We start from the raw sequence: 187446 nt of genomic DNA on the forward strand, positions 1-187446 counted from the left end.
ACGTCTTGTCGACCGATTCAGCGACGGCGACCGACCATGCCGCCGTTCGTGCAATGCCGCTGGGTGAGGCGCTGGACGGCGCGCCGATGTCCCGGTTCCATGTCCGGTTCTGGCTGCTGGCGGGACTGGGCATCCTGCTGGACGGCTTCGACTTCTTCATCATCGGGGTGGCCAATCCGCTGGTCGCCAAGGACTTAGCGGTCGGCTCCGCGCTGCAGGGACTGATCTCGGCTGCCGCGATCGTCGGTGCGATGTGCGGCGCCGCGCTGCTGGGGCCGTTGGGGGACCGGATCGGCCGTAGCCGGATCTTCCGGCTTGACCTGTGGATGTTCGTCGTCTTCTCGGTGCTGTGCACCCTCGCCTGGGACCCCTGGTCGCTGGCGGCGTTCAGATTCGCTCTGGGGCTGGCGGTCGGTCTCGACTATCCCATCGCCGCCGGTTACCTCGCCGAGATCCTGCCGTCCAAGAACCGCGGGCGGTGGTTGGTGGGCGCGTTCAGTCTGCAGGCGGCAGGGATCCTGCTCGGCGCGGTGGTCGGCGTCGTGGTCCTCAACGTCCGGCCGGAGGTCGACTCCTGGCGGATCATGCTGGGGTTCGGCGTGCTGCCCGCCCTCCTGATCATCTGGCTGAGGCGCGCGGTGCCGGAGAGTCCGCGCTGGCTCGCCCAGAACGGACGCGAGGAGGAGGCCCGCGAGATCGGTCGGGCACTCGTCGGTCTACCCGTGACGGTGACCGGTGCCGACCGGGAACGCCTGGAGGCTCCCCCGGAGGGGTTCCGTGCGTTCCTCCAGCCGCAGCTGTTCTCCCGACGGTGGAGGCGGCGCACGATCTTCACCGCGGTGCCCTGGTTCCTGATGGACATCGCCACCTACGGCGTGGGCATCTTCACCCCCACCCTGCTGGCCTCGTTCGCACTGGCCGGTGCCAACAGCACGTTCATCGCCGATGACATCGCCTCCACCAAGGGCACCGCCGTGCTGGACGTCTTCCTGGTCATCGGCTTCTGGCTGGCCATCGTGCTGGTCGACCGGGTCGGCCGGGTGCCGCTGCAACTGACCGGATTCGGTGTCATGGCCATCGCGTTGTGCATTCTGGCCTGGAGCGCCCAACTGCCGGGCGGACCGCAGGCCCACCTTTCCATGGTCGTGGTCGGGTTCGCCCTGTTCAACACCCTCATGAACCTGGGCCCCAACTCCACCACCTTCACGCTGCCCGCCGAGGTGTTCCCCTCCGAAATGCGAGCCGCCGGCCACGGCTTCGCCACCGGGTGCGGCAAGTTGGGCGCGGCCCTGGGCACCTTCCTGTTCCCGGTGCTCCTGGCGCGGCTCGGCGAGAGCCTGTTGCTCTACGGGGTGGCGATCACCAGCGCGCTCGGCTTCCTGGTGACCTACCTCTTCCGCATCGAACCGCGTGGACGGTCGTTGCAGGAGCTGTCGGGAGTCGATGCCGCCGCACTCGCGCCCCGTATCGCCCCTCCGTGACCCGTCGGCGTCACCGGTCGCGCTCAGGGTTGCCAAGCGGACTGGCGGTCCGTATGCTCCATGGCATGCGGACTGTCGGTCCGCTTTCATTCGGGTGTCCCACGGCGGGGAACCGTCATCACTGGATATCGCGCTTCTCGTGACGAGTGGCCGTACCCCACAGGCTGGGATCGCCGTGCCTTCGAGCAGAACGGAAACCTTGATCATGGCAATACCGATGACGGCCGCGGAGCTGTACCGCCACGGCCTGCGACTGCTGGTGGAGAAGGACATCCCCGGCTGGGTGGACCTGTGGGACGAGGCCGGCGTCCTCGAGTTCCCCTTCGCGCCCCAGGGCTGGCCGGAGCGGCTGGAGGGCCGACAGGCCATCGGGGACTACATGCGCCACTACCCCGACCACGTGGACCTCCACGACTTCCCCGACCTGACGATCCACCAGACCACCGTCCCCGAGACGATCGTGGTGGAGATGCGCGGAGTCGGCCGCTTGGTCGAGACCGACAGCCCCTTCGACATGACCTACATCGCCGTGGTCACGGTCAGGGGCGGACGCATCACCTCCTACCGCGACTACTGGAACCCCCTCGCCGTTCAGCTGCCCGGCGCCGACTTCGTAGGAGCCAACTGATGAACGCCCCCAGCGCCACCTTGGTCATCGGGGCCACCGGCACCACCGGTAGCCGTGTCGTCGCCGGGCTGGTCGCCGAGGGCCACCGCGTCAAGGCGGCCGGCCGAAGCGCCACCCCGGTGGAGCGCGCGGAGGCTGTCCGCTTCGACTGGAACGAGCCCGCGACCTTCGGTGAGGCCCTCGACGGCGTCGACCGCGTCTACCTCATCCCGCCGATCGGCTCCTCGGACCCGGCCGCGGTCATGCTGCCCTTCCTCCGTCAGGCCCGGTCGGCAGGCGTGCATCGCGCGGTGCTGCTCAGCTCGTCGGCGATCCCCGCGGGCGGTCCTGCGGTGGGACAGGTCCACCAGGCCCTGCCCGGCCTGTTCGAGCAGTGGGCGGTGCTGCGGCCGTCCTGGTTCATGCAGAACTTCGCCGGCTCCACTCCCCACGCGCGCAGCATCCGCGAGGACGGCGCCATCCTGACGGCTACGGGAGACGGCCGCGTCGGGTTCGTCGACGCGGAGGACATCGCCGCCGTCGCCGTACGTGCCCTGACCGACGAGCAGGCCCCCAACGCCGACCTGATCCTGACCGGGCCGCAGGCGCTGAGCTACGACGCCGTCGCCGCGACCATCACCGAGGTCACCGGTCGGCCCGTCGTGCACCGGCATCTGACGTTCGACCAGCTGCGCGACCGCTGGGCGGCGGAGATACCGCTGGAGTTCGCCACCATGCTGGCGGGCATGGACCGTGCCATCGCCGAGGGCGCGGAGGACCGTACCTCGGACACCGTCCAGCGCCTCACCGGCCGTCCCCCGGGCACGTTCCACGCCTTCGCCGAACGTGAGTTGTCATGAAACAGCTGATGTTCGATGACGATCCGCCCTCTTGGTTCGAGACCCTGCGCAACCTGAATCTCCCCGCCTACGTCAGCTCGGACGTCGGCGAAGTCATCGCCACCGCCGAACGCCTGGAGGCCGAGGTACGCGGAAGCCGCCCCGTCAGCGCACGCGACGGACTGCCGCGCGCCTCCAGCTACTGCCGGGCGACCGAGTTCGTTCTCCACGGCGACATCGAGGACCCGTGCATCGACCACGCGTACGAGCGCGGCGTCTCCTGCCTCAGCGACGCCATCGCCCACTTCCCCAACGTCACGGCCGCGTACGAGCCGAGCCCGCAGCCGAGCACGACGAGGAAATGACCGCCTGATCGCCGACGCCCGGACGTGGAGCGCGATCCTGCGCTGGGCCTTGGACCACAGAAGATCACCTATTTCTACTCCACCGGCGAGGAATCCGATCCGCGCAATCTGCGGCGGCGCCCACTGCCGCCCCTGTGTGCGGGAGGCGCGGCCGGGCGTGAGCCGCCACTCACGCGAACCCACCGCATATCATTCCCGGGGGCCGGGACAGGCCGAAGACCAAGGAGGCCCCGTGGCCCAGCGCACAGAACGCGCGGACGCCCTGCGCAACCGAGAAGCCGTCCTGGCTGCCGCCGACGCCCTCTTCGCGGCCAGCAGCAGCCCCCACAGCGTGTCGATGGACGACATCGCCGCGGCCGCGGGTGTCGGCAAGGGCACCCTCTTCCGCCGCTTCGGCGACCGCGCAGGCCTGATCGGCGCTGTGATCGCCTCCCGCCTCGACCCCCTGCAGCAAGCCGTGCGGGAAGCGCAGGACGCAGCCGGATCCTCGTCGCGGCAGCGGGTGCTGGACCTCCTCGATGCCTCCCTGCGCTTCAAGATCGAGAACCGGAACCTGATGACGGCCGCGGAGGACGCCGGGCTCAGCAGTCCCTACCAGGCCGAGCACTACGGCTGGTGGCACGAAACCCTCCGTGCGGCACTGGAACAGGTACCCGGCGTCCACAACGCGGATTTCACGGCCCACGCCCTGCTGGCCGCCATCCGCGCCGACCTCGTGGCGCACCTGATCGACGTTGAGAAGACGACGCCCGAAGACCTGCGCTCCTCGCTCGCGGCCTACATCGACAGCGCTCTCGGCGCCAGTTCCGATCAGCCAGGCACGCGCAACGACGCATGAGTGACTACTCCCCGGGCCCGAGGTCCCTGCCGACGGTGTCCGCCGAGCCGAGCAGGTCCCGTCCGTCCTGCCGCACCGCGTGAAGTGCCGGGTGCGTAGTGACGTACGTGCCCAGTGACTGCCCGGTCAACGCGAGCGGACGGCCGTAAGGGGGCTGCCGAAGCGCGGTACCCGCAACGTCCCCCCGGCTATGGACAGTTCTCCCTCGGTCGGCCTCGACGTCTGGGTACACCCTCGAAGCGAGTGGGTGACTTTCTGCGTCAGAGAACTGTCGGCGGACGTGGGCGTCAACGAGCCCGTCAAGCTGCGCTCGCCGCCGTGTGAAGCGCGATGTCAGCCCGAAGCCTCGTTCAAAAGGGCGCGCGCCTTGCGTTCGACCAGGACCGGAACGAAGTCGCGCACGGGCCGCTCACTGAAGGCGGCGTGAGCCGTGGCTACAGCCGCCTCGACCTGCTCGGGCGTACGCGTCTCGGCGTAGGTGCTCGTGAGACGTTCGACGACTCCGCGGATAGCGTCTTCCTCGCGTGTCTCGACAGCCACGACGTCCCCTGCCCGAAAGATGTGCTCCTCAGCTCCCGCTGGAGTTGTCACGCGGAAGCACCATGTCGTGGTGATCATTACACCTGGCCGTCGGCGTATCGCGGGAAACCGGCCACGACTGATGGGCCTGAAGAGCGAGGCTCACCAGGGTCAGCAGCAGATCCATGTCCGTCTCGACTTCGAGGCGTATCGTCACCCAGCGCGAACCGGGCACCAAACGGACCGCGGTCGCGCCCCTGAGGTGGTCTTCGAAACGCCGGATGGCACGGGCGGTGAGGTGCAGGTCAACGTCTTGGTCTGTATGGAAGTGGACGATCTCGTCCTGGGCCGAGCGCAGCGCCCGCCCCGTGCCACAGCTTGGCGGTGTCTCCGTGAGGTCCGGCCAACTCGCCAGTCGCGCCATGGCGCGCAGGGCCAACGTCATGTACCCATCATGCCCAGCTCACCACGAAGTCACCATGACTTGAGGAAGCCGTAACTGACACGCATCGCCTGAATGTCCTGATACCGGCTCGCAGGCAGGCGGGGCTTCTACGGCGCCTCGGTCCCCGGCGACCGAGAGGTGGAAGTCCTCCAGCCCGAGACGCTCACGCCCCGAGCCAGGAGGTGGTCAGGGCCTGTACGGCCGAGCCGTCGGCGTCGGCCAGCTTGACGGCGGTGAAGCCGGCCGCGGACTCGGAGCTCTGGTAGCGGAACCGGGGCTCGGCGGCGGTCAGCGCGCCCACGACGGTCTCCGCGCACTCCCGGGCCGACTGCGCCGCGGAGAACGCCTGCTGGGTGCGGGCCAGATAGCCGTTGATCACCGACTGGTAGTCCCCGGCCCCGGCGACCAGGGCCTCGACATCCCGGTCGGCCCGCACGTTCGCGACGAACTCGGTGGCCACCGCGCCGGGCTCGATCACGCTCACCGCGACACCGAGCTTGCCGACGACCGGGGCGAGACTCTCCATCCAGCCCTCGACCGCGAACTTGGCCGCGCAATAGGCCTCGTTGAACGGCTGGCCGACCACGCCGCCGACGCTGGTGACCGTGATCAGGCGCCCCTCGGCAGCGCGAAGGCGCGGCAGGGCGGCCTTGGTGACCTGGACGACACCGAAGAAGTTGACGTCCATGACGTCGCGGACGTCGTCGACGCTCTCCAGCTCGATGGTGCCGAGGTGTCCGGCCCCGGCGTTGTTGACCAGCGCGTCCAGTCGTCCGTGGTCGGCGATCACACCGTCGACGCAGGCCCTGACCGAGTCCGGATCCGTCACGTCGAGCTGTCGGACGTCGGCGTCGGGCAGCCGCTCGAGCAGCGCCGCGGCCTTGGCGGTGTTCCGCATGGTCGCGATGACCTCGTAGCCCGCCTTTGCGGCGAGTACGGCGGTTTCCAGACCGATGCCGGTCGACGTGCCGGTGACGAGGGCGATCTTCATGATGAACCTCCATGGATGCGTGTACACACACATATTAGGGTTGTGTGTGCGTGCACGCAAATTGGTAGACTCACCTGGTGACGGACATCAGGCTCAAGCAGGCAGAACTGCCTGTCGAGGACCAGGCGTACTACCGCCTCGTAGGGGTGAGCAGTGCCCTCACCTCACGCGCGAGCGCCCGGCTGGAGGAGGACTTCCGCCTGCCGGCCTCCTGGTTCGAGGTGCTGCTCTGGCTCTACCACCAGGACGGGCCGCTGTCGGCCACCGATCTCGGCTCCTGTGCGTTGATCAGCCGAAGCCAGGTCTCTCGGGTGATCGACGCCCTCCAGGCCCGCGAACTGGTCACCCGCGCCCCCTCGGCCACCGACGCCAGGTCCGTCGAGGTGACCATCACACCGCAGGGCCGCGACCTCTTCGAGCGCGCGGACGCCGCCCGTCGCGAAACCCTGTCTCCGGTCCTGGCGGACAGGCTGGACGCGGCCGAGCTCGCAGAACTGGCCCGCATTCTCCTCAAGCTCAAGGGCTGACGGCGGTATCGGCCGACGCCACCCCGGTGCATGTCCGAGGGCGTACCGGGACCGGACCGCCGGACACCGGCCGTTCAGCCCGAGGTGTCAATGCCGGTCAGCGCCGGGGCGAGCCACGCCAGCTGGTCCACGCCGACCGAGAAGTCGGTGCCGACCTGCGACAGCAGCGTCACGTGATCCGCGCCGGCGGCCAGGCGCTCGCGCACCTTGGCCGCGATCGCGGCCGGATCGCCGTGGGCGACGACCGAGTCCACCAGCCGGTCGCTCACCTCGGCGATCTCCTCGTCCGAGTACCCCAGCCGGGCCAGGCCGACGGCGTACGACGGCTGGCCGAGGCCGGCCGACACCCGCTCCCGCGCGATCGCCCGCGCCCGGTCGCTGTCGGGGACCACGGAGAGTCCCACGACCAGTAGCTTGTCCGGGCCGAGCACCGGCCGGGCCTGCGCGGTGAACTCGGGAGGCTGTACGGCGGGCAGCGCTCCGTCGGTGATCTCGCCGGCCAGCGCCAGCATCTTCGGACCGTTCGCGGCGATGATCCGGGGAACGGCGGGGTCGGGTGCGGGCGGCTGGGTCGGGGTGGCCATCCGTTCCACGTAGTCGCGCACGGTGGCCAGCGGGCCGCCGAACTCCTGGCCTACGTCGGCCGCCTGCTGCGGGTGGCCGACCCCCAGGCCGAGCACGAACCGGCCGGGACAGGCCTGGGCCAGTACGGCCGCCGCGCCGTGCATGGTCTGCGGTTGCCGGGCCCAGATGTCGGCGATGCTGGTGCCGAACGCCAGCCGCTCCGTCGCGGACAGCAGCACGGCCAACTGGACGAGGGCATCCTTGCCGCCGACGACCTCGTTGGTCCACACGGCGTGGTGGCCGGCGCGTTCCAGGCGGTGGACGGCCTTGCGTTGGAGATCGATGGACAGGGGGGTGGTGAAGGAGACCGGCAGGGTCACGCCGACCGGCCCCAGGGCCCGGCGGGCCGCGTCGATCACGGTAGTGGTCCCCGTGGACCCCACGAATGTCCTCCTCGGATGACCGGCCGACGCCGCGCACGACGGTGTCCGACCGGTGATTCCACTGTGTGACCCCAGCCCACTCCAGGTCCAATGAATGTTTCGCCATACGCATCCCGATGTGCGCAACACCGCAGTTCGCGGCGGCCATTGGGGCATACGCCGATCCCCGAGCGGCTAACCCTGCCGGTGTGCCCGACTCGCCACCACCTGCCCAGGACCTCGACCTGAAGCCGGTGCGGTGCTTCACCGTCGTCGCCGAGCACCGGCACTTCGGTCGCGCGGCCGCCGCCCTGCACCTCACCGCGTCATCGCTGAGCCGGCAGATCAGTCGTCTCGAACAGCTGGTGGGCGCCCAACTGCACTACAGGCGGAATGCGGAGCACGACTCACGGTGCGCTGGGAGCCTGGGCGATGTCCACCACGACCTTGTCTGCCGCGGTGCCCTGTTCGACCGCCGCGTGTGCGTCGGCGACGGAGTCGAGGGTGAAGGTGCGTGGGTCGAGCCGTGGCTTGAGGGAGCCCGCTTCGACGAGGGTGGTGGCCTCGCGCATGATCTCGCCGTGGTGTGCGCGGTGGTTGCCGGTGAGCATGGGCATCAGGGTGAACACACCGGAGTAGGTGGCGCCCCGGAAGGAGAGGGGAGCGAGGGCGTGGGTGCCCCAGCCGAGTGCGCTGACGACGTGGCCGGTGTACGTGCGCACGGCGGTGAAGGAGGCGTCGAGCACGGGACCGCCGACGGTGTCGAAGACGATGTCGAAGCCCTCGCCGCCGGTGTGTTTGCCGACGTACTCCGCCACGGACATCGCGGTGCGGTCGACGGGCGTGGCGCCGAGGCGCGCGACCGTCTCGGCATGGGCGGGGGAGGTGGTGGCGTAGACGTCGGCACCGTGGGCACGGGCGATCTGGATGGCCACGTGTCCGATGCCACCGGCTCCGCCGTGGATGAGGACCTTGTGTCCGGGGCGGACCCGGGCGCGGTCGATCAGGCCCTCCCACGCCGTGATGAAGACCAGAGGCAGTGCGGCGGCTTCACGCAGGGTCAGAGCGGCGGGTTTGACGGCCAGCAACCGGGCGTCGACCGCCGCGTACTGAGCGAGGGAGCCTTGGAGGTCGCCGACCCCGCCGGTGAGTCCGTAGACCTCGTCGCCGACGTCGAATCCGGTGACGTCGGTACCGACTTGTTCGACCACACCGGCGAGATCGAGGCCGAGTACGGCGGGTAGGACGGTCCTGGCGTGTGCGGCCTTGCCCGCCCGGATCTTGATGTCGAGCGGGTTCACTCCGCTGGCCGCGATCTTCACCAGGACCTCGCCCGGGGCGGGGGCGGGCCGGGGGAGGTCTTTGAGTACCAGGGGTGCCCCGAACTGTTCGAGGATCGCTGCGCGCATGGCCCTGCCTTCCTTCCTGGAAGCTGTTCGTGAGTAGGGAGCCGGAGGCGGGGGGGCGTCTCGCGGTCATGGGTGTGCTGGTGGCCTGTTACGGGAGGGCGTCGGCCGTGTCGCGGCAGGTGTGGTCGTCGAGGAGGCGCCGGGCCGCGGATCTGGCCTGATCCACCACCGCGCGGTCCTGGAGCAGCCTTCCGGACGCGAGGGCGCCGTCTATCAGGAGGCCGAGGTGGCGGGCGAGGGAGTCGGGGTCGGCGGCGCCCGCCTCGGTGCTGAGCTGTGTCAGCCAGGTGTGACGGCGCTCGGTGTGCTGCACGGTGATGGCCCGGGCCTCGGAGTCGAGCGCGGTCTCGACGGCGGCACTGACGAAAGGGCAGCCGAAGAAGCCGTGCCGGTCGAAGGCGTCCGTCAGTGCGTCGAAGAGCCCGGTGATCCTGGCCGCCGGGTCGTCGCCCGCCCGCTCGGCGGCCGCCTCCAGTTGGGCGCGCCAGGATATGTCGGTTCGGCGCAGGTAGGCCGCGACCAGCTCGTCCTTGGTACGGAAGTGGACGTAGAGGGTGGATTTCGCCACCCCTGAGGCGGCGATCACCTGGTCCACGCCGACGCCCCGTAGGCCGTTCGCGTAGAACAGGTCGGCTGCCGTGTCCAGGATCTTCTCGACCGTGTTCGTCCTTCTCGTGCGCGTCGCCATGTGCGGGCACCTCCCTTAATCGAACAGACTAGTCCGTTCGATTAAGGGAGGCAATGTCGGTCATCGGGATCGACACTCGTTCGCGCCGAACGTTTCGGAGTACCGTTCCACCGGCCCGCCGCGGGTCTACGGCCCCGAGTCGGGCCTGACCGCCCGATGCCCCGCTCGATATCCACTTCGACCGATATGATGCGTTTTGTGATCATGTCCGGATGGCTGCGGCGCCGTCGTTCCCTCGGCGGTGGTTGGTGGGAAGCTGCCCCGCTGTCACCGGTCGTCCTCACTCTGCTCATCACCTGCCTGGCGTTCTCCACACCCAGGGAGATCGCCGTCAGCCGACTTCTGCCCGCCGCCCCTGCCCTCGCCGCCGCGATGTGGCCCGTACTCCCCACGATCCTGCTGGGCGCGCTCTGCCTGCTGGTCATGATCGGTCTCAGCTTCGTCTACACCGACCTGGGCACGCAGTACACCGCGGCGGCGATCGTCGCGGTCACCCTGGCGGCCGCCTACGCGAGCCATGTCCGACTTCAGCGCGAGGAGGCGCTCTTCCACATCCGCCTCGTCGCCGACGCGGCCCAGAAGGTACTGCTGCGCCCTCTGCCACGCCGCATGGACGACGTAGAGATCGAGTCGCTGTATCTGGCGGCCCAACAACAGGCCCGGATCGGCGGCGACTTCTATGAAGCCGCCGCCACGTCGTACGGGGTCCGACTGCTCATCGGCGACGTACGCGGCAAGGGCCTGTCCGCGGTGGGGGCGGCCTCGGCGGTGATCAGCTGCTTCAGGGAGGCCGCGTACGACGAGCCCGACCTGAGAGGCGTCGTCCATCGTCTGGAGATCAGCATCAACCGCTACAGCGTCGCGTTCCCGGCGCCGGACCTGCCGGAGCGCTTCGCCACCGCTCTCCTCGTCGAGATCCCGCACGGCGGCGGCCACGTCAGACTTCTCAACTGTGGGCACCCGCCGCCGTTGCTCGCGCATCGCGGGAAGATCCGCGTCCTGGATCCCACCGCTCCCTCGCCGCCTCTGCACCTCGCGTCGCTCATCGGAGACCATTACTGCGTCGACACCGTCGACTTCACCCCGGGCGACCAGCTACTGCTCTACACCGACGGTGTATCGGAGACCCGGGGCCGCACCGGCGAGTTCTTCCCGCTCCCGGACTGGATGCGGCGGCAGGGCCCGAGGCCGCCCCGTGAGCTGCTCGACCGGCTCCACCAGGACCTGCTTCACTACAGCGGCGGCAGGCTCAACGACGACATCGCGGCCCTCGCGGTGAGGCGTCCGAGCACCCAGGCACCGGAGTACCCGGTGTAGGTGGCCGGATGCCGTGGCCGGGGCCCGCGGTCGGATCCGCGGTGCGGCGCGGGCGGTGACGCAACGAAGTCGGCCAAGGCTCGTTGATCACCGCATGAAGAACGTCATCATGCGGCGGCAGTTGCGCGCCCTGGCCACGGTTGCCGCCCTGACGCTGGGAGTCGCGGGCGCGGGAAGCGCACCGGCAAGCCCGGCGACTCGGAGTTGCCCCACTGCGGAGATCTTCGCCACCGACAACACCGCGATCATCACGGATTCGGCCGACTCCCGGCTCAACACCCGCCTGACGCACTTCGACCACGAGGTGCGCGAGATCATCCGCACCAACGGTGCCAGACCCGGCTCCTCGACCCTGCTCGACGGCGTCTTCTGGTCCGGCGACCTGAAGAAAGCCACCTACGAGCGTTCACGCGAGTTCGATGTCGACCAGGTGGGCCGCGCCGGGCTCCACCACATCGCCGGCGTCGTGGCCAAGCAGTACCACCAGGATTCGGTGCTCACGTTCCGCTGCCTGCCACGCACCTCGCCGGACACCGACGCGGTCGAGATCCAGGCCCCCGGCGTCAGTCGGACCCGTCTGCATGACGCGCTGCTCGCGGACGCGGAGGCCCGCGACCGGCTCGGCGGCTGCTCGGTCACCCTGGACGGGCGGCTCATCCTCGTCGCCCCACTCGCCGACCTGCCGGTGGCCCAGAGGTTCACGGCCGAACTCGGCGTCGACTGGAACCGAGCCGAGGTGCGCTACGGGGACGAGGAGTTCGTGAGCTGAAGCTGTGTCCCCGCCCGGCTGAACGTCCCGCGCGTCGGCCGGACGCACGACAGGGAGCGAAGGTTTTGGCGTCAGCAACGGCAAGGGGCGGTATCCGTCGGCCCTCCGTCGCGCACTCAGTGCGCGGGCCATGGACACCGCCCCGACGGTCACCGCTACAGCCGTGTCCGATGGGTCGCGTGCTCCCACAGTCGCGACCCTCCTGCACCCGTGTCAGCCATCACGGGGCGCAGGCTTGGACGGCGAAGCCGGTCGGCCTGAGGCGGAACACCTCACGAGGCCATCAGCTCCCGCACCCGCGGGGCCACCTTGGCGCCGAAGAGCTCGATGGTGGTCATGAGTGTCTCGTGCGGCAGACCGTTCATCCCGTACTTGAGGTCGAAGCGGCTCGCGTCGAGTTCCCGGAGGGTGGTGGCGATCTTCTGTGCCACGGTCTCCGGTGATCCGACGAACAGCCCGCCGCCGGGACCGACATCGCTCATGAAGTGCGCGAATGCCGGGACGCGGAATCCTCGCTGCCGGGCCATCATGCGCATGGTCTTCTCGTAGTACGGCCAGAACTCCTCCACCGCCTGCGCGTCGGTCGCGGCCACATGCCCCGGACTGTGCACGCCGACCGGCACATCGGGTCGGCCGAACTTCTCCAGCGCCTGGCGGAAGAGCTGCGAGAAGGGGGCGAACCGCGCGGTCGGACCGCTGATGATCGCGAGCATCAGCGGAAATCCGTAGCGTGCGGCACGGACGACGGACTGAGGATTTCCGCCGACGCCGATCCAGGTGGGGATCGCCCCGGACTCGCTGTGCGGGTAGACGGGCTGGTTCACCAGTGCCGGCCGGGTGCTGCCGGACCAGGAGACGGGCTTCTCCTTGCGCAGTTCGGCGAAGAGGCCGACCTTCTCCTCGAAGAGGGTGTCGTAGTCGCCGAGGTCGTAGCCGAACAGCGGGAAGGACTCCGTGCTCGAGCCCCGGCCGAGAATCACCTCGGCACGGCCGTCGGACACGGCGTCGAGGGTCGCGTACCGCTGGTAGACCCGAACGGGATCGTCCGAGCTGATCACGGTGACACCGGATCCCAGACGTATGCGCGAAGTACGCGACGCGATCGCCCCGAGCACCACGTCCGCCGCCGAGAGCGGCATCCAGTCGACGTGGTGCTCACCGATGGCGAAGTGGTCGAGTCCGGCCTCATCGGCGAGGACACCCTCCGCCACCAGGTTACGGATCGTCTCGCCGTGCGAGAGCGGTCGGCCCTGGGCGTCGTCGGTCACGTCGCCGAACGTGTCCAGCCCAAGCGTGATCGGGTGCCCACCCGCGGAGGAGGCAGCACGTTCTGACATCGGCGGATTTCTCATTTCCCGTAACGGTCGAACGGTGGCTCAGGACCCGCACCCCGCACCGGTGTCGGGCACCGGCGCGAGGCACGGTTGGGCGGCGCCCCGTGATTCCTCGCGTCAGGCGGAGCGCAGCGGAGCGAGAGCGTTGCTCCACGCCACGACCTGGTCGAGGGTGGCGGTGACGGCGGCACGGTGGCTGTCGGCCGGCTTGAAGGCGCTGAAGTTCTCGAAGTCGGTGAACAGGGACAGCGCCACCTGGGAGCGGACGTCCGCCATCTGCAGTTCACCGGCGATCAGGCGCAGGTGCTCGACGGCGCGGACGCCGCCGGTGGAGCCGTAACTGACGAAGCCGACGGCCTTGTTGGCCCATTCGGCCGCCAGGAAGTCGATGGCGTTCTTCAGCGCGCCGGGCACCGAGTGGTTGTACTCGGGGGTCACGATGACGAAGCCGTCGAACGAGGCGATCTTCGCGGCCCACTGCTGCGTGTGCGGCTGGCTGTACTGGCCCATCGCCGGCGGGTAGGCCTCATCCAGCAGCGGCAGCTTGTAGTCCACGAGGTCGACGAGCTCGTACTGCGCGTCGGTGCGCTGTGTGGCCAGCTCATGCACCCAGTGGGCGACGGCCTCGCCGTTGCGTCCGGGGCGCGTGCTGCCGAGGATGATGCCGATCCTGGTCATGGTGTGCACCTTCGTTTGTATGTGTGCTTGTCGAGTCAAGTAAATGTATGAGTGCTTGCCGTGTCAAGGAGATAGGGTGTGAGGCATGCCCCACGACGAACAGCCCCTGCGCCCCATGGACCGGACCGAGGAAGCGCTCGTGCGCGCTCTGGCCCACGTCATGATGGCGCTGCCTCGACTGGTGGACGCGGACATGGTCGGCGACGGAGGGCTGCCCCTTTCCGAGTACACCCCGCTCATGTTCCTGTCCGAGGCGCCCCACCGCCGGATGCGGATGAGCGAGCTCGCCACCGCCTGCAATCTCTCGCTCAGCGGGATGACGCGTGTCGTCAACCGCCTCGAGAAGCAGGGATTCGTCCAACGAGCCAAGTGCCAGGAAGACCTGCGCGGTTGGAACGCCGTCCTCACCGACGACGGCCTCGCCCGCCTCCAGGAGGCCTGGCCCGCCCACCTGGCCAGCATCCGACGGCACGTTCTCGACAACCTCGCCGGCCATGACCTCGCCGCACTCACCGCCGCACTCGAACGCGTGGCGACGACATCCTGACCGGGTGGCGGTCGCCGCCTCAGCGCTCCAGGACCAGGGCCAGGCCCTGCCCGACGCCGATGCACAGCGCGGCCAGGCCCGTGCCCGAGCCGGCTTCCGCGAGCTGATGGGCAACCGCTCCGGTGATACGAGCACCGGAGGCGCCGAGGGGATGCCCGAGGGCGACGGCGCCGCCCTTCGGGTTGAGGAGGTCGGGGTCGAGTTCCGGCAGGGCGGCGAGACAGCCCAGCGCCTGGGCGGCGTATGCCTCGTTGAGCTCGACGGTGTGCAGGGCGTCGAAGGTGCGGCCCGCCTTCGTCAGGGCCTTGCGGATGGCGTCGACCGGGCCGAGACCGAAGTACTGCGGCTCGATGCCCGTCACGGCACTGGCGCGGATCCTGGCCAGCGGCTCACGGCCCGTCTCGGCCAGCCCGGCCTCGTCGACCAGCAGCAGGGCCGCCGCGCCGTCGTTGAGGGGCGAGGCGTTGCCGGCCGTGACCGTGCCGCCCGCACGGAAGACCGGCTTGAGGCGGGCCAGCGCCTCGAGTGAGGTGTCGTCCCGGATCCCCTCGTCGCGGGGCAGGTCCACACTCTCGACGGGGACCACCTCGGCGTCGTACGCACCGCCCTTCCACGCCCGGGCGGCCTTCTCGTGGCTGGCGAGCGCGAAGGCGTCCTGGGCCTCGCGGGTGATGCCGTACTTGTCGGCGATCAGCTCGGCGCTCTCGCCGAGCGGGATGGTCCACGCGTCGGGCATCCGCGGGTTGACCATCCGCCAGCCGAGGGTGGTGGAGTACAGCTCCTGGTTGCCGACCGGGTAGGCGCGCTCCGGTTTGGGCATGACCCACGGGGCGCGGCTCATGGACTCCACTCCGCCGGCCACGGCGACGCAGGCGTCGCCGAGCGCCACCGCGCGGGCGGCCTGGACGACCGCCTCCATCCCCGAGCCGCACAACCGGTTGACGGTGGTTCCGGGGACCGTCACGGGAAGACCGGCCAGCAGCACGGCCATACGGGCGACGTCCCGGTTGTCCTCCCCGGCGCCGTTGGCGTTTCCGAAGAACACGTCACCGATGAGGGACGGGTCCAGGGCGGGACTGCGGCGGAGCAGTTCACGTACGACTCCGGCGGCGAGGTCGTCCGGGCGCACGGCGGACAGGGCACCGCCGTATCGGCCGATCGGGGTGCGGACGGCGTCGACGACGTAGACGTCTCGCAGGCGCTCGTTCATCGGGACTCCTTGTGGTGGGGGGACCTAGGAAGGGGGGAGTACTGAATCGGGGTCAGCCGATGGGGTCCGGTACGCGCACGGGCGCGGCGGTGCGGCTGACCATCTCGTCCGTGCTGACGCCGGGAGCGGTCTCCACGAGGACGAGTCCGTCCTCGGTGACGTCCAGTACGCCGAGGTCGGTGATGACCCGGTCGACGCAGGCCACTCCGGTGAGGGGCAGGGTGCACGCGGCGACGAGCTTCGCACTGCCGTCCTTGGCGCAGTGGTCCATGACGACGACGACTCGGCGGGCGCCGTGGATGAGGTCCATCGCACCGCCCATGCCCTTCACCATCTTGCCCGGGATCATCCAGTTGGCGAGATCTCCGGTGGCGGAGACCTGCATGGCTCCCAGAATGGCGGTGTCGATGTGACCGCCCCTGATCATGCCGAAGGACAACGCGGAGTCGAAGAAGCTCGCACCGGGCAGTACGGTGACCGTCTCCTTGCCCGCGTTGATCAGGTCGGGGTCCACGTCCTCCTCGGCCGGGTACGGCCCGACGCCGAGGACCCCGTTCTCCGACTGGAGCACCACGTGCACTCCTTCGGACACGTGCTCAGGCACCAGCGTGGGCAGTCCGATGCCGAGGTTGACGTAGTCGCCGTCCCGGATCTCCGCCGCCGCACGTGCGGCCATCTCGTTCCTGGTCCATGGCATCAGTGCCGCACCGTCCCTCGTGCCGACGGCGCTGAGACAGTGCGCCGTTCGATGTGTTTGTCCGCGGCCTGCTCCGGCGTCAGTTCCACCACACGCTGGACGAACACGCCGGGGAGATGGATCTCGTCCGGGTCGAGCTCGCCGGGCTCGGCCAGCTGCTCGACCTCGGCGATTGTGACGCGGCCGGCCATCGCGGCGAGCGGGTTGAAGTTACGGGCCGAGCGGTGGAAGACGAGATTGCCGTGGCGGTCGCCCCTGGCCGCCCGCACCAGTGCGAAGTCGGTGGTGATGCCGTGCTCGAGCACATGACGCCGGCCGTCGAACTCGCGGACCTCCTTGGGAGGTGAGGTGACGGCCACGGTGCCGTCGGAGGCGTAGCGCCAGGGCAGGCCGCCCTCGGCGACCTGGGTACCGACACCGGCGGGCGTGAAGAAGGCGGGGATGCCGCATCCCCCGGCGCGCAGGCGCTCGGCGAGCGTGCCCTGCGGCGTCAGTTCGACCAGCAGCTCACCGGAGAGGTACTGGCGGGCGAACTCCTTGTTGTCGCCGACGTACGAGCCGGTGACGCGGGCTATGCGACCGGCGGCGAGCAGGATGCCCAGGCCGCCGCCGTCCACGCCGCAGTTGTTGGAGACCACGCTCAGCCCGGTCACACCGGTCGCGTGCAGCGCGCGGATCAGCACGTCGGGGACGCCGCTGAGGCCGAAGCCGCCCACGGCGAGGGACGCTCCGTCCATGACGCCGGCCAGTGCCTCCTCGGCCGTGGCAATCACCTTGTCCATGTGCACTGCGCTCCGTTCCGGTCCGGCAGACTCGCCCCGAGTGGTGTCTGCCTCTGTTCGGGTTTCCGTGTAGGGGTGTGAGTGTGTGGCTGTACGCCGTTGCCGCGTCGCGGTCGTCAACGGTGCAGTACGGTCCTCAGGGCTTCGAGCAGCTCGCCGTATGCCGCGGAGTCGGCGTCCGGCGCCGAGGAGGCCCGCCAGGCGATGTGTCCGTCCGGGCGGACGAGCAGGCACCCGTCCTCGGCCACCTCCGATGTCCGGCGCCACTCGCCGTAGGCGTCGCGGCTGTCCTCGGCGCCGATGCGGACGCACTTCAGGGGAATCCCCAGAGCCTCGGCGCAGTCGGCCGCGGCCGACTCCCACACGCCACCGGACAGGCCGGTGATCAGCGTGAGGGTGCCCTTGCCGACGACGTCCAGCGTGGACAGGCGGTGGCCGTTGCCGTCGACGAGCCAGGCGTGCGGGAGTTTCGCGCCGGGGCGGGTCGTCGGCCGGTGGAAGAGCTCCGGATCCCGGGCCCATTCCTCGGCGGCGCCGGTGTCCTGGACGACCGCGGAGGAGTCGTAGCGCTGGTTCATCTCTACGCCATGGGCGTTGAACTCGTAGTTCTTGAGCTGAATGGCCTCTTCCAGCGCCTGTCGTCGCTTGGTGCCCTCGGCCGTCCCGCTGCGGCACGCGGCGAGACCGTCGACGATGTCCTCCTCCTCGCTGTACTCGTCGAGTCCCAGTGCCTGGAAGATCGGGCCGAACTGGTCACGGCTGAGGTTGGCGCGATCGACGATCTGCCGGCCGACCGGTGCCCGCTCCGCGGTGTACGTGTCGAGGAGCCCCGGGCCGGCCTGCCCGCGGATGACCATGGCGAGCTTCCAGGCGAGGTTGTACGAGTCCTGGATCGAGGTGTTGGAACCGAGGCCGTTGGACGGCGGGTGCCGGTGCACCGCGTCCCCTGCGCAGAAGACCCGCCCGGACGAATACGTCGTGGCATAGCTGTGATTGACCGTCCACAGCGAGCTCGACGTGATCTCGACGGGAATGTCGCGGTCGCCGATGAGGTCGTGGACGATGTCACGGGCGGTCGCCTCGTCCATGTGGGGCGGGGGCTGATCGATGTCGTATCCCCACACCAGCAGCCATTCGTTCCACGGCCGCACCATGCGCACCAGCCCCATGCCGATGCCGCCCATGTGGGCGCCGGGACGCATCACCCAGTACAGAACGCTCGGGCGGTGGGCCACGTGCCGGGACAGGTCGGCCTTGAAGACGATGTTCATGCTGCCGGCCTTGCCGCTCTGCCCGTCGATCGGCAGTCCGATCTGCTCCGCCACCCCGCTGCGGCCGCCGTCCGCGCCGATCAGGTAGCGGGCTCGCACGGTGAACTCGTCGCCCCGCACCCGGTCCCGGAGCCGGGCGGTGACGCCGTCGGCGTCCTGTTCCAGGCTGAGGAACTCCGTGTCGAAGCGGATCTTGGCTCCTCGCGCCGCGGCGTTCTTCACCAGGATCGGTTCCAGAAGGGTCTGCGGAAGGTCGATCATCTGCGCGGGGCTGGCGGCACCGTACTCGGTCGCCGCGTGCGGGCCGGTGCCCCAGCTGCGGATCCGGCCGATCTCCTCGCCGGCCAGGGCGGTGCACAGCACGGTGTCGCCCATGAGTTCGGCGGGGCTGCCGGCCGCGGCTGCTTCGCCGTCCACGCCGAGGTCGCGCAGTACCTCCATCGTGCGCTGGTTGGTGATGTGCGCACGGGGGGTGTCGGCCAGCCAGCCGTACTTGGTGACGAGCAGCGTGCGAATGCCGTACGTGGCCAGGAGCAGGGCCGCGGATCCACCGGCGGGGCCACTGCCGACCACGAGGACGTCGGTGTCGTAAGTGTGGGTCGAGTTCATGAGACTGCTCCAGGTCAGTGTGCGGGGCCGTCGGCCAGGCGGGCGATGCGGAAGGTGAACTGCAGGCTGCGCCACTCCCCGTCGACGGCACGGCCGTCCGGGGTCGGTCCGACCCGGGGGGTGAAATCCACGATCAGGCCCTCCTTGACGCCGAACACGGTGTCGGAGTCGATGTAGTGGCCGCCCTTCACGAACAGCTGGGTGATCAGGCGCTGGTGGCCGGCGGCGGAGATCATGAAGTGCAGGTGGGGCGCACGGTAGGGATGACGTTCGACGGCTTGGAGCAGCTGTCCCACCGGTCCGTCGTCCGGGATCGGGTACTCGGCCGGCAGGATCGTCCAGAAGCGCAGGCGTCCCTGCTCGTCGGTGCGCAGGCGGCCGCGCAGCACCGGTCCGTCGAACTCGGGCAGCTGGACGTCGTAGAAACCGTCCTTGTTGGCCTGCCAGACGTCAGTGACGACATCCGGCACGGGCCGTCCGTCCGTATCGGTGATGAGGATGTCCGCCCACAGGGGGGTGCCGGCCACCCCCTGTGAGATGTCGCCGCCCTGTACGGTTTCCGGCGGCCCGTCCGTGTAGAAGGGGCCGAGGACCGCTGACGGTGTGGTCTGCGGGGTGCGTGAATGAGTGAGCAGGTCGACGACGCTGGAGACCCCGAGCGTGTCGGACAGCAGCACGAACTCCTGGCGGGTGCTGGTGGAGATCTGTCCGGTACGGGTCAGGAAGTCGATGGCCCGCTCCCACTCGGATTCGGTGACGTCATTGCTTGTCACGAAGTGGTGCAGGTGCCGTACGAGGTCACTGATCAGCTGCCTGCCCCGCGGATCGGGTGCGTCTGCGAAGCTCTCCACCACCTGGGCGGTCAGGCGCTCCACGTCCGAAGCCGCTCCGTGCGCCTCGGGGGCCGACAGCCCAGGGGTTCGCGGAGCAGGAGTCGGCGTCGCGGGAACCGTGGGACGGCGGCCCTGCCAGGCATCGCGCAACAGGCTCACGATTCCCGTGGGCGTCAGCTCACGGGGGTTGGGGTACGGCGTGGCGACCGCCAGCCGCGCGGCGTGCGGCAGATCCGTCTCCGCCATGCCCAGCTCACGCAGCGAGGTGGGGCCCCCGAGCGAGGTGATCAGGTCGAACATCCCGCTCGGAGCGTCCGGCACGCCGAGTGCGTCGGCGATGCGACTCATGGCGTCCCCGGCGGCCGGGGCGTTGTAGGCCATCGCGTGCGGCAGGATCACGGTGTGCGTCGCGGCGTGCGCCAAGTCGAACGCACCCCCGAGCGTGTGGCACAGCTTGTGATGCAGGCCCATACCGACGGAGCCGAGGCAGGTACCGGCCAGCCACGCGGCATGCAGGAGGTCGGCGCGTGCCGCGGTGTCGGACGGCTCAGCCGCGAGCGCCGGCAGGGAGCGGGCGCTCCGCGCGATCGCGTCGAGAGCCATGGCGTCGATGACGGGGTTCGCCTGTGGCGCGTACAGGGCTTCCACGGCGTGGGCCATGGCGTTGACCGCGCTGGTGACCGACAGGCCCACCGGCAGGCCGAGGGTGAACTCGACGTCGTAGACGACGGTCTCGGGCAGGATCGCGGGGGAGGCCACCGTGGTCTTGCGTCCGTCCTGTGTCTCGCCGAGGACGGGGGTGACTTCGGAACCCGCGTAGGTGGTGGGAAGGATCAGCTGCGGCAGATCGGTGCGGAGCGCGAGTGCCTTGGCCAGCCCCGTGGTGGAACCGCCACCGACAGCCACCAGGCAGTCGGCGGAGTGTTTCCGCAGGACGTCGAGGGCCCGCTCGGTCACGTCGACCGGAGTGTGCATGGTGGCACCGTCGAACTCCGCCACGGTGACGTCACCGAGGACATCACGGACCCGGGCGGCGGCCTTGGCCACCGACGGAGTGGACAGGAGGAGGACTCGGGAACAGCCGAGTCGCTCGACCTCCTCGCGGACCTGGCTGACCGTTCCGGTGCCGGAGACGATCCGCGAGGGATGGGAGGTGTACACGAAATTCCTCATGGGGGTCCGCCTTCGCGTTGCCGTGGGTCCCTGAATTTCTGACACCGAGTGTGGGGACGGCGGGCGCTCGGACTCCTGCACGTTTCGCGCGTGTTTCTGCAGGATCGGCGCGGTGCGGTGGCTCTGGCGGGGGCACGCGGCGGATGCGGCGCCTGTGGTGCGCCGGAGGAAAGGGGCGGGCGGGACGGGCCGGGGCGGGCCGTGGAGCGCGGCGTCAGCCCGCGCGTCGGACCGCGGCGGGGGTCGTGCCGAGCTTGGCCCGCATCACGCGCGTCAGGTGTTCCTGATGCGAGAAACCGCAGTGGACGGCCACGTCGGGGATGGGCAGGACCGTGGTGCGCAGCATCCGGCGCGCGTGGTCCAGCCGCAGTTGCAAGAGGAACTGGTGCGGAGATTTTCCGGTGCTCGTCCTGAACTGCCGACTGAACTGGCTCGCGCTCAGCCCAGTGGCGGCGGCCAGGTCGGAGACGCGCAGTGGGTCGGAGATGTGCTGATCCATCAACTCCCGTGCGGACACGAGCTGTTGAGTGGTCAGTCCCGACATCGCGCCGGCCGGGGCGGGAGGCCGACCGGCCGTGTGCGCGTGGGCGAGCTGGGCGGCGAGCATGCCGACGAGGCGATCGACGTAGGTGCGCGCGGAGGGTTCCCACTGCCGCACGGCGCCGTCCAGGGCCAGCATGACCTGCTCGATCAGGGGATCCGAGCTGCCAAGTTCCTCGGCGAGTTCCACTGCCCCACGGCCGCCGTGCGCTTCCTGGAGGGCCGAGTCGCTGAGATAGAGGTGGACCGTGTCGAGGCCGCCCTGGAGTTCGACATCCAGTGCGCGACCTGCCGGATGGACAAAGAGCCCCCCCGCCGGAATCCGCTGGGCCCGCATCGACCGGCCGGACCGGCGTCGGACGGTCACCGGGCCACTGAGGTGAAGGATCAGCAGATGGGTGGGGGCACTGTCGAAGGTCGAGTGGTACGGCGCTTCCCGCTGGGTGGACAGATACGCGTGCTCCCAGCCCAGGCCCGAGCTCGTCCGGTCCGGGGCGACCCATGCCTGGCGCAGGATGCCACCGGTGTCGAGGAGGCCCAGCTCAGACATCGTTCCATCCCCGATCTCGGCGGTGGTGCCCATGCGAGCCTCCCATACGGTCGGCGATCAGGTCCATATTGTTGAGTGCTAAATCATTGCCGGATATTCCCGCCGGGGAGGCGGAGGGGTGGGGTGGGGTCGGTCGGCGGGACGTCGGCGAATGGTCAGGTCGGGCGGGCCGGGTCCGGAACCCACCCCGCTACCGGCGTGGGCGGCCGGACCGGGCCCACCGATGGCGACCCCGTCGGAGGCGCGTCCGCCCGCGACGGCACGGTCGTGGGGTGGTTGTGTGGACGCTGCCCGTGTCGTCCCGGGTGGAACCTGGCCTGCCGGGACGCCGAGGAGGCTTTCGGTTCAGGGGCTCGGCGAGTCGGTGGCTCGGCGGTTCAGGGGCTCAGCGGCTCGGTCCCGGGTTGCCCTGCGGGCGGCCGGCCGCCTCCACGGCTTTCGCCGTGACGTCGGTCGCGGCGCGCGCGGCCCTTCCAGTCACCCGCCAGGCCACCATGCGCAGCGCGGTGGCCGGAGCGGGCGGGAAGACGCCGAGCTGGCCGAGCATGGTCATGTCGTCGCGCACCGCTTCGTGCCCGACCACTTTGCCGTCGCGGAGTTCGAGCACGTGGATCTGTTCGAAGTCGATGTCACGCCCGGTGGGCGGTATGGCCTGGTCTGGAGCGCCGTCACGGAAGCGGACGAAGGGACCTGTGTGGCGGCCCTGCATGCGAAGCCGTACCCAGACCTGTTCGTCGTTGCGGGCGATACCGAGGACAGGGAAGGTCAGGTCGCTGAAGGCGAAGCGCATCCACGCGCCGGAGGCAAGGACTCCCGCCGGTCCGGGAAGTGCGCAGGCCGTGGGTGACACGGCGGCCTCGCGGTTGTGGAAGTCCTCGTGCACCACCTCTGCGGCCAGTGCCGGATCGCCTGTCTCGAGGACCCGGAAGAGTCCGTGAGCCAGGTCCGTGGCATCCATGCCCATTGCGTTGATCCTTTTCGACGGGTGTGCGATCTGGGGGTGACGCCGCCCGGTCCGAGGGGGACGGGGTGCGGTCGTGGCCGGGGCCGAGTGTGAGGGCGGCCGGCGGATATTGAGGTTATAGCACGCCTAATGAATTCACGCCTTAGGATGACGCCATGCCGTCCAAGCGCCGCTATGTCTCCCCGCTGCGCGAGCAGGCCGCCGCACGGACGCGGGCATTGATCCTCGGTCAGGCCACGGAACTGTTCGCCGAGCGCGGCTACGGTCGCGTGACCGTCGCCGACATCGCTTCAGCGGCCGGCGTCGCCTCGAAGACCGTGTTCGCGAGTGTCGGGAGCAAGAGCGACATCCTGAACCGGATCGTCGACCAGGGTGTGATCGCTTCTGGTTACGAGCAGGCCATGGAGGACCTGCTCGCCCTGCGGACACCGGAGTCGGTCCTGAAAGCCCTGGCCCATGGCACGCGGATGGGCAACGAGGGGCAGTTCGCCGTGCATGAAGCGATCCGCAAGGCGCTGCCCGTGCATGAGAACGGCGAGGCCCTGTGGGAGCGCGCGACCGCGACGTACCGGGACGCGCTGCGCGCGACCGCTCGGCACCTGCACCACCTGACTCCGCCGCCCTCCCACTCGGTGCAGGAGACGGCCGACCTTCTCTGGTACTGGTTCGGTCCCACCGGCTGGCGAACGCTCGTGGTGGAGAACGGCTGGTCATGGGAGCGCGCCGAGGAAGTTCTCTACCGCACTTCGGTCGCTACCCTTCACTGACACCGTTCACCGAAAGCCGCCTGCGCGACGGCGCTGGTCCGGACGTCGCTCGACAGCTCCACGCACGCTCAGGACTCATTCCGGCGGCTGAAGCTGTGCCACGCACCGCGATGCCGTGTCGGTCTCTACGGCCGTTCGACGAACCGGACGCGGGAGTGACCGGTCGCTCATGCCGTACGGATGGGTTCGTCGAGGTGCGATCAGCGGCAGACTTTGGAAAGGTCCCGGCTGTGGGTCGGGGCAATCCGCAGGTCCGGAAGGGAGATCGAGATGGCACGAGTTCTCTACACGGCGGAGGCGACCGTGACCGGCGGCCGTGCGAACGGCCACGGGCGCACCCATGACGGAGTCCTGGACGTCCAGCTCCGCGCGCCGAAGGAGATGGGTGGCGAGGGGGGTGGCACGAACCCCGAACAGCTCTTCGCGGTGGGTTATGCGGCCTGCTTCGAGGGCGCACTCGGCGTGGTGGGCCGTCGCGAAAGGGTCGAAACCGGCGACGCTTCGATCGATAGCCGGGTCAGCCTCCTGCCCACCGAGGATCGTGGTTTCGCACTTGCCGTGGAGCTCCACGTGACCCTGCCGCAGATCTCGGATCCCGAGCAGGCAGCGCAGATCGTCGCGGCCGCACATCAGGTGTGTCCCTACTCGAACGCCACCCGGGGCAATATCGACGTCACCTTGACCGCCAACGGTCACGAGGTCGCCCCGGGCGTCGGCGACTGAGTCGGCCCGGCCCGGCTCACTCCCGGCGGGGGAGCGGCCCCCTTTGGGCTGGGCCACCAACGACTGGTGGGCGTGGTCGCCGTCGGGCGGTTCGTCTCAGTCCGGGATGGCGGCCTCGACCAGGGGAGCGGCTACGGTGCGGGCCGCTGTCTCGGCGCCGGGATCGTGGTCCGGCCAGGCACTGATCCCGGCGCCGTCGTAGAGCAGAATCGAGCGGCACCCGTGCGGGCGCGGCGGCCCGCCGGTGGGTGAGTGACTTCGCGCCCGTGGCGCCTGCCTGCTGGGCGACGTCGAAGAACAGCTCGTGCAGCCAGGCGTGGTAGTCCTGCGCGGCCTGTTCGACGACACCGCCGGGCAGGCGTCGGCACTCGCGCTGATGAACACGCGCCGCGGAGCCCCGGCTCGGTGAACGACAGCCCCCGCACCTCGAACGCGTCGCAGCCCGCTACGACACCCCGAAAGAGCGCCTGGTCACCGGGGCCACGTCCGGCATCGACCGGCCGGACGCCGAGGCCGGTGAGATCGACGTCCTGGTCAACAACGCCGGGCACGCGCTCTGGGCACCGGCCGAGGGGATGAAGGTGTCCGACTACGACGTGATGTTCGCCGGCAACGTGCGCGCGGCGTTCTCCTTCGTCGCGGCATTCGCCCCGGCGACGGCGGCGAAGGGATCGGGTAACGTGATCAATATCGGCAGCATGGCGGGCGGCATCGGCCTGGCCACGGGTGCCGCGTACGGCGCGACCAAGGCCGCGTCGGCATCCTTGACGCAAGGCTGGACGGCCGAGTACAGCGGCCGCGGCGTCCGCTTCAACACGGTTGCCCCCGGTCCCGCCCACACCCGACCCCCGGGCTCGCGACCTGTTCGGCGCCCTCGGCGGGACCACAGCGACAAGACCCGCGGCTGAGCCCGCGCCGAGGTCGTCGCCTTCGTCGTCTCGCCGAAGGCCGGCCATGTCAGCGGTCCGACCATCGCCGTCGACGGCGGCCGCACCGCCATCCGAACCCGCCCGTTCCTTGTGCGGGGATCGGGCACCCGAGTTGATACGACGCACACATGAAAGGTCACAGCCATGAACAGGCTGGACGGAAAGGTCGCCGTCGTCACCGGCGGCAGTAGCGGTATCGGATTTGCCACCGCACAACAGTTCGTGGAGGAAGGTGCCTTCGTGTTCATCACCGGACGGCGCCGGCCCGAACTGGACAAGGCGAAAGACGAGATCGGCAGGAATGTCACGGCCGTCCAGGGTGACGTCAGCGTCTCCGCCGACCTCGACCGGCTCTTCCGGACCGTCGCGGAGGAGAAGGGGAAGATCGACGTCGTCGTCGCCAACTCGGGTCTGGTCGATCCGCAGGTGTTCGGCCAGATCACCGAAGCGGGTTTCGACCGTACCTTCAACGTCAATGCCCGTGGCACCCTGTTCACCGCTCAGAAGGCCTTGCCCTTGATGAACGACGGCGGTTCGGTCATCCTCGTCGGATCGATCGCGGGCCACATCGGCGTCGAGGGATACACCACCTACAGCGCCACCAAAGCCGCCTTGCGCTCCTATGCCCGCACCTGGACCAAGGAGCTCAAGGGCCGCGGCATCCGGGTCAACGTCCTCAGCCCCGGCCCGATCGACACCCCGATCTTGGACGGCCAAGCGGACTCCAAGGAAGGCGCCGACGCGATCAGAGAGGCCTTCGCATCCCTCATTCCACTCGGACGCATGGGACGTCCCGAGGAGGTCGCCGCGGCCGCCGTCTTCCTCGCATCCGATGAGAGCAGCTTCTGCGCAGGCATGGAACTGAGCGTCGACGGCGGCATGGCACAAGTCTGAGGAGGGAGCCCGTCGAACGGGGGCTCTCGACCCCGTCACATCGCGACAGGTCAAGCGGCTCCCGACAGGCCCGCCCGGAGGGCGTCGAGCAACTGGTCCAAGTTACCCAGCTGCTCGGCGCCCAGCGCTCCGAAGGCCTTCCGCAACACCAGTTCCCCCGCCGCGGTCCCCGCGGCGAGCGCCTTGGCGCCCTCCGGGGTGAGGCGCACCAGCTCGGAGCGCCCGTCATGAGGATCCGGTGTCCGCTCGACCGGTCCCGCACGCTCCAGCGCGGCAAGGGAAAGACCGCCGCCCGTCATGCCGTCGTCGACCACTCTGCGCAGGTCGGACCCGAGCGACAGATACCGCAGTCCGACCCGTAGGCGCTCTTCGCCGCCAAGACCACAAAGCCCCTGCAGTGCCCTGAGGGCGGGCCGCGTGGCCATGCCCAGAGGATGTAGACACTGGCATCATTGTTGTCGTTGACATCATTGTTTCCAGTGACTACATTCAGGGTCGCAGATCCTGCGGAAAACCCGAGGGCTGTTCGTCGAGGCGGCAGCGACTTCCGTCTCACCTCAGCCTCGGCCCACCCGGCTATCACTACGGAGACCTCTCATGCCTTTGCCGCGCCTCGGTCGGTTGCTTCGCCCCGCCGCCTTCGGCGGCATCCCCACCGGTGCACGACTGGAGCGCATGCAGGCATCTCCTCAGTACGCCGACGGCAGCTTCCGCAATCCGACGGCCACCCTGACCATGGCTTCCGGCTCCGCGCTCGACTTGGCCCGGACGAACCTTCACCGCGCCGATCGCGTCCGTCGCAGGCCGGCCACGGCGATCCCCCTGCACCGACCGGCCCTCACGGGGCCCGACGCGGCGCCGGAATCCGGTCTGCGACTGACCTGGACGGGGCACTCCACCGTTCTTACCGAGATCGACGGCGCAAGGCTGCTGTTCGACCCGGTATGGGGCGAGCGTTGTTCACCGGTGGGCTTCGCGGGACCCCGGCGACTCCACCCGGTCCCGATGCCCCTTGAGGACCTGGGCCCCGTGGACGTGGTGGTGATCTCCCACGACCACTACGACCATCTGGACATGCCCACCATTCGTGCCCTCGTCGGCACGGGCGCACAGTTCGCGGCCCCGCTGGGCGTGGGGGCGCACCTTGAGCGCTGGGGAGTCGCACCCGAACGGATCACGGAACTGGACTGGCACGAGTCGACGCAGGTCGCAGGGCTGACACTGACTGCCACGCCGGCCCGGCACTTCTGCGGACGCGCCCTGCACCGCCGTACGCTCTGGGCATCCTGGGTGGCGACCGGTCCCAGGCACCAGGTCTTCCACAGTGGGGACACCGGTTACTTTCCCGGCTTCGCCGAAATCGGGGCGGTACACGGTCCGTTCGACGCGGTGATGATGCAGATCGGCGCCTACAGCGACTTCTGGCCGGACATCCACATGACACCGGAGGAGGGTCTCCGCGCCCATCTCGACCTGGGCGGAGGCGAGCCGCACGGTGTGCTGCTGCCGATCCACTGGGGCACCTTCAACCTGGCCCCGCATCCGTGGGAGGAGCCTGCCGAGCGCACGTACGCGGCCGCTGCTGAAGCAGGTGCTCGGGTTGCCCTGCCCATACCGGGTCAACCCTTCGAACCTGGCGGCGAATTGCCCCAAGCCCCGTGGTGGCGGACGGTGGCGGCGCCCGCGTCCGACGCAGCCTCGACCGTCACCAAGGCCCGCCGCCCGGCGGGCGCTCGCCCCGCTCCGGCCCAGCAGCAGCCGTAACTCCGACGCACAACAGGGCCGCGAGCGGTGTCTCGCGGCCCTGCGTCGACCTGAGCCGCGCGGGCGCTTGCGCGGAGACTTCCGCCCCCTGTCGCGGACGGCCGCCGCCGTGGAATCTCATGTCGTGAGGGTTTGTCTATCCGTGGTCCGGACCTGATGGGGCGGTGGCGTTCGAGGTTGCTTCGGGTCGGGTGTGGAGCACTTCGCGGGCCTGTTCGGCGGCGCGGGTGATGCTTTCGCTGATGAAGTCGAGGAACCGGGCGATGTTCTCCAGGCGGGTGGCGGCGGGGGTGTGGGGGCCGAGGACGGCGACGCCTTGGCGTGCGGTTTCGACGAGTTGGTCGTTGGCTCGGGCGCTGGCGATCGTCGCCTGGTAGAAGAGTTCGTCGTCGACGACGTAGCGGTCGCGGCGGCGTTCGTCGCGTTCCCGGCGGACGAGGCTCTGGCTCTCCAGGAAGGCGATCGCTTTGGAGATGGAGGCCGGGCTGACCTGGAGGTGCTGGGCGAGCTGGGACGCGGTGAGGCTGCCCGCGTCGGTGATGAACAGGCGGGTCAGCACCCGGGCCGTCATCTTGGTCATGCCCGAGGCCATGAGGACGGTCGTGAGCGTCTCCTCGTACTCGGCCACGGCCTCGGCGTCGCGTCCGTGCGGCTGAGGGGCTGACTCCGGCCCCCGGGAGGCGGTGGGCCTGCGCCGGTGGGCGCGGCGTTCGGTGGCGCGGTGGGCCAGGTCGGCGCGGTAGGCGGTGGGGCCGCCGTTGCGCATCACCTCACGCGTGATCGTCGAGGTCGGGCGGTCGAGGCGTCGGGCGATCTCGGCGTAGGGGAGGCTGTCGGCCAGCCCCAGCGCGATCTGCTGGCGTTCCTGCTGGGTGAGCCTGCCTCCCGGCATCGCAATCTCCTCGGTGGTCCTTCGTGGCGGTCTCTGATCCCCTCCACTGTAGCGTTCACGTCTCACCCATTGCAATGACCGGGGCGATTGTCGTTGCGTTACTCTCAGGACTGTTGCAACAGTTTCTAGGCATCTACCTGCATCGATGTCAATTGTGTGCAACGGGCTCGTTGTCAGTTCATGGAAAGCAACGTAGCGTTTCCAACGTCAGAAACAACGAGCGAGCACGGGAGAGCATGATGCAGAAGTTCGACACCCCCGCCCCGATCTCCGCCGTCCTGGACATCCCCGCCGGACGCATCCAGTTCATCGCCGCGGACCGCGCCGACACCACCGTCGAGGTCCTGCCCGCCGACCCCTCCAAGAGCCGCGACACCAAGACCGCTGAGCAGACAGAAGTCACCTACGCCGACGGCGTCCTGCGGATCACGGCCTCGACCTCCAACAACCAGCTCTTCGGCCCCTCCGGATCCCTGGAGGTCACCGTCCAGCTGCCCGCCGGCTCCCGCATCGAGGCCAAGACCGCGAGCGCCGAGCTCCGCGGCGTCGGGCGCCTCGGCGACGTCGCCTTCGAAGGCGCGTACCGCCAGATCAAGATCGACGAGGCCGCGAGTGTCCGCCTCACCGCGATCGACGGCGACGTCGAGGTCGGCCGGCTGGGCGACTCCGCGGAGATCAGCACCGCACGGGGCGACATCCGGATCACCGAGGCCGTGCGCGGCACGGTCGTGCTCCGCACCGAGTCCGGCGACATCTCGGTCGGCGCCGCCGCAGGCGTCTCGGCCGCCCTGGACGCCGGCACCGGCTACGGCCGTGTCAGCAACGCGCTCAAGAACGACGGCACCGCCGAACTCGACATCCGCGCCACCACCTCTCGCGGCGACATCACCGCCCGCAGCCTCTGAACGAACTGAACCGGAACCAGCCAGGGGGAACACATGACGAAGAACAGCACTTCCTCGATCAGTTCGAAGTGGACCGGCATGGTGTCGGTCGACGATACGGCCCTGGCCGTCACCGACACCGGCGGTCCCGGTATCCCTGTGGTCTACCTCAATGGCCAGTTCGCCACTCAGGGGTACTGGCGGCGGGTCATCGCCGAACTGGGCACGGGGTGGCGGCACATCACCTACGACGAGCGGGCCCGCGGCAGATCGAAGCGCTCGGCGGACTATTCCTTCGAGGCAGCCGTCCGGGACGTCGATGCCGTACTCGCGGCCAGGGGCGTGGACCGGGCGCTGATGGTGGGCTGGTCCTACGGGGCGGTCGTCGGGGCGCACTGGGCCGGCCGGAACCCGGAGCGTGCCCTGGGCGCGGTCCTGGTCGACGGCGCGTTCCCGTACGACTGGCTCGACGAGGCCATGGAGCAGCGGATCCGGAAGCTGTTCCGGCGGATGGGCTGGTTCCTGCCGCTGCTGCGCCCGACGGGGCTGGCCCCGCGGATGACCGCCGAGCAGCAGGCGAACAGCAACATCGAGCTCGGCAGGCTCTCCCGCGAGCGCGAACTGGGCCCCGTGCTGGACGACATCACCGTCCCGGTGCGGTACGTGGTCGCTTCGGGGACGTCCTTCGGAAGCCGCGGTGACGAGCAGGAACGGATACGCACCGGCCTCGACGCGGTGACCGCCCGCAACCCGAACATACGGATCAGCGCGAAGGTCGCAGGCAACCACGGTGCGATCCTCAAGAAGGACTTCCCGTCCATCGCCGAGGCCGTGCGCGAGGTCGCCGCCCTCGATCGTGCGGGGCGGACGAGGTGAAGCCGTAGCGGCCGAGCACGTTGAGGGGGTCGGGGAAGCGCGGGGACAAGTGCCGGCGAACTTCCCGTACGCCTCGGCCTGTTCCTCAGCAGTGCCGGTCCAGGCCCCTTGGGCGCGGACCGGCACACGCGGGTCGATCGGATCCCGTCAGTGGCTGTGGCCGCCACCGCCGTGGCCGCCGGCGGGGCGGTTGCCGTCGGGGCCGACGATCGTCCATGGGCGCATCAGATCGTCGTCCTCGTGTTCGAGGAGGTGACAGTGGTGGATGTACGTCGCCGGTAGCTCGGCGCCGCTGTTCGGAATCGACGCGATGTCATCCTTGGGCGGGACGAATTCCTCAATGATGATCCTGGTCACCATCTGCGCAGGGGCCTTGACCGTGTCCTTGTAGGACAGCGTTTCGTCCGGGTCCGGCGGAACGGGCGGGCCGGTGAAGTAGTTGGCCAACACCGGGTGGTCCTGTGGTTTGCGGCCACCGTAGATCCACTTGTCGTAATCCGTCTGGTAGGCGGCCGCGTCGATCGGCTGCCGGTTCAGCACCTGGAAGTTGACGAGGTGGACATGCATCGGGTGGGCGTCGTGGTTGGGATTGATGTACTCCCAGATCTCGGTCGAGCCCTCCTCGATGAAGTCCTGGGACGGCTCCATGTAGGGCACCGCGTTGAGCGTCATCGTCCTGTAGAGCTGGTGCTGGTACACGACCCATTCCCGCCGACGGGTGTGCGGTCTCGGCTTGATGGGTGCGACCGCCCGCAGCTTGAGCTTCTCGGGCGGCGTCGTCCTGTCCCGTCCGGACAATGGCTTGGTGACGTGGAATCGCATGATGTCTGCGATTTCCGGTCCGCAGCCGGGGAAGCCGGGGAAGTGGACCTGCGTTCCTGGGTAGTTCGTCAATGTGACCATCTTGCCCTTCACGTGACTGAAGTCGACGATCAGGTCGTAGCGCTCGGCCGGGCTGATCAGGAAGTCCAGCATGTGCAACGGGGTACGGAAGCCGCCGTCTGTGCCGATCAGCCAGAACGGCAGCTGGGGCTCGGGCAGTACGTTTCTGGGAACGTCGAACCTCAGCCGCCAGAAACGCTCGTTCGAAGCGTTGAGAAGGCGCAGCCGGTAGCGTCGCGGCTCGACCTCCAGGAAAGGGTATGCCTTCCCGTTGACGACCGGGGTGTCCTCGCCTTCCCTGTCCAGCATGGTGTAGGCGAGCGAGCCGTCCCGGTTGAAGGTCCGGTCCTGCAGGATGAGGGGGACCTCGAATTCGCCTTGCGGCAGCCCGAGCCGCTCGTCGGCGGGGTCACGAATGAGGTAGAGGCCCGCAAGGCCCGCATAGACGTTGAGAGCGCTCATCCCCATGGCGTGATCGTGATACCAGAGCATGCACGAATGGTCGTGGTTGGTGTAGCCGTAGATCGCTTCGTTGGGTTTGGCCCGGCGCGGGTCCAGGGTGGTGTAGCCCTCGGCATGGAAGCCCTTCGGGCTGTACGACTGCTCCGGCAGGCCGTCGGACTGTGGCGCTGTGTAACCGCCGTGCTGGTGTACGACGTTCCACACGTTGATGTCGTCGGGGAACTGCTTGACGTACTTGTAGGGAGGCGGAGGGACCGGGGCGACCAGGGGGTTCTTGCGGCGAATCTGGTCGATCACCTTCTGGAACATGTGGGTGGTCGGCAGTTCGTTGCGCCACTTGACGACCGTCGGGTGGTCCCTGGTCGTGCTGATGGTAGCCCCGAGATAGCCCATGCCGATCGGCTTGTGAGGGTCGTGCGGGTTCGTGGCCCAGTAGCCCCACACGGGTGACGGCGCGAGATCCCGGTGGAAGCGCCACGAGCCCTGCCGCATCGTGAACTCGTAGTAGTCGGCGCCCGGATAGACGGAGGGATCCGAGATGGCTGTCAGCGGCCTGGGCAACGGGTCGACGAACCTCTTCAGCTGAGGGGTGTTCGGCGTCCCCGCGGGGTCCTCACACCCTGCCGGCGGGTGAGCCGTCGCGGAATACGCCCGCAGTCCCAGAACACCCCCTGGAAACATGGCCGCAGCCCCCAGACCACTGGCCGTGAGGAATTTCCTTCGCTCAATCATCGTCCCTGTCCTTCCGTCGCCTCACGTAGCGCACAAGGAATACAGGGGTTGATTCGGAGCGTAACCGCAGCGCGCCAGTCCGTTCGGAGAGAGCCACTCATTGAGCCGATCTCAGCCGTAAATCGGAAGGCGTCGAGGTTGAAATCAAACTATTACCGCAAGTCTGAATGCATACGCCATTTGAATACATGCACCATTCTTCTGGTGCGCCCCATTCTGCTGCGCGGCGGACCATGGGGCCAACTGATCGTTTCAGAATGAGTTTCGGAGTCGCCTCAAGCGCATGTTGCTGCATGCGAGTTGAAGTGCTCGACCACCCGGCGGGTCGTGGAGCCGGATGAGTGGGTCGTGGATGAGCGCTCCCTCCACAGGTCGTCGGCACTGGCCTGGCGACGTCAAGAGGCGACAACACGGCTTGATGCGCGCCCGGCGGTCTCAGCAGTTCGCGCTGTAGCGGATGCATCCGGGTGGCGGGGTGTGGCTGTGGTCCCACTCGTGCTGCGCGGCCGTCAGCGATCCGCCTGCCAGGAGGGCCACCAGCAGGTGCGCGATCACCGTCCAGCGGGCACGAAAGATTGCCGCGAGAACTGCCAGAATGAGTACGGCGATCAGCAGCACCCGTACCCGCCCCATGTGCGCGAGGCCGGCCGCGTCGATCTGTGCTTGGTCGCCTTGCGCTGCCCATACCTCCAGGCCGTAGCCATATATCCAGTCCAGCACCAGCCACGCGGTCTCCAAGAGGAACAGCGGGATCGCGAGCGCGAGGTCCACGCCCAGGCGTGTTGGGTGCGACCAGGGGCGTCGGCGTTCCGGGGCTGGAAGGGTGTCGGTCATGGCTGCAGCGTGCCGCGGCTGGTGGTGACGCACATGAGTACCCGTACTCAACTCCGGTCCCGCGGGCCCGGATCCGATGGGGTTGTGGAGCGAACGCCGGTCCGCTCTCCATCAGGGCCTGCTGGAACTGGCCTGCGGGCAGTGGTTCGAGCTGCAGGTCCTGGGCTCGGGTTGTGGCCGGCTTCGTGTCTCCGTGGCCTCTATGGCAGCGGCCGACGCCGACGCGGGGACGTGACCTGACGGGCGGTCAAGTTCCGTCCTCGAGCACCGAGGTCCGTGGTCAACAACGCTGTGGCATCTGTCTGGTGAAGATCACAAGCCGACCACGATCACCTCGCCCTCGGAACTGTCGAAGCTCCAACTGGTCGAGCACCGGATCCCGACGGACTCTCTCGACCCGAACAACTTCAAGTACCGCTGGGTGCTGCCGGTCATTCCGCTCAACGGCGGCACCGGCTACCGCGCGCTCAAGTCCCACATGGGCGGCATGGTCTGGTACCAGGACAAGCTGATCGTCACCTCATGGGAGCAGGACTCCGACGACAACGTGATGTACATCTTCGACATGAAGCGCATCCTCCAGGCCACCGTCAACAGTTCCGCGGTCGGCAAGGTGAGTGGCGGATGGTCGGCGGACGGCTCCGAGCCCGGCTACCTCGCCACGGACAGCAGCAACCATGTGAACGCCTCGAAGGCGTACGAGACGAACGCCGTCGGGCGGCAGGGCGTGCTGTCGCGCAGCGCCACCGACGGTGGCACGCCGAACTTCTACGTCGACGACGTGCGCGGCGGCGTCGGCCGGCACGGCATCCTGTGGCGGCAGAACACCAGCGGAGCCACGGCGGCAGCCAACTGCGGGCAGGACATCACGTACGCCTGCTGGGGCCGGCACACCAAGAGCACGTCCTACTGGTGGAGTACGGGCCGGGTGTGGGCGCTCACCGAATGGGCGGCGGACAGCACGCGTCACCGAGCGGTGCGCCCAGTTGACCCAGCCGGGCACGGACCCTCTCGGCGTCGGGGTGGGCGAGCTCGGTGAAGAGGGTGAGGGCGCTGTGCCAGGCGGCTCGGGCGGCCTCGTGGTCGCCTGTCGCACGGTGCGTGTCACCGATGCGGACGAGGGTTCCCGCCTCCTCGGACGGCACGCCCAGGTCCCGGAAGATGGTGAGCGCGTTGCGGTAACTGGTGAGGGCCTGCGGATGGTCGCCGAGATTATGGTGGGCGTAGGCGACGCTGTCCCAGGTGGCGGCCTGGCCGATGTGGTCTCCGAGATCCCGTTGAATGGTCAAGGCCTCGAGGCAGTGGCTGAGGGCCTGTTGGTGATCCCCGAGCGTCGCGTGGTCCCAGCCGACCGCGTTGAGGGCGGTTGCCTGCGCGGCCTGTCGGCCAGTGGCCCGGAAGAGATCCAGGGCCAGCTGGTCGTGCCGGAGGGCGCCGGGGAGGTCACCGTGCTGCTCGGCCTCCCAGCCGAGGCTCAGGTGGACGTAGGCCCGTCCGACGTCGTCGCCGAGTTCGGTGAAGAGTTCCAGGACACGGTCGAGGTGGGCACCGGCTTCGTCGCGCAGGCCCAGTCGGCCCGCCACCCGGGCCAGTCCGAGCAGGCCGTGAGCTTCCACGACGGGGTCGGCCAGCCGCAGCGCGGCGTCGAGGGCGGTCCGTTGGGCGGCCGCCCAGTCGTGCCAGTGCCCCTGCCGGTCGAAGAACCGCTCAAGGGACGAGACGAGCAGGCAGACAAGGCGGTCCGAACCGGAGCTCGTGGCGGCGTCGATGACGGCGAGCAGCACCGCGTACTCGGCCGTGAGCCAGGCCAGGGCCGACTCGTCGTCGGCGAGTGGTTCGGGGAGAGTCCCCTCGGGGACAGGCGGGAGCGGCATGGTGTCCACGTACGGTGCGATCAGCCGACCGGCGGCGTGCGCCGTGTACAGATAGTGCTCGAACAGCTGGTTCACGGCCGCCCGGCACTCGGCCTCGCTGTGCTGGGTGTGCGCCAGTTCGGCGGCGTAGGCGCGGAGCAGGTCGTGGAAGGCGTACCGGCCGGGGGCGTGCTCGTTGATGAGGTGCACGCGGGAGAGCTCGGTCAGCAGCAGCCGCGCCTCCCGTTCCGCGAGCCCGGCCAGAGCGGCCGCGGCCGGCGCGGTGACATCAGGTCCGGGATGCAGTCCGAGCAGTCGGAAGAGGCGGGCGGCGGCGGTGGAGAGCGCGCGGGAGGACCAGGAGAAGACCGCGCCGACATCGGCCGACGTGTCGGCCTCGATGAAGGCGTCGAGACTGCCATGGGCCTCGCGCAGCTCGGCGGCGACGGCCGACAGCGAGAAGTGCGGGTGGGTGGCCGCGCGGGCGGCGACGCAGGCCAGGGCCAGCGGCAGCCCGGCGCACAGTGCGGTGATGTCCGCCGCCGCCGCCCGCTCGGCGGAGACCCGCTCGGCCCCCAGGCGGCGGATGAGGAGCTCCCGTCCCTCGTCGGTGCCGAGCGGACGCAGGGTGAGGGACTGGGCCCCATGAGCGGCCACCAGACCGGAGAGCTGGTTGCGGCTGGTGACGATCGTGAGGCAGCCGGGCGTGCCGGGCAGCAGCGGCCGCACGTGATCGGAATCCCGCGCGTTGTCCAGCAGGACGAGGAACCGGCGTCCGGCCAGCAGGCTGCGGTAGAGCGCGGCCTGGGCGTCCAGACCGTGCGGGACGCGTTCCGGCGGTACCCCCAGCGTGTCCAGAAAACCGCGGACCGCTTCGTCGGGACGCATGACGGCCCCCGAGGGGTCGAAGCCCCGCAGATTGACGTAGAGCTGCCCGTCGGGATAGCGATCCGCGACCCGATGGGCCCAGTGCACGGCGAGTGTGGTCTTGCCGATTCCGGCCATTCCGCCGATGGCACTGATCACCACTGTTTCGGCGGGCCGCCCCTCGCTCGACAGCGGTCCGAGGACCTCGGCCAGTTCGGCCCGCCGACCGGTGAACGTCGGTAGATCGAGCGGCAGTTGCGCGGGCACGGGCAGGGAGACCGCTCGCGGACCGACGAGGTCCGAGGCCGCTGGACCCTTGGCGGTGCGCGCCTCGGAGGCGTCGGCTGCGGGCCCGGCCGCCGTGGATGCCGCGTCGCGCAGCTCCGGTCCAGGATCGATGCCCAACTCGTCGGCGAGACGGTTCGACACGGTGAGGTACGCGCTGAGCGCCTCGGGTCGTCGACCGGTGGCCGAAAGAGCGAGAATCAGCCTGGCCATCAACGGCTCGTCCAACGGGCTGTCGGCAGCGGCCTCCCGGAGCCGGGGGAGGACCGCACCCGGCAGGTTCGCGCGCAGCGCGACATCGGCGGCCTCCTTCACGGTCGCGAGGCGCTCGCCCTCCAGTGAGACGAACGCCGCGTGTGCGCGCGCCTTCACGGGGATCCCGTGCGTCGTCGGGCCCTGCCACAGCGACAGCGCCTCGGTGAGGAGGTCCACGGCCCGTTCGGGTGCTCCGTCCGAGGCGGCCCGCCGGGCCTCGACCCGCAGCGCACGGAAGCGCAACAGGTCCAGAGAGTCACTGTCGGCCACCAGTCGGTATCCGCCCGTGTCCCGGAGCAGCCACCGGCCCGTCGCCCGGGTGGGAAGGCCGGGCTCCAACAGGCGGCGCAGCGCCCCGACATGCCGGTGGACCACATTGACCGCGGTGTCCGGCGGACGCCCGCCCCACAGGACGTCGACGATCTCACTCACGGAGACCGGCTGACCTGCCCGTACCAACAGCAGTGCCAGTAGCGCCCTTTCCTGTGGACGTGCGAGGTGCAGCTCCGTCCCCGCCCGCCAGACCCGAACCGGTCCGAGTACCGCGAACCGCACCGGATCCGGCGCCACCTCATGCCCCCTTTGGTCTTCCACCCCGACGCTCACCCTACGTCACGCCGCTCGGCCGCCTACGTGCAGGACGACCGGCGTAAGGCAGTGTCCAGGAGGCCTCCGGCATCAGCCGAATTCCGCCCAGTGCAACGCGTCGAATTCGCCCGAGAGGAGTTCCGCACCAGGGGTGGGCGCCGTCGGCGCGGGGGAACTCCATGTGCCAGTCGTCGAGCAGTCTGCGCCGCACGGTCCCGGCGGCCGGATCGATCACGGCTCGTGCCAGACCACTGCCGCTCTCCGTGTCGGCCGCTCGGCCCGATCCCGACCTTTCGGAGTCACCGAGTGGCAACCTGGGCCACTGCACGTAGTCGAGCACCCGGCCACGACGGTGGGGCCGCGCCGCACTGTGCCATCAGGTCCGGTGATCGACCAGGTCAGCGACACCGGGGGACTTCCGCAGCGGATGCGGCGGGGTGGGGGCGGTCGCAGCATGAGAAGCAGGGGTCCTCGCCTCAGCGCCCGGCCGGGGGTTTCCTCGCGCTCTCGGTTTCCGACATGGAGGCGCCGTCCGCGGAGGTGTCCGATGGCTCAACCCGATGCGAATCGAGGACTCGGAGCGACGGGGAGCGGCGAGTCTCCGCCGTCCAGAATGACGCCGTCCGGAATGCCGGCGGCCGATGCGCAGGCCGCTGTGTCCAGCGGCGAAGCCCCGAGCACCAACAGTGTCTTCCTGGGTTTCGCCCCCTGGATCATCTTCGACGTGGTGGCGAGCCCCAGTACGTGGAAGTACGCCGCACTGGCAGCGCTCATCGCGGCCCTGGTGTTCAATGTGCCCGACCTGCGGCGCGGGAGCTTCAAGATTCTGGAGGCGGCGAGTCTGGTGTTCTTCGCCGTCATCTTCGTACTCGGGCTCGCGGTGGACCGTCAGGATCTGATGTGGCTGGAGACCTACGCGCAGACGTTGGCCAACGGGGTGATCGCCGTCGTGGCACTCGGTTCCCTCGCCTTCACGCCGTTCACCGAGCAGTACGCACGTGAGTCGGTGCCCCGCCAGTACTGGGACACACCCTTGTTCCGGCGCACCAACAGGATCCTGACGGCGGTATGGGGTGGGGTGTTCCTGGTCACGGCCCTGCTGGGGCTGCTCGCACTGCATGTGACGTCGGGGTCGGACTGGCTCAACTGGGTCATCCCGATCGCCTTGCTGGTCGCAGCGATCCGCTTCACGAAGTGGTACCCGGCACATGTCAGGGCGCAGGCGCGGGGCTGACCCGGCGGAGGCCACGTTCCGCAGTTCGTGTGCGTCGACCGTGATGTCTCTCCGCGTTCGGTTCCTCCCGTAGCGGGGGAGAGGTAAAGCAATCGTATGGTCTAGTCCAAGAGTTATTTGGTCTAGGCCAATCTATTGGCATGCACGTAACACCTACAGGAAGCTGGGGCGACTCTCCCCCACCTCCTGGAGGCACGCAGTGAGACGTCTTCGCGCATGTCTGGGCGCGGCAGCCGCCGTTGGACTCGCCGCAGCGGGCACGACCGCACTGGTCGCGGGCAGCGCTTCCGGCGCGACCTCCGCACTCAGCAACCGCTGGTACGCCGCGGCTCCCTACCTGATGCCGCTCGACAACGACCCGCCGGACCCGGCCACCATCATGGATGCCACCGGCCTCAAGGCGTTCCAGCTCGCCTTCGTCCTCGCCCCCAACGGCGGCGGCTGCAGCCCCACATGGGGCGGTACGGCCGCGGTCTCCTCGGACACCGCCGTGCAGTCGGTCGTCAACACCGTCCGTGCCAAGGGCGGCGACGTCTCCGTCTCCATCGGCGGGTACGGCGGCACCAAGCTCGGCCAGGTGTGCTCGGACGCGGCTGCCACGGCGGCGGCGTACCAGCAGGTCGTCACCAAGTACGGTCTGCACGCCATCGACTTCGACCTCGAAGAGCCGGAGTACGAGAACACGGCGGCCATCAAGAACGAGATCGGCGCCGCGAAGATCCTCCAGCAGAACAACCCCGGACTCTACGTCTCCGTCACCACCGCCGGTACCGCTGACGGCACCGGCTGGTTCGGCAAGCAGATGCTGCTGGAGGCGAAGTCACAGGGCTTCACCCCGAACAACTTCTCCATCATGCCGTTCGACGGCGGCTTCAACGGCGCCGCGTCGCAGACCAGCGCGCTGACCAACTTCAACCAGATCCTGCAGTCCACCTTCGGATGGGACCAGGCGACCGCCTACGCCCACGAGGGCTTCTCCGGGATGAACGGGCGCAGCGACGCCGGCGAGTTCTTCACGCAGACCGACTTCCAGACCGTGCTGGACTACGCCACCAGCCACAACATGGACCGCTTCACGTTCTGGTCCCTCAACCGCGACCGTCAGTGCACCCCGGCCGACAACGGTGGCCGGACCTCGGGCACCTGCTCCAGCGTGGCGCAGAACTCCTGGGACTTCGCCAAGTACTCGGTGAAGTTCGCCGGGGCCACGCCGCCCACCTCGACTCCCACCCCGACGCCGACGCCCACGCCCCCGGGTACCGGGTGCAAGCCGGCCTGGAGCTCGACCGCGGTCTACACCGTCGGCAACGAGGTGTCGTACAACAGCCACAACTGGAAGGCCAAGTGGTGGACTCAGAACGAGACACCCGTCGCCTCCGACTGGGGCGTCTGGCAGGACGAGGGTGCCTGCTGACGATCTGACCGTCTGACGACCATCGGACCGCCTGACGATCCGACCGCCTGAGGTCTGCCGGACCGGTTCGGCGGGGCCCGTGAGGTGCCCCGCCCACCGGAAGTCGCGCGGCCCGGAGCCCAGTGCCTGGTGCGTGCCCGCGCGCCGATCAGGGCCGCCACCATGTGCGCCGGCCCTTCAGAGGGGCGAAAATGGGCAGAGGCCCGGTCGTCGAGGACACGCGGTGCCTGCCGAGAGGAACGTCGCCATGCGCGGACAGCCGCCATTGCCGTCAGGGGCCGTTCGCGGTGCACGTACCGGTGCGGGCGGCGAGCACGCATGACGCCGGGGCCGGGCGGTGCCGCGATCCTACGACGGTCGATTCAGGTCACCTGCTCGGCGAGCGTCGGCTTCTACGCGTTCCTGTACGGCCTTCACCAACCCGTGGCGGCACTGTACGCACTGTTCACACCGATCGCGCTCGGCCTGTTGTCCACCATTCCCGGGACCGGCCGGCAGCAGGCATGGATCACCTTGCGGACCCTGCCGTTCGCAGTGGTTTTCGTCGCGCTGGGCACGGCACTCGCGGTGAGCACGGCGGCCGCCGTGACCGGCATGCTGATCGTCGGATTCCTGCTGAGTTTCACCGTGGTGGCCGGACCTCGTACGGCGGGTCCCGCCCCCGGGCTCCAACTCCTCTACATCCTGGCCTGCTTCCCGCCGTACGCCCCTCAGACGCTGGGCGCCCGGCTGACGGGCGGGACCGTGGGCGTCGTACTCCTGTCCCTGTGCCAGGTGTTCGTGCTGTCCGGTCCACCTGCCGCGAGCTACCGGATCGTGCTTGCCGACGCGCTGGAGACGGCCGCCGCGGCAGCGATCCATCCGGCTCGTGTCTCCGTCGCGAGGCTGCGTGATCTCAGCGAGGGGATGCGGCTGTCGCGGGTTTCCCCAGGTGAGCGCCCGACCGGCCCGGGGCGCCGGGACCGGGCCCTGGCACAGGCGGGAGCCGCGGTCCGCCGGGTCCTGGACCAGCTGGCGTCGCGGAGCACGACGTCCGCGCCCCCTGGCGCGACACCGCGCACGGATCGATCGTCCGCCGCGCTCCGCGCACGCGTCGCGCGGACGTGCGAGGACACGGCTGCGGCCCTGCGTGCCGGTGAGCGGCCATCGACGGCCGACGCGCTCGACAGGGCGATCCGGCAGTTCCAGACGGAACGGATCCGCCGTGCGGCCGACCCGGGGGAGCCCGGTGCGGACACCGACGTCCTGCGGCGACAGGCGGCGGAGCTGACACTGGCCGAGTCGACGTGGATAGCGGTGACAGCCGTGGGTGTCTCCACCACCGGGCGCACAACCTCACCTCTCCGGCCCCGCGAACTCTTCTGGTACGCCGACCTGCCCACGACGCAGCTGTGGGCGCGTCGCATCGTGGGCAACGCGACGCATCGCTCGGTGTGGTTCCAGAACGCGGTAAGGGTCGCGTGCGGCCTCGCCATCGCCCGTCTTGTCGCGGGCACCCTCGACCTCACGCACGGATTCTGGGTCCTCCTCGCGGTCCTCACGCTGGGGCGCACCACGGTCGGCGCCACCTGGCGGGCCGTGCGCCAGGCCCTCATCGGCAACCTGGTGGGGGCGGTCGCGGCAGGTGCGCTGCTCATCGCCCTAGGCCGGCACCTGGACGCCTACGCCGCACTGCTCGTGCCGGGCATGCTCATCGCCTTCGCTCTGGGCCCGCGGCTCGGAATCGCCTACGCACAGGGGCTGTTCACGCTGGTGGTGACCCTCGCCTTCGCCCAGATCACCCCGACCAGCTGGCGACTGTCGGAAGCCCGCATCGTCGATGTCGTCACCGGCAGTGTCATCGGCCTCCTGTGTGGGCTGCTCGCCTGGCCGGCGGGGGCACGGAAAGAGGTTCACCGCACCATGGCGGGGCTGCTGCGCTCGTGCGGGACGCTGGTACCCGCCACGGTCGAGGCGCTGCTGGCCCCGTCGACCGCTCCGTCTCCGCCCGCGACATTGCCGACGCTGCGGCATCTGCGTCTGGCGGAGTCCGCCTATGCGCAGTTCCGCAGCGAGCCACCCACCGCCTGGGAGGGCGCCCAGGCCGACTGGCACGGGGTGCTCGTCGTGGCATACCACACGGTGCTCGGTGCCCAGCGGCTTCCTTGCTTCGAAGCGCCCCTGGCCGATGTGCCGCCCGACGCGTGCGCATGGGTCCGGGGGACGGCCGCCGAGCTGACGACGGACGCCGACCGCATCGCCACGTGCTTCACCACCGACGAACGCCCCGCGCCCGGCCGGAGTCCCCCTGGCCCACCGCTGCCGGAGTACCACTCGGCCCTGCCCGCAATCATCGATCTCGAAGTGTGGCTGACCGCCATCGACCACCAGCTCGCCCGCATCGAAGACTCCGTCGGCCCCAGGGCCTGATCCCGACGGGCCCGGCGGGGCACCCGGCCGCGTCCGGTCGGTCATGCTCCGATGCCTGCGCCCGCGGTGTTCCGGCCCACCATGCGCGCAGCGTCCACCACTGTCGGCCAGGGCGGCCGCCGGCAGTGGGCTGCGCGGCCTGCGGACAGGATGTTGTGACGATCATTACCGTGAACGCCTCGGCGAACTGTTTGAGCAGGATCGCGTGGTGAGCCGGTGGCGGGTTCTCGGCCGGCATGGCGTTGAGCGTCTTTCAGGGGCCGAGGGGATCCTGCGCCGGGTCCCGCTCCAGTCCGGACCGACGATCGCGAAGTGGCCGGCCTCGCATCCGTAGGAGCGCCAACGCGGCGGAGATGTCAGACGCGGTCAGCCGCGATGAGCAGGTACTGGAAGCTGCCGTTCTCGTAGGCGCTCAGGAACGTTTCCTCGATGCCGGTGACCAGGTGGTCGGCCCGCTTGCGGAGTTCCCAGTAGGGGATGGTGTCGGCGGTCAGGTCCTGGACGTGGACGGGTACGAGGCGGTTGCGGGCCATGGCGCGGAAGTACTCCGACCGTGGGTGGATGTCGCAGATGTAGTGGGCGTTGATGAGAGACACCTCCCGGGAGGCCCGCCCGTAGGCGTCGTTGTAGCAGCCGGTGATCGTCACGTAGCGTCCGCCGCGGCGCAGCAGCCGTGCGTGCTCGGCGAACAGCAGGTCGAGTTCCACGTACATGGTGGACTCGTTGTTCCAGGAAGCCGCGTACGCGCCGGAGGGCAGGCCGGTGTCGAGCATGTTCCGGTGGTGGTAGCGGACCTTGTCGTCGATGTTCCGCTTGCGGGCCTGGGCATGGGCGAAGTCGGCCTGTTTCCTTGAGATCGTGACGCCGTCGGTGTGGCATCCGTACCGCAGATGGGCCACCACACTTCCGCCGCCGCGCCCGCAGCCTGCGTCGAAGACGCGGTCGGCGCGGGAGAGAGGGCCGAGCTGGGAGGCGAGGAGGTCGGCCTGTGCCTGTTCCAGTCGGTGCAGTTCGGCGGTGATCCGGTCACGGCGCAGGGAAGCGTCGTCCCCGCCCCCGTCCCGGCCCGCGTCGAGTACCGACCAGTCGACGTCCCCGATGCCGTAGTGGTGGTGGTAGAGGTCGTCGATCTTTCCGAGTTCGAGGTTGACCGGGTTCTCCTCGGCGTTCCAGTAGTCCGCGACGCGGGCCTGGTACGTCGACTGGCAGGTGGCCTGGGTCGGCATCGGTGCTGCCGCGGTACCGGCATCGGTGATGGGCAAAGGTGACTCCTTGTGGCGCGGTGGACGACGGGCCGGGCGGCAGGGCGTTACCAGTAGTTCGGCAGGTGGTAGCGGTGGGTGTTGGTGGCGTGCCATTCGTGGTTGCCGGACACCCAGGCGGCCAGGCCCCGGGCGTAGCGCTCGACGAGAGGTGAGGTGGCGGACAGAGCCGCCGCCTCCTCCTCGAACGCCTCCATGACCTGGTTGTGGATCTCGACGGCCATCAGAAAGGCGGCCTTCAGCCCGCACCGTTCGTTCGCGGCGATGACCTGAGGCAGATTGAGATGGCTGGGATCGTTGGCCAGTTCCTTGGTGAAGGAGTACAGGTCGTTGACGATCGTGGTGGCGTTGCCGGCGAGTGCGGTGATCCGCTGGATCTCGGGCCGGACGTAGAGGGCCTCGGGCAGCTCGTAGCCGTCCACGGCGTCGACGATCGACAGGCAGGGGCGGAAGTTGTTGAACTGCCGCATCACCAGGTACTCCCAGACCGGTGGCACGTACCGGATCTCGGCCCAGGCGGCCTCGCCGAGATAGCCCAGGTGCAGCCGGGCGAGATCGTGCACCAGCCGGTCGGTCTGGCTGGGGGTGGCGAAGACGGCGTAGTCCTTGAGGGCCCCGTGATACGAACGCAGCGGCCCGTCGGCCTGGACGCCGCGCCGCCACCGCGCTTCCAGTTCGGGAGTGGAGTGGAAGGGGTCGAGCGTGGACTGGGCCCTGATCAGCCTGCCGCCGAGGCCGCGCGACGAGCCGCCTCTGTCCTCGTCCTCCTCGCAGTAGCAGTTGTCGACGAGGTTCTCGGCCAGCAGCAACTTGCCGGCCACGGTGAGACGTTCGAGGTCGGCCGCGCCCGGATGCTGGAGTACGACGGCCCGGCCGAACTGGAACCCCGCGAAGTCCCCCGTCCACGCTTTGGGGAACGCGTCGAGCCGACGGACCCAGGCCTCCAGCCTGCGGTCGACCTCCGCTGCCTTCCCCGGGTCCGCGGGGGCGGCGGCCCGGTGGCGCAGCCCGGGGATCGCCCCGCTCCGCCGGGCTTGCGCGACGGGGACGAGGCGGGGCGGCCCGGGCAGTCGCGTCGGCGATCCGGAAGCCGATGGGGTGCTCATTCCGCGGTCCGTCCGACCTGGACGTTCTCCAGGATCCCCGCGGCGTCGGGTACGAGGATGGCCATCGCGTAGTAGGCGGTGACCAGGTAGCTCATGATCGCGGTGCTGTCGATGCCCATGAACCGTACGTTCAGACCGGGCTCGTACTCCTCCGGGATGCCGGTCTGGTGCAGGCCGACGACTCCCTGGTCCTTCTCTCCCGTGCGCAGCGCGATGATGCTGCTGGTGTGGTGGGGACTGATCGGGATCTTGCTGCACGGCAAGAGCGGAACGCCGCGCCACGCCGGTACTTCGTGGCCGTCGAGGTTCACGGTGCCGGGCACGAGGCCGCGCCGGTTGCACTGCCGGAAGAAGGCCGCTATCGCCTTCGGGTGGGCCAGGAAGAGCCGGGTCTTGCGGCGCATCGACAGCAGTTCGTCGAGATCGTCGGGCGTGGGGGGACCGGTGAAGGTGCTGACGCGCTGGCCGTAGTCGACGTTGTGCAGCAGCCCGAACTCGCGGTTGTTGACCAGCTCCCACTCCTGGCGTTCGCGGATCTCCTCGATGGTCAGGCGGAGTTGCTGCTCGGTCTGGTTCATCGGATGGTTGTAGAGGTCGGCGACCCTGGTGTGGACGCGCAGGACGGTCTGGGTCAGGGACAGCTCGTATTCGCGCGGGGCGAGGTCGTAGTCGACGAAGCCGCCGGCGAGGACCGGTTCGCCCACGTGCCCGGCCTGTACGGGTACGTCGGCCTCGCCCTTGCGGTTCATGGGCTTGCTCTGCTGCTGTGCGAAGGCGTCCAGCTGGGCGGCGAGCGACGGGGTGCGCTCCACGAACGCCAGGAGCGTGTCCCAGTTGAGTGCCAGCACCACGCCCGGAGTCTCGGCCCGTACCGAGCTGAACCACAGCGGGTCGGCCTGGCCGATGGCCTCGTCCCCCATTCCGTCGCCGTCCGAGATGACTCCGGTGACCTCCTGCTCGCCGTACTTGCCGGTGGTGTAGCGGGTGAACCGGCCGTGGACGACGAGATAGGCCTCGGTGACGGGCTGCCCGGCGTCGAAGAGGACCTGGCCCGTACGCACCTCACGCACCCTGAACCGTGAGGAGATCTCCTGGAGGGCCGCGGTGTCGGAGTAGCCGCGCAGGGCGGGCAGCTCGGTCAGTGTCTCGGGAATGACCCTGATGTCGTCCGCGCCGTTCTGCTCGAACTGCACCCGGCCCCGGCCGACGCGGAGTTGGAGTCGCCGGTTCACCCGGTAGGCGCCGCCCTTGACGTCCACCCAAGGCAGCATCTTGAGCAGCCATCGCGAGGTGATGGCCTGCATCTGAGGTTCGGACTTGGTGGTGGTGGCGAGCTGACGTGCCGCGTCGGTGCTGAGACTGGTGGACCGTGGTCCGTCGGCGGTGGGCCCGGCGGCGCTGTCTGGGGAGCTTTCCGGGACTGTCACATGTCCTCCCGATACGTGAGCGGGCGTGGGTGGATACGCACGAAGATCAGCGAACAGGGCGGGGCGTCGACGCCGTACGTCTCGGGCAGGGGCTCCTACCGCCCGGCCATGGACGACGTCTGACCTGAACCCGTGTCGAAGGGGCGCCCGGCGACGCGTCGGAAGCCGTGCGGCGTGGGTTCACGGAGGCGGTGGGGGTCGAAGACGGATTCCGGGGAGGCGGGCGCCAGGACAGCAACCTCGTGACGGCCCGGGCAGTTGGGCAGCGCGCGCCCCATGTCAAGCGAAACAGTCACCGGTGGCGGTCGGAACCGCGTGAAAGGGGCGCATTAGTGCCCTCGAAGTGGGCATTCATTGCGCGAGGCAGACCGGCCATGAGGGCGCGCTCGCACGCCGGTCGCCGGGACCCACGCCACCGGCGCGAGGGCGTACGAGCGTCTCAGCTGGGCGTTCCTCTTGATCAGGTGGCCCCGCTCGAACGATCAAAAGAGCGTCGGGCTACCATCTGAGCGCCACCTAGCTCGAAAGATGAATCTGTGACTGTCAATGACGACTCGTTCACCAACTGGAACCACCGCGAGGAGATCGCGGAGTCGATGATCCCGATCATCGGGAAGCTGCACCGGGAGCGGGACGTCACGGTCCTGCTGCACAGCCGTTCCCTGGTGAACAAGTCAGTGGTGAGCATCCTCAAGACCCACCGGTTCGCCCGGCAGATCGCCGGTGAGGAACTCTCGGTCATCCAGACGCTGCCGTTCCTGCAGGCCCTCACCACGCTCGATCTCGGCCCGTCGCAGATCGACATCGGCATGCTCGCCGCGACCTACAAGTCCGACGACCGTGGTCTGTCGGTGGCGGAGTTCACCGCCGAGGCCGTGGCCGGCGCCACGGGTGTGAACAAGATCGAGCGCCAGGAGCCGCGCGACGTCGTCCTCTACGGGTTCGGCCGCATCGGCCGCCTTGTCGCCCGCCTGCTCATCGAGAAGGCCGGCTCCGGCAACGGGCTGCGGCTGCGCGCCGTCGTCGTCCGCAAGGGCGCCGGCCAGGACATCGTCAAGCGCGCCTCGCTGCTGCGGCGTGACTCCATTCACGGCCAGTTCCGGGGCACGATCACCGTCGACGAGGCGAACAGCAAGATCGTCGCCAACGGCAACGAGATCAAGGTGATCTACTCCGACGACCCGCTGTCGGTGGACTACACGGAGTACGGCATCAAGGACGCCATCCTCATCGACAACACCGGCAGGTGGCGTGACCGCGAGGGCCTGTCCCAGCACCTTCGCCCCGGCATCGCCAAGGTCGTCCTGACCGCACCGGGCAAGGGCGACGTTCCCAACATCGTCCACGGCGTCAACCACGACACGATCAAGCCGGACGAGCAGATCATGTCCTGCGCCTCCTGCACCACCAACGCGATCGTCCCGCCGTTGAAGGCGATGGCGGACGAGTACGGCGTTCTGCGCGGCCATGTGGAGACCGTCCACTCGTTCACCAACGACCAGAACCTGCTGGACAACTACCACAACTCCGACCGCCGCGGTCGTTCGGCGCCACTCAACATGGTCATCACCGAGACCGGTGCCGCCTCTGCCGTCGCCAAGGCGTTGCCCGACCTCAAGGCGAAGATCACCGGCAGCTCCATCCGCGTCCCGGTACCGGACGTGTCGATCGCCATCCTCAATCTGCAACTCGCCCGCGAGGCCACGCGCGAGGAAGTCCTCGACCACCTCCGTGATGTCTCGCTGACCTCGCCGCTCAAGCGCCAGATCGACTTCATCAGCGCCCCCGACGCGGTCTCGAGCGACTTCATCGGCTCGCGTCACGCCTCGATCGTCGACGCCGGCGCGACCAAGGTCGAAGGCGACAACGCGATCCTCTACCTCTGGTACGACAACGAGTTCGGCTACTCCTGCCAGGTCGTCCGCGTCGTCCAGCACGTCTCCGGCGTGGAGTACCCGACGTACCCGGCCCCGGCGGTCTGATCGCGGCAGCCTCTCCCGGTCGGCATTCGGTTGCCCTCCGCTCCCACCGTGCCCCGGCGGTCCTTCGACCGTCGGGGCACGGTGCGTCGCTCGCGTTACGCGGAGAGTTCCTTGCTGATGCGGTCCAGCATGAACGCGGAGGATTCCTCGGCGCGTTCCTCCCAGCCGAAGACGCACGCGGTGGCGACGCCGTCGAAGTCCAGTTCCCGGAGTGTGCCGAAGAAGGCGTCCCAGTCCACCTCGCCCTGGCCGATGTCGAGGTGTTGGTGGATGCGGGCCGTGGTGCCGGGCGGGTTGAGGATGTAGCGCAGGCCGGAGGAGCCCTTGTGGTTGAAGGAGTCGGCGATGTGCACATGGTGGAGCTTGTCGCCGGCGTAGCGCATCATCGCCGCGATGTCCGCGCCGACGTCCGAGGCTCCGGAGAGGTGGAAGGAGTGCGGGGCGCAGTAGAGGTAGTTCACCCAGGGCTTGTTGACGGCGCGAACGAGGTCGACCGCCGGCGTGTTCTCCTCACAGAAGTCGTCTGGGTGCGCCTCCAGGTTGAGGGCGATGCCCTCGCGTTCGAAGACGGGGAGCAGTTCCTCCATGGAACGCCAGAAGGCGGACTCGCTCTCGGCGGCTCGGTCGGGGCGTCCGTTGAACTCCGAGTTCATCAAAGGGCATTCGAGCTCTGCGGTGATCTCGATCATCCGCTTCCAGTAGCGGACGGCGGCCTGCCGTTCGGTCTCGTCGGGCGAGGACCACTTGTAGAGCGGGAGTACGGAGGAGAGCTGGACGCCGTGCCTGCGCAGTGAGTTCTTCAAGTCGGCCACACGCTCGTCGTCCGCCCGTGGGTGCAGGATGAACGGCATGAAGTCGTCACGCGGGGACAACTCGATGTATTGGTAGCCGAGTTCGGCGACCGTGCGGACCATCTCGTCGAGCGGCAGGGCGCGGAACATGTAGGGGTCGAGGGCGATCTTCATGCGGCGCCTCCGTAAAGGGCGGGGCGGGGCTTCATGTCCACGGTGACGACGGTGCCGTCGGACTCCAGGGAGCGCACGGCGGCGTCGGTGATGACGGTGGCGGCGTAGCCGTCCCAGGCGGAGGGGCCGGTGGGCTCGCTGCCGGTGCCGACGGCCGCGACCCATTCGCGGAACTCGGTGTCGAAGGCGTCGGCAAAACGCCCCCTCCAGTCCTGCGGTACGGCGGTCGCGTGGTGTCCTGCGGTACGGACCCCGACGGCGGCCGGGTCGGGCAGCCGGACCAGGCCCTCCTCACCGACGGTCTCGCACTGGATGTCGTAGCCGTACTGGCAGTTGACGAAGACCTCCAGGTCGATGCGGACCCCGTGGGCGGTCTCGAAGAGCATGATCTGCGGGTCCTTGAGGTGCGCGGACCGCTTGCCGGTGGCGCGTGGGGTGATCACCTGGGCGGAGACGATCTCGTCGTCGAGCAGCCAGCGCAGGACGTCGATCTCGTGCACGGCCGTGTCCTGCGCGGCCATCACGGAGGTGTACGACTCCGGCACGGTCGGGTTGCGGTGGGCACAGTGGACGATCAGCGGGGCGCCGATCGATCCGGAGGCGAGAACCTCCTTCATCCGGCGGTAGCCGATGTCGAAGCGGCGCATGAAACCGACCTGGACGAGCCGGCGGCCGTGGGCGCGCTCGGCCTCGACGATACGCAGACAGTCCTCGGCGGTCGTGGCGAGGGGCTTCTCGCAGAACACCGGCTTGCCGGCCGTGACGGCGTTCAGGACGTGCTCGGCATGGGTGGGGCCCCAGGACGTGACGAGAACGGCGTCCACCTCCGGAGAGGCGATCAGATCGGCACCGGTCGGCAGTGCGTCTGCGCCGACGCGGGCGGCCACCTCGGTGGCGCGGGCCTGGTCTATGTCGGTCACCGCGCTCACACGTGCGCCGGTGACGGCCTCGGTGAGTCGTCGTATGTGGTCCTGGCCGATCATTCCGGCACCGATGACACCTACACGTACGGTCATGGTTGTTTCCTTGAGGAGAGGAGTCAGGAGAGGGGTCAGGTGAAGAGTCGGAGGAGGGGTCAGGACAAACGCGTCCGGAGTTCGGCTTCGAGGGTTTCGAGGGTGCGGCCCCTGGTCTCGGGGACGTAGCGCTTGACGAAGATGAGCGAGAGGACGCCCGCCGCCACGAAGAGGAAGAAGGTGTTGGAGATCCCGATCCCGTCGACCAGGGACGGGAAGACCAGGCCGATCGCGAAGTTGGTCAGCCACAGCACCACGGCCGCGACGCCCATCCCGAAGCCGCGCATCCGCATCGGGAAGATCTCCGACAGCATCAGCCAGGTCACCGGCGAGATCGCGCCCTGCTGGAAGGCGAGGAAGGTGACGGTCATCGCCAGCACGGCGAACGCCCGGCCCGTGCCTTCCGGCAACGCCAGGGAGAACACGCCGATCAGCAGCAGGGCGGTGGTTGTTCCGATCTGACCGCACATCAGCATGGGCCGACGGTTGACGCGGCCCAGGAGCCAGATGCCGACGAAGGTGGCCAGCACCGAGATCACGCCGTTGGCGATGTTCGCCGTCAGGGCGCTGTCCGCGGTGAAGCCGGCGCCGGTGAGGATCTGAGTGCCGTAGTACATGATCGTGTTGACGCCGGTGATCTGCTGCACGATCGCGACGCCGAAGCCGATGAACATCAGCCTGCGCACCCAAGGGGTGGCCTTCATGTCGCGCCAGCCGCCGAGCTTCTCCTGCTCGTCCTTGACGGCGAGTGCGGACACCTCGCTCAGTTCGGCCCGGGCCCGGGCCTCGGACCTGACCTGCTTGAGCACCTCGAAGGCCTCGTTGAAGCGGCTCTGGGAAGCCAGCCAGCGGGGGCTGTCCGGCATGACCAGCATGCCGAACCAGAGCACGACGGCCGGGACTGTGGCGATCACGAGCATCCAGCGCCAGACACCGCCGGACCCACCGCCCACGTCGGCGATGACGGCGTTGGAGGTGAAGGCGAGCAACTGGCCGCTGACGACCATGAGTTCGTTGCGGGTGACCAGTGCGCCGCGTCGCTCCGCCGGCGAGATCTCCGCGAGGTAGACGGGCACGGTCACCGACGCGCCGCCGACCGCGAGGCCGAGTACGAACCGGGCGACCACCATGACCGCGGTGGTCGGGGCCAGCGTGCAGCCGAGCGCGCCGACGAAGAACAGCACCGCCAGTGTCAGGATGCCGCGCCGCCTGCCGCGCGCGTCCGAGAGCCTGCCGCCGGCCACGGCCCCGAGTGCGGCGCCCAGCAGCAGCGAGCTGGTGACCATGCCCTCGGTGACCGGGGTCAGTCCCAGGTCGTCGGTCATGTAGGGCAGGGCGCCGTTGATGACACCGGTGTCGTAGCCGAAGAGGAGCCCGCCGAAGGTCGCGATGAGGCTGATGACCCGGAGCCGTCGTCGTACCGCGACCGGTGCGTCGTCGATGATCCGGGGCGGAGTGATGGATGCCGTTGCCGTGCCGTCCCTGACGTCCATGGCCGCCGCCTACCGGGTGGTCTTCGGGCGCCGGGTTCCGGAGAGGCCGCAGCCGTCCAGGTGTTCACGTGTGCGTACGGCGATGGGCAGCGGCACACCGGGAGCGCACGGATACAGGTCCTGCTCGACGATCACGAACAACTCGGCGTCAAGTCCCGCGAGTTCGGCCACCACATCGGCCGGGCTCGGCACGCCCTCCGGCGGGGACACGCACACCCCGCGCCGTACGGCCTCGCCGAACGAGAGTTTCTCCGCGGCGACCTGGGCGAGGACTGCCGGGTCCATCTGCTTGATGTGCACATAGCCGACGCGCTCGCCGAAGCGGCGGATCAGGTCCAGGTTGTCACCACCCCCGTATGCCACATGGCCGGTGTCCAGGCAGAGGTTGGTGTACCGGCTGTCGGACTCGCCCAGCAGCCGCTCGATCTCGGGCTGTGTCTGGAGGTGACTGTCGGCGTGCGGGTGGATCACGAGCCGTATGTCGTACTCGTCGAGCAGGAGTCGGCCGAGCCGGTCGGCGGCGCGGCCGAAGCCCGCCCACTGCACGGCGGTCAGCTCGGGCGACTCGGTGAACGCGCCGGTCTTCTCGTCCCGGTACATGGGCGGGATCAGGACCAGATGGTGGGCGCCCGCGGCGGCGGTCAGTGCGGCCACCTGCCGTACGTGCGCGAGCATCTCGTCCCAGGCTTCCGGTCGGTGCAGCGCGCCGAAGGCGGTGCCGCCGGAGACCTGGAGCCCATGGGCGTCGAGTTCGGACTTCAACCGCTGCGGGTCGGTGGGGAGATAGCCGTACGGTCCGAGCTCCAGCCACTCGTAGCCGGCCTGCGCGAGTTCGTCGAGGAAGCGGGTGTACGGGACCTGATGCTTGTCCTCGGGGAACCAGACGCCCCAGGAGTCGGGGGCGGAGCCCAGGCAGAGGTTGCCCGCGGTGGTGCGGAGCGGGGATGGCGCCGGTGCCATGGCGTGTCCTTGGGGGAGGGGGCGGGGGTTTGGCGGCGGTCTTCCGGTGGGTTCTCTCGCGCGCTCTACTAGCGCGCTCTAGTGCGAGTACGATGGCCCCTGTCCAAATGTCATGTCAATAGCTTGTTGCTGGGAGATTTCGCGACTGCCCGTAGGGTGGGCGCCGTCGAAGGGTGGGTACGCAGGTGGACGCATCGGGCAAGCAGCGGCCCACGATGGCGGATGTCGCTGAGAAGGCTGGTGTGTCCCGTGCGCTGGTCTCGATCATCTTCCGGAATCAGCCCGGCGCGAGTCAGGAGACCCGCGAGCGGGTGCTGCGTGTCGCCGACGAGATCGGCTACCGCTTGGACAGCGCGGCCAGGCTCCTGGCCCGCGGCCGCAGTCGCACGCTCGGCGTGATGTTCACCGTCCACCAGACCTTCCACTCGGACCTGATCGAGGGCATCTACCCCGAGGCCGAACGGCTCGGCTACGACGTCGTCCTCTCCGCGAGCTCCCAGGGCCGCAGTGAGGCCAAGGCGGTGGAGGCTCTGCTCAGTCACCGTTGCGAGGCGCTGATCCTGCTGGGTCCCGAGGCGGAGCCCGCGTACCTGGAGGAACTCGGTCACCGTACGGCGACCGTCTCGGTCAGCCGCCGGGTCCCCCGCGCCCGCGTCGACTTCGTGCACAGTGCCGAGGCGAAGGGCATCCGGCAGGCCATGGACCATCTGGTCGAACAGGGCCACCGGCGCATCGTGCACATCGACGGCGGCCGGGGCCCCGGTTCGGCCGAACGCCGTCGCGCCTACCGGGCCGCGATGCGCCACTACGGCTTGGAGCCGGAGATCCGGGTGATCCCCGGCGACCACACCGAGCGGTCGGGCATCGAGACCGGCCGCGTGCTCCTGGCGGAGCGCGACAGCGGACAACCGCTGCCGACGGCGGTCCTCGCCGGCAACGACCGTTGTGCGATGGGCCTGTTGATGGCACTGGCGCGGGCAGGCGTCGACGTTCCACACGACATGTCCGTCATCGGCTACGACGACAGCCATCTCTCCCACCTGATGCCGATCGGCCTGACGACCGTTCGTCAGGACGCGGTCCTGATGGCCGAGCACGCGGTGCGGTTCGCCGTGCAGCGGCTGGAGGACGATGGCCTGGAGCCGCGAGAGGCGGTGCTGGACCCCAAGCTCGTGGTGCGTGGTACGAGCGGGCCGGTTCCGTCGGACGGCCCTGAAGGGTAGGCGAGGTCGGGGCACGGGGCGGCGTCCGCCGCGCGCGGTGACCCGGCGCATGGCAGGGACTTTGGCGTACGCGACGGTGCCTCCCTCGCCGCCGAGGACTGCCCGGCGCGGCGAAGGGAGGCTCGGCCGCTGTGCCCACAGCGCCGGTCGGATGCCGCTATCGCATGCCGTTCTGCGCGAACTCGGCGACGGTGTCTGCGTTCTCCTTGGTGACGAAGGCAGGTCCGGTGAGGACCGGCGCGGTGCCGCCTCCGCTGACGTTCCCGTTGGTCTTGTACAGCCACAGGGCGTCGACGGCCAGGTAACCCTGGAGGTAGGGCTGCTGGTCGACAGCGAACTCGACCGATCCGCTCTGGACGGCCTTCACCAGGTCCTTGTTGAGGTCGAAGGTGGCGATCTTGGCCTTGCCGCCGGCGTCCTGCGCCGACTGCACGGCCGTGAGTGCGAACGGGGCGCCGAGGGTGACCACTTGGTCGATGGAGGAGTCCTGCCGGAGCTTGGCGGTGATCGTCGCCTTCACCGACGGCATGTCGGTGCCATTGACGTACAGGGTGTCCGTCTTGCCGGTGAATCCCTTCTTCAGCCCGGCGCAGCGGGCCTCCAGCGCGACCTGCCCCTGCTCCTGGATGACGCAGAGGGCGTGCTTGGCGCCGAGCCGGCTCAGGCGCGCGCCGAAGGCCTGGCCGGCGATGTTCTCGTCCTGGCCGAAGTACTCGAGCATGCGGAGTCGCTTCCAGTCGTCCAAGCCGGAGTTGAAGCCCACGACCGGTACGCCGGCTGACGCGGCCCTGGCCGCCACCGCCTTCAGCGCGTCGGGCTTGGCGGCGGTGAGCGCGATGCCGTCGACCTTCTGGTCCAGGGCGTTCTGCACGAGGTTGGCCTGGTTGCCCGCGTTGGGGTCGCTGGAGTAGACGAGCTTGACGTTGTCCTTGGCGGCGGCAGCTTGGGCGCCCTTGCGGATCAGGTCCCAGAAGGTGTCGCCCGGGGCAGCGTGGGTGATCAGGGCCACGGTCATGCGTGGGGTGTCGGCCTTGCCCGCGGAAGCGGCCGCGCCGCGTTCCTCGGACTTCTTGCCGCCCGCGCTGCTGGAGCAGCCGGCCGCGATGAGTGTGCAGGTGAGAACGACACCGGCCAAGCCGGCCGCTCGGTGGTTTCTGCGCATGTCCGTTGCGCCTCTCTGGGCTGGTCAGGGTGGGTTTTGGCGGGGCGGGGGGAGGGCGTCGACGCCCGGCGGGCGGGCTTGAGGGCTTGCGATGAAGGGGTGGGACACGCTCGGCCCTGCTCGGCGGCCGCGGTGGGTGTGTGACGGCGGAACGTGGAGCGGTGGGGTGGCGGAGGTCAGGGGTGCGGACCGCCGGCCCTTCGCGACCGGAGACTAGAGCGCTTTATTAGCGCGCTCTAGTGGCACGTACTATGGAGCGCTCTCCAAGTGATGTCAACAGGTTTGTCAGGACGTTCCGACATGTGCCGGTGCCCGGACAGGGCGGGGCGGTGGGCGGCCCTCGGCGGCCGTCGACTTCATGGGAGCCGGCATCGGAGACAGCCGGTGCGCTTGTTGGCCAAGTGGCCGGTCTGGACCGGGACATGAGAGGGCGCGAGCTCGAGGTCGTGCGATTGCCGACCGGTCCGTGGTGACCGGACGAGCGCCGACGCGCCCCTACTTCGCTCTTCAGGGGCTCCTCGTCGGTGCGTGGCCCAGGCCGGAGCTTGGAGTCGGAGGCTCGGCGTCCGCCGCGCCCGCCCGGTCGGCGCTCGGCCGTGCGGCCGTCCCACCCGTCCCGTAGAAGGCGGCAGACCGCAAGAACACCACATGGCTTTGGCCAGATTGGACGTCTGTCGGGTGTTCGAACCCGGCGATACTCAGGGCTGGGCAATCCGCCCCAATCCCCACATCCACCGGAGGTCTCTCATGCCCCAGACCAGCGTTGCCACCACAGCCGTGCTCGATGCCTGGCTGGCGGGCGCCGAGAGCGCGTACGGCCAGTCCAACCCCGCCGGGCCCCTCTACGTCGGCGGCGCCGCCGCCGAGGCCGCGCTCACCGACCCGAGCGACTCCCTCTACGGCTTCTGTTCCAGCCCGAGTGGGTCGCACGGCAGCTGGTGTTGCTGATCGCCTGCGATGACTCCAGGGCCCTTTGCGAAGGGCCTGCCCGCTGAATGCCCTCTCCAGGGCGCGCTTATTGACCGTATCGCCTGCGGAGTACGCCTCTTCGGGGGCGCCCCTGCGGAGTGCGGTTCATAAAGCCGGAGCGTGGGAAACCGCGCACCAAGCCACGACGCGTCCGCACCCGGGAACGCGCCGCAGCCTGCCGAGTCGGTTGCCGCCCGCCCCGCGCGCGTCGGGGATGCGGGGGTTTTCGGCTCGGTCGGTTGCTGCCGGGTGCGGATGGGTCCGGGCTGGTCGCGAAGTTGCCCGCGCTCCCTCGGAACGACCGCAAGAAGTGAGTTCACGGCGGAATGGGGAGGGCGGACGGTGAGCGGATCGACGCCGGAAGGATCGGAATTGCCAGGGAAGCCGGGGGAGCCGGGAGAGCCGGGGAAGCCGGGGAGGCGGGACGAGGCGGAATGGTTCGCCCGACCCGTACGGACCATCGCCCGCCCTTGGCGGGAAGAGCTGGCCCGGCGGCTGGCCTCCATCGACGCCCTGAGCCGGGCAGAACAGGAAGCGGTACTGGAAGCCGGCCACACCGCCCTGCTCAAGTCCCTGCACGCGAAGCTGTCCCGCCTTTTCCTGATCGAACTGCACGCGCTGCGCATGACAGCGGGCGGCGGACGCCACGCCGAGGACGCGGGGGCGGGATCCGACACGCGGACGTGGACCGCGTTCCTGGAGAAGGCCGGGGAGGAGGGCTATCTGGACCGGCTGGCCGGCCGATACCCGAACGTCGGCCCGCGGATCGCCTCGGTGGCGCGGCTGTCGGTGGCGGCGACCGCCGGATTCGCGGGACGGCTCGCCGCGGACCGCGAAGCGCTGTGGCCGCTGCTGGGGGGATCCGCGGGGGAGATGCGAGCCGTCGCGTTCGGGGCGGGCGACACCCATCGGGGCGGCCTGACGGTCAGTCGGGTCGACTTCGCCGGCGGGAGCGTCATGTACAAGCCCCGGCCGTCCGAATCCGACGTGGCGCTGGGCGCGTTGCTGGACGACCTCTACGCGGACTTCCCCGGCGCACCGTCGCCCGACGAGCGCATCCGGGTGCCGCGGACACAAGCACGCGAGGGCTACGGCTGGGCCGAGTTCGTCCGCCACCGCTACTGCGCCGGCGAGGCCGAACTCGCCGCGTTCTACCGGAACGTAGGGCACTGGCTGGCCGTCCTCCGCTTCACCGGCGGCACCGACATGCACGCGGAGAACATGATCGCCGCGGGCCCGGTGCCGGTGATCGTGGACGCCGAGACGCTCTTCGACGCCCCCGCGCCCTTCCCGCCCAGCGGCCGGGGCGACGCGGTGGACGTGGCAGCGGCGGCCATCCGCCGTACGGTGCTGCGCACCGGACTGCTGCCCGTACGCGGCACCGGCTTCGCGCTCGGCGGGGTCGACATCTCCGGAGTCGGGTCGCTGCCCGGCCAACAGCCGCTCATCCCGAACCCGGTGATCGCGGACGCCGGCACCGCGGCGGCCCGTTTCCAGGTGGACCTGGTGGCGATGCCCACCGCGGGCAACCACCCCAGCCCCACTCCCGTGCTGAGCGCGTACTGGGACCGGATTCTGGGAGGCTTCCGCGAGATGACCGCGCACCTGCACCGGCCCGGGACGGATCCCCACCGGCTGCTGCGCCGCTTCGAAGGCGCCCAGGCTCGGCGGATCCTGCGGCCGACGCAGGCGTACGTCGACATCGGCCGGATGCTCTGGCACCCGGCGTCGTTGCACGACGAGGGGGCGGCGGTCGAACGGGCCCGGGACATCCTGCGCCGCAACGCCGAGGTGCTGCCCGGCGCGCCGACCGAGCGTGCGGCCATCGACGGCGAGATCGCGGACCTGTTGGCCGGTGACGTCCCGATGTTCACCTTCACCGTCGACTCGGCCGCCGTACGGACCACCGTGGAGGACTGGCGTACCGCCGACCTGGCGCTGGAGGAGGCTGTGATCCAGGACGCGCTGGTCGGCGCGTACCTCAACGAGCGTTCGCTGCCCACGCGGACGCAGGCCGCCGCCCACGACCCGCACGCCCGGGACAGGGAGCGCCGCCGCCGCGACCTGGCCGCGCAGATGGTACGGCGGCTGTGCGACGGGGCGGTGCGCGGTGAGGACGGTACGGTCACCTGGATCAGCCCCGTCTTCACCCCGGCGGGGTGGTCGATCAGGGTGCTGCCCGCCGACCTCTACACCGGGCAGGGCGGGGTGGCGCTGACGCTCGCGGAGTACGTGAATGAGGCGCGGGCCGGGCGGGCGGAGGAGGTGCCGGGCGTCGCCGAGACGTTCGAGGGGGCGCTGCGGGTCCTGGTCGGTACCGAGGACCGGACACCTACGCCGTCACCCGGGGCGTTCAGCGGTGCCGCGTCGCAGGTGTGGACGTGGCTGGCGCTGCACCGGGTGCTCGGTGAGGACTGGCTGCTGGAGCGGGCCGCCGCGAGGGGCCTGCTGCTCGCGGAGGGCCGACTGGTCGAGGACGACGTCGAGGTGGACCTCCTCAACGGGGCGGCAGGCGCCGTCGTCCCCCTGCTCAACCTGGCCGCGGCGACCGGGCAGGACCGCTGGCTCGGCGCCGCCGCGCACATCGGCCGCCGACTGGCCGGGCTGGCCGCCCTCGACGCGAGCGGCGCCCGCTGGACGACCCGGCTCAACCCCGAGGGCATCGGCGGCTTCGCCCACGGCGCCACCGGCATCGGCTGGGCGCTGACCCGGCTCGCACTCAGCGACGCGGGCTCCGCGGCCGAACGGCGCGACTGGAACCACCTCGCCGAGCGGGCCTTCGCCTATCAGGAGTCCCTCTACCAACCCGAACACGGCAACTGGCTCGACGTCCGCATCGGCGCCGAGGAGGACTTCTTCACCAGCTGGTGCCACGGCAGCGCGGGAGTGGGCATCGGCATGCTCGACCTCCACCGGCGCACGGGCGATCCCGCCCACCTCGACATGGCCCGTCGGGCCGCACATGCCTGCGCCGCCGAGGGCTTCGGCTGGAGCCACACCCTGTGCCACGGCGACCTCGGCCTCTGGGAGTTCCTCACGTCCATGGACTTCGGCGACCCCTCCGACCTCGACGCCGAAATCCTCACCGGCCTCGAGCAACGCGGCCCGGTCGGCGGCCTGGCCCGCGAGGCGTTCTCGCCCAGCCTCATGTCCGGCCTCTCAGGAGTACTTCACACCCTCCTGCGCATGCACCCCTTGGCGACCCTGCCGAATCCCCTCCTCCTCGACTGACCCACCCTCGGCCGTCGTCGCGGAGGTGGTCGCGCTCCGCGACCGACCGGGCGGCCACCGTGGTGAACGCGGCGCCGGACGGGCAGCGTGAACCCCTGGTCGCCTGAGATCGGCGGCCGGGCGGCAGCCCTGCCGACCCCGCGCCGGGCGCCGGTGCGGGGCCGGTTCCGTCGACGCGCGGCCGGCGCGTGCGGGACGCGCGCGGCAGTCTTCCCGGCGCTTTGCCGACAGTTCCTGGCTGCGCTCGCAAGCTGTCCTGGGGCGGTGCACTGTGGAACATGTGGGGACCTGGAATCGGTTTGCCGGCTTCGGCCCGGGGCTGTCGAAGCATGTGCTGCTGGCGCTCCCCGTCCTGCTGATCGTGATGATCACGGTCGTCGACATCGTTGCCCCGGCCGACATCCACCTGGGTCCGCTGCTGGTGATCGCGCCGGCGATCACCGCATCCTTCGCCGGTCCCCGGCTGACCGGGGCGATCGGTGTCCTGGCGCTCGCGGCCGAGGCGGGCATCGCCCTGCACGACGGCATCCTCTTCTCGCGCAACATCATCGTGCAGATGGCCGCCCTCGCCCTGCTGAGCCTTCTGATCGTGGGCTACTCCGTGGTACACGAACGACACGGAAGGCAACTGGCCCAGGTGAGATCGGTCGCCGAGGCCGCACAGCACGTACTGCTGTGGCCGCTGCCCAGCGGGATCGGCCCCCTGCGTACGGCGTCGGTGTATCTGGCCGCAGAGGACGAGGCCGAGATCGGTGGAGACCTGTATGCCATCACGCGTACCGACGACACCACGCGCGTGCTCATCGGAGATGTCCGAGGCAAGGGCTTGGCGGCCATCGGAGAGGCCGCCCTGCTGCTCGGCGCGTTCCGTGAAGCCTCCCATCAACACGGTGACCTCACCGCGCTGACGGACGCGCTGGAACAGAGCATCTCCCGCTACCACCGCGAATTCACCCCGCCGGAGGACGAGGCCGAGGAGCGCTTCGTCACCGCCCTGTTGCTGGAGATCCCCGATGATGTCGCCATCGTCAGGATGACCAGCTGCGGGCACCCCGCGCCCCTGCTGCTCAGCCCGGAACACTCCGTCGCCGCACTGAGGCTGCACCCCGCGCCCCCATTGGGAGTGGGTGTACTGGGTTCATCGCCGCGCCCGCTGGACGTGTTCACCTTCGAAGCCGGGGAAACGCTCCTGCTCTACACCGACGGTGTCATCGAGGCGCGCAATCAGCGCGGTGACTTCTATCCGTTCGCCGCACGAGCCGCCCAGTGGACCGAGTGCGGCCCCGAACCGCTCCTGCGTCACATCCGGCGTGACCTCCTCGCCCACGTCGGTGGACGCCTCGGCGACGACGCCGCGCTCATCGCCCTGCGCCGGGCGCCCACCCACTCCGGCCACCACCTCGCACGGCTCATCCACGCCGAACCCTCCAGCGGGCGGGTGCGGAACTCCCAGGAACGCAGCTCCTGAGAAAGTCCTGGCCTGGTTACCCGTGATTCAGGGCGCGACCGTGATGAACACGAACGCGCGGGCTGCCTCGTAGGACTGGGAGGCACGCATCACGCAGCGGCGGAGTCCTCCCAGGACGACCCCGCGCGCTCCTGGGGCCCTCTTCGAAAGTGGATCAAGGCCGTGCGTGATCATCGCGTCCCGCGGCATGGGAAGACCCGGGGCTTGGTCAGCGGACGACGTCGAGGACGTTCATCTGCAGGCCGTTGGAGTACACGGCGTGCTCGACGAGCTTGAGCTTCTGGGTGTCCTTGTCGGTGGCGGGGAACAGACGCTTGCCCGCGCCGAGCAGCAGCGGGTGGACGAGCAGGTGGTAGCGGTCGATCAGGCCGGCGTCGGCGAGGCTGTGGTTCAGGGCGACGCTGCCGTGGACGATGATCGGGCCTCCGTCGGTCTCCTTGAGGGCGGCGACCTCGTCGAGGGAGCGAAGGATGGTGGTCTCGCCCCAGTTCGAGACGAGCTTGTCCTCAGTGAGGGTGGTGGAGACGACGTACTTCGGCATGGACTTGTAGTGGGTGAACTCGTTCATGTCCGGCCACACCGGGCTGAACGCCTCGTAGCTGGTCCGGCCCATCAGGACAGCGGTGGATTCCTGCTGTTCCCGCCCCTTGATGTCGAACGCCTCGGGGACGAACTCGACGTCCTTGAAGGTCCATCCGGAGTTGCGGTAGCCGGGTTCGCCGCCCGGGGCCTCCATGACGCCGTCGAGCGAGATGAAGGCGGAGCTGATCAGGGTGCGCATGCTGGTTTCCTTAGGTTTCTGGTGCGCGGTCTTCGATTGCCCGCCGCCGCTTCGACCACGTTCGAGACGGCGGCCTCCTGGTGGGGAGTCTTTGCGGGCCGCCCAGGAGGGAGGCCGGTGCGCCGTCGGCGGTACCCGGTGCGCTCGTCGCCCGGACCGGACCACCTCGCCGTCCAGCACCGCTCCAGAATCTCTCCGACAAAAAAAATTGTCAAGGAGACTAATGTTTTCGGTGGATGGATCGGCGACGGGCAGGGCGCGCGTGGGAAGCCGTCGGGCAGTGGGAAACGGCCCGGGAAGTGCCACCGGCGACCTGGGCGGGCCCGCGAGAGTGGCGGCCATAGCCAGGGTTGTTCGACGAGGCGCCGGAGGAAGTCGTCCAGTCGTGGAGCGCCGAACGCGCTCGCGTCGGCCGGCTCGCACATGGGTCGGGGACCCGCGTGCGAGCCGGCTCCCGGAACCGGTCGTCAGCCCGCGGCGGCGGTGAGCGCTTCGAGGGCGCCGGCCTGGGTGCGCCAGTCGGTCTGGTTGGGGCTGGTGCCGGCCCAGCGTTCGCCGAGGGCGTTGAGGGAGCTACGGTCCCGAGCCCACAGCGTGTCGGCCTGCTTGGGCGAGAGCCCCGGCGGTCTCCCTGCCGACGTCGAGCGTTGCGGTGCAGGTGGGACTGGTCAACGCGTGAAGCCTCTGGGTTCCGGAACGTGATCTTCGCAGACCTGTTCCTGCCAGGGGCTTCTCGCGTATCTGATGCCGGGTCAAGCCCGTCTGACTGTCTCGCCAGCCAGGAAGATCGCGGATCTGTCGGACGGGCGGCCTGGCCAATACTCTGAACCCCGTCCGCACTACCTGGGGAGAGTCATGACAAGTAGGTTCACCGAGTTGGCCGTTGACTGCCACGATCCTGAGAGGCTCGCGGCCTTCTGGTGCGAGGTCCTGGACTTCAAGGTGATCGACCGGAGCGAGGGCAAGGTCGAGATCGGCTCCTGGGTGCCGGCCGTCGAGGATGTTCGGGCCCGTCAGATGCCGCCCACCCTGGTGTTCATCCAGGTACCTGAGGGCAAGACCGTGAAGAACCGGCTTCACCTCGACGTCAGCCCGATCGACGGCAGCACCGAGGACGAGGTGACCAGATTACTCGGCCTCGGCGCCACCAGGACGGACGTGGGCCAGGGGTCAGACCGAAACTGGGTGGTCATGGCAGACCCCGAGGTCAACGAGTTCTGCGTCCTACGCACCCTGGCACCGCAGACCTAGGCCGCGGGCACCCGCACCCCGTCACGCACCGCAACCGCTACGTTGCCGAGAAGATCTCAGTGGGTCAGTAGTTGGCCAGTGGTTCTGCGGGCCAGTGGGTCGTCGGGTCAATGCCCCGACACGGCTCCTACTCTGGTGTGACGTGCGACCAGGACCACCGTCGTCAAGGGAGATGCACATGCTCACCAAGCGGGAAGCGGCCGAAGCCGTACGGCAGGCCAAGGTGAAGACCGGGGTCACATGGGCGCAACTGGCCGAAGCGGTCGGCAAGCCGCTGGCCTGGACCACGGCGGCCCTGCTCGGCCAGCACCCGATGGGCAAGGACGAGGCGGCCACAGCGGCGGCACTGCTCGAACTCGGTGACGACGTCGCCCTGGCCTTCCGGCTCCAGCCGACCCGGGGAGCCCTGGATGCGGCCGTACCTGTGGATCCCACGATCTACCGGCTCTACGAGGTGGTCCAGGTGTACGGACCGACCATCAAGGAGCTGATCCATGAGCAGTGCGGCGACGGCATCATGAGCGCGATCAACTTCCGGCTCGATGTCCGGCGTGTTCCCGACCCCGCGGGCGACCGGGTCGTCATCACCCTCGACGGGAAGTACCTGCCTTACCAGTGGTAGTGACTCACTGAGCAGTCGAAGGGGCTTCTCGTGTCAGGCCCAGCGGACGGGGTCGCCGAGCTGGATCGGCCCCGGCCGCAGCACCTGGGCGTAGACGCCGGCGCACGGCTGCGGCCCCATCGAGTCCAACGGGATGACCCGGTTGTGGTCCGCCAGGACCCGGAGGGCGGCGGTGTCCGGGGGCAGGGCGCCGTGCGCCAGGGTGGGTACGGCGCAGCGCGGAGTGCGTGCGATGACGCGCAGTACGAGTTCGGCGCCGATGCGCAGGGCGCGGCCGGTCCAGTCGTTCTCCGCGAAACCCGCGGCAAGAGAGGTACGGATGACGATGTTGGGGCGGTAGCGCTCCACTTCGGCGGTGCCGGTCGGGGCCAGGGCCGCGATCCGGGCGACCGTTGAGGTCGTGAGCAGATGCACGGGTGCGTAGTCGAAGAACGTGCCCTCCGGAGAACCGCCGCCCAGTCGTCCCTCCCGCGCACTCACCGGGGGCTGCGAGGCGTCACGCAGTACATCCTCGGGGTCGGCACGGTCGAGCGTTGCCTCGTGCGGAGGGGTGTCGGTGAGGCGGACGCGGCGGCCGACGATCTCCGACAGCATCTCGTCGACGTTGGGTCCGGTCGACCACAGCGCCTTGCCTTCCGCAGTGCTGATGCGTACCGCGCCATCCTCGGCCCGTGCCGTCAACGTGAGCAGCCGACGCCAGAGACGGGGGTGCTTGGCGCTGGCGACCTTGCCGGTGTCCCGGTCGGTCAGGGCGAAGCGCCGGTCGTGGGCGAGGCCCCGCTCGGTGACGTCGACCGTGGAGAGATCCTCGCCGAGGATCGACTTCACCGGGTAGCGGATGAGCCGGCCCACCGTTCCCAGCTTGCCTGCTTCCTCCGACGTCACCGTGCAAAGTATCGAGGTCCGTACAGCGAGCGGCAAGGGCTTTCCCGCGCCTGCCGGTGCGGTGCCCGCCTGTCTCCGCAGACGCCATCTGGATGGTCGATCAGAGTTCGCGCGTACGATGTGATCCCGCTGTTCAGGGTGGCATCTGCGGAGTTGGAAGGGGTCGGCCGTGGCTGTTCTGGTGGTGCAGCACGTGGCGGAGGAGGGCCCGTACGAGATCGGCACCTCCCTGGGGGCAGCCGGGCTCGCGCTGCGGGTGTGCCGGGTGTGGGCAGGCGACCCGCTTCCCGAGGATCTGAACGGGGCCGAGGCGCTGGTGGTGCTGGGCGGCCCGATGTCCGCGTACAGCGACGACGGTTTCCCCACACGCACGGCGGAGTTGGGCCTGCTGCGTGCGGCGCTGGATGCTCAGGTGCCGGTGCTCGGCGTGTGTCTGGGCGCTCAGCTGCTGGCGGTGGCGGCGGGAGGAACGGCCCGGCCCGGGACCGGACTCCAGGTGGGATGGGCGCCGGTGCGGATGGGGTCCGCCGCCGGGGACCCGCTGTTCGCCGGGATCCCGGAGCGGCTGCGGGTGCTGCACCGGCACGGTGACACCTTGGATCCGCCCGCCGGGGCGGTGGTGTTGGCCTCCTGCGCCCGCTGTCCGGTGCAGGCGTTCCGGGTGGGCGCGGCGGCGTGGGGACTGCAGTTCCACCTGGAGGTCGACGCCGCCGCGGTCGACGCCTTCGCGACCGCCTTCCCGGATGACGCGGCAGCCGTGCCGGGCCTGCGCGAGGACGCGCTCGAAGAGCTGGCGGCCCTCGCGCCCCACCGGGCCCGGGTACTGGGCCGGTTCGCCGCGCTGGTGGCGGCCCGCGCCGGCTACACATCGACCCGTACGTTCTTCACGCCGAGGGCCGAGACCTGGGAGGAGCGCTTCGCGGCCGACGGACCCGTCTACGCGGCTGCCGTCGCCCGGATGGGGATCGGCGCGGGGCAGACGGTGGTCGACCTGGGGTGCGGCACCGGACGGGCGCTGCCCGCGCTGCGGGCGGGAGTCGGAGACAAGGGTGTGGTGCTCGGGGTGGACGTCACCGCGGCGATGCTCGATGCCGCCGCCCGGCACGGCCGCGATGAGCTCGCGGCGTTGCTGCTCGCCGACGCCTGTCACCTGCCCCTGCCGTCCGGCTCGGTGGACGGCATTTTCAGCGCCGGACTCATCAACCACCTGCCCGAACCCGCCCCCGCGCTGGGGGAATGGGCCAGGGTGACCGCGCCGGGCGGCACTCTCCTGCTCTTCCACCCCTCGGGCCGCGTCGAACGCGCAGCCCGGCACGGCCGACCCCTGGACCCCGACGACCCGCTGGCCGAGACCAACCTGCGGCCCGCGCTGGACGCGGCCGGCTGGCGGCTGGCCCACTACGAGGACGCGCGGCACCACTTCCTGGCCCGTGCCGTAAGGGTCGGCTGAGTTCCTCGGCTCAGCGCGGCACAGCGGGCGGCGTGATCGAGCCCGCAGCGGGTAGTGCGCCGCAGTGCCTGGCAGATGGACCAGGAATCTCCCGGGCGTCCGGTCCAGAATCTCCCGGGCGCCGTCATGGGCACCCGCTCCTCACTGACCCGGCGAGGCAGGCGTGAGCGACTTGGTGCGTGGCGGCAACCTCCGGCGCCACGGGGGGTAAAACGACGGCGACACGGTGGACACATGACCGTACTTGCCGCAGCCCCGGTGACTTCCTGCCGCGATGTGCCGTGGTCGCGGGCACGCGAACTGGCACATGCGGCCCCCCTGCCCCTGCCCGCCCGGCAGGTGGCGCTCACCTGGGCCGCCGGGCTGACGCTGGCCGAGGACCTGTGCGCCCGGCAGCCACTGCCGGCCTTCGACACCGCGGCCATGGACGGCTACGCCGTCGCCGGCCCCGGCCCGTGGCGGCTGTCGGCCGGGACGGTGCGCGCGGGTGCCACGGAGGTGCCCACGGTACTGGCCGAGGGCGAGGCGGTGGAGATCTCCACCGGCGCGCAGGTGCCCCGCGGCGCCCGGGCGTTGCTGCCGCTGGAGCACGCGGTACGGGCCGGGGCGACGGTACGCGGCCCGGTGCCGGCTCCGGGGAAACACATCCGCCTGGTGGGCGAGGACGCCCCAGCGGGCGCGTGCCTGGTGCCGGCAGGGACGTGGGTCGGTCCCGCCCTGCTCGGTCTGGCCGCCGCCTGCGGCCACGACACGCTGCCGGTACGGCCCAGGCCTCGCGTGCGGATCCTGGTCACCGGCGACGAACTGATCCCTTCCGGGCGGCCGGCCCCCGGCCAGGTACGCGACGCGCTGGGCCCGCTGCTGCCGCCGCTGGTGCACACGCTCGGCGGCGAGGTCACCGACGTACGTCCCGTGCCGGACCACCCTGTCGGGTCATTGGCCACGGTCGTGCTCACCACGTCGTACGACTCCGACGTGATCGTGGTGACCGGTTCCACCTCGGTCGGCGTCACCGACCAGCTGAGGAGGCTGCTGGCCGAGCACGGAGCCCGGTGGGTGGTGGACGCGGTCGCCGTCCGCCCGGGCCATCCTCAACTGCTCGCCCAACTTCCCGACCGGCGCTGGATCGTGGGCCTTCCCGGCAATCCGTACGCGGCACTGACCGCCGCCCACACCCTGCTCGCCCCACTCCTCGCGGGCCTGACCGGGCGCCCTCTGCGGGCCCTGCCCCGCATCCCGCTGAGTGGTGACATCACGACCGCCCCTGGCCGTACCCGGCTGATCCCCGTCACCTGGGACGGCGCCACCGCCCGCCCCGTCGGCGGACAACGGCCCGCGTTCCTGCACGGCGCAGCCCTCGCCGACGCGCTCGCCGCCGTACCACCGGACTGGCGGCCCCACACCCCGGTGACCCTGCTTCCACTGACGGGATGAGGGGCACCTCACGCCGCGGCGCCGGTCAGCCCTCGACCGCGCGGCGAGGCGTGCCGTCGGCCGGGCGGCGCGGTGTTGCCCCGTCCGTATCCGGTACCCAGGGTCGACAGCGCATGACTGAGGGCCGACCGGAGCGGCCCGTCCTCGCCCACGGCGCACGACCGACTGACGGAGGTCGATGTCCCGACCGCACCGCAGGCTCCGCTACGACCGTGAGCCGGGCCTGGACTGGTCCTGGCAGCGGCTGCGGCCGTGACGAATCTGTTTGCCGGACGATGATTCACCTGTCTACGGTCGGCCCCCTGGCGGACGACGAACCCAGGCGCGCCGCATGTCTGTTGGATGCCCAGGCGAAAGCGGAGCGGCTGTGACCCGCCGGACCGGGTCAGCGCCGCGCACGACATCGTGTTCGCCGACTTCGGCCCCCTCTTCGAGGAGTACGAGGCCGACTTAGGGCGCACCTTCGTCCTCGGCGACGACCCGGTCAAGCAGCGGCTGTGTGACGACCTGCCCGAGGCCTTCGCGGCCGGGCGTCGCTTCTTCGAGAGCGCCCCGGACCTCACAGGCAGGCGGCTGTACGCCGAGGTCGAGCGGCTTGCCGACGCACCGACAAGGCCGGGCGCCGTTGCCACTGGATCCTCGAGATCCACCTCGTGGACCGGGGGCGCGAGTTCGGCGGCTTCTACAGGAACTGCTCGACCTCGGCTGATCCGGCACGCTCCTTCCAGGAAGGGCGACCGGGTCGAAGGGACCCTCGCTCATCGATGGTCGTGGCCCGGCCGCGTCAACGGCGGGGCGGCCACTGGCAAAGGCCGGGGCAAGAATCGCCTCCGTGGCCCGCCACTCGCGGCGCGATGACCGTCTGGCAACGCACCGTTCACTCAGGGGCCGCTGGGGCGCGCCAGGGTGCGGTGGTTGTCAGCTCAACTGCTCGCCAGAGAGGGCACCATGGCCACACAGACAGGGACATCGGACGAGTCGACGCAGTCTTCCGAGGGGGTCAGCCGTCGCCACGCGCTGGGCCTTCTCGGTACGGCAGGGGCCGGCGCGGCCGTCACCCCCTTGCTGGGAGCAGGTACGGCGCAGGCCGCTCCGCTTGACGCCCCGGCCGTTCACCTCACCGCGGACTCGGCCGGTGCGCCCCCGGTCCAGGGGCTGCACCTGACCTTCGGGGCGGACCCGCGCACCCAGATGACGGTGTCGTGGATCACCGACGGACCGGTGACCAGACCCGTTGTGCACTACGGCACCCTGGAGCACGGCTTCGGATCCAGCGTCGACGCCCGGACCGCCACCTACGTGGACGGCACCTCCAGCCGTACCGTCCACGTCCACCACGCTTCGCTGAACCGGCTCACCCCGGGTACCGACTACGTCTACCTCGCCACCCACGAGGGCACGACGCCCGACAGCGGTACGTTCCGCACCGCTCCGCGCGGACGGAAGCCGTTCACCTTCACCAGCTTCGGCGACCAGTCCGCTCCGCAGGTGACCTGGGCGGCCAACGGCACGGTGGCGCTCGACGCGAACTCCACCCCCGCGACGAAGGACATCGTCACCGGCATCGAGCAGGTCGCCCCGCTCTTCCATCTGCTCAACGGCGACCTGTGCTACGCGAACCTGGACGTCGACCGGGTGCGTACCTGGAACAACTTCTTCACCAACAACACCCGTTCCGCGCGCTTCCGCCCGTGGATGCCGGCGGCCGGCAACCACGAGATCGAGAAGGCCAACGGCCCGCTCGGGCTCGGCGCCTACCAGACCTACTTCACGCTGCCCTCCACCGAGACCGACGCCGAGCTCGCGGGCCTGTGGTACGCGTTCACGGTCGGCTCCGTCCGGGTGATCGTGCTGCAGAACGACGACAACTGCCTCCAGGACGGTGGCGACGTCTACATCAGCGGCTACTCCGGTGGACGGCAACTCGCCTTCCTGGAGAAGGAGCTGAAGGCGGCGCGCTCCTGCGGTGACGTCGACTGGGTGGTCGTCGCCATGCACCAGGTCATGATCAGCTCCTCGGACGCGAACGGCGCCGACCTGGGCCTGCGCCAGAAGTACGGGCCGCTGTTCGACAGATACGGTGTGGACTTGGTCCTGTGCGGCCATGAGCACAACTACGAGCGCTCGCTCGCCGTCCGCGGCGTCGTGACCGGCAGTGAGACTCTGACCCCGCGCCCGGTCTCCCAGGCCACCGATTCCATCGACACCGGTCTTGGCACCGTGCACATGATTCTCGGCGGCGGAGGCGTCTCGGGCACGACGAACGAGAAGTTCTTCACGGACGGCACCGCCAAGGTGATCACCGCTGTGTCGGCGACCCCGGGTTCCAACGGCAAGCGCACCTCCACCTACACCAAGGAGGAGGCGGTCTGGACCGGTGTCCGGGACATCGAGCACCCCTACGGCTTCGCCGCCTTCACCGTCGACCCCGGACGGCACGCCGGTGACACCACCCGCATGCACGTGACCTACTACAACGTGAACAAGCCGAACGGCGATCTGTCGGTGTTCGAGACCTTCACGCTCCACCGCCGGCGCTCCGACGGCCACACGAGGTGACCCTGCCGATCCGGCTGCCCGCTGGTCCCCGCTGACGCAGGGGTGAACCGCACTTCGTGCCGAAAGCGGTGGACGCCCATCGAGCGGTCCATGCGTGGAGAGTACGGCGCCTGAAAGGTGCCTGACGGGTGAATCCCAGGTCAGGCGCCTTTCTTCGTGCGCCTGGAAGAAGCCCGGCTTCTCCAGTGAGCAGTTCACAGTCGCCTACGGCGACAGCGTCAGCGGCTGTGGCGGCGGACCGCGTCGAGCAGCTGGTCGATGTCGTCGGTGCTGTGGGAGAAGGCGGTGACGAGCCGGACGATCCCCGGCTCCCAGCGGTCGTGATAGAACACGTAGCCCTCGGCGAGGAGTCCTTCGGTGACCTGCTGGGGCAGTCGGCAGAAGAGGATGTTGGCCTGTGGGGTGGCCAGCAGGCCGGTGCCGGGGATGGACTTGAGGCCGTCGCCGAGGCGGGTGGCCATCGCGTTGGCCTGGCGGGCGTTGCGCAGCCACAGGCCGTCGGTGAGGTACGCGTCGATCTGGGCCGCCTGGAAGCGCATCTTGGAGGCGAGCTGCCCGGCACGCTTGACCCGGAAGGCGAGTTCGGCGGCGAGTGCGGGGTCGAAGGAGACGATCGCGTCGGCGGTCATCGCGCCGTTCTTGGTGGCGCCGAAGGACAGCACGTCGACGCCGGCCTTCCAGGTCATCTCGGCCGGGGTGGCGCCGAGATGGTCGAGGGCGTTGGCGAAGCGCGCGCCGTCCATGTGGACGCGCAGTCCCGCGTCCTTGGCGATGGCGGACAGGCTGCGGATCTCCTCCAGGGTGTAGACGCTGCCGCTCTCGGTGGCCTGGCTGATGCTCACCGCGGACGGCTGCACGCTGTGCACGTCACCTGCCCGGCGGCGCACCGCCACCCGCAGCGCCTCGGGGTCGATCTTGTTGTCGGGGCCTGGCACACCGACCAGCTTGGCGCCGTTGGTGAAGAACTCCGGAGCGCCGCATTCGTCGGTGTTGATGTGGCTGTCGGGGTGGGAGAGCACGCTGCCCCACGGCGGGGTGAGGGCGGCCAGGCTCAGGCCGTTGGCGGCGGACCCGGTGGTGACCGGGAAGACATCGACGTCCCGCTCGAAGATCTCGCTGAGCCTGCGGCGAGCGCTGTCGGTGAAGGGGTCGTTGCCGTACGGCAGGACCTGTCCGGCGGCCGCGTCGGCGACGGCCCGGGCTATCTGCGGGGACGCCCCGGCCATGTTGTCGCTGATGAAGGCACGGCTGGAGGGGGTGATGGCGATGGTGGTGCTCATGAAGCGTCTTCCTTGGTCTCAGGTGCTGATGGGGGAGGCGAAGACGACGGTGATGTCCACTTCCTCCGCGCCGGTGCGGTAGAAGTGCGGGGCGTCCCCTGCGAAGGCGAGCATGTCGCCGGGTCCCAGATCCTGCGGGGCGTCGACGGGGCCGGCGGTGACGTGCCCGGTGGCGATGAGCAGGTGCTCGATCGTGCCGGTGGCGTGCGGGACGCCCGGCAGCTCCGTCTCGGGCGGAATGCGCAGCCGCCAGATCTCGAGGCTGTTGCCGCTGCTGATGCGGCGCAGCAGTTCACGGGAGACCTCGCCGGGCTCGATGTCCGTGCCCGGCCGGAAGACCGGGCCGGTGTCGGCGTCACGCGCCAGCAGGTCGGCGATCGGAATGCGCAGGGCGATCGCGATCGCATCCAGGGTGTCGATCGTCGGATTGCCGTTGCCGGCCTCCAGCTGCGACAAGGTGGCCTTGCTCAGCCCGGCGCGCCGGGCCATCTCCGCGGCGCTCATGCCGCGCTGCTGGCGGCGCAGACGGATCTTCGCGCCGACCGCGGCTGCGGTACTGCTCACCGGCTGGCGGCCGGAGGGCGGGGGCGTCATCACAGGCTCCTGTGGATCGCGGTGCAGGAGACGTGGATGCGGGCCAAAAGGGTCCCGATCGAATGAACCATACGTTCACTATACCGAACCATCGCGCTGATGAACATAGCGTTCGATATATTGAACGACGATCGAGGGGAGGCGTGCCACCGGTGGTCCATGCGCAAAACCCGTGCCGGCCGGCCGCTGTGCTGCGGTCGGCCGACACGGGTGCTCCTCGCGGTGCCGTGCTCCGTCGGTCGGGAGCCGGGGGAGGTCAGCCCGCCCAGATGCGCAGCCTGATCGTGCGAGCCTCGGGACGCAGGGCGGACTCGGGCAACACGTCCGGGCCGCACGACCGCGAACCGAGTCCGTGCTGCGCCGCGTCGATGGTCAGACGGCTCGTCGTCGAGGCGGGGAGTTCGTACGGGTGTCCGGCCCGTGCGAGTTCCTGCGGTGTGTGGCGGCTGAGCGTGAAGCCGGGCCGCCGTCCGTGCGTGTCGGGCAGGGCCTCGACACACAACACCTTCGCGCCCGTGCTCGTGAGGGTCAGCCGGCGCAGGCCGGACCGGTGTCCGGTCTCCTGGGGACGTGCGTAGTCGACCGAGAGGTCGTCGATGCCGGAGGAGAAACGGCCCGTGCGCGCCGCCCGCAGGCTGTCGGGGTACGACTCCCACGGGCCGAGCCCGAACCACTCGGCGCCGTCGACGGGTGCCCCGCCGTCGGGCAGGTCGAAGCGGATTCCGATCCGCGGCCACACCGTGCTCCAGCCCCTCGACGGTTCGATCTCCACCCGGAGTTCGAGCTCGCCGGCTTCGAGCGACCAGACGGACTCCACCATCACGAACAGGGCGGAGTTCGCCGCGGAGACCTTGTCGAGCGTGCGCAGCGCGTCCGCCTTGTCGTGGGGCCGCTCCACCGACACACGACGCGAGGTCAGCCGGTCGAGACCGTCGCGACGCCACAGCTCGGCGTTGGACACCCCCGGGACACTCGCGTCGCTCTCCTCCACACCGTCCGACGGGCTCTCGTCGTTGTCGGTCGGGGCACGGAACAACTCCAGCCGTGGGCCTGTCACGGCGCGGCCGGCCAGGTTCACGAGGCGGCCGTCCACGAACTCGGCGGCCCCGAGCGTCAGCGTTCCGGGGTCCGGTCGCCAGCCCGTGCGGTGCCGGACGGCGGGCACGGGGCTGTGCGGCGAACGGTCCGACTGTACGGTGGCCACCACATGGCCCTGGGGAGCCCAGGGGGCGGCGGTCGCCAGGACCGCGTCGATCGTCAGCCATGTCTCGCCCTCGGGTGCCACCGGGACCGGCGGGAGGGACACCCACCCGGACTCGCCCGCCGCGACCACCGGGACCTCGATGTCCCCGGCGTCCACAGGCGTTCCGTCGTGCTCGACGCGCCAGCGGAAGCGCAGGTCGGACGTGTCGGCCGAGTGCCGCAGGTTCGTCACCGCGACCTTGTCGCCGTCGAAGACGAAACGGATCGGCTGTACGACCGCCTTGTACTCGTACAGGCTGGGCGTCGGGACGTCGTCGCTCAGCAGCATGCCGTCCATCACGAAGTTGCCGTCGTGCACGACCTCCCCGAAATCGCCTCCGTAGGCGTGGTACGCAGTGCCGTCCGGCGCCGTGGCGAGGATGCCGTGGTCGCGCCATTCCCAGATGAATCCGCCGTGCAGCCGCGGATGTTCGTGCACCAGCGCCTCGTACTGATCGAGTGCCCCCGGCCCGTTGCCCATGGCGTGGGCGTACTCGCACAGCAGGAACGGCTTGGCCCGCTGCCGGGCACTCTGCGCGGGGGTGCAGTTCAGCAGCGGCGTGTCCGTGCCGTCCGTGCCGATGCGCTCGGTGTCCGGCACCGACGCGTACATGCGGGAGTACACGTCGGTGTACTCGCCGGTGTAGTCGCCCTCGTAGTGCACGGGGCGTTCGGCGTCCCGTGCGTGCACCCAGGCCGACATGGCGGCGAGGTTGCTACCGGTACCCGACTCGTTGCCGAGCGACCAGATCACGATGCTCGGGTGGTTCTTGTCCCGTTCCACCGTCCGCCGGATGCGGTCGAGGTACGCCTCCCGCCAGGCCGGGTCGTCGCTCGGGTTGCCCACCCAGCCGAGCTTCTCGAAGCCGTGGGTCTCCAGGTCGCATTCGAGCACGACCCAGAAGCCGAGTTCGTCGGCGAGGTCGAGCAGACGCGGATGCGGCGGGTAGTGGCTGGTGCGGATGGCGTTCACGTTGAACCGCTTCATCCGCGCCAGGTCCTCGCGGGCGTGCTCCTCGTCGAACACCCGGCCGCGCACGGGATGCGCCTCGTGGCGGTTGACCCCGTGGAACACGACACGACGGCCGTTGACCAGGAACCGGTCACCGCGGATCTCGACCGTCCGGAACCCCACGCGCAGCGCGATGCTCTCCGCCGCCGTCGACACGGTGGCGTCGTACAGGCGGGGCTGCTCGGCCGACCAGGGCTCCACCTCGCCGGCGTCGACGGGCGTCACATCGGCCGCGGTCGCCCAGACCTGCTCGACGCCGAGTTCGGGGATGCGCAGGGTGACCGGGAACGCGGACGCCTCGGCGGTGATCTCCGCCTCGACGCGCCCGCGACCGTCGCGGAACCCGGTCCGCAGCCAGACGTCCTCGATGCCGCCGAGCGGCCGGGCGGTCAGCGTGACGTCGCGGAAGATGCCCGGCAGCCACCACTGGTCCTGGTCCTCGACGTAACTGGCCGCAGACCACTGATGCACTCGTACGGCGACGACGTTGTCGCCCGGACGCACCGCCCGCGTGACGTCGAACTCGTGGGCGAGCCGGCTGCCGCCGGCACTGCCGATGTCGACACCGTTGACCCAGACCCGCAAGAGCGACTCGACACCGTCGAACCGCAGCACGATCCGCTCGGCGTCGGACCAGTCGGCGGGTAGGGCGAAGTGACGCCGGTAGTCGCCGGTGGGGTTCTCGTCCGGGACGTGGGGCGGGTCGATCGGGAACGGGAACTGGATGTTGGTGTAGATCGGCCGGCCGTGGGCTCCGTCACCCTCCAGCACCCAGTGGGACGGCACCGGGATGCTCCCCCAGCCGTGGTCGTCGAATTCCTCGGCCGCGAAGTCCTGTGCCACCGACGCCGTGGGCGACAGCCGGAAACGCCAGGTTCCGTTCAGCGAGAGAGAGGGAGCGTCGGAGTGCAGCCACGAGCGCGCCGGGCGCAGCGCACCGCGCCCGGGTGTGGGGTCCGAAACGTACGCGGAAAGCTCGGAGGGCAAGAGGTCACAACTTTCTTGGTGGCAGCGGGGAGATTCTTGGTGAGCTAGCGGAGAACCATGGTGCGGATCTCCCAGGGGCCGAGGGCGAGTTCGAGGCCGTCGCCGGACGATTCGGCTTCCACGGAGAGCGGTCTGCCGAGCAGGTCGACCGTCGTCGCCTCGGTGAACGAGCCGGACACCCGGACGACCGAGCCGGTGTCGCTCAGCGCGACCAGCCGCACCTCGGTTCCGGACCCGCGCTCGTCGTCGGTGACGCGGCGGACGCTGGAGACGAGGACGTCCCTGCCGTCGACCCGGAGTCCGGTCGCGTCGCCCGGCAGGTCGCCTCCGCCGGGTGCGGTGCCGCGGGTGACGAGCACGTCGCCCCGGAACTCCTCGGCCAGGGCGACCGCGTCGGCCCCCTGCCAGCCGGTCGAGGAGGGCAGCACGGCGAAGCGGTTCGCGATCCGCATGCCGAGGTCCTGCGCACCCGGCGCGGGGATCTCGCTCGCCGCAGGCTCGTCGCGCAGAGGGTGGATGTTGACGCTGATCGAGCCGATCGCGCGCAGCAGGGTGACGGCCAGTTCCGCGCCGCCGTCGACGAGTTCGTACTCGCTGGAGTGGTCGAGCAGCACGGTCGCCGCTCCGGCCGACACGAACGAGCTCGCCGGGAAGGTCGGGAGCGGGTACTCGCCCCAGCCGCCCTCGGCGGTGAGCCCGCGCTCGGTCACGGCGAACTGTCCGGCGGACGCGGAGATGGTCACCGGCTCGGGCAGCGGCACGTGGAACCGCAGGCGGTGGTCGGCGGACTGGTTCACGAACGACGTGGAGACCCGGACGAACGGCTCGCCCGCGCGCACCTCGACGAGCGTCTCCACCGGAGTCGCCACGGTCCGCTCGGCGCGCAGATCGCGGTCGTCGGAGAGCGCGGCGGGCCATGCGTAGACGCGGGTGATCCGCAGCCGGGAGCGCAGCGGACCCTCTTCGACGACGTCGACGGTCGTCTCCACCGGCTCCGACACGAGTACGTCCCGCGCCGGGGGCGCGTAGTTGTAGCTGTCGCCGCGATCACCGCCGTCGACGAGGCGGCCGACGCCGCTCAGGACGGTGCCGTCGGCGCCGGTCACGGTCAGGGTGCCGTCGGCGGCGACCTCGACGTCGACCAGACCGTTGGACACGCCGCGAGGCGTCGCCGTGGCATCCGCGAGGGTGGCCGACGGGGTGGCCGGCCGCCCGCTCGGCGCGACCCGGAAGCTCGCCAGCCCGGAGGCCGGCACGCGCACGGGCACCAGCGCGGTCGCCCGCGCCTCCGCCAGCGTCAGCACCCGCCACTCGCCCGGGTGCGTGGTGGCTGCCTCGGCGACCTCGCGGCGCAGGTTCAGCAGGTCGAAGGGTCCGCTGGCGGGCACCTCGGCGAGGTGGAAGACGAGCGAGTTCGGGGTGAGTTCGTAGTGGTCGATCAGCCGGCCGAACAACTCGCGGCGGTGGATGCGGCGCAGGACGCGTTCGAGCCGGGAGGCGTCCATGCGCTCGTCGCTCAGCACGGTCGGGGCCTGCGAGATCAGTTGCACGCAGTGCGTGGAGCCGTCGGCGGCGGTCGCGACCAGCCCGGCTCCCGCAGGTGGCGCCACGACGTCCACCTCGACCAGCGCCGTACGGGCGAACGGCAGCGGGTTGACGACGAGATGAGCGTCGCTCGGCACCCGGGAGGCGGGCTCGGCGAGCGCGGCGTCCCGCACGGCTCGCGCGGTCTGCGCGGCCTCGGCCAGGCGGGCGTCGACCTGGTCGCAGGTCTCGTCGGTGCCCGAGCCGACGACCGAGTCGTGCGCCGTCGACTCGATGATCTTGTGCCAGGCGAGTGACAGGAACGGCGCGTCGTCCCGTCGGGACCACAGGGCGTTCACACGCTCGGCGTGGTCGACGGTGCGTTCGGCCACGGCCATCCGCTGCTTGAGCCCGAGCCGCACGGAGAGCACGCCGGGCAGGATGTTGCCGCGGACGTGGCTGCGCAGCTCGCCGGTGACGACGGCGGACACCTCGTCGCGCACGTGCTCGCGGATGTACTCGTCCAGGGTCGCGATCGTGATGGCGCGCTCCTCGCCGGAAGCGCGCCGCAGCCAGTCCGCGAGCCGCGGGTCGGGCGCGTTGTGGTCGGTGCCGGCCATCGCCAGCACCGGGTCACCGCCCCATCGTTCGGCCGTCATCCGCGCGTAGTCGCCGAGGGCGCGGCCGATCCGGTCGGGCACCAGCAGGACGTCGAGACCGTTGTCGTAGCCGTCGAAGAGGAACTCGGTGCGCACCTCGGAGCCGTCCGGCGCGCGCCAGCGGAAGGCGTGGCCGTCGACGGAGCCGGGCACACCGCGCCACAGCGCCGCGTGCTCGATCCCGGCGCGGGCCAGGATCTGCGGCATCTGCGCGATGTGGCCGAACATGTCCGGCAGATACCCGACGGGCATCGCACCGCCCAGTCGCTCCGCCGCGTCCCAGCCCATCCGGAGGTTGCGCACGATCGTCTCGCCCGAGCAGAGGAACTCGTCGAGCAGGATCAGCCACGGTCCGATGGCGAGCCGGCCCTCGCGCACCAGCGCTACGAGGCGGTCGCGGTTCTCCGGCCGCATCTCGAGGTAGTCCTCGACCGCGGCCATCTGCCCGTCGACGGTGAACCGGAAGTCCGGGTTCGCCTCGGCCGTCTCCAGCACGGTGTCCAGGGCGGTGACGAGCCGGTGCCGGAACACCTGGAACGGCTCGTACCACTCCCGGTCCCAGTGGAAATGGGGCACGAAGACGGCGGAGTTCTGCATGGCGAGGGGGACCTTCTGTGCGGATGTGCGGGGGAGAGGGGTCACTTGAGGGAACCGGCGGCGAGCCCGGTGCGCCAGAACCGCTGGAGGAGGATGAACACGATGATCACGGGCACGATCGACACCAGTGAGCCGGTGATCACGGACTCCTGGAGCAGCGGGGCCCGGGCGGTCTGGCCGTTCCACTCGTACAGGCCGAGCGTGATCGGGAACAGCGACTCCTTCTGGAGCATCACCATCGGCAGGAAGAAGTTGTTCCAGATGGCCACGAACTGGAACAGGAAGATGGTCACAAGGGCCGGCGTCATCAGCCTGGACGACACCGAGAAGAACGTGCGGAACTCGCCCGCGCCGTCCAGCCGCGCCGACTCGATCAGCTCCTGCGGGACGGCGGCGTTGGCGAAGATGCGCGCCAGATAGACACCGAACGGGCTGACGATGCTGGGCAGGAACACCGCGAGGTAGGTGTTGACGATCCCGGTCGCTGAGAAGAGCAGGAACAGCGGCAGGGCCAGTGCGGTGGTCGGGACGAGGACACCGCCGAGCACGACGGAGAAGAGGAACTCCCGGCCGCGGAAGCGGAACTTGGCCAGCGCGTAGCCGCACAGGGCCGAGATCAGGGTGCCCACGGCCGCGCCCAGCACCGCGTAGATGACGGTGTTGAGGGCCCACCGCCCGAAGATGCCGTCGCTGCGGGTGAACAGGATCCGCAGGTTCTCGAACAGGTTGAAGTGCGAGAACGCCAGCCCGTTGGTGGTGGCGAGCTCACCTTGCGGCTTCGTCGCCGCGACGACCAGGAAGTAGACCGGCAACAGGAAGTAGACGGCCAGGAGGAACATCAGGGCCATGACGGCCGTACGGCTGCCCCGGCTCTCGCGGATCGTGGAGGGGTTGCTCACAGTCCCGCCTTCTTCGAGGTGAGTCGCATGAACCCGAAGCTCAAGACGAAGGTGATGACGGCGATGACCACCGAAATGGCCGCGGCCTGCTGGTAGTTGTTCCCGGAGGCCACCGCGTAGGCCAGCATGTTCGGGGTGAATGTGCTGGAGATGTTCGAGGAGATCTGGCGCAGCACGGCCGGCTCGGCGTAGAGCTGGAGTGTGCCGATGATCGAGAACACCGTCGTCAGGACGATCGACGGCGCGATGATCGGAACCTTGATCCGCCACGCGATCGTCCAGTTGGTCGCGCCGTCGATCTTCGCGGCCTCGTAGAGCTCCTGCGGGATCGACTGGAGCGCCGAGTACATGATCAGCATGTTGTAGCCGGTCCAGAGCCAGGTGGAGACGTTCGCCGCCGACCACAGGACGGCGCCCGGACCGAGGAAGTCGGGGTGCAGGCCGATGCGCTGGAACAGGTCGACAACGGGGCTGAGCTGCGGTGAGTACAGGTACGACCACATGATCGCGGCGATGACGCCGGGAACGGCGTACGGCATGAACGCGGTGATGCGGAAGAACGCCTTGAGCCTCAGCAGGGGCGTGTCGAGCAGCAGCGCCATGACCAGCGCGACGAACAACATGACGGGCACCTGCACGATGCCGAACAGCCCGATGCGGCCGATGCTGTTCCAGAACTCGCTGTTCTGGAACACCTGCGTGTACTGGTCGAATCCGCCGAAAGTCGTGTACGAGGTCCCGTACTGGCCTCCGGTACGGCGCACGACGCGGAAGCTCTGCCAGAGCGCGTAGCCGACGGGCACCAGGTAGAACAGCACGAACGGCAGGAAGAACGGGGTGAGGAACGCGATGACGGTGCCTGCCCGGGGGCCGCCACCGCCTGGACGGCGGCGGCCACCTGACGTCACCGCGCGGGGTGCGATGTCGGTCATTCCCAGGTCACTTGCCCGCCGTGGCCGGGATCGCCTGGGCCTTCATCGACTTCAGGGCGGCTGCCTGGGCGGCCGAGAGCGCGTCGGTGAGCGTGCCGTCACCGGCCGCGGCCCTGGCCATCGCGTCCTGGAGGGCCAGGTTCACCGTCTTCTGGGTGGGGCCCCAGGCGAAGTTGGTGTCGATCTTCCTGGACGAGTCGGCGAAGACGTCGAAGATCTTCTCGTTGTTGTAGTACGGCACCCCCTTCGACAGCGCGGGCAGCTTGAGCCCCGCGTCGGCCGCCGGGTAGAGACCGCCCAACTGGTTCTCCAGCGCCAGCGCCTCCGGGTCGGAGTTCAGCCAGGTGTTGAACTTGACCGACTCGTAGAGGTGCTTGCCGCCCTTCATGAACGCGACGGTCGAGCCGCCCCAGTCACCGGAGGCGCCGTTCGCGCCCCACGTCGGCATCGGTACGATCGACCACTTCCCGGACTGCTTGGGCAGGTTGTCGCGGAACATGCTGTAGCCCCAGGCGGCGCCGACGTAGCTGGCGATCTGGTCCTTCTGGTAGGCGGCGTACATCTGCGTGGAACCGTTGGCGAGGTCGGTGCGCACGAGCTTGCCGGTGATCAGCTTCTGCCAGTAGTCGGCGACCTGCTTGCTCTGGTCCGACGCGACGGTGACGTGCCACTTGTCACCGGAGTAGCCGTACATCTGGGCGCTGTTCTGCCAGAGGAGCCCGTTGAACCACTCGGCGTTGTTCGGGTCGAAGAACGTGATGTCGAGGCTGGGGTCCGCCTTGTGCAGCTTCTGCGCGGCCGCAGCGTACTCGTCCCAGGTCGTGGGGATCGTTATGTCGTACTTCTTGAAGATGTCACTGCGCACGTACAGGGCCATCGGACCGGTGTCCTGCGGGAGGGCGAAGACGCCCGTGCCGCCGAAGCTGGTCTGCGACCAGGTCCACGGCACGAACTTCGACTTGGCCGCGGTGGCCGCCGAGCACGCCGAGGCGTCCACGAAGGCGTTCTGGGTGCGCAGGGCGGGGAGCTCGTCGTAGCCCACCTGAGCGAGGTCCGGCGCCTTGCCCGCCTTGAGGGCGTTGCCGAGGGTGCCGTACTGGTCGTTGGAGATGTTCTTCGTCTGGACCTGGATGTCCGGGTTCTTCTTGTTCCACAGGTCCACGACCTTGTCCATGCCCGGAACGGTGTTCCAGTACTGGAGGGTGACCTTCCCCTTGGTGGGGGTGCAGGAGGCCGCGGACGCCTTGTCCGACGGAGCGGACGACGAGCAACCGGCGAGGGCGACGAGAGTGGCTGCCGCGGCGACGGCGGCGAGACGGGTGCGCGTGACTGTCTTGCTCATGTTTTCCGTTCCAGAGAACGACTAGCGGCGGCGCTAGGCGGGTCGACGTTGACAGCTCAGGCGGGGATGCCTTCTGGTTGGGATAGGGTTCGTGAGCGTTCACGTGAACGTTCACGGGAGCGTTCACGGGACCGTGTGATGAAGCGACTCGGAGTTTGCGCCGCGGCACGGCCGAGTGTCAAGACTCTCGAGTCGTCCATGGGTCCGGCAGATCAAGGAGAGCTCACATGACGCCGCTGACCACCGATGATGGCCTGGCGCCGGCGGCGAAGGCCGCACCACGGCCATGATCGTCGGGTGCCCGCGCACAAGGTCGCACCATGGCTTCGGCCCGGTGCATACTCAGTGTCCCTACGGCGCGCCTGCGTCGGCACAGGTACGGAGGTAGTGATGGCGTCGTCGGGGACCGGACCCCGCAGAGTGACGATCAACGATGTGGCCCGGACCGCAGGAGTGTCCCGGCAGACGGTGTCACGGGCGCTCAACGACAAGGGCGAGATCGACGTCACGACCAAGCAGCGCGTCCTCGACGCGGCGCTCGCGCTGGGGTACCGCCCCAGCAGGTTCGCCAGAGGACTCGTGCGACAGGACACCATCAGCGTCGGGCTGGTGATCCCCGACCTGCTCAACCCGTTCTTCACCGAGGTCGCCGCGGCCGCTCTGGACGCGGCGCGGTCCCGTGGCTGGCATGTCGTCGTGTACGACACGGGTGACCGCATCGAGGAGGAGCGCGGCACACTCCAGGTGATCGCCTCCCAGGTGGACGCCGTGGTCGGCTATCTGAGCCAGCCCGAGGACGAGATCGACAAACTGGCACGCGGGCTGCCTGTGGTGCTCATCGACCGGGAGCACCGTACCGAGCGCTTCAGTTCCATCCGGATCGACGGCGAGAAGGGCGTCCGCGCGGCCATCGCGCACCTCGTCGAGTCCGGGCACCGGCACATCGGCATGCTCGACCACGCGGGCCGGACCGAGCCCAGCATCCGCCACGCCTGGTTCGCCGACGCGATGGCCGCCTGCGGGCTCGACGCCGGCCCGGTCAGCCGCGCCGACCAGAGCGTGGAGGGCGGGGAGAGCGCGCTGAAGGACCTGCTCGCCGAACACCCGGAGGTGACAGCCGTGTTCGCCTTCAACGACATCGTCGCCATTGGTGCGCTGCGCGGAGCGCGCCGGCACGGACGCGAGGTACCTCGCGACCTCGCGGTGATCGGCTTCGACGGCCTCCAACTGGGGGCGCTGGTCGAGCCGCCGCTGTCCACCGTGGCCCTGGACACGCGGGCGCTCGGCGCTCTCGTCGTGGAGCAGACGGCCCGGCTGCTGACCGGCGAGGATCCGCTCGGCCATGACGAACTGGTGGTGGGGGCGGAGCTCAGGCTGCGCGAGTCCGCGTAGGCCGGGTGCCCCCGGTCGGGGGGAGGGGCTGGCCTGTCCCGCCGACGGTGGCCGTCCGTGGCCGGCTCCGCGGCGGTGGCCAGCGCCCTCCCGGCGGACCCTAGCCGTTGATGTCGAGTGCCGTTCCGTACAACCGGTCCACCTTCAACCGGATGACCAGCCGACGCTCGTCGACCAACTGCCGCAGGAACGCGGCTTCGTCCGCCGGCTTCGAACCCTCCGGGACCATCCCGAGGAGTTCCCGCCCGACCGCGTCACCGGGAACCGTCGTGATCTCGGAGACGGAGGCCGTGCCCTCGGCGACGGCGAACGACCACACATCGCCGCCGTGCACATGCAGCGCGGCATGCGGGTCGCGCCGCAGGTGCGTGACCTTGACGCGGTCGGCCGTCGTCGAGAACCGCAGGACGCGGGCCTCGGCGTCCCAGCTGTAGAGCATGGTGGTCAGGTGGGGATGGCCGGAGCGTTTGACCGTGGCGAGGGTGCCGAACCGCTGCTTGCCGAGCAGGTGGGAGAGGGCTTCGTCGGACAGGAGGCGCGGTGCGGGATCTTGAGTCATGACGTGAGCAACATCCGCTGTACGCCCGGCATTTCCCGGGTCCCGTCAGTCCGACGCCGCCACCGGCGCGGCGACGGTGGCGCTGACCGGCCGCACCGGCCCGCCGATGCCTACGCGCAAGCTCCCCGGGCTACAAGTGGCGGGGTGTGATCCGCGGGCGTGGGATGGAGGAGGCGGGGGCGGAAACGTGGAGGCGCCGTGGGTGTGACACCGCTGACCGAGATCCTCTCCGGACCTTTCAACGAGCGCTACGCCGTACCGGCCATCCTCTGAATCTTCGCAGGGAATCCCGGCCTTGAGGCCGGGCGGGAATGCGATCCTCGGTCCGGGGGCGCGAAGCGCCGGAGTTCGCTGGGTCTGCGGGGTGATGGTCAGGCTGGGCGGTTCTGGTTGTCGATGTAGTCCTTGACGATGCTCAGTGGTGCGCCGCCGCAGGAGCCCGCGAAGTAGGACGGGGACCAGAACACGGACCCGGTGCCGGTCCGGTTGATCCGGCCGGTGTACTCCGCGCGCAGGTAGCGGGAGCTGGCGCCCTTGAGGCTGTTTGACGAGTGCGGACAGGGCGATTTTCGGCGGGTAGCGCACGAGCAGGTGGACGTGGTCGCCTTCGCCGTTGAACTCTCGCAGCTGTGCGCCGAAGCTCTCGCACACGTCCCGCATGATCGTCTCGCAGCGCGTCAGCATTTTGCCGTTGAAGACTTCACGCCGGTACTTCGTCACGAACACCAAGTGTGCATGGAGGTTGTAGATGACGTGGTTTCCCCGACGGATATCGGGATCCGGTTCCCAGCGCGGTGACATACGCCAAATGTGCAAATGTATCAGGATTGGGTGAACTCGACCGGAGGGGGCGAGCGTTGGGGTGATCCGTGCGTACAAGTTCCTCATGCGGCCCACCGTCCGGCAGACTCAGGCACTCGGCGAGATGCTGCGGGATCACTGCTCCCTCTACAACGGGGCGTTGCAGGAACGCCGTGACGCCTATCGCCACAGCTCGAAGACGAGCGTCAGGTACGGGATGCAGTCCGCGCAGCTCAAGGGGATCAGGGCGTTCGACCCGGAGCGTCAGGGCCGCTGGTCGTTCTCTTCGCAGCAGGCCACCTTGCGCCGTCTCGACAAGGCGTTCGCCGCGTTTTTCCGCCGGGTCAAATCCGGCGACAGTCCGGGCTACCCGCGCTTTCGCGGGGTGAGCTGGTTTGACACGGTGGACTTCCCGAAGGACGGGGACGGCTGCCGGTGGAACTCCACCCCACACGACCCTGTTACCCGTGTCCGCTTCCAGGGCGTCGGCCACGTGAAGGTCAACCAGCACCGCGCCGTGGCTGGCCGGGTCAAGACCGTGTCGGTCAAGCGTGAGGGCCGTAAGTGGTTCGTCGTGCTGAGTGCCGAGCAGGACCAGCCGGAGCCGCTGCCGGCGACCGGCTCCATGGTGGGGATCGACCTGGGCATCGCGAACTTCCTCGCCGACTCGGGCGGCGGGTTCGTGCCCAACCCGCGCCACGGCCGCCGTGCATCCGAGAAGCTCCGGGCAGCGCAGCAGGCCTTGTCGCGGTTCCCGCGCCGTACAGCGAAGGACCGCACCGCCAATCACCAGCGCGCGGCGGAGAAGGTTGCCCAGCTCCACGGCAAGGTGCGTCGCCAGCGGCTCGACCACGCGCACAAGGCCGCGCTCGGCCTGGTCCGCGCACATGACTTCATCGCGCACGAAGACCTCAAGATCCGCAACATGAGCAGGGCACCCGCGCCGAAGCCCGACCCCGGCCGGCCGGGTACGTTCCTGTCCAACGGGGCCGCCGCGAAGGCCGGGCTCAACACGTCGATCAACGATGCCGGATGGGGGGTGTTCCTGACGATCCTGCACGCCAAGGCTGAGAGCGCCGGACGGGAAGTGATCGCCGTGGCCCCCCGCAACACCTCCCGCACCTGCCCCGCATGCGGGCACACCGCGAAGGAGAACCGGCCCACACAGGAAAAGTTCCACTGCGTCGCCTGCGGCCACAATGCGCACGCCGACACAGTGGGAGCCACCAACGTTCTACGGGCCGGGCTGGTCCGTCGCGACGCCGACCCGGCCTAGCGAGAAGCCCCCGGCTTCAGCCGGGGGAGGAGTCACCAACGTGTTCAACGACCTCACACGCTGGAGGCCGTGCTGGCGGCCGCGGAACTCGACGTACACCGTCGGACGGCGCGGGGTGGCCGGCAACTTCTTCGTGATGAAGGCCGTCGGCGCCGCCGCAGAGCGGGGTGCGGACCTCGGCGAGGTCCACCGGATCGGAGAGAAGGTCAACTCCGTCACCCGCTCCATGGGCATGGCGCTCACCGCCTGCACGCCGCCGGCGAAGGGCTCGCCGCTGTTCGACCTGCCCGAGGACGCGGTCGAGATGGGCGTGGGCATCCACGGCGAGCCGGGCCGGAAGCGGGAGAAGCTCCGGTCGGCGGACGCGATGGTGGGCGAGCTCGTCACCGCGGTGGTGGACGACCTGCCGTACTCCTCCGGTGACCGTGTCGCACTGATGGTCAACGGGCTCGGCGGCACACCGATCGGCGAGCTCTACCTGGTGTACGGACGGGCCCACAAGCAGCTGACCGAGCGGGGCATCGAGATCGGGCGCAGCTACGTGGGTGAGTACTGCACCTCGCTCGACATGGCCGGTGTCTCCGTGACACTGGTCCGGCTGGACGACGAGATCTCCGATCTGCTCGCCGCCCCCGCCGAGATCCCGATCCGCGTGTTCTGAGGGAACGACGACACTCCTCGCCCGGAGGATCAAGGGCCCGCTCCCGTCTCAGCTGGTCAAACGTCAGGCGCGGTCAGCCGAGGCACACCAGGAGCAGGCAGATGTGTGAAGGTGACGTCGCTGTCGGCGTGGGGGCCGCCTGCGGTGCTCCCGAGGCCGTGCCGTCGGAGCCGGCAGGCGCGGACGTCTGCTGCGCCGACGTAGTGGTGTGGTCGGGCACCGTTCCGACGGAGGACGGGGAGGCGGCCTGAGGCTGCGGGGTCGCCGACGCCGCCGTCGGATGAGCGGAGGCCGCGGTGAACGGCTGAGCGCTCGCCGGCGTGGCGTGGGACGGGGCACCGACGGACTGCCGGCGTGCAAGGGCGGTCGTGGTCGACTGCGCGGGGGGAGTGTGCGAAGACACGTGAGTTTGAGGTTGTGTCGACGACGGGCTGGGCTGGTCGGTCGCCTGTTCGTCCGCGGTGCCCATGGTGGTGACGTCAGGCGCTGTCGCCGCCTGTGCCTGGTCGGCGGAGTGCCGGTTCATCGAGGCGACGGTCAGGCCGCCGCCGACGAGTGCGACGGCAGTCGCGACCACGGCCCGGCGCTGGTTCTTCTTCCAGCGGGCCATCTGGCGACGCCGCGCCGCTCGACCTTGCGGTGCGGGCGGCGCGCCCTCGATGTCGCCGTACGGGTCGGTCCGGGGGGCTTCCTCCGGGTCGGCCGCGTCCGCCGCCTCGTCGTCGAGACGGCCGTCGTGCCATGCCTCCGAGGTCGTGTACTCCCACGGCACCGATGCGCTCACCGCCGTGCTCGTCGGCGCCATGCCGACCCAGGTCGGGACGATGCCACGGTCGACGGTGGCCGGCGCGATGTCCGGAGCGTAGGCGCCACACCCGGGACACACCAGGGCGCCATTGAGATGCCGCCGACACGAGGAGCAGTAGTCCATTTGCGGTCTTCCTGAGTTGACATGCCGTCGCCCGGCCGGGCCTGGTCGCGCTCGCACGTGAGATCGAGCAGCCAGCAACGCTAACGAGGCTTTCGAAAGCCTGTGTGCAGTCCGTGTGGCGCTGTTGTGCGGATTCTCAGGGCCGGCCGACGCGTGCCTGGATGTCAGCTGGAAGTCAGAGCGACGTCATGACGTGCTTGATCCGGGTGTAGTCCTCGAAGCCGTACGCGGAGAGGTCCTTGCCGTAACCGGACTTCTTGAAGCCGCCGTGCGGCATCTCGGCGACGAGGGCCATGTGGGTGTTGATCCACACACATCCGAAGTCGAGGTTCTTCGACATCCGCATCGCCCGCGCGTGGTCCTTGGTCCACACCGAGGAAGCCAGTGCGTAGTCGACGCCGTTGGCGTAGCGCACGGCCTGGGCCTCGTCCGCGAAGGACTGGACGGTGATGACCGGGCCGAAGACCTCGTTCTGGATGATCTCGTCGTCCTGCTTGAGGCCGGAGACCACGGTCGGGGCGTAGAAGTAGCCCCGCTCGCCGACCCGGTGGCCGCCCGCCTCGATCCTGGCGTGCTCGGGGAGGCGCTCGATGAAGCCGGTGACCTGGGCGAGCTGGCCCGCGTTGTTCAGCGGTCCGTACAGCACGTCCTCGTCGTCCGGCAGCCCGGTCCTGGTGTCGGCCGCGGCCTTGGCGAAGGCGGCGACGAACTCGTCGTGAACCGACTCGTGGACCAGGACGCGGGTCGCGGCCGTGCAGTCCTGACCGGCGTTGAAGAAGCCGCCGACCACCAGGTCCTCGACGGCCTTCGCCAGGTCGGCGTCCTCGAAGATCACCGCGGGGGCCTTGCCGCCGAGCTCCAGGTGGACCCGCTTGACGTCCTTGGCCGCGCTCTGGGCGACCTGGATGCCGGCGCGTACCGAACCCGTGATGGAGGCCATCGCGGGGGTCGGGTGCTCCACCATCAGGCGGCCCGTGTCACGGTCGCCGCAGATCACGTTGAAGACTCCGCGGGGCAGTGCCAGCTCCTCCAGGACACCGCCGATGATCTCGGCGATCAGCACCGTGGAGGCCGGGGTGGTGTCCGAGGGCTTGAGGACCACCGCGTTGCCCGCAGCGAGCGCCGGGGCGAACTTCCACACCGCCATCAGCAGGGGGTAGTTCCACGGCGCCACCTGCGCGCACACACCGACCGGTTCGCGGCGGATGATGGAGGTCATCCCCTCCATGTACTCACCGGCCGAGCGGCCTTCCAGCATGCGGGCCGCGCCCGCGAAGAAGCGGACCTGGTCGATGGCGGGGACGAGTTCCTCACTGCGGGTGAGGTGGAGCGGCTTGCCGGTGTCCCGGCTCTCGGCGGCGACCAGTTCGTCGGCCCGTGCCTCCATCGCGTCGGCGATCTTCAACAGCGCGCGCTGCCGCACGGACGGGGTGGTGTCGCGCCAGACGGGGAACGCCGCGGCCGCGGCCGCCATCGCCGCGTCGACGTCGGCTGCCCCCGAGAGCGGGGAGGTCGCGTAGACGTCACCGGTGGTGGGGTCCACCACATCGAGCGTGCGGCCGTCCGAGGCGTCCGCGAACGCACCGTCGATGTAGTTGCGGAAGATGGTGCTCATGGAACGTCTCTCCTGGTCAGGCGGCGGTACGGGCGGACAGGTGCTCGTGGACGGCGACCCAGCCGCCGTCGTCGGCGCGGGTGAAGACGATGGTCTCCCGCTCGTGGACCGTCTCCTCCCCGGCGTGGGTGGCGACCCGGGTTTCGACGTCGTGACTGAAAACGGCGGTGTCGCCGAAGGGCTGGATCAGCGGTGCCGACGAGGTGCAGCCGAGGATGCGGAAGCCGTCCTGTTCCACCCACTGCCGCCAGAGCGCGCGGTACTCGGCCGTGGAGCCGAGCCGCTGCGGGGTGGTGTGGAAGATGAAGGTCGCGTCGGGGGCGAAGGCGCCGAAGTAGTCGTCGAGGCGGCCCTCGGCGAAGGCGGCGACAAGCGCGTCCGCGGCGGTCCGGACTTCCTGGACGGTGGTGGTGCTCATGCACGGCTCCTGGTCACGGGCGTTCGGCGGCGGGGCCGGAACGGCGGGCGTTCGGTTATGGGGGAGTGAGGCCTCAGTGGGCCGCGGCGGGTTCGGGGACGATCTCCTCGCTGCCGCCGGTGATCGGGGGCACCGGGGCGTCCGACGCCCGGACGAAGCGGGGTCCGGCCGGTCCGTACACGGCGCGCGGCTCGGGGAACAGGGTGAGCAGGGCGAGGTAGAGCACGACCGCGAGGGCGAGGCCGACCGGCAGCGAGATGTCCGTACCGCCCGCGAGGTTGCCCAGCGGGCCGACGAACTGGCCGGGCAGGTTGGTGAAGAGGAGTGCCACGACGGCGGAGACGAGCCAGGTGGACATGCCGCGCCAGTTCCAGCCGTGCGTGAACCAGTAGCGGCCGCCGCGCTGACGGCGGTTGAAGACCTGCAGCGCGTCCGCGTCGTACCAGCCGCGCCGGGTGACGTAGCCGAGCGTCATGACGATCATCCACGGTGCCGTACAGGTGATGATCAGGGTGGCGAAGGTGGAGATGGACTGCGCGAGGTTGAGCGCGAAGCGGCCGGCGAAGATGAACGCGATGGACAGGGCGCCGATGAAGAAGGTGGCCTGGACGCGGCTGAAGCGTGTGAAGACGCTGGAGAAGTCGAGCCCTGTGCCGTACAGGGACGTCGTGCCGGTGGAGAGGCCGCCGATCAGGGCGATCAGGCAGAGCGGCAGGAAGTACCAGCCGGGTGAGATCGCGAGCAGTCCGCCCACGTAGTTCGGGGCGGCCGGGTCGACGTACTTCGCGGCCTTCGACGCGATGATCGACGCGGTGGCCAGACCGAAGAGGAACGGCAGCAGGGTGGCGACCTGTGCGAGGAACGCGGCCCCCATGATCCGGCGGCGCGGGGTCCCAGCCGGGATGTAGCGGGACCAGTCACCGAGGAACGCGCCGAAGGAGACCGGGTTGGAGAGCACGATCAGCGCGGCGCCGATGAACGACGGCCAGAACAGCGGGTCGGCGGTGGAGGTGAAGGTTCCCGCGTAACCGGGGTCGAAGTCGCCCGCGAAGGCGAAGGCGCCGAGCACGAAGAGGGCCGATGCCGCCAGTACCGCGATCTTGTTGACCAGCAGCATGAACCGGAAACCGTAGATGCACACGACGAGTACGAGCCCGGCGAAGATCGCGTACGCGATGCCGTAGGTGACGTCCGACTCGGGGACGTGGACGAGCCGGTGGGCGCCGCCGACCAGCGCGTCTCCCGAGGACCACACCGAGATCGAGAAGAACGCGACGGCGGTGAGCAGGGAGAGGAACGAGCCGACGACCCGGCCGTGCACGCCCAGGTGCGCGGAGGAGGAGACGGCGTTGTTCGTGCCGTTGGCAGGGCCGAACAGTGCCATCGGGGCCAGCAGCAGCGCACCCGCCACGAGGCCGAGGACGGTCGCCGCGAGCCCCTGCCAGAAGGAGAGGCCGAAGAGGATCGGGAAGGCGCCCAGCACACAGGTCGCGAAGGTGTTGGCACCGCCGAAGGCGAGCCGGAACAGATCGATCGGGCGGGCCGTGCGGTCCTCGTCCGGGATCCGCTCGACACCATAGGTCTCGATTTCGGTGATCGAGCTCGTCACGGGCGATTCACCTTCCGTTCATGCAAGGGGGACGGTTTCACAGTCTGTGGCCCATGGCTGACCAGCGACAATTGTGTCCATCACAGAGACTTACGCTGTTTTGTGTGGCCAGCAACAAACTCACCGTCGGGGACCTGCTCTCCTTCCCCGCACTCCAGCTCTCCGTGAAGGCCGGCAGCGGCGGTCTGAACCGGTCCGTGTCCTGGGCACACGCCAGCGAGCTCGCCGATCCGACACCCTGGCTCCTGGGCGCCGAGGTGATCATGACGGCGGGCCTGGCGGTCCCCCGTACCGCGGCCGGACAGCGTGCCTATCTGGAGCGGCTGGACGACGCCGGGGTGTCCGCTCTCGCGCTCTCCGCGCAGCTGCACATGCCCCCGCTGCACGACGCGTTCTTCCAGGCGGCGGAGGAGCGGGGCTTCCCGGTCCTCGAAGTGCCGCTCGCCGTCCCGTTCATCGCCGTCGCCCAGGAGATCGCGGCCGCGGCCCAGGAGGACGCCCGGCACCGGCTGGGCGCGCAGCTCCAGGTCTTCGGCGCGCTGCGCTGGCTCGTCGCCGAGAACCTCGACACGCCGACACTCCTGCGCCGTCTCGAAGGCCTGTCGGGATACGACGTCTACCTCTGCACCCCGCAGGGCCGCCCTCTCCTGCCCGGCGTGCCCGTACCGGATCCCGCTGTCCTGCCCGCCTCCGTCGACGCTCCGCCCACGATCCCCGGCGGATTCGTCCTCCCGGTGCCCGCGCCCGGGGGCCCGGCGGGCTTTCTCGTCGCATACGAGCGTCAGGGCGCCCAGCCCGCGGGACTCGCCGTCGTCCAGCACATCGCCACCGTGGCCGCGCTGCGGGTGGCGATGGTGCGCAACGAACGCGAGACGCTGCGCCGCGAGGGCGCGGAGACGCTGGCCGAACTGCTGCAGGAGGTGCTCGACCCGGAGGCGGCGCGCCGCCGGCTCGCCCGGCACGCGATCGAGGGCGACACCGTCCTCCTCGTCGTGCGCCACACCACCGACGAGGCGCTGCTGCGCTGTCTGGAGGACCGGCCTCATCTGCTGCTCACCCGAGGCGAGGACCGCTACGTCCTGGGGGCACCGGAACTGGGAGCGGCCGTCGGTGAGCTCCCGGCCGTCGCGGCCGGGATCAGCCGCCCCTTCCTGCCGGGCGCCGCACTGAAGGTCGCCCAGCGCGAGGCGCTCTGGGCGGTCTCCAAGGCCGCGGAGTCGGGCCGCCCCGTCGTCCGATACGGCGACGACTCGACGGGCCGGTGGCTGCCCGACGACCCCGCTGTCCTGACCGCGCTGGTCGAGCACGTGCTCGGTGAGGTCCTGCGCTACGACGAGGCCCATGACTCGCAGCTGCTGGTCTCCGTCCGCACCTGGATGGAGCGCGACCGCCGTACCGAGACGGCTGCGGCGGCGCTCCACATCCACCCCAACACCCTCGCCTACCGGCTGCGCCGCTTCGGCTCCCTCGCCGATCGTGACCTGACGTCGACGGGAGCCCTGGCCGAGGTCTGGCTGGCGATCCAGGCAGCGGGGGCGCTGGGCCTCACCGACTGAGCGGGTCGACGGCGGGCGGGGAGGGCTGCGCCGGTGGGGACGGAGGCTGTGCCGAGGTGACGGAATAGCGCCAGAACGGTCGCACAAGCAGGGCGCCGACGGTGACGACGATCATGCAGAGCAGCGAGCTGCCTGTCCACGCGAGGCCGAGACCGGTGGCGGAGGCCATGGCGCCGGCGCGCAGGTCTCCGAGGCGGGGACCGCCGGCGACGACGACGGTGAAGACGCCCTGCAGACGGCCGCGCATGGCGTCAGGTGCGTAGGTTTGCAGAATCGTCTCGCGGTAGACCGCGCTGACGAGGTCCGCCGCTCCGGCAGCGGCCAGTAGGGCCGCGGCGGCGAGGAGGTGGTGGACGGTGCCCGCGAGGGCGATGGCCGCCGCCCAGGCGGTGACGGCGAGGGCCAGTGCCCGGCCTTGGCGGCGCACGCGTCCGATCCATCCGCTGAACAGCCCCGCTACGACCGACCCGATGGCGATGGCCGAGTACAGCAGCCCCACCCCTCCGCCGAAGCGCACCTGAGCCGCTTCCGGGAACAGGGCGGTCGGCATGGCCAACGTCATCGCCGCGATGTCGACCGCGAAGGACATCCACAGCACGGGGGCGGCGGCGATGAACCGCAGCCCGTCGAAGACCGAGCGCAGCCCGCCGGTCCGGGTCCCCGATCCGGTCGGCATGATCGGGGGCAGGTGAACGGCCGAGTACAGCAGGAGAGAGAACAGCACGGCGTCGGCGCCGTACGCCCAGCAGTAGCCGTTCGGCAGCGAGATCAGGATGCCCGCTACGAGCGGCCCGGCGACCTGCCCGACGTTGCCGGCGGTGAAGTACAGCGTGTTCGCGGCGGGTACCAGGGGTGTGGGAACGATGCGGGGAATGATCGCGCCCCGGGCGGCGGACGACACGGCGAAGGCGCCGGACTGGACGGCGACGAGGGCGAGAATGAGGGGAACCGAGCGCAGATCGACGACCGCCTGAAGCAGCAGGGCGAGTGTGGTCGCCCAGGTGAGGCATGCCGACGCCAGGTAGAGCACACGGCGGTCGAACCGGTCGGCGATGGCACCGCCGTACAGGCCGAAGACCACGAGCGGCACGAGGGCGGCCAGTCCCGTCAGCCCTACGGACAGCGACGACCGCGACAGCGCGTAGATCTGTACCGGGATGGTGACGCCGGTGACCATGGTCCCGACGTATGCCGCGCTCTGCCCGATCAACAGGCGCCGGAAGACGGGGAGTGCCAGCGGGCGCGTGTCGAGGGTGACGCCGCGCAGACCGGAGGCCAGCCGGGCCTTCAGTGCGGGTGGGGCGGCGGGGGGAAGATCACGCGGGGTGTCGGATGTCGTGGGCATGGTCATAACGCTGGCAGGACCGCACGGTGCGCCGCTTCCGTTATTCTGCCGTCGTATGTCGGAAAACGGTCAGGCGGAGAAGGCGGCGGCGGAACCCAGGGACAGCACCCATGCCCACCTCGCGGGTGAGGTCATCGGCCGCCACCGGCATGGCTATCACCAGCTTCTCTACGTCAGCGCCGGTGTGGTGGCCGTGCAGACGGGCGAGGCGTCCTGGGTGGCGTCCAGCGCGCGCGCCGTGTGGATTCCGGCGGGCACCTGGCATCAGCACCGGGTACACGGGCACACCTCTGTGCACACGCTCGGCTTCGCCGCCCACGACGTCCTGCTGAGGTCCGAGGCGCCGGTCGTGGTGGTCGTGGACGCCCTGGTGCGTGAACTGATCATCGCGTGCAGTGAACCGTCCCTCCCGGAGCAGGAGGCACGCCACCTGCGCGCCGTCCTGCGGGACCGGCTGCGCCGAGCCCTCGTGGAGCCCTTGACGCTGCCCACCCCCAGCAACTCCCTGCTGCGCCAGGCATGCGAGCTGGTGACCGACGATCTGCGGCAACCGCGGACCGCCGCCTGGCTGGCACGGCGCATCGGCGTGAGCGAGCGCACCCTGGCCAGGTTGTTCAGGGCCGAGTTCGGCATGACGTATCCGCAGTGGAGGACCAACATCCGGGTCTTTCACGCCATGGTGCTGCTGGCGGAAGGAGCAAGCGTCAGCGAAACGGGACGACGCTGCGGGTGGGCCACGACCAGTGCGTTCATCGACACGTTCGGCCGCACCATGGGCCAGACACCGGGAACCTATCGCATCGGATCCGGCGGGTAGATCCACAGGCCGCCTGATCGCGGCCTGTTCGTCGACCTGGGGTCCGTCGCCCGGCGGCTGATGAGGTCCGCGCCACCGCCCACTCCGAGAAGCCCACGGGGACGCGAGAGGCGTCATGAGCGTCATGAGGAAGGGGGTGGCCCCGGCGGCCGAGCCGCAGGGGCCACCCGTCTCCTACCGGCGGAGCGAGAGCAGGTGCCAGTGCCACGCGTCGAGGGCGACGAACAGGCCCGGGTCGACCAGTTCGTCGCCCTCCCGTTCGTAAGTGTCCTCGGTGAGCAGTTCGGTCAGTTCGCACGACCGGCCGCGCAAGTCGGCCCAGGGCAGCGGAACCCGCCCCTGGGCGGGCCCGTCCGAGTAGTTGATCACGACGAGGTACCGCTCCCGGCCGCCGGTCCAGGACCAGGCGAGCAGGTTGTGGTGGGTGTCGTTGTCCGGCCACCCCGTGCAGGTCCGCAGGTCCCAGTCGCCCTCGCGGACGGGGGCCGCGGCGCTCACCAGGCGGTCGTAGAAGTCGTGCAGGGACGCGTCGGCCGGTTCCTGGGGCCGACGTGAGAGGAACACGGGCGGGCGCACGCGGCGTCCTTCGAACTGGCCCTCGTGCCAGAGGGTCGCGCCGGGCAGGGTGGCGACGGCCACGGCCGCGGCGCGTTCCCTTCCGTCGGACAGGGTGGCGGCGGCCCGGGGTTCGTCGTGGTTCTCCAGGAAGCGGACGAGCCGGCGCTGGTAGGCGAGGCCGGCGCCGAGGTGGGCGCGGACGGATCCGGCGCCCTCGTGGACCAGGCGGTCGTAGAGCCGTTTGTCGTAGCAGTGGTCGAAGCCCTGCTGCTGGAGATCCCATTCGAGGTCCCAGTACGCCTCCGCGACGAAGAGGAGATCCGGGTGGCGCTCCCGCACACGGGGGATGACGTACGGCCAGAAGTCCTCCGTGGGGGCCGCTCCCGCGAGGTCGCCCCATGTCTTCGCGAACACGTCGTTCATGAGGAGCATCGCCATGTCGCAGCGCACTCCGTCCGCCTGGTCGCCGATCGCCGCCAGCGTGTCCACCGCCGCCGCCCGCAGGTCGTCGCTGAAGGCGTTCAGCTGCACGACGTCCGGCCACGGCGGGAAGTACGGGTCCCGGCCGCGCGCGTACACCTGCCCGCTCGCCTCCAGGAAGGCCTCGGGTGCGCGGGCCAGGTCGTCCGGCGTGCCCCGGACCAGGCAGTCCGGGCGCTCGGTGAGCCAAGGATGGTCGGGGGCCACGTGATTGGGGACGTAGTCCAGGATCAGGCGTACGCCCCGCGCGGCCAGTTCGGCCCGTGCCGCGGCCAGTCCCTCGGGGCCGCCGAGGCTCTCGTCGACGACGTAGTTCCGTACGCAGTACGGGGACCCGGCGATGTCCGCCGGGGTGAGGTCGGGCAGGGCGTCGCGGAAGGAGGCGAGCAGACGGTCGTCCCGCAGGGCGATGCCGAGTCCCGCCGGGCTGCGCTCCCACACACCCATCAGCCATACGGTGTCCACACCCGGCCGTGCGACCTCGTCCCAGACCTCGCCGGGCACGTTGCCCAGAGTGACCGGACGTCCGTACCGATGGCCCGACTCGCGGAGCCAGACCAGGGTGTTGATCTCGTATATCACCGTCATGACAGGGGTTCCTCCCTCAGGGCGCCCCAGTCGCCGTCGCCGACGAGATGGAACAGGGTGGCGGTGACCGCGGCCAGGCCCGTCCAGCCGGTCTGGTGGGAGGCGCCGAGGCCGGCGCCGTTGTCTCCGTGGAAGTACTCGTAGAACAGGATCAGGTCCTTCCAGTGCGGGTCCTTGGCGAACTTGGGCTGGGTGCCGTGCACCGGGCGGTGGCCCTCGGCATCGCTGAGGAAGGTGGAGGTGAGCCGGCCGGAGATCTCGCGCGCGACCTCGTAGAGGTTCATCCGGCGGCCGGAGCCGGTCGGGCACTCCACGGTGAAGTCGTCGCCGTGGTAGGCGTGCAGGTTCAGCAGGGCGCGGACGAGGAGGAGGTTGACCGGGAACCACACCGGGCCACGCCAGTTGGAATTGCCCCCGAACATGCCCGAATCCGACTCGGCGGGAAGATAGCCGACCCCGTACGGCTCGCCGTGCACCTCGAAGGTGTACGGGTGCGCGGCGTGATACCGCGACAGTGAGCGGATGCCGTGCGGGCCGAGGAACTCGTCCTCGTCGAGCATGCGGGACAGGACGCGCCGCAGCCGGTCCTCGTCGAACAGGGCGAACAGATGGTGCCCCGCCGCGCCCGGCCCGAGGACGTGGTGGGAGGAGACCAGGGCCTCGACGGCCGGGTGCCCGCGCACGAACTCCCGTGCCCCCTGGACCAGTTCCGGGAAACGCTGATCCGTCCAGCCGCCGATCACGCTGGTCGCGGCGAGCGGGATCAGCCCGACCAGGGAGCGGACCTTCAGCCGGGTCGCGCTGCCGTCGGGCAGGCGCAGGACGTCGTAGAAGAAGCCGTCCTCGTCGTCCCACAGGCTCTGGTTGTCGTCGCCGATGTGGTTCATCGCGACCGTGATCCAGGCGAAGTGCTCGAACAGGGTCTGTGCGTGCTCGACGTAGACCCGGTTGTCGTCGGCCAGTTCGAGGGCGATCTCCAGGAGGTTCTGGCAGTACAGGGCCATCCACGCGGTGCCGTCGGCCTGGTCGAGGTGGCCGCCGGTGGGCAGCGGGGCGCTGCGGTCGAAGACGCCGATGTTGTCGAGACCGAGGAAGCCGCCCTGGAAGACGTTGTTGCCGTCGACGTCCTTGCGGTTGAGCCACCAGGTGAAGTTCTTCATCAGCTTCTGGAAGGCGCTCTCCAGGAAGACCCGGTCGCCGCGGCCCGTGCGGTGCTTCTCCAGCTCGTAGACGAAGAGGACGGCCCAGGCGTGCACCGGCGGGTTGACGTCGCCGAAGTTCCATTCGTACGCCGGGATCTGGCCGTTGGGATGCAGATACAGCCGCCGCAGCAGCAACTCCAGCTGCGACTTGGCGAAACCGATGTCGACCATGGACAGGGAGATGGCGTGGAAGGCGAGGTCCCAGGCCGCGAACCAGGGGTATTCCCAGGTGTCCGGCATCGAGATGACCTCGTCGTTGACCATGTGGTACCAGGAGCTGTTGCGGACACGGGGGTCGGCGGCCAGCGGATCGACACCGTGCTCGGCGAGCCAGCGCTCGACGTCGAGGTAGTAGTACTGCTTGCTCCACAGCATTCCGGCGAGCGCCTGGCGCACCATGCGCCGTTCGTCCTCGGCCAGTCCCTCGGGGACGACGCCCTCGAAGAACACGTCGGCCTCGGTCCGCCGCGTGTCGAGCTCCTGGTTGAACTCGGCCCAGGGGTCCGCGAGTTCGGTGTCGGTCAGGCGCAGCCGCACGGTGACGCTGTCACCGGCGGGCACGGTCAGGACGTGGTGCACGGCGGCCTTCGTGCCGGTCTGCTGCGGGTTGACGGCGCCGGTCGCGCCCTGGACGACGTACCGGTCGATGCCGTCCTTGACGTACGGAGTAGTGTTCGGACTGCCGAAGACGCGCTCGTTGTCGGTGTCGTTCTCGGTGAACAGGGTCTGCGTCTCGCCGGTGAAGTACAGCCACCGCGTGCCGAGTTCCTCATGAACGGCACGGATCGCGCCCGGGGTGCGCCGCAGGCCGGGCACGGCGGTGCCGCCCGCCCAGGACCACGTGTGCCGGAACCACAGGGTCGGCAGCAGATGGAGGGTGGCCTCGTCGGGGCCGCGGTTGTGCGCGGTGATCTCGACCAGCAGGTCCTCGGGGCCTGCCTTGGCGTACTCGACGAACACGTCGAAGTAGCGGTCCTCGTCGAAGACGCCGGTGTCGAGGAGTTCGTACTCGGGATCGTGCCGGCCGCGAGACCGGTTGACGGTCACGAGATCGTCGTACGGGAAGGCGCCCTGCGGGTACTTGTAGAGGTACTTCATGTACGAGTGGGTGGGCGTCGAGTCGAGGTGGAAGTAGTACTCCTTGACGTCCTCCCCGTGATTGCCCTCGGCGTTGGTCAGGCCGAACATCCGCTCCTTGAGGATCGGATCCCGGCCGTTCCACAGGGCGAGCGCGAAGCACAGCCGCTGCTTGTCGTCGCTGACGCCCGCGATGCCGTCCTCGCCCCAGCGGTAGGCCCGTGAGCGGGCCTGGTCGTGGGTGAAGTACGACCAGGCGTCACCGCCGGGGCTGTAGTCCTCGCGGACCGTGCCCCACTGCCGCTCGCTCAGATACGGCCCCCAGCGCCGCCACGCCGCCCGCCCCGCGTCGGCCTCCGCGAGCCGCAGTCGCTCGGGGTCCGCCCCGCCCGTGTTCTCCGTCATCGCACACCCTCCCCATCCCGCGCCTTCACTCAGACTCCGGCGTCTCGGACTCGGCCGCAACGGCCCTGCGGGGCCTCAGTTGCCGAAGCTGTGTGCGGTGCCCCTCGGACATGCCTCCCCGGACGCCGTACGGTTCAGGACCGCTCCAGGTCATCGTCACCGCCGGGTCGGCGTCGCGGCTTCAGTCGATCGGCTCATGGGCGGACGGTGTCCGCTCGGCGCCGTTCAACTTCGCCTGGTTCTGCGCGAGAAGGGTCTGTACCGCCTGTTCGACCTGCTGGGCGTCGACCCCGAGGGCCTGGCCGATGTGAACCGACCACACCTCGGAGCGGACGTTGGTCTCGAAGTCCAGGTCGGCGCGGACCTTCTCGCGCATCGCCTGGCGGTTCTGACTCACCATCACGAAGGTGGACAGAAAGATCGCCTCAAGGCTGACGATCATGGTGAGCAGTCCGAACGGGTACGGGTCCCAGACCGCGGAGTGGCCGAACAGTCCCTCGTTGAAGGCGATCCAGACCGCAAACCATGCCGCGTGGAGATAGACGAACAACATCGTTCCGGCGAAGGTGGTGATCGCGTCCGCGATCCGGTCCTGGGTCCCGCGCATCCGCGCGAGAACGGCCCGCTCGTTCGGAAGACGTATGTCCAACCTATTGGTTCCAGAGGCCATGGTCACTCCTCGATCAGTTGCTCACGCGAGACGCCCGCCAGGGTACGCGCGGAGCAGGTGCCCCCCTCGGGCCGATTCACTGCGTACGAGTCCGTGCGCGGCACGGTCAGGACGACGGCGGCCTCTTTGTTCTGAAGAGGGGACCGGCCGTCCGTTCCGGACCTGGTTGTCGACGAGACGCAAGGGAGCCGGTGGCCCGCCGAGTCGAGCTTGCGGCCAACGAAGTCGCGGCTGTCGGATCCGACGGTCCAGCCGGGAGGCGGCCCCGGCCGATCATGCCGGCCCGGCCTCAGCAGCGGACCCATCGCGACGAGACCACCCGGCTCGAAAAGCTGATGGGGACTCTGGAAAACGGCTGTGACCGCGGTTCTGTGAGCGACGGGTGAGGTGTGTCCGGTCAGCCCAGCGCTGCGCTCGCCGCACGCAGCTCGTCCAGGGCCGCCAGGGTGTACTCGGCGAGCCCGTCCTCGGCGTCGCGGTCGGCCTCGGACCATTCGGCGTACCCCCGCTTGAACGCGAGGACGCCCAGCTCGCCCGCGAGAGCCGCGGTCGGATCGGGTACGCCGCGGGCGATCAGAGCGACTGTCATCGCGGCCGCGAGGCTGACGCTCTTGAGGGCGTCACGTTCTTGAAGTTCGGCGCTGGCGGCGACGGCCGCCTTGAGGCGAGGGGCGAGCTCGCGGTTCATGGGGCCCATCGCGCTCGAGGCGCGCTCAAGACCGGCAGCGACCGCCTCGAGCGGGCTGGCATCACCGGGCGCCTCGGCGATCCCCTCGGCGAGCAGTCGGCTCAGCGTCTCCTGTCCGGCCACCAGCAGCTCGCGCTTGTCGGGGAAGTGCCGGAAGAAGGTGCTTTTCGTGACCCCTGCGCGCTCGGCGATCTGCGCGACCGTCGTGGCGTCGTAGCCCTGCTCGGTGAACAGGTCGCAGGCGGCCATGACGAGGCGTTCGCGTGCGCCTGGTTCCCATCGACCCATGGGGCCATCGTACGTGATGGAACTCTTGTCCCATCACCCTGCTATGGTGATGGGACAAGAGTCCCATCACTTGGGGGAGAGTTTCATGCGCGTCTTTGTCACCGGTGGCACCGGTCTGATCGGTTCCGCCGTCGTCGCCGAGCTGCTCGGCAACGGCCACACCGTCCTCGCGCTCGCCCGCTCCGACGCGTCCGCGCTGGTCGCCGAGGCGGCCGGCGCCGAACCGCTCCGGGGAGGTCTCGCCGATCTGGACAGCCTGCGCGCCGGCGTTGCTGAGGCCGACGGGGTGATCCACTTGGCATTCGCCAACGACTTCAGCAGCCCAGACGCCCTCGCACGGGCGGTCGCCGAGGAAAGTGCCGCCCTCGCTGCCCTCGGCGAGGAACTCGTCGGCAGCGACCGCCCCTTCGTCACCGTCTCGGGTACGCCCTATGTGCCGGGCCGCGTCTCCACCGAGGCGGACCCCGTGCCGACCGACGGGCCGGTCGGTGGTCGCGGTCGCGCGGTCACGGCGGTCCTGGGCCTGGCCGCACGCGGAGTCCGGAGCACGGCCGTACGCATGCCGCGCACGGTTCACAACCAGGGCACGGGCGGGTTCGCCGGTCTGCTCACCGGCATCGCACGCCAGACCGGAGTGTCCGGCTACCCGGGCGACGGCGCACAGCGTTGGCCGGCCGTGCACGCGCTCGACGCGGCAGTCCTCTTCCGGCTCGCACTGGAACAGGCGCCGGCCGGTACCTCCTGGCACGCCGTGGCCGACGAGGGAGACAAGGTGAGGGACATCGCCACGGTCATCGGCCGACGGCTGGGCCTGTCCGTCGAGTCGGTCCCGTCGGAGACCTACGGTCCTCTCGGCCCGATCTTCGCGACCGACCAGCCCTCGTCCAGCACCCACACCCAGCAGGCACTCGGCTGGGAGCCGAAGCATCCGCGCCTCCTGGAGGACCTGGAGAACATCCAGCCCTGACCGGCGACCGGGGGATGATCGGGCGGACCGCTGCCGACGTTCACGCCGGCAGCGGAAGGCCCTCATCTACGTCGGCTCTGTCCGCAGTTCCGTGAATCCTCAAGTCAGCGGGGAGAACGGGGGATCGTTCCGCAGATGATCGGGTGATCGCGGTCCTGGAACGCATGCGCGTGCACTGTCCGGCGGGCGGCCACTCGCACACCCGGCCGGACCATCTGAGCGGTGACAAAGCGTACTCATCAGGCGGCGACCGCCGTTACCAGCGGCGTCGGCGGATCAAGCACACCGCCCCGGAACGCGGTGATCAGCGGGCCTGCGCATTCCACGGCATGGGCGCGTGTGGCCGTTTCCGCCGGGGCCGGCTGTCACGCCTATCAGGTCGTCGGGCGGCCGAGCAGCGAGCGAGGCCGCGAATCCAGGATCGCTTCGGCTTCCTCGCTGACGGCCCGGACCACGTCAGCGGCCGGGCGTACGCCATCGACGAAGGACGCCGACTGGCCGTAGATGATCTCTCCCGTGTCGGGGTCGGGCGGGGCCCCGAAGGGGTTGGCACCCTCCGCAGGCCTGAGTTCCTCCGCGCGGTCCCGCAGCGTTGGTTCGCGCTCCGCCCACTCGTCGGTGAACCGGTTGCGGCGGACGCGTTCACCGATACCGGTCGGCCATGGCAGTCCTGACACGATGTCGTAGGCCCGTGTCCATACGGTGTCGCCGCCGTCGCTCTCGACGATCAGGCGCTTGTGGATGTCGTGCACCTCGACCGCCTCGGGTGTGGCAAGGAATGCAGTGCCCAGCCAGGCACCGTCCGCGCCGGCGGTGAGGACGGCCGCGAGCGTTCGTCCGTCGCCAATGCCGCCTGCGGCCAGCACCGGGACATCGGGGTACCTGCGCACGATCCCCGTCAGGAACGGCAGCAGACCCATCGTCCCGGTGTGACCGCCGGCCTCGTTGCCCTGCGCCACGAGGACATCGGCCCCCGCGGCAACCGCCGCCTCGGCGTCCTCGTAGTTCTGGACCTGGCACATCACCCGGGCTCCCGCATCCTTGGCCCGCGAGAGCCACGGCTGGGGATCGGCGAACGACAATGCGACGACCGCTGGCCGCTCCTCCAGGGTGGCGTCGAACAGGGGCTCGGTGAAGGGGAGGAACGGCGTGATGAACCCGACTGCGAACGGCCGTTCCGTCGTGGCGCGGATGGTCGCGACCTCCGCACGGATCCAGTCGGGTCCCTTCCAGGGATGTGTACCCGCGAAACAGCCGAGGCCGCCGGCGGCGGAGACCGCGGCGGCGAGTGTCCCGCCGCTGTGCAGGGCCATGGGGGCCGACATCACCGGATGAGCAAGCCCGAACATATCGGTGAATCTCGTCTGCAACATGGCCGCACAGTAGCGGACTGATGAAGCGCCAACGGGCGGCATGCCGAGACGGTCCTTGGATGCCTGAATCCCATGCGACGCATCGGACACGCCCCGCACCGCCGGGGAAACACCCAGGTCGCCGTCCCCCTGATTTACACAGGTCGGCGGAGGTGCGCGGCGGTGGAGACCGGTAACCGGCGGCGAACTCTACGGAGGCACGCAGGTGTCGTCGCCTTTCCACATCAGCACTGCCGTAGTGGGGGCGAACTCCCGCCAATATTCGGCCAATGGCCAAAAGCAGACAGGCCGGTAACTTCACCCGCGATGTGACGTGCGTCACTCGACTTACCCGGGGGCGGGACTACGGGTAACTAGGCGGTCGGGCGATTGCCTGATTCTTCCCCTCGAGAGAGGAAGGTCCACGCGCGTAGGGTCACAGCGGAACGACAGCATCCGCTTTCTCGCGGGAATCCACGTAGACAGCGGGAGGGACGATCTGATTGGCTCGCGCTGCTGTTATTCGCTTCGCCCATAAATGATTCTTGAGTTTCTTGGGCGGCAACTCGAACGATTTCCAGAGGGGGATCTCATGACCGTGCGAAGCAAGCACTCAGCAAGAATCGTCATTTCGGCGGCTGCAGCCAGCCTGGGCATCCTCGGCCTGACTGCTCCGCAGGTCGCGGCGGCCGACCAGCCGGTTCCCAGCATTTCGGTCAAGGCCGACAAGAACGCCAGGGCAATTGCGGCGGAGAATCCCGTCGCAGTCGTAGCAGCCGCAACTGTCTGCGGTACGGGATACAATCTCTACAGGGCCGAGCAGTTGCCCGACGCCTCGCGCCTCGGGACCCTCTTCGTCTACGTCAAGGGATCCAACCCCGCGAGTAATGACGCTCCTACGTGTGCCATCTTCGACAACAACACGAGTGGCGCGAAGTGGATGAAGCTCAAGCTCTGCTCGAACTACACGGCAGAGGGCTGTGCGAGTGACGAGGGCAACTTCAGCGAGTATGCGGGACCTGTCTATCGCGCCCACGGCGGTTGCGGCACTGTCACCGCACTGATGAAGAACAGCTCAAGCTCAAGCACCTACCTCGTCAATGCCGTTCGAGACTCGACGAACTGCAACTAGGCAACGCTGCACGCATCGCAAGCCCGGGATTCCATGCCGTCTCACTGCATGGATTCCCGGGCGCACTGCTGATTTCGGCCGAGCTCTTCACCTTTCACCGGGGCCTTTGAGAGGCAAGCGGAGGCTGCTGTATGAAGGTGATCGGGATGGGTATGAGCACGCAGGCTTTGCGTGCAAATGCCGGATGAAGCCCCGCCCCGGGCGGAGGGGCCCCGCCATGCCTTGACCAGGCACGGGAACGGCATCAACTGATAGCCCGGCGCGGTTCCAGTCGAGGCCGGCACAGTCGCCGCACTCGGCAGCTGCCCCCACTCGAAGCCTCGCTCGCCGATGGTTTCTGCCATGGTGCCGCCCCGGTCACCGGGACCGATGAAACCGACCCTGGTCGGGCTTTCTGCCGATCGGCGGACGATGTCGCTCGCCAGTTCCCACAGGCGTTCGGCGTTCGCCGGGTCCAGTGGGTAGAGGGCCACGCCGGGGGCGCCCAGCCGGGTGGGCCGGGTGTGGACGAGAGGGGCCTCGTCGACGTCCTCGAAATAGCGGCCGCCGACGCCGTCGACCAGCGGGGAAGCGGCGAGGAACACGGTGGTCGCGGCGCCCTGCTCGATCGTCTTGCGGTAGGGCTCGGGGGTCCGCAGGCCTCGGCCAGAAGGATGGCGGCGGTCCTGGACTGGCCGTAGGCACTACGAAAAACTGCTGGTCCCGGGCACCGGCGGGCAGACGCTGGTCACCTGCCACGCACAGCCGGGCAGCGCCTCCGAAGAACGCCTCCGTCTGCTCGCCAGCATGCACGCCCCTGACCACGTCGGCGGTACACGGCTGGCCGGCGACCGGCCCCGAACGCCAGGACGGGCCATGCCTTGACGTGCTTCCCGGGCGTCGGCGACCGGTCCGGTCGCCGACGCACTCGCCGTTCTTCCTCACGCTGGATGAGCTGATTGCCGCCTCGCGCGGTCAGTTCTCCGCGTGGTCAGCCGTCCGCGCGGGCGGGCAGCCGCCATCCCGGGCGCGGGAAGTGGCAGGTGTACCCATCGGGGTAACGCTCCAGGTAGTCCTGGTGCTCGGGCTCGGCCTCCCAGAAGGGGCCGACCGGCTCGACCTCGGTGACGACCTTGCCCGGCCACAGTCCGGAGGCGTCCACGTCCGCGATGGTGTCCTCGGCGATCCGCTTCTGCTCGTCGTCCACGTAGTAGATCGCCGAGCGGTAGCTGAGACCGATGTCGTTGCCCTGGCGGTTCTTGGTGCTCGGGTCGTGGATCTGGAAGAAGAACTCCAAGATCGTGCGGAAGTCGGTCTTCTCGGGGTCGAAGTGGATCTCGATGGCCTCCGCGTGGGTGCCGTGGTTGCGGTACGTCGCGTTCGGCACGTCACCCCCGGTGTATCCGACCCGGGTCGCTGTCACGCCCGGGAGCCGGCGGATCAGGTCTTCCATCCCCCAGAAGCATCCGCCCGCCAGTACGGCCCTCTGCGTCTGCGCTGCCATTTTCGGCCCCTCCAATGTCTGTCGCCTCGGTCACTCGGGCTGCTCGGCTCGCACACCGGCGGCATCCCATGCCCTCTGGCTTCATCAGCGCGTGAGGGTTCCAAACAATTCCGCGCCGGCCCGCCCCGCCGGCGATCAGCCGGGGCTGGGGCACCGCCGCAGCCTGCGGAAACCGTCCCGGGGCGGTGCCTACGTCACCGCGAGATCCCGTTTTTAAGTTAATTAGCAATTAATATTGACAGGCTTGAGGGGCCTGGGCACAGTTTCCGCCGTGGCACCGGCGCCCAGGCACGATCGGAGCGCGGTGCCCCGTACCCCCAACTCTCGGGAGAATTCAGTGGCTTCGCATCGTGCAGGGATGGCGCGACCGCGGCGGACCGCGGTGGTGCTCGGTGCCGTGGTGCTGGTCGGGTCGGCGGTTCCGGCGGCACACGCCGCGGACGACCAGGGCGCGCCGCAGTACTACGACAGCGGTCTCTCCTCCACGCCGTACATGGGATGGAACACCTACTACGGGCTCGGCGCCCCGACGGAGGACCAGGTCAAGAAGGTCGCCGACCACCTCGTCAGCAGCGGGCTGCGCGACAGCGGTTACGACATCGTCTGGCTGGACGGCGGTTGGCAGGCGGACCAGCCGCGCGATCCGCAGACGGGCAGGCTCGTGGCCAACCCCACCCGCTTTCCGTCCGGCATCCCCGCGCTGGTGACGTACCTGCACAAGCGGGGCCTCAAGGTCGGCATCTACACCGACGCGGGTGAGTACGACGGCGGGAAGTGGTGCGGCCTGGGCAGCCGCGGTCACTACGAGCAGGACGCCCGCCAGTTCGCCGGGTGGAAGGTCGACGCCATCAAGGTGGACTTCCTCTGCGGCATCGGCGCCGGGCTCGATCCGGGCCCCGCCTTCAAGGAGTTCAGCGACGCCGTCGCCAAGTCCGGGCGGAAGATGCTGCTCAATCTGTGCAACCCGCTCACCGACGACTGGGGCATGCCGCACACCCCGGAACAGGACGCGCACAACACCTTCGTCTACGGTCCGACGGCAGCCGACTCCTGGCGCACCGGCACCGACATCGCCTGGGGCACCCCGACCGCGGGGGAGTGGCCGAACATCCTGCGCAACATGGATGCCAACGCCTGGCACCCCGAGGCCCAGGGGCCCGGGCACTGGAACGACCCCGACTACCTCATCCCGATGCGCAAGCTCGCCGAGGGTGGCTACGAGCTGACGGAGGAGGAGTCGACCACTCAGTTCGTGATGTGGGCCGAGATGGCCTCGCCGCTCGTGCTCGGCAGTGACCCGCGCACCCTGGGGCAGTCGATGATCGACACCCTGCGCAACCCCGAGATCATCGCCGTCGACCAGGACCCGCTGGGCATCCAGGGCGCCCGCGTGGCGACCGACTCGGTCGGCGACGTCTACAGCAAGGTATTGCAGGGCGCGGGTAAGCGGGCGGTCGTCCTGCTCAACCGTTCCGACCAGGCGCAGGACCGCACGGTGACCTTCGCGGACGCCGGCCTCGCGGGCGAGGTCGCGGTGCGTGACCTGCGGGCCCGTGCCTCGCGCGGCACCTTCACCGGCTCGTACACGGTGCGCGTCCCCGCGCACGGCACGGCCTTCCTCAAGTTGACCGGCACCGACCAGGCCCCCGGCACGCAGCTTCCCGGCCGCTCGTCGGCGAGCCCGGCCCTGGTGCGCGACGGCGACACGCTGACCGCCTTCACCCGCGGCACGGACGGCGCGCTGCGCGCGCAGACCGCGCGCGGTGGTGACTGGGCCACGTCCCGGACCACCGATCTGGGTGGCCCGACGCGCGGACGCATCCTGGGTCAGCCGGCGGCGTACGCCTCGGCCGGGGGACGGATCGACGTCTTCGTGCGCGGCACCGACGACACCGCCTACCGGCGCGTGTACGCGGACGGGCACTGGGGGCGCTGGCAGAGCCTCGGCGGGACGCTGACGGACGCGCCGACCGCGGCCTTCGCGGGACCGGACGACTGGACCCTGTTCGGGCGCGGTGCGGACGGCAGTGTGTGGTCGCGCGGCCCGGCCTCCGGCTGGACCTCGCTCGGCGCCCCGCAGGGCCGGCCGTTCTACGGACGTCCGTCGGCCGTCGTCGACGACGCCGGACGGCTGCACCTGGCCGTGCGCACCCCCGACGACTCGGTGTGGTCGCGTACCCGCGACACCTCCGGCACCTGGTCGGACTGGACGGCCCTCGGCGGCACGACCAGTGGCAGCCCGACCTTGGTGGCCTCCGGAGGCACCGTCCACCTGTACGCGCGGGCCGGGGACTACACGCTCTGGACGCGCAGTTGGACCGCCGGCGGTGGCTGGGCAGGCTGGAGCAAGGACACCGACTTCGTCAGCGGTGCCTTCGACGGCGCGCTCGGTGCGGTCGCCGGGCCGGACGGCGGCGTACTGGCCGCCTACCGCGGGGTGGACGGCCGCGTCCACCAGACCGGGCTCTGAGCTCCGCGCGCTCCAGAACACGCAGAACCAACAGGGTGTGCCTCCGGGCCTTGTCCGGCCCGGAGGCACACCCTCCAAGAAATAAATTAGTAATTAATCTTGACGGTGTCCGGGCCCCTGAGACAGGCTGTGCCTGCCGCAGGCAGAGCCGGGCCGTCAGGGGGCCTCAGCTCCGTTCCGTGGGCACTTAGGGAGTGCATAGATGACCGCCTTCAACGCCAACCGCCGCAGATTCCTCGTAGGAGCCGGCGCAGTCGGTGCCGGCGCGCTGCTCAGCGGCTGCGTCACCCAGAGTCCGTCCGCCTCCGGAGGAAAGTCCGGCGGCCCGGTGACCCTGCAGTCCAACCTCTCCTCTCCGCAGGCCAAGACCGCGTTGCAGGCGGTCGTCGCCGCCTTCGACAAGCGCGGCGACACCAGGGCGCAGCTCAACACCGTCGCGTCCGAGACCTTCCGCACCCAGCTGCCGACCTACCTCACGTCGGCCAACCCGCCGGACGCCTACACCTGGTACCCCGGCTCCGTGGCCGAGTCGTACGCCAAGAAGGACCTGCTCCTCGGTCTCGACGACGTATGGGAGAAGCCCGAACTCGCGGGCTACTCCGACGCGCTGAAGAAGCTGTGCACCTCGGCCTCCAGCGGCAAGAAGGTCTTCGTGCCCACCAGCTACTACTGGTGGGGCATGTTCTACCGGAAGTCCAACTTCGCCAAGTGGGGCGTGAAGGAGCCCAAGACCTGGGACGAGTTCCTCGGCCTGTGCGACAAGCTCAAGAGCAAGGGTGTCGCCCCGATCGGCCTCGGCGCCGGCGGCGACACCCCGTGGGTGGCCTCCGCCTGGTTCGACTACCTCGACATCCGCGTCAACGGCGCCAAGTACCACCGCGAACTCCTCGCGGGCAAGCACCGCTTCGACGACCCCGAGGTCCGCAAGGTCTTCGACACCTGGGACCAGGCCCGGCCGTACTTCGATCCCAACGGCACGGCGATCCCCTTCCAGGACGCCACCACCGCCCTCCTCCAGGGCCGCACCGGCATGATGCTCATCGGTACCTTCTTCGCCGACGCCGCCCCCAAGGACGCCCTGGGCGACCTGGACTTCTTCCAGTTCCCCATCATCGACCCGAAGGTGCCGGTCGCCGAAGAGGCGCCCACGGACGGCTACTTCGCCAGCGCCCGCACCAAGCGCGCCGACGGCGTCAAGGAACTGCTGCGCTACCTGGCCTCCGCCGAGGCGCAGGAGCTGTACCTCAAGAACTCCTCCGGCACCGCGCTGCCCACGCACCCGGACGCCAAGGACGCCGGCACGCCGCTCGTCCTCAAGGGCCGCAAACTCATCGAGAGCGCCACCGACGTGACGCAGTTCTTCAACCGGGACTCCAGCGACGCGCTCCAGCCGACCGCCGACACGGCGCTCGTGCACTACCTGGCCAAGCCCAAGGAGATCGGCTCCATCCTCACCACGTGGCAGCGCAGCGCACAGAAGATCTGGAGCCAGTGACAATGGCTTTGCTCGGCTCCACACGACGGTCCAGGGCCACGCGGGTGCCCCCGGTGGTCCTGGCCTTCGTCCTCGTCCCGCTGCTCGTCGAGGCGTTCTGGGTCTTCTGGCCGGCCCTCCAGGGCTTCTACCTCTCCCTGACCTCTTGGGACGGTCTGTCGGCCCCGAAGTTCGTCGGCCTCGGCAACTTCAGCGAGATGGTGCACGACGAGGTCTTCCGCACCGCCGCAGTCAACACGGTGCTGTGGCTGCTGCTCTTCGGCGGGCTGTCCGCCGCCCTCGGGCTCGGTGCCGCGCTGCTGCTCCAGCAGGAGCGGCGCGGCATCGGCTTCTACCGTGCGGCGCTCTTCCTGCCGGTGGTCTTCTCACTGGTCGCGACCGCGCTGGTGTGGCAGGCCATGTACCAGCCGGACGGCCTGATCAACAACGTGCTGGAAGCCATCGGTCTGGGTGGCTTGAAGCACGCCTGGCTCGCCGACCAGGACACCGCCTTCTACGCGGTGATCGTGCCCGCGCTGTGGCGCCAGGTCGGCTACGTGATGGTGCTGTACCTGGCCGGCCTCAAGGGCATCGACCCCGTGCTGTACGAGGCGGCGAAGGTCGACGGCGCCACCCGCCTGCAGCAGTTCCGGCACATCACCCTGCCGCAGCTGCGCAGCGTCAACGCGGTCGTCCTGTCGGTGATCGTCATCGACTCGCTGCGCTCGTTCGACGTGGTGTGGGCGCTCACCCGCGGCGGCCCGTACCACTCCTCCGAACTGCTGAGCACCTACATGTACTCCACCGCGTTCCAGTCGCTGCGCCTGGGATACGGCTCCGCACTCGCCGTCGTCATCTTCGTGCTGGCCTTCGGCGTCATCGCGAGCTACCTCGTGCGCGCCTTCCGGGAGGCCGACTCATGACCGCCACCCACACCACCACGGACCTCAAGGACGCCGAGGGCCCGGAGAGCCGGCCGGGCCCTGCCCAAGTCGTGGCGCGCCGCCGCCCCGTCCTGAGCGGCCGCGCCCTGCGCACCGCCGGCTTCCACCTCTCCGCGGGCCTGATCTCCGCCCTGTGGCTGCTGCCGATCGCCCTCGTCCTGGTCACCAGCACCCGGACGTTCGACGACATCGCCGCGCACGGCGTCGGCAGCTGGCCGCACTCGTTCACCTTCGACAGCTTCCGGCAGGCGTGGGTGGACGGCGGCCAGCAGCGCGCCCTCATCAACAGCATGCTGGTCACCATCCCCACCGTGCTGCTCTCGCTCGGCCTCGCGTCCATGGCGGCCTTCGCGCTCAGCCGCTACGACCTGCCCTTCCGGCGCGTCCTGCTGCTGCTCATGCTCGGCGGCAACCTGCTGCCCCCGCAGATCCTGCTGATCCCGGTCTCCAAGCTCAGCGAAATGCTCGGCATCTACGACCAGTTGTACGCCCTCATCGGCGTCCAGGTCGGCTTCGGCGTCGGCTTCTACGTCTTCGTCCTGCACGGCTTCATGCGGGCGATCCCCGGCGAGATCCAGCAGGCCGCCGTCATCGACGGCGCGAACCCGTGGCAGATCTACTGGCGGGTCATCCTGCCGCTGGCCCGCCCGGCGCTGGCCGCGCTGACCGCCCTGTCGTTCACCTGGATATTCAACGACCTGCTGTGGGCGATCACGGTGCTGCGCACCGACTCCCAGATGCCCATCACCGCCTCCCTCATCGGGTTGCAGGGCCAGTACGTGTCCATGTGGAACGTGATCGCGGCCGGCTCGGTGATCGCCGCCGCCCCGACGGTGGCCGTCTTCCTCCGCTTCCAGCGCCACTTCGTGGCCGGACTGAACCTCGGAGCCGTCAAGTGACCGTGCACGACCGGTGGCTGCTGCGCACCGACACCACCACCTACGCAGTCACCCTCGGCGGCGACGACCGCTGGGCCGAACTCGCCGCCTGGGGGCCGCACGGCGTCGAGGACGGGCCGTCGCCCATGGACTGGTCGCGGCGCACCCACTTCATCGTCCCCGCCGACGCCGCCCCGGCCGAGTACATCCCGTACGGGCTGCGGCCGTTCACCGGCGCCGACCTGGTCGCCTCCCGTCCCGGCGGCGACCGCGGCAGCTGGTGGCGCTTCACCGGCGCCACGCAGGTCGGCGACCGGGCGCTGCGCCTGGAGTTCGCCGACGACGTCCTCGGGCTGCGTACGACGCTCCGCTACGAGACGGTGCCCGGCACGGACGTCGTGCTGCGCTGGACGGAGCTGACCTGCACCGGCGAGACCGAGGTCCGCCTGGAGCGCTTCGACTCCGCCGCCGTCAACGTGCCCGTCCAGGGCGGCGCGCGGCTGACGTACCTGGCCGGACAGTGGTCGCAGGAGTTCCAGCTGAAGCACGTGGAGCTGGAGCGCGGCCGCTTCGAGATGGAGAGCACCCAGGGCTCGGCCGGGCACGCGTACCACCCCTGGCTCGCGGTCCAGGACGCCGCCGCCCCCGCCGGGGGCGCCACCCCCACGTACGGCATCGCCCTGGAGTGGTCCGGCAACTGGCGGATCACCGCCGACGCCGAGCCCGGCGGCGCCGTACGCGTACGCGCCGGCCGCGTGCCCCACGAGGGCGCGGTCCGCCTCGCGCCCGGCGCCACCCTCGTCACACCGCGGCTGGCCTGCGCCTTCAGCCCGGACGGGCTCGACGGACTGGCCCGCGTCTGGCACCGCTACGAGCGGCACCTCACAGGCGACCGGATCCACCGGCGGCGCAGGGTCCTCTACAACTCGTGGGAGGCGACCGGCTTCGACGTCGACGCCGCCGGGCAGCTGGAGCTCGCCAGGACGGCCGCGGACCTGGGCGCCGAACTCTTCGTCGTCGACGACGGCTGGTTCACCGGACGCGCCGACGACACCGGCGGTCTCGGCGACTGGGACCCGGACCCGGCCGAATTCCCCGGCGGGTTCGACCGGTTCGTCGAGGACGTCCGCGCCCTCGGCATGGACTTCGGACTCTGGGTGGAGCCCGAGGGCATCAGCCCCCGCTCCAGGCTCTATGCCGAGCACCCCGAGTGGGTGTACCGGATCGAGGACCGGCCCGCGACGCTCGTACGCAACCAGCTCCTGCTCGACCTCGGACGCGAGGACGTCCAGGACTTCGTCCTCGGCACGCTCGACCGGCTGCTCGGCTCGTACGCCATCAGCTACCTCAAGTGGGACATGAACCGGCCGCCCACCGAGCGCGGCCGCCCCGGCCACCCGGCCGGTCCCGATCCCGAGCTCCAGGACCTCGACGCCGCCCACGTCGCCGGCTACCTGCGTGTCCTGGACCACCTGCGCACCGCCCACCCGCACGTCACCGTCGAGGGCTGCGCCGGCGGTGGCGCCCGCGTCGAGCACGCCACCCTCGCCCGCACCGACGTGATGTGGCCCAGCGACAACACCGCGCCCATGGACCGGCTGCGCATCCAGTACGGCTACCTCCACGCGCACGCCCCGCACACCATGAGCTCCTGGGTCACCGACGCCCCCGGCGTCTTCGACCCGCGTCCCCGCTCCCTCGCCTTCCGGTTCGTCAACTCCATCGCCGGAGTTCTGGGCATCGGCGCCGACATACGCCACTGGACGCCGCAGCAGCGCGCCGAGGCCGCCGAGTGGATCGCCCGCTACAAGGAAGTCCGCGACATCGTCCACCACGGCGAGGTGAGCCTGCTCGGCAGCCCCGCCGACCCGACCTGCGGCATCCAGTACGAGGAACCCGGCGGCGCCCGCCTGGTGGTGACGGCCTGGAACACCGGCCCGCTCGACGGCGCGCCCCTGGTGCCCGGCCGGGCCGCCCGGCTCCGACTGCGCGGCCTGAGACCGGACGCCGGCTACACCGACACCGCGACCGGCACCCGCTACAGCGGCGCGTACCTGCTCCACTCGGGGCTGCCGTTCGCCTGGACCGCCGGACACGACGCGGAGCTGACCGTGCTGGCCCGGCAGTGACGACAACGGAAGAATTCGCCCCACCTCTCGAACATCCGCACCCCACCTCCCTCTCGAACAGGAGACGACCCACCTCATGAACCCAGCCGCCCGCTTCACCAACCGCGTCGCCGTCGTCACCGGCGCCGCGTCGGGCATCGGCGCGGCCACCGCGGCACGCCTCGCCGCGGAAGGCGCGGCCGTCGTCCTGGTCGACATCGCCGCCGAACGCGGCGAGGAAGCCGCCGAGCGGCTGCGCAAGGACGGGGCCCGTGCCCTCTTCGTCGCCGCCGACGTCGCGAGCGAGGACGACTGGCGGCGGGTGATCACCGCCGCCCACCGCTTCGGGCCCGTGGGCGTCCTCGTCAGCAACGCGTACACGGTGGCGGTCGCACCGGCCCACGAGACCAGCCTCGCCTCCTGGGAACGGCAGCTCTCGGTCAACCTCACCGGCGCCTTCCTGGGCGTCAAGGCGACACTGCCCGACCTGCGCGAGCACCAGGGGGCCGTGGTGCTCATCTCCTCCGTCCACGCCCACCGGGGGATCCCCGGTCACCCGGCGTACGCGGCGAGCAAGGGAGCCCTGCTGTCGCTGTGCGGTCAGCTCGCCGTGGAGTACGGCCCCGGGGTACGGGTCAACGCCGTACTGCCGGGACCGATCCTGACCGCCGCCTGGGACCGGGTCCCGCAGGCCGAGCGCGAGCTCAGCGTCGCCGAGACCGCGGCCCGCCGCTTCGGCACCCCCGAGGAGGTCGCCGCCGCCGTCGCCTTCCTCGCCGCCGACGAGGCCTCCTACATCACCGGATCGAGCCTGCTCGTGGACGGCGGCTGGAGCGTCAGCAAGGCCTCCGCGTGACGGGACCGACCGCTCCAGCCACCGACCGACCAGCAAGAAAGGCAAACACATGACGCCATACGCGCGCCGCGGAGTGCACGGCCAGACCGTGGAGACCCTTGCCCGCCGGGTGCTCAGCGGCGAGATCCCCGAGGGAGCGACGCTCGACATGGCGGCCCTGCAGAGCGAACTGGACGTCAGCCTGACCGCCCTGCGCGAATCCCTCAAGGTGCTCGCGGCCAAGGGCATGGTCGACGCCCGGCAGAAGCGCGGCACGTTCGTGCGGCCCCGCTCCGACTGGAACCTGCTCGACGCCGACGTGCTGCGCTGGCAGTTCTCCGAGAGCAGCGGCACCGGCGCCGACCCCGCGCTGCTCCGCAATCTCGGCGAGGTCCGCGGCATCATCGAACCCGCCGCCGTGCGGCTGGCCGCGGCCCGCCGCACCGACGCCGACCTCGAGGCACTGGAGGCGGCACTGACCGCGATGGGCCAGGAGGGCGGCGCGAGCGACGCCGTCGAGGCCGACCTCGCCTTCCACCGGGCGCTGCTCGCGGCCACCCACAACGAACTGCTGGAACGCATGGAGATGGTCATCGAGTCGGGCCTGGCCCAGCGCGACCGGCTCGTGCACAGCGCCCCCCACAGCGAGGACCCGGTCCCCAGCCACCGAGCCGTCCTCGACGCCGTGCGCGACCGGGACCCCGACGGCGCGGAACACGCCATGCGCGCCCTGCTCGACCAGGCGACGCGCGACCTCGACAAACTCAGCGGTCCGTCCACGCCGGAGGGCGCGGACGGCTCCACCCACGAGAAGGACGGCCAGGCACTGTGAAGATCGCGCGCGTCGAGACCTTTCTCGTCCCGCCCCGGTGGCTGTTCTGCCGCATCGAGACCGACGACGGGGTCGTCGGCTGGGGCGAGCCGGTGGTGGAGGGCCGGGCCGAGGTGGTCCGGTCGGCCGTCGAGGTGCTGGCGGAGTACCTGGTGGGCCAGGACCCGCTGCGCATCCAGGACCACTGGCAGGTGCTGAGCAAGGGCGGCTTCTACCGGGGCGGCCCGGTCCTCTCCAGCGCCGTCGCCGGCATCGACCAGGCCCTGTGGGACATCGCGGGCCGCGCCCTCGGGGTGCCGGTGCACACCCTGCTCGGCGGCCCGGTCCGCGACACCGTGCGGGTGTACGCCTGGGTCGGCGGCGACGAACCCGCACGGCTCAAGGAGGAGGTCACCGCCCAGGTGGAGGCCGGCTTCACCGCCGTCAAGATGAACGCCGCCGGGCGCACCCCGCCGATCGGCAGCCCCGCCGAGACGGCTTCCGTCGTCGAGCGCGTGGCGGCCGCCCGCGAGGCCCTCGGCCCGCACCGCGACGTCGCCGTCGACTTCCACGGCCGCTTCAGCGCCGCAAACGCGCGCCGCGTGCTCCACGAGATGGCCCCGCTGCACCCGCTGTTCGTCGAGGAACCCGTCCTGCCCGAGCAGGCACACCTGTTGCCCGGGCTGGTCGCCGCCTCGTCCGTGCCGCTGGCCACCGGTGAACGGCTCTACGGGCGGGCCGACTTCCTCCCGGTGCTGACCGCGGGCGTCGCCGTGGCCCAGCCGGACCTGTCGCACGCCGGAGGGATATCGGAGGTCACCCGGATCGCCTCGCTCGCCGAGACCTTCGGGGCCCACCTGGCGCCGCACTGCCCGCTCGGTCCCATCGCGCTGGCCGCCAGCCTTCAGGTCGCCTTCGCCACGCCCAACTTCCTGATCCAGGAACAGAGCCGGGGCATCCACTACAACAAGGACGCCGACCTGCTGTCCTATCTGGTCGACACCGAGCCCTTCCGCTTCGTCGACGGCCAGGCGCACCGCACCGGACTGCCCGGACTCGGCATCGCCGTCGACGAGGTGGCGGTCCGTGCCGCCGACCGGTCCGGCCACGCCTGGCGCAACCCCGTCTGGCGGCACGTCGACGGCTCCTTCGCCGAATGGTGAGCGCCACGCGGTTGCCCGTCCGCGTCGCCACCGACCCGGACCACGGCGGACGCTGGACGTCACTGACCGCCGGTGGCCGCGAGTGGCTGTGGCACCGCGACGAGCCCCGCCGCCGCGTGGTCCGGCCCGGTGACGCCTTCGCCGACGCCGGCGGCCTGGAGGAATGCGTGCCCACCGTGCGCGGGCTGCCCGACCACGGGGACGCCTGGTCGCGGCCCTGGCGGAGGGCGGGGGAGGAGGACGTGGCGGAGTGCACCGACTTCCGCCTGACCCGGCGCATCGGGGAGCGAGGGGACGCGGTCGTCGCCGACTACACGCTCGCCGCCGAGCCCGGCTACCGCTTCGTGTGGGCCGCCCACGCCCTGCTCGACCTCTCCCCGGGCGCCCGGATCGGTGTCGGCGGACCGGCGGCGACCCGGCTCTACCCGGACGAGGGCGACCGCTGGGTCGCCGGCAACTGGCCCAGCGTCGACGGCGTACCGCTGGACCGGCTCGGCCCGGACGACGGCAGCGCCGTAGGAGCGGTCGTCCTCACCTCCCAGGTGTCCGTGCACGACGGCGCCGACACGCTGCACCTGTCCGTCGAGGCCGCCGGGCAGCCCGTCGCCGTCGCCCTCTGGCGCAACCTCGGCGGCTTCCCCCAGGGCGCGCCGTACCGCTCGATCGGCGTCGAGCCGATGCTCGGCCGCGTCTTCGACCGCGCCGCGGCGGACGACGGCGACACCGCCACAGTGCCGCCGGCCGGCGAGGTCACCTGGCGGCTCACCGTCACCGCGACCCGCCGCACCTGAACCACCGTCACCAGAGCCGCACCTGAACCACCGTCACCAGAAGGGATGCCGGATGAACCTGCTCGCCGCGCTGCGCGCCCACCGGCTGCTCGCCATCGTCCGCGGCAGCGACCCGGCCGCCGCGCTGACCACCGTACTCACCCTCGCCGAGGAGGGCGTCACCCTCATCGAGGTCTCCCTCTCCGGGCGCGACGCGCTCGACGTCATCGCGCGGGCCCGCACCGCGCTCGGCCCCGACGCGACGCTCGGCGCCGGAACCGTGCTCAGCTCCGACGACGCCCGGGCCGCCCAGAAGGCCGGCGCCGCCTTCCTCGTCACCCCGGGGGTCAGCGACGGCATCGCCACCGGGCGGGAACTCGAACTCCCCGTGCTCGCAGGCGTGATGACGCCCACCGACATCCTCCAGGCACGGCGCCTCGGCGCCGACGCCTTCAAGCTCTTCCCGGCAGGCAGCGCCGGGGGCCCCGGCTATCTGCGGGACCTGCGCGGACCCTTTCCGGACCTGCCCTTCGTACCCGTCGGGGGAGTGGACGCGGCGGCAGCCGCCGACTACCTGCGCGAGGGTGCCATCGCCGTCGGCGTCGGATCGCCCCTGATCGGCGACGCCGCCGAGGGCGGCGACCTCACCGCCCTGCGTGAGCGCGCCCGCGCCTTCCTGGACGTCGTCCGCGCGGACGCCCACCCGTGACCGCCCCCGCGGTCCTGGGGACCGACCGCCTCGAACTGGGCGAGGGCATCCGCTGGACGGACGGCCGCGCCGTGCTGACCGACATCCTCACCGGCCGGCTGTTCGCGGTGCCCGACGGGCCCGACGCGCCGCTCGCCCCGATCACCCGACTGCCTTGCCCACTGGGTGCCGTGGCACCGGTGGAGGGGCACCCCGGTCACTGGATCGCGGCGGCGGGCCCCGGCATCTGCCGCATCGACCCCACGGGCCGCGTCGACTGGATCGCGCGCCCCGAAGAAGGCGCACCTGTGCCGATGCGGATGAACGACGGCGTCGCCGACCCGCGCGGCCGCTTCTGGGCGGGCAGCATGGCGCACGAGGCCACCCAGGACGCGGGCTCCCTCTACCGCGTGGACCGCGACGGCCGCGTCACCCGCGTCCTGCGGGACGTCACGATCCCCAACGGCCCGGCCTTCAGCGCCGACGGCACCGTCATGTACCTCGCCGACAGCGCACGGGGCGTCATCCGCCGCTATCCGGTCGCCCCCGTGACCGGCGACCTGGGCACCCCTGAACGCTTCGTCACTCTCGGCTCCGGCAGCCCCGACGGCATGACCACCGACATCGAGGGCTGCCTGTGGACCGCGGTCTGGGGCACCGGGCAGGTCCACCGCTACCGCCCCGACGGGGGCCTCGACCGGATCGTCGACCTGCCCGCCGGGCAGCCCGCGGGACTCTGCCTCGGCGGCCCCGACGGCCGTACGCTCCTCGTCACCAGCGCGTACATCGGCCTGGCCGCCCCGGGACCCCTCGACGGTGCCGTCTTCGCGCTCCGGGTCGACGTTCCCGGCGCCCCGGCCGCCCCGTACCGCCCTGTGGTCCCCTCCGTTCCAGCCCCGGCGGACCGCGCCGACACACCCTAGGAAGCCCACCATGAGCACCTACCGGCCACTGCGCCCCGGCCCCGTGGTCTGCGTCGGCGAGACCATGGCCGCCCTCGCCCCCGACCCCCTCGGTCCGTTGGACGGCGCCGACCTGTTGCGCGTCGACATCGCGGGTGCCGAGTCGAACGTCGCCCTCTACCTCGCCGACCACGGCATTCCCGCCCGCTGGGTCTCCGCGGTCGGCGACGACCCCTTCGGCCGCCGCGTCCGCGCCCGGATCGCCGCGGGCGGCGTCGACGTGAGCGGCGTACGCACCGACCCGCAGCGGCCCACCGGACTGCTGCTCAAGGACCCGGGCCCGCGCGGGCACGGCACCCGCGTCCACTACCACCGCGCCGGATCAGCCGCCTCGGCCCTCACCCCCGACGTGCTCGACGATCCGGCGGTGGCGGGCGCCGCGCTCGTCCACCTCAGCGGCATCACCCCCGCCCTGTCGCCCGGCTGCCGCGCCCTCGTCGAACGCGCGCTGCGCCCTGACCGCCCGTGGCCCGTCTGCTTCGACGTCAACCATCGCCCCGCGCTGTGGGACGGCCGCTCCGCCGCCGACGTGCTACGGCGGCTCGCAGACCGGGCCGACATCGTGCTCGTCGGCCTCGACGAGGCCCAGGCCCTGTGGGGGGACGGGATCACCGACGCCGAACGGGTCCGCGAACTCCTGTCCGGCCCGCACGTGCTCGTCGTGAAGGACGGGGACCGCGCCGCCACCGCCTTCGTGGGGACCGCTGCCCACAGCGTGGCCGCCCTGACCGTGCGTGTCGCCGAGCCGGTCGGCGCCGGCGACGCCTTCGCCGCCGGATTCCTCAGCGGCCTGCTGCGGCAGCTGCCCGTGGACCGCGCCCTGCGGCTGGGCCATCTGACCGCGGCCTCGGCCCTGAGAGTCGCCGCAGACCATGGCCCGCTGCCGGATGCCGCCCTCGTCGCGGCGCTCCTGGACGCCGACGAGGAGACCTGGCGGGTCGCCGTGATCGACTGATTCCCCCGGACAGGACCGTCCTGGGTGCATCGAGTGCAGGGCTCAGCGCATGTTGTCGTCCTGATGTTCCGCTGCCGACACTTTCTCGGCGGCGGACTCCTCTTCGTGAGCCAGGCGGTATGCCACGGCGAGTCCCCAGGGGACACCGAGCAGGACGACGAGGGCGAGGCCCAGAACGAGGGGAGCCGGGCGTGCCGCACCGACTCCCACACAGATGACGGCCACTACGACGCGGGTGCGGGCCTGCGGCCGGTAGAGCCCGCGGTCCAGGTGCCAGACGCGCAGGGAGGTCGCGAGCACCATGTGTGCGGCTCAGTCGCCGATCGCGTTCGGCGCCTCGTCGACGGGAGCCCAGGTGTGTGTGTCGCCCACCGATGTGACACGGCCGAACACATCGTCCGTGAAGTGCCCTGCGGCGATCACGGTGTCCGGCCGTTGGAGCACGCGTCACCCCGTGCTCGCCGAGGATTCCCAGTGCCTTCCCGGCGTCGAAGCGCGGCAGCAGGGTGAGGCACGCGCCGGAGGCGACGGCGGCGTTGAGGGTGCAGGTCTGCCCGAACGCGTGGAACAGGGGCAGCCCACCGAAGGTCATGTCGTCGGCGGTGAGTTGGACCAGCTCGTTGGCCGCGATGTCGCCGTTGCGGGTGAGGTTGGCGTGGGTCAGTTCGGCGCCCTTCGGCTCACCGGTCGTTCCCGAGGTGTGGAGAATCTCCGCGGTGTCGTCCTCGTGCCGGTCGGCCAGGTCCTCGACGGACGGGGCGGACGTGAGCAGAGAATCGAATGCGCCGGGACTGACGACGACCACCTCGCCGCCCGGGGCTCGCACCGAGGACGACGACATCGAAGTCAGTGTCCATTCCATCTCTCCATTGGTGTCGGATGGCCTTGGGCAATCTCGCCGTCGCTGTTCACTGTGCTGGATCCAGGAGCTCCACAGGGCCGGACAACGCCGCGCGCACCCGGCGGGAGACCTCATCGACCAATACCTCGGGCAGGTCGCGGCTGATCGCGTCCATAGTCTGCGCCGCCACCTCCGCAGCCGGCACTTTCGGCACGTCGAGACCCACGGTGGCGTCGGTGTCCACAAGGCCCACATGCACCCCGACGACCAGTGTCCCCTGCTGTCGCAGACCCACGCGCAATGCATTGGTCAGCGACCACTCAGCGGCCTTCGACGCCGCATAACTGGGCCACGGCTTGTTCACCCGCCACGACGCCACCGACAGCATGTTGACGAGAGCTCCGCCGCCGTTGGCCGCGAGCACCGGAGCGAAGGCCCGCGAGACCGCCCAGGTGCCCAGGTAGTTCACCTCCAGCTCGCGCCGCGCGCCCTCCAGAGATCCCTCCAACAGGCTCGGCCCGGCCTGGATTCCGGCGTTGTTAATGACGATGGTCACGTCGGACGCCGCCACCGCCGCAGCCGCGATCTGGTCCTCGTCGGTGACATCGAGACGCAGCCTCTCGACCCCCGGCTCCCGGACGCTCTCGGGGTCACGGACGCCCGCATACACCTTGGCTGCGCCCCGGGCGAGCAGAGCACGGGTGAAAGCGAGTCCGATGCCCCTGTTCGCGCCGGTCACCAGCGCGACCGATCCTTTGACCTCCATGGCCGGACACCTCGTTTTCGTAAGTTGCCGCCGCGCCGACAGAACCGCGGGCCCCGTGTCTCATCAGAAACGGCACCGCATCACGTGGGGCGCGTAGTTCCGGCGCGATCGTTGTGCGTGGGGCGGAACACCGGCTGAAAGGCTGAGGCCCAGTGCCTCCTGGGCGTGAGGAACCGCGGACACGACCCCGCCGCCGGTTATGGCACCGCCTCCCACGCCGCGGACAGCTCCATTGCTGGTGAAACCACTCCACACACAAACCGTGGCTCGGCAGACTCGCCCCCGTCGTCCCGTACGGCTCCACCACGTGGCCGCGGCTCGGCTTCGGCGCAGGCGACCTCGTGCCCGCAGGAACCGCGTAGCTCGACGTGAACGGGGCCGCCGCAGCCGGAGTGTTGCAGCACTACCGGCGGGCCCGCTGCGTCGCCAGACGATAGGGAGTGACGGTGCATTCCGGGAGCGCATTGCGCCCGTCAAGACAGCATGCGAACAGGTGTTCCGGCGTGCCATGCGGCGATGTCCTCGACCGCGTCCCGATAGAAGACCTCATACAGATCCCGACTTACGTAGCCGATATGAGGTGTCACCACAGCGTTGCTCAGTGAACGCAGAGGATCATCGGACGGCAGGGGTTCGCGATCGAAGACATCCAGCGCCGCTGAACCGATCCTCTTCTCGACCAACGCCCTGAGCAGTGCCGCCTCGTCCACCACAGGCCCGCGCGAGGTGTTCACCAAAATCACCGTCGGCTTCATGAGGCTCAGTTCGCGCTCACCGACGAGCCCTCGAGTGCGCTCACTGAGTACTACGTGAATGCTCAAGACATCGGAGCGAGTGAACAACTCGTCTCGCGAAACGTATGTCGTTCCTTTCGCCTGCGCGTCCTCGGGTGTCAGGTTCTTGCTCCAGGCAATGGTCCGCATGCCGAAAGCGCGCCCAATCTCCGCTACCGCAGTCCCCAGTCGCCCGAGGCCCAGAACTCCCAGAGTGGCACCCCTGAGGCTCACCCCCAGCCCCTCTTGCCATCCACCTCGGCGAACGGAGTCCACCTGTTGTGGGATCAGGCGTGCTGCGGAAAGAATGAGCCCCCAGGTGAGTTCAACCGTCGGGTACGAGAAATACCCCGTACCGCACACGGTGATACCCGAACGGTGTGCGGCATCCAGATCGATTGCCGCGTTGACCGGCCCGGTGGTGACGAGCAACTTCAGACGTGGCAGTCTTTTCAGGGTTGAGTGCGGAAAGGGGGTCCGTTCTCGCATGGCCACCACTACCTCATACTCGGCGAGCGTCGTCACAACCGCCTCCTCGTTTTCGAAGGCTTCAGTGAAGACATGCACCTCGGCGTGGAGCGAATCCCAGTCGGCCAGGCCCAGCGCAACGCCCTGATAGTCGTCCAGAATCGCGATTCTCATGCGGAATCCTCCCGTTTTGTCCATCGGACCGCAGCGTCGGTGGACGGGGTTTGAACTTCCTGACGGGTCAGACGTGTCGAGGCATTCCAGGTTCACACGCTACGGACTGTCGCGTGAGGCGAGGACGAGTCAGGCCACCTCACCGATGTCATCCGTATGGTCCAAGTCGGTTGGTGGATGGTGGTGTAGATCTGCCGGTGGGCAACGTCGACGCGTGCACCGAGACAGGTCGGTCAGACGCCGTCGGACGAAGCCTTCAGCATCGTGTCGGGCTCTGTCGGCGGCGCGGTGAACGCCGGCTGCAGTGTGGTGCCGTTGCCTGATGCCGAGTGTCTCTCGTCGGTGTCGGCCCAGTGGGTTGTGGGTGTGTCGTCAATGGTGGCTCGGTGTGATGTGGGGCGGTCTTCTCCGGACCGGTGCGGGGTCGGGGCGGTCTGGGGCTGGGGCTGGGGCGATACGAGGGTGGCCGGGCGTTGTTCGGTGGTGCGGAAGGCCAGCAGGACTGCGGAACCCGCGGCCCACAGGATGAGTGTCGCCAGCGGGGCGAGGACGTGGGAGCCCTGGAAGTAGCTGAGGTCGGCGATGGCGCGGACGGCGGCGCCGGGGGGCAGCAGTGCCGACACGGCCCGTGCTCCGCTGGGCATCAGGTCGGTGCCGATGGTCGCGCCGCTGGTGGAGTTGCCGACGGTCAGCAGCAGCAGGGTGGCGAGGGGGATGCCGAGGGGGCCGACGTAGGTGGCCAGCATCTTCGTGGTGAAGGCAGCGGCGGCGGCCAGCAGGGCCAGGACGAAGGCGAGGGGGAGATACGGTGCGGGGACGGCGTCGAGGATGGGGCCGGCGATGGCGGCCGCGACAAGGCCCGACGCTGCGGCGAACCCGGCCATCAGGGTGAAACGGTGCCGCAGGTGGAGCAGGCTGCTGAGTCCCACGACGCTCTGGGCGAGGGCGAAGCCGGAGAGGGTCACCCCGAAGGAGACGTAGAACCCGGCCAGGCCGCGGGCGTCATACCGGTCGAGCGGCACGATGTCGGAGACGCTGAGGTGCTGGTCGGCGCCGTGTGCGTAGGCGGTGACGAGTTTGGTGACGGCGGTGGTCGTGGACAGGCCGTTCGCGCTCGCGACGTCGAGTTGGAGGCCTTTGCCGTGAGGGCTGGTGCCCAGAACGGCCACGGTGTCGCCGTGGCGCAGCGCATCGAGTGCCTCGGTGGTGGAGTCGGCTCGCCGGACATCGATCGAGTCGCCCAGGGCCTGCTGGACCTTGTTCGCCAGCTGCGGTCCCGTGACCGCCACGGGGATCCGGTGGGGCTGGGGGTCGCGCATGAGTCCGATGTAGCAGCTCACGAACGCAGAGACGATGACCAGGCCGATCAGGAAGGGCTGCAGCCAGATGCGGATGGGATGGCGGCGCCTGTGATGCGGGGGGTGGGGCTGGGGGTGCACTCCGGGTTTCTCCATGACTGGTGGTAGCTCGACGACAGTGGAATCCGTTCGCGGTGACTCCGCTGGGTGGCTCACCGCCGGGCTACCCCTTCGAGCCGGGCGGCGGTGGCGACGGCCTCGGCGACCGCGGGGGCCACTCGCGGGTCGGAGCGGGAGGGGATGATGTGGTCGGGGCGCAGTTCGTCGGCGACCACGGAGGCGAGGGCATCGGCTGCGGCGAGTTTCATGCCGGGGGTGATGCGGCTGGCGCGGACGCACACCGCGACGGTGTGGGAGGCCCAGGTGCAGTCGTGAACGAGTTCGGGCTGCTCGGCGATCGCGGTGCACACCTCGGCGACGCCGGGGGTGTGGGCGAGGGAGGGGTCGTCGCTGTCGCGCAGCGGCACCGTCGATGTGATCGCCGTCTTGCCGCGGCGGTGCAGCGCGAAGACCGGCTTGCTGTCCCGGCCGACGGCTTCGCCGTACTCGGCTGACGTGGCGTTTTCTGCGTTCATGACTGCTGTTCCTTCGTGCGCGTCGCGCCTGCCTGCCCTGGGCAGGCAAACGCGAGGGCTGCGGTGGAGGTGCGTTCCCCGGGCTGGTGCTGTACGAGACGGCGCGGTTGCTCTGTCGTACCGGCGCCGTGTGCCGTGTGCAGTGGTGCCGGGGGCCTAGCGGCCGGCCCGGGCCATGGTGTGGCAGCCCCGCCGGGCCTTGGTGCCGGTCATGCGGGGCCGGTTACGATGGGTGCCGTGCTCCGGGCATCCGTCACTCATCGGCGGGTGCCCGCTGCAGGGGGCGTGGTGCCTGGGGGACGGGTCCTGCGGCTTTCTGGGGTGGGCCGGTCAGCGGCCCTGGAAGTCGACGGCGGGCCGGGGCTGCTTTGCCTTGAACGCCTTGACGGCGGAGGCGAGGCCCTTGTTGACGTCGTCGGTTTCGAACAGAGGCATGGCGATGTCGAACATCGCCTCGTCCGCGGCGGAGACGCCGCCGACGGCCCAGGCGCGCAGCAGGGCCTTGTGTGCGGCGTAGGCGCGGGTGGGTCCCTTGGCCACCTTGCGAGCGAAGGCGGTCGCCTCGGCCAGCAGGGTGTCGTCGGCGACGACCCGGTTGACGACACCGGCGTCGGCCATGACCCTGGCGGCCACCTGCTCGGAGGTGAGTGCCCACTCCGCGGCGCGTGCCCGGCCCGCACGCTCGGCGACCCGGTAGATCCCGCCGAGCAGGGTGACGATGCCCAGGGTCTGCTCGGGGTGGCCGAAGCGGGCCGTCTCGCCGGCGAAGATCACGTCGGCGCGGAGCGCGAGTTCCAGACCGCCGCCGAAGCACAACCCGTGGACGGCGGCGATCACCGGCAGCGGGAGCCGCTCGAGCTGGTTGAAGACCTGCATGTAGCGCTCGAAGAGGGTCCGCAGTTCACGTACGTCCGCATCCGGCCAGTCGACGATGTCGCCACCGAAGCTGAAGTCCGGGCCCTCGGCGCGGACCAGGACCGCGCGGGCGTCGCTGTGGCCGATCGCCTCCAGCGCTGCGGCGAGGCCGGTGGCCATCTGCGGGTCGATGCGGTTCTGCGGCGGGTTGGTAAGGACCAGCGTGGCGAGGCCATCGTCGATGGAGTAGGTCAGATGGGGCATGGTTCGTCCTTGCACTGTGTGGGGGGGCGTTCGTCAGGAGAGGTGCCGGCGGAACCAGTCGAGGGCGCCGGTGCTCGCCTGGTCGAACTCGGTGGTGTACGGGTCGAAGTGGCCGCCGGGGATCATCTGCAGCCGCTTGGGCTCCAGGGCCTGCTCGAAGGCGGCGAGCCCCGTGTCGGTGAGGGTCACGGTGTCGTTCGCGGCGACCACCATGAGCAGCGGCGTGGGGGAGACCCGGGTGACCCAGGTCCCGGGCTCGTACATGCGGGCCAGCCGGTTGGAGCGGATCGTGACCTCGTTGCTCCAGGCGCCCTCCGGCACGGGCTGGAGGTAGAAGTCGATGGCTTCCTGCGTGCGGTAGGAGGCGGGCACGGCAGGGTCGTCGCCGACGACGGCCTGGGTGCGGGGGGCCTCGCCGCGGGCCTGGGCGCGCTCGTCGTCGTCGAAGGCCGCCTCCAGCTTCGTGACCGCTTCCGGAGCGATGCGCCGCCGCCCCTGCTCGAAGCCGCTGATGGTCGGCACCTGGGAGACGACGGCGCGCAGCCGGCGGTCGGTGGCGCCCAGCACGATCGCGTGGCCGCCGGCGTAGCTGGTGCCCCACAGGCCGATCCGGTCGGCGTCGACCTCGGGTCGGCTTTCCAGGTAGGAGATGGCGCGGCGCCAGTCGGCGATCTGCCGCCAGGGGTCGATGTCCTGCCGGGGAAGGCCGTCGCTGGCGCCGAAGTTGCGGTGGTCGTGCAGCAGGACGACGAAGCCCGCCTCGGCGAAGGCCCGCGCGAAAGGCTCCAGGCCGTGGTCCCTGACCCCGGCATAGCCGTGGGCCATGGTGATCGCCGGGTGGGGGCCGGGACCGTCCGGCAGGAAGAGCCAGCCGCGCAGCGTGACCCCGCCGTCGGCGTCGAACGCGACATCCTCGCGCTGGACCATTGAACAACCTCCTCGGTGCGGCCAGGGCCGGGCCCTGGCCGGAATGACGGAAACGGGGGCTCAGCCCCGGTGGAAGTACTCGGCGTCGAGCACGCCGTTCAGCCTGCGGCCCAGTTCGGCGGAGAACCGGTGGACGGCGCCCAGCGGCCGGTGGTGGATGGCGGCCCGGGCGATCTGCCCGTCCGCGTTCTTCGTCAGGATCGTCACGCCGTCGATCTGCGTGCCGCCGAACGCGGTGGCCCGCCACTCCAGGTAGGAGCGCTCCCCGCTGACGGTCTCCTGGGTGAAGACGAGCGAGTCGTAGATCGTGCTCGACGCTGCCATCACGTTCTTGACCTGGTCGCGGCCCTCGACCGTGCGGGTCAGGGCGCTCGCGTCCAGCGTCACGTCGGCGGCGAAAGCGTCGCTGAACGCGTCGGCCGACTTCTCCTCGAAGGCGTTGGTCCAGGCCGACACCTCCACGGCGGGCAGCGCCCGGGCCAGGAAGCGATCGAGGTGGCCCGCGACGCGGGTCGGCTGCTCCAGGTGGGTCCAGTGCCCGGACTGGCCGACCGTCACCGTCTGGGGCGCGGCGAACCGCGGCGTGACCCCCCGGGCGACCGATTCGTCGGTGACGAAGCCGTCGTCCTCGGCGCGCACGATGAGCACGGGCCCCGTGTACCGGCTGGGCTGCCCGCCCGCCGGGTGCCCGCTGTTCCAGCAGTCGGCGGCCTGCCGCACGGTCTCGGGACGCATCCGCGTGCCGCTCACGACCAGCCGGTCGAGGTCCGCCTCCGCCAGCGCTGCCGACAGCTGCGTCCTGACCGCGCGCTGCGCGTCGCCGTCACCGCCCAGGGAACGGAAGGTGTCCATCACCTCGTCGGGCTGCCGGGTGCCGGCCAGGGGGACCGGGGTGACCAGGACCAGACCGAGAGCCCGGTCGGGGCGCTGTGCGGCCACCAGCTCGGCCACCGCCGATCCCAGACTCTGCCCGACGATCACGAAAGGCTTGCCGAGGGCGTCGGCCACGGCGCCCACCTCGTCGGCGAACCGGTCGTAGGTGAACGGCCCGCTCGCCTGCGTGCGGTCGCCGCTCCCGGCCAGATCGAGGGTGACGCATTCGATGCCGGGGGTGGTGAGTTCGCCGATCAGGCCGTCCCAGACGTACTGGTCGTCCAGGAAGCCGTGGACGAACACCACAGCGAGGTCTCCCTCGCCCTGCCGCCGGAACCGCACATCGCTCGATCCGATCCGCTCTGTCCTCATTGCTGTGCTCACTTTCCGGGAGCGACCCTGACCTCGCCCGAGGGGGACCATTCCTTGGTGTTGATCGGGGACCAGTCGGCGGCCCGTCCGTCCAGGCGCTGCATCCGCCGGCCCTGCCGGGCTTCGAGCAAGTCCTTGTCCAGGGGGGTGGTGAAGACGTTCTCGACCAGCGTGTACTCGGCGGCCAGGCGTCCCACGGCCGGGAGGGCGGCGGTGTCGATCCGGCCCCGCTCCAGGTAGAGGTCGTCCCGGACGTGGAAGCGCACCACCCGGCCCCACACCACGTGGTCGACCATGTCGTCCCCGACGGGGATGATCCGGTCGACGACGCACTCGAAGGAGATCGGCGCGTCCTTGACCCGGGGTGCGCGCACGACCTCGGACGGCTCCTTGCCCAGGTCGAGCGCCTCGAACTCGTCCACGTCCGGCTCGAACCCGTACGCCGAACCGTGCATGGCGTCCGCCTGCGGCAGCGTCACCAGGTTGGTGACGAACTCGCCGGTGTCACGGATGTTGATGAAGGTGTCCTTCAGCGTGACGCCGTCCGCCTGCGGCTGCATGGTGATCGAGACCATGGGCGGCTTCCTGCCGACGGCGGTGAAGAACGAGATGGGCGCGAGATTGGCCACGCCCTCGGTCGACACCGTGCTGACCCAGGCCACGGCGCGCGGAATGATGCTTCCGATCAGCAGTTTGTACGCGTGGGCGGCGTCGAGTTCCGCAGCGTCAATGATCATCGTCAGACCTCCATCGGTGGGAACGCGGCATGGGAACAGCGCTGCACGCCGTACGACCACTGCCGAGTGAGCGGCTCATGGGCGGCGCCGGGGAGGGGGGCGCTGCACCTCGAGCTCCCGTTGGAAATAAGCGTATGGCGTTTGGTTATGTCACGCAAGTCGGGCATTACGGTACCTGGCCACCACGGCGGGAGAATGTAAGAACATGGCTGTATCGCGGTTGCCTGTGGCGATAGCGCGGCGGCGCCCGCAGTGGCGACGCTCAGAGCGGGTTGGCCGATGAGGATCCTGGTGCTGGGTGCTGGGTGCTGGGTGCTGGGTGCTGGGTGCTGGGTGCTGGGTGCGGGCGCGAAGGGCGGATGCTTCGGGGCTCGGCACGGCTCGCGCGGGCCGCCACCGGGCTTGAGCAGGCCATCGATGGTAGGGCGGCCCTGGTCGGCCACCGCAGCTGAGTCGCCGGAGGCCACGCCGAGCACGGCAGAGACATCAAGTAGGAGCTCAGGGGTCAGCTGTATGCGAGCACGGCCCACCTCGCCGTAGGTGGCAGCGGACCAGTACCGGCCCGTGACCGCCTGGACTGTTTTGGCTGTGGCACGGCAGTTGAGATGTCTGGACAGTGCGACGGCGTGTCGGACCAGGTGGGTTGAACTTGGTGAGAGGTTCGAGCTCGGCGACGTCGGCGAGTTGGGTCAAGTCACCGATATCCAGCTGGGAACGGAGACGGGCCCGCCCCGGTCGCTGACAGCGGAGGCGGGCCCAGGTGTGGCGGTGCGATGGTGTCAGCCGTCAGGCGTGAGGCGGCCGGAAGGGGTGCGGTCGGCCCGAGACGGAGCGGTCATGTTCCGCCGCTGCCCCCGGCAGGCAGGGGGCCGGCGGGCTCGCGACCGGCATTGTCCGCTGCGGCGGAAAGACGGATGCGCTCCAGAGCGCGCCTCAGTCGGCCGATGTTCTGCCACTGCCCTTGCTGTTCCACGACGAACGCACGACGGCGACGGCGGTCATCCAGCCGAGTCGCAAGCTACGGGCTGGCGGGGTTCACGAGTGCGGCGAGAGTGACGGCAGCGCCTGAGTGTCTACAGTCAGGTCGCTGATCCAGATCTCGCCCGGCAGGCAGCCGAAGTCGAGGGCCAGCGCAGCGAAGGCGGCACCAGCATCGCGGTCAGGGACGATGTGCCCTTGGGCGTTCGTGGCCCCATCGTCCGGCGCGGGCTCAGGGTGGGGGCACTCAAGCGGCGTGCACCCGGCCGGGGAAATCGCGGACCAGGGCGACGGCCTTGTTCAGATGCGTCTCCAGGAGCCAGTATCCGCCGCGGTCAAGCAGCTGCAGCTTGGCGCCGGTCAAGTCCCGGAGATAGGCGCGGGCGGCGCCCTCGGGCAGACAGTCGTCGTCACCAAGGCACATGACCAGTTGGCGCCCACCCGCCGCCGTCCCACCGCACACATCGCAAACCTGGGAGCCGGGATCACGATGCTCCAGTACCGGTCGCCCCTTCCCTCAGGGAAAGGTCAGGGAAGAGACCCGGTTGGGTGCACTCCCCGGACTCCTGCCGGTCGAAGACCAGCTCCGCCGGCACCCCCGGTTACCGATGCCTGCCAGGTGTCGGCCGATGACATGGTTGCGATGCGTTCTCGATGCCGCCGGCTCTCGGATTGTGGCGGCCGCCGACGGGAGGCACAGTGGTCTCGGGACTGGCTGAGCGAGGCAGAAGGCGCACGGTGTGTCACGGATGCGGGCTGTGGTCCTAGTGTCGAGCAAGTTGTGTGAGCCCGGAACCGACGAACTCGGTCACCGTCGAACGAGTGGATCGCTTGATTGGTCCAGACGCAGTGGCCGACGCAAGTTCGTCCATTTCAGGCAGGGTTACGGAGGTGTGGTGCATGTCAGAGAAGAACCCAGTGCACAGGACCGCCGACGAGGGGCACGAAATCTCGTTGCCGCCCGAAGTCCAGTTGCTGCAAGACGTCATTCCGCCCTTCTTCCCCGAGGGTGGTTCGGGAATGACCATCCTTGTTGATTGGCCTCCCGGTCACCCCGGGCTCCCTCCGCACCGCCACTCGGGGCCGTCGTTCGGCTACGTGATGGAGGGCGCGGTCCGGTTCGAGCTCGAGGGTGAGCCGGAGCGTGTGGTCGAGGCCGGGGGAACGTTCTGGGAGCCGGGTGGTGACGTGATCCACTACCAGGACGGCAACGCCCTGTCGGACGCGCCGACCAAGTTCGTCGTGACCATGGTGTGCGCGCCGGGCCAGCCGATGCTCAAGTTGGTCGACGAGGAGGAGCTGAAGGAGCGGGCGCACCTGCGGGCCCCACGTCCCTCCAAAGGCTGACCCGCGACGCCTTAGGGTCCCAGGCTCCGCCTGCAAGCCCCGTTCAGCAGACCGTGGTGCGGACGTGCGCCAGCTCGGTGCTCGGGTTGTGCTGGGTGGGTCGTTTGGTGGCGCAGCCGGATGCCGGGCCAGTCGGGGACGGCGAACCCACGGTCCGCCGGCAGCGGGCGGGCCTCCCGGATTGCCCGGCCGATCGCGGAGGATCCCGCCTCGTCGAGCATGCCCAACGCCTCATGGGTGAGCCCGGTCCGCAGCTGGACCAGTGCCACCAGGAGCCGGTCGGTGAAGACCAGATTCGGCCCGGCCCCCGCCTCCCGACGATGGTCGTCCTCACGTCGCCCGTGACGCCCGGACACCCAGCGCGTCTACCCAGCGCGGGGCGAGTTCTGCGGCCAACTCGCCCCAATGTTGGCCCCGCCCCCACCGACCAACATCGATCGCAGGTCCGCTCGTTAGGGTCGGAGGCATGACGACACATCTTGCCGGCAGTGCCTTCGACTCGCTCCGCCTCGACGCCGTGCCGGACCAGGAGGCGCTGCGCCGGGCCTACGAACTCCCCGGCGACGCGGCCGTGCGCAAGCAGATGACCGAACTCACCGAACAGACCCGGAAGTTGATCGGCTGCTCATCGCTGGTCCTGGTCGCCAGCGCGGACGCCGAGGGCAACTGCGACGTCTCGCCGCGCGGCGGCCCCGCCGGGTTCGTAGCCGTCCTGGACGCACGGACGGTGGCGATACCGGACGCGACCGGCAACAAGCGGCTGGACACCCTGCAGAACGTCATCGCCACCGGGCGGGCCGGGCTACTGTTCGTCATCCCCGGGCGGACCACCACCCTGCGGGTGAACGGCCGGGCTGTCGTCTCCACCCGCCCGGAGCTGCTGTCGCAGCTGACCGCCGTAGGCAAGCCGCCGGCCAGTGCGCTGGTGCTGGGGATCGAGGAGGTCTACCCGCACTGCCCCAAGTCGCTCCTGCGCAGCGGGGCCTGGAAGCCGGAGCAGTGGCTGCCGGCGGACGCCCAGCCGACCTCGGCCGAGGTGACGCTGGCCCAACTGCGGATGCCGGAGTTGACGATCGCCGACATCGAGCAGACGGAGGCGGACTCGCTGAAGTACCGGTACGAGTAACGGGGCCGATCTGCGAGTGAACACCAGCCGGCCGAACCCCAGGCCGGCATGCCCCGAGATCAATCGTGGGTCAGCCCGTCAGGAGCGAGCAGCTCCGACGTGCGCCGGACGCGACCTTGACCGTACCCATCACGCGGAGCGCGTTTGAGGTCTCATGCTGCGCCAGTTCTGGTTGGGTCGCTTGATCGGCATGCGATCAGGGGCGGATAGTTGAAGCGTTTCGGCTTGGGGCGGGGCAGCTCGCGCAGACGATGACGGGAGTTTTGGTGGTCGAGTGGGGTCTGCCGACGCGGTGTGCACCGTGGAAAGTGAGCCACTTGCCGGCTCATGTCCGGGTGGCGATTGCCCGGCTGCCGGGCATGCCGGCCGCGTCGGCGCCGACCCCGTGTCGAGGTCTCGGCAGCGGAGCACTACCAGCCCGACGACCGTTTCGCTCCGGACACCAAGGAGGGTCGGATCGCTCTCGCGCGAGATCATGCGGCCAAACAGCTCAACGGTGGCGCACTTGCATACGACTGAGCCTCCGCCACCTTGAATCAGCAGTTCGGCGATCCGGTCTGCTTGGGAGCCAGTCGGCATGGCGGCCCGGAGCCGCCCGTGCCGCGGCTGTCCAGCGCAATCAGGGAAGATGGCACCATGACAGGGGAAGCGAGCGAGATCGTTCTGGGCAAGCAGGACCTTCGTGAGGTTGCCGCGTTCGCTGCGGCGTGCGCGGAGGCGGTGCTCGAGATATTCGAGGCCGATCAGCCGGACGACTCGCGGCCTCGAGACGCTATCGGTGCCGCGTGGGAGTTCGCTCGGGGCGGCGAACGCGGGAAATCTCTGCGCGAAACAGCGTCGGCGGCCCTCAAAGCGGCCAAGAGCGCGGACACTGCGGCTGCCCGTGAGGCAGCGTGGGCAGCGATGTCGGCGGCAGGCGCCGCCTACTTGCATCCGCTGGCCAAGGCCACCCAGGTCAAGCACATTCTCGGAGCTGGCGCTTACGCGGCCAGAGCGGCCGAACTCGTCGCCAGCGAAGATCGGAGTGTTGGTGCCGAAAGCCTTGAGCAGACGATGCAACGTGCGACGCCAGTCGTCGTTGACGTGCTCAAACGCTTTCCGGCGGCACCGAGTGGCGGCGGACGGGTTGGTGAGTTGATCCGCATGCTGGACGCCGGCCTTCGTTCGCTCACTCTCGCTGAGTGACTTTCAGCGTCCAGACGGCGCGGCCTCACATCCGTCAGCGGTTGATTTCGAGGTTCGTCAGGACGAGCACGGCGCGCACGAACGGCAGTTGACTGACGTCATGTGGGGCAAGCGATGCCGCTGCCGACGGGACCGTCCAACGGAATCGACCTTCGAGACTCACGGCCCCGGCGACGAATACCACCGCAACGGGCAGCGACGTACTACCTCGGGCTGGGGGCGTCGATATCGACGGCTGCCTCCGGCTGCTCGGCGGCCGGGAGATGACTGAGGCGTTCGTCGGCCTGGAACGAGACGAACCAGTAACCCCGCTTGCACCGGACGGCCGTGAACGCGGACGGCAGGGAGCGTGCGTCGGCGAGTGCCTTGCGCTTGGCTGCCTTGAGGTGGGCCCCGCCCTCGAACCCCCGGGTCGTTCCGGCACGCGCGCGGCCGCGCGCACTCCGGTGCCGAGGGGGAAGCGGGCCGTCAACAGCGGCTTGGCCCTATCGCGCTCGCGGCATGTCGACCGTCCGGAACTGTCACTGGGTCAGTTGCGGGGGCACCTCGCCGCCGAGCAGGGCGACCAGTCGGGCGAGGTGGGCGTCGAGTTCGCGGCCGACGTCGGTGATGCGCGGGTCGCCGTAGCTGGCGAACAGCAGGCTCGGCTGGTCGATGGCCAGTTTCGTGACGCCGTCGAGGTCGATGTACAGGAGGGTCCGCAGGGGGGCGTGGAGCATGACCGATGGGTCGTGGCGGTACATGCGTTCGGCGATGGTGTGGTTGCCCATGAGGTACTGGGTGGCCTTCCAACAAGACGCCGATCCGGTCATCGCCGCGGTGATGTCGCTGCGGTAATAGCGCATGAAGGCGTGCGGAGCGTTGATCTCGGCCAGTTCGAGCGTGGCCTGCCAGGAGGTCGTGTCGTAAAAGCGACTGAGATCGGCCTCGGGGACGAGGGTTTCGTAGTGCTCGCGGGCCGCGTCGTAGGGAGTGGGGAGCCCCACGACAAGCCGCCGGGCGGCGTGGTCGATGACGTCGGTACGCGTGGTCATCTGAAGTTCCTCCGGAAAGGGAACTCGAACCGGGCTGAACCAGGCTCCTGCAACGCGGGGCGGGGGAAGATCCGAACGGCCGCCTTCCAGGTCTCGCGGTCCGCAGCCCGCCGCGTGGCCTGCCGCGGCCGCGGCGTCATCGTCGTGCGATGGGTGCCCTTCACTCCGGGCGCCTCGCAGTTGGAGCGAACGTGTCATGGCCGCGCGGGACCAGGCAGTGCAGAGGACCAGATGTAATCCCCCTTGCGCAGGGGGCATCATCTGCATGCCGAGGCAGAAGGCGGCGGCGCGGCAGGGCGCCTCGGTCGGCGACGCCTGCCTACGGCGTGCGGGGCGACGCTCTGCTGGCAGCTCCTGCCCTGGTCGCGGGCGGTCGGTACTCCCTCCAGGATGGCTGCCGGCCGGCAGGGGCGCGACCCGAGCCGGGCGGGGCGGGCCGGCGTCCGCGCGGTTCATGGCCTCGGATGGCGGCGACCGGGCGGTAGTTCGGCTGCCACATCGTCGTGCGATGAGGGGAGCGACACGGCTCCCTCTCGTGAAGCTGAGGTGACGTGTTGTCGACCCTCGACTCCTTGGTCTGGTCGAGCACCCGGATTCAGTAGCGTGCAGTTACTCAGGTGACCGGCGATGTCTCGCTGGCACCGTTCGTGTCAGCCGCTGAACTGTCGCCACCACGGCTTCTCCGGGTCACTTTCCCAGGAGCCCGATCGCTCCGTACCACACCGGACCCGGGTTGAGCAGATCCGGGTAGAGCCCTGTCAACCGGTCGAAGAACTCGCGGGCGGTCGGGTTTTCGTCGAGCAGCCGGATGGCGTCCAGCAGGTACTGCCGGGTTCGGTCGAGAATGGCGGGATCATCCGGTAGGTCTTTGTTCTTATGGCCGGCCACAACCGTGCGCGGCTCGAGCGCGGCGACGCGATCGATGGCCGTAAGCCATTTCTGCAGGCCGCCATTGCCGCCTTCGAGGATGTACTGGTGCACCCCGTTGTAGGCGACGTCGCCGGCGACTATGAGGCCGATGGACGGTACGTGCAGGACGGACGTCTCGTCGGTGTCCGTGTGTCCGACCTCGACGGCCTGGATCAGGTTGCTCTCCAGTTGGAAGCCGTCGGCGGGAATGGGCTGGGCCAGAACCGGGCTGTCGGGGATCAGACCGGGGAAGCGCTTGTCCCACATCTGCGCGCGCCCGTCGGTGGCCTGCCGATGCATGACCTCGATGGTGCCGCGGGTCGCGTAGACAGTGACCCCGGGGAATCGCTTCACGAGTTCCGCGGTGCCGAACCAGTGATCGCCGTGCCCGTGGGTCGAGTAGATGTGGGTCAGGCGCCTGCCGGACCGCCCGACCCAGTCACCGACCTGTTCGGTCTGATCACGGGTGAAAGGGGGATCGACCAGCACGGCGTCCTCTTCCCCGAAGATCAGCGTTGAGGTCAGCGGTGAGGAGACGAGTCTGTCGCCGTTCGGCAGACGTTCCTCGCCGGCCCGGGGTGTGCCGTCGGATACGAAGGTCTCGTACTCCAGAGAGCTGGGCGCGGATGCGGTCATGATGACTCCTCCCTGAGGGGCGACGTGCGGCCCGCGCGGTCCTCTGTTCACGTACCTGCGGCGGCGGTCCGCTTGCGCAGCGGAATTTCAATGCCTGCACAACGACGACCATACGACATAACCATACACGTCTTGACTCTGTCGTTAAGTCGAGTTACTTTCGGCTGGAGAAGTGCGACAGGCCAGGCAGCATTCACAGGTATCGACATGGCTGATCGGTTACAGCTTCCTCGTGGCTGCCTCTGAGTTCCAAGGAAGCGATCATGCCCGGAGCGCAACTGAGCTGGAGTGTCCACGTGGCGCCGTCGATCCCTACCGAGATCGCGGACCTGCCGCCCGACGTCCCCCAGCGCATGTGGTCGCCCATCACGGCCACACTCATCACAGGCGAGCGCGACGCGGTGCTGGTCGACGGGCTGATGACTGCCGACCAGGCCGACCGGCTGGCCGACTGGGTTGCGGCGAGCGGCATGAACCTCACCACGGTCTTCGTGACCCACGGGCACGGTGACCACTGGTTCGGGCTGGGCACCCTTCTTGAACGCTTCCCTGGAGCGCGCGCAGTGGCGACGCCGGCGGTGGTGGAGCAGATGAAGAAGCAGATGGCGCCGGAGTTCGTGGCGTCCTTCTGGGACAAGCGCTTCCCCGGCCAGATCCCGGACAGGCTCGTGGCCGCGGAGCCGCTGGCCGGCGATCGGCTGGAGCTGGAGGGTCATGACCTTGTCGTCGTGGGACTCGGGCACACGGACACCGATGACACCACCTGTCTGCACGTGCCGTCGATCGACCTGGTCGTGGCCGGAGACGCCGTCTACAACGATGTTCACCTCTACCTCGCCGAATCGCCCGCCGAGGGCCGGCGAGCCTGGCTGAACGCGCTCGACACCATCGCCGCGCTGGAGCCGGCAGCGGTGGTCGCGGGACACAAGAACCCCGACCGTCCGGACGACCCGAAGACAATCGCCGAGACCCGGCGCTACATCCACGACTTCGAGGCGGTCGCAGAGCGCACCACGACCACGCTCGACCTCTACCGCGGCATGTTGGAACTGCATCCTGGCCGCGTCAACCAGGGCGCACTGTGGGGATCGGCGAGGTCCGCCAAGGGCTGAGCGGCCGCGCCTGGCCGCCTGGTCACGCAATGGTCGGGGCGCGCCCGAGGCGAGGAGGTGTCAGCAGAGTGTGTATCCGACGTCCAGAAGCTTCTGTCCGCGACGCACCCGAGCCGCACAGCCTGCATGGGCGAACCCGCCGGACCCCACGCGGGACTTCGGGAAGCCGACGCTCGTCATTCGGAGAGTTACACTTTCAGGCGTAATAAGTAAATAGGCTATGGACATGTTGCTGTAGCTGCCGTCACCGAAAGGGATCCGCGAATGTCCTGGACTGCGACAGCCCGATATGGCCTGGAGCCCGCCCCGGGCGGGCTGGCCTTCGTGCAGGACCTGCTCAACACACTGTCCGCCGGCAAGCCCCGGGAGCCCGACCTCCTGCAGACCGCTGAGGCCGCCGGTGCTTGGCTCGACCAGGCATTGAAGAGCTGGAGTGGCGTGACCCACCGGCCCGCACCCGGCATCGCACTGACAGCCGAGGACGCGCAGGGCCTGCGAGACTTCCGTCATGACCTGAGCCAGAGCCTCCACGCCCAGCTCGGTGACTCGGCGACGGAGGGCGGCCCGGCGGCTTCCCTGATGACCGTGCCCACCGCACTGCGGCTCGATGAGCACGGGGTCATCCACGCCGAGCCCCGCGGTACGGGATGGCGGCAGGTGGCGTCACTCGCCCTCATCGAGGTCTACCAGGCGCAGTGCACCGACACCCTGCGCCGCCTGAAGTCCTGCCGCAACACACGCTGCATGACTGCCTTCTACGACCGCTCCCGCAACAACAGCGGCGTCTGGCACGACGTCCACGTCTGCGGCAACGCTGCCAACCTGCGCAACTATCGCGCGCGCAAGCGGGCCGACGCCGACCAGGTCTGACAGCCGGTCCTCCGGTGCGGGTCCTCGCCGTTGTACCTCGCTTGTCGCCACCTGAGCCGCCTGCCGCAGCAGGGCAGCCTCCTCCGTGAACGGATGCGTCCTGCAAGGAACGCCCCACGGAGTAGCTGGGCGTAGGGGTGGCCGTTGCGGAGGTGGGCCAGCGTGAGCAGGGCTCGCTGTCGCCCGGATGCGCTCCCCGGCGAAGAACCAGGGCTCCGATCGGCTGGTGCTGTCAGGAGTAGTGGGCATCGCGCAGGTCGATACTGACCATGAGGTGATCGTGGTCGGGACGCCCGTCGGACCGGCGGAGGTACGCGCGACGCCTGGTCGGGAACTTGATTCCGTCTGCTTCATCGATGTCGTAGACGTACTGCGCGGCCGCGAAGCCGCCGGCGATGTCAACGTGATAGTCGTGGCGTCTGAGCAGGAAGTCGTCCCCGAAATAGAAGTCCTGCACGGTGCTGTGGCTTGCGATGCCGGGCGGGAAAGTGACCCGCAGATGACGCCATCGCTCAGTTGACGACTCGTTCCACGGTTCCGCCTCCTCTACGCCCATACCGTTCATGATCGCGAAGAACGGCGTGGTCATGTACGTCCACAGGGCGTAGCCGTTGAAGTAGGCGCGGTCCAGTGGATCCCAGGGCGTTTCCAGGGTGTGTCCCTGGAATGACGCTCGTGGATTGAAACGTTCGGCTACGACGGTGCCGTCGGCGCGTTCGATCGCGATGCGGTCCGGTGTGAAGTCCGAGCGCTGTTCGGGAGCCCCGAAAGGGCGCACTGAAGCGTGTTGCTTGTGCATGTCGACAGTCATCCGGCGCGGCTGGAGGTCCTGGGGCAGGCCCTTGGCCGCAAAGAGCTCTCCGTCACTGACGATGGTGGCAGTCACGGTGGTGAGCCGGCCCCACCGCTCTGTGCCGCCATGGGCCTCGAGAACCGCTGAGAGCAGGTTGGTCACATCTCCTCCAACAGCCAGTGAGCCGGGTGCTCGGTTTGCGCCTCACGGAGCCTGGAACGGCCCGGAGACTTTGATGCCGAACGCCCCGCGACCTAGTGGACCCCGTGGGACTTCGACACGTTCGTGAGTAACGCCGCCATGGGCGACAGCGGGCCCATGGCTGAGATACCGGTCCCCACCGGAATCACCGTCCAGACCATCAACCCCGGCCCGTACGAGACCGGCTTCGACGACCGCATGGCCGACACGACCTACCGCTGGCACGACGACACGGTCGACTCCACCCGCGAGGACGACGGCAGGGCCGACTTCGCCCAGATCATGACGGGTCAGTTCGACCCGCAGGACATGATCGACAGGATGGTCTCCGTCATCGGCGCCGAAGACGGCACCTACCGCAACGTGTGGCCGCCCGCCATGGAGGACCTCCTCAAGCAGGCCCAGGAGGGCGCCTGGGCCCGAAAGATCTGACCGGCGCGAACGCGGTGGCCCCGGCGGGGTCGCGACGAGTCGAAGGCCGACCGCCCGATGGCCCGACGGTGTGTACTTGGTCAGGCGAGACCGAGCTGACGGAGCATGCCGAGCTCATCGCTGCTGCCCCAGCGCTCGACCATCTTCCCGTCGGCGAACCGGCTGATCTGCATGCCTCGGTAACTCACCGTTTTTCCCGTCGGACCGTGCCCCATCAGTTCACCGAGATGTGTGCCCGTGATGGTGTAGGAGAACGCGACTTCGTCGTCGGTGGCCATGACGTGCTCGACCTCGATGTGCAGATCGGGGAAGGCCCGCCTCATCGTGGCGAACATCTCCTCATAGCCTTCCGGTCCCGGAACCTGTCCTGGGGCCGGGTCGTGGTCCACAGAGTCGGGCGCCACGTATTCCTCGAGCTCGCCGAGGTGGTCAGTGTTCACCGCTGATCCGAAGCCCTCCAGGATGGCGGCGTTGCTGCTGCGCGACATGACGCGCTCCTTGACGTTGCAGCCCTGGGCGTACACATCGATGATGTGCAGTCGCCCCTTCCTCCCCTCCACGATAGGTGGGGCGGCTTGAGGGGGCCTGCTGGAACGGGAAGTGAGTAGTCGGCGGTCAGCGTGGTGTCGGCGGTTGCGTTCTTCACTTGAGGCCGCTGAGCATGACGCCGCGGATGTAGTACTTCTGCAGCAGCAAGAAGAGGATCAGGACCGGCAGGATGCTCAGGACGAGGCCGGCCATGACGATGGGCATCGTGCGGGTCGGGTCGACATAGTCCTGCAGGAGCTGGATGCCGACGGGCAGGGTCATCACGTCCGGGTTGGCGGTCGAGACGAGCAGCGCCCAGATGTACTCGTTCCAGGCGTCGACGAACGTCAGCAGTCCGAGGGTGACGAGGACCGGCTTGGTCTGCGGGACGACGATCCGCCACCACACGGTGAACTCGCCGGCCCCGTCGATGCGGGCGGCCTCCAGCACCTCGTCCGGGATCGAGACCATGAACTGGCGCATCAGGAAGATCCCGAAGCCGTTGACGAGGAACGGCATGGCGAGCGCCGTGATGCTGACGGTCAGGCCGGCGCCGCCACGCCCGAACAGGTCGTTGCCGCCCGCGAGCGGCCAGTGCACCAGGATCAGGAAGTGCGGGATGAAGAAGAGGAACGGGGGGAACATCATCGTCGACAGCACAAGGCGGAAGATGAAGTTCCTGCCGGGGAAGTGGAGTTTGGCAAGCGCGTAGCCCGCGAGTGACGACGTGAGCAGCACTGATCCGGTGATCACGGTGGTGGCGATGACGCTGTTGCGGAAGAGCACCGGCAGATCGAGCTGGTCGATCGCCGCCCGGTAGTTGGACAGGTCGAACGCCTCGGGCAGAAACCGGTACGGCAGCGTGCCGGACTCGCCGGGCCCCTTGAAGGACGTCATCACCATGTCGAGGAACGGCACCACCGTGAGCACGGCGCCGGTCACGACCACCAGATACGAGAACCACGGGAAACGGCGGCGGATCATGTGTCCTCCCCCTTGCGCCGGAAGATCCACAACTGCACGAGGGTGACCACGAGGACCACCAGGAACAGCACGAAGGCGGCGGCGCTCGCAGTGCCCCAGTCGCCGTACGAGAAGGCCTGGCGGTACATCTCCAGTGCGGCGACATTGGTCGCGTCACCCGGGCCGCCCTTGGTCATCACGATGATCAGCGCGAACGACTGCAGGCCGGTGATGAACTGGGTGATGCACACGAACAGCAGGGACGGCCGCAGCAGCGGCAGTGTGATCTTCCAGAAGACGGTGACGGGCCCGGCACCGTCGAGCGCGGCGGCCTCGTAGTACGACTCGGGGATGGACTTCAGCCCAGCGGTCAGGATGAGGATCGCCGTGCCGACCGAGGCCCAGGCCTGTACGACCACGACCGCGGGCAGCGCGGTGTCCGGGTCCTGGAGGAACGCCACCGAGCCGAGCCCGAGCGCGTTGAGGACGCCGTTGACGAGGCCGCCAGGCTCGTACATGTACTTCCATACGTTGCCGATGGCGACGACGGTCGTGACGATCGGCAGGAAGTACAGGGTGCGCCACAGCCCTTGGAACCGCAGCTTGTCGATGCAGTTGGCGACGAGCACGGAGCCGGCGAGCGCGAGGGCCACGGTGCCCAGGGCGAACAGCAGCGTATTGGTGAGGATAGGCGCCAGGAACGTCGATCCGTCCACGAAGAGGTCGGTGAAGTTGCCCAGGCCGACCGGATCGATGTCGCCGAGGTCGAACCCGGCCCAGCGGGACATCGACAGCAGCAGCGCGAAACCGAGCGGCAGGATCAGGAAGACCGCGAAGAACAGCAACGTCGGGGCCAGGAAGAGATAGGCGACGACGGCTTGGCGGCGTCGAGGCCGGGTCCGGCGGCGGTCCTCGACGGCGGCCCCGGTGGACCCGGCGCCCCGCGGGTTGTGAACCCGCTCGGTCGTCTCCGGTGCCAAGGCGTTCGTCATGAGCGCGACACCTCCTGATCGACCTGACGGCGGATGGTGCGCAGTGACTCGTCGACCGACTGCTGACCGGTCCACAACGCCTCGATGTTCTTGCGCAGCAGCGACTTGGCCTGCTGCGCGCCCGGTACGTTCGGCTCCGGCACCGCGTACGCCAGCGCGTCCAGGAACGGGCGCAGGTTCGGATCGCTGCCTTCGCTCAGGAGTGTCCGCATGTCGTCGGCGCGGCCGGTCAGAGAGCCGACCGACACCTGCAGGGAGCTCATCCGGGTCGCTGTCGCACCCTTCTTGGTGCTCTTCGTGTCCACCTTCTCGGTGTTGAGCCAGCGCAGGAACTCCCAGGCCTCGCCCGGGTGTTCACTGGCCGTGTTGACCCCCAGCATGAAGCCGGTCGAGAGCGTGCCGCGCTTGTCGTCCGCCTCAGGGACAGGCAGCGGAGCGACGCCGACATCGCTGTAGGCGCTGCCCATCTCGGTCTTCAGGCTTCCGGTCCACCAGCCGGCGCTGACCATCATGGCCACCTGTCCGGACTGGAACGCCTTGTAGACGTTGACGCCGGGGGCGCTCGCACCTTTGACGACGAGGCGGTGCTCCAGATCGAACACGGCCCGGCCGGCCGGCGAGTCGATGGCGGTGCTCCTGCCGTCCGCGGAGACGAACGTACCGCCCGCGGCGTTGAGCAGGGCGAGCGTCTGGCCGACGGTGGTGGAGTCGTCGTAGGTCGACAGCCCGAACCCCTGGACCAGCGTGTTGCCGTACCGGTCCCGCTTGGCGGTGCGGTAGGCCGCCTCCTCCAACTCACTCCAGGTGCGCGGAGGATGCCCGATGCCGGCCTCGCGCAGCAGCCGCTTGTTGTAATAGAGGGCGTACGTCTGCACCTCGGTGGGGTAGCCGTAGATCCTGCCTCCCACCGACGAGGCGCCGACCGCGGCCCCGCCGTAGCCGCGCCTGATCTCCTCGGCGTGCTCGGACGGAGCGGGCCGCAGGACGCCGGCCTGGACGAGCTGGCCGTTCCACAGGCAGTAAGGATGGAGGATGTCGGCGCCCTGCCCCGCGGCCTGCCGGACCATGAACGTGGTCAGCAGGTCCGTGAACTCGACGGCCTTCGTCCGCACCTTGACCCGGTCATGAGTGGCGTTCCACTCGTCGACCGGGCGCTGCAGAGCCTCCTTGAGCGTCCCGCTCGCGTAGTGGGAGAGCAGGGTGAGGACGATCGGATCCCCGGGCCGACCGGTGCCCTCGTACGGCGCGGCGCATCCGGAGGCGAGCAGGGCCGGGGGGAGCAGCGCCCAGGGGAGCACAAGCGCGAAGTGACGGCGGCTCAGACCACCGGTTCGGTGTGACGGCGTCATCGGGCGGCCTCCCGGCGCATCACGCGAAACACCCGGGTCGTGGTGAAACCGCTCTTGCGGTACAGGTGGCCCGCCGGGGACTGCTCGCCGGTCCACAGGAACCACGCGGAGTGCGCACGGCGCGCCCGCATTCGCTCCAGGACCAGGTGGAGCAGGACCTTGCCGAGGCCGGTGCCGCGCATCTCCTCCAGCACGCCGAACGGCCCGAACCGCTCGTCCACCGAATCGAACGTGCCGTGCATCGCCCAGCCGACCAGGCGGCCCGAAGGGTCCCGGGCGACGACGATCCGGTCGAGCGGCGTGCCCGCGGCCAGACACTGCCGGATCGTGCACGCCCAGTCCGGGCCGAAGTGGTTCCCCGCGAGCGCGAACAGGTCCACCAGGTCGCCGTCGCACGGAGTGGCGAACCGGTAGCCCTGCGCCGTCAGTTCGTCCAAGCGGCACGCGACATCCTCCGGGATGCGATAGCCGACCAGGCCGCGGTCCATCGCCGCCGCCTCGTACAGCGTGCGAAAGCCCAGGGACTCAAGGAGCCCAGCCGCTTCCGGGTACGCCTCGGCGTCCAGGCCGGGAAGGACGTAGTTCGGCGTGTACGAGGAGAAGTCCACCCGGGTGCGGCCGTGGCCGTGCAGCCAGTCGAGGGCTTCGGTCAGCAGTCGGCGGCCGAGGCCACGCCCGCGGGCGGCCGGATCGACGAAGAAGAACGGGATCCAGCCCTGCTCCGGCTCCAGATCGGTGCCGGTCATCGGTGTCAGGCGGCGCACCGCGTAGGCCGCGCCGACGACGCGGTCGCCGTCGACGGCGACCCGTAGGCCCTCCGGATCGAAGTTGGCGTCGAGCAGCACCAGGGAGCGGAAGCGGTCCGGGGTGATGGAGTCGGTCGGCGCGCTCCGGCGCCACGCCTCCACCAGCCCCGGGCCGTCGCCCGCGCCAAAGCCGCGAATCTCGAGCCCGGATGACGTCGTGCGATCGGTCGTCGACGGGGTTGTCGTCAGCAATGGGGTTGTCCTTCCCTACGCAGATCACGGACGGCGTCGAAGGTCGCCCGCGGTGTCGGCGACGGTGTCGGCGACGAGGCTGGGCGTGGCGTTGGTGGTGGCAGAGGGCAACGCGTCGCGGCGGCGGGCCGGGAGGTCTCAGGAGTAGAGCAGCACGTCCTCGCCGGCCCACCGGCCGGGCGGCGCCGGCGGAACGCACAGCGGCAGCGGGTCGTCGCCCGCGTCGACGGCGCGCCGCAACCGGTCGGACCCCCACAGCAGGTCGATGAAGTGACGGTGGCCGGTCCCTTCCACGCCCCCGCCCGAGGTACGCCAGTCGAAGTCCTCTGGGTACAGCCGCCGCAGCGTGGCGAGCATCGCGACGGCGGTACGCACGGGCGCGAACACCTCGCGATCGGTGATGTGGAGCTGGACTCCGCGCAGCGGCCGTCCGGCGTGTTTGTGGAAGGTCGGTACGTACCGCAGATCACGGAAGTGCACTCCAGGCAGGGCGAGCTCGGCGAGCGAGGGCGCGAACCGCGCGTCGATGTACGGGGCCCCGACGATCTCGAAGGGCTGCGTGGTACCACGGCCCTCCGAGAGATTCGTCCCCTCGAACAGGCAGGTGCCGGGGTAGAACATGGCGGTGGCCGGCGTCGGGATGTTCGGCGAGGGTGCGACCCACGGCAGGCCGGTGGCCTCCGCCTCCATGGCGCGCCGCCAGCCGTAAGCCTCGATCACCGTCAAGTCGGCGGCATTGCCCACCACTTGGGGCACGGCCGACGCGTTGAGATGCCGGGCAAGTTCGCCGCAGGTGAGGCCGTGGCGGACGGGTACTGGGGCGCGCCCGACGAAGCTCGCCCACGCCGGGTCGAGCAGCGGGCCCTCGCTGACGAGTCCACCGAGGGGATTCGGCCGGTCGGCGACCACGAACCGTACGCCCGTACGAGCCGCCGAGACCATCAGGTCGAACATGGTCCACACATAGGTGTAGAACCTGGCCCCGATGTCCTGCAGGTCGTACACGAGGGCGTCGACGCCGCTGTCGGTCAGCAGTTTGTCGAGGCGCTCGCCGCTGCACCGGTATGTGTCGTGGACCGGCAGGCCGGTGGTGGGGTCCGCCTGAACGGCCTCGCTCTCGCCCGCCTGGCCGGTCCCGTGCAGCCCGTGCTCGGGACCGAACAGGGCGACCAGCCGCGCGCCGGCCTCGAGCAGCGCGGGCGCGGCCGGGCGCAGGTCGGAGAGGACGCCGGTGTGGTTGGTCACCAGCCCGAGCCGGCCGGGCCCGGCAAGTCCGGGCGACGCGTGCAGTCGTGCGATGCCCGTTGTCACCGCGACGCGGTCGTCCGCGCTCATCCTTCACCCCCGTCTGCCGGTGGCATCTCGAAGCGATGGTCAGAAATGTACTTGCATATCCTGGAATGTTGCCACGATTCGCCAGCGGTTCGTGGCAAGGGTGGGCGCGGGGTCTCTCGCGGCGGCGGGCACGCGTCGCGTGGACGCGCCCAGGAGGGAACGAGGAGTGAACCTGAATATGGTTCAGGCAAAGATTCGCGTGGAGCGTGACGGGGCGTCACTTACCTGGCATCGTCACCCGACGTCGATACCCCGACGGTGTTCGACCTGCTTCCCGACCGTTCGTCCGACACGCTCGTCGCACGGGTGAGCGTGTGCCCCGGCGCGGAGGCCATCTGCCATGGCCGCGGCAGCAGTTGTGGCCGCGCCGCGACCATGGCTGGGCGGGGCCGAGGGGCATGTGAAGAGACTCACGACCCTGAAGAGGGCAGATGTACAACCGCGTCGGGCTTCCGCCACTGCGGAGGAGCAACCCTCTGGCCACCCGAAGGCGGCCACTCATAGGGTGATGGGGACGAGAGAAGACGGACCATGGACCCCGCGTACCCCGCCTGCGCCGCAAGCTGGCCAGGATCCCTTTCCCACCGTGGCGCAGCCACTCCTTTGGAGAGGAGCACGACCAGCTCCGCCTCGGCCCGAAGCTGACGGAATCGCGCATCGCGGAGTTCGAGGCCGAGCATGACATTGCTCTTCCTTACGCGTATTGGCAGTTCCTTACGCACATCAGCGGCTCAGGAGCAGCACCGTTCTACGGCGTCATGCCACTGGAGCAATGGCCCATGCTCGTCATGAATCCCGCCGAAGAACCGGGAGCGCCGCGCGGCTTCGACGTCGCAGACCACGATGGGGGCCCCAACGTGTCCTCGGCCACCGACTTCCTCGACTGGTACGAACGCCGGCTCGATCAGAGGAACGATGGACGCGACAATCGGGCCCCGGAACTCACCTCGCCTCGACTCCGCGCACACCCGAACCGCCATCGCCTGGCACCGAAGATCTGACTCTCCGAAGCCGCTTCACGATAATCTGCCTGAACCTTGAATACCGGACGTCCCGGGCGGTGGCCGCTCGGCTGCGCGAGCACGGAGAGCCGCACACCGCGAGAAGGTGATGCTCTGGAGCAAGTCTGCCAGGACATCACCAATGGGTCTTGCCCCTCGCGGCCTGGTTCGGGAGAGTGCCCGGGCGTCATCGGTCGGTAGCGCTGCCTGGAGCTCATCGATGGCGGCCTGCTGCGTGTGTGATGCTGCTCGCCCAGATCCGAGCGAGCCGACACCGATGTCCACAGGGACTGCTTTCGCTGCCGTGGCTGCGACGAACGGGCGAGTCGTCAGCCCTCCTCAGGGCCCGGTTGCCGATCCACAAGGCGATGTTGGTCTGCGGCGTCTCCCGTGAGCGCCTCGGTGCGGCGGACCTCGATCGCCAGATCGCTGTCGAGACTGATGGTGACCTTCGCCAACGCGACTCCCCTGAGAGGCTTGCCGCGCGGTCTACGCCGCGAGCCGGACCCGAATTCATCTTGTGCGAGGGGTGCGAGACGCGTGCGGGACGCAGGGGTGGGACGGAACCGCAGCGCGGGCCGGGAGTGATCCCGGCCCGCGCCCTAGTAGTCGGCACTCACATCCGCTGGGGATCAGCCGAGCAGCTTGCTCGCCAGGGTCGCGGCGTTGTACGAGCCCCAACCGGTGGTGAAGTCCCAGCCGGTGGCGGCGGAGTAGTCGCCGTTGCTGCCGCTGGTGATGTCGTGGAAGCCGGTGCCGCTCGCCGTGTAGAGGGCGGGGTTGGCGAAGCCGAGGTTGGCCTTGCCGGCCGCCGAAGCCTGCTGGTTGTACAGCGCGGCGAACGCCGCCCACTCGGGCGCGGCGGCGCTGGTGCCGCCGACCGAGCTCCAGCTGCCCTGCGAGTAGATCGAGACGCCGGGGCTGGGGTTGGCGTGGGCCGAGACGTCCGGTACCTGGCGGTAGCCGCCGCCGGCGCTCTTCTGCACCGCGGTCTGCCAGCTGGGGATCTTGAAGACGGAGGACTTGCCGCCGCCGCCCCCGGACCAGGCCACCTCCTTGCTGAAGGCGTTGGCCGAGGTGACGGTCAGCTTGGTGCCGCCGACGCCGGTGACGTACGGGTCGCTCGCCGGGTAGTCGACGGAGGTGCCGCCGTCGCCCGCGTCGTCCGAGCCATCGTCCCCGGAGGCAGCGTAGAAGCCGAGACCCTCGGCCGCGCCTGCCTTGAAGACGGCGTCCACGGCGTTGATGTTGGAGGTGGTACGCGCGCTCTCGGCGGCGCCCCAGCTGATCGACGTGGTCGGAATGCCGCTGTCGACGATGGCCTGGTAGGTGTCGACCTCACCGGCGTCGGAGTTGGGGCCCTCGAAGACCGTGACGTTCGCCTTGGGGGCGATCGCGTGCAGGACCTCGATGTCCAGCTCGACCTCGACCTGGCCGTCGCCGAGCGAGCCGGAGCCACCGTCCACCTTCTGGACGGTCGGAGTGGGCGAGCCCAGGCTGTAGTTGGTGTCGTACTTGGTGATGTTCGACTGCTGGAAGCCGTCGAACTCCAGCAGCGCGATCTTCTGGCCGCTGCCGGTGTACGTACCGGAGACGTTGTAGCCGCCCTTGAGCTGGGCCGGGGTGTAGCCGCCGCCCGGGCCGTTGTGGGGGGTCACGGTGGTGGGCGCCTGGTGGTGCAGCTGGGCGCGGTTGTTGAGGCCGGACACGTCGCTGACGAGGGAGGCGATGGCGGTCGGCAGAGTCGGCGCGGTCTCGTTGGCGTAGAAGGAGCGCCCGGACTTGGTGTCCTTCCAGGTCGACAGCTTGGTGCCGAAGGCCTTCTCCAGCTGGGCGGCGGTACCGCTGGCGTCGACCAGCAGGTTCCCCGAGTGGACGGTGCCGACGGTGAGCCCCTGCGCGCGCAGGTAGTCCTTGAGCTGCGTGATCTCGGCATCGGTCCGGCCGAAGCGGGCCGTGAACTGACGCTTCGTCAAGTAATGGCCGTAGGAGCTCGACCGCGGGTTGCTGACCTTGGCGACGAAGGTGTCGAGCGCCTTGCCGTTTCTGGGGGCGAGGCTGATCGCCACCGATATCCGCTTCCCGGCGGCGACGTTGCCGGTGTGGGTCGCGTTCTGGTTCAGGTTCTTCAGGACATCTCCGGTGATGGCCGCGCGGGTTGGGTGCGGCTGGGGGGTGCCGGCGGCGTAGGCGGTGGGGACGGCGGCGGCGAGCAGGGCCGGCACGGCGACCAGGCCGAGCAGTTTCAGGCGTGACTTCACTGAGGTCCTCCGGAGAGTGGGGGTGGTGTCCCGGAAGGGGAACGGCTTCACCGTAGGAACATCAGCCCCACCCGCATAAGCGGGGGAACCCTTGCGTCACGTGTTAACTGCGGATGTCATGTGAACCGCGGATGTCCCGTCAACGGCGTGTGCCGCGCGCACGGGGAATCCGGACGCGGCCGGGCTGACTCACCATCACTGCCTGGGCCGGGGGCTTCACCTGGTCGTCGTCGCCGGAATCCACTGCCGCCCCGGACGCGATGACGGCGACCGCCATCGCATGGGCGAGCGCGGTGCGCGAGCGGACCCCGACCTTGCGGTAGACCCTCGACAGGGCACCTTCCACCGTCTTGACGCTGATGAACAGCTCTGCGGCGACTTCGCGGTTGGTGGCCCCGCCGCCGACCAGTCCGGCGATCCTCGCTTCCGTGGGGGTGAGTTCGGGCCCGCCCGCGCCTGCCGAACCGCTCCGCTCTCCGGCCTCCAGCCGCGCCAGTTCGTCCCTGGCCCGCCCCGCCAGCGGAGCGGCACCGATCAGCGTCGCGGTCTCCAGGGCCTCGCCGAGGACCGCGCGCGCCGTGTTCCTGTGGCGGGCCCGGCGCTCGACCGCGCCGAGCGCGATCAGGGCGCGTACCAGCTCCACGGGCAACGGAAGTTGACGCAGGCGGTCCACGGCCGCACGCAGCAGTACCGCCCCCTCCTTCGCCCGGCCGAGCCCCGCCTCACGCAGCCCCTCCGCCCGCTCCAGAGCCGCGAGTACGCTCCCGGGCGCATCACCGGACGCACGTGTGCGGGCCTCGCGGAGCACCGCCCCGGCCGCGTCCGTCTCGCCCAGGACGACCAGGGCCTCGGCCAGGTCGCTGTACCAGTGCAGCAAAGGCGGGTCGGCGGCGGACATGGCCTCACCGAGTTCCTTGACGCGTTGCAGCGCCTCGACCGCGGCCGCAGCCCCCCGTGGGTCGCCGACGAGCAGCTCGGCCTGCCCGAGCACCGCCAGCGCGCGCAGCAGGAACAACCGGTCGCCATCCGCCTCCGAGGCCCGTACCGCCTGCTCGGCGAGGTGCCGGGCCTCGTCGGCGGTGCCGCCCGCGGTCGCCGCGAGCGCCGCCGCATACAGCGCCGGAGCCGCCTGTACGCCCGTCTCGGCCATGGCACGCGAGCAGCGGGCGGCGGTCCGCAGCGCCTCCCGGCAGTCCCCGGAACGCACCTGAATACGAGTCAGCGACACCAAGGTCGCCATGACCTCCTCGACCCCGGCGAACTCGCCGATTTCCGCAAGGAGTCCGGCGACCTGGTCCCGAGCCTCGGTCACCTTGTCGGAGTCCAGGGCGAGGATCGCCCGCATCCGGATCAGTCCCCAGCTTTCCGGGCCGGCGTCGGCGCCGCCGACCAGAGCGAGTGCCTCCTCGAGCGCGGCGTCCGCTGCGAGCGGTTCCCCGGCCAGGGACCGCACCCGGGCGAGGGTGGCGAGCGCCCCGATCCGAGTGTCGGTGTCGCCGGCCCGGGCCGCATGCCGGGCAGCGCGCCGGGCATGCCGGGCTGCCTCCTCCAGCTCCCCGCACAGCAGGCCGCGTACCGCCGCCCAGTGGTGCAGCCATGCCTCGGCCTCCGGGTCGCCGTCGGCGTCCCGGAGACCCTCCTCGATCAGGTCATGGACGCCCTCCAGCGCCTGCCCGGCGTTGCGCAGCAGGACCAGCCGGGCGCGCACCCGCTGCCGTGCCGAGCCCGACTTGGCGAGGACGGTCTCGGCCGCCTGCCCCGCCTCCTCCAGTTGTCCGGCGTCGCATGCGTACTCTGCCGCGGCCAGCAGCCGTTCGGCGCGATCCGCGGAGCGGTCGCCGGGGGTGCGTCGGACAGCGAGTTCGGCCAGTTCGAAGGCGGCGTCGGGGGTGCCGTGGCGGCGCGCGGACTCGGCCGCCGACATCAGCGTGCGGGCAGTGGTCTCGTCCTCGTGCGGGTGGGCGAGAGCGAGGTGGCGGGCCTGTTCCACGGGCTCGGTGACCGAACGAGCGAGCAGCGCGTGTGCCTGCCGGCGGCCGTACTCCGGGGCGTCGGCATAGACAGCGGCCCGGATCAGCGGATGGTGGAAACGTATGGTTCCGTCGGCGTCGGCCGCCGCGACGCCGAGTCGTTCGGCCTCCGCGAGGTCCGCGGCGGGGTCCTGGAGCCCGGCGGCACGCAGCAGAGTGAGGCTCGGGCGGGCGGCGGCGCTCGCGACCAGGAGGGTGCGCCGCACTGTTTCCGGCAGCGTACCCGCCTGGTTCAGCAGCAGGGTACGAAGCCTTCGGGGTACGGGCAGCGTCCGGCCGAAGCCGACGGGACCTCGCTCGCGTGTGGCCGCGCGCCCCAACTCCAGTGCGTACCACGGGTTCCCGGCAGCGGTGGCCTGGACGGCCCGCAGCATTGCCGGCGGCAGGTCGGCACCGATGCCGGTGCGCACGAGGTGTGCCACCTCGCCGTCCGTCAGCGGAGGCACGGGAAGTTCGACGGTGCCCGGCGGGCAGCAGCGCAGCCGTTCGGGCTGCTCGCCGTCGGCCACCCGCTCGGCGGCCACCACGCGTATGTCGAGGCCCTCGACGCGGCGTACGGCGAAGGCGAGCACCTCGGCGCTGGGCCCGTCGAGCCACTGGAGGTCGTCGATGACCAGCAGAACGGGGCCGGTGGTAGCGAGGTTTCGCAGCACGTCGAGGACGGCGACACGCACCGCGAGACGGCTCTGGTCGTCGACCGGTTCCCGGCCGCGCAGCAGGGCCGCCCGCAGAGCTGCGCGGGGCGCGGGCGCCAGAGCCTCCAGGCAGCTCTCCGGCACGCGCGCGAACAGGTCGATGAGGCCGACGAACGGGAGCCGGGTGTCCTCCTCCGTGGGCGAGCAGTGCAGCACCGTGCCGGCCGACCGGTCGTGCGCGGCCAAGGACTCCAAGAGGGCGGCCACGAGCACGGACTTGCCGATCCCCGCGGGACCGTGGAAGAGCACTCCGGGACGGGCCGTCAACTCGGCCCGGGCGATGTCGAGCAGCTCGCGGCGCCCGGTCAATGACCGTACGTCCATGGCAGTCGCCCGCCCTTTGCCCTGGAGGTGGCACTCGCGGTCGTAGCACACGCTGCGCCCGGTGACGGGATGCGAACGGCGCCGAGGGCGGAGCCGTCAGCTCGGCGAGTGGAGTGGATCCCAGGGCATCGCAGCATGTGTTCATCACAACCTTCGCGGATTCGGCTTGTCAATGACGTCTGTCACGCCGCCTGTACGGCAGGTCCCTGCGGGTGAGCGTCACAAGGTGCTCGTACGTCAGCGGGAGGTCCGGGCGTTTGCCGGTACGAGCAACGCCTGTACCAGAAAGGCGGTATGACGGATACTCATACCGAACCTTGAGGCCGATGGCGCGGGTCGCGTGATGCGGCCCGGCGTCGGTGGGAACTCGACGCCGCCCCTGGAGCGTCCGAGAAGAGCGGATTTCAGTCGCAACCTGTGCCGACGCGGGATGTGTCGTCGTTCCTCCCAGTCGGGCGCGGGTCGGTGGGACGGGCCGGTTCCGGGTGACGTCTCGGGCCGGGGCCGCATCGCCGACTATGCGGCTCCAGCCCCTCCCAGGGTGCCCAGCGGGGCAACTCCACCGTCTCGCACCGCCGGGAGGGTGTCGTGTGAGGGCCGATCGAGGGGCTCGGTCCTCGTCCCTGTCTGGGGACATGAGGCCGCCGTCCACATCAGGGACGACCAGAGTCTCTTGGGGAAGTGCTGGCCGTAGCTGCTCGTTGAGGGCCATGACCGGCATGGTCGCCTCGTATCGGATGGCGACCTTCTCACTTCTCGGGCCGCTACGGATCGTCGCCGCTGGTGATCGCGCGACGGATGTCGCCCGCGGGTCGGATCTGGTTCTCGCCGCCGTCGACGTACAGATTGGCTCCGAGGATGAAGCTGCTCTGCCCGGAAGCGAGGAAGGCCACCACCTCGGCGACCTCGTCCGGGCGCCCGATCCGGCCCAGTGGAACACCCGCGGCGAACTGTGACTTGGTGAGGGGCGTGTCTCCCGCGGCCACTGCGTCGAGTCCAGGAGTGTCGATGGTGCCCGGGGAGATCGCCTTGACCCGGATACAGAGCCGAAGTGGAGGTTGCCTGTACCCGACTGCGATGAGCGCGGTCGCCTCGTAGCGGACGGGGAGAGGGCGCGTTTTTGAAGTGCTTGGCCTTCATGATGCGCGTGGCCGAGGCGACGAGGCCTCAGCGGTCCGGGACAGGCGGGTCGATGGTGTCCGGGTCCGCCTGCCACCACGGCGCCGACGTGATGTCCTCGATGATCTGCCGCCAGCCTTTCGTCCGGTGGCCTCCCGTAGGGGCGCTGTCGTCCAGCCAGATCTCTGTGCCCACGGGGAGATCTGCGGGCTCGCGGTTGCCGCCTATGGTCAAGGTGAATTCCGGGTCCGACGGGCTGCTGTGGCTGTAGTAGACGCCGCCCCGGCTCCATGCCTCGACGCCGAACCCGGCCAGCGGTGCCTGCCATGTCCCCTCGCCCGGGAAGAGAAGCAGAAGCTTGTCGCCCGGCATTGGTATGTCCAGGTCTTTCACCCGTGACGCCAGCTCCTTGATCCGTACGGTGGGTTTGACCTGGAGGCCGAAGCCGGTGCGATGCGAGCTCTCCACGGTGAGCAGGTAGTAGGGCACGACGGATCTCCCGGGGCGACAGGCTCGTGCGTACGACAGGCGTATCTGACCACGTTGCGGTACTCGCGTTCAACGTCGTCAGAGCCACTTGTGGATGCCGGTGATGGTGACTGTGGCTTCGAGGCCGACGGCGAGTCTGTCGTACCTCGTGGCCGCTGTCCGGTGGCGCTTCGGGCGATTGAGCCAGCACTCCGCCGCGTGACGTTCCGTGTAGGCGTTCTTGTCGAAGTGCGCGTGATCGCGTGATGAGGGCGCGCGTGAGCGCGGGGGACAGGGGGACCTCTCCGGAGGCCACGGTACGGATGCCGTCGAGGAGCGCGGCCGGGCGGATGGCATCGGTCGCGGCGAGGCCGTCGGTGGCCTCAGCGACCACATCCATGTCGTTGCAGGAGTCGAGCGGGATCCGGAAGGTGGCCCGCGGCAGGGTCTGGTCGTCGACTAGCAGCACGCGCATGGTTATGGGGCTCGTCCGGGTGTCTGGAGTGGATGGGGAGTTCGGCGTCACGGCGAAGCCACCTGCGGGGCGGTGGCCCGCCTGCAGGTGGCCGGCTGCGGACTGGGCGCGCTCCCGCATGCCGATGAGGCCGAACCCGCCGCCGGGAGCCGGTGAAGGAGGGGTGCCGCCGTCGTCACTGACCGTGCGGGTCAGCCGGTCCCGGGTGAGACCATCGGCCATATGAGGGGTGTCACCTCGCTGGCCAGGAGTGATGACGCATGCGAGCGGCCGCCGTCGGCCATCGCTGGCGTGGTGGATCTTGGAGCTGAAGCTGCCCGCGAACGGCCGAGGGTCTCGTCGCCCCCATGCGTGGCCGGGCGAATGCGGGTACCCGGGCCGCGGGACGGACGCAAGATCCGTCTCCATATACGCCTCCATCTCCCCACCCGCCTCCGCCGTCCGCCGTCCGGCGACCGGGCCCGCCCGATGCCCCGGCAGACCTCGCCCAGAGCATCCGGCACCTTGCGGACCCAGCGGTGCGGACCCAGCGGTGCGGGCCCAGCGGTGCGGGCCCGGCCGACCGCGCCGCCGTCAGGATCGCGTCCGTGCCGCGACAACCACGCCTCCCTGCGGCGTTGGCGGACCAATCGAGTGGGGGATTTTGGCGAGCGTTGCGCCTGCGGCGAGCCGGGGCCGCCCGCTGGTTCAGTATCCGGGCCGTGCCGAGCAGGGCAAGGGCGCCTTCCGTGTCACGGTCGGACCTGGTGCGCGGCGCTCCGGCTGTGGGGTGCCGCAGGCGCGGTAGCAGTGCCGCCTGTCGGCGCGGGCACCGGGGCGCGATGCGGTGTATTCAGGACATATGCTTTCTGGCCGGCTCGGTAAAGATCACGGTTTGTCAGGGGAGCCACGTCATGCCCTGCTGGTGGTACCGATCGCGTTGATCGCGATTGTCACGGTGGTCGACATACTCGCTCCGCCCAGCGTCCACCTCGGGCCCTTTCTGGTCGCCGCACCCGCTCTCACCGCGTCGTTCGCAGGGCCCTGGGCGACCGGCCTGATCGGCGCGCTCGCCGTCCTGGCCCAGACCGTGGTCGCGGTGATCCGCACCAGCCTTATTGATCTGAACCACACCTTCCAGCTCATCGTCCTGGTCCTGATGTCAGCGCTCGTGACCTTCTTTGCCCACCTGCGAGGACGCCATGAAAGGGAAGTGATCCGACTGCGCTCGGTGGCGATGGCCGCGCAAGAGGTGGTGCTCAAGCCGATTCCCCAACGGATCGGCCCGTTGCGTATCGCCTCTGTCTACCTGGCCGCGGAGACCGAGGCGCAGATCGGTGGCGACCTCTATGCCGCCGCCCGCACAGCCAAAGGAACTCGGATCGTCATCGGCGATGTCAGGGGCAAGGGCCTTGAGGCGGTCGGGGACGCAGCCCTCCTTCTCGGCGCATTCCGGGCCGCGGCCCACAGACAGGCCGACCTGCCCGCGCTGGTCGCCTTCCTGGAGGGAACCGTCTCCTCGGACCTGGACGACCCCGCGGCCCCCGAAGGTGAGGCCGAGGATCGCGGCGAGGCATTCATCACCGCCGCCGTGCTGGACGTCCCGGACCACGATCCGGCCCTTCACATGATCAACTGCGGGCACCCCCCGCCGCTGCTGCTGCGCGGTGGCCATGTCGGCCTGCTCGAGGTGCGACACGCAGCCCCTCCTCTGGGTCTCACCGAATTCGTGGGATCCGAGCTCTTCCCGGAAACGTTCGCCTTCGAGCCCGGCGACATCGCCCTTCTCTACACCGACGGCGTCATCGAGGCCCGCGACCGGAACGGCACGTTCTACCCGCTCGCGGAACGAGTGGCCGGCAAGTCCGGCAAGGGTCTCGACGCTCTCCTGGCCGACCTGTGCGCGGACCTGTTGCACCACGCCGGCGGATGTCTGGATGACGACGCCGCCATGGTGGCGATCGAGCGCATGCCGGGGTCATGGTGAGCACCGGCAGGAACAACTCGCGCCTCCCGCGCTGCTGGGGCCGCTGGGGGGATCGGATCGGCCGTAGCCGGTTGGGCGGCCGGCGGGGCGTGGTTCTGCTGCGGGTACAGCGGCCTTACGGGGTGGCTGTGCTCGCTCACGGTGGAGCTGGGCGGCCGCGCGGCGGGCCGGGCTCGGCTACTCAGACTCCTGACGGCACCGTCGGTGCCGGACCGGGTCCCGTCGGCTGCTGTGGGTGGACGAGTTCGTCTTCCGCAAGGGCTGCACTTACGGCACTGTCCTGGTCGGTGTCGAGACCGGCCGGGTGGGTGATGGACGTGCTGCCTGATTGCACCTCGGAGATGTTCGCGGCCTGACGTAAGGACCGTGCCGACGCGGAGGCCACCTCCCTTGACCGGGCCGCCACCGCCTACACGAAGGCGGTCAAGTTGCACGAGGAGCGGTCACGAAAGCCAGCCCCGGCGCACTGGAAGCCGCTGTCGACCGCCGCCGAAACCGGCGCGACCATCCTGCTGCGGGAGTGGATCCACCAGGCTGAACAGGACGCCCCGAAGCCGATGCGGGGCCTCGCCGGCTCCCTCCGCCAGGACCTCGACACCGTTACCGCGGGCCTCACCCTGGCGTGGACTCCGGTGTCGTCGAGCCCCCTGCGAACTTTCCGGATCCGTAACCCCCTACAAGCCGGCACGGCGCCTGCGCGGCGACGGGCACGGGGCGCGTGTCCTCCAGCAGTGGACGGTCGGCGGCCGTCAACGCGGATCTCGCTCCCGAGCGGCTGCCGCAGGGCCCCGACGCCGCCCCCGAGTGGTGTGACCTCCCCGAGCGAACCGGCGGCGAGGTGTTGGACCGCGGCCCTCGGTCGCCGTCGTCGCGGAGGAGCGGTACCACGTCGCGACGTCCGGGGGCTTCCTCGTCCTTCCATCTCCCCTTGTCCAGCGCCGATGCCCTGGGGGTATCACCGTTGACGGAAGAGGTCTTGGACGCCGGCCGCGGCACGGAGACAGGGTGGAGGAGCGGCGGAATCTCCCGCCGCCGACCACTAGGACCGTGAGAGCGATGCAGATCTTCATCACAGGCGGCTCCGGCTACATCGGCCGCTCCACCATCCGTGCACTGACCGGGCACGGCATCGGCGTGACGGCGCTGGCGCGCAGCGAGCACGCGGCGCGCACCGTGTCGGACCTCGGCGCTACCCCGGTTGCGGGGGCGCTCAGCGACACCGGTGTGCTCCATGAGGCGGCCCGCAGGGCCGACGGGGTCATCCACCTCGGGGTGGACTACGCCGAGGGCACCGCGGACGTCGACCGCGCGGCGGCGGAGGCATTGCAGGACGGCGTAGGAAGCGGACCCTATGTGCACACCGGCGGGGTGTGGGTGTACGGCGACACGGACGGGGTCGTCGACGAGGACGCCCCGCTGAGCCCGCCGCGTATCACCGCCTGGCGGCTGGAGAACGAGAAGCGGGTGCTCGCCCGGGCCGCCACCGGAGGGCGCCCGGTGGTCGTGATGCCAGGGCTGGTCTACGGCCGCTCCGGCGGACTGGCGCAGTCGTTCTTCGTCGAGCAGGGGCGTACCGCAGGAGCCGTGCCCTGCATCGGGGACGGCTCCAACCACTGGGCACTGGTCCATGTCGACGACATCGCCGAGCTGTACGTCCTGGCCCTGAACGCCCCGGCCGGTTCCGTCTACGCCGGGGTCGGCGGCCAGAACCTTCCGCTGGCGGACGTCACCCGGGCCCTCAGCCACGCCGCCGGATGCCCGGACCGGATCGAGTCGCTGACCGTCGAGGAGGCCGTACGGCGGATGGGCCCGATCGCCGAGGCGTTCGCCCTCGACCAGCAGTTCAGCGGCGCCCGGGCGCGCCGCGAGCTCGGCTGGACGCCCACCCGGCTCGATGCCCTGGCGGAACTCGCCCAGGGCTGAACAACCAGGCGAGGGGAGTGAGGCGTCTACGTCGAAACCGGTCTCGTCGGGCAACGGCGCGGCCCGCTCGGCGGGTACGACGGCGAACTCGGCGGCGGTACCGGTGGGCCGCCCGGCGGCGGCCATGAACACCCGGACCCGCTAACCGACCTCCAAGAAGTGCTTGGGGTGGGCGACGCCGGAGCGCGCCTGCCAGTCGGTCTGGTTGACCCCGGACACGGCAACCCGGACGCGAACCTCGCCGGGGCCGGGCGCGGGCAGGCCGCGGTCCACGAGGTGAAGAACCTCGGGGCCGCCGTCGTGGCGGCAGATGACGGCATTCGTGATCCGCCCTGAGAACGGTTCCGGTCAGCCGATGGGCAGCTCGTTGGGACGGGACTCGATCGCATCGAGGGCGGCGAGGGTCGCGGCGTCGAAGGTGATCTTGCCGGCCGCCAGGTTGGCCTCGAGGTGTGCGGGGTCGGCGGTGCCGGGGATGAGCAATACGTTCGGGGCGTGGTGCAGTAGCCAGGCAAGGCCGACCTGGGAGGGTGTGACGCCCAGGGACTCGGCCACGGCGTGCACCACCGGCTCATCGGTGATCTTGGGCAGACCCGGGAAGGCCCCGCCGAGCGGGAAGAACGGCACCCAGGCGATGCCCTCGGCCGCACACAGCTGCAGCATGTCCTCGTCCTCGCGGGAGACGAGGCTGTACGCGTTCTGCACGCAGGCGATGCCCGCCGGCAGAGCGCGGCGCAGGCCGTCGAGGGTGACGCTGCTCAGCCCGATCGCACCGATCTTGCCCTCGTCGCGCAGGGCGGTCATGACCGCGAGCTGGTCGTCGAGGCCGACCACTTGGTCGCTCTCGGGACGCAGGCCGGGGCCGGTGTCCAGGCGGCGGAGGTTGACCACCGGGAGCCGGTCGACGCCGAGGCTGCGCAGGTTGTCCTCGACGCTGGCGCGCAGCTGTTCGGGCCGCTGCGCCACACGCAGCGGCGGCCGCCCGCCCGGGTTGGGGTCGGCGCCGACCTTCGTGACAATCAGGACGTCGTCCTCGGGGCGCAGCGTCTCGCGGATCACGTCGTTGGCGAAACCGAAGCCGTAGAACTCGGCGGTGTCCACGTGGTCGACGCCCAACTCGACCGCGTGGCGCAGCAGTTCGACTGCCTCGTCGCGGCGGTCATGCAGGCGTTCGAGCTGTAATGCGCCGTAGCCGACCCGTAAAACGGTGCGGCCGGCGAACGAAGCGGTCAGGGCGGTCAGGGCGGTCATAAAGCTGTCTCCTCGGTCGGTGATCGCAAGGCGGCGTACAGCAGCTCGGCCAGGTAGAGCGCCGAGATTCGGTGAGCGATCGGGGTGGCGCGTTCGCGGGCCTCGGCCGGCTCGTGGTGCTCGACCTTGACCAGCCAGGCCGTGACGCAGTCGTGCAGCAGTGCGCGCATCCGGTCTGTCATGTCGACGACGATGTCGCGGATGGCCGGGTCGGTGGTCGCCTCACCCCAGGTCTGCACGCCGACCCGGGCGTCGACGACGTCGATGGCGGCGATCAGGCGGGCCAGCAGTTCCTCCGGGTCGGGCGGGGTGTCGCTGTCGGCGTACTCGCCGAGGACCGCGGCGCGCTGGGCGAGCACCTCGCGGGCGGCGGCTTGGACCAGGTCGGCCTTGTTGTTGTAGTGGGCGTAGATCGAGCCGGTCGAGAGGCCGGACTCGGCGGTGATGTCGGCGATCGAGGTCCGCTCCAGGCCGTTGCGGCCGAAGCAGCGTACGGCGGCTTCGGTGATCTGGGTGCGCCGGAGCTCCTTGCGCGCTTCGGTGAGTCGCGGCACCACACCCCCACAGAAGGAATCTGCATGCTGCTTGTGAAGCACACTAACAGAACAGCAATTCTGTTTGCGGTGCAAGCTCGGTGATCTCGTGGGCGGAAGCAACTGAGGTCCCCTGACTTGAATGTGACGCCGGATCAGTTGCACCGCCGGACGCAGCGGGCGGCCCGGGCCAACTGGAACCGCAGGGTGGCACCTGATGGTGGGCACCGTTCCCTGCGGTCGTTGATCACAGCTGGGTCAGTGAGTCCAGGAGCTCGCGGCCATGCGGCCACGGGCCCAGGTCGCCGGCGGAGTTGATGTGTCCGCACGCGCCTGCCGGATGCCATCGCGCCGCCCATCGCTCCGCGAAGTCCACGGCCGCCTCGGGGGTGCAGTACGGGTCGTCGGTGCTGCCCACCACCAGGGCCGGGCACGGCAACGGTTGTGCGGACAGTTCGATGAACGTCGGGGCCGTGTGTCGTGGGAACGCCGGCCCCTGTGGGTCGGGTGGCGCGACCAGGAACGCGCCGTGTATCGGGCTCGCCGGGTTCTTGTTCAGCCAGGTGGAGGCCGCCCAACAGCCCAAACTGTGGGCTACCAGCACAACGTGGCTGTCCTCACGGCAAGCATCGTCGTACGCCGTCTGGACAGCGTTGACCCAGTCATACAGGTCGGGGGCGGACCACGAGGCAGGGGAGATCCTCACCGCTGAGGTTCCCCACTGCTGCTGCCACAAGGTCTGCCAGTGCTGCTCGTCGGAGCCGTCAATGCCGGGGATGATGACGTACGCGACCACTGCTTGCCACCGTTTCACTCGTCGCCCCCTGCGATCTTGGGGACGTCTGACGCTGATTCTGTTGGAAGCAACAGAACAGCGACAGCGACGCAAGCGATCTCAAAGAAGATGGTGCGGACAACGATGGAATCACTTGACCGGATCGACCGGGACATCCTCGCCTTGCTCCAGGCTGAAGGCCGGTTGACCGGAGCGGAGGTAGGACGCCGCGTCGGACTGTCGCAGCCCGCGGCCAGTGCGCGCATCCAGCGGCTGGAGAAGAACGGCGTCATCACCGGCTACCGGGCCGATGTCGACCCAGCGGCACTCGGTCTGAACATTCACGCGATCATTCGCCTGCGCACTACGCATGCCCAGCTCTCCCGAGCCCTTGACTTGGCTTCGCGGATCCCCGAGGTCGTCTCCACCCTGAGAGTCACCGGGGAGGACTGCCTCATCTTCGACGTCCACTGCCCGCAGGCAGGACGACTCGAAGAAGTCGTCGACGCGCTTGCCCGCTACGGCTCTGCCACCACGTCGCTCGTGCTCCGCGCCTACCCACCGAAGCCGCTGACCGATGCCACGTCAACAACGTCGTGACCCGCTCCGACCGGCCGTTCGGAGTGCGTTGCCGAGCGAATCGCCGCGGTTGTCCGCGGACTGCACGGCGCGCTGCGGAGCCGCATCGCGCTGGCCCGCGGAAGGCTCTCTGGGTGCTGACGCGAACGCGGACAGCCTCGCCGGCCTCCTGCTTGCCGCGCTTCGGCGGCTTGAGGCCCTGGGCTGGACGGGAGCCACTGCCGGGGTCGTCAACAGGGCCGCCGAGCAAGCCTTGACGCTCCTTCCCCGCGTTGCGACGGACGAGGATACGCCGGGCGCCAGGTCCTCGACCGGTACCTGATCGCCGCTACGGCACCGCAATTCGGCTGTCACCGGCGCACAGCCGACCAGGTGTCACAGAGGAGCTCAGGAGCGAGCGCCCCGCGGGCGGGCGTCCGATCCCTGGCTGAAGCCGCGCGACATGTGTGGCGTCGCGGCATCAACACCCGGCGCCCACGGCTTGCCGACCATCCCCGAAAACGGAACGCATCAGTCGTACAGCTCCTGAGGGAAGGAAGCGGGCGGGTCGGCGGCGGGATCCGGTGCTCCTGGGTAGCGCCTGCGCATTCCCTCCTGGATCTGCTGGTTCGTGGCGGTAGGAGGTGCCGAATGCGTCGTCGGGGTGTGGAACGCCCAGCAGGGTCCAGGGTTCGTGGTCGGTCCGTGCGGATTGTCTCGTACCAGCGGTAGCCCACCATGACGCCCTCGCCGTGGCGGACGTGACCCTGCTCGCCGGGGAAGTTCACGAAACCAGTCCGACCTGCGCGGCTGGGAAGCGGAGGCGGTCGCGGGCGTACCCCTCGGACTTCCCTCGGACTCCTCTCGGACTTCTCGCTCTCCGCGAGCCCGGCGAAGACGGCGGCTGTCGCCGGAACCGTCCGGCGTGAAACCGTGCGCGCACTCCACCGGGCGGTCCCGCTCGGCGGCCAGGGTGCGGATCTCGTCCAGGGCGTTGTCGAGCCGGGTCGGGTTGAGGTGAGAACTGCCACCGGCCTGGTAGCGAGGTGTGGTCGCGAGCGGTCCGATGACGGCGATGCCGTCGGCCCGTGGGCCGGCCGGTGTTGGGCATCGACGTCCAGGCCGGACTCATCTCCAGGCCCAGCCCCACCGGATCGTGGACCCGGAACCTCAGTCTGACACCACCGCGCCGGAGGATCCCCACTCCTCGCGCAGAGTCGGTTCGGCCACATGGATCACCGAACTCCCCGCCTCCCCCAGCGGGCGTCTCGCGGGGGCAGGGAGGTCGTGGCCGCGATTGTGTTCGTGGCCACGTCCGGCCGCACGTGGAACCAACTGTCGCGGCCACACCCATCTGCTACCGCAGACTCCCCAAATGAAATGGCCTGTAACTCAAACTAGTTCGGGTTGCGGTTCCGGTAGCCGCGCTGGTGCGGTCTTCGGATCCCACAGCCTGGCGGTCTGCGTGAAGCCGCGGACCACTGAGGCCATTGCCAGAATGAGAAGTGGCCCAAATATCCACGGATGTCTGGCCATCTCCACGGGCAGATAGCGATATGACAGCAAGAGCGCGGCGAAGACCGTGGCACTGTAGGTGACCAGCTGGATTCCTGACCGGTCCCAGCCGCGGTCGAGCGAGCGCAGCGCTGCCTCGATCGTGAATGCGAACACCACACCGGCAACGAGATCCACGCCGTAGTGGTAGCCGAATCCCAGCGTCGCGCCGAGCGTGGCAATCAGCCAGAACGCGCCTGCGAATCGCAGAATCCGTGGACCCCTACGGGAATGAATGAAAATCGCGGTGGCCCACGCTGTATGCAGGCTGGGCATGCAGTTGCGTGGGGTGATCCCGTCGAATGGCATTTGGTGCGGGGTATTGATCGGCGGCGGCGTATTCGGCCACAGATTGGCCACCGCCCAGTGCCCGCCGTCCGCGCCGAAGGCGAAGACCGGTCCGACCACCGGGAAGATCATGTAGATGGCCGGCCCGAGGAGGCCGATGACCAGAAACGTGCGCACCAGATGATGGCGCGGGAAGCGGCGCTCGACCGCCACGTTACGCAGCTGGTACAGCGCCACGACGACCGCGGCCACCGCAAGCTGAATGTAGACGAAGCCGAGAACATGGGCGCCGATCGGGCCGGTGGCTGTGACCATCCGGCCCACCAGCCACGACGGGTTGCCCAGCGCGTGGTCGGCGGTTGCCACGTACTGGTCGAGCGTCGTCGGGCGGGTCTTCGACGTGATGAGGAGCCAGGTGTCACCAGTCTTGCGGCCGGTCACCAGCAGTAGGCCGAGGCCGACGCCCTTCAGCAGCAGGACACGTTCCAGGCCGGTGCGGCGCGTGATGGCGATCACCGCATGGCCCAGAATCACCCACAACGCGCCATTGCCGAAGGGGTGGCCTTCGGTCACCTCGGCGTCGGCCGCCCACCGCACCAGCAGGATGGCGACGTCGATACCGACTGCGACACCAGCCGCGATGAACCGTTGCCGCCAGGTGAGCACCACCATCATCAACGCCATACCGGCGTACAGCAGGAAACCCGACTTGGGAGCGAAGATCACCTCTCGCGCCTGGTTGGTGATCGGCCCCGGCAAGCCGTAACGACGCGCAGCGATCTCCAGGGCGATGAGGAACCCGAAGGCCGTCACGCCCGCCATGACCCACAGCATCGCCCGCGGTTGGCGCCACGCAGCGAACGCAATTCTGGAGTTTATTCGCGAAAACACCCGCGATGATCTCGATATCAACTGTTTTGGCCGATTTGTTAGTTGTTGGCTAAGTAGATCGATCATGCTATCGGAATGATGCGGGTGGGTTCCTCTGGTTAACGGATGACGCGAAGGTCAGTTGGACCGGCGCTCGCTGGTCCAGCGTCTCGGGAATGACCAAGAAACTCTCGACGCCCGGCGGACATCGAGGGGGTCGTGGGTTGCCCAGCGGCTCCGCCGCCGTGAGACCTGTTCACTTGTCCCGGGCGGATGAGGTCGTGCGGGCGGGCGACGTCGAGCATGGCGTGGTGGACGCCGTCGACCCTGAGGCGGCAGTCGCGGAGGATCTGAAGGCGGAATCCAGCGGTGGTGAAGGCATCGGTCATCGCGTGCAGCTGCTTGCGCCAGAACCTCATCGGGACGACTGCCTACACGTTCCAGGAACCTCGGCCCGACTGCTTCGCGACCACCAGCTGTACCTTCGACTGGACGTTCAACGGGGTGACGGCCCCCAGTCCTCCAGGTGGAGCAGCACCAGCGACGCGACCACGTCGTCGAACGCACCGTCGGCGAACGGCAGACGGTCGCTCAGGTCGACCATGTGCAGGGCTACGTCGTCACCGGGCCGCCGCCTCGCCAACGCCGGCATCCCGGCGCTGACGTCGATGCCGGTGACGACCGTTCACCGCGGTCGCGCAGTGCGGCCGACAAGGGGCCCGAGCCACCGCCGGTGCTGGGTGAGTTCGTTGAGAAGGTCAGCCGAGATGCAGACCGGTGCGGGCACTGGTGATCATCGGTGCGTGAACGCGGTTCGCGGGGTGGAGCCCCGGCGCGGGATTCGAGACCTGGCGCTGGGGCTCCTGTCGGACCTGCCGCGCAAAAGCTGCTGGAGCATCACCGAGTGGGCCGGGGCGGCCACACCGTACGGCCTGCAGCACCTACTCGGCCGGGCCCGGTCGGATGCCGACGCCGTGCGCGATGACAGTCACCTTCGTGCCGGTGAACTTTCCCGTCTGCGGGATGTGCAGGGGGTCGTCCGGGCCGTATGTGTCGAACTGGACCCGCTGCTTGAGCCGGTAGCCGGGCACATAGGCGTGCACCTTCTCGGCCATGGCCAGGATGCTGTTCTCGATGGCGATGTGGTCGCAGTCGCCCTCGACCAGGCAGTACACGGTGTTGCGCATCAGCATCGGCGGCTCGGCCGGGTTGAGGATGATCACGGCCTTGCTGCGCCCGGCCCCGGCGACCTCGCGGAGCGCTCGTGACGTGGTCTCGGTGAACTCGTCGATGTTGGCGCGGGTGCCGGGCCCGGCGGACCGGGCGGCGATGGAGGAGACGATCTCCGCGTAGGCGACGGGGGCGACTTGGGCGACCGCGGCGGCCATGGGGACGGTGGCCTGGCCGCCACAGGTGACCATGTTCAGGTTCGGGGCGTCGAGGTGCGCGTCGAGGTTGACCACCGGCACGCAGTACGGGCCGATCGCGGCGGGGGTGAGATCGAGGACTCGTACCCCGGTGGGCTCCAGCTTGGCCCAGTTCGCCCGGTGGGCGGACGCGGAGGTGGCGTCGAAGACCAGCTTGACGTCCGCGAATTCGGGCAGGGACAGGAGTCCGTCGACGCCGTCGGCGGTGGTGGCGATGCCCAGGCGGCGGGCGCGGGCCAGTCCGTCGGAGGCGGGGTCGATGCCGACCATCGCGCCCATCGTCAGCGCGCCGGAACCGCGCAGGATCTTGATCATCAGGTCGGTGCCGATATTGCCGGAGCCGATGACGGCGACCGGCCACGGCGCTGAGGCAGGTGGCATGGAGGCAGGTGGCATGGAGAGTCTCCTCGGGTCTTGCTCAGGTGAAGGTCACCGACACCGGGCCGAGGGCGGTGAAGCGTGCCTCGATCTTCTGGCCGGCGCTGATGAAGGGGGCGGTGGTCATGGCGCCGGGCAGTACCACGTGGCCGGGCTCCAGGGCGGTGCCGAAGGGGGCGAGGGTGTTGGCCAGCCAGGCGACCGCGGCGGCCGGGTGGCCCAGCACTTCCTTTCCGCTGCCCGACGCGACGCGCTCGCCGTCGAGGATGAGGTCGACGAGGACGGTGGAGAGATCGGGCGCGTCGGTCAGGGGTGTCCAGGCGCCGCAGAGCAGCCCGGCGGAGCTGGCGTTGTCGGCGACCGTGTCGACCAGGGTGATCCTCCAGTCGTGGATCCGGCTGTCGACGATCTCCAGAGCCGGGGCGACCGCGTCGGTGGCCGCCAGGACGTCCTCGACGGTGATGCCGGGACCGCGCAGGGGCCGTGCGAGGCGGAAACAGATCTCCGGCTCGATACGCGGCCGGCAGTAGCGCGCCGCCGGTACGGTGCCGCCGTCGCGGTGGACCATGTCGTCCAGCAGGTGCCCGAAGTCGGGCTCGTCGACGCCGAGGAGCTGCTGCATCGCTGCCGTGGTCAGGCCCACCTTGTGTCCGACGACCGTGGCCCCGTCGGCCAGGCGCCGGGCGATGTTGTCCTGCTGGACGGCGTAGGCGTCAGCCAGGTCCAAGCCGGGAAACAGGGTCGACAGCGGGTCGACGGGTGCCACGTGATGTGCTGCCTCGCGCAGCAGCCGCCCGGCTTCCGCACGCTGGTGGGTGGTCATCGTCATCGCTTGCTCCTCGATGCCAGGCGGGTCGCCGCGTCGTGGATCAACTGGGCGTGCAGTTCGAACATCGCCACCAGGTCGACGGCGTCGCCGCTGATCTCCCGCTGCACGAACAGGCCGTCGGCGCCCGCGACGGCGTAGGTGGTGAGGGTGCGCACGGCGTCCTCGTCCAGGCCGGGGAACAGGGACTCGACCACCTCGGTGATCTTCTGGCTCGCGATGTCGCGGACCTGGAGGAACACCGTCCGGCCCCGAGGCTCGGCGGGCCGCCGCTCCAGGGCGAGCATGAGGCCGAGACGCAGGAAGTCCGGCGCGTCGACCAGTGACTTCGCCACGTTCGCTGCCATGGCCGTGGCCCGCTCCAGCGGTGTGCCCGTCTCTTCCATCGGCAGCTCGACGGCTACGAGCCAGGTCTCGAAGCTGCGCTCGATGACCGCGGCGATGAGGTCGTCCTTGTCCTTGAAATGCCAGTAGATCGAGCTCGCGGGCAGTCCGCACTTGGCGCTCACCGCCGCGATCGACGTGCCCTCGTACCCGCGCTCACCTGCGATCTCCACCGTGGCGTCGAGGATGCGCTGCCGCGACTCCACCCCGTTCGCACGCTTCTTGCGCGGCGTCTGCGGCCTGGTCATGGGGGTGCCCTTCCTGTTGTGCCGGCACTTGACCGTGTCCTGCACCGAGCTTACCGTAGCGCTCGTTCCAATTGGAGTAAACGCTACAGCAATGAGTTCGCAACACATCGCGAACAGGGACGACAGTGAGGTGGGCTGGTGAGCGAAGTCAGTGCCGAGGCCGGCGCCGAAGACGGTGCCGAACACAGTGCCTATGACGTGGCGGTGATCGGCTACGGGCCCACAGGCGTCACCGCGGCGAACCTGCTGGGCGCGCTGGGCCTTCGGGTCGTCGTGCTCGAACGCGACGCCGAGGTGTTCTCCCGAGCCAGGGCCATCTCGACCGACGAAGAGGTCGTGCGGATCTGGCAGCGCATCGGACTTGCCGACCGGCTCAAGCAGGACATGCTGGCCGACCGGCCGCTCGACTTCGTCGACGCCCGGGGCCGCACCTTCCTCGGCGCGCGTCCCACCCCACGCGGTCACGGCCATCCGCCGCAGATGTTCATCTACCAGCCGGCGCTGGAGCAGGTGCTGCGCGACGGGGTCGCCCGCCACCCGAACGTCGAAGTACTGCTGCGGCACGAGTGTCTGAGGCTGTGTCAGGAATCCGTTGGCGTGGAGCTGACGGTGGTCTGCGCTGCCGACGACTCCGTCCGCCGCCTCCGTGCCTCGTACGTCATCGCGGCCGACGGCGGTTCCAGCCTCACCCGCGCTCAGCTCAACATCGGCTACGAGGGCCGGACGTACGAAGACCGCTGGGTGGTCATCGACACCGAGATGCTCAGGCCCTGGCCGGACCACGACCGGCTGCGCTTCCGCTGCGACCCCGCGCGGCCCGCAGTGGACTGCCCCACCCCGCTCGGTCACCATCGCTGGGAGTTCCCGATCCTGCCGGGTGACGACGAGAAGTACCTGACCGGCGACGAGGCGGTGTACGAACTGGTGGCCCGGTACGGGATCAGCCGGGACAGCGTCAAGATCCTGCGGACCACCGTCTACAGCCACCACGTGCGCTTCGCCGCCCGCTTCCGGGCGGGCCGGGTCTTCCTCGCGGGTGACGCCGCGCATGCCATGCCGCCCTGGATCGGCCAGGGCATGGCCGCCGGCGTGCGCGACGTCGCGAACCTGTGCTGGAAACTCGACGCCGTCCTCCGGGGCGAGCTGCCCGAGACCGTGCTCGACAGCTACGAGACGGAGCGGAAACCGCACGTCAAGGAGGTCACCAAGCGGGCGGTGTTCGTCGGGCGGATGATCACCGAACGGCGACGGCCGATGGCGAGGGTCCGCGACTCGGGGCTACGGGCCCTGAACCGCGTGCCTGGCTTCGGTGACTGGCTGCAGGACTCGAACTGGATTCCCGTGGCTCGCTATGCCGAGGGTCTGCAGGCCCGTCCCCGGTCCCGCTCGTCCGGCCGTCAGATACCCCAGCCCTGGGTGACCGGGGCCGACGGTGAACGCATACGGCTGGACGACGCACTCGGCAGCCGCTGGCTGCTCCTGCACGCCGGATCGGCCACGCCCCAGCCCGCATGGGACCGCCTCGGCATCCCCTCGCTCACCATCACGCCCGCCCGATCCCGCCCGGCGCAGGGCACCCTCGTCGACAGCGACGACGTACTGCTCGCCTGGCTGGCCGAACACCGCGCGGCCACCGTCGCCCTGCGACCGGACGCGTACGTCTACGCCGCCGCCCCCGCGGGCGCTCAACTCCCGCCGCCCCTGACCGGATTCGCTCCCGTTCCGCGCCCGATCCCGACCACCGCTCTGTGAGGGCCGACATGACCACGCATACTGAACTGCCACCGATGCGGGAGCGCCTGCTCGACGTCGGGAACAAGAAGATCTTCGTCGCGGAGACCGGCGACGGCCCTCCCGTCCTGCTGCTGCACGGCGGCGGGCCCGGCGCCTCCGGGGTCGCCAACTACGCACGCAACATTGGGCAGTTGGCCAAGGAGTACCGCGTCGTCGTTCCCGACCTGCCCGGTTATGGACGCAGCACCAAGGGTGTCGACGGCGCGGACCCCTTCGGTCACCTCGCCGACGGTATCCGTGGCGTGCTCGACCGCCTCGGTCTGGAGCGGGCCCACATGGTCGGCAACTCTTACGGCGGTGCCTGCGCCCTGCGCCTGGCTCTGGACACACCCGACCGGGTCGACCGTATGGTCCTGATGGGCCCGGGCGGCATCGGCACCACCCGCGCCCTGCCCACTCCGGGTCTGAACAGTCTGCTGAACTACTACTCCGGTGGCGGGCCTTCGCGGCTGAAGCTGGAGAAGTTCATTCGTGACCACCTCGTGTTCAATGCCGCCGACGTGCCCGACGAGGTCATCGACGCGCGCTACCGGGACAGCATCGATCCGGAGGTCATCGCGGCACCGCCGCTGCGCCGCCCGTCCGGCCCGAACGCCCTGCGCACCCTGTGGAGAATGGACTTCACCCGCGACCGACGTCTGGCCCGTCTGCCCGTGCCCACGCTGGTGCTCTGGGGCGCGAAGGACAAGGTCAACCGCCCCGAGGGCGGGCGCATGCTGGCCGATCGCATGCCCAACTGCGACCTGTACCTGGCAGCGAACACCGGGCATTGGGTCCAGTACGAACGCGCCGAACTCTTCAATCGCCTGTGCGCCGACTTCCTGGCCGGGCGCCGATGAACACGCCTGCGCATGAGTCCGTCTTCGGTGCCGTCCACCTCGGCTACATCGTCATCGAGACGAACCGCTTCACCGACTGGCGCCGCTTCGGCACCGACGCCATAGGCATGCACCACGACGCTCCCGACACCGGGCTGATGCGGTTCCGCCTCGACGACCAGGAGTGCCGCTTCCTGCTGAGGCGCGGCCCGGCCGAGGACGTCGTGGCCACCGGCTGGCACATCGCCGACCACTCCACGTTCGAACGGATCGAGGCCCGCGTACGCGCCCACGGCGTCCCCCTCGTCCAGGGCACCGCCGAAGAAGCCGCCCTGCGCGGCGTCGAACGCCTCCTGCGCTTCCCGGGGCCCAAAGGCATCACGCAGGAGATCTACACCGCGCCGGTGAGGTCCGCGGAGCCCCTGCGCATGCTCGCCTCCGGATTCGTCACGGGCGACTCGGGCATGGGTCACGTGGCTGTCACCTCCACCAGACCGACACTGATCCGCGGCTACTACAACACCGTCTTCGACGCACGTCTGACCGACTGCATCGACGAGACCATCGGCGGCGTCAAACTCAAAATCCGCTTCTTGCGTGTCAACGAACGCCACCACTCCATCGCCGTCGCCGCCGTCCAGGGTCTGCCGATCGACCCGATCCGCACCCGCGTCCAGCACCTCAACATCCAGGCCGCCACCCTTGACGACATCGCCCAGAGCTACCAGCGCGTGTGCGATCTCGGCTTCGACATGGCGCTGTCCGTGGGACAGCACACCAATGACAAAGAGCTCTCCTACTACGCCCGCACACCCTCCGGCTTCGAATGGGAGGTCGGCTGGAACCCCGTCACCATCGACGAAGCCACCTGGCAGCCCACCACCCACCGGGGCATCAGCGTCTGGGGGCACACGCCCGTCGGCCGGACCATCATCGACAAACTCGACCAGTTCCGACGCGGCGCCCTCTCCCTCACTCGCCCGGAAGCCACCGTCCCCGCCCTCAGCGGAACCGGCATGTCCGACGACTGACCGCCGGGCCGGGCCTCGCCGTCCCGACGGGGCCGGAACAGATCCGGTTCCGGTTCCGGATCACGCTGAGGGACCCGTGGCAGACTGGGCGGGCGGCTCGTCCGGGTCCGTCGTTCACCCCATACCGATCCACCGAGGTTGTTTCCGTGCCCAAGCCCGTGGCCCGCGAGCCGATGCGACGTAATTCACGGTCCAACCGGGCGCGCATCCTGGCCACGGCCCGCCAGGAACTGGGGCGGAACCCTGACGTCACCCTGGAGGAACTCGCGCGAGCCGCCGGTGTCGTGCGGCGCACCCTCTTCGGGCACTTTCCCGGACGCGCGGCGTTGCTGGAGGCTCTCGCCGAGGAGGCGGCCGAGGCGATTCGCAGCGTCGTCTCGGCCGGAGCGGACTCGACGGAGTCGGCCGAGCGGGCCCTCGCGTACTTCGTGCTCTCCGTGTGGCCGGTAGGCGACCGCTATCGGATGCTCGTGGCGCTGGCGCGCAAGGACCTGGGTATGGAACGCGTGGCCGAGATCCTGGCGCCGGCCCGCGACGAGGCCACGGCCATCCTGGAGCGAGGTCAGCGAGACGGCGTCTTTCACACCCAACTGCCGCCCGCTGTGCTGAGCGCCGGACTGGAGGCCATGACGGTCGCGCTGCTGGAAGCGGTCAACACCGGGGCGCTGGACGACGACGGAATCCGGGTCGCCGTCGCCACGCTCATCGCGGCCGGTGTGCCGGAGGAACAGGCGGGTGCGGTGGTCGACGATGTCGCGTCCGCGGCGGTCGCGCAGGCTGCCGCCGAAGCGTGAGCCCTCGCGCGGACCAGCAGCGGACGCTCACCTGACGGCGGCGTCGACCATGTCCAGGTCGGGCAGGTCCAGCGAGCAGATCCGCTCGGCCTCGTCGGCGGTCATGCCGAAGTGGCGCAGCAGACCACGGACAACCAGGTCCGAGGACTTCGCGTCGTCACGGTCGGGCTGCGCGTGCAGCAGCGAACCGAGGGCCAGTTGGGCGCTGACCGTCATGGCGAGGGCGAGGTCCAGATCCTCCACCTCGAAGCGTCCGGCGGCCGCCGCGGTGCGGATGTCGCGCAGTGCGCGGGGCGCCAACCCACGGTCGGAGTAGGCCACTTCGAGCCCGTGGTTCAGGAGAACCCGGCTGAGCTGCGGGTAGCGGCGGTGCAGGCGGCCGGTCATCCGGAAGCTCTGGGCGTACGCGACCGCCGGGTCGTCGATGTCCGCGGTGAGCTGGTCCATGAGACCGCCGAACCACTCCAGCGCGTCCTCGACAGCGGCGCGGAAGAGGTCTTCCTTGGTGTCGAAGTGGTTGTAGAGCGAACCGACTCCGACATCCGCGAGCTCGGTGATCTCCAGGACCGCGACGTCGGTGCGCCCCTCGGCCAACAGGCGTTGTGCCGCGCACACCAGGGAGGCTCGCGTGCGCGCCCGTCGCTGGTCGGCACGCCGGGGCGTGGTCTTGTCGGCCATCGCATCCTCCAGACATCCGTACTCGATCCATCCGAGCAGGTGGCTGGGATCGTCGCCGACCAGCACACGGTCCTGACGGTCGCCCATGCCTATACCGTGGAACGGAGCGTGCCGGTCATCCGTACGTGACGCCGTCCCGCCTCAACCCGGGATTCCGCCGGGCCGGCGCGCGCAGCCCGACATGCGAGCGCCCTGGCCCCCAGCAGCGTCGGCCGTTCTCAAGCCGTGGTCCTTCGGCTGCGGCGTTCGGCGCCCAGACGGGCGTAGTAGTCGACAAGTTCGGGAGCGTCCACGGCGGCGGGGTTGACTACCTGCTCGGCGGAGGCACCTTGGAGCAGGCGTTTGACCGGGACCTCGAGCTTCTTGCCGGTGCGGGTGTGTGGGATGGCCGGGACCTCGAGGATCTCGTCGGGGACGTGGCGGGGTGAAGCGCCGGTGCGGATGGCGTCGCGGATGCGGTCGCGCAGAGCGTCGTCGAGGGTGACGCCGGGCGCCGGGACGACGAACAGCGGCATCCAGTAGCCGCCGTCGGGTTCCTCCGCGCCGATGACGAGCGCTTCGGTGATCTCGGGGAGGCGTTCGACGACGTCGTGGATGTCGGCGCTGCCCAGGCGCACGCCGTTGCGGTTGAGGGTGGAGTCGGAGCGGCCGTGCACGATCACCGAGCCGTGGGCCGTGTGGGTGATCCAGTCGCCGTGCCGCCATACGCCGGGGTACGCGGAGAAGTAGGCGTCGTGGTAGCGGACGCCGTCGGGGTCGTTCCAGAAGGACAGCGGCATCGACGGCATGGGGCGAGTGACGACCAGCTCGCCGACCTGGTCGACGACCGGAAGACCCTCGGTGTCGTACGCGGCGAGTGCCACACCCAGGTGCGGAGCCGACAGTTCCCCCGCCCAGACCGGGATCGTGGGCGCGCTGCCGGCGAAACCGGAGACGATGTCGGTACCTCCGCTGATGGAGGCGAGCAGGACGTGAGCGCCGACGTGGTCGCGGACCCAGGGGTAGGCGGAGGCAGGCAGCGTGGAGCCGGTGCAGCCGACGACGCGGATCGAGGACAGGTCGTGCACGGACGGGTCGATGTCGAACTTGGCCATGGCCAGGAGGTATTGCGGGCTCGTGCCGAAGACGGTGACGCGGTGGCGGGACGCCAGTTCCCACAGAACGTCCGGGCGGGTCAGCGGGGCGGGACTGCCGTCGTACGTGCAGGTGGTCGCGCCGGTCAGCAAGGTGGAGACGACCAGGTTCCACATCATCCAGTGGGTGGTGGTGTACCAGAGGAGGCGGTCGCGGGGGCCGAGGTCGGAGTGCAGGCCGAGGGTCTTGAGATGTTCGAGCAGGACGCCGCCGTGACCGTGGACGATGCCCTTGGGCAGGCCGGTGGTGCCGGAGGAGAAGACGACCCACAGGGGGTGGTCGAACGGCACGGGTGCGCAGTCGAGTCGCTCGGTGCGGGTGGAGGCGTCCTCCCACGGGATGACCAGCGACGGATAGCTCCGCGAGGGCCAGGGCAGACCGACGTGGTCGACGAGCAGGGTCGCCTTCAACGTCGGCAGCGCTTGGGCCAGTTCGAGGGCGGCCTCCCGGCGGTCATGGGTGGTGCCGTTGAAGAGGTAGCCGTCGGCCGCGATCAGGACGGTGGGTTCGAGCTGCGCGAAGCGGTCGGCGGCGGCCTGGGGAGCGTAGTCCTGCCCGCACACCGACCAGACGGCACCCAGGCTCGCGGCGGCCAGGAACGCCACGATCGCGTGCGGGGTGTTGGGAAGGTAGCCGACGACCCGGTCGCCGCTGCCCACGCCGAGGTCGCGCAGGGTCGCGGCGACGGAGGCGACCTGGGTACGCAACCGCTGCCCGGTCACCTCGTGGCTGGAACCGGTCTCGTCGAGGGCGATGATCGCCACGCCGTCGTCCGCGAGGTTGCGCAGGGCGTGGTGGGTGTAATTGAGGGTGGCGCCGGGGAACCAGCGGGCGCCGGGCATCCGCTCGTCCTCCAGCACCCGCTGATGGGGCGTGGCCGCCTCGATGTCGAAGTACTCCCACACCGCGCCCCAGAATCCTTCGAGATCGGTGACCGACCAGTGGTGCAGGGAGGCGTAGTCCGAGTCCACGGCAACACCCCGGTGCCCGGCCGCCCCGTGGGCGAAGTCCACGATGCGACTGGCGGCTGCGGCCTGCGGATCAGGAGTGAAGAAGGGGTCCGGGTACGGCGTGTTCATCGCGTTGTGCTCCTCAACAGGCTTTTCTCAACGGTCCGTTGGGATGAGACAGGGCTTCGTGTGGTGTGCAGAAGGGCCGCCCAGGCGGCGGTGTCCGTGAAGTCGGCGCCGCCTGGCGGGACGACGTCCATCACGACACGGTCGGGCCGCAGCAGCACGGCGTCCGCCCGCCCCTCGCGCAGCCAGACGGCGAGGTGGCCGTCGTCACCCAGGTCGGCCACGGGAACGGTCCTGGCACCGAGGCCGTCGGCGACCGCCTTCAGCGAGGGCGAGAGCGGTACGGCGGTCAGCAGGGCGAAGGAGTCGCCGAGCAGTTCGTCGAGGCGGGCGCGCCGTCCGTCGACGGCCACCCACGGCTGGGGGCAGAAGGTGCCCACGAGACCGCGGCCGCTCCAGCGGGTACGACGGCGTACGAGCGGCCCCGCGGTCAGGGCGGGACTGACGTCGCGTGCGGCCGCCGTACTCAGGCCAGGGATACGGACGGCCGCGCTCAGGACACCGCGGCGAACGGCCGCGGCACCGTCCTGGCCGCCGGTCATGGCCCAGCCCATGGCGACCGCGAGCCGTACCATGCGGCGCGTGTGCGGCTTGCGTTCGCCCTCGTAGGTCTCCAGCAGCCGTTCTTCGGCGCCCTGTTGGAGAACCCGGGCGAGTTTCCAGGTGAGGTTGTAGGCGTCGCGCAAGCCCGCGCCCAGCCCCTGCCCGATGAACGGCGGGGTGAGGTGGGCGGCGTCGCCGAGGAGGAAGACACGCCCCTGGCGCCAGCGGTCGGCGACCCGCGCCCGGAAGGTGTACTGCGCCTGCCGCATCACCTCGAAGTCGGCGCCGTACGTGAGATCCACCCAGGGAGCGATCAGCTCCCGCAGCCGCTCGTGACTCAGTGCCGAGTCGTCCCGGAGCCGGAACTCCCAGCGGTAGCGGTCCTCGCTGACGCGCATGAATGTCGCCGGCCGCTGCGGATCGCAGACCTGTTCCACACCTTCCCAACAGCGGACCGGGAGGCTGGTGCGCACGTCGATGACCGTCCAGCGTTCCTCGAAGCGCAGGTCCTCCCACGCGGCGCCGATGCCGTCGCGGATCAGGCTGCCCGCGCCGTCGCAGCCGAGGACGGCGTCCGCCCGCAGAAGGTGTTCGCTCCTGTCGTCGCGGTAGGTCACGCGAACCGGACCGTGGCCGTCCTGTTCGACGCCGACGACCTCCACCCCGCCGCGCAGTTCGCACGCCGGAGTGCGAGCGAGGGTGTCGCGCAGCAGCCGTTCCAGCTCGGGCTGGTCGAACATGCTGGTCTGCGGGAAGCCGTGGGGTCCCTGCGCGACGCGCGGGAACTCGGCCATCACGCGGTGCCCGGCGTCCAGCAGCCGCAGCCCCCGCGCGGGGCGGGCGATCGCGGCGAACTCCTCCTGGACCCCTGCGGCCTGGAGGATGCGGCGCACTTCGTCGTCCGTGGCGACGGCGCGGGGCAGCGGGTAGACGTCGTGGTGGCGTTCGAGGACGACGGACCTCACACCACGCCGGGCCAGCAGCAGGGCGGCGGTCACGCCCACGGGCCCCGCTCCGACAATCACCACGGGTACGTCTGCCGAGTTGTGCTCGACGGTCATGTGCGGCTCACTTCGGGTCACGGTCAGTGTCGGTCAGTTCGCGTCGGTCACGGGGGTGCGCTGCTCACCGAGGTCGATCCGCCCGTCCGGCGTGGAGATCGTCCCGGTCACCACATCGCCGTGCCGGAGGTAGTGCGGGTTCTTCGCCTGGCTCTTGAAGAACGCCTTCCACTTCATGGCGGGCGGCAGCAGCGAGCCGATCTTCTCGACGGCCTTGGGCGGGGCCTTGAGCGCGGTGCCGCCGGGGGTTCCGGTCAGCAGCAGGTCCCCGGGAGCGAGGGCCTGGAAGCGGGCCAGCAGGGTCAGCGCCCGCGCCGGGCGGACGATCATGTCGGCGAGGGTGCGGTCCTGGCGCAGGTCGCCGTTGACGGACAACTTCAGCCGCAGGTCCAGGAGATGGGCGAAGTCCTCCTGCTCCAGCAGCGCCAGGCAGGGGCCGGTGGGCGTGAAGGTCGGGTACGACTTGCTCTCGTAGAACTGCGTCTTCGTCAGCTGTACGTCTCGGGCGCTGACGTCGTTGGTGATCACGAGACCGGCGACGTAGTCGGGCAGGTCCCGCTCCTCGACGACGGTGCCGACCGGGAGGGGCGCACCCATGACCAGGCCCAGCTCTATCTCGTAGTCCAGGAACTTCACATGCCGCGGCCGGACGATGCTCTCCTGCGGGCCGCTGACCGAGCCGGACGCCTTGCGGAAGAAGGCGGGCGGGATGTCGCCGGTGAAGCCCGAATCGCGGGCGTGGCTGCGGTAGTTGACCATCTGGGCGACCACGCGACACGGAGTGGTGACAGGGGAGAGGGCCACCAGGTCGGCGAGCGGAGTACCCGGATCGCCGGAGTCGGCGGCCTCCCGGACGGCGGTCCGGTCGGCGAGCAGTTCGGCGGTGGTGACGGCCTTGGTGTCGATACGGACGGCGCGCGCGTCGCGCGCCACCCACCAGCCGTCCGCGGTACGCAGGACATTGGTGCTCATGTCAGTGCTTTCGTCAGGGGGCCGGGGGTCAGGAGGTGGTGGCCTTCAGCAGGCCCAGGAGGCGCGCCGGGTCCATTTCGTTGTCGCCGCGCAGGGCCTGGATGACGTCGCGGACCCTGGCGGGGGAAGGGCCGGCACCGAGGAAGTCGCGGGTGGCCGGCGGTCCCCACTGGGCGAGGCCGCTGGTCGACATGGGTGCCCAACCGGGTTCGAGGTCGCAGGAGAACAGGTCGCCGTCGGCGAAGTGCTCCAGCATGAGGTGGTCCGGGTCGCGCCAGTAGTCGAACAACTGGCTGCCCTGGATGTGCCTGCCGATGCCCCAACTGCGCTTGTATCCACGCTCGCCCAGGTACTCACCGCCGGCGGCGATCGAGTCGAGGTCGGTGACCTGGTAGGCGGAGTGGACGTAGCCGTTGCCCGGCCCCAGGTGCATGGCCAGGGTGTGATGGTCGGCCGGCGCACTCCCCAGGTCACAGCGGATGAACGCCATCGTCGGACCACGGTCGCGCTGCCCGTCCAGGAACAGGAAGTCGGACACGATCATCCCGAGCGTGTCGAGATACCAGTCCAGAGCGCGGGCGAACACCCGTGTCTCCAGCACCACATGCCCCAGGCGCTGGATGCGGAAGGGCTCCCGGGGCGGCCGCTGCGTGACGTTCGTACGACGATGGTCCGTACCGAAGTTGAGAAGCAGCGGCTGCTGTTCGGGCAGCCCCGGCAACTGCTCGCCACAGTGCACGACCCGGACCGGGAAGCCGGAGGGGTCGAGCAGGTCGACGACCCTTCCGCCGCCGGGGACGTCCGCGTCGCCCACGTCCGAGCCGGTGGCGCGGGCCAGCCGGTCCAGGTCGGCCCGCTCGGCCGCGCGGAACGCCGGGCCGATGAACCTGCCGGCGCGCCCCTTGCGGATCACCATGCACGGCGAGCCGGCGAAGGTTCCGCGCAGCCACAGCTCACGGTCGGTGCGCGCGGCGACCCCGAAGCCGAAGTCACGAGCGAACACCTCGGCCCGGTCCAGGTCGGGCTTCTCGAACTCCAGCCAGGCCAGGTCCGCCACCTTGATCACAGGATTTCGGGCCCGGCCCGGGTGCTCGCCGCGCAGGGCTCCTTGCTCACTGTGGAGATCCTGGTGAGCCGTCCTGCCGTCCGTGACGCCGACCGCGTTGACGCGGGTTTCGGACATGGTGTCCTCCAAGCGACATTGCTGTAATGAGGAAATCATCAGCTTTGATTCTTCGATCGTCAAGAGCTGGATCGGGAGCGAGTGATGAAATCATCAGGTATGTGCTGATCGATTCATCAGAACTGTGGCATGGAGGTCCCATGGGTAGACTCGCGCGTATGCCGAGGTCAGCCCCGTCCCGCAACCGTTTCGAACGACGACGTGCCGAGACCCGTCAGGCGCTCGTCCGTGCGGCCCGGCAGATCCTCGCCGAGACCGGGGACACCAGCGCGAGCATCCAGGCCATCGCGGAGCGCGCCGATGTCGGCTTCGGCTCCTTCTACAACCACTTCGCATCGAAGACGGAGCTGTTCGACGCCGCGGTCATGGACGCCCTCGAAGAGCTCGGCCAGACCTTCGACGCACACCTGCGGGGCATCGACGACCCGGCGGAACTCGTCTCGGCGGGATTCCGCCTCAGCGCCCGCCTGGCCGACTCGCAGCCTGAACTGATGCAGGTTCTGCGCCACCGCGGCCTCGGCCGCATCCACTCCGCATCGGGACTGGCCGCGCGCGCCGTGCGTGACCTGGAGGTCGGCATCGCCTCCGGCCGTTTCGCCATCGCCGATCCGACCGTCGCCCTGACCGCCCTGGGCGGCTCCCTACTGGCGCTGGTGGAGCTGCGGTTCGCCCGCCCGGAACTCGACGGGGACGAGGCGGCCTCGAACCTGGCCGAGATGCTGCTGCGCATGCTGGGTGTTCCCTCGGAGGACGCCCAGGACGTCGCGCGGCGCCCGCTGCCCGACCTCCACTGACAAGCGCCGAGCGCCGTGACCAAGCCCGTCCGTGAACCGATGCGACACACCGCGTGTGTCGGCCGGCCGCGCGCCCTCGCCGCCACTGCGACCTGACACTTCCGAAGGATCACGCGGACGACGAACTCGGGTGGAAGGTGACCGCCTTGCCGGTGAAGCGGGCGCTGATCCCGCTCTTCGTCGTGGTGACCGACCGCAGGTGCAGCCCCTCGGGGATGTTCCGGAGGGGGACGGGCTCTGCCAAGGCCTTGTCGAGCAGAGCCTTCACGGGAGGGAGCAACTCGCCCCGGGTGACACGGACGTCCGTGAAGGCGATGCGGTTGACGCCGACCGCCGAGACGGCGGTACTCACGGTCACGTCGCCGACGAGCGGCAGGCCGACCCGCACGTCCACCCGGCCCGGCTCGTCGCCCTGCGAGACCTCCAGGCCGAGCGCGCCCGACACGTCCTCGTACGACAGGAAGGCGGTCGCCTCGACGCTGCGCGCATGGGCCTCGCCGGCGCTCCCCGAAGTCTTCAACCCGTCGAGGCCGACGCTCAGTTCCGTCACCGGTAGCGGCCGGGTCGATCCGCTCGCCGGGATGTCGTGGGCGGTGATTTCGACGTGCCGCAGGCTGCCCTCGGCCAGCTGCGTGAGTACGGGAAAGCCGCTGACGTGCACCGAAGGCCGCTGCGGGGTCGCCATGCCCTGCTGGAACGCCTCCGCCGTACGGCTCTGCGCGCGGGCCGCGGCTACACGGTCGGCGGCGACGGCGCCGGCCAGCACCGCGGCCAGAGACGCGACGGCGATGATCCTGCGCCGCCTCCTCGGTGCCGGGGAGCTCACATACAAGGCGGCGTCACCGTAATACGGTTCGCCCACGGGCTCCTGGTCATGGCGGGACTGGTACATGGCTTTCCTCTCGGGTCTTCTCGGGAAGTGATCTCCGGAAGCGCGCACAAGCCGCCGGAGTGGCACTCGGACGGGATTTCTAGGCGCCGACGGGCTCGGGACGGCCGAGCAGGCGGATCTGTGCGGCGGCGAGGTCGACGTCCGCCCCCACCGCGATCAGGGCGGCGGTCGCGGTGCGCGTGCCGTCGTCGCGCCAGGTTCCGGCGTTCACGCACTCCAGGAGCGCCAGCAGATGCCCTTCGAGTGCCCGACTGAGCGGCCCGGGCGGGACGCTGGTCCGGAAGACGCCCTGCCGTTGCCCGCGCTCGATGATCGACGCCGCCATGTCGCGGGCGGGGGCGAGGACTTCGTTCACGCGTTCCGCCCCCAGGTCCTGAGGCGCGAGTCTCAGCAGCATGCGATAGCGGTCGCCGACGGGCCACAGGGCCAGGACGAAGCGGGCCATGTCGGTGGCGGCGTCGGGATCGTGGATCGTCACGGCCATCAGTGCCCGTCGCAGCGCTTCCGCGGCGTCCGTGACGAGCCCCTCGACCAGCGCGGACCGGCCGGCGAAGTGGTCGTAGACGGTACGACGCACCACGCCGGCCGCCTCGGCGATGTCGCTGAGGCGGCTGTCGGGATCGCGGCCGAGTTGCTGCCTCGCCGCTTCGAGGATGCGGGTACGGGTGAGCTGTGTCTGGCGGCGCTCGCCGCCTGTGGCGCGTGGGCTGATCATGTCGGACCTCCGGTCGACGGGGGAGGGCATTGCGATACTTGCACACCGATGGGCAACAAACTAGTCTGCACATCATTGAGCAAATATCTGCTCGCAGTGCCGTGGTCGTGCCCGCACTGCTCCTGCAGACCCACCACCCCCTTGAAGCTGCCGCTTCGCCCTGAGGAGCTTCCGATGCCGCTCTTTGCCCACACGCCCGCCGAGAAGATGACGGGGCCGTACCCACGACGCTGGTGGGCCCTGCTGGTGCTGTGCCTGAGCCTGCTGATCGTGGTCATGGCGAACACATCGCTGATCGTGGCCGCGCCCGACATGACCCGGGACCTGGGCCTGTCCAGCAGTGACCTGCAGTGGGTCATCGACGGCTACACCGTCCCCTACGCCGCTCTGATGCTCGTACTGGGCTCGATCGGCGACAAGTACAGCCGCCGCGGCGCGCTGATCCTGGGCCTTTTGATCTTCGCGGGCGGCTCGGTGATGGGCGGCGTGGTCGACGAGACCGGCTTGGTCATCACCGCCCGTGCGATCATGGGCGTCGGCGCCGCCGTCGTCATGCCGGCCACCCTGTCGCTGCTCGTCGCGATCTTCCCGAGGGCGGAGCGCGCCAGGGCCATCACGGCCTGGAGCGCGACCTCCGGCCTCGCCATCGCCGCCGGTCCGCTGGCGGCCGGCTGGCTGCTGGAGAACCACGCCTGGGGCTCGACCTTCCTGATGAACGTCCCCATCGCGGTGGTCGGCGTCGTCGGCACACTGCTCCTGGTGCCGCCGTCGAAGGCGGAGAAGATGGGTGGGATCGACTACGTCGGCGGTCTGCTCTCGATCGTCACCGTCGGCAGCCTGGTCTACGCGACCATCGAGGGCCCGCACTTCGGCTGGGGCAGCGGCCCCATCACCGCGGCCGTGGTCGCCGGTCTCGGCCTGCCGGCCTTCGTCGCGTGGGAGCTGCGCCACCCCCACCCCATGCTCGACGTACGCAAGTTCAAGGAGCGCCCCTTCAGCGGCTCCATGCTCTCGGTGCTGTTCTTCTTCTTCGGCACCTTCGGCTCGATCTACTACGCCACCCAGTTCCTCCAGTTCGTCCTCGGCTACAACGCGCTGGACACCGGCGTACGACTGCTGCCGCTGGCCGGGGCCGTCTTCGCCGGCGCCGCGGTGACCGGACGACTGGCCCCGAAGCTGGGCGTGAAGCCGGTGGTGGGAACCGGCATGGTGGTCGGCACCGCGGGCGTCTTCCTGCTCACGCGGATCGAGTCGGGCTCGACCTACACCGACTTCCTGGCGCCTTTGCTGCTGCTCGGCTTCGCGATCGGTCTGAGCCTGTCCCCGGCCACCGACACCATCATGGGCTCCTTCCCCGAGTCGGAGCTGGGCGTCGGCGGCGGCGCCAACGACACCGCGCTGGAACTCGGCGCCTCCCTGGGTATCGCCATCCTCGGCTCGCTGCTGGCCACGTCCTACAAGGACAAGCTGACCGACCTGGTCGGCGGCCACCTCCCGGCCGCGGCCATGGACACCGCCAAGGACTCGGTGGGCGGCGGCCTCGCGGTCGCCGAACAGGTCGCGAAGAACCCGGGCGGCGGACCCCAGCAGGCCCAGACCCTGATCGGCGCGGTCCATGAGTCGTTCGCCCACGCCATCGCCCACACCAGCCTCATCGGCGGCGTCATCATGGCTGCCGGAACCCTGATAGTCCTGGCGGTCCTGCCCGGCCGCAGGGCTACCGGCAAGCACCGCCAGGAGGGGCCGGTGACACCGGAAGCCGACCGGGGCGAGGAGTACGCCGACTCCGTTCGGTGAGCCGCCCGGACTCCTGAGAATCCTGCCCGGCCTCCTCCCGTCGGGGCCGGGCAGAGCTCCGTCGCCTGCCGATGCGTTCTCGCCTGTTCGGCGTAACGTCATCCTTGTGGAGGTCGCCGCGGACAGCCTCGTGTCCCGTGCCGCGCATGAGCTCAGGCTGAGCGCGGACGGGCTGATCGCCGACGTGGAGCGGTGTCTGCGCCGTGAAGTCCCGGAGCTGTCGAATGACCCGGAGACCGCTCGCGTGACCTCGGAGAACATCGCCGAGCACATAGACGGCGTCCTGGGCGGCCTCGAGCACGGCATCGAGCTGAGCCGGATCGATCCGCCCGTCGCCGACATCGAACGGGCACGTCGGCTGGCCCGGCGCGGAGTCTCCCTCAGCGCGATGCTGCGGGCTCACCGGCTCGGACAGGGCATCGCTCTCGACAGGCTGCTCGAAGAGTTGCCGCGACTGACGAGCGACGCCGAGCTGATGGGCGCGGCGGCACGCAAACTGATCGCGGCGACGACCGGATACGTGGACCGGACCTCCGAGCAGGGCGTCATGGCGTTCCAGGAGGAGCGGGACCTGCGACTGCGGTGGCGGCTGGCGGTGGTGAACGAGGCCGGCCTGCGCGTCGGCACCACCCTGGACATCACCCGCACGACGCAGGAACTGGTGGACCTCGCGATCGAGCACTTCGCCGACCTCGCCACCGTCGACCTGCTCGACTCCGCGCTCCACGGAAACGACACCCCGCAGGAGAAGCCGCTGGTACTGCGCAGGGTCGCCCAGCGGCCGGTGACCGAGGACTGCCCGGAGGTGACCATCGCGCGGCAGCAGCTCCACACCTACCCGGACGGATCGCCGCCGGACCGCGCCCTGACCACCGGACAACCTTCACGGCACCACCTCGACGGGGCTCTCGACCGCTCGCCGGTGAACCCGGGACCCGGCTGCGGGGTCGACGCCCACCAGACCCATTCGACCCTGGTCGTTCCCCTGCGTGCCCGTGGCACCGTCCTGGGCATCGCACAGTTCTCCCGCAACCGCAATCCCAGTCTCTACGACGACGAGGACCTGCTCCTCGCGCAGGAGATCGCCGCCAGGGCAGCCGTCGCCGTCGACAATGCCCGCCGCTACACCCACGCCCGCGCCACCGCCCTCGGCCTCCAGCGCAGCCTGCTCCCGCCGTGTATGCCACGGCAGTCCGCCGTGGAGGTCGCCTGTCGCTACCTGCCCGCCGGCGCCGAGGCCGGGGTGGGCGGCGACTGGTACGACGTCATCCCGCTGTCGGGAGCCCGAGTCGCCCTGGTGGTGGGCGACGTGGTCGGCCACGGCATCCACGCGGCCGCCACCATGGGTCGGCTACGGACCGCCGTTCGCACCCTGGCCGACATCGACCTGCCGCCCGACGAACTCCTCACGCACCTGGACGACGTCGTCCTGCGCCTGTCCGCGGAAGTCTGCACCGACCTGGACACCGAAGCCGACCCGGACATCGAAACCGACGGGTACATCGGCGCCACCTGCCTGTACGCGGTCTACGACCCCGTCAGCAGTTGCTGCACCCTCGCCCGCGCGGGCCATGTGCTGCCTACCGTGGTGACCCGGGACGGCAGCGTCGACATCCTCGACCTGCCACCGGGCCCGCCGCTCGGCCTGGGCGGCCTGCCGTTCGAAGCCGCGGAGGTCGACCTGCCCGAAGGCAGCCTCCTCGCCCTCTACACCAACGGCCTGATCGAAGCCCGCGACCACGACATCGACACCGGCCTCACGCTGCTGCGCCAGGCACTCGCCCAGCCCACTGCCTCCCTGGAGGCCACCTGCGACGGCGTGCTCGAAAGCCTGCTACGGGCTCGCCCGGACGACGACGTGGCCCTGCTCCTCGCCCGCACCCACGCCCTCGGTAGCCGCCAGGTCGCCAGCTGGGACCTGGCGGCCGACCCTGCCGCAGTTGCCGGGGCCCGGTCGAGAGTCGCCCAACAGCTGAGCACCTGGGGGCTGGAGGACCTCGACTTCACCGCCGAACTGGTGGTCAGCGAGCTGGTCACCAACGCCATCCGCTACGGCAGGCCCCCCATCCAGCTGCGCCTCATCCACGACCGCGCCCTCCTCTGCGAGGTCTCCGACGCCAGCAGCACCACCCCGCACCAGCGCCGCGCCCGTGCTTACGACGAGGGAGGACGCGGCCTGCTCCTGGTCGCCCAACTCACCGAGCGCTGGGGCACGCGCCATGCCCGGCACGGCAAGACGGTCTGGGCGGAGGTGAACGAGTCCGCCGACTTTCCGACATTCGCGCCCAGCCGGTGAGGCCGTCAGCCTCTGAAGACGAGCTCGGCCTGGTCGCGCTTGGTGGTGTGCAGCTCCCAGTAGACGGGGGAGATGTCCTCGGGCTGGGCCGTCGGGAAGTCGGGGATGACCGACATACCGATGGATACGTCGATGCCGATGTGGGCGGCCTGGACGCCGGTGCCGTCGAGCTCCTTGTGGAGGTTGATGGCCCAGTTGCGTAGGGCCGCAGCGGCGGCGTTGACGTTGCCGACCTGCGGCACGGGGTCGATGGAGCCGGCGCCGGTGGTGAACAGGAGGGTGCCCGTGCCTGTCTTGCGCATGGCCGGCAGTACGGCCTTCGTGGCGGCGATGGCTCCGTAGAACTGGAACTCGATCTCGTGCTGCACATGGGACGGGTCGGTCTCGACCGGGGTGGTCAGCGCGGTGCCGCCGAACGTGCCGACCGGGGAGTATTCCAGGACGTCGATACCGCCGAACCGTGCGGCGGCGTCCTTGAGCGCCTTGGTGAGGGCGTCGCGGTCGAGTACGTCCGCGGGGAAGGCGGCGGCGGTGATGCCTTCGGCGGTGAGTGTGCCGACGAGATCGTCGAGCTTGTCGCGTTTGCGGGAGATCAGGGCGACGTCGAAGCCCTGGGAGCCGAAGGTGCGGGCGATGGCCAGGCCCAGCTGGGGGCCGGCTCCGACGATGGCGATGCTGGTCACAGCAATCCTTTCGCAAAACCTGAGTTGACGGAAACAAGTGGATCCGGATAGACCTATCCGATTCAAGAACCGGATAGGTCTTTCCGGTTCACTGCGTCCACGGTACCACTGAAAGTGGATAGGGCAATCCGATTGCTAGACTGGCCGGTATGACTCCTGGCGCCCAGCACTCCGACGACACCGCCGCTCAGCCGCTGCGCAGCGACGCCGAGCGCAACCGGGAGCGCATCATCGCCACCGCACGCCGGGTGTTCGCGCGCGACGGACTGAACGCCTCCATGGCTTCCGTGGCCCGCGAGGCAGGCGTGGGAATCGCCACGATCTTCCGCCGCTTCCCCACCAAGGAAGAGTTGGTCGCTGCCGTCTTCGCCGACCGCATGGACGCCTACGCCGACGCGGTCGCCGTCGCACTGGACGACCCCGACCCTTGGCACGGGTTCATCGGCTACATCGAGACCGCCTGCGCGATGCAGGCCGCGGACCAGGGCTTCGCCGACGTACTGACCACGACCTTCCCGACGGCCAAGACCATGGAAGAGCGCCGCAACGAGGCGTACGAGGGCATGGTGCGGCTCATCGACCGTGCCAAGGCGACGGGGCGTCTGCGCGAGGACTTCGACCCCTCGGACCTCGTGCTGATCCACATGGCCAATGCCGGCGTCGTCAACGCCTGCGGCGACTCTGCCCCCGACGCCTGGCGCCGCGTGGTCGCCCTGTTCATCCAGTCCTTCGAGGCCCCCGCCCGCGGCCTCCTGCCTCCCTCGCCCGAGCATGACGCCCTCTACCGGGCGATGCTCCGCGCCAGCCCGGCGGGCCTCACCGCACCCGCGCCGGACTGACCCTCCCCGTTGTATGTGAAGGGTGAGATCTCGTATCTGAAGGGGGAGATCTCGCCCGGACCGGCGAGCTACTGCGCGTCCAGGCGGACGATCAACGTCAGCCAATCCGCCGACGTGAACTCCGCGATGGTCGTCACCGCCTGGAAGCGTCCGGTCCAGAACGCCGCCGGATCCGGGATCCCTCGGCTGCGCCACGACGTATGAACCCGCGGCATGTGCTCATTCAGGGGTTGGGGGGTGGGTGGGAAGGACTGGTTCAGACCGACGATGTGGTTCCGACTATGTGGTTCCGAAATCGGCCCAGCCCTTGGGTAGCCACGCTGTTGCGGATCGTCTTCGAACGACCTGACACCGTCACCGTCCAAGTTTCCCAAGCAGGTTGGTTACGGGGCGGCATCGCGCCGTGCCGCCCGAGCGGAACGACGAATGGACCGAAGCTCGCCGCCATGTGGGACTCGACCCGCTGACCAAGGCCCGCCTCCACCTGGTCGAGTCAGAGAACGAGATCACCGAGTGGCCGTCGACACACCACTCCAATGGCGTGACCCATGTCTGCCGGGCGACTTCGCCGAGGCTCTTCCCTCATCTCGCCCTTGACCTGCTTCGTCCTGGCATTTCTTGGTGCTGCCACATTTCGCGGACATGGCTGCGCGACACCCTTGTGGCTCGGTTGCGGAGCCGCCGCGCCCCACGCATGGTTTAAGCAACAATTCGAGCCTCATTGGAGGGCGACGAGTCATGAGCAAGGCGAAGGCAAAGGCCAAGCAGGTCAAAGGGAAGATGAAAGAGACCACTGGCAAGGCCATGGACGACGAGAGCATGCGGGCCGAGGGCCGTGGTGAGCAGATCGTCGGTAAGGCGCAGGAGACCGCGGAAAAGGCGGCGGACCGTGTGAAGAAGACCGGCCGATAGGACTGCTCGCTCCGCCGACACATGCGACGGGACACACCGAGCCGAGCGAACGCCGAGGCCGAAGATTGCGTCGGTCGGCGTCACCTGCGGTTCGGGTGTGTGAGCCGAATCGAGGCGGTCGGGACAGCCCCGACCGCCTCGGTCCGTTGCGCGCCACGGCAGGCGGTTCGACTCGTCTGGCGTCGGTCGCTGCGCGGTGCGCTCGGAACAGCGATTGCCGCGCGTTCGAAGGGGCACCCGGCACTTGGGCGACCCCCGAGTCCGGGGTCGGCCCACGCCCCATGATGACCGTGCTGTCAGGCAGGTCAGGCAGGTCAGGCGGTACGACGATGAAGAGCGAAGCAGCACTGCACGGTGAGGCCACCGCCAGTCGCTCGGTGTTCGGAGCACCCTGCTGGGCGAGTCTGACCACGCGAGATCTGCAGACGGCGGAGGACTTCTACCGAGCCGTGCTGGGCTGGGAGTGGCGCACGAGCAGCACGATGGGCGACCGGTACCGAGTCGCGAGCGTGCAGCGGGTCCCGGTCGCAGGGATCTCGGAGGTGAACTTCGGGGTGAACACGGCCGTCGCGTGGACCCCGTATTTCGCGGTGGCGAGTGCGGACGAGACCGTGTCGCGCAGTCAGGAGCGTGGGGGTACGACCGCGGTGGGGCCGATCTCGTTGCCGCCGGGCCGGGCGGCTCTGCTGGCCGACCGGGACGGAGCGGTGTTCGGTATCTGGGAGGGCGAGCTGGTGGCCGGCTGGGAGGAGTGGCGCCGGGCGGCACCGGTCTTCGTGCGGCTGCACACCCGTGACGCCTTCGACGCCGCCATCTTCTACGCGGAGGTCCTGGAGTGGGCGTCCTCGGCCCCCGGGTCCTGCGAGGTGCGCTACGAGGACAACGAGGTCGTGCTGCGCAGCCGGGGCGACGTCGTGGCCCGTATCCACTCCGGCGCGGTCGAGGCGGCGCCCGACCCGACGATCCGGCCGCACTGGCAGATCCACTTCACCGTCGACGACGTCGAGGCCGCCGCCCGCGCCGCCCGCGCCCACGGCGGCACGGCCCACCAGCAGGGCCTCGGCTCGACCGAGGCCATCCTGACCGACCCCGACGGAGCCCGCTTCTTCGTGACCGCGCGAAGGGCGGACTGAGGGCCGCAGTGTCGGTGCTGCCCGGCCCAGGATGTGCTGGACGGTCTCCATCTTGGGGGCCTGGTCGGCGACGTACCGTTCGGTGATCTGCGGGAGCCGGGTCACGAGCGCGGCCAGCCCGCTGTCGCGGCATGACGCGGGAAGTCGTGCACAGTCTCAGCAGCCCAGCGGAGCCACACCGGACTCCGGCCATGCCCGAGCCGAAGTCGAGCTCCTGCGGCAGGTGTTCCCAGGAGGTTCCGGTCTGCGGCGCGAACGGGATGCCCGTGGGGAGTTCTCAGGTGGTGCGGGTGGGGGTGTGGGTGGCAAGGTCATTGCATGATCGAGATCTGTCCGGGTTCGTCACGTGAGGCCGAGCGTTCGTAGGGGCCGGTGGTAGTCGCGGCCGGTGTGGCGGAGGGTGGCTGCGATGTTGGGCCGG

At 69.8% G+C, this 187446-nt stretch carries 161 protein-coding genes and 7 pseudogenes; 74 read left to right on the plus strand and 94 right to left on the minus strand.

Going from position 1 to position 187446, the window contains the following annotated elements; all coding sequences use genetic code 11:
* The first annotated feature begins 53 nt into the window (after positions 1-53).
* From ACZ69M_RS24645 to ACZ69M_RS24665, 5 genes are all read left to right on the plus strand, one after another.
* The gene (locus ACZ69M_RS24645) at positions 54-1481 is read left to right on the plus strand and encodes an MFS transporter (RefSeq protein ID WP_470052885.1); all 1428 of its coding nucleotides are present in this window, start codon (positions 54-56) and stop codon (positions 1479-1481) included.
* A 205-nt stretch (positions 1482-1686) separates the two neighbouring features.
* Positions 1687-2109 carry a nuclear transport factor 2 family protein gene (locus ACZ69M_RS24650; RefSeq protein WP_470052887.1) on the plus strand — a complete coding sequence of 141 codons (423 nt, stop codon included), beginning with the start codon at positions 1687-1689 and terminating at the stop codon, positions 2107-2109.
* A complete protein-coding gene (locus ACZ69M_RS24655) occupies positions 2109-2948 on the plus strand; it encodes an NmrA family NAD(P)-binding protein (RefSeq protein WP_470052889.1) in 840 nt (279 codons plus the stop codon). Before ACZ69M_RS24650 ends, ACZ69M_RS24655 begins: the two co-directional genes overlap by 1 nt.
* Entirely contained in the window at positions 2945-3292 is a 348-nt protein-coding gene (locus tag ACZ69M_RS24660; RefSeq protein ID WP_470052891.1) for a hypothetical protein, read from the plus strand. Before ACZ69M_RS24655 ends, ACZ69M_RS24660 begins: the two co-directional genes overlap by 4 nt.
* A gap of 232 nt (positions 3293-3524) precedes the next feature.
* A complete protein-coding gene (locus ACZ69M_RS24665) occupies positions 3525-4130 on the plus strand; it encodes a TetR/AcrR family transcriptional regulator (RefSeq protein WP_470052893.1) in 606 nt (201 codons plus the stop codon).
* Positions 4131-4463: 333 nt separating this feature from the next.
* Here ACZ69M_RS24665 and ACZ69M_RS24670 read toward each other — a convergent pair whose 3' ends face one another.
* The 3 genes from ACZ69M_RS24670 to ACZ69M_RS24680 form a co-directional block, all read right to left on the minus strand.
* Positions 4464-4670 (minus strand): three-helix bundle dimerization domain-containing protein, encoded by a 207-nt coding sequence (locus ACZ69M_RS24670; RefSeq protein ID WP_470052895.1) that lies wholly within the window; start codon positions 4668-4670, stop codon positions 4464-4466.
* A gap of 28 nt (positions 4671-4698) precedes the next feature.
* Positions 4699-5094, minus strand: a complete 396-nt coding sequence (locus ACZ69M_RS24675) for a luciferase domain-containing protein (protein WP_470052897.1) — start codon at positions 5092-5094, stop codon at positions 4699-4701.
* A 163-nt stretch (positions 5095-5257) separates the two neighbouring features.
* Positions 5258-6085, minus strand: a complete 828-nt coding sequence (locus tag ACZ69M_RS24680) for an SDR family NAD(P)-dependent oxidoreductase (protein WP_470052899.1) — start codon at positions 6083-6085, stop codon at positions 5258-5260.
* 77 nt (positions 6086-6162) lie between these two features.
* Between ACZ69M_RS24680 and ACZ69M_RS24685 the strand changes: the two genes are divergently transcribed.
* Complete coding sequence (locus ACZ69M_RS24685) at positions 6163-6612, plus strand: MarR family winged helix-turn-helix transcriptional regulator (RefSeq protein WP_470052901.1); 450 nt, start codon at positions 6163-6165, stop codon at positions 6610-6612.
* Between the two features lie 74 nt (positions 6613-6686).
* On the opposite strand, the gene ACZ69M_RS24690 is transcribed toward ACZ69M_RS24685, so the two are convergent.
* Entirely contained in the window at positions 6687-7619 is a 933-nt protein-coding gene (locus ACZ69M_RS24690; protein WP_470052903.1) for a TIGR03620 family F420-dependent LLM class oxidoreductase, read from the minus strand.
* A gap of 188 nt (positions 7620-7807) precedes the next feature.
* On the opposite strand from ACZ69M_RS24690, the pseudogene ACZ69M_RS24695 reads away from it, so the two are divergent.
* Positions 7808-7978: pseudogene (locus tag ACZ69M_RS24695) on the plus strand (helix-turn-helix domain-containing protein); the annotation flags it as partial.
* A gap of 27 nt (positions 7979-8005) precedes the next feature.
* Here the strand turns inward: ACZ69M_RS24695 and ACZ69M_RS24700 are convergent.
* Together ACZ69M_RS24700 and ACZ69M_RS24705 are read right to left on the minus strand one after the other, a co-directional pair.
* Positions 8006-9007 carry a zinc-dependent alcohol dehydrogenase family protein gene (locus ACZ69M_RS24700; protein ID WP_470052905.1) on the minus strand — a complete coding sequence of 334 codons (1002 nt, stop codon included), beginning with the start codon at positions 9005-9007 and terminating at the stop codon, positions 8006-8008.
* Between the two features lie 88 nt (positions 9008-9095).
* Positions 9096-9695, minus strand: coding sequence for a TetR/AcrR family transcriptional regulator (locus ACZ69M_RS24705; RefSeq protein ID WP_470052907.1), 600 nt, complete (start codon positions 9693-9695; stop codon positions 9096-9098).
* 198 nt (positions 9696-9893) lie between these two features.
* On the opposite strand from ACZ69M_RS24705, the gene ACZ69M_RS24710 reads away from it, so the two are divergent.
* Together ACZ69M_RS24710 and ACZ69M_RS24715 are read left to right on the plus strand one after the other, a co-directional pair.
* Entirely contained in the window at positions 9894-11012 is a 1119-nt protein-coding gene (locus ACZ69M_RS24710; RefSeq protein ID WP_470052909.1) for a PP2C family protein-serine/threonine phosphatase, read from the plus strand.
* A gap of 94 nt (positions 11013-11106) precedes the next feature.
* Positions 11107-11781, plus strand: a complete 675-nt coding sequence (locus tag ACZ69M_RS24715; protein WP_470052911.1) for a hypothetical protein — start codon at positions 11107-11109, stop codon at positions 11779-11781.
* A 272-nt stretch (positions 11782-12053) separates the two neighbouring features.
* Here the strand turns inward: ACZ69M_RS24715 and ACZ69M_RS24720 are convergent, their stop codons facing one another.
* The gene (locus ACZ69M_RS24720; protein ID WP_470052913.1) at positions 12054-13118 is read right to left on the minus strand and encodes an LLM class flavin-dependent oxidoreductase; all 1065 of its coding nucleotides are present in this window, start codon (positions 13116-13118) and stop codon (positions 12054-12056) included.
* Between the two features lie 114 nt (positions 13119-13232).
* Positions 13233-13793 carry an NADPH-dependent FMN reductase gene (locus ACZ69M_RS24725; protein WP_470052915.1) on the minus strand — a complete coding sequence of 187 codons (561 nt, stop codon included), beginning with the start codon at positions 13791-13793 and terminating at the stop codon, positions 13233-13235.
* Positions 13794-13878: 85 nt separating this feature from the next.
* Here ACZ69M_RS24725 and ACZ69M_RS24730 point away from each other — a divergent pair, with 85 nt between their 5' ends.
* The gene (locus tag ACZ69M_RS24730; RefSeq protein ID WP_470052917.1) at positions 13879-14340 is read left to right on the plus strand and encodes a MarR family winged helix-turn-helix transcriptional regulator; all 462 of its coding nucleotides are present in this window, start codon (positions 13879-13881) and stop codon (positions 14338-14340) included.
* 19 nt (positions 14341-14359) lie between these two features.
* On the opposite strand, the gene ACZ69M_RS24735 is transcribed toward ACZ69M_RS24730, so the two are convergent.
* The 7 genes from ACZ69M_RS24735 to ACZ69M_RS24765 all read right to left on the minus strand — a co-directional run bounded on the left by ACZ69M_RS24735 (position 14360) and on the right by ACZ69M_RS24765 (position 22963).
* Positions 14360-15550: a thiolase family protein gene (locus tag ACZ69M_RS24735; protein ID WP_470052919.1), complete on the minus strand. Its 1191-nt coding sequence runs from the start codon at positions 15548-15550 to the stop codon at positions 14360-14362.
* Between the two features lie 52 nt (positions 15551-15602).
* Complete coding sequence (locus ACZ69M_RS24740) at positions 15603-16247, minus strand: CoA transferase subunit B (RefSeq protein ID WP_470052921.1); 645 nt, start codon at positions 16245-16247, stop codon at positions 15603-15605.
* Complete coding sequence (locus ACZ69M_RS24745) at positions 16247-17029, minus strand: CoA transferase subunit A (RefSeq protein WP_470052923.1); 783 nt, start codon at positions 17027-17029, stop codon at positions 16247-16249. The genes ACZ69M_RS24740 and ACZ69M_RS24745 overlap by 1 nt, the downstream gene beginning before the upstream one ends.
* 116 nt (positions 17030-17145) lie before the next feature.
* Positions 17146-18909 (minus strand): FAD-dependent oxidoreductase, encoded by a 1764-nt coding sequence (locus ACZ69M_RS24750; RefSeq protein ID WP_470052925.1) that lies wholly within the window; start codon positions 18907-18909, stop codon positions 17146-17148.
* Positions 18910-18923: 14 nt separating this feature from the next.
* On the minus strand, positions 18924-20915 hold the full coding sequence (locus ACZ69M_RS24755) for a maleylacetate reductase and hydroxyquinol 1,2-dioxygenase domain-containing protein (protein ID WP_470052927.1): 1992 nt from the start codon (positions 20913-20915) through the stop codon (positions 18924-18926).
* A 214-nt stretch (positions 20916-21129) separates the two neighbouring features.
* On the minus strand, positions 21130-22005 hold the full coding sequence (locus ACZ69M_RS24760) for a helix-turn-helix domain-containing protein (RefSeq protein WP_470052929.1): 876 nt from the start codon (positions 22003-22005) through the stop codon (positions 21130-21132).
* 385 nt (positions 22006-22390) lie between these two features.
* Positions 22391-22963, minus strand: a complete 573-nt coding sequence (locus ACZ69M_RS24765; RefSeq protein WP_470052930.1) for an ester cyclase — start codon at positions 22961-22963, stop codon at positions 22391-22393.
* Positions 22964-23124: 161 nt separating this feature from the next.
* Between ACZ69M_RS24765 and ACZ69M_RS24770 the strand changes: the two genes are divergently transcribed.
* From ACZ69M_RS24770 to ACZ69M_RS24785, 4 genes are all read left to right on the plus strand, one after another.
* Complete coding sequence (locus tag ACZ69M_RS24770) at positions 23125-23736, plus strand: TetR/AcrR family transcriptional regulator (protein WP_470052932.1); 612 nt, start codon at positions 23125-23127, stop codon at positions 23734-23736.
* 270 nt (positions 23737-24006) lie between these two features.
* The gene (locus tag ACZ69M_RS24775; protein ID WP_470052934.1) at positions 24007-24459 is read left to right on the plus strand and encodes an organic hydroperoxide resistance protein; all 453 of its coding nucleotides are present in this window, start codon (positions 24007-24009) and stop codon (positions 24457-24459) included.
* A 491-nt stretch (positions 24460-24950) separates the two neighbouring features.
* Positions 24951-25367 (plus strand): SDR family oxidoreductase, encoded by a 417-nt coding sequence (locus ACZ69M_RS24780; RefSeq protein ID WP_470053193.1) that lies wholly within the window; start codon positions 24951-24953, stop codon positions 25365-25367.
* Between the two features lie 165 nt (positions 25368-25532).
* Complete coding sequence (locus tag ACZ69M_RS24785; RefSeq protein WP_470052936.1) at positions 25533-26282, plus strand: SDR family NAD(P)-dependent oxidoreductase; 750 nt, start codon at positions 25533-25535, stop codon at positions 26280-26282.
* Positions 26283-26332: 50 nt separating this feature from the next.
* On the opposite strand, the gene ACZ69M_RS24790 is transcribed toward ACZ69M_RS24785, so the two are convergent.
* The gene (locus tag ACZ69M_RS24790; RefSeq protein ID WP_470052938.1) at positions 26333-26707 is read right to left on the minus strand and encodes a winged helix DNA-binding protein; all 375 of its coding nucleotides are present in this window, start codon (positions 26705-26707) and stop codon (positions 26333-26335) included.
* Between the two features lie 172 nt (positions 26708-26879).
* On the opposite strand from ACZ69M_RS24790, the gene ACZ69M_RS24795 reads away from it, so the two are divergent.
* On the plus strand, positions 26880-28046 hold the full coding sequence (locus ACZ69M_RS24795; RefSeq protein WP_470052940.1) for an MBL fold metallo-hydrolase: 1167 nt from the start codon (positions 26880-26882) through the stop codon (positions 28044-28046).
* A 136-nt stretch (positions 28047-28182) separates the two neighbouring features.
* Here ACZ69M_RS24795 and ACZ69M_RS24800 read toward each other — a convergent pair whose 3' ends face one another.
* On the minus strand, positions 28183-28938 hold the full coding sequence (locus ACZ69M_RS24800; protein WP_470052942.1) for a helix-turn-helix domain-containing protein: 756 nt from the start codon (positions 28936-28938) through the stop codon (positions 28183-28185).
* A 239-nt stretch (positions 28939-29177) separates the two neighbouring features.
* Here ACZ69M_RS24800 and ACZ69M_RS24805 point away from each other — a divergent pair, with 239 nt between their 5' ends.
* Positions 29178-29843, plus strand: a complete 666-nt coding sequence (locus tag ACZ69M_RS24805; RefSeq protein ID WP_470053195.1) for a DUF4097 family beta strand repeat-containing protein — start codon at positions 29178-29180, stop codon at positions 29841-29843.
* A 33-nt stretch (positions 29844-29876) separates the two neighbouring features.
* Complete coding sequence (locus tag ACZ69M_RS24810) at positions 29877-30698, plus strand: alpha/beta fold hydrolase (RefSeq protein ID WP_470052944.1); 822 nt, start codon at positions 29877-29879, stop codon at positions 30696-30698.
* Positions 30699-30845: 147 nt separating this feature from the next.
* Here the strand turns inward: ACZ69M_RS24810 and ACZ69M_RS24815 are convergent, their stop codons facing one another.
* Both ACZ69M_RS24815 and ACZ69M_RS24820 read right to left on the minus strand, forming a co-directional pair.
* Complete coding sequence (locus ACZ69M_RS24815; protein ID WP_470052946.1) at positions 30846-32603, minus strand: multicopper oxidase family protein; 1758 nt, start codon at positions 32601-32603, stop codon at positions 30846-30848.
* Positions 32604-33209: 606 nt separating this feature from the next.
* Positions 33210-33608, minus strand: a complete 399-nt coding sequence (locus ACZ69M_RS24820; protein WP_470052948.1) for a DUF6234 family protein — start codon at positions 33606-33608, stop codon at positions 33210-33212.
* Between the two features lie 421 nt (positions 33609-34029).
* Between ACZ69M_RS24820 and ACZ69M_RS24825 the strand changes: the two genes are divergently transcribed.
* Positions 34030-34647 (plus strand): hypothetical protein, encoded by a 618-nt coding sequence (locus ACZ69M_RS24825; protein ID WP_470052950.1) that lies wholly within the window; start codon positions 34030-34032, stop codon positions 34645-34647.
* On the opposite strand, the gene ACZ69M_RS24830 is transcribed toward ACZ69M_RS24825, so the two are convergent.
* A complete protein-coding gene (locus tag ACZ69M_RS24830; RefSeq protein WP_470052952.1) occupies positions 34547-37438 on the minus strand; it encodes an AfsR/SARP family transcriptional regulator in 2892 nt (963 codons plus the stop codon). The two genes, ACZ69M_RS24825 and ACZ69M_RS24830, sit on opposite strands and share 101 nt — an antisense overlap.
* A 646-nt stretch (positions 37439-38084) precedes the next feature.
* On the opposite strand from ACZ69M_RS24830, the gene ACZ69M_RS24835 reads away from it, so the two are divergent.
* The 3 genes from ACZ69M_RS24835 (at position 38085) to ACZ69M_RS24845 (ending at position 42513) form a co-directional block, all read left to right on the plus strand.
* On the plus strand, positions 38085-38690 hold the full coding sequence (locus ACZ69M_RS24835) for a DUF3159 domain-containing protein (protein ID WP_470052954.1): 606 nt from the start codon (positions 38085-38087) through the stop codon (positions 38688-38690).
* Positions 38691-38889: 199 nt separating this feature from the next.
* A complete protein-coding gene (locus tag ACZ69M_RS24840; RefSeq protein WP_470052956.1) occupies positions 38890-40104 on the plus strand; it encodes a carbohydrate-binding protein in 1215 nt (404 codons plus the stop codon).
* A 318-nt stretch (positions 40105-40422) separates the two neighbouring features.
* Complete coding sequence (locus ACZ69M_RS24845; RefSeq protein ID WP_470052958.1) at positions 40423-42513, plus strand: FUSC family protein; 2091 nt, start codon at positions 40423-40425, stop codon at positions 42511-42513.
* Between the two features lie 356 nt (positions 42514-42869).
* Here the strand turns inward: ACZ69M_RS24845 and ACZ69M_RS24850 are convergent, their stop codons facing one another.
* From ACZ69M_RS24850 to ACZ69M_RS24860, 3 genes are all read right to left on the minus strand, one after another.
* Complete coding sequence (locus tag ACZ69M_RS24850; RefSeq protein ID WP_470053197.1) at positions 42870-43739, minus strand: geranyl diphosphate 2-C-methyltransferase; 870 nt, start codon at positions 43737-43739, stop codon at positions 42870-42872.
* An 83-nt stretch (positions 43740-43822) separates the two neighbouring features.
* Positions 43823-44881 carry a family 2 encapsulin nanocompartment cargo protein terpene cyclase gene (locus ACZ69M_RS24855; RefSeq protein ID WP_470052960.1) on the minus strand — a complete coding sequence of 353 codons (1059 nt, stop codon included), beginning with the start codon at positions 44879-44881 and terminating at the stop codon, positions 43823-43825.
* Positions 44878-46308, minus strand: a complete 1431-nt coding sequence (locus ACZ69M_RS24860) for a family 2B encapsulin nanocompartment shell protein (protein ID WP_470052962.1) — start codon at positions 46306-46308, stop codon at positions 44878-44880. The genes ACZ69M_RS24855 and ACZ69M_RS24860 overlap by 4 nt, the downstream gene beginning before the upstream one ends.
* Between ACZ69M_RS24860 and ACZ69M_RS24865 the strand changes: the two genes are divergently transcribed.
* On the plus strand, positions 46309-46431 hold the full coding sequence (locus tag ACZ69M_RS24865) for a hypothetical protein (protein ID WP_470052964.1): 123 nt from the start codon (positions 46309-46311) through the stop codon (positions 46429-46431).
* A 413-nt stretch (positions 46432-46844) separates the two neighbouring features.
* Positions 46845-48290 carry a glyceraldehyde-3-phosphate dehydrogenase gene (locus ACZ69M_RS24870; protein ID WP_470052966.1) on the plus strand — a complete coding sequence of 482 codons (1446 nt, stop codon included), beginning with the start codon at positions 46845-46847 and terminating at the stop codon, positions 48288-48290.
* A 95-nt stretch (positions 48291-48385) separates the two neighbouring features.
* Here ACZ69M_RS24870 and ACZ69M_RS24875 read toward each other — a convergent pair whose 3' ends face one another.
* The 4 genes from ACZ69M_RS24875 to ACZ69M_RS24890 are packed head-to-tail and all read right to left on the minus strand — an operon-like array spanning position 48386 to position 52724.
* A complete protein-coding gene (locus ACZ69M_RS24875) occupies positions 48386-49255 on the minus strand; it encodes a sugar phosphate isomerase/epimerase family protein (protein WP_470052967.1) in 870 nt (289 codons plus the stop codon).
* Positions 49252-50271 (minus strand): Gfo/Idh/MocA family oxidoreductase, encoded by a 1020-nt coding sequence (locus ACZ69M_RS24880; RefSeq protein ID WP_470052969.1) that lies wholly within the window; start codon positions 50269-50271, stop codon positions 49252-49254. The genes ACZ69M_RS24875 and ACZ69M_RS24880 overlap by 4 nt, the downstream gene beginning before the upstream one ends.
* A gap of 59 nt (positions 50272-50330) precedes the next feature.
* Complete coding sequence (locus ACZ69M_RS24885) at positions 50331-51764, minus strand: sugar porter family MFS transporter (RefSeq protein ID WP_470052971.1); 1434 nt, start codon at positions 51762-51764, stop codon at positions 50331-50333.
* Positions 51765-51773: 9 nt separating this feature from the next.
* On the minus strand, positions 51774-52724 hold the full coding sequence (locus ACZ69M_RS24890; RefSeq protein WP_470052973.1) for a TIM barrel protein: 951 nt from the start codon (positions 52722-52724) through the stop codon (positions 51774-51776).
* Between the two features lie 215 nt (positions 52725-52939).
* Here ACZ69M_RS24890 and ACZ69M_RS24895 point away from each other — a divergent pair, with 215 nt between their 5' ends.
* Positions 52940-53947 (plus strand): LacI family DNA-binding transcriptional regulator, encoded by a 1008-nt coding sequence (locus tag ACZ69M_RS24895; protein ID WP_470052976.1) that lies wholly within the window; start codon positions 52940-52942, stop codon positions 53945-53947.
* 157 nt (positions 53948-54104) lie between these two features.
* On the opposite strand, the gene ACZ69M_RS24900 is transcribed toward ACZ69M_RS24895, so the two are convergent.
* Entirely contained in the window at positions 54105-55109 is a 1005-nt protein-coding gene (locus tag ACZ69M_RS24900; RefSeq protein ID WP_470052978.1) for a substrate-binding domain-containing protein, read from the minus strand.
* A 747-nt stretch (positions 55110-55856) separates the two neighbouring features.
* Here ACZ69M_RS24900 and ACZ69M_RS24905 point away from each other — a divergent pair.
* The 3 genes from ACZ69M_RS24905 to ACZ69M_RS24915 all read left to right on the plus strand — a co-directional run bounded on the left by ACZ69M_RS24905 (position 55857) and on the right by ACZ69M_RS24915 (position 60777).
* Entirely contained in the window at positions 55857-56057 is a 201-nt protein-coding gene (locus ACZ69M_RS24905; RefSeq protein ID WP_352047503.1) for a DUF6229 family protein, read from the plus strand.
* 393 nt (positions 56058-56450) lie between these two features.
* Positions 56451-59309, plus strand: coding sequence for a type 2 lanthipeptide synthetase LanM family protein (locus tag ACZ69M_RS24910; RefSeq protein WP_470052981.1), 2859 nt, complete (start codon positions 56451-56453; stop codon positions 59307-59309).
* Positions 59310-59673: 364 nt separating this feature from the next.
* Entirely contained in the window at positions 59674-60777 is a 1104-nt protein-coding gene (locus ACZ69M_RS24915; RefSeq protein ID WP_470053199.1) for a PP2C family protein-serine/threonine phosphatase, read from the plus strand.
* 208 nt (positions 60778-60985) lie between these two features.
* Here the strand turns inward: ACZ69M_RS24915 and ACZ69M_RS24920 are convergent, their stop codons facing one another.
* Positions 60986-61558, minus strand: a complete 573-nt coding sequence (locus tag ACZ69M_RS24920) for a dihydrofolate reductase family protein (RefSeq protein WP_470052982.1) — start codon at positions 61556-61558, stop codon at positions 60986-60988.
* Between the two features lie 855 nt (positions 61559-62413).
* On the opposite strand from ACZ69M_RS24920, the gene ACZ69M_RS24925 reads away from it, so the two are divergent.
* Entirely contained in the window at positions 62414-62809 is a 396-nt protein-coding gene (locus ACZ69M_RS24925) for a VOC family protein (RefSeq protein ID WP_470052984.1), read from the plus strand.
* Positions 62810-62987: 178 nt separating this feature from the next.
* Positions 62988-63431 (plus strand): cyanase, encoded by a 444-nt coding sequence (cynS, locus tag ACZ69M_RS24930; protein ID WP_470052986.1) that lies wholly within the window; start codon positions 62988-62990, stop codon positions 63429-63431.
* Positions 63432-63464: 33 nt separating this feature from the next.
* On the opposite strand, the gene ACZ69M_RS24935 is transcribed toward cynS, so the two are convergent.
* Positions 63465-64316, minus strand: coding sequence for an MOSC domain-containing protein (locus ACZ69M_RS24935; protein ID WP_470052988.1), 852 nt, complete (start codon positions 64314-64316; stop codon positions 63465-63467).
* Between the two features lie 169 nt (positions 64317-64485).
* On the opposite strand from ACZ69M_RS24935, the gene ACZ69M_RS24940 reads away from it, so the two are divergent.
* From ACZ69M_RS24940 to ACZ69M_RS24955, 4 genes and pseudogenes are all read left to right on the plus strand, one after another.
* Positions 64486-65766 carry a methyltransferase domain-containing protein gene (locus ACZ69M_RS24940; protein WP_470052989.1) on the plus strand — a complete coding sequence of 427 codons (1281 nt, stop codon included), beginning with the start codon at positions 64486-64488 and terminating at the stop codon, positions 65764-65766.
* A 234-nt stretch (positions 65767-66000) separates the two neighbouring features.
* Positions 66001-67200, plus strand: coding sequence for a molybdopterin molybdotransferase MoeA (locus ACZ69M_RS24945; protein WP_470052991.1), 1200 nt, complete (start codon positions 66001-66003; stop codon positions 67198-67200).
* Between the two features lie 339 nt (positions 67201-67539).
* Positions 67540-67901, plus strand: a pseudogene (locus ACZ69M_RS24950) (M24 family metallopeptidase); the annotation flags it as partial.
* A 247-nt stretch (positions 67902-68148) separates the two neighbouring features.
* On the plus strand, positions 68149-69759 hold the full coding sequence (locus ACZ69M_RS24955) for a purple acid phosphatase family protein (RefSeq protein WP_470052993.1): 1611 nt from the start codon (positions 68149-68151) through the stop codon (positions 69757-69759).
* Positions 69760-69977: 218 nt separating this feature from the next.
* On the opposite strand, the gene ACZ69M_RS24960 is transcribed toward ACZ69M_RS24955, so the two are convergent.
* The 7 genes from ACZ69M_RS24960 to ACZ69M_RS24990 form a co-directional block, all read right to left on the minus strand.
* Positions 69978-71039, minus strand: coding sequence for a threonine aldolase family protein (locus ACZ69M_RS24960; protein WP_470052995.1), 1062 nt, complete (start codon positions 71037-71039; stop codon positions 69978-69980).
* Positions 71040-71057: 18 nt separating this feature from the next.
* The gene (locus ACZ69M_RS24965; RefSeq protein WP_095856990.1) at positions 71058-71633 is read right to left on the minus strand and encodes a helix-turn-helix domain-containing protein; all 576 of its coding nucleotides are present in this window, start codon (positions 71631-71633) and stop codon (positions 71058-71060) included.
* Between the two features lie 256 nt (positions 71634-71889).
* Positions 71890-74874 (minus strand): glycoside hydrolase family 2 TIM barrel-domain containing protein, encoded by a 2985-nt coding sequence (locus ACZ69M_RS24970; protein ID WP_470052997.1) that lies wholly within the window; start codon positions 74872-74874, stop codon positions 71890-71892.
* A 44-nt stretch (positions 74875-74918) separates the two neighbouring features.
* Positions 74919-77654: a glycoside hydrolase family 38 N-terminal domain-containing protein gene (locus ACZ69M_RS24975; protein ID WP_470052999.1), complete on the minus strand. Its 2736-nt coding sequence runs from the start codon at positions 77652-77654 to the stop codon at positions 74919-74921.
* Positions 77655-77695: 41 nt separating this feature from the next.
* Positions 77696-78502, minus strand: coding sequence for a carbohydrate ABC transporter permease (locus ACZ69M_RS24980; RefSeq protein ID WP_352047604.1), 807 nt, complete (start codon positions 78500-78502; stop codon positions 77696-77698).
* A gap of 47 nt (positions 78503-78549) precedes the next feature.
* Positions 78550-79485 (minus strand): carbohydrate ABC transporter permease, encoded by a 936-nt coding sequence (locus ACZ69M_RS24985; protein ID WP_470053001.1) that lies wholly within the window; start codon positions 79483-79485, stop codon positions 78550-78552.
* Positions 79486-79492: 7 nt separating this feature from the next.
* On the minus strand, positions 79493-80827 hold the full coding sequence (locus ACZ69M_RS24990) for an ABC transporter substrate-binding protein (protein WP_470053003.1): 1335 nt from the start codon (positions 80825-80827) through the stop codon (positions 79493-79495).
* Between the two features lie 390 nt (positions 80828-81217).
* Here ACZ69M_RS24990 and ACZ69M_RS24995 point away from each other — a divergent pair, with 390 nt between their 5' ends.
* Complete coding sequence (locus ACZ69M_RS24995) at positions 81218-82219, plus strand: LacI family DNA-binding transcriptional regulator (RefSeq protein ID WP_470053005.1); 1002 nt, start codon at positions 81218-81220, stop codon at positions 82217-82219.
* 100 nt (positions 82220-82319) lie between these two features.
* On the opposite strand, the gene ACZ69M_RS25000 is transcribed toward ACZ69M_RS24995, so the two are convergent.
* Together ACZ69M_RS25000 and tnpA are read right to left on the minus strand one after the other, a co-directional pair.
* Positions 82320-82778 carry a PPOX class F420-dependent oxidoreductase gene (locus tag ACZ69M_RS25000; RefSeq protein ID WP_470053007.1) on the minus strand — a complete coding sequence of 153 codons (459 nt, stop codon included), beginning with the start codon at positions 82776-82778 and terminating at the stop codon, positions 82320-82322.
* A 371-nt stretch (positions 82779-83149) separates the two neighbouring features.
* Positions 83150-83579 (minus strand): annotated as a pseudogene (gene tnpA, locus ACZ69M_RS25005) (IS200/IS605 family transposase).
* A gap of 61 nt (positions 83580-83640) precedes the next feature.
* Here tnpA and ACZ69M_RS25010 point away from each other — a divergent pair.
* Both ACZ69M_RS25010 and ACZ69M_RS25015 read left to right on the plus strand, forming a co-directional pair.
* A complete protein-coding gene (locus ACZ69M_RS25010) occupies positions 83641-84855 on the plus strand; it encodes an RNA-guided endonuclease InsQ/TnpB family protein (RefSeq protein WP_470053009.1) in 1215 nt (404 codons plus the stop codon).
* Between the two features lie 40 nt (positions 84856-84895).
* Positions 84896-85516 carry a dihydroxyacetone kinase subunit DhaK gene (locus ACZ69M_RS25015; protein WP_470053011.1) on the plus strand — a complete coding sequence of 207 codons (621 nt, stop codon included), beginning with the start codon at positions 84896-84898 and terminating at the stop codon, positions 85514-85516.
* A gap of 73 nt (positions 85517-85589) precedes the next feature.
* Here ACZ69M_RS25015 and ACZ69M_RS25020 read toward each other — a convergent pair whose 3' ends face one another.
* The 4 genes from ACZ69M_RS25020 to ACZ69M_RS25035 form a co-directional block, all read right to left on the minus strand.
* Entirely contained in the window at positions 85590-86447 is an 858-nt protein-coding gene (locus tag ACZ69M_RS25020) for an SCO2400 family protein (RefSeq protein ID WP_470053013.1), read from the minus strand.
* A gap of 175 nt (positions 86448-86622) precedes the next feature.
* A complete protein-coding gene (locus ACZ69M_RS25025; protein ID WP_470053015.1) occupies positions 86623-88062 on the minus strand; it encodes a gamma-aminobutyraldehyde dehydrogenase in 1440 nt (479 codons plus the stop codon).
* A 16-nt stretch (positions 88063-88078) separates the two neighbouring features.
* Complete coding sequence (locus ACZ69M_RS25030; protein ID WP_470053017.1) at positions 88079-88480, minus strand: nuclear transport factor 2 family protein; 402 nt, start codon at positions 88478-88480, stop codon at positions 88079-88081.
* A gap of 73 nt (positions 88481-88553) precedes the next feature.
* Positions 88554-90089 carry a purine-cytosine permease family protein gene (locus ACZ69M_RS25035; protein ID WP_470053019.1) on the minus strand — a complete coding sequence of 512 codons (1536 nt, stop codon included), beginning with the start codon at positions 90087-90089 and terminating at the stop codon, positions 88554-88556.
* A 104-nt stretch (positions 90090-90193) separates the two neighbouring features.
* On the opposite strand from ACZ69M_RS25035, the gene ACZ69M_RS25040 reads away from it, so the two are divergent.
* Entirely contained in the window at positions 90194-91645 is a 1452-nt protein-coding gene (locus ACZ69M_RS25040) for a PucR family transcriptional regulator (RefSeq protein WP_470053021.1), read from the plus strand.
* Here ACZ69M_RS25040 and ACZ69M_RS25045 read toward each other — a convergent pair.
* On the minus strand, positions 91635-92990 hold the full coding sequence (locus ACZ69M_RS25045; RefSeq protein ID WP_470053022.1) for an MFS transporter: 1356 nt from the start codon (positions 92988-92990) through the stop codon (positions 91635-91637). The two genes, ACZ69M_RS25040 and ACZ69M_RS25045, sit on opposite strands and share 11 nt — an antisense overlap.
* Before the next feature lie 55 nt (positions 92991-93045).
* Here ACZ69M_RS25045 and ACZ69M_RS25050 point away from each other — a divergent pair, with 55 nt between their 5' ends.
* Positions 93046-93807: a helix-turn-helix transcriptional regulator gene (locus ACZ69M_RS25050; protein WP_470053024.1), complete on the plus strand. Its 762-nt coding sequence runs from the start codon at positions 93046-93048 to the stop codon at positions 93805-93807.
* Positions 93808-93981: 174 nt separating this feature from the next.
* Here the strand turns inward: ACZ69M_RS25050 and ACZ69M_RS25055 are convergent, their stop codons facing one another.
* The 4 genes from ACZ69M_RS25055 to ACZ69M_RS25070 all read right to left on the minus strand — a co-directional run bounded on the left by ACZ69M_RS25055 (position 93982) and on the right by ACZ69M_RS25070 (position 99763).
* Positions 93982-95433, minus strand: a complete 1452-nt coding sequence (locus ACZ69M_RS25055) for an alpha-amylase (RefSeq protein WP_470053026.1) — start codon at positions 95431-95433, stop codon at positions 93982-93984.
* Positions 95430-98117: an MGH1-like glycoside hydrolase domain-containing protein gene (locus ACZ69M_RS25060; protein ID WP_470053028.1), complete on the minus strand. Its 2688-nt coding sequence runs from the start codon at positions 98115-98117 to the stop codon at positions 95430-95432. The genes ACZ69M_RS25055 and ACZ69M_RS25060 overlap by 4 nt, the downstream gene beginning before the upstream one ends.
* Positions 98118-98298: 181 nt before the next feature.
* A complete protein-coding gene (locus ACZ69M_RS25065) occupies positions 98299-98787 on the minus strand; it encodes a DUF1003 domain-containing protein (RefSeq protein WP_470053030.1) in 489 nt (162 codons plus the stop codon).
* A gap of 397 nt (positions 98788-99184) precedes the next feature.
* On the minus strand, positions 99185-99763 hold the full coding sequence (locus ACZ69M_RS25070; RefSeq protein ID WP_470053032.1) for a TetR/AcrR family transcriptional regulator: 579 nt from the start codon (positions 99761-99763) through the stop codon (positions 99185-99187).
* Between the two features lie 85 nt (positions 99764-99848).
* On the opposite strand from ACZ69M_RS25070, the gene ACZ69M_RS25075 reads away from it, so the two are divergent.
* On the plus strand, positions 99849-100730 hold the full coding sequence (locus ACZ69M_RS25075) for an SDR family oxidoreductase (RefSeq protein WP_470053034.1): 882 nt from the start codon (positions 99849-99851) through the stop codon (positions 100728-100730).
* 374 nt (positions 100731-101104) lie between these two features.
* Here ACZ69M_RS25075 and ACZ69M_RS25080 read toward each other — a convergent pair whose 3' ends face one another.
* Positions 101105-102145 carry an NAD(P)H-dependent flavin oxidoreductase gene (locus tag ACZ69M_RS25080; protein WP_470053036.1) on the minus strand — a complete coding sequence of 347 codons (1041 nt, stop codon included), beginning with the start codon at positions 102143-102145 and terminating at the stop codon, positions 101105-101107.
* A 529-nt stretch (positions 102146-102674) separates the two neighbouring features.
* On the opposite strand from ACZ69M_RS25080, the gene ACZ69M_RS25085 reads away from it, so the two are divergent.
* Positions 102675-103214: a hypothetical protein gene (locus ACZ69M_RS25085; protein WP_470053038.1), complete on the plus strand. Its 540-nt coding sequence runs from the start codon at positions 102675-102677 to the stop codon at positions 103212-103214.
* A gap of 41 nt (positions 103215-103255) precedes the next feature.
* Here the strand turns inward: ACZ69M_RS25085 and ACZ69M_RS25090 are convergent, their stop codons facing one another.
* Positions 103256-103798, minus strand: coding sequence for a hypothetical protein (locus ACZ69M_RS25090; RefSeq protein ID WP_470053040.1), 543 nt, complete (start codon positions 103796-103798; stop codon positions 103256-103258).
* A gap of 386 nt (positions 103799-104184) precedes the next feature.
* A complete protein-coding gene (gene msrA / locus ACZ69M_RS25095; RefSeq protein ID WP_352047539.1) occupies positions 104185-104697 on the minus strand; it encodes a peptide-methionine (S)-S-oxide reductase MsrA in 513 nt (170 codons plus the stop codon).
* A gap of 358 nt (positions 104698-105055) precedes the next feature.
* Between msrA and ACZ69M_RS25100 the strand changes: the two genes are divergently transcribed.
* The 12 genes from ACZ69M_RS25100 (at position 105056) to ACZ69M_RS25155 (ending at position 118755) form a co-directional block, all read left to right on the plus strand.
* Entirely contained in the window at positions 105056-107167 is a 2112-nt protein-coding gene (locus ACZ69M_RS25100; RefSeq protein ID WP_470053042.1) for a DUF8189 domain-containing protein, read from the plus strand.
* Between the two features lie 202 nt (positions 107168-107369).
* Positions 107370-108662: an ABC transporter substrate-binding protein gene (locus ACZ69M_RS25105; RefSeq protein ID WP_470053044.1), complete on the plus strand. Its 1293-nt coding sequence runs from the start codon at positions 107370-107372 to the stop codon at positions 108660-108662.
* Positions 108663-108664: 2 nt separating this feature from the next.
* Positions 108665-109564: a carbohydrate ABC transporter permease gene (locus tag ACZ69M_RS25110; protein ID WP_470053046.1), complete on the plus strand. Its 900-nt coding sequence runs from the start codon at positions 108665-108667 to the stop codon at positions 109562-109564.
* On the plus strand, positions 109561-110484 hold the full coding sequence (locus ACZ69M_RS25115) for a carbohydrate ABC transporter permease (RefSeq protein ID WP_470053048.1): 924 nt from the start codon (positions 109561-109563) through the stop codon (positions 110482-110484). The genes ACZ69M_RS25110 and ACZ69M_RS25115 overlap by 4 nt, the downstream gene beginning before the upstream one ends.
* Entirely contained in the window at positions 110481-112592 is a 2112-nt protein-coding gene (locus tag ACZ69M_RS25120; protein ID WP_470053050.1) for an alpha-galactosidase, read from the plus strand. The genes ACZ69M_RS25115 and ACZ69M_RS25120 overlap by 4 nt, the downstream gene beginning before the upstream one ends.
* A 76-nt stretch (positions 112593-112668) precedes the next feature.
* The gene (locus ACZ69M_RS25125; RefSeq protein ID WP_470053052.1) at positions 112669-113427 is read left to right on the plus strand and encodes an SDR family NAD(P)-dependent oxidoreductase; all 759 of its coding nucleotides are present in this window, start codon (positions 112669-112671) and stop codon (positions 113425-113427) included.
* A 49-nt stretch (positions 113428-113476) separates the two neighbouring features.
* Positions 113477-114238, plus strand: a complete 762-nt coding sequence (locus ACZ69M_RS25130) for a FadR/GntR family transcriptional regulator (protein ID WP_470053053.1) — start codon at positions 113477-113479, stop codon at positions 114236-114238.
* Entirely contained in the window at positions 114235-115380 is a 1146-nt protein-coding gene (gene dgoD, locus ACZ69M_RS25135; protein WP_470053055.1) for a galactonate dehydratase, read from the plus strand. The genes ACZ69M_RS25130 and dgoD overlap by 4 nt, the downstream gene beginning before the upstream one ends.
* A complete protein-coding gene (locus ACZ69M_RS25140; RefSeq protein ID WP_470053057.1) occupies positions 115374-116171 on the plus strand; it encodes a hypothetical protein in 798 nt (265 codons plus the stop codon). The genes dgoD and ACZ69M_RS25140 overlap by 7 nt, the downstream gene beginning before the upstream one ends.
* A 52-nt stretch (positions 116172-116223) precedes the next feature.
* Positions 116224-116859 carry a bifunctional 4-hydroxy-2-oxoglutarate aldolase/2-dehydro-3-deoxy-phosphogluconate aldolase gene (locus tag ACZ69M_RS25145; protein ID WP_470053059.1) on the plus strand — a complete coding sequence of 212 codons (636 nt, stop codon included), beginning with the start codon at positions 116224-116226 and terminating at the stop codon, positions 116857-116859.
* Entirely contained in the window at positions 116856-117761 is a 906-nt protein-coding gene (locus ACZ69M_RS25150) for an SMP-30/gluconolactonase/LRE family protein (protein ID WP_470053061.1), read from the plus strand. The genes ACZ69M_RS25145 and ACZ69M_RS25150 overlap by 4 nt, the downstream gene beginning before the upstream one ends.
* Before the next feature lie 10 nt (positions 117762-117771).
* Complete coding sequence (locus ACZ69M_RS25155; protein ID WP_470053063.1) at positions 117772-118755, plus strand: sugar kinase; 984 nt, start codon at positions 117772-117774, stop codon at positions 118753-118755.
* A 42-nt stretch (positions 118756-118797) separates the two neighbouring features.
* Here ACZ69M_RS25155 and ACZ69M_RS25160 read toward each other — a convergent pair whose 3' ends face one another.
* The 12 genes and pseudogenes from ACZ69M_RS25160 to ACZ69M_RS25215 form a co-directional block, all read right to left on the minus strand.
* Entirely contained in the window at positions 118798-119058 is a 261-nt protein-coding gene (locus ACZ69M_RS25160; RefSeq protein WP_470053065.1) for a hypothetical protein, read from the minus strand.
* Positions 119059-119067: 9 nt separating this feature from the next.
* Positions 119068-119199, minus strand: coding sequence for a hypothetical protein (locus ACZ69M_RS25165; RefSeq protein WP_470053067.1), 132 nt, complete (start codon positions 119197-119199; stop codon positions 119068-119070).
* Positions 119200-119212: 13 nt separating this feature from the next.
* Positions 119213-119731, minus strand: a pseudogene (locus tag ACZ69M_RS25170) (AMP-binding protein); the annotation flags it as partial.
* Positions 119664-120362, minus strand: coding sequence for an SDR family oxidoreductase (locus ACZ69M_RS25175; protein WP_470053068.1), 699 nt, complete (start codon positions 120360-120362; stop codon positions 119664-119666). The pseudogene ACZ69M_RS25170 and the gene ACZ69M_RS25175, both read right to left, overlap by 68 nt.
* A 473-nt stretch (positions 120363-120835) precedes the next feature.
* A complete protein-coding gene (locus ACZ69M_RS25180; RefSeq protein WP_470053070.1) occupies positions 120836-121777 on the minus strand; it encodes a D-2-hydroxyacid dehydrogenase family protein in 942 nt (313 codons plus the stop codon).
* Between the two features lie 233 nt (positions 121778-122010).
* Complete coding sequence (locus ACZ69M_RS25185; protein WP_470053072.1) at positions 122011-123216, minus strand: hypothetical protein; 1206 nt, start codon at positions 123214-123216, stop codon at positions 122011-122013.
* 71 nt (positions 123217-123287) lie between these two features.
* Positions 123288-123710, minus strand: coding sequence for a hypothetical protein (locus ACZ69M_RS25190; protein ID WP_470053074.1), 423 nt, complete (start codon positions 123708-123710; stop codon positions 123288-123290).
* A 330-nt stretch (positions 123711-124040) separates the two neighbouring features.
* Positions 124041-124829 carry an enoyl-CoA hydratase/isomerase family protein gene (locus ACZ69M_RS25195; RefSeq protein ID WP_470053076.1) on the minus strand — a complete coding sequence of 263 codons (789 nt, stop codon included), beginning with the start codon at positions 124827-124829 and terminating at the stop codon, positions 124041-124043.
* A 33-nt stretch (positions 124830-124862) separates the two neighbouring features.
* A complete protein-coding gene (locus ACZ69M_RS25200; protein WP_470053078.1) occupies positions 124863-125756 on the minus strand; it encodes an alpha/beta hydrolase in 894 nt (297 codons plus the stop codon).
* 60 nt (positions 125757-125816) lie between these two features.
* Positions 125817-127001 carry an alpha/beta fold hydrolase gene (locus tag ACZ69M_RS25205; RefSeq protein ID WP_470053080.1) on the minus strand — a complete coding sequence of 395 codons (1185 nt, stop codon included), beginning with the start codon at positions 126999-127001 and terminating at the stop codon, positions 125817-125819.
* 8 nt (positions 127002-127009) lie between these two features.
* Entirely contained in the window at positions 127010-127738 is a 729-nt protein-coding gene (locus tag ACZ69M_RS25210; RefSeq protein WP_470053082.1) for a flavin reductase family protein, read from the minus strand.
* Between the two features lie 1225 nt (positions 127739-128963).
* A complete protein-coding gene (locus ACZ69M_RS25215; RefSeq protein ID WP_470053084.1) occupies positions 128964-129140 on the minus strand; it encodes a hypothetical protein in 177 nt (58 codons plus the stop codon).
* A gap of 476 nt (positions 129141-129616) precedes the next feature.
* Between ACZ69M_RS25215 and ACZ69M_RS25220 the strand changes: the two genes are divergently transcribed.
* The 3 genes from ACZ69M_RS25220 to ACZ69M_RS25230 all read left to right on the plus strand — a co-directional run bounded on the left by ACZ69M_RS25220 (position 129617) and on the right by ACZ69M_RS25230 (position 132374).
* On the plus strand, positions 129617-130063 hold the full coding sequence (locus ACZ69M_RS25220; protein WP_470053086.1) for a cupin domain-containing protein: 447 nt from the start codon (positions 129617-129619) through the stop codon (positions 130061-130063).
* Positions 130064-130529: 466 nt separating this feature from the next.
* Positions 130530-131189 carry an MSMEG_1061 family FMN-dependent PPOX-type flavoprotein gene (locus ACZ69M_RS25225; RefSeq protein ID WP_470053088.1) on the plus strand — a complete coding sequence of 220 codons (660 nt, stop codon included), beginning with the start codon at positions 130530-130532 and terminating at the stop codon, positions 131187-131189.
* A gap of 531 nt (positions 131190-131720) precedes the next feature.
* Entirely contained in the window at positions 131721-132374 is a 654-nt protein-coding gene (locus ACZ69M_RS25230) for a putative immunity protein (RefSeq protein WP_470053090.1), read from the plus strand.
* A 521-nt stretch (positions 132375-132895) separates the two neighbouring features.
* Here the strand turns inward: ACZ69M_RS25230 and ACZ69M_RS25235 are convergent.
* Both ACZ69M_RS25235 and ACZ69M_RS25240 read right to left on the minus strand, forming a co-directional pair.
* Complete coding sequence (locus ACZ69M_RS25235; protein ID WP_470053091.1) at positions 132896-133408, minus strand: DUF302 domain-containing protein; 513 nt, start codon at positions 133406-133408, stop codon at positions 132896-132898.
* Positions 133409-134095: 687 nt separating this feature from the next.
* Positions 134096-134953 (minus strand): MBL fold metallo-hydrolase, encoded by an 858-nt coding sequence (locus ACZ69M_RS25240; protein ID WP_470053092.1) that lies wholly within the window; start codon positions 134951-134953, stop codon positions 134096-134098.
* Positions 134954-135216: 263 nt separating this feature from the next.
* Here ACZ69M_RS25240 and ACZ69M_RS25245 point away from each other — a divergent pair, with 263 nt between their 5' ends.
* Together ACZ69M_RS25245 and ACZ69M_RS25250 are read left to right on the plus strand one after the other, a co-directional pair.
* Positions 135217-136065, plus strand: a complete 849-nt coding sequence (locus tag ACZ69M_RS25245) for an MBL fold metallo-hydrolase (protein ID WP_470053093.1) — start codon at positions 135217-135219, stop codon at positions 136063-136065.
* Between the two features lie 264 nt (positions 136066-136329).
* Positions 136330-136935, plus strand: coding sequence for a CGNR zinc finger domain-containing protein (locus ACZ69M_RS25250; RefSeq protein ID WP_470053094.1), 606 nt, complete (start codon positions 136330-136332; stop codon positions 136933-136935).
* 232 nt (positions 136936-137167) lie between these two features.
* Here ACZ69M_RS25250 and ACZ69M_RS25255 read toward each other — a convergent pair whose 3' ends face one another.
* Positions 137168-137890: a hypothetical protein gene (locus ACZ69M_RS25255; protein WP_470053095.1), complete on the minus strand. Its 723-nt coding sequence runs from the start codon at positions 137888-137890 to the stop codon at positions 137168-137170.
* A 156-nt stretch (positions 137891-138046) separates the two neighbouring features.
* Between ACZ69M_RS25255 and ACZ69M_RS25260 the strand changes: the two genes are divergently transcribed.
* Complete coding sequence (locus tag ACZ69M_RS25260) at positions 138047-138361, plus strand: hypothetical protein (protein WP_470053096.1); 315 nt, start codon at positions 138047-138049, stop codon at positions 138359-138361.
* Positions 138362-138441: 80 nt separating this feature from the next.
* On the opposite strand, the gene ACZ69M_RS25265 is transcribed toward ACZ69M_RS25260, so the two are convergent.
* From ACZ69M_RS25265 to ACZ69M_RS25290, 6 genes are all read right to left on the minus strand, one after another.
* Entirely contained in the window at positions 138442-138849 is a 408-nt protein-coding gene (locus tag ACZ69M_RS25265; protein WP_470053098.1) for an ester cyclase, read from the minus strand.
* Positions 138850-139003: 154 nt separating this feature from the next.
* Positions 139004-139873 carry a carbohydrate ABC transporter permease gene (locus tag ACZ69M_RS25270; RefSeq protein ID WP_470053100.1) on the minus strand — a complete coding sequence of 290 codons (870 nt, stop codon included), beginning with the start codon at positions 139871-139873 and terminating at the stop codon, positions 139004-139006.
* Positions 139870-140844: a carbohydrate ABC transporter permease gene (locus tag ACZ69M_RS25275; RefSeq protein WP_470053102.1), complete on the minus strand. Its 975-nt coding sequence runs from the start codon at positions 140842-140844 to the stop codon at positions 139870-139872. Before ACZ69M_RS25275 ends, ACZ69M_RS25270 begins: the two co-directional genes overlap by 4 nt.
* Positions 140841-142193 (minus strand): ABC transporter substrate-binding protein, encoded by a 1353-nt coding sequence (locus ACZ69M_RS25280; RefSeq protein ID WP_470053104.1) that lies wholly within the window; start codon positions 142191-142193, stop codon positions 140841-140843. Before ACZ69M_RS25280 ends, ACZ69M_RS25275 begins: the two co-directional genes overlap by 4 nt.
* Positions 142190-143191 carry a GNAT family N-acetyltransferase gene (locus ACZ69M_RS25285; protein WP_470053106.1) on the minus strand — a complete coding sequence of 334 codons (1002 nt, stop codon included), beginning with the start codon at positions 143189-143191 and terminating at the stop codon, positions 142190-142192. The genes ACZ69M_RS25280 and ACZ69M_RS25285 overlap by 4 nt, the downstream gene beginning before the upstream one ends.
* A 138-nt stretch (positions 143192-143329) precedes the next feature.
* Positions 143330-144526, minus strand: a complete 1197-nt coding sequence (locus tag ACZ69M_RS25290) for an exo-beta-N-acetylmuramidase NamZ family protein (RefSeq protein WP_470053108.1) — start codon at positions 144524-144526, stop codon at positions 143330-143332.
* Between the two features lie 551 nt (positions 144527-145077).
* Between ACZ69M_RS25290 and ACZ69M_RS25295 the strand changes: the two genes are divergently transcribed.
* Positions 145078-145527: an SMI1/KNR4 family protein gene (locus ACZ69M_RS25295; RefSeq protein WP_470053201.1), complete on the plus strand. Its 450-nt coding sequence runs from the start codon at positions 145078-145080 to the stop codon at positions 145525-145527.
* A gap of 329 nt (positions 145528-145856) precedes the next feature.
* Here the strand turns inward: ACZ69M_RS25295 and ACZ69M_RS25300 are convergent, their stop codons facing one another.
* The 5 genes and pseudogenes from ACZ69M_RS25300 to ACZ69M_RS25320 all read right to left on the minus strand — a co-directional run bounded on the left by ACZ69M_RS25300 (position 145857) and on the right by ACZ69M_RS25320 (position 152445).
* Positions 145857-145985, minus strand: a complete 129-nt coding sequence (locus ACZ69M_RS25300) for a hypothetical protein (protein WP_470053110.1) — start codon at positions 145983-145985, stop codon at positions 145857-145859.
* A 174-nt stretch (positions 145986-146159) separates the two neighbouring features.
* Positions 146160-147788 carry a S53 family peptidase gene (locus tag ACZ69M_RS25305; RefSeq protein ID WP_470053112.1) on the minus strand — a complete coding sequence of 543 codons (1629 nt, stop codon included), beginning with the start codon at positions 147786-147788 and terminating at the stop codon, positions 146160-146162.
* Between the two features lie 139 nt (positions 147789-147927).
* Entirely contained in the window at positions 147928-150837 is a 2910-nt protein-coding gene (locus ACZ69M_RS25310) for a helix-turn-helix transcriptional regulator (protein ID WP_470053114.1), read from the minus strand.
* A 764-nt stretch (positions 150838-151601) separates the two neighbouring features.
* Positions 151602-151877, minus strand: a pseudogene (locus ACZ69M_RS25315) (SDR family oxidoreductase); the annotation flags it as partial.
* Positions 151878-152004: 127 nt separating this feature from the next.
* On the minus strand, positions 152005-152445 hold the full coding sequence (locus tag ACZ69M_RS25320) for a hypothetical protein (protein ID WP_470053116.1): 441 nt from the start codon (positions 152443-152445) through the stop codon (positions 152005-152007).
* 1295 nt (positions 152446-153740) lie between these two features.
* Between ACZ69M_RS25320 and ACZ69M_RS25325 the strand changes: the two genes are divergently transcribed.
* The gene (locus ACZ69M_RS25325) at positions 153741-154865 is read left to right on the plus strand and encodes a PP2C family protein-serine/threonine phosphatase (protein ID WP_470053118.1); all 1125 of its coding nucleotides are present in this window, start codon (positions 153741-153743) and stop codon (positions 154863-154865) included.
* Between the two features lie 1056 nt (positions 154866-155921).
* A complete protein-coding gene (locus ACZ69M_RS25330) occupies positions 155922-156788 on the plus strand; it encodes an NAD-dependent epimerase/dehydratase family protein (protein WP_470053120.1) in 867 nt (288 codons plus the stop codon).
* 141 nt (positions 156789-156929) lie between these two features.
* Here ACZ69M_RS25330 and ACZ69M_RS25335 read toward each other — a convergent pair whose 3' ends face one another.
* From ACZ69M_RS25335 to ACZ69M_RS25350, 4 genes are all read right to left on the minus strand, one after another.
* Complete coding sequence (locus tag ACZ69M_RS25335) at positions 156930-157061, minus strand: hypothetical protein (RefSeq protein WP_470053122.1); 132 nt, start codon at positions 157059-157061, stop codon at positions 156930-156932.
* A gap of 75 nt (positions 157062-157136) precedes the next feature.
* Entirely contained in the window at positions 157137-158039 is a 903-nt protein-coding gene (locus ACZ69M_RS25340) for an aldo/keto reductase (protein WP_470053124.1), read from the minus strand.
* Positions 158036-158593 (minus strand): TetR/AcrR family transcriptional regulator, encoded by a 558-nt coding sequence (locus tag ACZ69M_RS25345; protein WP_470053126.1) that lies wholly within the window; start codon positions 158591-158593, stop codon positions 158036-158038. Before ACZ69M_RS25345 ends, ACZ69M_RS25340 begins: the two co-directional genes overlap by 4 nt.
* 226 nt (positions 158594-158819) lie before the next feature.
* Positions 158820-159386, minus strand: coding sequence for an RBBP9/YdeN family alpha/beta hydrolase (locus ACZ69M_RS25350; RefSeq protein ID WP_470053128.1), 567 nt, complete (start codon positions 159384-159386; stop codon positions 158820-158822).
* A gap of 105 nt (positions 159387-159491) precedes the next feature.
* Between ACZ69M_RS25350 and ACZ69M_RS25355 the strand changes: the two genes are divergently transcribed.
* On the plus strand, positions 159492-159947 hold the full coding sequence (locus tag ACZ69M_RS25355) for an Lrp/AsnC family transcriptional regulator (protein ID WP_470053203.1): 456 nt from the start codon (positions 159492-159494) through the stop codon (positions 159945-159947).
* Positions 159948-161297: 1350 nt separating this feature from the next.
* Here the strand turns inward: ACZ69M_RS25355 and ACZ69M_RS25360 are convergent.
* The gene (locus tag ACZ69M_RS25360) at positions 161298-162581 is read right to left on the minus strand and encodes a phosphatase PAP2 family protein (RefSeq protein ID WP_470053130.1); all 1284 of its coding nucleotides are present in this window, start codon (positions 162579-162581) and stop codon (positions 161298-161300) included.
* Between the two features lie 299 nt (positions 162582-162880).
* A pseudogene (locus ACZ69M_RS25365) lies at positions 162881-163236 on the minus strand (hypothetical protein); the annotation flags it as partial.
* Positions 163237-163384: 148 nt separating this feature from the next.
* Here ACZ69M_RS25365 and ACZ69M_RS25370 point away from each other — a divergent pair.
* Positions 163385-163657, plus strand: a pseudogene (locus tag ACZ69M_RS25370) (hypothetical protein); the annotation flags it as partial.
* Here the strand turns inward: ACZ69M_RS25370 and ACZ69M_RS25375 are convergent.
* The 3 genes from ACZ69M_RS25375 to ACZ69M_RS25385 are packed head-to-tail and all read right to left on the minus strand — an operon-like array spanning position 163559 to position 165880.
* Positions 163559-164440 carry an acetaldehyde dehydrogenase (acetylating) gene (locus tag ACZ69M_RS25375; RefSeq protein ID WP_470053132.1) on the minus strand — a complete coding sequence of 294 codons (882 nt, stop codon included), beginning with the start codon at positions 164438-164440 and terminating at the stop codon, positions 163559-163561. The pseudogene ACZ69M_RS25370 and the gene ACZ69M_RS25375 sit on opposite strands and share 99 nt — an antisense overlap.
* Positions 164441-164462: 22 nt before the next feature.
* A complete protein-coding gene (locus tag ACZ69M_RS25380) occupies positions 164463-165251 on the minus strand; it encodes a 2-keto-4-pentenoate hydratase (RefSeq protein WP_470053134.1) in 789 nt (262 codons plus the stop codon).
* Positions 165248-165880 (minus strand): TetR/AcrR family transcriptional regulator, encoded by a 633-nt coding sequence (locus tag ACZ69M_RS25385; RefSeq protein WP_470053136.1) that lies wholly within the window; start codon positions 165878-165880, stop codon positions 165248-165250. The genes ACZ69M_RS25380 and ACZ69M_RS25385 overlap by 4 nt, the downstream gene beginning before the upstream one ends.
* A 138-nt stretch (positions 165881-166018) precedes the next feature.
* On the opposite strand from ACZ69M_RS25385, the gene ACZ69M_RS25390 reads away from it, so the two are divergent.
* The 4 genes from ACZ69M_RS25390 to ACZ69M_RS25405 all read left to right on the plus strand — a co-directional run bounded on the left by ACZ69M_RS25390 (position 166019) and on the right by ACZ69M_RS25405 (position 170317).
* Positions 166019-167632, plus strand: a complete 1614-nt coding sequence (locus ACZ69M_RS25390; protein ID WP_470053138.1) for a bifunctional 3-(3-hydroxy-phenyl)propionate/3-hydroxycinnamic acid hydroxylase — start codon at positions 166019-166021, stop codon at positions 167630-167632.
* A gap of 8 nt (positions 167633-167640) precedes the next feature.
* Positions 167641-168513, plus strand: a complete 873-nt coding sequence (locus tag ACZ69M_RS25395) for an alpha/beta fold hydrolase (RefSeq protein WP_470053140.1) — start codon at positions 167641-167643, stop codon at positions 168511-168513.
* Entirely contained in the window at positions 168510-169523 is a 1014-nt protein-coding gene (locus ACZ69M_RS25400) for a VOC family protein (RefSeq protein ID WP_470053142.1), read from the plus strand. The genes ACZ69M_RS25395 and ACZ69M_RS25400 overlap by 4 nt, the downstream gene beginning before the upstream one ends.
* A gap of 146 nt (positions 169524-169669) precedes the next feature.
* Entirely contained in the window at positions 169670-170317 is a 648-nt protein-coding gene (locus ACZ69M_RS25405) for a TetR/AcrR family transcriptional regulator (RefSeq protein ID WP_470053144.1), read from the plus strand.
* 27 nt (positions 170318-170344) lie between these two features.
* Here the strand turns inward: ACZ69M_RS25405 and ACZ69M_RS25410 are convergent, their stop codons facing one another.
* The 5 genes from ACZ69M_RS25410 to ACZ69M_RS25430 all read right to left on the minus strand — a co-directional run bounded on the left by ACZ69M_RS25410 (position 170345) and on the right by ACZ69M_RS25430 (position 176964).
* Positions 170345-171082, minus strand: a complete 738-nt coding sequence (locus ACZ69M_RS25410; protein WP_470053146.1) for a TetR/AcrR family transcriptional regulator — start codon at positions 171080-171082, stop codon at positions 170345-170347.
* 131 nt (positions 171083-171213) lie between these two features.
* Positions 171214-173208 (minus strand): acetoacetate--CoA ligase, encoded by a 1995-nt coding sequence (locus ACZ69M_RS25415; RefSeq protein WP_470053148.1) that lies wholly within the window; start codon positions 173206-173208, stop codon positions 171214-171216.
* A complete protein-coding gene (gene mhpA / locus ACZ69M_RS25420) occupies positions 173205-174809 on the minus strand; it encodes a bifunctional 3-(3-hydroxy-phenyl)propionate/3-hydroxycinnamic acid hydroxylase MhpA (RefSeq protein WP_470053150.1) in 1605 nt (534 codons plus the stop codon). Before mhpA ends, ACZ69M_RS25415 begins: the two co-directional genes overlap by 4 nt.
* Before the next feature lie 33 nt (positions 174810-174842).
* On the minus strand, positions 174843-175781 hold the full coding sequence (locus ACZ69M_RS25425) for a fumarylacetoacetate hydrolase family protein (RefSeq protein WP_470053152.1): 939 nt from the start codon (positions 175779-175781) through the stop codon (positions 174843-174845).
* 28 nt (positions 175782-175809) lie between these two features.
* A complete protein-coding gene (locus ACZ69M_RS25430; protein ID WP_470053153.1) occupies positions 175810-176964 on the minus strand; it encodes a VOC family protein in 1155 nt (384 codons plus the stop codon).
* A gap of 158 nt (positions 176965-177122) precedes the next feature.
* On the opposite strand from ACZ69M_RS25430, the gene ACZ69M_RS25435 reads away from it, so the two are divergent.
* The gene (locus ACZ69M_RS25435; RefSeq protein ID WP_470053154.1) at positions 177123-177758 is read left to right on the plus strand and encodes a TetR/AcrR family transcriptional regulator; all 636 of its coding nucleotides are present in this window, start codon (positions 177123-177125) and stop codon (positions 177756-177758) included.
* A 109-nt stretch (positions 177759-177867) separates the two neighbouring features.
* Here ACZ69M_RS25435 and ACZ69M_RS25440 read toward each other — a convergent pair whose 3' ends face one another.
* The gene (locus ACZ69M_RS25440; protein ID WP_470053156.1) at positions 177868-178620 is read right to left on the minus strand and encodes an LmeA family phospholipid-binding protein; all 753 of its coding nucleotides are present in this window, start codon (positions 178618-178620) and stop codon (positions 177868-177870) included.
* Positions 178621-178729: 109 nt separating this feature from the next.
* Positions 178730-179365 carry a TetR/AcrR family transcriptional regulator gene (locus ACZ69M_RS25445; RefSeq protein ID WP_470053157.1) on the minus strand — a complete coding sequence of 212 codons (636 nt, stop codon included), beginning with the start codon at positions 179363-179365 and terminating at the stop codon, positions 178730-178732.
* A 174-nt stretch (positions 179366-179539) separates the two neighbouring features.
* Between ACZ69M_RS25445 and ACZ69M_RS25450 the strand changes: the two genes are divergently transcribed.
* Together ACZ69M_RS25450 and ACZ69M_RS25455 are read left to right on the plus strand one after the other, a co-directional pair.
* The gene (locus ACZ69M_RS25450) at positions 179540-181162 is read left to right on the plus strand and encodes an MFS transporter (RefSeq protein ID WP_470053159.1); all 1623 of its coding nucleotides are present in this window, start codon (positions 179540-179542) and stop codon (positions 181160-181162) included.
* A 106-nt stretch (positions 181163-181268) separates the two neighbouring features.
* Positions 181269-183458 carry an ATP-binding SpoIIE family protein phosphatase gene (locus tag ACZ69M_RS25455; protein ID WP_470053161.1) on the plus strand — a complete coding sequence of 730 codons (2190 nt, stop codon included), beginning with the start codon at positions 181269-181271 and terminating at the stop codon, positions 183456-183458.
* A 5-nt stretch (positions 183459-183463) separates the two neighbouring features.
* Here the strand turns inward: ACZ69M_RS25455 and ACZ69M_RS25460 are convergent, their stop codons facing one another.
* Positions 183464-184141: an SDR family NAD(P)-dependent oxidoreductase gene (locus ACZ69M_RS25460; protein ID WP_470053163.1), complete on the minus strand. Its 678-nt coding sequence runs from the start codon at positions 184139-184141 to the stop codon at positions 183464-183466.
* A 149-nt stretch (positions 184142-184290) separates the two neighbouring features.
* Between ACZ69M_RS25460 and ACZ69M_RS25465 the strand changes: the two genes are divergently transcribed.
* From ACZ69M_RS25465 to ACZ69M_RS25480, 4 genes are all read left to right on the plus strand, one after another.
* Complete coding sequence (locus ACZ69M_RS25465; RefSeq protein ID WP_470053165.1) at positions 184291-184980, plus strand: TetR/AcrR family transcriptional regulator; 690 nt, start codon at positions 184291-184293, stop codon at positions 184978-184980.
* A gap of 15 nt (positions 184981-184995) precedes the next feature.
* Positions 184996-185184: a hypothetical protein gene (locus ACZ69M_RS25470; protein ID WP_470053167.1), complete on the plus strand. Its 189-nt coding sequence runs from the start codon at positions 184996-184998 to the stop codon at positions 185182-185184.
* 534 nt (positions 185185-185718) lie between these two features.
* Complete coding sequence (locus ACZ69M_RS25475; RefSeq protein WP_470053169.1) at positions 185719-185892, plus strand: CsbD family protein; 174 nt, start codon at positions 185719-185721, stop codon at positions 185890-185892.
* Positions 185893-186221: 329 nt separating this feature from the next.
* The gene (locus tag ACZ69M_RS25480; protein WP_470053171.1) at positions 186222-187025 is read left to right on the plus strand and encodes a VOC family protein; all 804 of its coding nucleotides are present in this window, start codon (positions 186222-186224) and stop codon (positions 187023-187025) included.
* The last annotated feature ends 421 nt before the right edge of the window (positions 187026-187446 follow it).

The sequence above is a fragment of the Streptomyces sp. NPDC107454 genome (assembly GCF_055582885.1).

Coding starts and splice junctions, on each gene's coding strand:
- ACZ69M_RS24645 (WP_470052885.1), top strand. CDS start 54: ATGCCGCTGGGTGAGGCGCTGGACGGCGCGCCGATGTCCCGGTTCCAT.
- ACZ69M_RS24650 (WP_470052887.1), top strand. CDS start 1,687: ATGGCAATACCGATGACGGCCGCGGAGCTGTACCGCCACGGCCTGCGA.
- ACZ69M_RS24655 (WP_470052889.1), top strand. CDS start 2,109: ATGAACGCCCCCAGCGCCACCTTGGTCATCGGGGCCACCGGCACCACC.
- ACZ69M_RS24660 (WP_470052891.1), top strand. CDS start 2,945: ATGAAACAGCTGATGTTCGATGACGATCCGCCCTCTTGGTTCGAGACC.
- ACZ69M_RS24675 (WP_470052897.1), bottom strand. CDS start 5,094: ATGACGTTGGCCCTGCGCGCCATGGCGCGACTGGCGAGTTGGCCGGAC.
- ACZ69M_RS24680 (WP_470052899.1), bottom strand. CDS start 6,085: ATGAAGATCGCCCTCGTCACCGGCACGTCGACCGGCATCGGTCTGGAA.
- ACZ69M_RS24700 (WP_470052905.1), bottom strand. CDS start 9,007: ATGCGCGCAGCGATCCTCGAACAGTTCGGGGCACCCCTGGTACTCAAA.
- ACZ69M_RS24705 (WP_470052907.1), bottom strand. CDS start 9,695: ATGGCGACGCGCACGAGAAGGACGAACACGGTCGAGAAGATCCTGGAC.
- ACZ69M_RS24715 (WP_470052911.1), top strand. CDS start 11,107: ATGAAGAACGTCATCATGCGGCGGCAGTTGCGCGCCCTGGCCACGGTT.
- ACZ69M_RS24720 (WP_470052913.1), bottom strand. CDS start 13,118: ATGTCAGAACGTGCTGCCTCCTCCGCGGGTGGGCACCCGATCACGCTT.
- ACZ69M_RS24725 (WP_470052915.1), bottom strand. CDS start 13,793: ATGACCAGGATCGGCATCATCCTCGGCAGCACGCGCCCCGGACGCAAC.
- ACZ69M_RS24730 (WP_470052917.1), top strand. CDS start 13,879: ATGCCCCACGACGAACAGCCCCTGCGCCCCATGGACCGGACCGAGGAA.
- ACZ69M_RS24735 (WP_470052919.1), bottom strand. CDS start 15,550: ATGAACGAGCGCCTGCGAGACGTCTACGTCGTCGACGCCGTCCGCACC.
- ACZ69M_RS24740 (WP_470052921.1), bottom strand. CDS start 16,247: ATGCCATGGACCAGGAACGAGATGGCCGCACGTGCGGCGGCGGAGATC.
- ACZ69M_RS24745 (WP_470052923.1), bottom strand. CDS start 17,029: ATGGACAAGGTGATTGCCACGGCCGAGGAGGCACTGGCCGGCGTCATG.
- ACZ69M_RS24750 (WP_470052925.1), bottom strand. CDS start 18,909: ATGAACTCGACCCACACTTACGACACCGACGTCCTCGTGGTCGGCAGT.
- ACZ69M_RS24755 (WP_470052927.1), bottom strand. CDS start 20,915: ATGAGGAATTTCGTGTACACCTCCCATCCCTCGCGGATCGTCTCCGGC.
- ACZ69M_RS24760 (WP_470052929.1), bottom strand. CDS start 22,005: ATGTCTGAGCTGGGCCTCCTCGACACCGGTGGCATCCTGCGCCAGGCA.
- ACZ69M_RS24765 (WP_470052930.1), bottom strand. CDS start 22,963: ATGGATGCCACGGACCTGGCTCACGGACTCTTCCGGGTCCTCGAGACA.
- ACZ69M_RS24770 (WP_470052932.1), top strand. CDS start 23,125: ATGCCGTCCAAGCGCCGCTATGTCTCCCCGCTGCGCGAGCAGGCCGCC.
- ACZ69M_RS24775 (WP_470052934.1), top strand. CDS start 24,007: ATGGCACGAGTTCTCTACACGGCGGAGGCGACCGTGACCGGCGGCCGT.
- ACZ69M_RS24785 (WP_470052936.1), top strand. CDS start 25,533: ATGAACAGGCTGGACGGAAAGGTCGCCGTCGTCACCGGCGGCAGTAGC.
- ACZ69M_RS24790 (WP_470052938.1), bottom strand. CDS start 26,707: ATGGCCACGCGGCCCGCCCTCAGGGCACTGCAGGGGCTTTGTGGTCTT.
- ACZ69M_RS24795 (WP_470052940.1), top strand. CDS start 26,880: ATGCCTTTGCCGCGCCTCGGTCGGTTGCTTCGCCCCGCCGCCTTCGGC.
- ACZ69M_RS24800 (WP_470052942.1), bottom strand. CDS start 28,938: ATGCCGGGAGGCAGGCTCACCCAGCAGGAACGCCAGCAGATCGCGCTG.
- ACZ69M_RS24805 (WP_470053195.1), top strand. CDS start 29,178: ATGCAGAAGTTCGACACCCCCGCCCCGATCTCCGCCGTCCTGGACATC.
- ACZ69M_RS24810 (WP_470052944.1), top strand. CDS start 29,877: ATGACGAAGAACAGCACTTCCTCGATCAGTTCGAAGTGGACCGGCATG.
- ACZ69M_RS24820 (WP_470052948.1), bottom strand. CDS start 33,608: ATGACCGACACCCTTCCAGCCCCGGAACGCCGACGCCCCTGGTCGCAC.
- ACZ69M_RS24835 (WP_470052954.1), top strand. CDS start 38,085: ATGCCGGCGGCCGATGCGCAGGCCGCTGTGTCCAGCGGCGAAGCCCCG.
- ACZ69M_RS24845 (WP_470052958.1), top strand. CDS start 40,423: ATGACGCCGGGGCCGGGCGGTGCCGCGATCCTACGACGGTCGATTCAG.
- ACZ69M_RS24850 (WP_470053197.1), bottom strand. CDS start 43,739: ATGCCGACCCAGGCCACCTGCCAGTCGACGTACCAGGCCCGCGTCGCG.
- ACZ69M_RS24855 (WP_470052960.1), bottom strand. CDS start 44,881: ATGAGCACCCCATCGGCTTCCGGATCGCCGACGCGACTGCCCGGGCCG.
- ACZ69M_RS24865 (WP_470052964.1), top strand. CDS start 46,309: ATGTCCTCCCGATACGTGAGCGGGCGTGGGTGGATACGCACGAAGATC.
- ACZ69M_RS24875 (WP_470052967.1), bottom strand. CDS start 49,255: ATGAAGATCGCCCTCGACCCCTACATGTTCCGCGCCCTGCCGCTCGAC.
- ACZ69M_RS24880 (WP_470052969.1), bottom strand. CDS start 50,271: ATGACCGTACGTGTAGGTGTCATCGGTGCCGGAATGATCGGCCAGGAC.
- ACZ69M_RS24885 (WP_470052971.1), bottom strand. CDS start 51,764: ATGGACGTCAGGGACGGCACGGCAACGGCATCCATCACTCCGCCCCGG.
- ACZ69M_RS24890 (WP_470052973.1), bottom strand. CDS start 52,724: ATGGCACCGGCGCCATCCCCGCTCCGCACCACCGCGGGCAACCTCTGC.
- ACZ69M_RS24895 (WP_470052976.1), top strand. CDS start 52,940: ATGGCGGATGTCGCTGAGAAGGCTGGTGTGTCCCGTGCGCTGGTCTCG.
- ACZ69M_RS24900 (WP_470052978.1), bottom strand. CDS start 55,109: ATGCGCAGAAACCACCGAGCGGCCGGCTTGGCCGGTGTCGTTCTCACC.
- ACZ69M_RS24905 (WP_352047503.1), top strand. CDS start 55,857: ATGCCCCAGACCAGCGTTGCCACCACAGCCGTGCTCGATGCCTGGCTG.
- ACZ69M_RS24915 (WP_470053199.1), top strand. CDS start 59,674: ATGATCACGGTCGTCGACATCGTTGCCCCGGCCGACATCCACCTGGGT.
- ACZ69M_RS24920 (WP_470052982.1), bottom strand. CDS start 61,558: ATGCGCACCCTGATCAGCTCCGCCTTCATCTCGCTCGACGGCGTCATG.
- ACZ69M_RS24925 (WP_470052984.1), top strand. CDS start 62,414: ATGACAAGTAGGTTCACCGAGTTGGCCGTTGACTGCCACGATCCTGAG.
- cynS (WP_470052986.1), top strand. CDS start 62,988: ATGCTCACCAAGCGGGAAGCGGCCGAAGCCGTACGGCAGGCCAAGGTG.
- ACZ69M_RS24945 (WP_470052991.1), top strand. CDS start 66,001: ATGACCGTACTTGCCGCAGCCCCGGTGACTTCCTGCCGCGATGTGCCG.
- ACZ69M_RS24955 (WP_470052993.1), top strand. CDS start 68,149: ATGGCCACACAGACAGGGACATCGGACGAGTCGACGCAGTCTTCCGAG.
- ACZ69M_RS24960 (WP_470052995.1), bottom strand. CDS start 71,039: ATGAGCACCACCATCGCCATCACCCCCTCCAGCCGTGCCTTCATCAGC.
- ACZ69M_RS24965 (WP_095856990.1), bottom strand. CDS start 71,633: ATGACGCCCCCGCCCTCCGGCCGCCAGCCGGTGAGCAGTACCGCAGCC.
- ACZ69M_RS24975 (WP_470052999.1), bottom strand. CDS start 77,654: ATGCAGAACTCCGCCGTCTTCGTGCCCCATTTCCACTGGGACCGGGAG.
- ACZ69M_RS24980 (WP_352047604.1), bottom strand. CDS start 78,502: ATGGCCCTGATGTTCCTCCTGGCCGTCTACTTCCTGTTGCCGGTCTAC.
- ACZ69M_RS24985 (WP_470053001.1), bottom strand. CDS start 79,485: ATGACCGACATCGCACCCCGCGCGGTGACGTCAGGTGGCCGCCGCCGT.
- ACZ69M_RS24990 (WP_470053003.1), bottom strand. CDS start 80,827: ATGAGCAAGACAGTCACGCGCACCCGTCTCGCCGCCGTCGCCGCGGCA.
- ACZ69M_RS24995 (WP_470053005.1), top strand. CDS start 81,218: ATGGCGTCGTCGGGGACCGGACCCCGCAGAGTGACGATCAACGATGTG.
- ACZ69M_RS25000 (WP_470053007.1), bottom strand. CDS start 82,778: ATGACTCAAGATCCCGCACCGCGCCTCCTGTCCGACGAAGCCCTCTCC.
- ACZ69M_RS25020 (WP_470053013.1), bottom strand. CDS start 86,447: ATGGACTACTGCTCCTCGTGTCGGCGGCATCTCAATGGCGCCCTGGTG.
- ACZ69M_RS25025 (WP_470053015.1), bottom strand. CDS start 88,062: ATGAGCACCATCTTCCGCAACTACATCGACGGTGCGTTCGCGGACGCC.
- ACZ69M_RS25030 (WP_470053017.1), bottom strand. CDS start 88,480: ATGAGCACCACCACCGTCCAGGAAGTCCGGACCGCCGCGGACGCGCTT.
- ACZ69M_RS25045 (WP_470053022.1), bottom strand. CDS start 92,990: ATGCCCACGACATCCGACACCCCGCGTGATCTTCCCCCCGCCGCCCCA.
- ACZ69M_RS25050 (WP_470053024.1), top strand. CDS start 93,046: ATGTCGGAAAACGGTCAGGCGGAGAAGGCGGCGGCGGAACCCAGGGAC.
- ACZ69M_RS25055 (WP_470053026.1), bottom strand. CDS start 95,433: ATGACGGTGATATACGAGATCAACACCCTGGTCTGGCTCCGCGAGTCG.
- ACZ69M_RS25060 (WP_470053028.1), bottom strand. CDS start 98,117: ATGACGGAGAACACGGGCGGGGCGGACCCCGAGCGACTGCGGCTCGCG.
- ACZ69M_RS25065 (WP_470053030.1), bottom strand. CDS start 98,787: ATGGCCTCTGGAACCAATAGGTTGGACATACGTCTTCCGAACGAGCGG.
- ACZ69M_RS25070 (WP_470053032.1), bottom strand. CDS start 99,763: ATGGGTCGATGGGAACCAGGCGCACGCGAACGCCTCGTCATGGCCGCC.
- ACZ69M_RS25075 (WP_470053034.1), top strand. CDS start 99,849: ATGCGCGTCTTTGTCACCGGTGGCACCGGTCTGATCGGTTCCGCCGTC.
- ACZ69M_RS25080 (WP_470053036.1), bottom strand. CDS start 102,145: ATGCCGCCCGTTGGCGCTTCATCAGTCCGCTACTGTGCGGCCATGTTG.
- ACZ69M_RS25085 (WP_470053038.1), top strand. CDS start 102,675: ATGACCGTGCGAAGCAAGCACTCAGCAAGAATCGTCATTTCGGCGGCT.
- msrA (WP_352047539.1), bottom strand. CDS start 104,697: ATGGCAGCGCAGACGCAGAGGGCCGTACTGGCGGGCGGATGCTTCTGG.
- ACZ69M_RS25100 (WP_470053042.1), top strand. CDS start 105,056: ATGGCGCGACCGCGGCGGACCGCGGTGGTGCTCGGTGCCGTGGTGCTG.
- ACZ69M_RS25105 (WP_470053044.1), top strand. CDS start 107,370: ATGACCGCCTTCAACGCCAACCGCCGCAGATTCCTCGTAGGAGCCGGC.
- ACZ69M_RS25110 (WP_470053046.1), top strand. CDS start 108,665: ATGGCTTTGCTCGGCTCCACACGACGGTCCAGGGCCACGCGGGTGCCC.
- ACZ69M_RS25115 (WP_470053048.1), top strand. CDS start 109,561: ATGACCGCCACCCACACCACCACGGACCTCAAGGACGCCGAGGGCCCG.
- ACZ69M_RS25125 (WP_470053052.1), top strand. CDS start 112,669: ATGAACCCAGCCGCCCGCTTCACCAACCGCGTCGCCGTCGTCACCGGC.
- ACZ69M_RS25130 (WP_470053053.1), top strand. CDS start 113,477: ATGACGCCATACGCGCGCCGCGGAGTGCACGGCCAGACCGTGGAGACC.
- ACZ69M_RS25140 (WP_470053057.1), top strand. CDS start 115,374: ATGGTGAGCGCCACGCGGTTGCCCGTCCGCGTCGCCACCGACCCGGAC.
- ACZ69M_RS25145 (WP_470053059.1), top strand. CDS start 116,224: ATGAACCTGCTCGCCGCGCTGCGCGCCCACCGGCTGCTCGCCATCGTC.
- ACZ69M_RS25155 (WP_470053063.1), top strand. CDS start 117,772: ATGAGCACCTACCGGCCACTGCGCCCCGGCCCCGTGGTCTGCGTCGGC.
- ACZ69M_RS25160 (WP_470053065.1), bottom strand. CDS start 119,058: ATGGTGCTCGCGACCTCCCTGCGCGTCTGGCACCTGGACCGCGGGCTC.
- ACZ69M_RS25175 (WP_470053068.1), bottom strand. CDS start 120,362: ATGGAGGTCAAAGGATCGGTCGCGCTGGTGACCGGCGCGAACAGGGGC.
- ACZ69M_RS25180 (WP_470053070.1), bottom strand. CDS start 121,777: ATGAGAATCGCGATTCTGGACGACTATCAGGGCGTTGCGCTGGGCCTG.
- ACZ69M_RS25190 (WP_470053074.1), bottom strand. CDS start 123,710: ATGAACGCAGAAAACGCCACGTCAGCCGAGTACGGCGAAGCCGTCGGC.
- ACZ69M_RS25195 (WP_470053076.1), bottom strand. CDS start 124,829: ATGCCCCATCTGACCTACTCCATCGACGATGGCCTCGCCACGCTGGTC.
- ACZ69M_RS25200 (WP_470053078.1), bottom strand. CDS start 125,756: ATGGTCCAGCGCGAGGATGTCGCGTTCGACGCCGACGGCGGGGTCACG.
- ACZ69M_RS25205 (WP_470053080.1), bottom strand. CDS start 127,001: ATGAGGACAGAGCGGATCGGATCGAGCGATGTGCGGTTCCGGCGGCAG.
- ACZ69M_RS25210 (WP_470053082.1), bottom strand. CDS start 127,738: ATGATCATTGACGCTGCGGAACTCGACGCCGCCCACGCGTACAAACTG.
- ACZ69M_RS25215 (WP_470053084.1), bottom strand. CDS start 129,140: ATGTGCCTTGGTGACGACGACTGTCTGCCCGAGGGCGCCGCCCGCGCC.
- ACZ69M_RS25220 (WP_470053086.1), top strand. CDS start 129,617: ATGTCAGAGAAGAACCCAGTGCACAGGACCGCCGACGAGGGGCACGAA.
- ACZ69M_RS25225 (WP_470053088.1), top strand. CDS start 130,530: ATGACGACACATCTTGCCGGCAGTGCCTTCGACTCGCTCCGCCTCGAC.
- ACZ69M_RS25235 (WP_470053091.1), bottom strand. CDS start 133,408: ATGACCACGCGTACCGACGTCATCGACCACGCCGCCCGGCGGCTTGTC.
- ACZ69M_RS25240 (WP_470053092.1), bottom strand. CDS start 134,953: ATGACCGCATCCGCGCCCAGCTCTCTGGAGTACGAGACCTTCGTATCC.
- ACZ69M_RS25245 (WP_470053093.1), top strand. CDS start 135,217: ATGCCCGGAGCGCAACTGAGCTGGAGTGTCCACGTGGCGCCGTCGATC.
- ACZ69M_RS25250 (WP_470053094.1), top strand. CDS start 136,330: ATGTCCTGGACTGCGACAGCCCGATATGGCCTGGAGCCCGCCCCGGGC.
- ACZ69M_RS25260 (WP_470053096.1), top strand. CDS start 138,047: ATGGCTGAGATACCGGTCCCCACCGGAATCACCGTCCAGACCATCAAC.
- ACZ69M_RS25265 (WP_470053098.1), bottom strand. CDS start 138,849: ATGTCGCGCAGCAGCAACGCCGCCATCCTGGAGGGCTTCGGATCAGCG.
- ACZ69M_RS25270 (WP_470053100.1), bottom strand. CDS start 139,873: ATGATCCGCCGCCGTTTCCCGTGGTTCTCGTATCTGGTGGTCGTGACC.
- ACZ69M_RS25275 (WP_470053102.1), bottom strand. CDS start 140,844: ATGACGAACGCCTTGGCACCGGAGACGACCGAGCGGGTTCACAACCCG.
- ACZ69M_RS25280 (WP_470053104.1), bottom strand. CDS start 142,193: ATGACGCCGTCACACCGAACCGGTGGTCTGAGCCGCCGTCACTTCGCG.
- ACZ69M_RS25290 (WP_470053108.1), bottom strand. CDS start 144,526: ATGAGCGCGGACGACCGCGTCGCGGTGACAACGGGCATCGCACGACTG.
- ACZ69M_RS25310 (WP_470053114.1), bottom strand. CDS start 150,837: ATGGACGTACGGTCATTGACCGGGCGCCGCGAGCTGCTCGACATCGCC.
- ACZ69M_RS25325 (WP_470053118.1), top strand. CDS start 153,741: ATGCTTTCTGGCCGGCTCGGTAAAGATCACGGTTTGTCAGGGGAGCCA.
- ACZ69M_RS25330 (WP_470053120.1), top strand. CDS start 155,922: ATGCAGATCTTCATCACAGGCGGCTCCGGCTACATCGGCCGCTCCACC.
- ACZ69M_RS25340 (WP_470053124.1), bottom strand. CDS start 158,039: ATGACCGCCCTGACCGCCCTGACCGCTTCGTTCGCCGGCCGCACCGTT.
- ACZ69M_RS25355 (WP_470053203.1), top strand. CDS start 159,492: ATGGAATCACTTGACCGGATCGACCGGGACATCCTCGCCTTGCTCCAG.
- ACZ69M_RS25360 (WP_470053130.1), bottom strand. CDS start 162,581: ATGCTGTGGGTCATGGCGGGCGTGACGGCCTTCGGGTTCCTCATCGCC.
- ACZ69M_RS25375 (WP_470053132.1), bottom strand. CDS start 164,440: ATGCCACCTGCCTCCATGCCACCTGCCTCAGCGCCGTGGCCGGTCGCC.
- ACZ69M_RS25380 (WP_470053134.1), bottom strand. CDS start 165,251: ATGACGATGACCACCCACCAGCGTGCGGAAGCCGGGCGGCTGCTGCGC.
- ACZ69M_RS25385 (WP_470053136.1), bottom strand. CDS start 165,880: ATGACCAGGCCGCAGACGCCGCGCAAGAAGCGTGCGAACGGGGTGGAG.
- ACZ69M_RS25395 (WP_470053140.1), top strand. CDS start 167,641: ATGACCACGCATACTGAACTGCCACCGATGCGGGAGCGCCTGCTCGAC.
- ACZ69M_RS25400 (WP_470053142.1), top strand. CDS start 168,510: ATGAACACGCCTGCGCATGAGTCCGTCTTCGGTGCCGTCCACCTCGGC.
- ACZ69M_RS25410 (WP_470053146.1), bottom strand. CDS start 171,082: ATGGGCGACCGTCAGGACCGTGTGCTGGTCGGCGACGATCCCAGCCAC.
- ACZ69M_RS25415 (WP_470053148.1), bottom strand. CDS start 173,208: ATGAACACGCCGTACCCGGACCCCTTCTTCACTCCTGATCCGCAGGCC.
- mhpA (WP_470053150.1), bottom strand. CDS start 174,809: ATGACCGTCGAGCACAACTCGGCAGACGTACCCGTGGTGATTGTCGGA.
- ACZ69M_RS25425 (WP_470053152.1), bottom strand. CDS start 175,781: ATGAGCACCAATGTCCTGCGTACCGCGGACGGCTGGTGGGTGGCGCGC.
- ACZ69M_RS25430 (WP_470053153.1), bottom strand. CDS start 176,964: ATGTCCGAAACCCGCGTCAACGCGGTCGGCGTCACGGACGGCAGGACG.
- ACZ69M_RS25435 (WP_470053154.1), top strand. CDS start 177,123: ATGCCGAGGTCAGCCCCGTCCCGCAACCGTTTCGAACGACGACGTGCC.
- ACZ69M_RS25445 (WP_470053157.1), bottom strand. CDS start 179,365: ATGATCAGCCCACGCGCCACAGGCGGCGAGCGCCGCCAGACACAGCTC.
- ACZ69M_RS25450 (WP_470053159.1), top strand. CDS start 179,540: ATGCCGCTCTTTGCCCACACGCCCGCCGAGAAGATGACGGGGCCGTAC.
- ACZ69M_RS25465 (WP_470053165.1), top strand. CDS start 184,291: ATGACTCCTGGCGCCCAGCACTCCGACGACACCGCCGCTCAGCCGCTG.
- ACZ69M_RS25475 (WP_470053169.1), top strand. CDS start 185,719: ATGAGCAAGGCGAAGGCAAAGGCCAAGCAGGTCAAAGGGAAGATGAAA.
- ACZ69M_RS25480 (WP_470053171.1), top strand. CDS start 186,222: ATGAAGAGCGAAGCAGCACTGCACGGTGAGGCCACCGCCAGTCGCTCG.